At 56.8% G+C, this 230,097-nt stretch carries 203 protein-coding genes and 14 pseudogenes (1 of these 217 only partly in view); 104 read left to right on the top strand and 113 right to left on the bottom strand.

Features of this window, described 5'->3' with window-relative positions:
- Positions 1-130, bottom strand: partial view of a tartrate dehydrogenase gene (locus AC1DWG_RS06490; RefSeq protein ID WP_223616315.1) — the start only. Its footprint begins 926 nt before the window's first position; the window shows 130 of its 1,056 coding nt (coding positions 1-130); it begins with the start codon at positions 128-130; the stop codon falls past the left edge of the window.
- Positions 131-266: 136 nt separating this feature from the next.
- Here AC1DWG_RS06490 and AC1DWG_RS06485 point away from each other — a divergent pair, with 136 nt between their 5' ends.
- Entirely contained in the window at positions 267-1,190 is a 924-nt protein-coding gene (locus AC1DWG_RS06485) for a LysR substrate-binding domain-containing protein (protein ID WP_477764986.1), read from the top strand.
- An 83-nt stretch (positions 1,191-1,273) separates the two neighbouring features.
- Here AC1DWG_RS06485 and AC1DWG_RS06480 read toward each other — a convergent pair whose 3' ends face one another.
- From AC1DWG_RS06480 to AC1DWG_RS06465, 4 genes are all read right to left on the bottom strand, one after another.
- Entirely contained in the window at positions 1,274-2,035 is a 762-nt protein-coding gene (locus AC1DWG_RS06480; RefSeq protein ID WP_477787511.1) for an NADPH-dependent F420 reductase, read from the bottom strand.
- Positions 2,036-2,143: 108 nt separating this feature from the next.
- Positions 2,144-2,860, bottom strand: a complete 717-nt coding sequence (locus AC1DWG_RS06475) for a nitroreductase (protein ID WP_477760518.1) — start codon at positions 2,858-2,860, stop codon at positions 2,144-2,146.
- Between the two features lie 30 nt (positions 2,861-2,890).
- Positions 2,891-3,322, bottom strand: a complete 432-nt coding sequence (locus tag AC1DWG_RS06470; protein ID WP_477756653.1) for a MarR family winged helix-turn-helix transcriptional regulator — start codon at positions 3,320-3,322, stop codon at positions 2,891-2,893.
- Positions 3,323-3,789: 467 nt separating this feature from the next.
- Positions 3,790-4,548, bottom strand: coding sequence for an SDR family oxidoreductase (locus AC1DWG_RS06465; RefSeq protein WP_477764989.1), 759 nt, complete (start codon positions 4,546-4,548; stop codon positions 3,790-3,792).
- A 100-nt stretch (positions 4,549-4,648) separates the two neighbouring features.
- On the opposite strand from AC1DWG_RS06465, the gene AC1DWG_RS06460 reads away from it, so the two are divergent.
- From AC1DWG_RS06460 to AC1DWG_RS06450, 3 genes are all read left to right on the top strand, one after another.
- Positions 4,649-5,242, top strand: coding sequence for a TetR/AcrR family transcriptional regulator (locus AC1DWG_RS06460; protein ID WP_477764990.1), 594 nt, complete (start codon positions 4,649-4,651; stop codon positions 5,240-5,242).
- Positions 5,243-5,561: 319 nt separating this feature from the next.
- Positions 5,562-6,092 carry a cysteine hydrolase family protein gene (locus AC1DWG_RS06455; RefSeq protein ID WP_477760519.1) on the top strand — a complete coding sequence of 177 codons (531 nt, stop codon included), beginning with the start codon at positions 5,562-5,564 and terminating at the stop codon, positions 6,090-6,092.
- Between the two features lie 319 nt (positions 6,093-6,411).
- Positions 6,412-6,648 (top strand): DUF1059 domain-containing protein, encoded by a 237-nt coding sequence (locus AC1DWG_RS06450; RefSeq protein WP_477757065.1) that lies wholly within the window; start codon positions 6,412-6,414, stop codon positions 6,646-6,648.
- A gap of 416 nt (positions 6,649-7,064) precedes the next feature.
- On the opposite strand, the gene AC1DWG_RS06445 is transcribed toward AC1DWG_RS06450, so the two are convergent.
- The 5 genes from AC1DWG_RS06445 to AC1DWG_RS06425 all read right to left on the bottom strand — a co-directional run bounded on the left by AC1DWG_RS06445 (position 7,065) and on the right by AC1DWG_RS06425 (position 11,848).
- The gene (locus tag AC1DWG_RS06445; protein WP_477787510.1) at positions 7,065-7,781 is read right to left on the bottom strand and encodes a class I SAM-dependent methyltransferase; all 717 of its coding nucleotides are present in this window, start codon (positions 7,779-7,781) and stop codon (positions 7,065-7,067) included.
- A gap of 32 nt (positions 7,782-7,813) precedes the next feature.
- On the bottom strand, positions 7,814-8,245 hold the full coding sequence (locus AC1DWG_RS06440; RefSeq protein WP_477764991.1) for a hypothetical protein: 432 nt from the start codon (positions 8,243-8,245) through the stop codon (positions 7,814-7,816).
- Positions 8,246-8,271: 26 nt separating this feature from the next.
- Complete coding sequence (locus AC1DWG_RS06435; protein ID WP_477760523.1) at positions 8,272-9,144, bottom strand: isocitrate lyase/PEP mutase family protein; 873 nt, start codon at positions 9,142-9,144, stop codon at positions 8,272-8,274.
- A gap of 124 nt (positions 9,145-9,268) precedes the next feature.
- Positions 9,269-10,576: a C4-dicarboxylate transporter DctA gene (gene dctA, locus AC1DWG_RS06430; RefSeq protein WP_477764992.1), complete on the bottom strand. Its 1,308-nt coding sequence runs from the start codon at positions 10,574-10,576 to the stop codon at positions 9,269-9,271.
- A gap of 102 nt (positions 10,577-10,678) precedes the next feature.
- A complete protein-coding gene (locus AC1DWG_RS06425) occupies positions 10,679-11,848 on the bottom strand; it encodes a mandelate racemase/muconate lactonizing enzyme family protein (protein WP_477755766.1) in 1,170 nt (389 codons plus the stop codon).
- Between the two features lie 99 nt (positions 11,849-11,947).
- Between AC1DWG_RS06425 and AC1DWG_RS06420 the strand changes: the two genes are divergently transcribed.
- Positions 11,948-12,823 carry a LysR family transcriptional regulator gene (locus AC1DWG_RS06420; protein WP_477764993.1) on the top strand — a complete coding sequence of 292 codons (876 nt, stop codon included), beginning with the start codon at positions 11,948-11,950 and terminating at the stop codon, positions 12,821-12,823.
- A gap of 147 nt (positions 12,824-12,970) precedes the next feature.
- On the opposite strand, the gene AC1DWG_RS06415 is transcribed toward AC1DWG_RS06420, so the two are convergent.
- Both AC1DWG_RS06415 and AC1DWG_RS06410 read right to left on the bottom strand, forming a co-directional pair.
- Positions 12,971-14,383 carry an aldehyde dehydrogenase family protein gene (locus AC1DWG_RS06415; protein WP_477787509.1) on the bottom strand — a complete coding sequence of 471 codons (1,413 nt, stop codon included), beginning with the start codon at positions 14,381-14,383 and terminating at the stop codon, positions 12,971-12,973.
- Positions 14,384-14,387: 4 nt separating this feature from the next.
- Complete coding sequence (locus tag AC1DWG_RS06410) at positions 14,388-15,437, bottom strand: homoserine dehydrogenase (protein WP_477787508.1); 1,050 nt, start codon at positions 15,435-15,437, stop codon at positions 14,388-14,390.
- 582 nt (positions 15,438-16,019) lie between these two features.
- Here AC1DWG_RS06410 and AC1DWG_RS06405 point away from each other — a divergent pair.
- Complete coding sequence (locus tag AC1DWG_RS06405) at positions 16,020-16,331, top strand: DUF6124 family protein (protein ID WP_477764996.1); 312 nt, start codon at positions 16,020-16,022, stop codon at positions 16,329-16,331.
- Positions 16,332-16,556: 225 nt separating this feature from the next.
- On the opposite strand, the gene AC1DWG_RS06400 is transcribed toward AC1DWG_RS06405, so the two are convergent.
- From AC1DWG_RS06400 to AC1DWG_RS06380, 5 genes are all read right to left on the bottom strand, one after another.
- A complete protein-coding gene (locus tag AC1DWG_RS06400) occupies positions 16,557-16,994 on the bottom strand; it encodes an Lrp/AsnC family transcriptional regulator (protein ID WP_008003746.1) in 438 nt (145 codons plus the stop codon).
- Positions 16,995-17,016: 22 nt separating this feature from the next.
- The gene (thrC, locus tag AC1DWG_RS06395) at positions 17,017-18,396 is read right to left on the bottom strand and encodes a threonine synthase (RefSeq protein WP_477787507.1); all 1,380 of its coding nucleotides are present in this window, start codon (positions 18,394-18,396) and stop codon (positions 17,017-17,019) included.
- Between the two features lie 16 nt (positions 18,397-18,412).
- On the bottom strand, positions 18,413-19,303 hold the full coding sequence (locus tag AC1DWG_RS06390) for a LysR substrate-binding domain-containing protein (RefSeq protein WP_150655576.1): 891 nt from the start codon (positions 19,301-19,303) through the stop codon (positions 18,413-18,415).
- Positions 19,304-19,363: 60 nt separating this feature from the next.
- A complete protein-coding gene (locus tag AC1DWG_RS06385; protein WP_477755514.1) occupies positions 19,364-20,794 on the bottom strand; it encodes an amino acid permease in 1,431 nt (476 codons plus the stop codon).
- Between the two features lie 150 nt (positions 20,795-20,944).
- Positions 20,945-22,222 carry a cystathionine gamma-synthase family protein gene (locus AC1DWG_RS06380; RefSeq protein ID WP_477764998.1) on the bottom strand — a complete coding sequence of 426 codons (1,278 nt, stop codon included), beginning with the start codon at positions 22,220-22,222 and terminating at the stop codon, positions 20,945-20,947.
- A gap of 497 nt (positions 22,223-22,719) precedes the next feature.
- On the opposite strand from AC1DWG_RS06380, the gene gabP reads away from it, so the two are divergent.
- The 5 genes from gabP (at position 22,720) to AC1DWG_RS06355 (ending at position 28,336) form a co-directional block, all read left to right on the top strand.
- Positions 22,720-24,120, top strand: a complete 1,401-nt coding sequence (gabP, locus tag AC1DWG_RS06375) for a GABA permease (RefSeq protein WP_223550671.1) — start codon at positions 22,720-22,722, stop codon at positions 24,118-24,120.
- Positions 24,121-24,231: 111 nt separating this feature from the next.
- Positions 24,232-25,347, top strand: coding sequence for a choline metabolism transcriptional regulator GbdR (gene gbdR, locus AC1DWG_RS06370; RefSeq protein ID WP_477765000.1), 1,116 nt, complete (start codon positions 24,232-24,234; stop codon positions 25,345-25,347).
- A 72-nt stretch (positions 25,348-25,419) separates the two neighbouring features.
- Positions 25,420-26,541: a Re/Si-specific NAD(P)(+) transhydrogenase subunit alpha gene (locus AC1DWG_RS06365; RefSeq protein WP_477787506.1), complete on the top strand. Its 1,122-nt coding sequence runs from the start codon at positions 25,420-25,422 to the stop codon at positions 26,539-26,541.
- An 11-nt stretch (positions 26,542-26,552) separates the two neighbouring features.
- The gene (locus AC1DWG_RS06360; protein WP_046042645.1) at positions 26,553-26,903 is read left to right on the top strand and encodes an NAD(P) transhydrogenase subunit alpha part 2; all 351 of its coding nucleotides are present in this window, start codon (positions 26,553-26,555) and stop codon (positions 26,901-26,903) included.
- Entirely contained in the window at positions 26,900-28,336 is a 1,437-nt protein-coding gene (locus AC1DWG_RS06355) for an NAD(P)(+) transhydrogenase (Re/Si-specific) subunit beta (RefSeq protein ID WP_477787505.1), read from the top strand. Before AC1DWG_RS06360 ends, AC1DWG_RS06355 begins: the two co-directional genes overlap by 4 nt.
- Before the next feature lie 71 nt (positions 28,337-28,407).
- Here AC1DWG_RS06355 and AC1DWG_RS06350 read toward each other — a convergent pair whose 3' ends face one another.
- Together AC1DWG_RS06350 and AC1DWG_RS06345 are read right to left on the bottom strand one after the other, a co-directional pair.
- A complete protein-coding gene (locus tag AC1DWG_RS06350) occupies positions 28,408-28,842 on the bottom strand; it encodes a CBS domain-containing protein (protein WP_477787504.1) in 435 nt (144 codons plus the stop codon).
- A gap of 142 nt (positions 28,843-28,984) precedes the next feature.
- Entirely contained in the window at positions 28,985-29,992 is a 1,008-nt protein-coding gene (locus tag AC1DWG_RS06345; RefSeq protein ID WP_477787503.1) for an AraC family transcriptional regulator, read from the bottom strand.
- A 241-nt stretch (positions 29,993-30,233) separates the two neighbouring features.
- Between AC1DWG_RS06345 and antA the strand changes: the two genes are divergently transcribed.
- From antA to antC, 3 genes are read left to right on the top strand one after another with little or no spacing between them, the layout of a single operon-like run.
- Positions 30,234-31,619 carry an anthranilate 1,2-dioxygenase large subunit gene (gene antA / locus AC1DWG_RS06340; RefSeq protein WP_477787502.1) on the top strand — a complete coding sequence of 462 codons (1,386 nt, stop codon included), beginning with the start codon at positions 30,234-30,236 and terminating at the stop codon, positions 31,617-31,619.
- A gap of 1 nt (position 31,620) precedes the next feature.
- Complete coding sequence (gene antB, locus AC1DWG_RS06335) at positions 31,621-32,109, top strand: anthranilate 1,2-dioxygenase small subunit (RefSeq protein WP_477787501.1); 489 nt, start codon at positions 31,621-31,623, stop codon at positions 32,107-32,109.
- An 18-nt stretch (positions 32,110-32,127) separates the two neighbouring features.
- Positions 32,128-33,159 (top strand): anthranilate 1,2-dioxygenase electron transfer component AntC, encoded by a 1,032-nt coding sequence (antC, locus tag AC1DWG_RS06330; protein WP_477787500.1) that lies wholly within the window; start codon positions 32,128-32,130, stop codon positions 33,157-33,159.
- A gap of 90 nt (positions 33,160-33,249) precedes the next feature.
- Here antC and AC1DWG_RS06325 read toward each other — a convergent pair whose 3' ends face one another.
- Both AC1DWG_RS06325 and AC1DWG_RS06320 read right to left on the bottom strand, forming a co-directional pair.
- Complete coding sequence (locus AC1DWG_RS06325; protein ID WP_477787499.1) at positions 33,250-34,797, bottom strand: methyl-accepting chemotaxis protein; 1,548 nt, start codon at positions 34,795-34,797, stop codon at positions 33,250-33,252.
- 96 nt (positions 34,798-34,893) lie between these two features.
- Entirely contained in the window at positions 34,894-35,841 is a 948-nt protein-coding gene (locus tag AC1DWG_RS06320) for a SphA family protein (protein ID WP_477787498.1), read from the bottom strand.
- A 405-nt stretch (positions 35,842-36,246) separates the two neighbouring features.
- On the opposite strand from AC1DWG_RS06320, the pseudogene AC1DWG_RS06315 reads away from it, so the two are divergent.
- A pseudogene (locus AC1DWG_RS06315) lies at positions 36,247-36,836 on the top strand (SDR family NAD(P)-dependent oxidoreductase).
- 55 nt (positions 36,837-36,891) lie between these two features.
- Here the strand turns inward: AC1DWG_RS06315 and AC1DWG_RS06310 are convergent.
- The 5 genes from AC1DWG_RS06310 to AC1DWG_RS06290 all read right to left on the bottom strand — a co-directional run bounded on the left by AC1DWG_RS06310 (position 36,892) and on the right by AC1DWG_RS06290 (position 41,622).
- On the bottom strand, positions 36,892-37,434 hold the full coding sequence (locus tag AC1DWG_RS06310; protein ID WP_477787497.1) for a flavin reductase family protein: 543 nt from the start codon (positions 37,432-37,434) through the stop codon (positions 36,892-36,894).
- Between the two features lie 25 nt (positions 37,435-37,459).
- Positions 37,460-38,698 (bottom strand): styrene monooxygenase/indole monooxygenase family protein, encoded by a 1,239-nt coding sequence (locus AC1DWG_RS06305; RefSeq protein ID WP_477787496.1) that lies wholly within the window; start codon positions 38,696-38,698, stop codon positions 37,460-37,462.
- Between the two features lie 79 nt (positions 38,699-38,777).
- On the bottom strand, positions 38,778-39,563 hold the full coding sequence (locus AC1DWG_RS06300) for an SDR family oxidoreductase (RefSeq protein WP_477787495.1): 786 nt from the start codon (positions 39,561-39,563) through the stop codon (positions 38,778-38,780).
- A gap of 10 nt (positions 39,564-39,573) precedes the next feature.
- Positions 39,574-40,818 (bottom strand): dienelactone hydrolase family protein, encoded by a 1,245-nt coding sequence (locus AC1DWG_RS06295; protein ID WP_477787494.1) that lies wholly within the window; start codon positions 40,816-40,818, stop codon positions 39,574-39,576.
- 312 nt (positions 40,819-41,130) lie between these two features.
- Positions 41,131-41,622, bottom strand: coding sequence for a lecithin retinol acyltransferase family protein (locus tag AC1DWG_RS06290; RefSeq protein ID WP_477787493.1), 492 nt, complete (start codon positions 41,620-41,622; stop codon positions 41,131-41,133).
- A gap of 534 nt (positions 41,623-42,156) precedes the next feature.
- Here AC1DWG_RS06290 and AC1DWG_RS06285 point away from each other — a divergent pair.
- Entirely contained in the window at positions 42,157-43,182 is a 1,026-nt protein-coding gene (locus AC1DWG_RS06285; RefSeq protein WP_477787492.1) for an AraC family transcriptional regulator, read from the top strand.
- A gap of 109 nt (positions 43,183-43,291) precedes the next feature.
- Here the strand turns inward: AC1DWG_RS06285 and gbdR (AC1DWG_RS06280) are convergent, their stop codons facing one another.
- On the bottom strand, positions 43,292-44,395 hold the full coding sequence (gbdR, locus tag AC1DWG_RS06280) for a choline metabolism transcriptional regulator GbdR (RefSeq protein WP_477787491.1): 1,104 nt from the start codon (positions 44,393-44,395) through the stop codon (positions 43,292-43,294).
- Between the two features lie 363 nt (positions 44,396-44,758).
- Here gbdR (AC1DWG_RS06280) and AC1DWG_RS06275 point away from each other — a divergent pair.
- The 8 genes and pseudogenes from AC1DWG_RS06275 to AC1DWG_RS06240 form a co-directional block, all read left to right on the top strand.
- Positions 44,759-45,151, top strand: a pseudogene (locus AC1DWG_RS06275) (outer membrane protein transport protein); the annotation flags it as partial.
- A gap of 64 nt (positions 45,152-45,215) precedes the next feature.
- Complete coding sequence (locus tag AC1DWG_RS06270; protein ID WP_477787490.1) at positions 45,216-46,697, top strand: DUF1254 domain-containing protein; 1,482 nt, start codon at positions 45,216-45,218, stop codon at positions 46,695-46,697.
- 115 nt (positions 46,698-46,812) lie between these two features.
- Positions 46,813-47,001, top strand: a pseudogene (locus AC1DWG_RS06265) (transporter); the annotation flags it as partial.
- 486 nt (positions 47,002-47,487) lie between these two features.
- Complete coding sequence (locus AC1DWG_RS06260) at positions 47,488-48,876, top strand: DUF1254 domain-containing protein (RefSeq protein ID WP_477764416.1); 1,389 nt, start codon at positions 47,488-47,490, stop codon at positions 48,874-48,876.
- A 657-nt stretch (positions 48,877-49,533) separates the two neighbouring features.
- Complete coding sequence (locus tag AC1DWG_RS06255; protein ID WP_477756848.1) at positions 49,534-50,316, top strand: transporter substrate-binding domain-containing protein; 783 nt, start codon at positions 49,534-49,536, stop codon at positions 50,314-50,316.
- 55 nt (positions 50,317-50,371) lie between these two features.
- Positions 50,372-51,100 carry an ABC transporter permease gene (locus tag AC1DWG_RS06250; protein ID WP_477787489.1) on the top strand — a complete coding sequence of 243 codons (729 nt, stop codon included), beginning with the start codon at positions 50,372-50,374 and terminating at the stop codon, positions 51,098-51,100.
- Positions 51,097-51,807 carry an ABC transporter permease gene (locus AC1DWG_RS06245; RefSeq protein WP_477764288.1) on the top strand — a complete coding sequence of 237 codons (711 nt, stop codon included), beginning with the start codon at positions 51,097-51,099 and terminating at the stop codon, positions 51,805-51,807. The genes AC1DWG_RS06250 and AC1DWG_RS06245 overlap by 4 nt, the downstream gene beginning before the upstream one ends.
- A 16-nt stretch (positions 51,808-51,823) precedes the next feature.
- Positions 51,824-52,588, top strand: a complete 765-nt coding sequence (locus tag AC1DWG_RS06240; RefSeq protein ID WP_046031503.1) for an ABC transporter ATP-binding protein — start codon at positions 51,824-51,826, stop codon at positions 52,586-52,588.
- 376 nt (positions 52,589-52,964) lie between these two features.
- Here AC1DWG_RS06240 and AC1DWG_RS06235 read toward each other — a convergent pair.
- Positions 52,965-53,111 (bottom strand): annotated as a pseudogene (locus tag AC1DWG_RS06235) (KUP/HAK/KT family potassium transporter); the annotation flags it as partial.
- A gap of 42 nt (positions 53,112-53,153) precedes the next feature.
- The gene (locus AC1DWG_RS06230) at positions 53,154-54,071 is read right to left on the bottom strand and encodes an AraC family transcriptional regulator (protein ID WP_477787488.1); all 918 of its coding nucleotides are present in this window, start codon (positions 54,069-54,071) and stop codon (positions 53,154-53,156) included.
- Between the two features lie 165 nt (positions 54,072-54,236).
- Between AC1DWG_RS06230 and AC1DWG_RS06225 the strand changes: the two genes are divergently transcribed.
- The 3 genes from AC1DWG_RS06225 to AC1DWG_RS06215 all read left to right on the top strand — a co-directional run bounded on the left by AC1DWG_RS06225 (position 54,237) and on the right by AC1DWG_RS06215 (position 57,649).
- Entirely contained in the window at positions 54,237-55,286 is a 1,050-nt protein-coding gene (locus AC1DWG_RS06225) for an NAD(P)-dependent alcohol dehydrogenase (RefSeq protein WP_477787487.1), read from the top strand.
- A gap of 54 nt (positions 55,287-55,340) precedes the next feature.
- On the top strand, positions 55,341-56,363 hold the full coding sequence (locus tag AC1DWG_RS06220; protein ID WP_477764291.1) for an alpha/beta hydrolase: 1,023 nt from the start codon (positions 55,341-55,343) through the stop codon (positions 56,361-56,363).
- Positions 56,364-56,449: 86 nt separating this feature from the next.
- Positions 56,450-57,649 carry an MFS transporter gene (locus AC1DWG_RS06215; protein WP_477764292.1) on the top strand — a complete coding sequence of 400 codons (1,200 nt, stop codon included), beginning with the start codon at positions 56,450-56,452 and terminating at the stop codon, positions 57,647-57,649.
- 73 nt (positions 57,650-57,722) lie between these two features.
- Here the strand turns inward: AC1DWG_RS06215 and AC1DWG_RS06210 are convergent, their stop codons facing one another.
- Positions 57,723-58,466 (bottom strand): SDR family NAD(P)-dependent oxidoreductase, encoded by a 744-nt coding sequence (locus AC1DWG_RS06210; protein ID WP_477764293.1) that lies wholly within the window; start codon positions 58,464-58,466, stop codon positions 57,723-57,725.
- A 12-nt stretch (positions 58,467-58,478) separates the two neighbouring features.
- Positions 58,479-58,886, bottom strand: a complete 408-nt coding sequence (locus tag AC1DWG_RS06205; protein WP_477787486.1) for a DoxX family protein — start codon at positions 58,884-58,886, stop codon at positions 58,479-58,481.
- A 56-nt stretch (positions 58,887-58,942) separates the two neighbouring features.
- Between AC1DWG_RS06205 and AC1DWG_RS06200 the strand changes: the two genes are divergently transcribed.
- Complete coding sequence (locus AC1DWG_RS06200) at positions 58,943-59,362, top strand: winged helix-turn-helix transcriptional regulator (RefSeq protein WP_477764295.1); 420 nt, start codon at positions 58,943-58,945, stop codon at positions 59,360-59,362.
- Positions 59,363-59,936: 574 nt separating this feature from the next.
- Here the strand turns inward: AC1DWG_RS06200 and AC1DWG_RS06195 are convergent.
- Positions 59,937-60,866: a LysR substrate-binding domain-containing protein gene (locus tag AC1DWG_RS06195; protein WP_477787485.1), complete on the bottom strand. Its 930-nt coding sequence runs from the start codon at positions 60,864-60,866 to the stop codon at positions 59,937-59,939.
- Between the two features lie 228 nt (positions 60,867-61,094).
- Between AC1DWG_RS06195 and AC1DWG_RS06190 the strand changes: the two genes are divergently transcribed.
- A complete protein-coding gene (locus tag AC1DWG_RS06190) occupies positions 61,095-62,381 on the top strand; it encodes a dicarboxylate/amino acid:cation symporter (protein WP_477764297.1) in 1,287 nt (428 codons plus the stop codon).
- Between the two features lie 10 nt (positions 62,382-62,391).
- Positions 62,392-63,882 (top strand): cysteate racemase, encoded by a 1,491-nt coding sequence (gene cuyB / locus AC1DWG_RS06185; RefSeq protein WP_477764298.1) that lies wholly within the window; start codon positions 62,392-62,394, stop codon positions 63,880-63,882.
- A gap of 222 nt (positions 63,883-64,104) precedes the next feature.
- Here cuyB and AC1DWG_RS06180 read toward each other — a convergent pair whose 3' ends face one another.
- Both AC1DWG_RS06180 and AC1DWG_RS06175 read right to left on the bottom strand, forming a co-directional pair.
- Positions 64,105-66,231 carry a TonB-dependent siderophore receptor gene (locus AC1DWG_RS06180; protein WP_477764299.1) on the bottom strand — a complete coding sequence of 709 codons (2,127 nt, stop codon included), beginning with the start codon at positions 66,229-66,231 and terminating at the stop codon, positions 64,105-64,107.
- A gap of 365 nt (positions 66,232-66,596) precedes the next feature.
- Positions 66,597-67,097, bottom strand: coding sequence for an Lrp/AsnC family transcriptional regulator (locus AC1DWG_RS06175; protein WP_103393416.1), 501 nt, complete (start codon positions 67,095-67,097; stop codon positions 66,597-66,599).
- Between the two features lie 119 nt (positions 67,098-67,216).
- Here AC1DWG_RS06175 and AC1DWG_RS06170 point away from each other — a divergent pair, with 119 nt between their 5' ends.
- The 3 genes from AC1DWG_RS06170 to AC1DWG_RS06160 all read left to right on the top strand — a co-directional run bounded on the left by AC1DWG_RS06170 (position 67,217) and on the right by AC1DWG_RS06160 (position 70,946).
- Positions 67,217-68,251 (top strand): histone deacetylase family protein, encoded by a 1,035-nt coding sequence (locus AC1DWG_RS06170; RefSeq protein ID WP_477756009.1) that lies wholly within the window; start codon positions 67,217-67,219, stop codon positions 68,249-68,251.
- Between the two features lie 50 nt (positions 68,252-68,301).
- Positions 68,302-69,354, top strand: a complete 1,053-nt coding sequence (locus tag AC1DWG_RS06165; RefSeq protein ID WP_477787484.1) for an ornithine cyclodeaminase — start codon at positions 68,302-68,304, stop codon at positions 69,352-69,354.
- 176 nt (positions 69,355-69,530) lie between these two features.
- Positions 69,531-70,946: an amino acid permease gene (locus AC1DWG_RS06160; protein WP_477764301.1), complete on the top strand. Its 1,416-nt coding sequence runs from the start codon at positions 69,531-69,533 to the stop codon at positions 70,944-70,946.
- A gap of 318 nt (positions 70,947-71,264) precedes the next feature.
- On the opposite strand, the gene AC1DWG_RS06155 is transcribed toward AC1DWG_RS06160, so the two are convergent.
- From AC1DWG_RS06155 to AC1DWG_RS06145, 3 genes are all read right to left on the bottom strand, one after another.
- Positions 71,265-71,348: a hypothetical protein gene (locus AC1DWG_RS06155; RefSeq protein WP_477760813.1), complete on the bottom strand. Its 84-nt coding sequence runs from the start codon at positions 71,346-71,348 to the stop codon at positions 71,265-71,267.
- Positions 71,349-71,627: 279 nt separating this feature from the next.
- Positions 71,628-72,038 carry a DUF4440 domain-containing protein gene (locus AC1DWG_RS06150; RefSeq protein ID WP_477764302.1) on the bottom strand — a complete coding sequence of 137 codons (411 nt, stop codon included), beginning with the start codon at positions 72,036-72,038 and terminating at the stop codon, positions 71,628-71,630.
- The gene (locus tag AC1DWG_RS06145; RefSeq protein WP_477787483.1) at positions 72,019-73,386 is read right to left on the bottom strand and encodes an MFS transporter; all 1,368 of its coding nucleotides are present in this window, start codon (positions 73,384-73,386) and stop codon (positions 72,019-72,021) included. The genes AC1DWG_RS06150 and AC1DWG_RS06145 overlap by 20 nt, the downstream gene beginning before the upstream one ends.
- Before the next feature lie 105 nt (positions 73,387-73,491).
- Between AC1DWG_RS06145 and AC1DWG_RS06140 the strand changes: the two genes are divergently transcribed.
- Positions 73,492-74,379 (top strand): LysR family transcriptional regulator, encoded by an 888-nt coding sequence (locus AC1DWG_RS06140; protein WP_477764417.1) that lies wholly within the window; start codon positions 73,492-73,494, stop codon positions 74,377-74,379.
- A 754-nt stretch (positions 74,380-75,133) separates the two neighbouring features.
- On the opposite strand, the gene AC1DWG_RS06135 is transcribed toward AC1DWG_RS06140, so the two are convergent.
- Positions 75,134-75,700, bottom strand: a complete 567-nt coding sequence (locus AC1DWG_RS06135) for a TetR/AcrR family transcriptional regulator (RefSeq protein WP_477764304.1) — start codon at positions 75,698-75,700, stop codon at positions 75,134-75,136.
- A gap of 113 nt (positions 75,701-75,813) precedes the next feature.
- Here AC1DWG_RS06135 and AC1DWG_RS06130 point away from each other — a divergent pair, with 113 nt between their 5' ends.
- Positions 75,814-76,461, top strand: a complete 648-nt coding sequence (locus AC1DWG_RS06130; RefSeq protein ID WP_477787482.1) for a glutathione S-transferase family protein — start codon at positions 75,814-75,816, stop codon at positions 76,459-76,461.
- Between the two features lie 514 nt (positions 76,462-76,975).
- On the opposite strand, the gene AC1DWG_RS06125 is transcribed toward AC1DWG_RS06130, so the two are convergent.
- Genes AC1DWG_RS06125 through AC1DWG_RS06110 form a run of 4 tightly spaced genes read right to left on the bottom strand, consistent with a single transcriptional unit; the run spans position 76,976 to position 80,235 of the window.
- Positions 76,976-78,232, bottom strand: a complete 1,257-nt coding sequence (locus AC1DWG_RS06125; protein ID WP_477764305.1) for an NADH:flavin oxidoreductase/NADH oxidase family protein — start codon at positions 78,230-78,232, stop codon at positions 76,976-76,978.
- Positions 78,222-78,935 carry a winged helix-turn-helix transcriptional regulator gene (locus tag AC1DWG_RS06120; RefSeq protein ID WP_477764306.1) on the bottom strand — a complete coding sequence of 238 codons (714 nt, stop codon included), beginning with the start codon at positions 78,933-78,935 and terminating at the stop codon, positions 78,222-78,224. The genes AC1DWG_RS06125 and AC1DWG_RS06120 overlap by 11 nt, the downstream gene beginning before the upstream one ends.
- Before the next feature lie 20 nt (positions 78,936-78,955).
- Positions 78,956-79,354: a helicase gene (locus AC1DWG_RS06115; protein ID WP_477756387.1), complete on the bottom strand. Its 399-nt coding sequence runs from the start codon at positions 79,352-79,354 to the stop codon at positions 78,956-78,958.
- 35 nt (positions 79,355-79,389) lie between these two features.
- Positions 79,390-80,235, bottom strand: a complete 846-nt coding sequence (locus AC1DWG_RS06110) for an alpha/beta fold hydrolase (protein WP_477764307.1) — start codon at positions 80,233-80,235, stop codon at positions 79,390-79,392.
- A 184-nt stretch (positions 80,236-80,419) separates the two neighbouring features.
- Here AC1DWG_RS06110 and AC1DWG_RS06105 point away from each other — a divergent pair, with 184 nt between their 5' ends.
- The 3 genes from AC1DWG_RS06105 to AC1DWG_RS06095 all read left to right on the top strand — a co-directional run bounded on the left by AC1DWG_RS06105 (position 80,420) and on the right by AC1DWG_RS06095 (position 84,308).
- On the top strand, positions 80,420-82,063 hold the full coding sequence (locus AC1DWG_RS06105; protein WP_477787481.1) for a GMC oxidoreductase: 1,644 nt from the start codon (positions 80,420-80,422) through the stop codon (positions 82,061-82,063).
- Positions 82,064-82,274: 211 nt separating this feature from the next.
- The gene (locus AC1DWG_RS06100) at positions 82,275-83,645 is read left to right on the top strand and encodes an outer membrane protein transport protein (protein WP_477764309.1); all 1,371 of its coding nucleotides are present in this window, start codon (positions 82,275-82,277) and stop codon (positions 83,643-83,645) included.
- Between the two features lie 123 nt (positions 83,646-83,768).
- On the top strand, positions 83,769-84,308 hold the full coding sequence (locus AC1DWG_RS06095) for a TetR/AcrR family transcriptional regulator (RefSeq protein WP_477764310.1): 540 nt from the start codon (positions 83,769-83,771) through the stop codon (positions 84,306-84,308).
- A 267-nt stretch (positions 84,309-84,575) separates the two neighbouring features.
- Here AC1DWG_RS06095 and AC1DWG_RS06090 read toward each other — a convergent pair whose 3' ends face one another.
- The 5 genes from AC1DWG_RS06090 to AC1DWG_RS06070 all read right to left on the bottom strand — a co-directional run bounded on the left by AC1DWG_RS06090 (position 84,576) and on the right by AC1DWG_RS06070 (position 91,292).
- Positions 84,576-85,883 carry an OprD family porin gene (locus AC1DWG_RS06090; RefSeq protein WP_477764311.1) on the bottom strand — a complete coding sequence of 436 codons (1,308 nt, stop codon included), beginning with the start codon at positions 85,881-85,883 and terminating at the stop codon, positions 84,576-84,578.
- 261 nt (positions 85,884-86,144) lie between these two features.
- Positions 86,145-87,797 (bottom strand): AMP-binding protein, encoded by a 1,653-nt coding sequence (locus AC1DWG_RS06085; protein WP_477764312.1) that lies wholly within the window; start codon positions 87,795-87,797, stop codon positions 86,145-86,147.
- Complete coding sequence (locus AC1DWG_RS06080) at positions 87,794-88,540, bottom strand: nitroreductase (protein WP_477764313.1); 747 nt, start codon at positions 88,538-88,540, stop codon at positions 87,794-87,796. The genes AC1DWG_RS06085 and AC1DWG_RS06080 overlap by 4 nt, the downstream gene beginning before the upstream one ends.
- 45 nt (positions 88,541-88,585) lie before the next feature.
- Positions 88,586-89,929 (bottom strand): MFS transporter, encoded by a 1,344-nt coding sequence (locus AC1DWG_RS06075; RefSeq protein ID WP_477764314.1) that lies wholly within the window; start codon positions 89,927-89,929, stop codon positions 88,586-88,588.
- A 337-nt stretch (positions 89,930-90,266) separates the two neighbouring features.
- Positions 90,267-91,292, bottom strand: a complete 1,026-nt coding sequence (locus AC1DWG_RS06070; RefSeq protein WP_477764315.1) for an AraC family transcriptional regulator — start codon at positions 91,290-91,292, stop codon at positions 90,267-90,269.
- 351 nt (positions 91,293-91,643) lie between these two features.
- Here AC1DWG_RS06070 and AC1DWG_RS06065 point away from each other — a divergent pair, with 351 nt between their 5' ends.
- The 3 genes from AC1DWG_RS06065 to AC1DWG_RS06055 all read left to right on the top strand — a co-directional run bounded on the left by AC1DWG_RS06065 (position 91,644) and on the right by AC1DWG_RS06055 (position 94,422).
- Positions 91,644-92,411 carry a 3-hydroxyacyl-CoA dehydrogenase gene (locus AC1DWG_RS06065; protein WP_477787480.1) on the top strand — a complete coding sequence of 256 codons (768 nt, stop codon included), beginning with the start codon at positions 91,644-91,646 and terminating at the stop codon, positions 92,409-92,411.
- A 59-nt stretch (positions 92,412-92,470) separates the two neighbouring features.
- Complete coding sequence (locus AC1DWG_RS06060) at positions 92,471-93,661, top strand: acetyl-CoA C-acyltransferase (protein ID WP_477787479.1); 1,191 nt, start codon at positions 92,471-92,473, stop codon at positions 93,659-93,661.
- Positions 93,662-93,927: 266 nt separating this feature from the next.
- On the top strand, positions 93,928-94,422 hold the full coding sequence (locus tag AC1DWG_RS06055) for a MaoC/PaaZ C-terminal domain-containing protein (RefSeq protein WP_477760303.1): 495 nt from the start codon (positions 93,928-93,930) through the stop codon (positions 94,420-94,422).
- A 164-nt stretch (positions 94,423-94,586) separates the two neighbouring features.
- On the opposite strand, the pseudogene AC1DWG_RS06050 reads toward AC1DWG_RS06055, so the two are convergent.
- Positions 94,587-94,679: pseudogene (locus tag AC1DWG_RS06050) on the bottom strand (transcriptional regulator); the annotation flags it as partial.
- 63 nt (positions 94,680-94,742) lie between these two features.
- A complete protein-coding gene (locus tag AC1DWG_RS06045) occupies positions 94,743-95,342 on the bottom strand; it encodes a TetR/AcrR family transcriptional regulator (protein WP_477787478.1) in 600 nt (199 codons plus the stop codon).
- Positions 95,343-95,510: 168 nt separating this feature from the next.
- Here AC1DWG_RS06045 and AC1DWG_RS06040 point away from each other — a divergent pair, with 168 nt between their 5' ends.
- From AC1DWG_RS06040 to AC1DWG_RS06025, 4 genes are all read left to right on the top strand, one after another.
- Entirely contained in the window at positions 95,511-96,611 is a 1,101-nt protein-coding gene (locus AC1DWG_RS06040; RefSeq protein ID WP_477755571.1) for an alkene reductase, read from the top strand.
- A 74-nt stretch (positions 96,612-96,685) separates the two neighbouring features.
- Positions 96,686-97,474, top strand: a complete 789-nt coding sequence (locus tag AC1DWG_RS06035; protein WP_477764319.1) for an SDR family NAD(P)-dependent oxidoreductase — start codon at positions 96,686-96,688, stop codon at positions 97,472-97,474.
- Between the two features lie 96 nt (positions 97,475-97,570).
- On the top strand, positions 97,571-98,440 hold the full coding sequence (locus AC1DWG_RS06030) for an alpha/beta fold hydrolase (protein WP_477764320.1): 870 nt from the start codon (positions 97,571-97,573) through the stop codon (positions 98,438-98,440).
- Positions 98,441-98,485: 45 nt separating this feature from the next.
- A complete protein-coding gene (locus AC1DWG_RS06025) occupies positions 98,486-99,529 on the top strand; it encodes an NADP-dependent oxidoreductase (protein ID WP_477764321.1) in 1,044 nt (347 codons plus the stop codon).
- A gap of 337 nt (positions 99,530-99,866) precedes the next feature.
- Here AC1DWG_RS06025 and AC1DWG_RS06020 read toward each other — a convergent pair whose 3' ends face one another.
- The 5 genes from AC1DWG_RS06020 to AC1DWG_RS06000 form a co-directional block, all read right to left on the bottom strand.
- A complete protein-coding gene (locus AC1DWG_RS06020) occupies positions 99,867-100,805 on the bottom strand; it encodes a carbohydrate kinase family protein (protein WP_477764322.1) in 939 nt (312 codons plus the stop codon).
- Between the two features lie 90 nt (positions 100,806-100,895).
- The gene (locus tag AC1DWG_RS06015; protein WP_477764323.1) at positions 100,896-101,555 is read right to left on the bottom strand and encodes a nucleoside triphosphate hydrolase; all 660 of its coding nucleotides are present in this window, start codon (positions 101,553-101,555) and stop codon (positions 100,896-100,898) included.
- Between the two features lie 212 nt (positions 101,556-101,767).
- Positions 101,768-102,694 (bottom strand): ABC transporter substrate-binding protein, encoded by a 927-nt coding sequence (locus AC1DWG_RS06010; RefSeq protein WP_477787477.1) that lies wholly within the window; start codon positions 102,692-102,694, stop codon positions 101,768-101,770.
- Positions 102,695-102,740: 46 nt separating this feature from the next.
- Positions 102,741-103,763, bottom strand: coding sequence for an ABC transporter permease subunit (locus tag AC1DWG_RS06005; protein ID WP_477764324.1), 1,023 nt, complete (start codon positions 103,761-103,763; stop codon positions 102,741-102,743).
- The gene (locus tag AC1DWG_RS06000; protein ID WP_477787476.1) at positions 103,760-105,319 is read right to left on the bottom strand and encodes a sugar ABC transporter ATP-binding protein; all 1,560 of its coding nucleotides are present in this window, start codon (positions 105,317-105,319) and stop codon (positions 103,760-103,762) included. Before AC1DWG_RS06000 ends, AC1DWG_RS06005 begins: the two co-directional genes overlap by 4 nt.
- 461 nt (positions 105,320-105,780) lie before the next feature.
- On the opposite strand from AC1DWG_RS06000, the gene AC1DWG_RS05995 reads away from it, so the two are divergent.
- The 5 genes from AC1DWG_RS05995 (at position 105,781) to AC1DWG_RS05975 (ending at position 111,601) form a co-directional block, all read left to right on the top strand.
- A complete protein-coding gene (locus tag AC1DWG_RS05995) occupies positions 105,781-106,785 on the top strand; it encodes a LacI family DNA-binding transcriptional regulator (protein WP_477764326.1) in 1,005 nt (334 codons plus the stop codon).
- Between the two features lie 395 nt (positions 106,786-107,180).
- Positions 107,181-108,845: a glucose-6-phosphate isomerase gene (gene pgi / locus AC1DWG_RS05990; protein ID WP_477764327.1), complete on the top strand. Its 1,665-nt coding sequence runs from the start codon at positions 107,181-107,183 to the stop codon at positions 108,843-108,845.
- Between the two features lie 437 nt (positions 108,846-109,282).
- Positions 109,283-110,509 carry a carbohydrate porin gene (locus AC1DWG_RS05985; RefSeq protein ID WP_477764328.1) on the top strand — a complete coding sequence of 409 codons (1,227 nt, stop codon included), beginning with the start codon at positions 109,283-109,285 and terminating at the stop codon, positions 110,507-110,509.
- A 187-nt stretch (positions 110,510-110,696) separates the two neighbouring features.
- Positions 110,697-110,906, top strand: a complete 210-nt coding sequence (locus AC1DWG_RS05980) for a hypothetical protein (RefSeq protein ID WP_477787475.1) — start codon at positions 110,697-110,699, stop codon at positions 110,904-110,906.
- 197 nt (positions 110,907-111,103) lie between these two features.
- On the top strand, positions 111,104-111,601 hold the full coding sequence (locus AC1DWG_RS05975) for a helix-turn-helix transcriptional regulator (RefSeq protein ID WP_477764330.1): 498 nt from the start codon (positions 111,104-111,106) through the stop codon (positions 111,599-111,601).
- A 60-nt stretch (positions 111,602-111,661) separates the two neighbouring features.
- Here AC1DWG_RS05975 and AC1DWG_RS05970 read toward each other — a convergent pair whose 3' ends face one another.
- Positions 111,662-116,713, bottom strand: coding sequence for a trifunctional serine/threonine-protein kinase/ATP-binding protein/sensor histidine kinase (locus AC1DWG_RS05970; RefSeq protein WP_477764418.1), 5,052 nt, complete (start codon positions 116,711-116,713; stop codon positions 111,662-111,664).
- A gap of 405 nt (positions 116,714-117,118) precedes the next feature.
- Here AC1DWG_RS05970 and AC1DWG_RS05965 point away from each other — a divergent pair, with 405 nt between their 5' ends.
- Positions 117,119-118,111: a response regulator gene (locus AC1DWG_RS05965; RefSeq protein WP_477787474.1), complete on the top strand. Its 993-nt coding sequence runs from the start codon at positions 117,119-117,121 to the stop codon at positions 118,109-118,111.
- A 44-nt stretch (positions 118,112-118,155) separates the two neighbouring features.
- On the top strand, positions 118,156-118,521 hold the full coding sequence (locus tag AC1DWG_RS05960) for a response regulator transcription factor (protein ID WP_477764419.1): 366 nt from the start codon (positions 118,156-118,158) through the stop codon (positions 118,519-118,521).
- A 4-nt stretch (positions 118,522-118,525) separates the two neighbouring features.
- Here AC1DWG_RS05960 and AC1DWG_RS05955 read toward each other — a convergent pair whose 3' ends face one another.
- Entirely contained in the window at positions 118,526-119,458 is a 933-nt protein-coding gene (locus AC1DWG_RS05955) for a helix-turn-helix transcriptional regulator (protein WP_477764332.1), read from the bottom strand.
- A 584-nt stretch (positions 119,459-120,042) separates the two neighbouring features.
- Here AC1DWG_RS05955 and AC1DWG_RS05950 point away from each other — a divergent pair.
- From AC1DWG_RS05950 to AC1DWG_RS05935, 4 genes are all read left to right on the top strand, one after another.
- Positions 120,043-121,392: an MFS transporter gene (locus AC1DWG_RS05950; protein WP_477764333.1), complete on the top strand. Its 1,350-nt coding sequence runs from the start codon at positions 120,043-120,045 to the stop codon at positions 121,390-121,392.
- 114 nt (positions 121,393-121,506) lie between these two features.
- Positions 121,507-122,199, top strand: a complete 693-nt coding sequence (locus tag AC1DWG_RS05945) for a fumarylacetoacetate hydrolase family protein (RefSeq protein ID WP_477787473.1) — start codon at positions 121,507-121,509, stop codon at positions 122,197-122,199.
- A 42-nt stretch (positions 122,200-122,241) separates the two neighbouring features.
- Positions 122,242-123,000 carry an SDR family oxidoreductase gene (locus AC1DWG_RS05940; RefSeq protein ID WP_477764335.1) on the top strand — a complete coding sequence of 253 codons (759 nt, stop codon included), beginning with the start codon at positions 122,242-122,244 and terminating at the stop codon, positions 122,998-123,000.
- A 33-nt stretch (positions 123,001-123,033) separates the two neighbouring features.
- Complete coding sequence (locus AC1DWG_RS05935) at positions 123,034-123,990, top strand: 2-hydroxyacid dehydrogenase (protein WP_477764336.1); 957 nt, start codon at positions 123,034-123,036, stop codon at positions 123,988-123,990.
- 45 nt (positions 123,991-124,035) lie between these two features.
- Here the strand turns inward: AC1DWG_RS05935 and AC1DWG_RS05930 are convergent.
- Positions 124,036-124,441: pseudogene (locus AC1DWG_RS05930) on the bottom strand (Nramp family divalent metal transporter); the annotation flags it as partial.
- Positions 124,442-124,846: 405 nt separating this feature from the next.
- Positions 124,847-125,785, bottom strand: coding sequence for a LysR family transcriptional regulator (locus AC1DWG_RS05925; RefSeq protein ID WP_353740797.1), 939 nt, complete (start codon positions 125,783-125,785; stop codon positions 124,847-124,849).
- 123 nt (positions 125,786-125,908) lie between these two features.
- Between AC1DWG_RS05925 and AC1DWG_RS05920 the strand changes: the two genes are divergently transcribed.
- Entirely contained in the window at positions 125,909-126,835 is a 927-nt protein-coding gene (locus AC1DWG_RS05920; protein WP_477764337.1) for an alpha/beta hydrolase, read from the top strand.
- A 313-nt stretch (positions 126,836-127,148) separates the two neighbouring features.
- On the opposite strand, the gene AC1DWG_RS05915 is transcribed toward AC1DWG_RS05920, so the two are convergent.
- The 13 genes from AC1DWG_RS05915 to AC1DWG_RS05855 form a co-directional block, all read right to left on the bottom strand.
- Entirely contained in the window at positions 127,149-128,054 is a 906-nt protein-coding gene (locus AC1DWG_RS05915; RefSeq protein ID WP_477764338.1) for a LysR family transcriptional regulator, read from the bottom strand.
- Positions 128,055-128,143: 89 nt separating this feature from the next.
- The gene (locus AC1DWG_RS05910) at positions 128,144-128,680 is read right to left on the bottom strand and encodes a 2,4'-dihydroxyacetophenone dioxygenase family protein (protein ID WP_110749246.1); all 537 of its coding nucleotides are present in this window, start codon (positions 128,678-128,680) and stop codon (positions 128,144-128,146) included.
- Positions 128,681-128,856: 176 nt separating this feature from the next.
- Positions 128,857-129,876, bottom strand: coding sequence for a LacI family DNA-binding transcriptional regulator (locus AC1DWG_RS05905; protein WP_477764339.1), 1,020 nt, complete (start codon positions 129,874-129,876; stop codon positions 128,857-128,859).
- A gap of 174 nt (positions 129,877-130,050) precedes the next feature.
- Entirely contained in the window at positions 130,051-131,013 is a 963-nt protein-coding gene (locus AC1DWG_RS05900; protein ID WP_477764340.1) for a cyclase family protein, read from the bottom strand.
- Positions 131,014-131,073: 60 nt separating this feature from the next.
- Positions 131,074-132,189 (bottom strand): glycerol dehydrogenase, encoded by a 1,116-nt coding sequence (locus AC1DWG_RS05895; RefSeq protein ID WP_477764341.1) that lies wholly within the window; start codon positions 132,187-132,189, stop codon positions 131,074-131,076.
- A 96-nt stretch (positions 132,190-132,285) separates the two neighbouring features.
- Positions 132,286-133,056, bottom strand: a complete 771-nt coding sequence (locus AC1DWG_RS05890) for an SDR family oxidoreductase (protein WP_477764342.1) — start codon at positions 133,054-133,056, stop codon at positions 132,286-132,288.
- A 55-nt stretch (positions 133,057-133,111) separates the two neighbouring features.
- Positions 133,112-133,816, bottom strand: a complete 705-nt coding sequence (locus AC1DWG_RS05885; protein ID WP_477764343.1) for an ABC transporter ATP-binding protein — start codon at positions 133,814-133,816, stop codon at positions 133,112-133,114.
- Complete coding sequence (locus tag AC1DWG_RS05880; protein WP_477764344.1) at positions 133,809-135,590, bottom strand: branched-chain amino acid ABC transporter ATP-binding protein/permease; 1,782 nt, start codon at positions 135,588-135,590, stop codon at positions 133,809-133,811. The genes AC1DWG_RS05885 and AC1DWG_RS05880 overlap by 8 nt, the downstream gene beginning before the upstream one ends.
- An 11-nt stretch (positions 135,591-135,601) precedes the next feature.
- Positions 135,602-136,477 (bottom strand): branched-chain amino acid ABC transporter permease, encoded by an 876-nt coding sequence (locus AC1DWG_RS05875; protein WP_477764345.1) that lies wholly within the window; start codon positions 136,475-136,477, stop codon positions 135,602-135,604.
- A 71-nt stretch (positions 136,478-136,548) separates the two neighbouring features.
- Positions 136,549-137,760 carry an ABC transporter substrate-binding protein gene (locus AC1DWG_RS05870; RefSeq protein ID WP_477787472.1) on the bottom strand — a complete coding sequence of 404 codons (1,212 nt, stop codon included), beginning with the start codon at positions 137,758-137,760 and terminating at the stop codon, positions 136,549-136,551.
- Positions 137,761-138,117: 357 nt separating this feature from the next.
- Positions 138,118-138,954, bottom strand: a complete 837-nt coding sequence (locus AC1DWG_RS05865; RefSeq protein WP_477764347.1) for an alpha/beta fold hydrolase — start codon at positions 138,952-138,954, stop codon at positions 138,118-138,120.
- A gap of 135 nt (positions 138,955-139,089) precedes the next feature.
- Positions 139,090-140,310, bottom strand: a complete 1,221-nt coding sequence (locus AC1DWG_RS05860) for an alpha/beta fold hydrolase (protein WP_477764348.1) — start codon at positions 140,308-140,310, stop codon at positions 139,090-139,092.
- An 82-nt stretch (positions 140,311-140,392) separates the two neighbouring features.
- The gene (locus AC1DWG_RS05855; RefSeq protein ID WP_477764349.1) at positions 140,393-141,697 is read right to left on the bottom strand and encodes an MFS transporter; all 1,305 of its coding nucleotides are present in this window, start codon (positions 141,695-141,697) and stop codon (positions 140,393-140,395) included.
- Positions 141,698-142,356: 659 nt separating this feature from the next.
- Here AC1DWG_RS05855 and AC1DWG_RS05850 point away from each other — a divergent pair.
- Positions 142,357-142,746, top strand: a complete 390-nt coding sequence (locus tag AC1DWG_RS05850; RefSeq protein ID WP_477764350.1) for a DoxX family protein — start codon at positions 142,357-142,359, stop codon at positions 142,744-142,746.
- 44 nt (positions 142,747-142,790) lie between these two features.
- Positions 142,791-143,660 (top strand): pirin family protein, encoded by an 870-nt coding sequence (locus tag AC1DWG_RS05845; protein ID WP_477764351.1) that lies wholly within the window; start codon positions 142,791-142,793, stop codon positions 143,658-143,660.
- A gap of 134 nt (positions 143,661-143,794) precedes the next feature.
- On the opposite strand, the gene msrA is transcribed toward AC1DWG_RS05845, so the two are convergent.
- Genes msrA through AC1DWG_RS05825 form a run of 4 tightly spaced genes read right to left on the bottom strand, consistent with a single transcriptional unit; the run spans position 143,795 to position 148,128 of the window.
- On the bottom strand, positions 143,795-144,262 hold the full coding sequence (gene msrA, locus AC1DWG_RS05840; RefSeq protein ID WP_477764352.1) for a peptide-methionine (S)-S-oxide reductase MsrA: 468 nt from the start codon (positions 144,260-144,262) through the stop codon (positions 143,795-143,797).
- Positions 144,259-145,179, bottom strand: coding sequence for a homocysteine S-methyltransferase family protein (locus tag AC1DWG_RS05835; RefSeq protein WP_477764353.1), 921 nt, complete (start codon positions 145,177-145,179; stop codon positions 144,259-144,261). The genes msrA and AC1DWG_RS05835 overlap by 4 nt, the downstream gene beginning before the upstream one ends.
- Positions 145,176-146,225 carry an ABC transporter substrate-binding protein gene (locus AC1DWG_RS05830; protein WP_477764354.1) on the bottom strand — a complete coding sequence of 350 codons (1,050 nt, stop codon included), beginning with the start codon at positions 146,223-146,225 and terminating at the stop codon, positions 145,176-145,178. The genes AC1DWG_RS05835 and AC1DWG_RS05830 overlap by 4 nt, the downstream gene beginning before the upstream one ends.
- Positions 146,226-146,238: 13 nt before the next feature.
- Positions 146,239-148,128 (bottom strand): ATP-binding cassette domain-containing protein, encoded by a 1,890-nt coding sequence (locus tag AC1DWG_RS05825; RefSeq protein WP_477787471.1) that lies wholly within the window; start codon positions 148,126-148,128, stop codon positions 146,239-146,241.
- Positions 148,129-148,581: 453 nt separating this feature from the next.
- Here AC1DWG_RS05825 and AC1DWG_RS05820 point away from each other — a divergent pair, with 453 nt between their 5' ends.
- Positions 148,582-148,743, top strand: a complete 162-nt coding sequence (locus tag AC1DWG_RS05820; RefSeq protein ID WP_414873507.1) for a hypothetical protein — start codon at positions 148,582-148,584, stop codon at positions 148,741-148,743.
- Between the two features lie 53 nt (positions 148,744-148,796).
- On the top strand, positions 148,797-149,387 hold the full coding sequence (locus tag AC1DWG_RS05815) for a helix-turn-helix domain-containing protein (protein WP_477764420.1): 591 nt from the start codon (positions 148,797-148,799) through the stop codon (positions 149,385-149,387).
- Between the two features lie 66 nt (positions 149,388-149,453).
- Here the strand turns inward: AC1DWG_RS05815 and AC1DWG_RS05810 are convergent, their stop codons facing one another.
- From AC1DWG_RS05810 to AC1DWG_RS05780, 7 genes are all read right to left on the bottom strand, one after another.
- Complete coding sequence (locus AC1DWG_RS05810; RefSeq protein ID WP_477764356.1) at positions 149,454-149,954, bottom strand: hypothetical protein; 501 nt, start codon at positions 149,952-149,954, stop codon at positions 149,454-149,456.
- A gap of 348 nt (positions 149,955-150,302) precedes the next feature.
- Complete coding sequence (locus AC1DWG_RS05805) at positions 150,303-150,704, bottom strand: ExbD/TolR family protein (protein ID WP_477764357.1); 402 nt, start codon at positions 150,702-150,704, stop codon at positions 150,303-150,305.
- Position 150,705: 1 nt separating this feature from the next.
- On the bottom strand, positions 150,706-151,428 hold the full coding sequence (locus AC1DWG_RS05800; protein ID WP_477764358.1) for a MotA/TolQ/ExbB proton channel family protein: 723 nt from the start codon (positions 151,426-151,428) through the stop codon (positions 150,706-150,708).
- A gap of 86 nt (positions 151,429-151,514) precedes the next feature.
- Complete coding sequence (locus AC1DWG_RS05795) at positions 151,515-152,327, bottom strand: energy transducer TonB (protein ID WP_477764359.1); 813 nt, start codon at positions 152,325-152,327, stop codon at positions 151,515-151,517.
- Between the two features lie 48 nt (positions 152,328-152,375).
- Positions 152,376-153,401: an ABC transporter substrate-binding protein gene (locus AC1DWG_RS05790; RefSeq protein ID WP_477764360.1), complete on the bottom strand. Its 1,026-nt coding sequence runs from the start codon at positions 153,399-153,401 to the stop codon at positions 152,376-152,378.
- Positions 153,402-153,438: 37 nt separating this feature from the next.
- On the bottom strand, positions 153,439-154,239 hold the full coding sequence (locus AC1DWG_RS05785) for an ABC transporter ATP-binding protein (RefSeq protein ID WP_477755659.1): 801 nt from the start codon (positions 154,237-154,239) through the stop codon (positions 153,439-153,441).
- A 1-nt stretch (position 154,240) separates the two neighbouring features.
- The gene (locus AC1DWG_RS05780; RefSeq protein ID WP_477755658.1) at positions 154,241-155,125 is read right to left on the bottom strand and encodes an ABC transporter permease; all 885 of its coding nucleotides are present in this window, start codon (positions 155,123-155,125) and stop codon (positions 154,241-154,243) included.
- Positions 155,126-155,497: 372 nt separating this feature from the next.
- On the opposite strand from AC1DWG_RS05780, the gene AC1DWG_RS05775 reads away from it, so the two are divergent.
- Positions 155,498-156,586 (top strand): LLM class flavin-dependent oxidoreductase, encoded by a 1,089-nt coding sequence (locus AC1DWG_RS05775; protein ID WP_477787470.1) that lies wholly within the window; start codon positions 155,498-155,500, stop codon positions 156,584-156,586.
- Between the two features lie 148 nt (positions 156,587-156,734).
- Here the strand turns inward: AC1DWG_RS05775 and AC1DWG_RS05770 are convergent, their stop codons facing one another.
- On the bottom strand, positions 156,735-157,529 hold the full coding sequence (locus AC1DWG_RS05770; RefSeq protein WP_477787469.1) for a class II aldolase/adducin family protein: 795 nt from the start codon (positions 157,527-157,529) through the stop codon (positions 156,735-156,737).
- A gap of 123 nt (positions 157,530-157,652) precedes the next feature.
- Positions 157,653-158,558 carry a LysR family transcriptional regulator gene (locus AC1DWG_RS05765; RefSeq protein ID WP_477756364.1) on the bottom strand — a complete coding sequence of 302 codons (906 nt, stop codon included), beginning with the start codon at positions 158,556-158,558 and terminating at the stop codon, positions 157,653-157,655.
- Positions 158,559-158,789: 231 nt separating this feature from the next.
- Here AC1DWG_RS05765 and AC1DWG_RS05760 point away from each other — a divergent pair, with 231 nt between their 5' ends.
- The 12 genes from AC1DWG_RS05760 to AC1DWG_RS05705 all read left to right on the top strand — a co-directional run bounded on the left by AC1DWG_RS05760 (position 158,790) and on the right by AC1DWG_RS05705 (position 175,159).
- On the top strand, positions 158,790-159,398 hold the full coding sequence (locus AC1DWG_RS05760) for a cysteine dioxygenase family protein (RefSeq protein WP_477764364.1): 609 nt from the start codon (positions 158,790-158,792) through the stop codon (positions 159,396-159,398).
- Positions 159,395-160,978 carry a rhodanese homology domain-containing protein gene (locus tag AC1DWG_RS05755; RefSeq protein ID WP_477787468.1) on the top strand — a complete coding sequence of 528 codons (1,584 nt, stop codon included), beginning with the start codon at positions 159,395-159,397 and terminating at the stop codon, positions 160,976-160,978. Before AC1DWG_RS05760 ends, AC1DWG_RS05755 begins: the two co-directional genes overlap by 4 nt.
- Positions 160,979-161,252: 274 nt before the next feature.
- Positions 161,253-162,221, top strand: coding sequence for an ABC transporter substrate-binding protein (locus AC1DWG_RS05750; RefSeq protein WP_477787467.1), 969 nt, complete (start codon positions 161,253-161,255; stop codon positions 162,219-162,221).
- 27 nt (positions 162,222-162,248) lie between these two features.
- Entirely contained in the window at positions 162,249-163,601 is a 1,353-nt protein-coding gene (locus AC1DWG_RS05745) for an LLM class flavin-dependent oxidoreductase (protein ID WP_477764367.1), read from the top strand.
- Between the two features lie 66 nt (positions 163,602-163,667).
- Positions 163,668-164,678 (top strand): ABC transporter substrate-binding protein, encoded by a 1,011-nt coding sequence (locus tag AC1DWG_RS05740; RefSeq protein ID WP_477754373.1) that lies wholly within the window; start codon positions 163,668-163,670, stop codon positions 164,676-164,678.
- 36 nt (positions 164,679-164,714) lie between these two features.
- A complete protein-coding gene (locus AC1DWG_RS05735; protein WP_477787466.1) occupies positions 164,715-165,914 on the top strand; it encodes an acyl-CoA dehydrogenase family protein in 1,200 nt (399 codons plus the stop codon).
- A complete protein-coding gene (locus AC1DWG_RS05730) occupies positions 165,911-166,870 on the top strand; it encodes a D-isomer specific 2-hydroxyacid dehydrogenase family protein (protein ID WP_477764369.1) in 960 nt (319 codons plus the stop codon). Before AC1DWG_RS05735 ends, AC1DWG_RS05730 begins: the two co-directional genes overlap by 4 nt.
- A 414-nt stretch (positions 166,871-167,284) precedes the next feature.
- The gene (locus tag AC1DWG_RS05725) at positions 167,285-169,417 is read left to right on the top strand and encodes a TonB-dependent receptor (protein WP_477787465.1); all 2,133 of its coding nucleotides are present in this window, start codon (positions 167,285-167,287) and stop codon (positions 169,415-169,417) included.
- Between the two features lie 35 nt (positions 169,418-169,452).
- Positions 169,453-171,027, top strand: a complete 1,575-nt coding sequence (locus AC1DWG_RS05720; protein ID WP_477764371.1) for a flavin monoamine oxidase family protein — start codon at positions 169,453-169,455, stop codon at positions 171,025-171,027.
- Positions 171,028-171,051: 24 nt separating this feature from the next.
- Positions 171,052-171,549, top strand: a complete 498-nt coding sequence (locus AC1DWG_RS05715; protein ID WP_477787464.1) for a RidA family protein — start codon at positions 171,052-171,054, stop codon at positions 171,547-171,549.
- 36 nt (positions 171,550-171,585) lie between these two features.
- A complete protein-coding gene (locus AC1DWG_RS05710; protein ID WP_477787463.1) occupies positions 171,586-174,075 on the top strand; it encodes a TonB-dependent receptor plug domain-containing protein in 2,490 nt (829 codons plus the stop codon).
- Between the two features lie 109 nt (positions 174,076-174,184).
- On the top strand, positions 174,185-175,159 hold the full coding sequence (locus AC1DWG_RS05705; RefSeq protein WP_477754380.1) for an aliphatic sulfonate ABC transporter substrate-binding protein: 975 nt from the start codon (positions 174,185-174,187) through the stop codon (positions 175,157-175,159).
- A 289-nt stretch (positions 175,160-175,448) separates the two neighbouring features.
- Here the strand turns inward: AC1DWG_RS05705 and AC1DWG_RS05700 are convergent, their stop codons facing one another.
- The 4 genes from AC1DWG_RS05700 to AC1DWG_RS05685 all read right to left on the bottom strand — a co-directional run bounded on the left by AC1DWG_RS05700 (position 175,449) and on the right by AC1DWG_RS05685 (position 178,860).
- On the bottom strand, positions 175,449-176,069 hold the full coding sequence (locus AC1DWG_RS05700) for an NADPH-dependent F420 reductase (RefSeq protein WP_477764374.1): 621 nt from the start codon (positions 176,067-176,069) through the stop codon (positions 175,449-175,451).
- Between the two features lie 113 nt (positions 176,070-176,182).
- Complete coding sequence (locus AC1DWG_RS05695) at positions 176,183-177,124, bottom strand: SDR family oxidoreductase (RefSeq protein WP_477764375.1); 942 nt, start codon at positions 177,122-177,124, stop codon at positions 176,183-176,185.
- Positions 177,125-177,209: 85 nt separating this feature from the next.
- On the bottom strand, positions 177,210-178,178 hold the full coding sequence (locus tag AC1DWG_RS05690; protein WP_477764376.1) for an SDR family oxidoreductase: 969 nt from the start codon (positions 178,176-178,178) through the stop codon (positions 177,210-177,212).
- A 46-nt stretch (positions 178,179-178,224) separates the two neighbouring features.
- Positions 178,225-178,860 (bottom strand): NADPH-dependent F420 reductase, encoded by a 636-nt coding sequence (locus tag AC1DWG_RS05685; protein WP_477787462.1) that lies wholly within the window; start codon positions 178,858-178,860, stop codon positions 178,225-178,227.
- 160 nt (positions 178,861-179,020) lie between these two features.
- Between AC1DWG_RS05685 and AC1DWG_RS05680 the strand changes: the two genes are divergently transcribed.
- Complete coding sequence (locus AC1DWG_RS05680) at positions 179,021-179,473, top strand: winged helix-turn-helix transcriptional regulator (protein WP_477754385.1); 453 nt, start codon at positions 179,021-179,023, stop codon at positions 179,471-179,473.
- Between the two features lie 115 nt (positions 179,474-179,588).
- Here AC1DWG_RS05680 and AC1DWG_RS05675 read toward each other — a convergent pair whose 3' ends face one another.
- Positions 179,589-180,188: an NADPH-dependent F420 reductase gene (locus AC1DWG_RS05675; RefSeq protein ID WP_477787461.1), complete on the bottom strand. Its 600-nt coding sequence runs from the start codon at positions 180,186-180,188 to the stop codon at positions 179,589-179,591.
- Positions 180,189-180,261: 73 nt separating this feature from the next.
- Entirely contained in the window at positions 180,262-180,996 is a 735-nt protein-coding gene (locus tag AC1DWG_RS05670) for an SDR family NAD(P)-dependent oxidoreductase (RefSeq protein ID WP_477787460.1), read from the bottom strand.
- A gap of 112 nt (positions 180,997-181,108) precedes the next feature.
- Between AC1DWG_RS05670 and AC1DWG_RS05665 the strand changes: the two genes are divergently transcribed.
- A complete protein-coding gene (locus AC1DWG_RS05665) occupies positions 181,109-181,471 on the top strand; it encodes a winged helix-turn-helix transcriptional regulator (RefSeq protein WP_210639524.1) in 363 nt (120 codons plus the stop codon).
- Here AC1DWG_RS05665 and AC1DWG_RS05660 read toward each other — a convergent pair.
- The 3 genes and pseudogenes from AC1DWG_RS05660 to AC1DWG_RS05650 all read right to left on the bottom strand — a co-directional run.
- The gene (locus AC1DWG_RS05660) at positions 181,468-181,989 is read right to left on the bottom strand and encodes a hypothetical protein (protein ID WP_477764380.1); all 522 of its coding nucleotides are present in this window, start codon (positions 181,987-181,989) and stop codon (positions 181,468-181,470) included. The genes AC1DWG_RS05665 and AC1DWG_RS05660 overlap by 4 nt on opposite strands.
- A 186-nt stretch (positions 181,990-182,175) precedes the next feature.
- Positions 182,176-182,268 (bottom strand): annotated as a pseudogene (locus AC1DWG_RS05655) (heat-shock protein); the annotation flags it as partial.
- 117 nt (positions 182,269-182,385) lie between these two features.
- Positions 182,386-182,640: pseudogene (locus tag AC1DWG_RS05650) on the bottom strand (transposase); the annotation flags it as partial.
- Between the two features lie 126 nt (positions 182,641-182,766).
- Here AC1DWG_RS05650 and AC1DWG_RS05645 point away from each other — a divergent pair.
- Positions 182,767-182,988: pseudogene (locus tag AC1DWG_RS05645) on the top strand (transposase domain-containing protein); the annotation flags it as partial.
- Between the two features lie 98 nt (positions 182,989-183,086).
- Here the strand turns inward: AC1DWG_RS05645 and AC1DWG_RS05640 are convergent.
- Entirely contained in the window at positions 183,087-183,380 is a 294-nt protein-coding gene (locus AC1DWG_RS05640; protein WP_477754389.1) for a muconolactone Delta-isomerase family protein, read from the bottom strand.
- Between the two features lie 107 nt (positions 183,381-183,487).
- Here AC1DWG_RS05640 and AC1DWG_RS05635 point away from each other — a divergent pair, with 107 nt between their 5' ends.
- On the top strand, positions 183,488-184,375 hold the full coding sequence (locus AC1DWG_RS05635; RefSeq protein ID WP_477787459.1) for a LysR family transcriptional regulator: 888 nt from the start codon (positions 183,488-183,490) through the stop codon (positions 184,373-184,375).
- 331 nt (positions 184,376-184,706) lie between these two features.
- Here AC1DWG_RS05635 and AC1DWG_RS05630 read toward each other — a convergent pair.
- Positions 184,707-184,814: pseudogene (locus AC1DWG_RS05630) on the bottom strand (transcriptional regulator); the annotation flags it as partial.
- Positions 184,815-185,008: 194 nt separating this feature from the next.
- Here AC1DWG_RS05630 and AC1DWG_RS05625 point away from each other — a divergent pair.
- A complete protein-coding gene (locus tag AC1DWG_RS05625) occupies positions 185,009-185,218 on the top strand; it encodes a hypothetical protein (RefSeq protein WP_477760226.1) in 210 nt (69 codons plus the stop codon).
- A gap of 310 nt (positions 185,219-185,528) precedes the next feature.
- On the opposite strand, the gene AC1DWG_RS05620 is transcribed toward AC1DWG_RS05625, so the two are convergent.
- On the bottom strand, positions 185,529-186,422 hold the full coding sequence (locus AC1DWG_RS05620) for a LysR family transcriptional regulator (protein ID WP_477764382.1): 894 nt from the start codon (positions 186,420-186,422) through the stop codon (positions 185,529-185,531).
- A gap of 94 nt (positions 186,423-186,516) precedes the next feature.
- Here AC1DWG_RS05620 and AC1DWG_RS05615 point away from each other — a divergent pair, with 94 nt between their 5' ends.
- The 3 genes and pseudogenes from AC1DWG_RS05615 to AC1DWG_RS05605 all read left to right on the top strand — a co-directional run bounded on the left by AC1DWG_RS05615 (position 186,517) and on the right by AC1DWG_RS05605 (position 189,045).
- Positions 186,517-187,683 (top strand): MFS transporter, encoded by a 1,167-nt coding sequence (locus AC1DWG_RS05615; RefSeq protein ID WP_477787458.1) that lies wholly within the window; start codon positions 186,517-186,519, stop codon positions 187,681-187,683.
- A 147-nt stretch (positions 187,684-187,830) separates the two neighbouring features.
- A pseudogene (locus AC1DWG_RS05610) lies at positions 187,831-187,998 on the top strand (transposase domain-containing protein); the annotation flags it as partial.
- A 285-nt stretch (positions 187,999-188,283) separates the two neighbouring features.
- Positions 188,284-189,045, top strand: coding sequence for an SDR family NAD(P)-dependent oxidoreductase (locus AC1DWG_RS05605; protein WP_110625626.1), 762 nt, complete (start codon positions 188,284-188,286; stop codon positions 189,043-189,045).
- Between the two features lie 282 nt (positions 189,046-189,327).
- Here the strand turns inward: AC1DWG_RS05605 and AC1DWG_RS05600 are convergent, their stop codons facing one another.
- Complete coding sequence (locus AC1DWG_RS05600) at positions 189,328-189,717, bottom strand: MerR family transcriptional regulator (RefSeq protein WP_110625627.1); 390 nt, start codon at positions 189,715-189,717, stop codon at positions 189,328-189,330.
- Between the two features lie 74 nt (positions 189,718-189,791).
- Between AC1DWG_RS05600 and AC1DWG_RS05595 the strand changes: the two genes are divergently transcribed.
- The 8 genes and pseudogenes from AC1DWG_RS05595 to AC1DWG_RS05560 all read left to right on the top strand — a co-directional run.
- Positions 189,792-190,862 (top strand): SDR family oxidoreductase, encoded by a 1,071-nt coding sequence (locus AC1DWG_RS05595; protein ID WP_477764384.1) that lies wholly within the window; start codon positions 189,792-189,794, stop codon positions 190,860-190,862.
- Between the two features lie 452 nt (positions 190,863-191,314).
- The gene (locus AC1DWG_RS05590) at positions 191,315-192,214 is read left to right on the top strand and encodes a DMT family transporter (RefSeq protein WP_477787457.1); all 900 of its coding nucleotides are present in this window, start codon (positions 191,315-191,317) and stop codon (positions 192,212-192,214) included.
- A 327-nt stretch (positions 192,215-192,541) separates the two neighbouring features.
- Positions 192,542-192,943, top strand: coding sequence for a GFA family protein (locus AC1DWG_RS05585; protein WP_477787537.1), 402 nt, complete (start codon positions 192,542-192,544; stop codon positions 192,941-192,943).
- Between the two features lie 150 nt (positions 192,944-193,093).
- Complete coding sequence (locus AC1DWG_RS05580) at positions 193,094-194,029, top strand: LysR family transcriptional regulator (RefSeq protein WP_121102046.1); 936 nt, start codon at positions 193,094-193,096, stop codon at positions 194,027-194,029.
- 160 nt (positions 194,030-194,189) lie between these two features.
- Complete coding sequence (gene tcuA, locus AC1DWG_RS05575) at positions 194,190-195,644, top strand: FAD-dependent tricarballylate dehydrogenase TcuA (protein ID WP_477764386.1); 1,455 nt, start codon at positions 194,190-194,192, stop codon at positions 195,642-195,644.
- A complete protein-coding gene (gene tcuB, locus AC1DWG_RS05570) occupies positions 195,631-196,788 on the top strand; it encodes a tricarballylate utilization 4Fe-4S protein TcuB (protein WP_477787456.1) in 1,158 nt (385 codons plus the stop codon). Before tcuA ends, tcuB begins: the two co-directional genes overlap by 14 nt.
- Positions 196,789-196,835: 47 nt before the next feature.
- Positions 196,836-198,137, top strand: coding sequence for a tricarballylate/proton symporter TcuC (gene tcuC / locus AC1DWG_RS05565; protein ID WP_477787455.1), 1,302 nt, complete (start codon positions 196,836-196,838; stop codon positions 198,135-198,137).
- Positions 198,138-198,635: 498 nt separating this feature from the next.
- Positions 198,636-198,844, top strand: a pseudogene (locus AC1DWG_RS05560) (site-specific integrase); the annotation flags it as partial.
- A 135-nt stretch (positions 198,845-198,979) separates the two neighbouring features.
- Here AC1DWG_RS05560 and AC1DWG_RS05555 read toward each other — a convergent pair.
- From AC1DWG_RS05555 to AC1DWG_RS05495, 13 genes and pseudogenes are all read right to left on the bottom strand, one after another.
- Entirely contained in the window at positions 198,980-200,353 is a 1,374-nt protein-coding gene (locus AC1DWG_RS05555) for an aspartate aminotransferase family protein (RefSeq protein ID WP_477787454.1), read from the bottom strand.
- A gap of 262 nt (positions 200,354-200,615) precedes the next feature.
- The gene (locus AC1DWG_RS05550) at positions 200,616-201,797 is read right to left on the bottom strand and encodes a hypothetical protein (RefSeq protein WP_223531582.1); all 1,182 of its coding nucleotides are present in this window, start codon (positions 201,795-201,797) and stop codon (positions 200,616-200,618) included.
- 249 nt (positions 201,798-202,046) lie between these two features.
- Positions 202,047-203,285 (bottom strand): serine hydrolase domain-containing protein, encoded by a 1,239-nt coding sequence (locus tag AC1DWG_RS05545; RefSeq protein ID WP_223531583.1) that lies wholly within the window; start codon positions 203,283-203,285, stop codon positions 202,047-202,049.
- A gap of 6 nt (positions 203,286-203,291) precedes the next feature.
- Positions 203,292-204,248: an ABC transporter ATP-binding protein gene (locus tag AC1DWG_RS05540; protein ID WP_159389621.1), complete on the bottom strand. Its 957-nt coding sequence runs from the start codon at positions 204,246-204,248 to the stop codon at positions 203,292-203,294.
- Between the two features lie 24 nt (positions 204,249-204,272).
- Positions 204,273-205,304, bottom strand: coding sequence for an ABC transporter ATP-binding protein (locus tag AC1DWG_RS05535; RefSeq protein ID WP_477787453.1), 1,032 nt, complete (start codon positions 205,302-205,304; stop codon positions 204,273-204,275).
- Positions 205,304-206,188: an ABC transporter permease gene (locus tag AC1DWG_RS05530; protein ID WP_223531585.1), complete on the bottom strand. Its 885-nt coding sequence runs from the start codon at positions 206,186-206,188 to the stop codon at positions 205,304-205,306. The genes AC1DWG_RS05535 and AC1DWG_RS05530 overlap by 1 nt, the downstream gene beginning before the upstream one ends.
- Positions 206,185-207,201: an ABC transporter permease gene (locus AC1DWG_RS05525; RefSeq protein WP_223531586.1), complete on the bottom strand. Its 1,017-nt coding sequence runs from the start codon at positions 207,199-207,201 to the stop codon at positions 206,185-206,187. The genes AC1DWG_RS05530 and AC1DWG_RS05525 overlap by 4 nt, the downstream gene beginning before the upstream one ends.
- A 178-nt stretch (positions 207,202-207,379) precedes the next feature.
- Positions 207,380-208,924 (bottom strand): ABC transporter substrate-binding protein, encoded by a 1,545-nt coding sequence (locus AC1DWG_RS05520; RefSeq protein WP_477787452.1) that lies wholly within the window; start codon positions 208,922-208,924, stop codon positions 207,380-207,382.
- A gap of 222 nt (positions 208,925-209,146) precedes the next feature.
- The gene (locus AC1DWG_RS05515) at positions 209,147-209,974 is read right to left on the bottom strand and encodes a helix-turn-helix domain-containing protein (RefSeq protein ID WP_223531588.1); all 828 of its coding nucleotides are present in this window, start codon (positions 209,972-209,974) and stop codon (positions 209,147-209,149) included.
- Positions 209,975-210,227: 253 nt separating this feature from the next.
- Positions 210,228-210,418, bottom strand: a pseudogene (locus tag AC1DWG_RS05510) (P1 family peptidase); the annotation flags it as partial.
- Positions 210,399-210,584: pseudogene (locus AC1DWG_RS05505) on the bottom strand (aldehyde dehydrogenase family protein); the annotation flags it as partial. The pseudogenes AC1DWG_RS05510 and AC1DWG_RS05505, both read right to left, overlap by 20 nt.
- A gap of 151 nt (positions 210,585-210,735) precedes the next feature.
- Complete coding sequence (locus AC1DWG_RS05500; RefSeq protein ID WP_477787536.1) at positions 210,736-211,845, bottom strand: MFS transporter; 1,110 nt, start codon at positions 211,843-211,845, stop codon at positions 210,736-210,738.
- 145 nt (positions 211,846-211,990) lie between these two features.
- Positions 211,991-212,932 (bottom strand): LysR family transcriptional regulator, encoded by a 942-nt coding sequence (locus tag AC1DWG_RS05495; RefSeq protein ID WP_477787451.1) that lies wholly within the window; start codon positions 212,930-212,932, stop codon positions 211,991-211,993.
- Positions 212,933-213,429: 497 nt separating this feature from the next.
- On the opposite strand from AC1DWG_RS05495, the gene AC1DWG_RS05490 reads away from it, so the two are divergent.
- Positions 213,430-214,806: an MFS family transporter gene (locus AC1DWG_RS05490; RefSeq protein WP_477787450.1), complete on the top strand. Its 1,377-nt coding sequence runs from the start codon at positions 213,430-213,432 to the stop codon at positions 214,804-214,806.
- A gap of 47 nt (positions 214,807-214,853) precedes the next feature.
- On the opposite strand, the gene AC1DWG_RS05485 is transcribed toward AC1DWG_RS05490, so the two are convergent.
- Both AC1DWG_RS05485 and AC1DWG_RS05480 read right to left on the bottom strand, forming a co-directional pair.
- Positions 214,854-215,669, bottom strand: a complete 816-nt coding sequence (locus AC1DWG_RS05485) for an alpha/beta fold hydrolase (protein WP_477787449.1) — start codon at positions 215,667-215,669, stop codon at positions 214,854-214,856.
- 106 nt (positions 215,670-215,775) lie between these two features.
- On the bottom strand, positions 215,776-216,669 hold the full coding sequence (locus AC1DWG_RS05480) for a LysR family transcriptional regulator (RefSeq protein WP_048381811.1): 894 nt from the start codon (positions 216,667-216,669) through the stop codon (positions 215,776-215,778).
- 105 nt (positions 216,670-216,774) lie between these two features.
- On the opposite strand from AC1DWG_RS05480, the gene AC1DWG_RS05475 reads away from it, so the two are divergent.
- The 8 genes from AC1DWG_RS05475 (at position 216,775) to AC1DWG_RS05440 (ending at position 224,037) form a co-directional block, all read left to right on the top strand.
- The gene (locus tag AC1DWG_RS05475) at positions 216,775-217,440 is read left to right on the top strand and encodes an RraA family protein (RefSeq protein ID WP_477764404.1); all 666 of its coding nucleotides are present in this window, start codon (positions 216,775-216,777) and stop codon (positions 217,438-217,440) included.
- Positions 217,440-218,102 (top strand): RraA family protein, encoded by a 663-nt coding sequence (locus AC1DWG_RS05470; protein WP_151213648.1) that lies wholly within the window; start codon positions 217,440-217,442, stop codon positions 218,100-218,102. The genes AC1DWG_RS05475 and AC1DWG_RS05470 overlap by 1 nt, the downstream gene beginning before the upstream one ends.
- Positions 218,102-218,740, top strand: a complete 639-nt coding sequence (locus AC1DWG_RS05465) for an RraA family protein (protein ID WP_477764405.1) — start codon at positions 218,102-218,104, stop codon at positions 218,738-218,740. Before AC1DWG_RS05470 ends, AC1DWG_RS05465 begins: the two co-directional genes overlap by 1 nt.
- Complete coding sequence (locus AC1DWG_RS05460) at positions 218,737-219,951, top strand: pyridoxal phosphate-dependent aminotransferase (protein ID WP_477787448.1); 1,215 nt, start codon at positions 218,737-218,739, stop codon at positions 219,949-219,951. The genes AC1DWG_RS05465 and AC1DWG_RS05460 overlap by 4 nt, the downstream gene beginning before the upstream one ends.
- A gap of 112 nt (positions 219,952-220,063) precedes the next feature.
- Positions 220,064-220,960 carry a LysR family transcriptional regulator gene (locus tag AC1DWG_RS05455; RefSeq protein WP_477764407.1) on the top strand — a complete coding sequence of 299 codons (897 nt, stop codon included), beginning with the start codon at positions 220,064-220,066 and terminating at the stop codon, positions 220,958-220,960.
- A 120-nt stretch (positions 220,961-221,080) separates the two neighbouring features.
- Positions 221,081-221,746 (top strand): RraA family protein, encoded by a 666-nt coding sequence (locus tag AC1DWG_RS05450; protein ID WP_477787447.1) that lies wholly within the window; start codon positions 221,081-221,083, stop codon positions 221,744-221,746.
- A gap of 200 nt (positions 221,747-221,946) precedes the next feature.
- Positions 221,947-223,293, top strand: a complete 1,347-nt coding sequence (locus AC1DWG_RS05445; RefSeq protein WP_477764409.1) for an MFS transporter — start codon at positions 221,947-221,949, stop codon at positions 223,291-223,293.
- 81 nt (positions 223,294-223,374) lie between these two features.
- Positions 223,375-224,037 carry an RraA family protein gene (locus tag AC1DWG_RS05440; RefSeq protein ID WP_477764410.1) on the top strand — a complete coding sequence of 221 codons (663 nt, stop codon included), beginning with the start codon at positions 223,375-223,377 and terminating at the stop codon, positions 224,035-224,037.
- A gap of 167 nt (positions 224,038-224,204) precedes the next feature.
- On the opposite strand, the gene AC1DWG_RS05435 is transcribed toward AC1DWG_RS05440, so the two are convergent.
- Positions 224,205-225,509, bottom strand: a complete 1,305-nt coding sequence (locus AC1DWG_RS05435; protein WP_477787446.1) for a dicarboxylate/amino acid:cation symporter — start codon at positions 225,507-225,509, stop codon at positions 224,205-224,207.
- Positions 225,510-226,074: 565 nt separating this feature from the next.
- Between AC1DWG_RS05435 and AC1DWG_RS05430 the strand changes: the two genes are divergently transcribed.
- The 5 genes from AC1DWG_RS05430 to AC1DWG_RS05410 form a co-directional block, all read left to right on the top strand.
- A complete protein-coding gene (locus tag AC1DWG_RS05430) occupies positions 226,075-226,614 on the top strand; it encodes a thiamine pyrophosphate-binding protein (RefSeq protein ID WP_008001340.1) in 540 nt (179 codons plus the stop codon).
- Positions 226,602-227,198, top strand: a complete 597-nt coding sequence (locus tag AC1DWG_RS05425; protein ID WP_095191720.1) for a thiamine pyrophosphate-dependent enzyme — start codon at positions 226,602-226,604, stop codon at positions 227,196-227,198. Before AC1DWG_RS05430 ends, AC1DWG_RS05425 begins: the two co-directional genes overlap by 13 nt.
- Before the next feature lie 66 nt (positions 227,199-227,264).
- Positions 227,265-228,428, top strand: a complete 1,164-nt coding sequence (locus AC1DWG_RS05420; RefSeq protein ID WP_008047692.1) for an acyl-CoA dehydrogenase family protein — start codon at positions 227,265-227,267, stop codon at positions 228,426-228,428.
- A gap of 19 nt (positions 228,429-228,447) precedes the next feature.
- Positions 228,448-229,650: a CaiB/BaiF CoA transferase family protein gene (locus AC1DWG_RS05415; RefSeq protein WP_477764413.1), complete on the top strand. Its 1,203-nt coding sequence runs from the start codon at positions 228,448-228,450 to the stop codon at positions 229,648-229,650.
- A 37-nt stretch (positions 229,651-229,687) separates the two neighbouring features.
- Positions 229,688-230,097, top strand: a 410-nt coding sequence (locus AC1DWG_RS05410) for an electron transfer flavoprotein subunit beta/FixA family protein (protein ID WP_477787445.1), incomplete at its 3' end; no start/stop codon positions are given.

Raw genomic sequence — 230,097 nt, 5'->3', positions numbered from 1 at the left:
AGTCGAAATGTTTGAAGTCCAGGTCGAAGCCAGATTTTTTCGACAGGGCTTGCAGCACCTCGACGCCAGCGGCGATCACTTCAACACCGATGCCATCACCTGGTACCGCTGCAATTTTGTATGCGCTCATGGTCAACTCCACTCTCGTAACGTTCTTGTTTTGCCTGTCGAACGGGCTGTTCAATCAGGGTGTGAGCGGAGTATATGTAGTGAACAAATAGGTGTGAGTTACTCAAAATCACTATATAAATAACTTTGAGTTACGAATGAACCCAACCTTGGATTTGTCATTTTTTTACCTTCTGGCCAACAAAGGCAGCCTCGCCGCGACCGCGCGAGAGCTGGGCATCACGCCACCGGCGGTGAGCAAGCGTCTCACCGTGCTGGAGGCTCGATTGGGCATCCGCCTGGTGAATCGCACCACGCGCTCAATGAGTCTGACCTCAGAAGGTGAACTGCTTTTTTCCCATGCCGCCCGGATCCTGACGCAGATCGATGAGGTCGAGCAGTTGATCAACAGCAGTCGGGCTACACCTAAAGGTCTGATCCGGGTCAACGCGTCGCTGGGCTTTGGCCGTCGTTACATCGGCCCGGCCCTCGGCGCGTTCTTCGCGCAGTACCCGGAGGTGGAAATACAGCTGGAAATCAGCGATCACCCGCTGGATCTGGCGACCCACGGTTTCGATCTGGGAATCCGTTTCGGCACCCTGCCCGACGCGGCATTCCACGCGCGCAAGATCGCCTCTAACCGTCGCCTGTTATGCGCCTCACCGCTCTACCTGGAAAAACACGGCGTGCCGCAACGCCTCACGGATTTACAGCTACACAACTGCATCTTTCTGCGGCAAAACGAAACGCCTTACGGGGTGTGGAGTTTTACTCACGGTGGGCGTACACAAAACATCAAAGTCCGTGGTGCATTGGGCTGCAATGACGGTGAGGTGGCCCTGAATTGGGCGTTGGAAGGCCACGGAATTCTGCTGCGAGCAGAATGGGATATCGCCCGCTATGTGCGCAGTGGCCGCTTGCGATTAGTGCTGGAAGACCAGACACCAACCCGCGCCGATGTTTTCGCGGTTTACCCGCAACAGTTACACCTGTCGGCGCGAGTGCGCAGCCTGATCGACTTTCTGGTTGAGCGCTTCAAGCACATCGATCACCTGGATGAAGCGGAATCCATGCATGACTGAATCGCGTTTGACGGCATCCACTTCAGTTATATCTATTGAGGGGTAGCTGGCGCTGAGATTGAGCGATTGATAAAACTGCGTGATCAGGCCGTCATTGCACGATTCGTGGCAACAATTTGCTCATGTGTAAACTGACTGCCGGGAGCCATGAACCTGGCGATCAGTGCGTCGCGGTTTTGTGGCGCCCGTGCCTTGTCTGCCGCGTACAGCGCCAATTTCAGCTCCGGCAATGTCAACTCGGTACAGTAAGCAGGTGTACCTGGTTGCTGACGCCACGAATCTTCAAGGTTGCCAGCGGCAAGCGCGATAAAGCCCGTATCCTCAACAAGATCCTGCGCGATTGCCTCAGCGGTGGTGTCCCCCCCAGCTACAGGTAGGGCTATACGCGTTGAAGACCCGGCTGGTTGGCCTTTATCGGCAAGGGTAGCTGCGAGGACGGCATTCCATGCCTTAACGACCGGGCGGCCAATCTGCTCACTTACCCAAACGCTCTCGGGCTTGCCGTCGTCCACTTCTTTGATCGCCCCGTCTCGTCCCGGATAGTAATTGGATGTGTCAATGACGACGACCTTCTCGGGAATACTACTCAACGTTTGCCGAAGATCCGGGTACTTCGCGAAGGGGATCGAGAGAATAACGGCATCCACATCGGACACAGCATCTTCCTTGGTCACCGCGTGTACACCGATTTCGTTGGCAAGGTTCTGAATGCTCTGAGGGCTCTTCGAGTTTGCCAGTTTGACTTCATGGCCGCACGCAGCGAGCTTACGGGCAAGGGTAGCCCCAATGTTGCCGGCGCCGATAATTCCGATTTTCATTTCAATAACCTCCTCACCTACAAACAATATTCAAGTTACTGCTTGGCTGGGTGTGCGAATGAATCAAGTGTGTCGCGAAGCCCCCGCGATCTGAGGTGTGCACGCATGTCGCCTGACTCAGGAAAATACGACTCTTCAAGAATGAAAGGTAACGCTGTCGGTAACCGGCACACGATCCATATGCATGCGGTTGCCTGGAGCGCTCTCGTTCGGGTAGCCGAATGACATCCCAAACAGCATTTTCATTTCTTCAGAAATGCCTAGCGCCTCTCGGATCGTAGCTGCATAGAAACCAAGCGAGGTTTGCGGAATGCCGCCTAACCCTCGGGCAGCAAGCGACAGCAGGAAAGTCTGGCCATACATGCCAATGTCGCCAGCAGTTCGAACATTGTCACCAAACACCGGCATGAATAAAAAAACGGCCTGGGGGGCGTTGAAAAAGGACAAATTCAAGGCTGCCGCTCGCCGCCGCCCCTCCTTGTCTTCGCGCATAACGTTCATAGCCTCGTAGTAGGCTTTGCCCTGTGCATTCTTGCGATCTCCATAGGGGCCGTAAAAAGCACCCATATCGAACGAAAAGTCTGGGGTGAATTCGCCTGCAGTATTTTTCGCGTGGAGAATTTGCGAAAGCTCTTTCAATTTCTGGCCACGAACAACATGAACATCCCACGGCTGGGTGTTGCAGTTGGAGGGAGCGCACTGGGCATCCTTCAACACCTCTTGAATGATCTGGTCGGGCACAGGGGTGTCTAAAAACCCACGAAAAGACCGCCGTGTACGGGCCGTCTTCTGAAATTGCAGGGTGTCATCCAGCGCTGTATCAGCATCGAACCTAGCCATTGAAGTGGTCATGATTTCCTCTTTGAGCACGTGTAAAAACGTTCAGTCGGTTGCCGGATGGCCGAGCGCATCGAGTGTTTGACGAAGCTCATCGATACCCCGCTCATCGAGCTGGCAAGCTGACTTGATTTTGCTAGTGATTCCCCGAATGTCGGCTTCCAACATGCGGCTATCAGGCGTCAGGTCGATCATCACGCGGCGCTCGTCGGCGGGATCCCGTGTGCGAGTGACGAGCCCGGCAGCCTCAAGCCGTTTCAGCAATGGCGTTATGGTTCCAGCGTCCATCGCCAAGCGGGTTCCAAGAGCACCCACAGAAAGTGGCGAGCCGTTTAAAAGCTCCAGGATGACCAGGTACTGCGGGAAGGTTAGGCCCAACGGTTCCAGATAAGGTTTGTGCAATCGCACCACCCGATTTGCCGCCGCATAAAGTGAAAAAGACAGCTGGGTACCCACCCGTTTCCGATTCGAGCTCATTAGATAGTTCGCTATTGTATAGTGCACTATATATTCCAGCTAGAAATGCCTACTGTCAACCGATGCCGTCTGCCCTCGACGAATGGCCAATCTGGCCAAGTAGACTCTGCCTTACAGCCCCTGTGATTTGAGGCGGGCGCCGGGTCATGCGGCAGCGAGTCGGTCATCACATTTTTAAGTAATTTATCCGGTTGCCACCTATGCGCAAGCAACTGATCAATCCCACTCGCCCGCTGCGTCGCCGCCCGCTTTCCGCTCCGTAGCGATCCATCGAAGAGTCACCTATTCCTTCCAGGCGACGAGGTGCCGCGACAGCGCCGGCCAGCGTTTCAGGCTCTAATAGAGTGCTCTGCTGGTAGCCAAACCCTCAGGCACGAGATTGCGCAGCGCAATCATCCAGGGGCTCGAGGCAGGCAGAAGCAATCTGCCTGCCTGGACGGCATAAGGTGATACCCACACGGTAAACGTCATTCTGCCGGTGGTTTGTATCCTGCAAGCATTTTCAGCACCTCATCATGTGAACCGCTCGCTTCAGCAAACCGTAATGGCTTGGCGCGCTCGACGACGAGTTCGCGTGGGGTTGGAGAGATCTCGAGCAGTTCGAAGATTTCATCCAAAAACGCCTCCAAGGGCATGGCGTGTTCGTCGTTTTCCTGCCCAAGCAACGTGGTACGTACCCCCGGCGGCGCAAGTTCGATAACCTCAACTGACGAGGCTTCCAGCTGAACTCGAAGACTTTGAGTGAACGAATGAACTGCGGCTTTGGTTGCGCTGTAGGTCGGTGTTGCAGGCAGCGGAACGAATGCCAACGCTGAACTGACGTTCATGATCGTGGCGCTGGGCTGTTTGATCAGCTGGGGAGTAAATGCATACACCATGCGAATCGTGCCAAGTAAGTTCGTTGTCACGATATCTTCGGCAGTGCTCAGGTTTTCCGGATCAGTCAGATCCTCCCAATGCATGATGCCTGCGTTGTTTATGAGAACGTTCAGATTCGGGTGGCTGATCGCCAGCGCTTCGCTGTTGCGCTGGATGGATTGTGGATCGCAGACGTCCAGCAACACTGATTCAAGACCCGGATGTTCCGACACGATCTTGTCGAGCAGAGACTTGCGACGTCCCGCGATGATTACTTTGTTGCCCGCCTTGTGAAGCCTGAGTGCCAGACCAAGGCCGATGCCTGAGGTGCCGCCAGTAACCAGAATCGTGTTGCCAGTGCCGTTCATAGTAAACTCCAGAAACGATGTGTAAGCGGACAATTGTCCACTTTCAAAACGTACCGGACAACTGTCCGCTTAGCAATAGAATGAAGGGAAAACTTTGCTCATGCCTGACGAGTTGGTGATGCGTTCTGACGCCAGGAAAAACCGGGAACGGATACTGGAGGTCGCGGTGGTAGAGCTGACTAGCGATCCTGCGGTTCCGCTGAGTACGATTGCGAAGAAGGCTGGGGTAGGACAGGGAACGTTTTATCGCCACTTCCCTACCAGAGAGAACCTGGTATTCGAGGTCTATCAATTCGAAATGCAGCAAGTGGCCTCGTTGGCGGAATATCTGCTCGCGACAAAACCACCTAAGGAGGCCCTTCGAGAATGGATGGACTGCCTCGCTGAATATGCAATGACAAAGGCGGGACTCGCGACAGCGATACGACAAGCAGCGTCTATTTACGAATTCCCGGGGAAGTCGGGATACGCGCCAGTCCAGACAGCAGCCGAGTCGCTTTTGAGGGCTAATGAAAAGGCCGGAACGATTCGTAGCGGGATTACTAACGACGACTTTTTTCTAGCCATTGCCGGAATATGGCAAATAGATTCCCAGAGCGAATGGCGCTCACGTCTCGCCAGATTGATGAACCTGGTGATGGATGGTCTATGCGCTGGCAGCCCCGAAAGCCTGAAGAAGAACGTGCAGCATTAAAATCAGGTACCGCGTTAAACGGCTACAGGAACGCTTGCTTCGTGGCCATGACCGGCAGAGAAGCCAATAGCGGACGTTGCTGCCCCATGAAATCACTTTCATTCTCGGGATGTTCACTTGCACGGCCGGCGCCCCAAAGATATGGTCAACGCCATGACTAAGCCATGCATCAAATCGACCACAACTTTCACGACCGCTCGAGGCGGGTCGTGAGAGGTTGTGCGAGTTGAAACAATGCATAACCCCCAAAGACCCGCCAGCAATGACCGGGTCTTTTTTTTGCCCCGGCGTTTCTGGCTCAAACGTAAGGAAACGCACAATGTACGCACTCTTGATCCTCGACATGCAGGTAGGACTCGTTCACGGCCCGGATAAACCTTGGGGCAGTGAATCTCTGGTCGACACGTTAAATCGCCTGATGAGCAAGGCCCGGGAAATGGGCGCGCCCATATTTCTCGCCCGCCATTTGGGCCCAGCCGGGTCGCCGATAGAACGTGGTAGCCCGCTGACCGAGTTTGTCCAGGAATTGGATTTGAGAGGTGACGAAGTGATATTTGAAAAATATCGACCCAACGCGTTTACCCAGACCGATCTGGCTGCTCAACTACGCCTGCGTAACTGCGATGGCATCGTCGTTACAGGAATGAAAACTCAATACTGTGTAGATAGTACTTGCCGGGCTGCCCGCGATTGTGGATTCGATGCTGTGCTGATCGCCGATGGACATACTTGCTCTGACACCCCTTCACTCGAAGCAAAGGCCATCATTGCCCACCACAATGCGACGTTGGCAGGGCCATTCTGCCGAGTCGTCCAAGCCGAGGACTGGAGTTTCCAAGCCCTCGCCTGATCGACTCTGTCCAGGGTCGATTGCAGCCCTTCACTACAGGCAGCAATCGGCCATGTGAAGTCATTAGTAGTTGCCACGTAACCAGCATAAAAAGGGACAGAGCACGATTTCAGGTAAATGCCGAGCCATCGTGATCTGTTCCCTGTTTCCGCGCGGCCGTTTTCCATGTCTGGCACAACTACCCTGACATCGGTGGGCCTATACTTTAACGATCGGCACACTCGATGTGGCATGCAGTCGTGTTTGATGTATGGGAGACGCGTCGAGCGATCGTTCACGCAGGCCACGGCCTGCCTTCGTCGTAGAGAGGAAAACATTCATGGCGCGTAAATACATCGACTGCCGCGAGTTTCCGAGCGATTCCCACTGCTCAATCGCACTGTCCGCAGACTCTGAAAACGAACTGCTCGAGGCCGCCGCGCAGCATGCGGTCAGTGTTCACAAGCACACCGACTCACCAGAACTGCGTGCTCAACTGAAGACGATGTTTCACGACGGAACCCCGCCTGTTGAAGCACCGCGTCCTGCTTGGCACCCAGGGGTTTCAGAGGAGTGAATGTCATCGATAAGCACCTATCAGGCTCATTTCGATGAGTTGCGCAGGCCTGAGGGTAGTTTTTTATGCCTGGCACAATCTGAATGACAAAGGAGATCCCCAAGGAGCTGCCGATGGCTGCTCCTTGGGGGGCTTTGGAGAGCTTGTTTAATGTGACTGCGTGTTCATTCAAGCTAAGCTCAAGCTGATTCGACAGACTGCTATCGGCCGATACTGTTGAAAAAGTCGGCCCGCCCAAATGGCCTGAATATTGAGTGGTGAAAACGCCTTTTTTACACGCTGCTACGTGAAATCCGAGCCCGGAAGCCTCTGCCCAAAAGTAAAGATTTCAATCTCAGGCGCGTATTTTTCTGCCGTGGAAACCATGGCCGACTTTTTCAACAGAATCGGCCAATAGCTGCCTGTCGCGTCCAGCTTCAAACCATTTTGAACGTCAACCAAGCCCCCCAGAACAAGCTGCTGAAGAAACGTGTGGCGTCCCCGAATCCCGCGTCGTTTAACAGTTTTTGAACCGCCGCCTCAGAATGTGGCGGATCAGCGCCCTGGAGGATTTTCCCCAGTTTGGCCTTCACTTCATCCGGGCTGGCTCCTTGCTGCCGCCACCGCTGGCCCCAAGCAGCCAGCAATAGCGGTTGGCTGGCATAGGCGTACTGATTTCCTGCGACAATCAGCGGCGCACCCGGCTTCAGATGAGCCCGAATGGAATGCAGAAGTTGGCGCTTGGCATCATCACCCTCGAGATGATGCAGGACGCCGATCAAAGTGGCTGCGTCGTAGGACTGGTCTGCTACCAGATCTTCAATATGTCCAAGATGCATGTCCGTTCTTTCAAGCAAGTCGTTCGTCTTTAACTGGTGCTTCGCAGCCGCCAGCATTGGCTCGGATGGATCAACGGCAGTGAAGCGCCAACTGGGCTCCAAGGTTGCCATTGCAATGATTTCCTGCGCCGTCCCACCAGCGCCAACTACCAGTATCTTCGCCGAGCCTGTAGTGCTGAGGCTTGCCGCCAGCATGCATGCAGCAAGATCGTGACAGGCGTCATACCCTGCTAATGCAATACGGCTCTGTCGTTCGTACTCATTGGCCCGTGTGGTATCAAATTTTTCAGCTTGGTTGAGAGGTAATGATTTCAAGGCGGTTCTCCATGTCCTTGAATCAAGTTAGGTCATAAACAGCGATAATAAAAATTCATTATCTTTATGTATTGCATTCCTGAAAGGAATACAACCTCTATGAGACAAAGACCGGGAGTCTTGCGGAGCACCAACACATTCAAGGAGAGTTCAGCCGTGGTTTCGTTCAAGACATCCGGCGTGTTGGTCAACATGATCCCTCGGCCATTGAGAAAGCTGAGGTCATAGTTGTCGTAGCCAACCGATATGCTCGAGATGATCTCAAGGTTTTCAGCCGAAGCCAGCTCAGCTTCACCCAGACGACGATTGCCGCCGATCAGTCCGTGGGCGCTGGAAATGGCAGCTTCGAACTGGGCATCCATGTCACCAAGCTCGGGACTCATGATGATGACGTTGTATTTATCTTTATAAGGTTCAAGCAGGCTGGGTGAGACGCGGCTGAAGGCCAGGATGGTCTTTTTCATGATGCTTTATTTCGCCTGTTTCAAGCTCAATTCGAATCGTGTTCTGACTTCAAGTAGGTCTTCGCCCACTCACGGTAATTATCCGAGAGCGTGTATTTTGAAAGCAGCTCAGGGAGGGAAAGCTCGCGCCCCTCCATACCGCTTTGTTCGCGTAGCGCCTCGTAGGACGCTTTGATTGCGGACAAATAGGGGGCATGCCCATTGACCACAACTCGCACATTGGCTGCGCTCAGCTTCTGAACATCGCTCAGTGCAGGGTTTCCATAATTAATCAGCATGATTGGCACGCAAAGATGCGAGGTGAGCGCCTCCAAGTGTTGGAAATCCTTTACTCCGACAAGGCAAATCGCATCGGCCCCAGCCTTTTGATAGGCCGTAGTGCGTGCGATGGAATCTTCCAAAGTGGAAACGGCTACATTCGTACGGGCGATGATGCTGAGGGCATCATCTGACCGGGCAAATCGCGCAGCGTAAATCTTGCTTGCGGCCTCTTCCATTTCGATAAGCACGTGCGCTTGCTCGTCGTATTTGGCCGGCAGGTGAGTATCTTCTAGCGTAAGAGCGGCAACACCGGCCTTCTGCAACTCGGTGACCGTTCGCATTACATTGAGCGCGTTGCCGAACCCATGATCAGCGTCTCCAATGATTGGGATTTGGCTGGCCCGTCCGACCCTGGAAACTTGCTCCGCATATTCATCAAGAGTGAGCAACGAGATATCCGGGGCACCGAGCACTTGAAGCGAGGCGACGGATCCACCCTGGATGGCGACCTCAAAGCCAAGGTCAGAGGCCATTCGAACCGAGATCGGATCGAACACTGATGCGGCAAATTTACAGACTGTTCCATGAAGTAAATCACCGAACGCCTTGCGTAGTTCGTGATGGGATCGCTCAATCATTTTTTCGGCTCCATCGCAATTCAACTGAGAACTTCGCTTGAATGGTTCTATGTGAACGAGGCATCGAATAGCTACCGGTCATTGCGCCCTATCCGAAGAGGAATGACCGGGTAAGCGATGTTGATTACTTTTGCGTTGCTAACGCTCTACGCTCCGCCTTTGCGTTTTTCATCGCGGCAATTTCACGCTCACAGGCTTCTACATCGAACGAGTTGTCCCACTTGGCAATGGCGATGGTGCCGATACCGTTGCCAATCAGGTTGGTAACAGCTCGCGCTTCATTGAGGAACCGGTCGATGCCCAAAAGCAGTACAAGGCCTACCAACGGAATGGAGTGGATGGTTGTAAGCGTTGCCGCGAGTGTTATGAACCCGGCACCCGCCACGCCAGCCGAGCCTTTCGAGGTCAGCAGGAAAACACCCAACAGAATCATCTGATCCATAAACGTCAGCGGCGTATTGGTTGCCTGTGCGATAAAAATCGCCGCCATGGTGAGGTAAATGCAGGTGCCATCCGCATTGAAGGTGTATCCAGTTGGCAGCACCATGCCCACCACCGACTTCTTGCAGCCCAGCTTTTCAAGTTTCACCATCATTCGCGGAAGCACAGCCTCAGTCGAGCAGGTTCCGAGCGTGATGAGGATCTCGTCCTTGAAGTACCGGAGAAACTGTAACAAAGGCATTCCTGACCATCGAGCAACCGTTCCAAGCACCACCACAATGAAGATCAGGGTGGTGACGTAGAGCGCAATCAGCAACTGGCCGAGCGACAGTAGCGTACCGATCCCGTACTTGCCGATAGTGAAAGCCATACCGGCACCGGCACCAATTGGAGCCAGCCGCATGACCATTGCCACGATTTTGAACAGCCCTTGCAGGAACAGGTCGATCGTATTGATCAGCGGTTTGCTGGTTTCACCCATTTGAACCAGGGCAACACCCATCAAGACCGAAAGCAGGATGACCTGGAGCATGACGCCATTCGAGAACGCACCGATAAAAGTTTGCGGGATGATGTTCATGAAAAAATCGACGGTGCCACCCTGCTCACTGGCAGCTTGGCTGTACTTGGCGATAGCACTGCCATCCAGTGCGTCAACATTGATGTTCATCCCTACGCCTGGCTTTACGACGTTAACCACAATAAGGCCGATGACCAGGGCGATGGTTGAAAGAATCTCGAAGTAGAGCAGCGATTTAACGCCAATTCTCCCTACCTCTTTGATGCTGCCCATCTTGGCGATACCGACAACCACGGTGCCAAAAATAATAGGGGCCAACAGCATTTTGATGAGTCTGATAAAGCCGTCTGCAAAAGGTTGAAGCCTGGCTCCGAATTGCGGTTCAAAGTGACCAATTGCTGCACCGATTACAATACCGATCAGCACCTGCACATACAGTTGGCTGTACCAGCGGGTCTTGGAGATTTCCACGGAAGCACCTCATTTTATTTTTGTGATGGGCATGTGGCGTGACGTCAGTGGGTGACGCCTGATAACTGCGGCCTCTTGAAAAAGGCCGCAGTTCAAGGGCTATTAGCCTTCGCCCAACTCACGCATCACTGCGTACAAGGCTGACTTGGCTTCGAAGCCGACACCTGGAATATCCGGCAGACCGACATAGCCGTTCTCCACCCGAATCCCGTCAGCGAACCCGCCGAAAGGCTGGAACACATCCGGGTACGATTCGTTACCGCCCAGGTGTAGACCCGCTGCGATGTTCAGGGACATCTGGTGACCACCATGCGGAACTACGCGGCGGGAAGACCAACCCATTTCTTCCATCACCTTCAGGGTGCGCATGTACTCCACGAGTCCGTAAGACAGGGCGCAGTCGAACTGGAGGTAATCGCGATCAGGGCGCATACCACCGTGGCGTAGCAGGTTACGAGCATCCTGATGGGAGAACAGGTTTTCACCAGTCGCCATGGGCAGTTCATAGTGGTTTGCAAGCTCGGCCTGCAGTTCATAGTCCAGCGGATCGCCAACTTCTTCGTACCAGAAGAGGTTGTACTTTTTGATGGCTTCCGCGTACGCAATACCTGTTTTCAAATCGAAACGGCCATTGGCATCGACCGCCAGGCGACGCCCGTCCCCTACTACTTCAAGCACCGCTTCGATGCGACGAATATCTTCGTCCAGTGGCACCGCACCAATCTTCATCTTGACGACGTCGTAGCCACGATCCAGATAGCTCTGCATCTCAGCCTTGAGCTTGGTCTGATCTTTGCCCGGGTAGTAGTAGCCGCCCGCCGCGTAGACCCAGACCTTGTCATCTGCCACGCCGTCACGATAACGGTCGGCCAGCAGGCGATACAGAGGCTTGCCTTCAATCTTGGCAACGGCATCCCATACAGCCATATCAATGGTGCCGACAGCGACTGAGCGTTCGCCGTGGCCACCTGGCTTTTCGTTGGTCATCAGGGCTTTCCAGATGGCAAACGGATCCAGGTTGTTGTTCTCGTGGTCGATGAGAGTATCTGGATCAGCTTCCGTGATACGCGCCAGGAAGCGATCACGCATCAGAGCGCCTTGTCCATAGCGACCATTGGAGTTGAAACCGTAACCGATGACAGGTTTACCATCGCGAATCACATCCGTGACAACAGCGACAACCGAGCAGGTCATTTTCGAAAAATCGATGTAGGCATTGGCGATTGGAGAAGCGATGGAGACAGTTTTTTCACGGATGTCTACGATACGCATGACGGGTTCCTCTTGTTGTTGGTGACCCCACGTTATGCTTTGCGATGACACCCGCCCAATGCTATTAATGCCGCGCCCTATGCACAGGAGGCATTGCCCTTGGAACTCGTCTGGCTTGAAGATTTTTCAGCGCTTGCGGAATACGGCAGCTTTGTTCGTGCCGCTGAAGCGCGCCACGTCACTCAGCCGGCCTTCAGCCGCAGAGTCCGTTCACTGGAGAATTGGATGGGCGTGGAGTTGTTTGTGCGAACGCCTCAGGGCGCAACGCTGACCGAGGCTGGAAGGCAGATTTTGCCCAGTGCTCAGGAGGCTGCACGACGCTTGTACAGGATGCGCACAGAGGCACAGGAGGTGGCTGGGATGGCCGCCAAAACGCTGCAATTCGCAGCCACTCACTCCCTGTCATTCACCTTCTTTCCGAGATGGCTGAGAAGTACGGAAAATGGCGCCCCGATAGATGCTGTACGACTGCACTCAGATAGCATGGCTGTCTGTGAGCAGATGCTGATTCACGGCCAGGTTCAGTTCCTGCTTTGCCATCGCCATCCCGACGTCCCCCCCTTGCTAGCCCCTGATCAGTTCATTGGGAAGAAAGTTGGAGAGGATGTACTCGTGCCATTGGCGAGTGCCTCTGCCAATTTTGGTACCTCACCAGAAACACTGCCCTACTTGGCATACACCCACGAATCGGGTCTAGGCCGCATCGTCGCTCACCGACTCCACGGCAAGGAAGACTACCTTAACCTCAAGCCTCTTTTTAGTAGCCACCTTGCAGCAGTGCTGATGTCCATGGCCTTGGAAAGCAAGGGTGTCGCGTGGTTACCCAAAAGCCTGACAGAACAGGAAATGGCTGACGGTCGGCTTGTCAGGGCGCTCGACGAAAGCTGGGATATTCCCTTGGAGATTCATCTCACGCGTCCCACAGCCCCAATCAGCCCATCTGCCGAAGAATTCTGGGCCAAGCTGGGCGGCTAGATCCATTTGGCCGCCTCCAGTTTTCATTTACCAATGGCGTTCCGGGGCCGAAGAAACTCCAATACGTCACGATTCGTGAAGTGTTTGATCACTGAATCGCCATTGTTTGAAGCCAGTAACCTGATTTCGCTCGTGGCCGCGAATCGACTAACCCAACGTGTTAAGGCACACCACCTTGGGTTGGGTCATTTCCTCGTAGGCAAAACGTACGCCTTCCCGGCCCAGGCTACCGTACTTGGAACCGCCAAACGGCATCGCATCGAAGCGGTAGTCGGAAGAGTCGTTGATCATCACTCCCCCGGCTTCGATTCTCCGTGCGGCGCTCATCGCGGTTGCCAGATCATTGGTGAAGATCCCGGCATGCAGGCTGTATTCGGGCTCATTGGCCAACGCGATGGCTTCATCGAAACTCTCGAAGCACTGCAGTACCACCACCGGAGCGAAGACTTCATTGCGCCAGAGTCGACTGGCGTGATCGACGTTTTCCAACACGGTGGCGGCGTAGCACGATCCTTCACGCCGATGGCCGCAGAGCAACGTGGCGCCCTCTTGCAAGGCCTCGTTCACCACTTGTTCGGCATTCTGCGCGGCTTGCGCAGTAATCATGGGGCCGATATCGGTAACGGCCAGCAATGGATCGCCGACCACAAGCGCACGGGCCTGGCTGACGAATTGCTCTCGGAACGCGTCATAAATCGACGCCTGAATCAGCAAGCGCTGAGTGCCTACGCAGTTCTGCCCCGCTGCCCAAAAGGCTCCGGACACGCAACTCTCGACAGCGGCCTCAAGGTTGCAGTCGCCCATGACGATTACCGGCGCATTGCCGCCCAGGTCCATGGCGAGTTTCTTCAACCCGGCCGTGCGGGCAATCTGCTCTGCGGTGACGAAACCGCCGGTGAAGGAAATCATCCGCACCTCACGGGCGGCGACCAACGCCTTGCCCAGCTCCGCGCCACCGGTGGCGACTGTGACCACTGATTCAGGCAAGCCTGCTGCGACCAGATAAGACACCAGTTTAATGGCCGACAATGGCGCGAGCTCGGAGGGTTTGAGAATCACCGCGTTACCGCCCGCAATGGCCGGACCGAGTTTATGCGCCACCAGGTTCAACGGATCGTTGTACGGCGTGATCGCAACGATCAGACCCAGAGGTTCACGGGAAAACCAGCCCTGACGAGATTCGGAACCTTCATAAGCGTCGAAAGGCACCACCTCCCCGGCATTGCGCCTGGCCTCCTCGGCCGACAGCTTGAGGGTGTTGACGCAACGCTTGACCTCCTTTTCCGCCTGTTTGAGGGTCTTCCCGGCCTCGTCGACGATCAGCCTGGCAAACACACCGGCATCACGTTCGATGTCGATTGCGGCTTGCTCAAGAATGCGAGCCCGACGATGACGCGCTAACGCCGCGCACGCTCGTGCACCACTGCGCCCGGTCTCCAACAACTGCGGAACTTGCGACGCACAGACATTCGTTACGCTACCGATGACGGAACCGTCATAGGCGTTAAAGACTTCAATGGGCGACTCCACGATATCCAGAACCAGGCGCGATAATTTCACAGTCTTACTCCTGGTTGCGTGCAATGGATTGATGGATGCTGACGATGTCCGAGAGCAGCGCAAACGCTGTTTCCGTACGCCCGGCTCCCGGCCCCGAAACCGTTACCGCACCGAGCAGTTGCGAGGTAAACGACACCGCGTTGGTTGCGCCGCCAACACTGGCCAGCGGATGATCGTTGTGCAACAGCCGCGGTTCGACACTGGCACTGATCGAGCCGTCGGCATGGCGCATCGCCGACCCGATCAGCTTCCAGCGAGCGCCGTCCTGCCGGGCTTTTTCGATGTCGCCAAGGCTCAGGGACGAAATGCCGCTGCACGTGACGTCGCTGACCGTCAGCTTCGCGTCCAGCAGTTCATTCGCCAGGATCACCACCTTGAGGCGTACGTCATGACCCTCGACATCCGCTGTCGGATCGGCTTCGGCGTAACCCAGCTCCTGAGCCTTGCTGACGGCCTCGGCAAACCCCAGGCCGCCTTCCATGCTGGTCAGCACGAAGTTGGACGTGCCGTTCAGAATTCCTTCAAAACCGACTATGGAGCTGCCGGCCAGCGCCTGCCTGGCCAGGCGAATAACCGGCGTGCCGCTCATGACCGAGCCTTCGTATTCAAAGGCGACATGCTTGCGTCGAGCCAGCGCCTTGAGCTCCGCGCCGTGCAAGGCGATGGGGCCCTTGTTGGTGGTGACGACATGCTGGCCGCCCTCCAGCGCCCAACGGCAGAACGACGTCGCCGGTTCACCGTCCACCGGGTTGGTGAAGGTGGCTTCAACAATAATGTCCGCGCCGGAGTCCTTGATCACCGCTTCATTGAGGGCTGTGACGTCGCCACCCGACAGTTGCGCCAATGCACCTTTGACTGCCGGCAATTGGGCGAGCGCATTGGCATCCAACCCTTCGCGGCCAATCACCGAACCGAGAAACAAGTCGGTCACACCGACGATTTTCAGGGTGAAACCCAGTTCTGTTTTCCACTGTTCGTTACGTTCGGCAATCAGCTGAGCCAATGCCCGGTTAACACCACCAAAGCCAACCAGCGCCAATTTGTATTCAGTCATTTTGTTATGCCCTTGATCCGGGTGATGGGTTGTTGGGCACTAGGTTAGGGCTGGGCCCAGGGCAGTGAAATAGGCCAATTTGCTCTATTTTATGGGCGTTTTGACCAGTGCCGGGACAAAGCTTCAGAATCGGGTAGGAGGCGGATTTACATCCGCCTACTCGATCCGCACCAATCTTGACCACTACATCCCACAGATTTTGTGGACAGCTTCAGCCACCGACTTGGCCTTTGAACAGTGCCTGTTTAACGCCTGTCAGTGTTACTCGATGAAAGCTACAACGCCTTGCGTCGTTGCCTACAGGTACGCCAGAATCCGCCGGCTTGTGCGCCTTGGAAGCCATCGGTAACTTGGCCCGCGTCACTGATTCCCAGTGATCGGGTTTAGCAGCCCGTGGTATTTGAAGATCGTACGAGTGTCCGTCAGGCAGGTATTCCATACCTGCATTTGATGGTGGCTGTGCGTAGGGCGCCCTTGGGCGCGCCGGCTTTCTTCTTTTCCCCGGTCTGCTAACCTGCGTACAGCCGCCACCCCTCGTTTAGCAGCGACGGCGTGGCTGCACTACAACAGGAAAAGAAAATCATGTTCAAGGTCACACCCAATCCCCCGAACAATGAACCGGCAATATCTTCCGAACGCATCCCCTCTGCCGCCGACTTACAGGCCACTCCCCGCAAACTCTGCAGCATGTTCATCGTCAATCCGCAACTCGATACCGAAACCCTGTTGGCTCACGCCTGCGAGTCGCTGGCCTCGGCCAATGTCATGACGATGGATCTGGCGGACCGGACGCAGGGATCGAGTCGAAATACGCTGTTGGGCATCGCGCAAGTCATCACGCTGGGCGAACTGGCGGTGAACCACGCGCTGGACCGGGTCGATCCGCCTGAGTAGAAGATCAAAAGATCGTCCGAACGCGGCCCGAGCCTGCGGCAGCTCCTACATGGGTCCTCTACAACCGTCATTTTGCGCGTGTACGCAAAACCCGTAGGAGCTGCCGCAGGCTGCGATCCTTTGACTTTTAATGCCTGCGCAACCACTCGATAAACAGCGCAAATGCTCGCGATGCACGCAAAAAAAAGCCAACACACGTTGGCTTTTAGCGGTACGAAAAATGGGCTATACGACAGACGACAGCACAAAGGAGGTCACGGTATTTTCCACCCCGGGCAACGCGGCAATTTCAGTCCAGACCTTGTGCACCCGCTGCGGACTCGCAGCGCCCACCCGCAGCATCAGGTCGAATTCACCGCTCATGACATCGCACTGGATGACTTCCGGAATGGCCCGCAGCGCTTGCAGCACTTCCGCACCCCGCATCCGGTCGTAGCGGTAAACGAAAATCACCGCGTTGATGTTCGAAGTGGCTTGTCGCCCCTCCCCCGTGCGTACCGTATATCCCTGTATTACCCCGTCGCGTTCAAGTCTTTCTATACGTTGGCGCACCGCATTGCGTGACAGATTGACCTTGGCTGCCAGCTCGGCGTGTGCAGCCCTGGCATTGAGCTGTAGCTCCGCGATGATGTGTTCATCGAGGGGGTCCAGAATTCGCTTCACTTGGCCTCCTGTTGCCGCGCCTTCACAGCGCGCTGAGCAGCTCATGGATGGTGTCGAGATCGTCCGGTTGAATCCGGTAAACCTGCGCCTGTCCTTGCGTCGCGACCTCAGGTTGCGATCCCGCCACACTGATGCCCAACTGGCCAAGCAGTGCCGCCGACTTGACCGGTGAGATTTCCCCCAGGGTCACCATGGGCGCCACCAGGCTTCGCCGATACAACCGGGCGGCCAGCACACCAGTGGCTGTATGCGGGTCGATGACGTATCCCGTGTCACGATACAGCGAGGTGATTTCCGTCAGCGTCTGCTCATCACTGACCGCATAGGAGTCGATGATCATCCGCGCCTGCAACCAGAACTCGTTGGCGATGACCATCTCGCCGCTGGACTCGAACCCCTCCATCAGGGCACACATCGCCTGGTCGTCACGCCCGTAGAGCTCCCAGAGAAACCGTTCCAGATTGGAAAAGATCGACAGGTCCATGGCAGGCGAAAGCGTCTTGTTGGCTCGTGACCTGCTGTAGTGGTTCTTCTGAAACAACTGATGCAACGCGTCATTCTGGTTGGTCGCAACAATCATCTGGGTGATCGGCAGGCCCATTTTTTGCGCGATGTAGCCTGCGTACACCTCGGCAAAACTCGCCGCCGGCACACTGAAACCGATCGGACGTTGACCACCCCCCAGTTGCAACACGGCGTGGAAATAAAACACCAGTTGCGCCAACACACTGACCCAGTTACTCGAGTTGAAACTGATCGCCTCGTGCTGCGCATACGGCCATTGTCGGAACAGCCGGGTGACGATGGTCTGGCAATCGTCGAAGCTGCCATTCACCGCAAACTGATGAACCCTTGGGTGCGCCGCTGCTCGCAGATGCTGGAGTTGGTCCAGGGGTACTCCCTTCTCTGGGTAAAACACCACCACGGGGGTGTCCTCACAGTGCTTGAACGCCTCGATGGCCGCCAGCCCGGTATCGCCGTTGGTGGCACCGATCACCACCCCGCGGCGCCCGCGCTTGTGCAGAAAATACGGCACCAGCCGCGCCTGCAACTGCGCGGCAAAATCCTTCGAGGAGCGAGTCGGCCCGTGGAACAGTTCCAGCACCCACTCGTTACGATCGACCTGATGCAAAGGCGCCAGGGAACGATGGCTGAATTGACTGCCAGCCTCTTTGAGCAGGCGCTTGAGGTCTGTCTCGGGGATCGCCTCGCCCACAAACGGACTGATCACCCTGTAGGCCAGTTCGTCATAGGGCAAGGTCGACCAGTTGGCGATATCCTGCGATTCAAACAGCGGCAGTTCGAGCGGTACGAACAGCCCACCGTCCTCGGCAATGCCAGACAATACGACCTGTTCGAAGTCGACCTGCACGGCCGAATTTCGGGTACTCACATAACGCATGGTTGGCTCCGGCCATTCATTTGAAACGATGTGCCTGCTCGACCAGCCAGGTGGAAAACATCACCGCGTCGGGGTGCTGCTCGGCCCCGGAACCGCGCACAAGGTAAAAAGACTCGCTGGCTTCGATACGCTGGGTAAAGGGTTCGACCAATCGTCCATCCTGAAGCATCTCCTCCACCATCGAGGACCGCGCCAGGGCGATCCCCTGCCCTAACTCGGCCATGCGCAAAGTGGAGATCAATGTGTCGAACTGCATGCCGGTCGAGAAATCGACAGTGTCCGCACCGACCATGTTCAACCAGTAACCCCAACCCTCTTCGTAGCCCAGAACATGCAACAGCGAATGGTGCGACACGTCCGCAGGTACCGTCAGCGGCGACCTTGCCATCAGGTCCGGCGAGCAGACCGGGAACAACGTGTCCCAGGTCAGGCGCTGCGACACCAGGCCGGGCCATTGACCGTGGCCCCAGCGAATCTCCATGTCATCCTCCCCGTCCAGTTCCTTGACCCAGATATTGCTGATGTAGCGGATATCGACATGCGGATGCGCCTGGCTGAACCCTGCCAGCTTGGGCGCCAGCCAATGCACGAAGAACGCCAGGCTGCCACGCACCTTGATCGGCCGACGTTTGTGCTGACCAAAAATTTCGTTGGTCCCCACTGCCAGTCGCGTGATCGCATCCTGCACCACCGGCAGATACGCCTGGCCTTCCTCGGTCAGTCCCAAGCCACGGGGCAAGCGCTTGAACAAAGCCACTCCAAGATGGCTTTCCAGTTGGCGGATTTGCTGACTGACTGCCCCCTGGGTCAAAAACAGTTCTTCGGCAGCATGGGTGAAGTTCAAACAGCGGGCAGACACCTCGAATGCCCGCAGCCAGTTCAATGGGGGTAGCGTCTTTTGCTTCATGGCTTGAACCTCTTGGACGCCCCCTCCACCGAGCACGCTTGCCCATCCCGTCGACGCTGACTAGAACGCGTCGGACGGTTGTGCCAAGGGGGCAACCGACAAGCGTCGCTCGCGGCTTTTGCGGGTAATGTAATACACGAAATAGCACCAGGCGATGAAAGGCAAACCGAAGTACAACGCCACTCGCTGCTCCGGATCGAACGCAATCCCGACACACGCCAGACTGCAGCAGACCAGCGCTCCCAGCGGCACCCATGGATAACCCCGGACACGGAACTTCAAGTCGCGGATGTCACCGCCGTTGGCCACATAGTGACGGCGAAAAGCAATCTGGCTCGCAGCGATGCTCATCCAGACCACCACGACCGCCAATCCGGAGATCGACACCAGCGCCAGATAGATGGTGTCGGCGGCAAACACGCTACTGAGCAACGAGGCAGCCCCACCCGCCATGCTGACGATAATGGCGTTGAGCGGCGTACCCATGCGAGTCAGGGCCGAGAACCGCTTGGGCAGGTGACCCTGGTCACTCAGCGTCCAGAGCATCCGTGACGCGGCATACAAACCGGAGTTGGCGGCCGACAGCAAGGCACTGATGATCACGAAGTTCATGATGTCTGCCGAATATGGAATCCCGATGTAGGTAAATACAGTGACGAATGGACTCTCTACCAGGCCGGCCTGCTCTCGAGGCAATAGCGTCGCCAGGACGAAAATGGTCCCCACGAAAAAGATCGCCAGGCGCAGCACCGTCGTACGAATGGCACGCGGCACGTTGCGCTGCGGGTCCTTGGTTTCCCCAGCGGCAATACCGATCAACTCAGTGCCGGAGAACGCAAAAGACACCGCCAGTAACGTCATTGCTATCGGCATGACTCCGGTAGGAAAAAGTCCTTCGCGAGTGAAGTTGCTCAGCCCGATACTGTGGCCCTGATCGATGTGCAGCAGACCGAGAATCGCGCCACCGCCAATCATCAGAAACACGATGACGGTCACCACTTTAACCAGAGACAACCAGAACTCGGTCTCAGCGAACAGGCGCACCGAAATCACATTGGTCAGAAACACCAAGCCCGCAAATAGCGCACTCCAGATCCATACCGGTGTATCCGGGAACCAACGCGCCATCAAGATACCGGCGGCGGTGAATTCAGAACCGATGGCCACCGTCCAGGTCAGCCAATACAGCCAAGCCACGGTATAGCCGGTACCAGGCCCGAGAAAACGGGTGGCGTACGTACTGAATGAACCGGTTTCCGGCATCTGTACCGCCAGTTCGCCCAGGCACATCATCACCATGTACACCATGAGTGCGCCGATGATGTAAGCGATCACCGCGCCCAAGGGACCGGCCTGGTTAACCGTGTACCCGGACGTGAGAAACAGTCCGGTACCGATGACGCCGCCCAATGCCAACATGACAATATGCCGTGTTTGCATTTCCTGTTTAAAACCGGAACGCGAATGAAGTTGTTCTTCTTTTATGGACATGGTTGTTCTCATGAAAGTTATTAGGGCTCGAATTAACGTCTGCGATGACTGACTGGGCAGAGAAAAAACAGATCGCCACTAAGTTTTATTATTATTCCACTTCATGAACGCCCCACTCACATCCTTGCAGTGAGGTTTAACGCTAACGCTTCAGTTTGCAACTTCGGCGCAACTTTCATTGATTGAAAGCTGCGTGTTTGCTTGTGCGGGTCCGTTGCCCGCCTCCCTGACAAATGCGAACGCCTGTTTCAGGTCGTCGAGCAGATCGTCGGTGTCTTCAATGCCGACAGAGATCCGCACCAGCCCTTCGGAAATACCCAGGGCCAGGCGTTCCTCCAGCGTGTTCTCGACATGGCTGGTGGTGCGGGCCGGACCGTAGATGGTTTCCACCGCACCGAGATTGCCCGCGCAGTGGGCGAATTGCAGTCGCGGCAAGAGCACCTTGACCGTGTCCATGCCGCCCACCACGACAAAACTGACGATTGCACCGAAACCGGACATTTGCGCGCACGCCACCGCATGATTCGGATGGCCGGGCAAGCCGGGATAATTGACCGACTCCACCAACGGTTCGACGCAAAGATACTCTGCCAGAGCACGGGCACTGCGTTGCTGCTGACGCATGCGCAGCACCAACGTTTTCATGCCGCGAATGATCATGTAGGCGGAGAACGGGTCGAGCGCCGCACCGTTGATTTCCCGGTAATGACGCACCTTGGCCATCAGTGATTCACTACCGCACACCAGGCCGCCAAGCACGTCGCCGTGGCCGCTGAGAAACTTGGTGGCACTGTGAATGACCACGTCCACACCCAGCGCCAGCGGGTTCTGATTCAATGGCGTGGCGAAGGTGTTATCCGCCACCACAATGGCACCGACGCGCTTGGCCGCAGCCACCAGACGCTCGATATCGAGTATTTTCAGCGTCGGGTTGGTCGGTGTTTCCAGATACACCAACTGGCAACCTTTGGCGATTTCGCATTCGATTTCTTCGTGATCGAACGTCTCGCACAATGTCACGTTCACACCGGTGCGCGGCAGGAACTCTTCGAAAATCTTGTTGGTGCCGCCATAGCTGTCCTTGGTCGACACCACCCGATCGCCATGGGCCAGGAAGGTGTAAAGCACACTGCTGATCGCCGCCATCCCGCTGCTGAACGCCACGGCAGATTCGGCCTGCTCCAACTCGCGAATCTTTGCCTCGAGGGTCTCGACTGTCGGGTTGCTCATGCGGCTGTAAATAAAGCCGGGCGCCTTGCCCAACGCAACGTCGTACCAGACATCGATGTCGTCATAACCATAGGCGGCACTGACCACGATGGGCGTTTGAGTGGCGTTGTAGGGATGCCTGACCTGCTCCCCGCCCCACACTGCACGGGTTCCCGCACCCGCATTAACAAACCCTGCGCTGCCTGGTTTTTTATTCATAAAGACTACTCGCACTGAGGGTGGCGAATGTTGAGTCACTCACCGGATCTGGCGGCCAATATAGTGAAAAGCAGCGCCGCCGAGAAACGATGTTATCGGTGCCAAAGGGCTGCTTTTTTTAATGGCTGTGATTGCGCAGATTCAGGTCAGTTGCGGCAGCGAAACGATCTCTTTCAGGAGCGACATCGGCATTCAATACTCCGATAACGTGAGTTTTCCTTGATCGCGCGCGGCTGCCAAAACCTCGGCATCAACGGCGAGTGCAAAGTTTTCCCGTGTCGATATCAGGCACGGAGGTGGCGCGATCAGGTATCTGGATTGTCGGACAAGCCGGGTAAGGTGGCGCAACTTTTCACTGCGGTGGCCACATCGCGGTGACAGAGCATATAGAACAGTAGCGTTGAGGACTGTCGCTTTCAGGAGGGGCAACAGCAAGCCCCTGATCGCCTACCCCTCACTCAGAACGCTTGAATGTCGATCGCCAAAGAGTAAAACCAATGATTAGCCCGAGCTCCAAGGATTCGAATGGCCAATTGGCGCAGGGCTTCAAGCCTCGTCACGTCACAATGCTGTCAATCGCCGGTATCATCGGCGCCGGTTTATTCGTTGGCTCAGGACATGCCATTGCCGCTGCCGGGCCGGCCGTCCTCCTGGCCTATCTATTCTCAGGCCTGCTCGTCGTTCTGGTCATGCGCATGCTCGGTGAAATGGCGGTGGCCAACCCGGACACCGGTTCGTTCTCCACCTATGCCGACCAGGCAATAGGTCGTTGGGCAGGCTTCACCATCGGTTGGCTCTACTGGTGGTTCTGGGTGCTGGTGATCCCTATTGAAGCACTGGCCGCCGGCCATGTGTTGAACCAATGGTTTCCCCAGATCGATGCCTGGCTGTTCGCCCTGGTGTCGATCATTGCGTTGGTGATCACCAATCTGTTCAGTGTCTCCAAGTACGGCGAATTCGAATTCTGGTTCGCCATGGCCAAGGTGGTGGCGATCATCGGTTTCATCGGCGTGGGTTTTGCCGTGCTGATGGGCTGGGTGCCCGATCGGGAAGTCAGCGGATTGAGCGGACTGATGGCCGAGCATGGCGGATTTGCCCCCAACGGCCTGTCGGCGGTAGTCGGCGCTTTCATCACCATCATGTTCAGCTTCATTGGTACTGAAGCGGTCACCATCGCCGCCGCCGAATCCGACAACCCGTCGCAGAACATTGCCAAAGCCACGCGTTCGGTGATCTGGCGCATCGGCGTGTTCTACCTGTTGTCGATTTTCGTGGTTATCTCCGTGGTGCCCTGGAACGATCCGCTGCTGGCCTCGGTAGGCTCTTACCAGCGCGCACTGGAAATCATGAACATTCCCCACGCCAAGTTCATGGTGGACGTGGTGGTGCTGATCGCCGTGGCCAGTTGCATGAACTCCTCGATCTACATTGCCTCGCGAATGCTGTACTCGCTGGGCCGTCGTGGCGATGCGCCGAAAGCGCTGAAGGCGACCTCCTCCGAGGGCGTGCCGCGGGCAGCAGTCATCGCCAGCACCGTGCTGGGCGCAGCGATCACCGTGTGGAGCTACTTCATGCCCGCCGGGCTGTTTGACTTCCTGCTGGCCAGCTCCGGTGCGATTGCCTTGCTGGTGTACCTGGCCATTGCGGTGTCGCAGCTGCGTATGCGCCGGATGCTACGTCGGCAGAATGTCGAACTGGCCTTTCGTATGTGGCTGTTCCCGTGGCTCACATGGCTGGTGATCGCGTTCATTTGCGCAGCGTTGGCGGTCATGATGATAACCCCAGAGCACCGTAGCGAAGTGAGCTCGACCATTGGCCTGGCGCTGGCGATTTCCTTTATCGGTCTTGTGACATCGCGTCAGCCTGCGCGGGATGCAAGGGCGACGTCGGTGGGATAAAACCAAGGAGGTATTTGCGCCGAACCTGATACTCCCTACGCCGAGGCTGGGGGGTATTACAAGCCCCTGTGTCTGCGGCCGTAATCGCTCTTTGTGAGGACATGACCTCCGATGTCATCGAACTCCACCGTTTCCGACGGTACCGCTACAAAATCAGTTGGTTTTCTGCTGCTGGATAAATTCACACTGATTTCCCTGGCGTCAGCCGTAGAGCCACTGCGCATGGCCAATCAGTTGTCGGGGCGAGAGCTATATCGCTGGCATACGTTCAGCCCCGGTGGAGAGCCTGTCTGGGCCAGTGACGGCGTGCCGATCACGCCGGACGGTTCGTGGAGCAATCCATTAGTGGCGGACACTGTAATCGTGTGCGGTGGTGTTGGAATCCAGAGCGTGATTACCCGCGAGCACGTTACCTGGCTGCAAGCCCTTGCGCGTCAATCCAGACGGCTGGGAGGCGTGTGCACGGGCAGTTGGGCACTGGCCAAAGCCGGGCTGCTCGATGGTTATGAGTGCAGTGTGCACTGGGAGTTTCTGGCCGCCATGCAGGAAGCATTTCCGCGAGTCAGCATCAGTGCGAGTCTGTTCACCCTCGACCGAAACCGCTTCACAAGCTCCGGCGGAACGGCCCCTATGGACATGATGTTGCACCTGATCGGTCGCGATCATGGTCGTGAATTATCTGCTGCCATTTCGGAAATGTTTGTCTACGAGCGCATACGCAACGAACAGGACCATCAGCGTGTTCCGCTTAGGCATGTGCTGGGAACTCATCAGCCCAAGCTGCAGGAGATCGTTGCGTTGATGGAGGCCAACCTCGAGGAACCGCTCGACCTGGATAAGCTTGCAGAATACGTTGATCTGTCACGTCGACAGCTGGAGCGGCTATTTCAGAAATACCTTCACTGTACGCCGTCACGCTACTACTTGAGGTTACGTCTTGTTCGAGCGCGACAACTGCTTAAGCAAACATCATTGTCGATCATAGAGTTGGCGTATGTATGCGGTTTCGTGTCCACACCCCACTTTTCCAAATGCTATCGCGAGTACTTTGGTGTTCCACCCAGCGACGAGCGTTCCGGCTCTGAAATGAGTCGCATAGCGGCAACGCTTGCGACTACGCAGCAGTCATCGACCAGACCACTGACAGCACTCGACCAGGCACGAAACGAATCGACTTTTGCCAGTGTTCGAATGATTGATCGTTCCGATTTGGCGCAATCGTGCTGATCGGCCGTCCCTGCCGCCCCATTCATCCGTAGTGCATGGGTTTACTCAATAAGATCACGCAGGAGATTTGACGTGCACATTGGTGTTCCTCTCGAAACCCAGACCGGTGAAACACGGGTTGCTGCAACCCCGGAAACCATCAAGAAGCTGATCAGCCAGGGTCATAAGGTCACTGTACAAAGCGGCGCCGGCGTCAATGCCAGCGTAGTCGACAGTGCCTATGAAGCGGCAGGCGCAACCATTGGCAGCGCCAATGACGCGTTTGGTGCAGAGCTGATTTTGAAGGTGGTCGCGCCCAGCGACAGCGAGCTGGCGCTGATTAAAAGCGGCACCGTCGTGGTGGGGATGCTCAACCCGTTCAGCAACGAAACCATCGCCAAGMTGGCTGAGTGCGGTATTACCGCCTTCGCCCTGGAGGCCGCGCCGCGTACCTCCCGCGCACAGAGCCTGGATGTGCTGTCCTCGCAAGCCAACATCGCCGGCTATAAGGCGGTGTTGCTGGCCGCTCATCATTATCCRCGGTTCATGCCAATGCTGATGACCGCTGCGGGCACTGTGAAAGCAGCGCGCGTGCTGATTCTCGGCGCTGGTGTAGCGGGTTTGCAGGCCATCGCTACCGCGAAACGCCTGGGTGCGGTGATCGAAGCGTCTGACGTGCGTCCTGCGGTGAAAGAGCAGATCGAATCCCTCGGCGCCAAGTTCGTCGACGTRCCTTACGAGACCGATGAAGAGCGTGAATGCGCCGTCGGTGTCGGCGGTTACGCCCGCCCGATGCCGGCCAGCTGGATGCAGCGCCAGGCCGCGGCYGTRCACGAACGCGCCAAGCAGGCTGACATCGTCATCACCACCGCGCTGATTCCCGGCCGCAAGGCACCGACACTGCTAAGCGCGGAAACTGTGGCCCAGATGAAACCGGGCTCGGTGGTCATCGACCTCGCGGCCGCCCAGGGCGGTAACTGCCCGCTGACCGTGGCCGATCAGGTGGTCGTCGAAAATGGCGTGACCATCGTTGGCCCAACCAACCTGGCCAGCGCCGTGGCGGCCGATGCTTCGGCGCTGTACGCCCGCAACCTGCTGGACTTCATGAAACTGTTGTTCGATAAAGAAGGACAACTGGTGATCAACCTTGAAGACGATATCGTCGCCGCGTGCCTGATGTGCCGCGACGGCCAGATCGTGCGCAAGAACGGCTGAGGATAAAAACAATGGAAGACATGCTGATCTCTCACGGTATCTACAACCTGATCATCTTCGTGCTGGCGATYTATGTCGGCTACCACGTGGTCTGGAACGTCACACCGGCACTGCACACGCCACTGATGGCGGTGACCAAYGCCATCTCGGCCATCGTGATCGTCGGCGCCATGCTCGCCGCCGCCCTCACCGTGACCCCGCTGGGCAAGACCATGGGCACCCTGGCCGTGGCCCTGGCCGCGGTCAACGTGTTTGGTGGCTTCCTGGTGACCCGGCGCATGCTGGAAATGTTCAAGAAAAAAGCGGCCAAAGCTCCGGCTGCCAAGGCCGCCGCAGTCAAGGCCGAGGTGCAGCAAGCATGAGCATGAACCTGGTTACTTCCCTGTATTTGATCGCCTCGGTCTGCTTCATCCAGGCGCTCAAGGGCCTCTCGCACCCCACCACGTCGCGSCGYGGCAACCTGTTCGGCATGCTCGGCATGGGCCTGGCGATCCTCACCACGGTCGGCCTGATCTACAAGCTCGGCGCCGAGCTCGCSCAYGACGGTATCGTCTACGTGATCGTCGGCCTGCTGATCGGCGGCACGGCCGGTTCGATCATGGCCAAACGCGTCGAAATGACCAAGATGCCCGAACTGGTCGCCTTCATGCACAGCATGATCGGCCTGGCGGCGGTGTTCATCGCCGTGGCCGCCGTGGTCGAGCCGCAGTCGCTGGGTATCGTTGCGCAACTGGGTGACGCGATCCCGGCCGGTAACCGCCTGGAACTGTTCCTCGGTGCCGCCATCGGTGCAATCACCTTCTCCGGTTCGGTCATTGCCTTCGGCAAGCTSGCGGGCAAGTACAAGTTCCGCCTGTTCCAGGGTGCACCGGTACAGTTCAGTGGCCAGCACAAGCTGAACCTGCTGCTGGGCCTGACCACACTGGCCCTGGGCGTGACCTTCATGCTCACCGGCGACTACACYGCYTTCGCCGTGATGCTGGCGCTGGCCTTCGTGCTCGGCGTGCTGATCATCATCCCGATCGGGGGCGCCGACATGCCCGTGGTCGTGTCGATGCTCAACAGCTACTCCGGCTGGGCAGCGGCGGGCATCGGCTTCTCGCTGAACAACTCGATGCTGATCATCGCCGGTTCGCTGGTAGGCTCGAGCGGTGCGATCCTCTCGTACATCATGTGCAAGGCGATGAACCGCTCCTTCTTTAACGTGCTGCTCGGCGGTTTCGGCAATACGACGGATGCGGCCGGCCCGGCGGGTTCGAAAGAAGCCCGTCCGGTGAAATCCGGTTCGGCTGACGACGCGACCTTCCTGCTGACCAACGCCGACACCGTGATCATCGTGCCGGGCTACGGCCTGGCGGTMGCGCGGGCACAGCATGCGCTGAAGGAACTGACCGARAAGCTGACCCATCGCGGCGTGACCGTGAAGTAYGCGATCCACCCGGTTGCCGGTCGTATGCCCGGCCACATGAACGTGTTGCTGGCCGAGGCCGAAGTGCCTTACGACCAGGTGTTCGAGATGGACGACATCAACTCCGAGTTCGGCCAGGCCGACGTGGTGCTGGTGCTCGGTGCCAACGACGTGGTCAACCCGGCGGCGAAGAACGATCCGAAATCGCCGATTGCCGGCATGCCGATCCTCGAAGCGTTCAAGGCCAAGACCATCATCGTCAACAAACGCTCGATGGCCAGCGGCTATGCCGGCCTGGACAACGAACTGTTCTACCTGGATAAAACCATGATGGTGTTCGGCGACGCGAAAAAGGTCATCGAAGACATGGTCAAGGCCGTCGACTAACCTTCTGCGGCAAACAAAAACGCCCCGACTCGTCGGGGCGTTTTTGTTTGCGCAAATCGTCGGACTGGTAATTAGTGACCGCGAATATACTGTTCGAGTTGCAGAATCAGATCCGTTTGTTCTGTAATTGCAGCCTTGACCAGATCACCAATCGACAGCAAGCCAATTAGTTTTTCGTTTTCTACAACCGGCAGATGACGAAGATGACGTTCGGTCATGAGCCCCATGCAAGTCTCAATGCTCTGACAAGGGTCCACCGTTATCACGGGCGAACTCATAATCGACCTGATGGGTGTGCCCACCGAGGAACGTCCCTGCAGTACCATCTTGCGTGCGTAGTCTCGCTCACTGATAACACCGATAACAACGCCGTTCTCAACGACAGGAAGTGCTCCAACATTTCGTTCAGCCATCGTCCTGACAGCCTCAATGACCATTTGCTCAGGTGCAACGGTGTAAACGTTCCGCTCGGATTTTAAACAGACTAATTGCGCAACCGTTTTCATAATGGGCCTCTCTTGTTTTTATCACACGCAAGCACCCAACACTGGGCGCTCAGTCAGTTAACAACCCAACAGACAATAAAACCCGTTTGAATCTAAAGAAGAACTCCATCACTGAATCCAGCGCCAGGATCCGTCTTTGCGATCAATGCTTTCGACTCCGCTCAACGGTCTTCGATGGCACTTCCAAAAATAACTTTTTGTAGTCGGACGAGAAACGGCCCAAGTGGTTAAATCCCCACTGCATCGCCACCGCAGTAATGTTTCCACTGCATCCGCCCTCCAGTAACGCCTGTCTTACAGCTTCAAGCCGAAAACGCTTTAAATACACAGTCGGTGTGATGCCGAAATATTTCTTGAAGTCATCATAAAGCTTGAAGCGAGAGACACCCACCGCCCGTCCAACCTCGTCCAGATTGACTTCATCGCTGGCGTGATCATGTATGAGTTTCTTGGCTTTTAATAAGTATTCAGGACATCGAGTTTGCGAAAGGCTAGCCAATTCGCTCGAGTAATTGTTTGGCTGCGACAAGATCAAACCCTTTATCAACGCCTTTTCAATATCACGGGTAATGGATACATGACCAAAAAAATCACGTGCCTGATCCATCTCCACAAGCAGGAATTTTACCAGCCGCCACCATGCGCCCGGGGCTCCGTCACTTGTACTTATTTGGGTTTCGAAGACAATCGGCTGTTGCGTTGGCCGCTGTAACAGTTCCTCCAACACCTGGCGCATTGCTGTACACGTAATGGCGACCTGAATTTTTCGACAATTACCTGCCATAGAGAGTTCTTGCTGATCATAAGGCGATACGATTATTCCGTTTTCGCTATCGGACATCAGCAATCCATTTGGCCTTCTCAGTTCCTGCTTACCACTGATTGGTAGACTGATGCTGTAACTATTGAGTACCGACGCATCAATATCGATAGTGACATCGGTACCGTATTCGATATATCCAATCACTGTAGACATCGACTTCAATACATTTCCGGCATGTTGAAAATGGAGTCGCTGCGGGGACGATGCCTTGAGCTCGTGAGGGCCGCAGATATTCACCATCCAGGCTTGCGCACCTCGTACATCATGATGCACCGCATGAATGTCTTGAAATTCAGCATTGTTCCCGGCATGAGTTTGCAGATTCATCGCAGCACCACAAGAGTTACAGATCAGGCTACAACCGTACTTTCAACGCCCCGGAATCACTATCCGCATAATGCAAAAATCATCATGAAAACGCACAAAAGAAATCCGCCATGCATGTCTCATAAAGAGCGGGCCGTGCCACCTCAGAAGCGGATAGATATCGCCTCGAATCCGGATAGATGCACCACACAAAAAGGCTTTCAATCGGGGGGAGCCTAAAAACTACAAAAGGGTGTACCTGATGAACAACTCGAGAAGCATTGCGCAGTGGCAAGAATACATCCAGGGCTGCCTGGATTTCCGTCCGGCTGAAGGCATTTACCGCATCGCCCGTGACATGTTCACAGAGCCGGAACTGTTCGACCTGGAGATGGAACTGATCTTCGAGAAGAACTGGATCTACGCCTGCCACGAGAGTGAAATCGCCAACCCCAATGATTTCCTGACGATGCGTGCGGGTCGTCAGCCCATGATCATCACCCGCGATGGCAACAATCAGCTTCACGCGCTGATCAACGCTTGTCAGCATCGGGGCGCGACGCTGACTCGCGTCAGCAAAGGCAACCAGTCCACCTTCACGTGCCCGTTCCACGCCTGGTGTTACAAAAGTGACGGCCGCCTGGTCAAGGTCAAGGCCCCGGGGGAATACCCGGAAGGCTTCGACAAGGCAACCCGCGGCCTGAAGAAAGCACGGATCGAGAGCTACAAAGGCTTCGTCTTCATTAGCCTGGACGTCAACGGCAGCGACTCGCTGCAAGACTACCTCGGCGATGCAAAGGTGTTCTTCGACATGATGGTCGCCCAGTCTCCTACCGGCGAGTTGGAAATACTGCCCGGCAAGTCGACCTATAGCTACGACGGCAACTGGAAACTGCAGCACGAAAACGGTCTGGACGGTTATCACGTCAGCACCGTGCACTACAACTACGTCTCCACGGTGCAGCATCGCCAGCAAGTCAATGCCGCCAATGGCGGTGGCTCCAGCACACTGGACTACAGCAAACTGGGCGCCGGCGATGCAGAAACCGACGATGGCTGGTTCTCGTTCAAGAATGGCCACAGCCTCTTGTTCAGCGATATGCCCAACCCGACTGTGCGCGCCGGTTATGCCAGCGTCATGCCGCGACTGGTGGAGGAATACGGCCAGCAGCAGGCTGAGTGGATGATGCACCGACTGCGCAACCTCAACATCTACCCAAGCCTGTTCTTCATGGATCAGATCAGCTCGCAGCTGCGTATCGTGCGTCCGGTAGCCTGGAACAAGACAGAAATCACCAGCCAGTGCATCGGCGTCAAAGGTGAGTCCGACGCGGACCGGGAAAACCGCATTCGCCAGTTCGAAGACTTCTTCAACGTTTCAGGCATGGGAACTCCCGACGATCTGGTGGAGTTTCGTGAAGCCCAGCGCGGCTTCCAGGCACGCCTTGAGCGCTGGAACGAAGTGTCCCGCGGCAGTGAAAAATGGGTCGAAGGCCCCACTCCCAACAGCGAGGTCCTGGGCATCAACCCGGTACTGACCGGCACCGAGTTCACCCATGAGGGGCTCTACATCAATCAGCATGGATCCTGGCAGCGTTTCCTTCTGCAAGGTCTGGAACAAAAAGCCCTGAAGTTGAAGGAGGTGTGAAATGAGCGCACTACAACATTCCATCGAGCAGTTCCTCTACCGCAAAGCCGAACTGTGCGATCAGCAGGATTGGGACGCCTACATCGCCCTCTTCGATGAGCAGAGTGAATTCCACCTGCCGCAATGGGAGTCGGAGCATGTGTACACCACCGACCCCAAGCGCAGCATGTCGCTGATTTACTACTCGAACCGCTCTGGCCTTGAAGACCGGGTGTTTCGTCTGCGCACGGGTAAATCGGCGGCGTCAAACCCGATGCCGCGTACCTTGCATCAGATCAGCAACGTGCGGATCAGGGAGATCGATAACGGTTTGCTCGAGGTGAAGGCAGCCTGGGTCACACTTTACACCCGACAGGGGTTGTCCGAGCAGTTCTACGGTCATGTGACCTACCACCTTAAAGCGGTCGCAGACAGCTGGAAGATCACTCGCAAGCACATCGTGTTGCTCAACGACACCATCAACTCAGTGCTTGATTTCTATCACCTGTGACCCGTGGAGCACGCTGTCATGAACCATAAAGTCGCTTTCAGCTTCGCCGACGGCAAGACCTCGTTCTTCGAGGTCAAGCCAAACGAGTTGTTGCTCGACGCTGCGCTGCGCAATGGCGTGAACATCCCGCTGGACTGTCGCGAAGGTGTCTGCGGCACCTGTCAGGGGCGCTGCGAATCAGGTCAATACACTCAAGATTATGTCGATGACGAGGCTTTGTCCGAACACGATCTGGCGCAACGCAAGATGCTCTCTTGCCAAACCCGAGTGCAATCGGATGCGTCGTTCTATTTCGATTTCGATTCGAGCTTGTGCAACGCTGGGGCAACTCAATTGTTGCAAGCGGTGATTACCCGTGTGGAGCAGGTTTCAGCCACGACCGCGATCCTTCATCTCGACGCTTGCTCCAGCCAACAGCAGTTGGATTTTCTTCCGGGACAATACGCGCGACTGCACGTACCTGGAACCAGTGAGTGGCGCTCCTACTCTTTTGCCAACCGACCCAATCCCACTAACCAGCTTCAGTTTCTCATCCGCCTCCTGCCGGATGGCGTGATGAGCAACTTCATTCGTGAGCATTGCCAACCCGGTCAAACCATCGAGTTCGAAGCCCCTTTGGGTAGCTTTTATCTACGCCAGGTGACCAAGCCTCTGGTTCTGGTCGCAGGAGGAACCGGCCTGTCGGCTTTCCTCGGGATGCTGGATAACATTGCAGAAAAAGGTGGCTGTGGGCACCCGATCCAGCTGTTCTATGGTGTCACTCAGGACAATGACCTGTGCGAAACCCAACGACTGGCGGACTATCGCGAACGTATCGTGGATTTCGACTACCACCTCATCGTGTCGAGGCCGTCAGAGCAGTGGAAAGGGAAAACCGGATGGATTCCTGATCACTTTGACCGAAATGCGTTTGAGGCTGATCCATTCGATATTTACCTGTGCGGCCCTCCGCCAATGGTGGAAGCGGTCAAGACCTGGTTCATCGAACAGCGAATCGAAAAATTCCAGATGTTTTACGAGAAGTTCATCGAGAGCAATTCAAAACATTAAGAACCATGGGGGAGTATCTGGAATCGACCAGATACTCCCCCCGCTTTTTATCAACTGCCTGGCCCCGTTCAACTCCCCTTCGCTAAAGATTCAACGATCGAAACGCTCCGCCAGGTTTTTCAGAGCCTCGGCCTGAGACTTCAAGTCCTCACCAATTCTTTGACCGTCCAAAGCCTTATCGACGCTCTGTTTCGATAGCTCAGCCACTTGCAGAACCTGCTGTGACAAGCTCTCTACCACTTGCGATTGCTGCTCCATGGCAGAGGCGATCTGCATACTCATGCCCGATATTTGAGTCAACGAGGAATTCACTCCAGCCAGATTGCCTTGCACCGACATCACTTCACGAGTGCTGTGTCGCGCGAATTCTCGACCCTCGTCGGTCAGTTGGACGGTACGTTCGGTAGCATCACGCAGTTGCAGCAAGAGCGGTTGAATTTGCCGGGTTGCTTCTTGAGTACGTGTTGCCAGTTGCCGTACCTCGTCAGCAACAACACTGAACCCCCTACCCGCTTCGCCGGCGCGAGCGGCTTCAATGGCAGCATTCAAAGCCAGCAAATTAGTTTGTCCAGCAATCGAACTGATGATGTTGGTGATTGTGCCAATGGCCTCCGTGGAACTGGCCAACTGTTGGACTGCCACTGCAATATTCCCGACGGATGTACTGAGTTGCTGCATTGCGTCAAGGCTCTTGCCGGACAATTGCTCGCCATGGCTGGCGAGCCTGACAGCTTCTTGGGTGGCCAGATTCGTTGCCTGAACATTACTGGCGACCTCCTGGATAGTGGCTGCCAGTTCGCTGAGGGCGGTAACTGACAAGTCGGTTTCATCACGCTGACGTTCGAGACGCTGAGTCTCGGCCTGGATCAATTGGGCAAGCTCGACTACCTGCTGCTCAACGATGCCTCCAGTCGTTCCGATTCGCGACAACGCGCTTTGCAGGCGGCTTTCTTCTGCAACCAAGGCCATTTCCATTAACGCGGCAGCACCTGGCGCATCACTGTAAATATCGACAGTTAACGAATCGGCAAACGCTTTGGGATGGGCAACAAAAATCTGCGTGAGGGCACGGTTCTGTCGCCAATCCTGGAGGCCCGCCATAACGGCCAATCCAGCTACAACTCCAGCACTCTGGGCCCAAAAAGAATCCAGCTGCCAAAGACCTGCCGACAACAATAATCCCAGCGGCAAGCTCGGTAATGCAGACCCCACCAGTCGATTAAGGCGAGAACCCCACTGAAGAATTGCTCCACCAGTACTCAACCGTGAATAGAGCTTTTCAGCGCGCTCTGTCTGCACTTGCGATGGAGAGCAATAGACTGCTCCGTAGGCCTCAATCCCACCAGCGCCGAACACCGGTTTTATGTAAACGTTCAACCAATAGGTTGAGCCATCCTTACGCCGATTCTTCAACAGCCCCATCCAGGGCTTTCGTTGTTGCAGCGCACTCCAGAGACTACTGAAAATGTGTGCGGGCATATCAGGATGTTTAAGAAGACTGCTTGATTGATGCAACAACTCCTGACTTGTATACCCGCTAAGTTTGATAAAAGCTTCGCTACCGTGGGTAATGCGCCCCTGTAGGTCGGTACGGCATATCAGGACAGCATTGTCAGAGGAAGTACGAGGTGCGGACATGATTGAAAGGTCCCAAAAGGAAAAAAAAAGCCTGCCCATAAGGGCAGGCCGAGAGCAACAGTAGTAGGGTGCTATGGCACGATGACTGCGGCGGTCTTAAAAGTGATGAACATAGCGCACTTGCACACGACTCCCCTCTGGACGGTTCTCGACGTCCTGTTCGAAGTACGCGTTCAAAAACACATGATCGTCCTTGGAGAAGCTATACATTGCTCCCGGACCAATGGCCCATACCTTTTCACGACGGCCGGAAACCTCATGACCATCGACTTTGGTATCGGTGATTTGCTTTAGCCAATAGCCGTTAATACCCAGGCGCAGCTGCGGCGTCACCGCATACTCGGTCGCAAAGTTTGCATGCAGGGCTTGGCCAGCTTGAATATCATCAGCGCCACCAAACCCCGGTCCCGGATCATCATTCTTGCCGTTGTAAAGATAGTGAGCACGAACCGACGCTGTCCATTTTGGCGTAAACCAATAAGTAGCTGCCCAATAGGGGTCAAACGACCAGGCGTTGGCTCCGGGGTTGATGTCATGCTTATTGTCGTATTTGCCGGTCGGCACATTGACCTGCAACTCAATGCGGTGCACGAAACGAGGTCCATCAGGCCCCATGATCGGATCAAACTGGATCATCGGGCCTAACAGAAGATCACCCACACCACTTTGAGCCTTTAGCGCCGCATTATTCAGTCCGTCATCAACATCCATGCTGGTTACAAAAGGCAGCACAGCGTTCATGCCCAGAGTTGCATTACCCAAGCGAAGATCGGAAAAATAGCTGACTTGAGTCACTGCGACCTGAAAATCCAGTTCTTGTTTGGGCAAACCCAGTGCCTTGCCATTTTGATCTCGAAAACGATTAGCGCTGTAGTTCTGGAAGTATTCCTGAAAGTACCAACCCGGTCCGGCTGGCGGGGCGCCGTCGAGGAAACTGGTCAAACCCAGATTGACCACCGGCAAGTCATACGCCTGCGCAGGATTAACTCCCAAGAGGCCGGGGCCCAGCACGCACACCGATAGCAGTTTTATTTTTGTTTTCATAACGCTCTCCACTTGCAGCAAGGCTAAAGGCAGAGTAGTTGAACGTAGCAATATGTGCGTAAAGGCTATCCATTTACACATAACGTTGCCTCTCGGCACACCAACTACGCTTCAACAAATCTAAATACCCATAGGATGTTCAGCAGGCATTTGTGTTTTTAAAGCCACCATTTTTTTCATTGTGCGGCTGATCAGATCATGATCACCGCCCTTCTTTCTGACTATCCGCCAACTGCAGGGGTCATCCGATATGCGCAAATAAAACCAATCGGTCATGTGTTTCAGGCGACGGATTTCTCTCCTGCATTTAAAATACCCAGCTGCTTGTAAGGCAGGCTTCGGTTTCACTTGGATAAGCGGCTATAGAGTTCTTCAGCGACTATCAGAGAGCGTTAACAACTTCATATGAATAGCAAAAGAAAAATTGCACTTGTAACGGGTGCTGGACAGAACACCGGACGGGGTATCGCCCTTCGCTTGGCCAAGGAAGGGGCCGATATAGTGTTGGTCGATAAAGACGCAGCGCCGCTCAACGATACAGCCGATGAGATCACCGCAACAGGTCGTCGTGTGTCAGTTTTCTTGACCGATATCACCAGACGGGAACAACTTCGTGACGCCGTCGATCATGCTGAAAAATATTTGGCAACTTCGACATCATGGTAAACAACCCCGGCTTTGAGAGAGAAGACGCAGACGCTGATATAGGCTATGAAGAAGCCCAACGACTGATCAATCACAGTATTCAAAGCACATTGTGGGGAATTCAGGTCGCGGCGGATAAATTTCGTCAGCGACGCCAAAAAGGCACGATCATCAATATATCGTCCAGTGCCGGCCATGAGAATTCGTCTTTGGTGGATATCCACACCGCGTCCAAAATGGCTGTGCGTGTGTTGACTCAAGCCGCATCCAAAGAGCTGGCCACGGACGGAATAATGGTTACTCTGCAATGCTTTGGAACCATTATTCCTGCAGCAAGATACGTGTCATAACAATAGGCATGCTTCGCCGCTCGAGAAAGACCGGCGAAGCTCGACAACTTCCGACTTATCGGCTCAAGCCAGGATGTTGCGCAGCCACTCGATACTGCCCACCGTGAAACACCAGCGGGTCACCTCCACCTTGGCGATAGTGTTCGATTTGTCCAAGGAAGATCAGATGGTCACCCCCTTCATACTGGGTGACATTACGGCAGACCAGCGTGGCGATCACGCCATCGAGAAGCGGCACTCCAGACTCTCCAGCCTTGAAAGCCACCCCGGAAAACTTGTCTGGCGCAGGTCGCGCAAAACGTCCGGAAATATCATGCTGATCAGCGCCCAGAACGTTGATCGCAAAATGATCGCACGACAGGTAGTCCGCCAGACTCGGAGCGTTGCGAGCAATACTCCAAAGCACCAGCGGCGGATCGAGTGAGACCGACGAAAAAGAATTAGCGGTCATACCAACATTGCGCCCGTCGGTTGTACGTGTAGTGATAACGGTCACGCCCGTGGCAAATTGCCCGAGCAAATTTCGCAGTTCGCGTGGATCGCTGTCCTGCGCATTGACCAGATCAGGCTGGATAGATTCTACGGTAAGTGCATTCATGATGAACTCCTGGGTCAATGGCGGCTCAAGCGGCCTGATGAGTCTTTTTCTGAATAAAGGCCTGGCAAGACTGGGCGTCGAACCACCAAGGTGCAAAGGTGCGTGGATCATCGAAGCCATTGGCGATGGCCGATGCCAGAGGTTGCGACTGGCTCGCGGCGCCGAGCAGTTCGAACAGGTGCTGAGGCGGAGGCGTCAGCATGGTGTTGGTCCACTTGACCACATGCCGGGCATAGCTCCAGTACTGCTCGAAGGTTTCGTGCATCCAGTCGGGGCTGAAGCTTTGCGCACCACGAGCAACAATCGCATCCAGGTAAACCTTGCTGCACTTGGCGGCATTGTTCGAACCCTGGCCAGTAATAGGGTCGTTGACCACCAGTGCGTCGGCCATGCCAAAGACCTTGCGGCCAGACGGCAGCGTCAACACCGGTTTGCGTACCATCGGCGTGAATCTGCCGGACAAGAAACCCTTGTCATCGGTCATTTCCACGGAGCGGCAGCGTTCGGCTTCCCAAGGTACATAGCGATTGATCAGCTCCAGGCTTTTCTCGAGATGTTGCTCGGCCGAGGTAATCCCCTGCCAGCAATCCATCGGCCCGCCCGGAATGCCTTCGAAGACCATGATTTCGCACGGCCCGGTGGTCGTCAGGCAAGGAAACACAAAGTACTCACCTACACCGGGAATCAGGTTGAAGCTGACCCGGGAAAACGGCGACATCGGTGTCATGCCCTTCACATAGGTCAACGACAGCGCCCTTTGCGGCTGTTGAAACTGAGTACGCTCGGCGTCTTTTTCGAACAGATTGACGATTTCACCCTTGCCCGCAGCCAGCAGTACCAAGTCATGGGTGGTCGACAAAAGCTCCAACTCGGCCACGCCGACATCCTGGATAATGACCTCGCCGCCACGCTTCACGACCTCGTCCATCCACGCTGGCATTTTCAAGCGCTGATCGACGGATTGGGCATAGCGATCCAGCCGGGCACTCCAGCTGAACAGCGGCTCATTCGGGTTCTCTGGGTCAGGCACTGCCAGTCCAATACCTTCAACAGCCGGGCATTGGTCTTCCCAGAAGTTCAGCCCCAGATCACGCTCGCTTTGCAAGGCAGCGTTGAACATGCATTGACTGGACATCACTTTACCGTTGCGGATGTCCTCGCCATTACGATTAGTGGTCAAGGTGACGTGGTAACCCTTGGCGAGCAGGCCTAGAGCGAGTTGCAGGCCGGCTTGACCGGCTCCGACGATGGCGATTCGACGCATTGTTATTCTCCTGGTTATCGACGGTTACAGGTGCAGCATTCGGCAGTCGCCGAACAGGGTTTCTTGTTAGTGTTCTGTGTTACTCGGCAAGCCGTGGAATCGCCGGCAGGTTCTGTTCCGGTCCCATGACCGAGTAACCTCCATCGACGGCATAATCCGCACCCGTCACAAAGCTGGCGGCGGGTGAACATAAAAACGCCACCACATTGGCCACCTCGGAGGGTTCTCCCAGGCGCCCTAACAGGTGGTAGGAAGCGGCGACTGCATCGGCCTTTTCGCGGTTACCGCCGCTGACTTCGGCGATCACTCGCGACCAGGTCCAGCCAGGCGATACCGAATTGACGCGGATGCCGTCAGCAGCCAGATCCATAGCCATGCAGCGAGTCAGCTGCACCATCGCGGCCTTCGAGACTGGATAGAGCCAACGCCCGGTCTGGGCACACTTGGCCGAGATGGAAGTGAAATTGACAATCGCACCGCGTCGGGCTTTAAGGTCCTGATGCACTGCTTGAGTCAATGCCACGGCCGATACCAGATTCACATCAAGCGCTTGTAGCCAATCCTGGCGGCTGGACGCAAAACCCTGGTCGCTGTAAGTGCAGGCCAGATTGATCAGCAGGTCGACCCCACCAAAACGTGCTCGCACTTCTTCGACTGCATGCGCGATGCGCTCGTCATCCGTTACATCGAGATGAAAAAATGCGGCTCGCTCACCGAGTTCGGCGGCAGCCTTGAGACCCGCTTCACGATCGATGTCGAACAGCGCAACGCTAGCCCCTGCGTCCATCAACGTCCGAGCGACGGCGGAGCCAATCAGGGTCGCGCCACCGCTTATTACTGCAACCTTGTTCTGTAGATGAGACATGGTTATCCCCTTAAACCGACTTGTCGGCGCTGGAGGCCCAACTCGGCATCAGCGTATTGGAGGGCAGTGACTCATCAAGCAACTTTTGCGCAGTCACCACACCCGCCACGGGTAGCCCTGTCGGGTCAAGCAGGCCGATCTGAACCAGCACACTGGCTTGATCCCAGTAGATGTGTTCGTGATAGAGCTTCGGCCCGCGGAACTTGACTACGCCAAGCATCGGGATCTCGACATGGCGCCCGGTCGGTGCCACCCCTGGAAGCATCCAGTCGATCTCGGAGTCATGGGTAAAGCTCATGATGAATTCATCAACGATCTGCGATGCACCGACCGTGCGAGACAGGGGTGTCAGCGCCATGTCCTTGGGATTGCCATGGACGAAGTGATGCTGGTAGAAGCGACTCAACTCTTTCGCACCCACGCCGCCGGTCATGGTCGGGATGTGATTGACGTAAGGTTCAGCGACCATGGTGGCCATGGTTGCAGGTACGTCCCGGGTATCGAACTCGTGGCGCACGTGCTCATCCCAGAGATCTGAAAGGTTGTAGTCAGGGCCCAGAACCCGACGCAATGCAGCAACCGTCCGTTCGTGAGCCAACAGTGCAGACGGTTTGTGATAGTGATGGCCGTTAGGGCGAGCGAAGGCGTGATCAACCCCCGGATAAACGTAGAGTTCAACACCAGGCTTGTCGTGCAGAGCCTCCTGGATCGCGGACCGAGCCTGGGCAGGACAGAACTGATCCTGTTCAGCCATATGGAGCACCAGGCGCCCCTGCAGGCCTTCAGCTTCCGACAAGGCGTTTTCAATACCCACGCCGTAGTAACCGACAGCACAGGCCACTTCGGGCAACCGACAGGCCGCCAGATAAGCCAGCTTTCCGCCCAGGCAGTAGCCCACAACACCCAGGTCTCCCGGCTTACATTGGGGCATGCTTTGCAGGGCATTCAGACTGGCGCGGATATCATCAATACCCAGTGCCTCGTCAAAACCTTGGTAGAGCTCATAAGCACGACCAAAGTCTGCCTCGGTGTAACCTAATTCGACACCGGGCTCCTGGCGCCAGTACAGGTCCGGAACCAACACGGTGTAACCTTCCTCGGCCAACAGGTCAGCGACTTCACGCATAGCCTGGTTGACGCCGAAGATTTCCTGACAGAGCACCACGCCCGGTCCGCGACCATCGACAGAGGTCGCCAGATAAGCCTGGAAGTGACCGCCGGACAGAACCGGCACGCTGACATACTGGCCTTTCATATCGAATCTCCAAGGGTTCAGGAATGTTGGAGAAGATATTGGGCACCTTCAGTGGTGCCGACTATCCGCTGAATGCGGCGCCTGTCCGTGACATGCAGGAAGTTAACAAGAGGGACAGAACCCGATGGGCAAAATGAAATAAAGCTGTGTGAATGACCTGAAGATGATCAGAGCGACACCGGCTACAAAGAGCCGCCCTTCTCCCTCGACAGGCTCGACGAAAAAAGAAGCGCAGGATGGACGATTCAAACATGAGTCGAATGAACACGCGGCTTAGTGTGATCATTGATCTGAAGGGTAAAAAGCGAAGTATCAAACGATGGCGGCGCGCTGAAACAGTCCTGGCAGAGCTAGCAGAAGCAACCGCAGCGCTGCGAAGGGATGAGTCGCAAAATTGCGCACCTGGTCACTGCGACTCTCGCCATATAGGCACCAATTGCAGAAGTGTTCGCAGTTGTTGGTCAGCAGTCGGTATTGATTTTCTCCCATGCGAGACAGGGCTCGCCGGACCACTTCTTCTCGTTGAAATCGGACCTGTTGGGCGGTACGGATCCAGACCGAGTTTCCTGAGGAAAACCGTTGCAACTCGATTACTTCGACAGGACCCGCGTGCAAGCCTGAACACAGTCCGGAGTAGTGAACGACTTGAGACGCTCCCAGGTAAATCCCGTGATGGTAATAACCATTTCGGGAGGTGATGAGATGGCTCCCCACGGGAACCTCTGCGCCAGCCATCCAATCCCAGTCATACCATTGGTTGGCTGGAAGTTCCTTTGCCTGCGAAGATGAAAAGGACATGTTCATCGCACTTCGCCTTATCAGAATTGTGGCGGGCTCCGCCCGCAATGATCTGGACGGCGCTCCCGCTCGGTTAATTCAGAAGCGTTGGTACGATATTGAACATCTGCCTCCAGAGGGACTATCCGCTGGGTGCTAAACCTGTCCACGGCATGCAGAAAGGTTTCTGGTTCGGTCTGTCAGGCATTTCAGCTCTGCACCGATAATCGGCGAGACAATAGACTGCGCAAATGACTCGCAAACGCTGATTGACCATTCCTCAAGAAACACGGAACAACCAACGAAAATAACGATGGACGCCTAAGGTTCTCGGGAGGACCCTAGGAACGAATGAATCATGCTCAGCGACAGCCTGCACAAAGCGAACACCGCATGGCATGCCCATTGCTTCAGCAGGTAGATAGCCCCGATGAGGGCACAAAAAGAAACGGACATGTCCACAGGCTATCCGGTTAATGCAGTGACTATCCTTATCCTGCAAAACCTCGGTAACACAACTGTGCGCAATGCCTTGAAACCGTGCATGCAAGTGAGGCGACCATGAGCCTGAGTGCCATCCTGCAGAGCAGCGGCAGTCTCTTTGACAGAGCTTCGCTGTTCACCCCGGAAAACCAGCTGTTTCTTCTCAATGACCTGGAAGCCATTCGCAAAGGCGTCAGCAGCGTCTTCACAAGTCATGATCTGCGTTGCGTAGAAGAATCCGACTGCATCAGTGCACGAATGCACCATGTCAATCGTGGGCACCTGTCCTTGAACAGGCTGGAGTATGGAGCAAGGGTCAATATCGACCCGGGTCGCCTGGGAAGTTTCTTTTTGATCCAGATCCCCATCAGCGGCCAGGCGCACATTATGTGCGGCGACCATGATTTTATCTCCACTCCCCACAAAGCCTCGTTGATTTCACCCACTCTGCCGTTATCGATGTGCTGGGACGCCAACGCCCCCCAACTGGCACTTCGAATCGAACGCAGCGAAGTTGAATACCATTGTGCCCAGCACCTCGGTCACGTGATGGACAGACCACTGGAGTTTCATCCCGAACTCGACCTGACCACCCCGGGTGGAAATTACTTCCTCCAACTGATCACCATGCTGGCTGATGCTATTACATTGGACGAACACCCACTCCACCACGCCCTTGTGCTCAAGCAGTTCGAGTCCGTCCTGATCAATGCATTGGTCTATGGCCAACCCAACAATCTGCGAGAACAACTGGAGTGCGCCAGTAAACCAAAAACGCTGCCCTATTTCGTCAAAAGGACCGAGGAATATATGCGGGCTCATGCAAATGAACCGCTGAGCATAGAGCAGTTGGCCGAGCACGCCGGGGTCAGCGTTCGCACACTGTTTGCCGGCTTCCGCGATTTTTGCGATACCACGCCCATGGCCTATCTGCGCAACCTGCGATTGGAGCAGGTGCATATCGAATTGAGCAATCAAAGTCATGATGCGTCGGTAACCGATATCGCCTTCAAATGGGGCTTTGCCCACTTGGGTCGGTTTGCCCAGGAATATAAAAAACGTTTTGGCGAAGCACCGTCAACGACGCTTAGGTTTCGAAGCTGATATTCGATAACTCAAACCAGAGTGACGGCACCGCAGGGCAAAGCGACTCTGCGGCGCTCAATCACTCCATCAACCGACCACGGCTGCGATCTTTTAATAACGCCTCGGGCTATATCCGAACGCTGGCAAAAGTCGATTCGTTGCGGGCTTGACTGAGTGCCGACAACGGTCCGGACAACGGCGACAGCACCAGGGCCTGTGGCAGCGGCGTCATCGCCATTTGTTGTGTGGTGTTGGAACTTACACGCTCGTCGCGTGGCGGAATGCCGTAGTACTCGCGGTAGCACTTGGAGAAGTGCGGCGTGGACACGAAACCACAGACCGACGCCACTTCGATGATCGACATCGGCGTTTGCTTGAGCAATTGCCGCGCGCGGATCAGGCGCAGCTTGAGGTAGTAACGCGATGGCGAGCAGTGCAGGTACTTCTGGAATAGCCGCTCCAGCTGACGTCGCGAAACGGCGACGTACACCGCCAGTTCGTCGAGGTCGATCGGCTCTTCGAGGTTGGCATCCATCAGCGCCACGATTTCCTGCAACTTCGGCTGGTTGGTGCCGAGCATGTGCTTGAGTGGCACGCGTTGGTGATCCTGCTCGTTGCGAATGCGCTCGTAGACGAACATTTCCGAGATGGCGGCCGACAACTCACGCCCGTGATCGCGGCTGATCAGGTGCAGCATCATATCCAGTGGCGCGGTGCCGCCGGAGCTGGTGAAGCGGTTCCGGTCGAGGGTGAACAGCCGGGTGCTCATGCTCACCCGAGGAAAGGCTTCCTGCATCGCCGCCAGGCATTCCCAGTGCACACTACAATCGAATCCATCCAGCAAGCCGGCACCGGCCAGCGCCCAGCTACCGGTGCACACCGCACCCAAGCGTTTGGACTGACGTGCCTGACTCTGCAGCCATGAGACGTGTGCGCGGGTCACCGTGCGTTGAATGCCGATCCCGCCACAGACAATCACAATGTCGAGCGGCGGCGCTTTGTGCATGGCGGCGTCAGGCGTGATCTGCAGACCGTCACTGGCCCAGACTTGACCGCCATCGACTGTGAGCGTGGTCCAGCGATACAGCTCGCGGCCGGATAACTGATTCGCCATGCGCAGGGGTTCCACGGCGGACGCCAGGGAAATCAGCGTGAAATTGTCCAGCAGCAGAAAGCCGATGGATTGAGGCGCACGGTTCTGGGGTTGGGCCCCGGAGTTGAACGTCGTCATCGCGGTATCTCCTCACACAAAGCGGGTAAACGGCCTCAGGCGCAGGCTCTTTTTATTGCTCGTCCGGCGAGCTATTTGTATTTACCTGCAAAACTCACACCTGACTTCAATGAATCCTTCCATGCGTTCAAAAAACGACATGCCGATGTCTCTATCTCGATGATCGCAAGGGGTAAGGTTAAAAGCGAAGGAGATGTGGTCAACCGCTCTACTCATTGGCGGTGAGCAATAAGGTAGCGTTTTTGGGAGGGAATGGCCGAAAACGACAACTTGCTTGCTACCGACATGCACAGGTCGGTTTTCGAAAAGAACAGTGGGCGATGACGTTAGTGATTGCAGCAACCTGAAGTATGCGCCGCGACGGTGCATGGCGGCCTATACCCGGTCTTTACCAGTGGCCGCAGTGTTGCCGGTGGCCTGATGTTGTACGAAATCGCCACCGACAACGTTGGACTGGCCAATGCCGGTGCAGCGGCCCGGGCACAAGGCCCTTCGACCATCGCCAGCAACCCCGCAGGCTTGAGCTACCTCAGCGGAACACAGATCTGCGCTGGCGCTCAGGTTCTTTTTGGTGACTTATCGTTCGATAAAGACAGTGAAACCAATACACCGGGCACCGACAGTGGTAACGCGCTCAATCCCATACCGGGTGGCAGTTTCTTCATCAGCCATCAACTGGATACGCAATGGTCTATTCTGGCCACAGTCAATTGGCAGGATTGGTCGAAATTCGGCGACATCGGCATTGACGTAGACACTTCCAGAACCGGTTCACATGGACGCTAACAACGCCAGCTTGCACAAAACCAACGAGGTGGAAATGAACAGGAAGTCTAACAGGGGCTGGACAATGGCTGCGGCGGTCGTCGTCGTGGGTTCAACGCTTTTCGCGGGGTGTGCGAGCAAGAACGATCCGATCGCGCAGGCAGACAAGGCGGATGTGGCCAAGGGCGTACCTGCGCCAAGTCTCGAGCAGACCAAGGCGATCGCTGAGGAAGGCTTTATCTACGGCTTGCCGCTGGTCATGAACTACGCCGTGATGAACGAGTTCGCGGTGGACTCCAGGTCCAGCCAGTTCAAGGCCCCCTTCAACCAACTGCACAACGATCATAAGGTCGCGACGCCAGCTGACACGGCCATCATTACACCCAACAGCGACACGCCGTACTCCTTTCTCTGGGCCGACCTGCGCGCAGAGCCTCTCGTAATCACCGTGCCGGCAGTTTCCAAAAAGCGCTACTACTCGGTGCAACTGATCGACGGCAACACCTATAACTACGGTTACATCGGCAGCCGGGCAACGGCCAGCGCACCCGGGAGCTATCTGATTGCAGGCCCCGACTGGAAGGGTGCGACTCCCCCTGGCATCGACAAGGTGTTCAGCTCCACGACCCCTTTCGCACTGACGTTGATCCGCACCCAGTTGTTCAATCCAGCCGACATGCCGAATGTCGAGAAGCTGCAGGCGGGTTACAAGCTCCAGCCACTGTCCGCCTTCCTCCATCAACCCGCGCCGCCCGCTGCGTCGAAGATTGATTTCCTGCCGGCTACCACGGAAGGTATCAAGGCCAACTTCTTCGAGTACCTGTCGGCGGCGCTGCAGTATGTGCCAGCATCAGCGGAGGACAAGGAGATCCGTGCCAGGCTGGCCAGCATCGGGGTAGGCCCCGGCCGGAACTTCGAAATCAAAGACCTCTCGCTCGAGCACAAGGCCGTGGTCCTGCTCGGGATGAAGGCCGGCGACGAGAAGGTCGACAAGTTCCTCTCGAGCGGAATGAAGAATATCAACGGCTGGAGCGTCGGCGCGTTCTTCGGCGACCAGGCGTTCTACAAAGGCGACTGGCTGATGCGGGCTGGCGCCGCGAAGGCTGGTCTGTACGGTAATGACGCCGCCGAGGCGATGTACCCCATTACGCGTACCGATGGCACCGGCCAGACGTTGAATACCGGCAAGCACAACTACACGCTCACCTTCCCCGCCGGCAAACTGCCACCCGTCAATGCCTTCTGGTCGGTGACCATGTACGACGGCAAGAGCCAGCTGCTGATCAAGAATCCGCTCAACCGCTACCTGATCAATTCGCCGATGCTGTCGGCCATGAAGAAAAACGCGGACGGTTCGCTGACCCTGTACATCCAGAAGGATTCGCCGGGCAAGACCAAGGAAGCCAACTGGTTGCCGGCGCCTGACGACACGGCCTATCTGGTGATGCGCCTGTATTGGCCGAAGGCCACGCAGCCTTCGATTCTTCCCGCTGGCGCCGGTAGCTGGCAGCCGCCGGCAGTGGTGGCATCGAAGTAACGCGACGCTTGCGACTGCTTGCAGTTGGCAAGCAGTCGTTCGATTGCTCAGGCAGAGATCCAGCGGGCCCTATTGCCGAAAGGGCTGAGGCCACAGGGTCTGACCTTGAATAGCAGAATCCACTTACGACTGGGAAGCCAGGGAGTGGAATGTGCCGATCAACCTGTTCGTGACGCAATTGTTCAAAGTCGGCAAGCAGCCCATGAGCCTTCAGGTGGGGCCGCGATACTGGGCGGACAGTCCTGAAGATGGTGCACACGGTTGGGGCTTTCGGGTGGCGTACACACTACTCTTTCCTAAGTGAAACTATCCGTAAGATTCACTTTTAGCGCTCGAATGGTTGAGCGCCTGCGACTCGGTGAAATTCGAGAAGTTGCCCCCCTTGATGAGGATAGATATGAATCAAGATCATCAGGATTCCCGCCTTGGAGGGCACATCAGTGTCTAGCCATGCTGGCTGGCACGAAAATTCGCTACCCAGCCAGAAGTCAGAGGACACGTTGCTGTCATGTCAGCAGCGTTGTTTGATTTGCTGCTTATACTGACCGAGCAGTCTGTGCTTGCCATCCGTCGTGTTTCTCCTCGATCAGTGTCGCGCTCGCGTCGACAAACATCAAGAAAAACATAGCCTTACAGCAAGACAAGGAGCGTTATGAGATATCAAGTCGTGAGTAAAGGCGACATTGAATATCGCCTGATTAGCAGTTAGCTGGCCGACTCAATCATCTAATGCGAAAAATGGAGTTTCAGGTTCATGATAACCACACTACCGAGAACATTTGGCTGTGCGATGGTATTGCTCGCGTCCTTTGGATTTACGCACGCCCAAGCAGCGGACATCACTCCCGCCGAAACGAAAGCCATCGCCGAGGAAGGCTACATCTACGGTCTGCCCATCGTGATGAACTACGCGACCATGTACGACTATGCCGTGGACAAGAGCTCCGGCCAGTACAAGGCGCCGTTCAACCACATTCACAGCATGCACAATGTCTTTAGCTACAAGGACACGGCCATCGTCTCGCCGAACAGCGACACACCGTATTCCTTGATGTTTATGGATCTGCGTAGCGAGCCGATCGTGCTGTCGGTGCCGACGGTGGAGAAACCGCGGTACTACTCGGTGCAGCTAATTGATAACAGCACCAACAACTTCGGTTACATCGGCAGCCGCACCACCGGCAGCGAAGCCGGCGATTACCTGGTGGTCGGCCCAGACTGGAAGGGTGTGACCCCGCCAGGAATCAAGAAGGTGTTTCGTTCCAGTACACAACTCCTCTTCGTGATCTTTCGCACCCAGCTCTTCAATCCGGCGGACATGCCAAACGTCGAAAAGATCCAGTCCGGTTATGCGGCCCAGCCGTTATCGGCTTATCTCAAGCAGCCCGCGCCGCCTGCCGCGCCGGCGATCAACTTTCCGAAGTTCGACAAGGACCTCGTGAAGACCGACTTCTTCAAGTATCTGGGCTTTGCGTTGCAGTTTGCCCCGGCCACACCGGATGAAGTGGCGATCCGCGCGAGGCTGGCCCGTATGGGCATTGGCGCCGGCAAGGACTTCAACTTCCAGGAACTCTCCGCCGAGCAAAAGGCCGCAGTGGTTGAGGGCATGCAGGCTGGGCATACGAAGGTCCAGAATGCAGTCAATCATCTCGGCACGCAGGTCAATGGCTGGAACATCGTGAGTTCCGGCGGTGATGCCGCGTTCTACAATGGTGATTGGCTAAAGCGTGCCGCCATCGCACAAGCGGGCATCTATGCCAACGACGCCGAAGAGGCGACGTATCCGATGGCCAAGGTCCTGTCCGATGGTAAGCCGCTTGACGGCAGCAAGCACAACTACACCATCACCTTTCCCGCTGGACAGCTCCCGCCGGTCAACGCCTTCTGGTCGGTGACCATGTACGACGGCAAGTCGCAACTGCTGATCAAGAATCCGATCAATCGCTACCTCATCAACTCGCCGATGCTACCCGACATGAAGAAGAATGCAGACGGCTCGTTGACGCTCTACGTCCAGAAGGACTCACCCGGCGCGGACAAGGAAGGCAACTGGCTGCCCGCACCGAATGATCTGATCTACATGGTGATGCGCCTGTATTGGCCGAAGACGGAAACCCCTTCCGTACTGCCTCCTGGCAAAGGCACGTGGAGTCCGCCCGAGATCGTTAAAATCAATTGAGCACCTGACGACCGGTGCAGCGGACGACGCTGGCGCGTCGCCGCTGAACCGGGGCGTTACGTCCACTGTGATTACCCAAAGGCCGGCGGTGGCCGCAAACCGTATACCTTGTTGTTTTGGCGTTATTTGCACGGCACTCCGCATGCCGCGATTCAACGCAATTGGGTGGATACCCCTCCTCAAGAGGGGGACGGTGTGAGCACAGCCTGTTCACGATGCTCTTAACGCACCGTGTAAATTCTTCCACCGTCCAACAGAGAACAACAATGTTCCCCGGGTCGAACTCGTCGTACACATGACCACTCAATGCCTACGATGACACTCCGTCGTTCTGACCGTCGATGCTGCTGGAGCATCAAGGATCGAGCCAGGAAAGCCGGCGTCCTCAATCTCACACTTTGTTACCGCATACCCCAATCGTGTGTAAAAACCTGCTTTGGTAACAGCCTCGCAGGCTGCCTCCCCCCTGCGCTAACCTGCCTGAAAAGCCCATCCCAGAGCGCTGTACGCGCTTTCTCAGACGCCCAATCCGCGAATTGGCCGGGTGATTGCATATGCTTGTCTGTACAAGTATCTGCGTGTGCATAAGACATGTTGCCAAGCAGTACCCGTGCTCTTGCGTCACAAGCGCTTTCGATGGTCCCAGGGAATAAAATAATGAAAAAAGCATTTCTCACCCTTTCTGCATTGGCTTTGTGTGTGGCTGCCGGTTCTGCGTTGGCCAAGGAGTACAAGGAGTTGCGCTTTGGCGTCGACCCCTCTTATGCGCCGTTCGAATCCAAGGCCGCCGATGGCAGCCTGGTGGGCTTCGATATCGATCTGGGTAACGCGATCTGCGCAGAGCTGAAGGTCAAGTGCAAGTGGGTCGAAAGCGACTTCGACGGCATGATTCCCGGCCTCAAGGCCAACAAGTTCGACGGCGTGATCTCTTCCATGACCGCCACGCCAGCACGTGAGAAAGTTATCGATTTCTCAAACGAGCTGTTCTCTGGCCCGACCGCACTGGTATTCAAGAAAGGCGCGGCCATCGGCACCGATCCGGCCTCCCTCAAGGGCAAGAAAGTCGGCTACGAGCAAGGCACCATCCAGGAAGCCTACGCCAAGGCCGTGCTGGACAAGGCCGGGGTAGAGACCCAGGCCTACGCCAACCAGGATCAGGTGTACGCTGACCTGATCTCCGGACGCCTCGATGCCTCAATCCAGGACATGCTGCAAGCCGAACTGGGCTTCCTGAAGTCGCCACCAGGCGCTGACTTCCAGGTCAGCGAGCCGGTCGAAAGCCCGCTACTGCCAGCCAAAACCGCCGTGGGCCTGACCAAAGGCAACGCCGAGCTCCAGGCCTTGCTGAACAAAGGTATCCAGGCACTGCACGACAATGGCACCTATGCGGCCGTCCAGCAGAAGCACTTTGGCGATCTGAATCTCTACAGCGGCAAATAATGACCCTGCGCCCATTTCCGGATGGGCACTTTTTTGATTGACGTAGGGCTGCCCAATGCTAGAAAACCTCTTGATGATTCTGGGGCTGTCAGGCTTCAGCCTTAAGGGCTTCGGCCCGCTGTTGCTGCAAGGCTCCTGGATGACTGTCAAATTATCCTTTCTGTGCTTGCTGGTGAGCGTTGGCCTGGGCCTGATCGGCGCCAGCGCCAAGCTTTCGAAATCGGCACTGCTGCGCGTCCCTGCGCAGGCCTACACCACACTGATCCGCGGGGTGCCGGACCTGGTGCTGATGCTGCTGATATTCTACAGCCTGCAAACCTGGCTGACCTCGTTGACCGATTTCATGGAATGGGAATACATCGAAATCAATCCCTTTAGCGCCGGGGTCATTACCCTGGGCTTCATCTACGGGGCTTATTTCACCGAAACCTTCCGTGGCGCCATCCTCGCCGTACCGCGAGGGCAGATGGAAGCGGCTACCGCCTACGGCCTGACCCGCGCTCAGCGCTTTCGCCTGGTGGTGTTCCCGCAAATGATGCGTTTTGCCCTGCCGGGCATCGGTAATAACTGGATGGTGATCCTCAAGGCCACCGCGCTGGTGTCGATCATTGGCCTGGCCGATCTGGTCAAGGTGGCCCAGGACGCGGGCAAGAGCTCCTATCAGCTGTTCTTCTTCCTGATTCTGGCCGCCTTGATCTATCTGGTGATCACCATCGTTTCGAACTACGCCTTGCGCCGGATGGAAATCTTCTACGCCGCAGGCACCCGGGAGGCCGTGCGATGATCGAGCTACTGCAGGAATACTGGAAACCTTTCCTGTTCCAGGACGGCAATCACATCACCGGGCTGGCCATGACCCTCTGGCTGCTCAGTGCCTCGATCTTCTTCGGCTTCGTGATGTCGATCCCGCTGTCGATTGCCCGGGTCTCGACCAATGTCTGGGTGCGCTGGCCGGTGCAGTTCTACACCTACCTGTTCCGCGGTACGCCGCTGTATATCCAATTGCTGATTTGTTACACCGGCATTTACAGCCTGGCCGCGGTGCGTGCTCAGCCCGTGCTGGATGCGTTCTTTCGCGATGCGATGAACTGCACCATCCTGGCGTTCGCCCTGAACACCTGCGCCTACACCACGGAGATTTTCGCCGGGGCAATCCGCAGCATGGCCCACGGTGAAGTCGAAGCGGCCAAGGCTTACGGACTGACAGGCTGGAGGCTGTATGCCTACGTGATCATGCCGTCGGCCTTGCGTCGCTCGTTGCCGTACTACAGCAACGAAGTGATCCTGATGCTGCACTCGACCACCGTGGCCTTCACCGCGACCATCCCGGACATTCTGAAAGTTGCGCGGGACGCCAACTCGGCGACCTTCCTGACCTTCCAGTCGTTCGGCATCGCCGCGTTGATCTACCTGGCGGTCACTTTCTCTCTGGTCGGCCTGTTCCGCCTGGCTGAACGCCGTTGGTTGTCTTTCCTCGGCCCGGCTCACTAATTCAGGATGCTTGTTCATGTACAAACTGACCGTTGAAAACCTGCACAAAAGTTATGGCAACCATGAAGTCCTCAAGGGCGTTTCGCTAAACGCCAAGACCGGCGATGTGATCAGCCTGATTGGCGCCAGTGGTTCGGGCAAGAGCACCTTTCTGCGTTGCATCAACTTCCTGGAAACGCCCAATGACGGCGCCATGAGCCTGGACAACCAGCCGATTCAAATGGTCCATGACCGCCACGGCATGCGCGTGGCCGACGCCAATGAACTGCAACGCATCCGCACCCGCCTGGCGATGGTGTTCCAGCACTTCAACCTGTGGAGCCACATGACCGTGCTCGAGAACATCACCATGGCCCCACGCCGGGTGCTGGGCGTCAGCAAGAAGGACGCAGAGGATCGCGCCCGGCGCTACCTGGACAAGGTCGGTTTGCCGGCACGGGTGGCCGATCAATACCCGGCGTTTCTCTCGGGTGGTCAGCAGCAACGGGTCGCCATTGCCCGTGCCCTGAGCATGGAACCGGAGATCATGCTGTTCGACGAGCCGACTTCGGCCCTGGACCCGGAACTGGTGGGAGAAGTGCTCAAGGTGATCCAGGGGCTGGCCGAAGAAGGCCGCACCATGATCATGGTGACCCACGAAATGAGCTTTGCGCGCAAAGTGTCGAACCAGGTGCTGTTCCTGCACCAGGGGCGGGTCGAAGAGCAGGGTGCGCCCGAGGACGTATTGGGTAACCCTAAAAGTGAGCGTCTGCAGCAGTTCCTCAGCGGCAACCTGAAGTAACTAGGGGGCGCTCTCAATTAGTTTCCCTACCGCGCCGGGTCTGCTGTTGTGCAGGGCAAGGCGCGAGAAGCGCAGTTTGGTCATTCCAAATCAGCTTCGAGCAACACAGCCCTGCACAACAGCAGGCCCGGCCCTTCGGGTTGTGCCTTAAAGCTGGCCATGCTGCGTTGCAGGCCTTGGAAAGGGAACAACCATTCCCAGCGGCCTACGCCTTGCCTGGCCAGCTTTAAGGCGACAACGCGGTAGGGAAACTAATGGAGAACGCCCCCTAGAGCGCCTTCGAGCAACCGCAGGGTCGCTCGAAGGCGCTGGCTCAACCCTCAAAACGCCCACGCTCAACGTCGAGAACACCCAGTGCAACAAACAGGCGGAAATCGACTCCCCAGTTAACCGTGCCGATGTAAATCTGCCCTTGCTCCTGACTCGATGTGTGCTGGATAAACATGCGCGGGATATAACCCAACTGAATGGCTTGGCGAGTCAGGGAGAAAGCACCGGAAATCACCGCTTGAGAAGCGATGATCCCGCCTTCACCCTGGTGGTTGGCGCGGAGAATGAACAGTTGCTACCCCTGCCCTCGCAACACCGCAATATCCCTCTTGGGGGGGACGCCAAACAGACGGCTGTATTCGCGGCTGAACTGGGATGGGCTTTCATAGCCGACCTTGAAAGCGGCGCTGGATACGTCCTGGTGTTCATTGAGCATCAACCGTCTTGCTTCATTCAGTCGCAGCCATTTTTGGTACTGCAAGGGGCTCATTGCGGTGAGTTGGCGGAAGTGGTGGTGAAAGGTCGGAGTGCTCATCTGCACACGGGCTGCAAGCTCATCAATGCGAAGCGCCAAGGTGTAATTCAACTTCAACCAATCGATGGCTTTCGCGATCCGATAACCCTGGCCATCGACAGACGTTATTTGTCGAAGCCGGCTCGCCTGATCACTCTGCAGGAGACGGTAGTGAATCTCGCGCTGAATCAAGGGGGCAAGAACAGGGATGGACTCCGGCTCATCGAGCAGGGCCAATAAACGCTCGAATGAGGCCAGCATCGCTGGGGTCACTGAGCCAATTCCTACCCCCTTTGCAACTGATCGATCACGGGTTGGCGGCAGGTCACTTTGCGCTATCAGCTCAGCCAGCATGCGCAGATCGAGTTTCAAGGTCAGCCCCAGGCATGGTTGTTCCGGGCTTGCCGTCAGCACTTCTGAATTGGCAGGCAAATCCAATGAGGTGATCAGAAACCGCGATGTGTCGTAGGGGTAGCCCTCGCCACCTACCCAGAGCTGTTTGTCACCTCGGGCGACAAGGATGATGCTTGGCTCGACCATGCAAACGATGGGCGGTGCTGGATGTTCGCGCCTGAAAAAGCCGAGGCCTGCAATGGGCGTTGCGTAATCACCTGGTTTGGAGATCTGCGCGCCGATGATCTGCGCAAGCGCTTCTTGTGGCGATAACTGTTGAGGAGCGGTGTCGGGTTTGTTCGTCATATTCGTCTTGTACCTCTTCCCTGAACTCTAACTCGCCAACTCACGACCGTCCTGCAAAAAAAAAGAGACTCATAGAATCAGGCAAGTAATCCAGCGCAATGCACTACAGAGGGTCTGGCCAGAGTGGGAGAATGTTCATCCGACAAACCCATCGAGGATGCTCCCATGCTTGTCAAAGCCTACGGTGCTCACGCGGGCGACAAACCCCTTGAGCCAATGCAGATCAGCCGCCGAACGCCTGCAGCCCATGATGTTCAGATCGATATCGCCTTCTGTGGCATCTGCCATTCAGATTTGCACCAAGTGCGCGCCGAGTGGGCAGGCACGCAATTTCCCTGCGTACCGGGTCACGAAATTGTCGGCCGTGTATCGGCGGTGGGCGCGCATGTCGCGGATTTCAAAGTCGGCGATCTGGTCGGTGTCGGCTGCGTCGTCGACAGCTGTAAACACTGTGATGACTGTGAGACAGGCCTGGAAAACTACTGCGACGCAATGGTCGGCACCTACAACTTTCCGACACCGGACGCACCCGGCTGGACGCTGGGCGGCTACTCGCAAAACATCGTGGTGCATGAGCGCTACGTGTTGCGCATCCGCCATCCCGAGGCACAACTGGCTGCCGTCGCTCCGCTGCTGTGCGCGGGCATCACTACCTACTCCCCTCTGCGCCACTGGAACGCCGGCCCAGGCAAGAAAATAGGCGTGGTCGGCATCGGTGGCCTGGGCCACATGGGCATCAAGCTGGCTCATGCGATGGGCGCCCACGTCGTGGCGTTCACCACCTCTGAATCCAAGCGCGAGGCGGCAAAGGCGTTAGGCGCCGATGAGGTCGTCGTATCGCGCAACGCTGAAGAAATGGCTGCACATACCAAGAGTTTCGACTTCATTCTCAACACCGTCGCAGCCCCCCACGGTCTCGATGCGTTTCTGGTGCTGCTCAAGCGTGATGGGGCACTGACTCTGGTCGGTGCGCCCGCCTCACCACATCCATCGCCGAACGTATTCAACCTGATCATGAAACGCCGAACGATTGCCGGCTCGATGATTGGTGGTATCCCCGAAACACAGGAGATGCTCGATTTCTGCGCCGAGCACGGCATCGTCTCCGATATCGAACTGGTGCGGGCCGATCAGATCAATGAGTCCTATGAGCGGATGCTCAAGGGCGACGTCAAGTACCGCTTTGTGATCGACAACTCCACATTGGTTGATTGAGCGCCTCAGATTCAAGAACGCAAATGGACACCATCCAAAAGTAAGGAATATCGAATGAACAGACTCTTTCTTGCCCTGGGGCTGTTTATCGCCTCTTTCTCATCAATGGGAGCTGACATGTCTAACGGTGCTGACAACTTCTACAAAAGCGAGAAGGTCATCGCAGAAAAGGTCACCTTTAAAAACCAATACAAGATGAACGTTGTAGGGAACCTCTACATTCCTAAAGGAGTGGATCCCAAGATCAAGAACCCCGCGATCATCGTAGGGCACCCAATGGGCGCGGTGAAAGAACAGAGCTCCAACCTGTATGCCCAGAAGCTCGCCGAGCAAGGTTTCGTGACATTGGCGATTGATCTTTCGTTCTGGGGTGAAAGCGAGGGGCAGCCCCGTCAAGCCGTGTCGCCGGACATATACGCCGAGGACTTCAGCGCGGCGGTGGATTTCCTGGGCACACGGCCTTTCGTTAACCGTGAGCGCATCGGCATCATCGGCATTTGCGGCAGCGGCGCCTTCGTCATCAGCGCGGCCAAGATCGACCCTCGACTGAAGGCAATCGCAACAGTCAGCATGTACAACCACGGCGACCTCTATCGCAAAGGTTTGGGTCATTCGACGACCCCAGAGCAGAAACGCACGGCACTCGCCGAAGCTGCAGAACAACGCTATGTGGAATTCACTGGCGGCGCTACCCAGTACACCGCCGGTGCCCCGTTGAAGCTCACAGGCAATGCGATAGGCGATGAGTTTTTTGATTTCTATCGCACTCCTCGCGGTGAAGTCACCCCTGCCGGCGCATCGCCGCAGACGTCCACCATGCCGACACTGACCACCAATGCGAAGTTCTACAATTTCTACCCGTTCGAAGACATCGAGACTATTTCGCCACGTCCACTTCTCTTTATCACGGGCGTCGAGGCTCATTCTCGTGAATACAGTGAAGATGCCTACAAGCGTGCAGCGGAACCTAAAGAACTGGTCATCGTTCCGGGCGCCAACCACGTCGATCTCTACGACCGGGTCAACCTCATTCCATTCGCCAAGTTGACCACGTTCTTCAAAAGCAACCTTAAGTAGCCCGTTCGGTGCCCTGGCCGGGCATCGCTTCTCTCGTAGCCTCGTCCTCGGGGCTACGACGCTTCGCGCAATACAGGATTCAAACAATGACTGATCACACCACCCCAGTGCCCCATAAATCATGGGGTGCCGTATTCGCCATGTCGCTCGCCGCCTTCGTGCTGGTAGCATCGGAATTCATGCCCGTCAGCCTTCTGACACCGATTGCCGCCGATCTGCATATCACCGAAGGACAAGCCGGTCAGGGTATTTCCGTTTCGGGGCTGTTTGCCTTATTCACCAGCCTTCTTATCCCGCTGGTGGCGGCGCGGGTCGACCGCAAACCGCTGCTTCTTTCACTGACGCTGTTGATGATCCTTTCTGGAACAGTGGTCGCGTTCGCCCCGAACTACTGGGTGTTCATGATCGGCCGCGCGCTGATCGGTATTGCGATAGGTGGCTTCTGGTCATTGTCGGCGGCAACCGCCATGCGCCTGGTGCCTGACGACCAAGTCACACGTGCCATGGCAATCGTCAACGGCGGCAACGCTTTGGCGACTGTGATTGCAGCACCATTGGGCAGTTTTCTCGGCGCCTTGATTGGCTGGCGCGGTGCATTCTTGTGCGTCATCCCAGTCGCGATAGTCGCTTGTGTATGGCTGTCTGTAAGCCTTCCACCGATGAAATCGCAAAGCGGTTCAGGCACTGGAAACGTCTTCAGATTGATGAAAAGCGTACCGGTCGCGCTAGGCATGGTCGCGGTCAGTGTGTTTTTCATGGGCCAGTTCATGCTGTTTACCTATTTGCGCCCATTCCTTGAAACGGTCACGCACGTCAGTGTCTCCATGCTGTCTTTTATGTTGCTCGTTCTGGGCCTGGCGGGACTTGCCGGAACCTTCCTGATTGAAGCGTTCTTGAAAAATGGCCTGCATCGAACCCTCATCGTCATCCCGATCTTCATGGCGATGATTGCACTGGCGCTTGTTTCATTCGGTAGCTCGGCGACCACCACGACCGTCTTGCTTGGCGCATGGGGACTGGTTGCGACTGCAGCGCCCGTGGGATGGTGGACATGGCTGGCGAGAACGTTGCCAGACGCTGCTGAAGCGGGAGGCGGTTTAATGGTGGCGATCATCCAACTCGCTATTGCGTCTGGCGCAACCGTTGGCGGGCTGGTCTTCGACTCGAGCGGCTATCAAGCGACCTTCGAATTGAGCGCCACTTTGCTAGGTGTGGCGGCCGTTCTTGCCTTCCTGGCTGCACGCGCAGCATCGCGGGAGCCTGTTGCATCGGTCAGCATTGCTTGAAATAACCGCAAGACACGCCAAGGCATGTCTTGTGGTTTCGGTTGAGCATGCGCTCGGAAACTGGACGTGACCGTCAGCGTGCGCTGTCGATGATTTGGCCACCGTCAGGGGTAAGACTGTAACCCGTCAGGAACTGCGCATCCTTGCTGGCAAGGAACAGCACGACCGGCGCAATGTCCTCTTCGGGTGATCCATAACGGCCAAGTGCGTTGGTGGGTGCGGGCGCATTGGCAGCAGCCCCCCAAGTGTCCGCAACCGGCATGACATTGTTCACCGTGATCTTGTCTGCGCCCCACTCCCTTGCCGCCGAGCGAGTCAAGGCACGCACCGCCTCCTTTGCCATGTTGTAAGGGGCATAACCCTGCAAGCCGATGACACCGGCCAACGATGCAAAGTTGATGACTCTACCCTCCCCGCTGGCTTTAAGGTGTGGGTAGCAGGCTTGCATCGTCCGCAGATAGGCAATCGGCCCCATTTCCAGATTGCGTTGCAATTGCTCGGCTGACAGATCGAGAACCGATGAGAAGACGGCGCAGGGGTCGAAGGCATTGTTCACCAGGATGTCGATCCGGCCATATTCAGCAACGACCTGTTCAACGGCGCCTTTGATTTGATCTGGATCGGCGATATCACAGACTACGCCGAGGGCGATGCCGCCCGCTGCCTGGATCTCAGCGACGACACCCGCGACATTTTCAGCCGTCCGTGAAACAACGGCTACTTTCGCGCCCTCTCCTGCAAACAGCTGGGCAGTAGCGCGGCCTATACCACGACCGGCGCCAGTGACGATGGCTACTTTTCCATTGAGTCGGGACATGTTGATCTCCAGTTATGTGGGGGTTATTAAATGTGCCGTTGTTACTTGCCCGTGGGGTGACTGCAATTCACGAGCAGCGTTTTGGGTGAGGAAGGAAGCGATCAGCAACACGAGGCAAATAACCGCCGGCAAGGCTCCACCAGGCTTGCGGACATTGATATGCGCAAACGCTGAGAGCAGCAGGTGATAAAGCATGCCGGCGTAGGCCAGGTCGCTAAGCGACACATTGATCCGCAACACAATGGCGACCACCGCCAGGATCTTCACTGCAATGAGCATCGGCATCAGATTGGCGGGGTAGCCGAGGTCAGCGAGTGCTTGACGAACCCATTCCCTTTTAACCTGGTACAGAGTCGCCGAGGCCAGATACAACAACGACAGCAGTGTCGTACTGATCCAATAAATGTAGATTTCAATCATGGGGTTTTCCTAAGCAAGCGTTAATGCGTCGACTTAGGTCAAAGATGTCGCCTAATATGAAAAGCGACAAGCAGGATGAAAAAGTGGTGCTTAGTATGGAAAACCAGACTATTGATGACGATCAGATCAATATGCACGAGGAAATGCGCCGTGCATTTGCGCTGCTCTCAGGCAAGTGGAAGCTGGAAATCATGTGGTTGTTGAACCAGCGAATCTATCGCTTCGGAGAACTTCGCAAGGCGATCAGCGGCATCACCCAGCACATGCTGACGGCACAACTTCGTGAACTCGAAAACGATGGCCTGGTGTCGCGAACAGTCTTCGCGCAAGTGCCCCCGCGCGTCGAATATGAGATGACGGCAAAGGCCCGTGCACTCGGGCCAACGATGGAAGCACTCGCGTTATGGTGGAGCGAGTATGGGAAAAGCGTTCCGGTGAAACCAAGCTCGCGCGGTCGTAAACCCAGAAGCAGTTAGACATTGAATGTTGTTACCCGATTAACCGCTCCCGAGCAGGTCTCCACTAATCGCCGCCAATAGCTGCGTTACCAGCCCCGGTCGACCTGACCCCGATGCGCACAAATCTACTGTATTTGGCGGCCGGCCCAATATCTACATACGGCGCCATCCCCCGCAAAAAATAGGTTCTTCACGCAATCCCGGGGAACACCGATACCTGTAGGAGCTGGCTTGCCAGCGATGGCAACTGACGGCCGACCATTTTCTTCCTGGTGTACATATTCATTGCTGCGGTAACGGCCACTTAGGGTTCCGCCCTTACGGCGGGTCACTTGGAAGAGCGGAACGCCGCCCGGCCCCAAGTAACCAAAGGCTCTTGCCCCTGACGTTCGGTCTCACGAGGGGGCGTGCACCGCAACAGCACCGCGAGGCGAGGCGAGCTAACGCTCGACCTCGTTGTTTGGTGGTGCACGCGTTCCCCGGGATTCCGTGAAGAACCAAAAAATAGCGGGTGATGACGTTTCAGAATGACCCGATGCGCAGACGTCATTACCCATACTTGAGGGATGTTTTTCGCGCCTGCGAGCTTCGATCAACTGGCTGTTTTGCCATGGAGATCGCGGGAAGCGCCTTCGAGGGTTTTCCATAAGCTGCGCATTGTAGGGTTCTCATTGGTGATGGAGCAGTAGGAGCGTATCTCCAGTCGCGTGCTCCATTCATCACCACCCGCTTTCACCAACTGACCTCGTTGAAGCTCGTCAATGACAGCGCTTTGTGGCAACCATGCCACCCCATAACCCTCGACTGCCATTCGCATCAGCAGCATTGTCATATCCGCCTCGTAGCAGCGCTCCAGCATGCATGCAGTCGGGCCATTCTTTATGACGATGTCGGCAACACGACCTAGAAAAGTCGTAGCTGTATAAGCGAGGTGAGGAACTGTTTTGCTGGAGGTGCCCGGTAAGGGATACAGCGGATTCCCATCGCTGTCAGGTGCGCACACAGGAATAAACGCGTCATGACCCAAGGTCAAACTCCCGAACTTTTCCGAATCGAGAAGTATGGGTGCCAGGGGATGGTGGTAGACGATCATCAGATCACAACTCCCCTCCTCCAGAGATATGACCGCGTCGTGGATGTTGGCGGCAACGACCCGCGCATTGAATTGCTCATTGTGCTGCTGAAACTGCTTCAGCCATTTCGGCAGGAATGTCATCGACAGACTGTGGCCGGCAGTGACCTGGATCGATCGCCCTGGCATCCGCTCTACCTCGCGAAGGCTTGAGCGCAGCCTCATTAGCCCCGCCAATGCCTCGCGGCTTTCTTCACAAAATGTGCGGCCAGCAGAGGTCAGTTGGACAGGATAGGTGCCACGATCCACCAACTCCGCACCTACCCATTCTTCAAGTGACTTTATACGCCTCGACAAAGCCGACTGGGTCACACAGCGAACCTGCGCAGCCCGAGAAAAATTCTTCCACTCCGCGACCGCCAGAAGATCATCCAGCCATTTGATTTGCATACCGACACCTCATGTCCCGATTGAGCAGTTTACTGCGCACCAGTCAGGGCGAAGCAGCAGTTTCGAAAACTATTCCAAAAGCGCATGAGGCTATCGGGATTACTCATCACGCCCTTCCAGGCCCGACCCTAGAATCGAAAACGTTGGAGCGAGGCCACAGAGCTTCGACCGAATGACACTTGTCTCCTGCCAAGTAAAAAAGCAAAAAAACCACTTGAGGAAAGCTCCGTGAAGAAAAATAAACTTCCGCGTCGGATCGCAATTGGCATCGCCTTGGGCGTGCTTGTCGGTTGGGCCTGCCACCACCTCGCAGGGAGCGAACAAAGCGCCAAAGAGATCGCGTCTTACTTCTCGATGGTCACCGACATATTTTTACGCATGATCAAGATGATCATCGCGCCTCTGGTGTTCGCCACCTTGGTCGGCGGCATTGCCAGCATGGGAAACTCCCGCTCCGTTGGGCGCATAGGCCTGCGAGCCATGGCCTGGTTCGTCACCGCTTCGGTGATCTCGCTGGCAATCGGCATGGGCCTGGTCAACCTGTTCCAACCCGGCGCAGGACTGAACATGGAGGTCGTCCAGCATGCGGCGAGCCCGGTGGTGAACACCGGGGATTTCAGCCTCAAGGTTTTCATCAGTCACGTGTTTCCCCGCAGCATTGCTGAAGCCATGGCCAACAACGAAATCCTGCAAATCGTGGTGTTCTCGTTGTTCTTCGGGTTTGCCCTCGCTGGTGTGAAGCGAGCGGGTTACACAACGATTGTCGATGGCATCGAAGAGCTGGCCAAGGTGATGTTCAAGGTCACGGACTTCGTCATGGCCTTCGCGCCAATCGGCGTTTTCGCAGCCATCGCCTCGGCGATCACCACTCAAGGTCTTGGCTTGATAGTCGATTACGGAAAACTGATTGCCGAGTTCTACCTGGGCATTGTGATTCTGTGGTGCGTGTTGTTCGCTGCCGGCTACCTGTTCCTGGGGCGCTCAGTGTTTAGCTTGGGCAAGCTGATCCGCGAACCTGTTCTGTTGGCATTTTCCACTGCCAGTAGCGAGTCCGCATATCCGAAAACCATGGAGGCACTGGAGAAATTTGGTGCGCCGAAACGCGTATCCAGCTTCGTTCTACCGTTGGGGTACTCATTCAACCTTGATGGTTCAATGATGTATCAAGCGTTCGCCATCATGTTCATTGCTCAGGCCTACAACGTCGACCTGAGCTTCACACAGCAACTGCTCATATTGCTGACGCTGATGATCACCAGCAAGGGCATGGCGGGTGTAGCTCGAGCATCGGTGGTTGTGGTGGCGGCGACATTACCCATGTTCAACCTCCCCGAAGCCGGCATCTTGTTGATCCTTGGCATTGACCAATTCCTTGATATGGCCAGGACTGCCACCAACGTGGTTGGCAATAGCATCGCGACGGCCGTGGTTGCCAAATCAGAACCACATGAAGAGGCTGAAGACGCGCCCGGCACTGAGTCTCCGCTCCCAATTCATACTGTAGCCACCGCGTGAGAACCTAAACATGAAACGTAAATCGAAGCCGTCCAGCGGGTCATCGTTTGCTCGCAAACTAGGTATCGTCGGCGGGCTTGGCTCACTGGCCGGCGGCGATCTTTTCTACAAACTGGTGAAATCCAGAGCTGTTCTGGAGGATCAAGGTCGCTATCACTTCCTCTTTGAGCAACACCCCTTCAAAGACGTCCTGATGCCCCTGGATCGGGGTGCCAGCATGACCTCCAGAAAGTTCTACGTATTTCAGGTTTGCCAGACGTTCGAGGCCAGCGAAGTCAATGCAGTTTTACTGCCTTGTTTTGCCAGTCACACCTTTCGTGAGGAAATCCAGGAGGAAATTGGCATACCCGTTCTGGATATGATGGAGGCGTTACGCAAGCACGTGGATCATGTCGCTGAATGCGGCAGTACGTTGGGAATCATCGCGTCTGACTATGTTCGGCACTCAGGGCTGTTTGAGCGCTATTTCGGCAATGACTTCAAGCTCGTTTATCCAAATGATAACGAGCAGTCCGGGTTGATGGATGCGATGTATGGCGTTAATGGCATCAAGGATGGTTACCTTGACGGTGTACCTCTGGAGTGTGTCTATCAGGCCTGCCTTTCGCTTCAGGATCAGGGGGCCGCAATCATCCTGCCTGGCATGACTGAGCTCTCGTTGGTCTGCGGTGATCTTCAACGGCGTGGCTTGACTGTCCTGGATATCAACGAGATTTATGCCACTTTCGCCACCTTGGAGAAAGGCCAGTCGACCCGTCCGCCATTCAAGCTTGGGATAGTGGGTGGTGTTGGGCCAGCGGCAACGGTTGATTTCATGGGGAAGGTTGTTGCGCACACACCGGCAGGTCGCGATCAGGAACACATCAAAATGGTGGTCGAACAAAACCCCCAGATCCCCGATCGCACAGCCAACCTGCTGTATGACGAAACCGACCCGACGATGGCGATGTACGCAACGTGCAAGCGACTGGAAAGCGCCAGCGCCAATGCCATAGCGATTCCGTGCAATACAGCTCATGCATTTGTTGAGCGCATCCAGGCGCACCTGCGTGTACCAATAGTGAATATGTTGACTGAGACGGTTGAGGCTATCGTTCAGCGATACGGTGCTGGCAAAACCGTAGGGCTGCTAGCGACGTCCGGCACAATTAAAAGTCAGGTCTATCACGTGGCTGCCCGGCGAGCAGGACTTCAAATCATCACCCCTGGCATTGAATACCAAGCGTTGGTGATGGAGTCGATTTATGGAGACCACGGAATCAAAGCGGGTTTCACAGACGGCATCTGTAAAGACCAGCTCTTGATCGCCGCAGAGCACTTGTGTGAACTGGGCGCTGATGTGCTAATCCTGGGTTGTACGGAGCTACCTCTGGTGCTTGAGCATAGCGAATCCTACATGATCAAAAATCATGAGGTTGCATTGGTCGACCCGACAACCATTTTGGCATTGAAGTGCATTGAGCTTGCCCGTGAAAATACGGTCAAGCCTTCCAGTCACTAATCAAGCAACAGGTATAGTTTGATTGGAGCGGAGCTTCGTCAGAAAGGTGTCCGTAGGCGCACCCTGACTCCCACCAAACTAGATGCCCTACGCTGCTATAAAAAAGAAAGGCCCTTATCGGGCCTTTTTTGTACTCAAACCAAAATCACTTGGTCAGCCAGAACTCAACGGTCGCGGAACTGTGCAGAGCTTTCACAGCATGCAACTGCCCATTCAACCGAATTACAACGAATATGAAATACCGACCTGCACCGTTCTCGGCGCCCCTGGATAAGCGTAAACGTTGCCGAACGCCCCCTCCTCATAATCTTCGTCCGTCAGGTTTTTCACATCCAGATTCAGTCGGATTTTTTCGTTGACCTTGTAGTAGCTCAGTAGATCGACAACGGTGTAGTTGCCCATCGAAAACGCCGTGTTGGCGGTCTGCCCTGCGCGCTCATCGACGTACTTGAGACCGGTGCCAAGCCCTAGTCCCTTGAGGGCACCATCCTGGAACTCGTAGACGTTAAGCAGGCTGAAGCTGTTCTGCGGAATATTCATCAGTCGGGTGCCGGACTGGATGACATTGTCCTTGATCACTTCGGCATCGACATAGGCGTAGCCGCCAATCACCCGCCATTGCGGCGTCAGGTTGCCGGCGATGTTCAGGTCGAAACCACGGCTGCGCACCTCGCCTGCCGCCACAGTGAACGTCGAGTCCACCGGATCGGTGGTGAGTACGTTGCGCTTTTCGATCTGGTAGATCGCCGCGTCGACACTCAATTGACTGTCCAGCGCTTCCCACTTGATACCCAGTTCATACGACTTGCCCTTTTCCGGTTCGAAACCACCGCCCTGGCGACTGGCACCGGTGTTGGGCTTGAACGAGCGAGCCGTATCGGCATAGATCGCCACGGTGTCGGTGAGGTCATAGGTCACCCCAACGCGCGGGGTCACCGCATTGTCGCTGGCCTCCCAGCTTCTGCCGCCCGGCACAAAGGTTTGGTAATCATGCTCGAAGCGCTCGAAACGGGCCCCGGCCAATACTCTCAAACGCTCGGTCAAGGCCACCTGATCCTGGACGAATGCCGCGTAGGTCTTGAGGTTTTCCTTGTCGTTGGTCGGGGTTCGGGTCAAGGCTGGATGAGGTTGGCCATACACCGGGTTGAAGATATCGATCGGGTAGGCACTCACGGCCCCGCTGGAGCGCTGGATGATCGACTTGTAGTCGTAATCCTCGTACTCGACGCCGGTCAGCAGGGTGTGATCGAAACCGCCTGCGGTGAAATGTCCTGTGAGGTTGAGTTGGGTGTCCTTGTCCGTCCACTCCAGCTTGCGGTAGTTGAAGTTACGGCCCAGGGTGCGCCCGTCTGCGGCCACACCGTTGGCTTCGACCGCATTCCCCTCGAGGGTGCCGTCGAGCCATTGAAAACCGCCGCCCAATGTCCAGTTATCACTGATCAGGTGCTCGAAACGCAGCTGCGCCATGTTGTTGTCGTTGTGCAGTTTGCCAACGTCTTTTTCACCGAAGAAGGTGTCGCGAGAGGCTATGCCGATTTGATTGGGAAAGTGCGTCACGCCGCGATCCAGCGGGTGATTGTTGCGCATGAAATCCCCCTCGAAGATCACCTTGGTGTCGTCGTCGACCTGCCAGGCAAGTACCGGAGTGACGCCGTATCGTTCGGTTTCGACATGATCTCGGAAGGTATCGCCGCCCTCTCCCACCACATTCAAGCGATAGGCCAAACGGCCTTCTTCATCCAGCGGGCCGGAGGCATCCAGAGTTCCGCGTTGCATTCCCTGGTCGTCGAGTTGGCTACCCAGCGTCACAGTGGGCTCGGCCAGAGGTTGTTTGGAGATGATGTTGAACGTGCCACCTGGATCGCCTCGGCCATAGAGCATGGTCGCAGGCCCTCGCAGAACTTCGAGCCTTTCGATGGTGTTCGCATCCGGCATGTTCGGATAGCCACGGTTGATCGGGAACCCGTTGCGATAAAACTCCCCGGTGGTAAATCCACGCACGGTAAATGTGGTCAGGCCCTGGCCGCCAAAGTTGTTGGCCCGCCCCACACCACCGGCGTAATCGAGCGCGTCCTGCAATCGGGTGGCACTGATGTCTTCCACGACATCCTTGGTCACTACACTGATGGATTGAGGCGTCTCGTGGATCGACGTGTCGGTACGCGTTGCACTGGATGAACGCGTCGCCCGGTACCCGTCGACGGGCCCCAGGGCGGTTTCAAAGTCAGCCGTGCCAACGATGTCGGTTGCTTGCAACTCCAGACTGGCTTTATCGGTTGTGGCGCCCTCTGCCCAGGAGGAAGCGGAAAACGCATGAATCACACAGATAGAAACCAGAGTACGACGCATCTAGGAAACCTTGAGAAAATAGCCAAATGGGACGGCATACGTGCCAACAAATCGAGGCGTATGGTATACCGCATTATCAGCTTTTGATACGTATTCGCATTTGTATTTTCTGAACGCTACCTACGGTTGCACAAATCGCTAATCAAGCAATTCCAGAACACATCGCTTGAAGACCCTATGACGTAAAAAAGGGCCCTCGAAGAGCCCTTTGGTACTCATTTCAGAATTACTTGGTCAGCCAGGACTCAACGGTCGCAGAGCTGTGCTCAGCTTTCCACTTCGTCAGCACCTTGCTATTCCGGGCTTCATTACAACGGAGCTACGTCAAAGGCAGGGTTTCACAAGGTGATCTAACCCCTGCCCATTCACTCCTTGCTCGATTTGGGTATCGCGATACGGCTACTGGTCTTGACCTCGCGTAAAGCCAGACTGGACTGGATGGACGCAATGCCCACCTGACGCCTGAGCACCTGCTCGATAAAGTCACTGTAGCTATCRAGATCCTCTGCCAACACTTGCAGCACGTAATCGGCATCCCCGGTGATCTTGTGACAGGACAACACTTCAGGCAATTGCGCAATCACCGCCTCGAAAGCGTCGGGAGCGTGATCGGCGTGGGTGGAAAAACGGATGTGCACGAACGCCATGATATCCAACCCCAGCATTCGTCGATCAAGGTTCGCCTGATACCCCTTGATCACGCCCGCCTCCTCCATTCTCTTACGCCGCCTCCAGCAAGGTGTCAGGCTTAACGACAAGCGCTCACTGAGCTCAGCGTTGGAAATACTCGCATCTTCTTGCAGCAATGCAAGGATTGCCAAGTCGGTATCGTCGAGACTGATGCGTTTGGATGATTTTTTCTGCATTACGCCATTCCAGAGTAAAAACGCCCGAATAATCTAGTAAACCACGAAAACAAAGCAAAGAAAGCGCATCCCGGCCGGAACAGAATATTTGCACTGGTTCACATTAACGGATGCGCAGAATGTTTACAGTTTTCAGTGATTCCCACCGCTTGCACCACGGCACCGAATTGAAAGACGGCGTGCTCAAGCCGTCGTTCGAACAGCCCAGTCGGGCCGATACCGTCCATAACCGTGTCAAGCAGGTAGGCCTTGGCCAGATCGTCGAGCCGCGAGCATTTGACCGGTCGTGTTACGTCAATGCGCACAGCGAGCGCTACGTCAGCTTTCTGGAAAGCGCCTGGTCAGAATGGAGCGCGACCGGACGTACGCACGATGCCCTACCGCTGGTATGGCCAGTGCGCGACCTGTCCAACGAGCAAGTCCCGACTTTCATCGACGGCAAGCTGGGTTTCTATGCCATGGACGCCGGCTCCCCGATTACCGCCACCACTTGGCAAGCGGTGAAAACCAGTGCAGACATCGCCCTCACCGGCCTGGCGCTGATCGATGAAGGCCACGACAGTGCCTTTGCCCTGTGCCGCCCACCCGGCCATCACGCAGCGCGCGAATACATGGGCGGCTACTGCTATCTGAACAATGCCGCCATTGCTGCACAGCAGGCCATTACCCAAGGTGCCAAACGTGTCGCCGTACTGGACGTCGACTTTCATCACGGAAACGGCACCCAGAACATTTTCTACGAGCGTAGTGACGTCATGTTTGTCTCGCTGCACGGCGAACCGGCGGTGTCCTACCCGTACTACTCAGGCTTCAGCCACGAAGTCGGCGCAGGGCAAGGCGAAGGATACAACCTGAACTATCCGCTGCCGAAGAACACCACCTGGGAAAGCTATCGCAACGCCCTGCTACACGCCTGCAAGAAACTCCAGCAATTTGCCCCTGAAGTGTTGGTTATTTCACTGGGCGTCGACACGTTCAAGGACGACCCCATCAGTCACTTCCTGCTGGAAAGTGAAGACTTCATCGGCATCGGCGAGCTGATCGCGAGCGTCGGCTGCCCCACCCTATTCGTCATGGAAGGTGGCTACATGGTCGATGAAATCGGGATCAATGCGGTCAACGTACTGCATGGCTATGAGAGTAAACGCGCCTGAGTCATCCCCTGAATCGCAACGCTTCAACTATTGAATCGGAGAATAAAAACATGACTCTTTTTATAGACGTCGATCATGCCGCACGCCTGTTCGCCACAGTGGGAATCCGCCGGGCAATCCGCGAGATGGCCACTTACATCGAAACTGACTATTCACGCTGGGCGCAGTTTGATAAGTCGCCCCGCACCGCCAATCATTCGGCCGACGGTGTAATCGAGTTGATGCCGACCGACGATGGCCAGCAGTACTCGTTCAAGTACGTGAACGGTCACCCGGACAACGGTCAAAGCAACTTGCTGACGGTCATGGCCTTCGGTGTCCTGGCCGATGTCCACAGTGGCTATCCAACCTTGCTCAGCGAACTGACGCTGACCACAGCCGTGCGCACTGCCGCGACTTCCGCATTGGTTGCGCAGTCCCTGGCGCGCCCGGGTGCAAGCACCATGGCAATCATCGGCAATGGCGCCCAAAGCGAGTTTCAGGCCCTCGCCTTCCACGAAATGCTGTCCATCAAGGAAATTCGCATTTTCGATATCGATCGCGACGCTTCACTCAAGTTGAAGCACAACCTGGCCGCATTCCCGGATATTGAGGTGATTCTGGCCAACTCGGTACAGGAAGCGGTCAAGGGCGCGCACATCGTCACCACAGTCACCGCAGACAAGGCCTATGCAACGATTCTGACGCCCGAGATGATCGAGCCCGGCATGCATATCAACGCCGTGGGCGGTGACTGCCCAGGGAAAACCGAACTGCACGCCGACATCCTGCGCAATGCCCGGGTCATCGTTGAGTTTGAACCTCAAACCCGGATTGAAGGCGATATTCAACAATTGGAGGTCGACTTTCCCGTCGTGGAGTTCTTCCGGATTGTCCAGGGCGATGTCCCGGGCCGTGAGAACGACACCCAGGTCACCGTTTTCGATTCGGTGGGTTTTGCCCTGGAAGACTTTTCGTCACTGCGCTACGTGCACGATCTGGCGCGGGAGCATGCCATCGGTGAGCGCATCCATCTGGTGCCGACGCCTGCCAACATAAAAAACCTCTACCAACTGCTTGATCAGCAGCCAGCAGTTCCTTCGCGCCTGCGCACAGTCAGCTGATCGCCATAGGTGAGGCCTCCTGAGCAAAGTGCCAAGGGGCTACTCACCGGGTGAGCGGACAAGAAACCCTGCCACCCGCAAACCACCACCGTCAGTAGCCGTTGCATCTCTAACAAGAACGCTCGACACCCACTTTTCTGCCAAAACTCAAAAACATAAAATCAAGAGGTTTTGTAATGAAATCGACTCCGTCCGGGCTGGTTGAACAGCCCGCGCTGCAGCGCACGCTCAGCAATCGTCACATTCAGTTAATGGCCATGGGAGGTGCCATCGGTACCGGTCTGTTCATGGGCTCCGGGAAGATCATCGCCCTCTCCGGTACGTCGATCATCCTCATCTATATGATCATCGGTCTGTTCGTCTACTTCGTCATGCGTGCCATGGGCGAACTGTTGCTCTCCAACTTGAACTTCAAAACCTTCGCGGATTTTGCCGGTGCCTATCTTGGCCCACGCGCGGCATTTTTCCTTGGCTGGTCATACTGGCTAAGCTGGAGCGTTGCAGTGATAGGTGATGCCGTCGTGGTGGGTGGATTTTTTCAGTATTGGTTCCCCGATGTACCCGCCTGGATACCGGCGATCGGCATGCTGATGACACTGTTCGCCTTGAATGTGCTGACTGTCAGGCTTTTTGGTGAGGTGGAGTTCTGGTTCGCGATCATCAAGATCATTGCCGTCGTCACCCTGATTGGCGTCAGCATGGTGATGATTGCCAGCTCCTTTGTCTCACCCAGTGGCGTTACTGCATCCCTGAACCACTTGCTGGATAAACAGGCCGCCTTCCCCAACGGCTTGTTCGGTTTCTTTGCCGGGTTCCAGATGGCGATTTTCTCCTTTGCGGGCACCGAGCTGATCGGCACCGCAGCCGCCGAAACGCGCTCCCCCGAGAAGACCCTGCCTAAAGCCATCAACTCGATTCCGCTGAGAATCATCCTGTTTTATGTGCTGGCACTGGCCTGCATTATTGCAGTGACTTCCTGGCAACAGGTTTCGCCCAACAAGAGCCCGTTCGTCGAGCTGTTTCTGGTCGCAGGGTTTCCCGCAGCAGCCGGTATCGTCAACTTTGTGGTGCTGACATCCGCCGCCTCATCGGCCAACAGTGGCGTATTTTCATCCAGTCGCATGCTGTTTGGACTGGCCAATCAGGACAACGCTCCGGGGATTTTCCGGCGTCTGTCGAGCAATAGCGTGCCTTTGCTGAGCCTGGCGTTCACCACATTGTTGATGCTGGTGGGGGTACTGTTGCTGTTCATCGTTCCAGAAGTGATGACAGCGTTCACCATCGTTTCTACCGTGTCGGCAATCCTGGTGATTTTCACTTGGTCGACCATCCTCGCGTCCTACATTGCCTATCGCAAAAAGCGACCCGAGCTGCATGCGAAATCGGCCTACAAGATGCCTGGCGGCGTGCCGATGGCCTGGTTTTCCCTGGGGTTTCTGGGTTTCGTTCTCTGCCTGTTGGCATTGAGACCCGACACCCGAATTGCCTTGATGGTCATGCCGGGTTGGTTCATATGGTTGGCAATTGCTTACCAGTTAACCTGTTCCAGAAAACCAAAACCCGCTGACGGGTCGGCAAATCAATACAGCTGATGTTCACCTGGTGCCTTTCGGTGCCGATGAGTGAAGAGCGCGTCAGCGACGTGGCATTTCCGGGATGACTACAGGCTAAAGAGCCCCAACTGATGGCCGTCATATTTCATTGACGGCCAACTCTACGGATGAACGATTCGGTTTGCTGACAAATGGTGAGACGCCGTAGGCAAAGCTGCACCAACTCGTCCCTATGATTCTCATCGCCAACTTCCCAACATCCTCCAGAAAGTGTCGGGCCGTTTTTCCGTCCCTGGGCAGCCATTACATACCAAACAAAAAAGGCTCTTTCAGGGCTCTTTTGTACTCAAGCCAGAATCACTTTATCTGCCAGGATTCAACAGTCGCGGATCCGTACTCAGCTTTCCACTCTTTCAGCGTTTTGTGATTGGGTAATTGCATGGACTTGACCACCTGATTGCATCCGTGTTGACCAACTGTTTGCATTCGACTTGACCAGCACACGCTGTAGTGACGACCGGCAGAGAACCGCCCATTGCAGACATTCAGAGATGTCTGCAAAAGCGGTAAATCCCCTGAGTGGGTAGGCAATGCAGCCTTCATTTGAAATGTACGCCCGCCGCCGGCACCGCACACCCCGTTGTTAGCGGGCTGACGGTGATTTCTTTGATAGAGGCCGAGAGCATTCGGCAATCAGTGATTGTGTAGTTCATACGAGAATCAGCTTTCCTGGCTTAGCGGCGTTTCATGCAGGTAGATCCATTGGGCGTTGTGGTGATGCATGCCAATGATCGCCACCGAAACCCGTGAGCTTTCGCGCTGGCCGAGGCGATGGGTTTCCTTGTAGCGAATCGCCACGCTGTTGCCTTCCTGCCAGACCGTCTGCAGATCGCTGATGACGATCTCCAGGCCTGGCTTGGCGCCGACTGCACCTTTAAACATCTGTTCGACCGTCGCCCGGCTGACAATGGCGGCCGAGGTGGTGACCATGGTGAAGTGCTCGGCAAAGGCCGATATCAGAGGTTCAAGCGTGGCCTGCCCCTTACCGTTTGCGTCGGTGAACAGGGTGTGGATCAGCTCGTGCACGTGATGAATGCTGTGGTGCGCCTGTTCAACTATTTTGTTGCGCATGACAGTCCTTTTGAGTGTTCAACTGACTCAGTTGAAAGAGTGGGAACAGGCCCACCAGCGCGGCGATGGCAAAGGTCACGTGGTAGGCCTGGGTGGTATCGAAATGCTTCAAGAGCAGGTTGAAAACCATCAGGAAGAGGGCCGCGCCGATGCTGAATGACATCTGTCGGTTGATGTTCCAGATGACACTGGCCTTGTGGGTGTCATTGCCCTCGAAGTCCATCAGCGACGTGGTTTGTGCTGTGTTGGCACCGATGCCGCCGCCGATCCCCATCAAGCTGTAGGCGATGACGATCACCAGAAAGTCTGAGGGATCGTTCACCAGTAACAGGGTGGCGATGCCGGCGCTGTGCAATAGCATCCCGAGGGCAAACAGCCGCTTGGCGCCCATCCGGTTATAGACCCGGCCACAGATAAGCATCGCGATGAATGCGCCGATGGCGTAGAGGATCATGAACATCCCTGTCAGTCGGGCGCTGAAGTACAGGGTGTTTTGCAGGAAGAAGATGCTCATCAAGTTGACCCCCGTGAACACACCGGGAATCGCGTAATAGATATAGACGGAGGTGCTGAGTTTTTTGCTTTTGAGCAGGCTCAGTTCAATGATCGGATTTTTGCAGGTGCGGTAGTGCAGCCCGTACAGCACGACGAACGTAACGCCGGCCATGACGAAAAGGCCGGCCACCCATGCCGGAGCGTCGCCGCCATACAACGACATGCCCATCAGCAGGCTGCCGAGTGCCGCGCTGACCAGCAGCAAGCCCTTGATGTCGGGTCTGGGCAAAGTCGTCGGTCGCGCTTCGTTGATCCAGAACCATGACAGCAATGCCGCGATCAGTGAGAACGGGATGTTGCTGTAGAACACCCAGCGCCAGGAGCTGCTGTCGACGATGATGCCGCCGATGGTCGGTGAAATGGCGGGCGCAATCAGGGCAACGGCCATGACCAACGTGGATATTTTCGCCCGCTGCTCGCCCTTGAACAGGTTGAACGTCAGTGCCTGTCCGACAGGAATCAACAGGCCGCCGCCAATCCCCTGGACGAAGCGCCAGATCACCAGCTCGTTGAAACTGTTGGCCAGCCCACACATCCACACGGAGGCTGTAAACACGATCATCGAGGTGGTGAGGATTTCCCGACTGCCAAAACGACCGGCCAACCAGGTGCTGACCGGAATGATCAGTGTCAGCCCCAGAATATAAGCGTTAGCCACCCACGCAACGTCTGAAGTACTAACGTGCAGCGCTGCCGATATACTCGGTAATGCGACCGCTGACATAAAGATGTTAATGCAGTCTATAAAAAAGCCGATCAGAAATATCAGTGCAACTTTGTAGCGATAGGTCATGTTGTTTCCCCTTTTCCGCAAAGCATAAGGGCGGTGGACTTGAACTGTCGATACGACTATCCTTGAAACAATGTTTGACGGGATTTAACAGTGAACCATATTTCTATGCACACTCATCTTAATCGGGTCCAGACATTCCTGGCCGTGGTCGATTTTGGTTCTTACACCAAGGCTGCCAATTACCTGAGCATCAGCAAAGCCATGGCCAGCCTGCATGTCAAGGCGCTGGAGGACGTGCTGTCAGCGACGTTGTTGATTAGAAACACCCGAAATATATCCCTCACCGAAACCGGTCAGGACTTTTATGAAGAATTCAAAGGTATTGTCGCGGACATCGATAACGCCTTCGATAATGTATTAAAAGGACACAATCGGGTGTCCGGCAAGTTGCGCTTCAGTTCCACCAGTGAATACGGCAAGGCCTATATTCTTCCGTTGATACCGCAATTTATAGAGCGCTACCCGGAAATAAAACTCTGTTATAACTTCAACTCGTCACTCAATGATCTGGTGGCGGAAAAGTTAGACCTGGTAATCCGTTTAGGCCATTTGGCGGACTCGGCTTTCAAGAGCCGTAAACTGGCGGATTATGAAATTGTCCTGGTGGCTACCGAGACGTTTCTTGCACGTCACCCGGTGCAGAATCCTCAGGACCTGAATTCGGTGCCGTGGATCGCCAACAGCAACCTGCAGGCACCGACCCAGTGGACGTTGCGCCATCCGCACTTGGGGACTGTCGAGATCAACGGGATCAATCAGTTTGAATCCAATTCTTCCACGGCCATCCGCTCCATGACGTTGTCGTCGCTAGGCGTCTCGGTGCTGCCCGCCTGGGTGGTCAAGGACGATATCGCCAGCGAGCGGCTGATCCGGTTGTTGCCCGACTATTCGCTGCCCTCGCAGTCCGTCAATGTGGTGTTTCCCAACAGCCCGCATTTGCCCCACAAATCGAGGGCATTCATCGATTTCCTGTTGCTACATCTGGCGCAGTAAGCACCAAATAAAAGGTTCTTCACGCAATCCCGGGGAGCACATATAACGAAATATCTGTAGGGGCTGCCGAAGGTTCGGGCCGCGTTCGGACGATCTTTTTGATCTTAATCTTCAGCAATCTCCAGATCGCAAAAGCAAGATCAAAAGATCGCAGCCTTCGGCAGCTCCTACAGGGGAACGCGTGCACCACCAAACAACGAGGTCGAGCATTAGCTCGCCTCGCGGTGCTGTTGCGGTGCACGCCCCCTCGTGAGGCCGAGCGCAGGTTCTGCGCAGTGGGCAACCCGGCATGGATGCCGGGTTAGCCGCGCACGGCCATGGATGGCCGATCGCGGCGGGCCCACGGAGCAGGACCGGAGCGAGGGCATGCCGAGCCTAGGCGAGGCACCGAACGTCAGGGGCAAGAGCCCTTGGTTACTTGGGGCCGGGCGGCGTTCCGCTCTTCCAAGTGACCCGCCGTAAGGGCGGAACCCTAAGTGGCCGTTACCGCAGCAATGAATATGTACACCAGGAAGAAAATGCTCGGCCGTCAGTTGCCATCGCTGGCAAGTCGGATCGCCGCACCGCAGCTTCTACAGGTATCGGTGTTCCCCGGAATTCCGTGAAGAACCAAATAAAAGCCCCTGAATCGAGAGATTCAGGGGCTTTCGTTTGACCGGATACTCGTCTTGACTGATCAAGCCCAATGCCTGCTATTGGCTGTGGACTCAACCGGTCGATCCAAAGCGGTCGTTTCGTTGTTTGTTATGGCATGTCATAGCTCAACGAGCTGCAAACATCCCTGTTGACAGGCTGTAAGAATCTCTTGCGCCAATTGATCATCGGCCACAGCTCGAGCTAGTGCCAAGCCACCAATCATCCCTACGGCAATTTGCAAAGCATGCTGGCGTGTATCCGCCTCTGTCGTCGATTTCAGTCCGGACTCCAGACGTGTGATGAAAGCTGCGAGCACTTGGGTGTAGCTTTCCTGGATGGCTCCGTCCTGCTGAGCAGCATCATTGACCATGAAGGCTAACGGACAGTGCATACGGCTTGCATCCCGATGGTCCATGCGGAGATAGTCTTTCACTACCTGCTGCAAACCATCTTTACCAGCCTCTTCCAGTATCGCGCCCCCCGCGTTCGCGGCATTTCTAATAGCTTCGGTGTAAAGCTCCGTTTTGGATGCGAAGTGACTATAGAAGGCCCCTCGGGTCAATCCCGCACTCTCCATAATTGAGTCGATACTGACTTTTTCGAAACCTTCCAGTGCGAAGAGTCGCGCTGCGCTATCCAGAATCATCTGTCGAGTGGTTGCGCGCTGTGTAGCAGGCCAGGGCATGCGTCTTCTCCTCAGTAAAGCGTGAGATGGAGTATGACAAAACGGGACTTTATGTTCTTGAACATAAAGTCATACCGACCAGAATTGCCGACTCTTCCCTCAAGGAGCTACTCATGAAATTGCACATACTGGGACCTGGATTTAGCACCTTCGTACGTAGTGTCAGACTTTACTGCGAAGAGAAAGCGCTAGATTACACACACGGGATGCAGGTGGATGGTAAAACGATCACGCTCCACAGCCCTGAACACAAGGCACTGCATCCTTTTGGCAAGGTCCCGGTTTTGCTGCATGGAGAGCGGAGCGTAATTGAAACAACCACCATTTGCCGCTACCTGGATGAAGCCTTTGCGCATACTTCTCCAAGACCCGCTGACTTGGCCCAGAAGGTAAAGGTCGATCAGTGGTCCGCTGCCCTGGCGATGTATGCCGATGATCGACTGATACGTCGTTATCTTTTACTGCTGGTTTCACCTGCGCAGCCGTCACGCCCTATTGATAGAGAAGCTGTGACTACCGCCGAGCCAATGGCGATCCAGACACTTGGGCTGCTGGCGAAGCATTTGGACGGGCAGCAATTTTTCTGCGGGGCGGACTACAGCATGGCGGACGCCATCCTGACGCCTATGCTCGATTATTTGGAACGCGTGCCCGAAAGTGCGCAATGGCTGAAAAAAACATCAAATCTTCGTGATTATCTTTTTCGCATGCGATTGCGCCAGTCAGGGCGCAACGTGTTGACCGAGCCGAACTTTAGTTAATACAGAAAATGATGGACTTATCGTTCGCCCAAGGGCCGCTCCTGGCCGAAATCGGACCTCGGTGAACGTCCGCTATTGGCTTCTCTGCCGGTCATGGCCACGAAGCAAGCGGGTCAAATCCGATGCAATTGCTGGTCAGAACGAATGCAAATGACTGGTCAGGTCGAATGCAAACGGGTGGTCAAGTGGAGTGCAATTTCGCAGTGATTGCCATCTATGGATTCACAGTACGTTTCACAAACTGAAATGCAATCCTCACTTCCTCAGAACATCGTCCTGCTTCGCTGATTTTTTCTGCGGACACAACACATGGCACCGTTGCTCCAAAAGGGCCTGCCTACCAGGTTCAGTTTTCAAATCGTAGTCAGTGACTGGTGAATACGCTAAAGCCGCGCGCGACCATTGCTGGTGCGATTGCTTCTACGACCCGAGTAAGAGGTCAACGCCAGTACAGCAATAAAGCGGCCGACTGGTGCTGAGGGCAGCGTCTCGGGACTCGCAGCTTATGCCGGTTTCAGGAGCGGGCCCGCAAGCGGCGAGTGCGCAATGCCCCCCACCCGCTGCCGAACGCAGCTTTAAGGAACGCCCAGAATCCACTTTCGTTGGGGCGAGGTTCGCCACCTTTGGCAATGCGTTTGAGTTGTCCGGTGTACCAGAGGATTTCCATAATCCCCATGCGATCCACGGCCTTGATGCCGGTATTGATTGGTCGCACCTGTTGATTGCTGTCGCTCCCCTTCAGCAATGCCGCTGGGGCATCCGGATCAATGGCCAACAATCGTGCCAGACCGACCACATCCAGCGATCCGGAGCGCAGTGCCTCGTTCATCCCTGCCGCAGTGCGAAAACCGCCTGTGACCATCAAGGGCACTTGCACGTTAGCTCGAACCTTCGCGGCGAACTCCAAGAAGTAGGCTTCGCGCGCTACGGTAGAGCCTTTTTTCGGCTCATGCATCGCACCACTCATGGCTGGAGCCTCGTAGGTGCCGCCGGATATCTCGATTAGATCAATACCCGCGTCGATCAGCGCGCGGATAGTTTCCATCGACTCCTCTTCAGTGAAGCCACCGCGCTGAAAATCAGCCGAGTTGAGTTTAATCCCCACCGGGAAGTCCGCTCCGACCTGGCGTCGAATTTCGGCGTAGACGGCCAGCACAAAACGGCGACGCTTCTGCGGTGTGCCACCCCATTCGTCTTCGCGCCGATTGTGATGGGGTGAGAGGAACTGATTGATCAGGTAGCCGTGTGCTCCGTGGATTTCCACGCCGCTGAATCCAGCTTTTTTGCAGATGGCGGCACTGCGCCCGAAGCGCTCGATGATGTCTTGGATCTCGGCAACAGTGGCTTCACGCGGGGTTTCGAAAAAGGCAGCCATATCCTCTCGGAACGGAACAGCCGATGGAGCAAGGTTGCTGGCGTTCAGCCCCTTTGTCGATTGTTTGCCAGGGTGGTTGAGTTGCACCCAGATCGCTGCCCCCTGGTCGGTAGCAACCTTCGCCCACTGTCGCAGTACCGGCAGATCTTTCTCGTCCTCAATGACGACATTGCCCGGTTCGCCAAGGGCGCGACGGTCAATCATCACATTCCCCGTAATGATTAGTCCCAGACCGGAAGCTGCCCAGCGACGGTAGAGTTCGACCAGCCCTAGGGTGGGACGGTTATCGTAAGTGCCGAGCGTCTCGCTCATCGATGCCTTGGCCAGTCGATTGCGCAGCACGCTTCCGTTGGGCAGTTGCAGGGATTGGTTCAGCAGGTTTGTTTCAGCTTTCATCTGGTGTTCCCACAAGGCTGGAATGAGGAAGAGCAGCAAGCAATGTGTCCGGTAAGTTTTCCGGATTGAATTCGAGCGCTTGAAACAGTTGCTCGAAGGTTTCGAGCTGTGTGTGCGGTAGATGAGCCCGACCTTCGCGCAATGCATCTGCCGGCGAAATTTGTCGTAGGGCCAGCGCCATGAAGGTGTTCAGATCGCAGTGGATGACCACATCGGCCGCTGGGGCATTACCTGAGCGCGCGAGTATCTCGCTGTCATCCACGCGTATGTGGAAGACTTCCTCGCCGACGTGAAACTCGTATGTGGCGCGTAATCCAGTGCTCGCATCGGAGCAGCCAATGCCCGTGAGGCTGAGGGCTATGAGTTCAGCGCGTGCAGTTGCGGGGTCGATGCGTTCGTCCACTGGCAAGCTCAGCCCCCAGAGTCCTAGCGCGAGCAGTGGTTTACGCAACTGCTCCCCCAATTCCGTTAGTTCGTAGGCGGCTATTGGCGCTGTAGCAGGCTTGGCGATTCCGTTGTCTACCAGCACCTTCAGGCGTGCGGACAACCGGTTGGTCCCCATTGCCGGCAATACCGCCAACAGCTCTTTGAACCGCTTTGGGCCCAATAGCAGTTCGCGGAGCACCAATAGCGTCCAGCGCTCGCCTAGCACATCGAGGCTTCTGGCAATCGGACACAGCTGCCCATAGGTCTTGTTTAGCATTTTGTCAGGCGCCATCGTCGTTAAAACGCAGTGCGGTCATAGGGAGCGACCAATTTGGGTGGCTGCAGGTAAGCAGTCAGTCCCTGGAAAAACATTACCTTGAGGAAATCACCGCTGATAACCAACTCCTCGTTACCCAGCCCCCTAAGGAACGCTGCCTGGCTGTCCTTGGCCGAGAGAATTGCAAAACCCTTATCGGCGTCTTTAAATTTCAAAGTGAAGCGCGGATTGTCGGCCAGGCCGGCAACGGAGCGGATGGCGCCGTTTCGGATGACGAAATAGCGGCCGACACCTGCATCGGTACGGATCTGGAACACAAGATCCTCGCCTGCGATGTAGCGGGCGCAATCGGGGTTTTTCCTGACTTGCCGTTTCAGCAGTTGAGTGAACATCCACAATAGAAATTTGAACTTGATCATGGTGACAACCTTGAGTCGGTGGATCGGGTTTGACGTTATTCGCTGAGAAACCTGGCGGCGTGATAGAGAAAGCGCTCCGGGTACTGGAACTGCGCGCCGTGCCCGGCATCCGGATAAATAAACAACTGCGCGTTCGGCAGATTGCGCGCCATGTAGAACGAGTTGATGGTCGGAATCATTACGTCGTGCACGCCATTAAGGATAAACGTCGATTGCTTGATTTGACGTAAGTAGGCAAACGGATCGTCTTCGGACACCCTCGGCAGATACAGCATGTTTGCCTCGATCTGCGCCGATGCAACTTCCTGCGAAGTAGGCGGATCCTGATCCTCGCGCTGATGCCGGCGCTCCCAGAATTCGCTTGCAGCTCGCTTTGCCACCTCGGAACGGCCAAAAAACAGGTACTCAAAGTCTTCGTAGGTCGGAACTGGACGCGGCGCGGTCGTCAGTACCTCAGGTTCCATGTCCGGGTTGCCTCCACGCGGGCCTGTACCCAATAGCATCAGCTTACGAACAAGTGCGGGATGTCGCCATGTCAGATCCAACGCCTGGAAGCCGCCAAGTGAGAAGCCCAATACATCGATTTTCTCCAGGCCCAAGGCACGTACGAAGGCGGCGGCATCATCAGCCATGTCTTCAATGCGACGACGTGGCTGGCCGGAGGACGAGGCCACGCCACGACCATTGAAGAGGATCACTTCCCTGCCCTGGCCCAAGCCGTCGGTCATCAGCGGATCCCAGTGATCCATGCCACCGCGAAAGTGCTGAAGCATCAGCAGCGGCGGCTGTTCGGTGGCCGTATTTCCCCACCTGCGGTAGGCGAAGCGGTCGCCATCGATCTCGCTGAAGCGGGTTTGGGCAGTCTGATGCGTATCGGTCATGTCTTTCCTCACGAGCGGTTTCGGATTCTGAGGCTGGAGCAATTCTAGCCTGTGATCGCCGGCATTTACTATACAAAAAATATAGCATTAATGAAATACGAATCGTATAGTGAATTCGTGACTGGGCCTTGCTCTGCTTTTGCAGGCCATGACCTCTCCAAAAAAATAAAAATGGGAGCGTAACGTGGAACTGGTTTTCGACTTTGACTTCATCGTCATAGGCTCGGGCTTCGGCGGCAGCGTTTCGGCGCACCGGCTGACGGAGAAGGGCTACCGTGTTGGCGTGATGGAAATGGGGCGCCGTTGGCGTGCCGAGGACTTTCCGAAAAGCAACTGGGATCTGCGTAGATGGATGTGGATGCCTGCGCTGAAAATGTTCGGTTTCTACAGCATGCGGATGTTTCGACACGTGGTCGTCGCAAGCGGCAATGCGGTCGGCGGAGGCTCCATCACTTACGCCAACGCACTGCTGAGGCCTTCGGATAAGGTTTGGGACGAGGGCTCGTGGGCAGGTCTGGCAGATTGGAAGAGCATCATGCCGAGGCACTATGCAGAGGCCGAGAGAATGCTGGGAGTCACTGAGGGCAAAATCCTGGGAGAAGCGGATCTGCGTCTTAAAAGGATGGCGGAGCTAAATGGCGTCGCCCACACCTTTCACGCACCCAATGTTGGTACCTTCTTCGCTCCAGAGGGCGAGGCCGCAGGCAAAACCTATCCCGATCCGTACTTCGGCGGTGAAGGCCCTGAGCGAGGCAGTTGCGTGGGCTGCGGCGGCTGCATGATGGGCTGCCGGCACAATGCCAAGAACACACTCGACAAGAACTACCTGTTTTTGGCTGAGAAGCACGGAGCTCAAGTCTTTGCGCAAACTCAAGTCGTAGACGTCCGACCGTTGAATGGCAAGGTGGACGGCAGCGACGGCTACCAGATCCACACGCAATGTTCGACTTCCTGGTTCCGCAAGAATAAGCGGGTCTTCCGCGCCCGAGGCGTGGTGTTCGCGGCATCCTCGTTAGGGACGATGGAGTTGCTGTTCCGGCTCAGGGAGAAAGGCTCTCTGCCTGGTATCAGTCAGGATCTGGGTAAACGGATACGCACCAATGCCGAATCACTTATCGGCGTCCGCTTCCCTTCCACAGATAAAAGCATGTCGCCAGGCTTGGCGGGCGGGGCCAGTATCTACTTGGACGAGCATACTCATATAGGTGTCGTACGCTATCCGGAAGGGTCAGATGCCATAGGGCTGATGATGACGCTGATGAGCGGTGGTCGCCCTGGCTGGAGGCGAATTGGTACTTGGATACTGACATTACTCAGGCACCCGATGCAGGCCCTACGGGTACACAACCCCAGAGGCTTCGCACGGGAAAACATGTTGTTGCTTGTGATGCAAACGGTCGATGCTCATATCAATATGCGTCTTAAACGTCGCTGGTACTGGCCGTTTGGAAGCCGACTGGTGACAGAAGGCGGCCCAATTCCTACGTTCATCCCGCAAGCGAATGCCTTCGTCGAAAAGGGTGCCAAGGCACTAGGTGGTATAGCGACCACCTTCCTCAGCGAAATCCTGTTCAACATTCCAACAACCGCGCATTGCATGGGCGGTTGCGCCATGGCGGAATCCGACGACCATGGTGTCATGGACGCGCAAAATAGAGTGTTTGGATATCGCAACCTGCTGATCTGCGACGGATCAATGCTCAGTGCCAACCTTGGCGTGAACCCAAGTCTGACGATCACTGCACTCGCGGAACACGCGATGTCGCACATACCAGCGAAAGGGAAATCTCAAGTCGAAACTCGGATTGCGATGACCCAGTTGGAGTAACGGGTTGCTTTCAACTATCCATGTCCAAAAGTCATACAGGACGACGCGAATTATGCCTTCTACAGAACCCTTCTAAAGAAGCCGCAAGAGAACTTTTAAATCGATAAAAAACCACATCAATACAGAACCAGATTGGTCATATTAAAGAACTGCCATCCTTAGCTGGAAACGGCACCTTCGCCTAAGCATAAAAACAAAAACGGGTCATCCAATGAATACAAAAAAAACAGTTGAACCCTCAACTGACGTGACACCTCACCCCTGCCCTAGCGTCCAATCCAAACTTAAAACAAACTCACACCTTACCCCGCACAGTTCAATACTCTTCGGGGCGACTCTATTACTAACACTAGGGACTCCATCTGCTTCATGGGCAAATGGACTTGCGCTCAACGAACAAAGCGCTAGTGCTGCGGGGACTGCTTATGCTGGCCGCTCCTCGTCAGCAATAGACGCAAGCACCGTGTATGGTAATCCAGCGGGTTTAAGTAAAATCAAAAAAACAGAGGTAAGCGGCGGACTGGCATTAATTGACGCAAACGTTAACATAAGCGATGCAAGAAGTACTGCCCCAGGTACCACTGACGGCAACTCAGTACCTCTTACAGCTATTCCTTTCGGATACTTCTCCTCGCCAATCGACGATCATTTTACCGCTGGCATTGGTCTGTATGCGTCATACGGCCTCGTTAATGATTATGAGAGTTCCTTCCAAGGTCGCTACCATGGCTCCTACAGCAAGGTTCAGGTTAAAACATTGCACCCTGCTGTCTCGTACCGCTTAAACGATCAAGTAGCTATTGGCATTGGCACCACATTCAATCGTATTGAGAACAACATCCAGTCCTATTTAGCCACAGGGGCTTTGAATGATGGAAAGGACACACAACTTACTGTAAAAAGCAATGGCACTGCCATTGGCTATAACGTTGGCCTGATGGTTGACATGAACGAATCAACCACATGGGGATTAACTTACCACTCAAAACTCGACTTCCATGCTGATGGCCACACTAAAATAAGCGACAGTCCCGGCGCACTTGGCCTCGATGGAAAATATAACAACAAGATGGATGTGACATTACCAGAGTCAGTGGATACATCGTTCACCCATCGCTTTGATGAGCGCTGGACTGGTTACGCAGGTGCTATCTGGACTCGGTGGAGTCGAATCCAGAGGATTGAAGCAATCAATAGTGGATTACCTTCCCTAGGCCAACAGTTAGGATTCGGAACCGTTGGAGACGACTTTAAACTTCATAATACTGTGTCGACAGCTATTGGCGTCTCGTACCAACTCTCTTCACAGTGGCTACTTCGCAGTGGCTTGGCTTCTGATCCTTCGCCGGCCCGCAACTCCGACCGAAGCGTGCGACTTCCAGTAGGAAACCGAAAAGCCTTGGCTTTTGGTGCCGCTTACTCACCCAACTCTGATGTGACTATCGATATAGCCTATACCTATCTATGGGAGTCAACCACATCGGTTAATCAAACCGATACAAACGGTTTACAACCCGGATTTAGCGCTAAATACAACAATAGCGCACACATTATAGCAGCACAGCTAACACATCGATTTTGACGTCCCTTTGGCGTGGCAGCTTGAATGATGCCATCGTTATTCTTGCTGACTAAGAGTGTTTTGATTTTAGTCACCCTTGTCCCAACTCCGCTAATTAATAAGATAGTCAAATGAGGTCTGAAAATGAGAACCAGCAAAGCACAGGCGCGGACAAATCGGGTACGCGTTGTTGAATCAGCTTCAGTGCTGTTCCGCGAGCGCGGCTATGACGGTATCGGGGTTAAGGAATTGATGGCGGGGATCGGACTCACTCATGGAGGGTTTTACAACCAATTCAGCTCAAAGTCGTCACTGATGATCGAAGCTACGTCGTTCGCTCTTTCCCAAATGACTGCTGAAGCCAATGCGAGTGACTTCATCAATTACTACGTTTCCCGTGCTCACCGTGATTCAGTCGGCCAAGGGTGCGCGATCGCTGCGCTCGGTGGCGATGCTGCTCGTCAACATAGAGATATCAAGTCCGTATTTGAGACTGGCATAGAGAAGCTAATATCAGGCTTGAGTTCCGGGCTATCCGCTGACGAGCAAAAGGAAGCCCGTGCCAAGGCAGTTTCATTGTTGGCACAAGCGGTCGGAGCCATTGTACTGTCGCGGGCCTGCCCAGATGATGCGCTGCTAGCCGACGAAATCCTGGACAGCTGTAAGCTGTCGCTCGCCATTTAGTTAGCGCCCAGAAGCATGTATTTCGCCCGCAAGAGCCCTGATTGTTGGCACCGATGCCGAATTGACCCAGTTGCCGAGATGTCACTGACCCAGTCTGTTCCTCTCGAACCATTGCCTATGCGGGATTTGTGCAGATTTAGAGGTGGGTAAGTCTTGCTTCAGCTCGTGGGTCAATTCGGCGCCGGCGTCAACAGGACGTGTCAGCGCAGAGGCAAATCGACCAGCTCAGAACTCTCGAAATGAGCGCGATACGTTTATGCTGCGCCCTTAGAGAAGTGGAATGCTGTAGCTTACAAACACCCGGTTCTGATCTTGATCACGGGCGGCTTCGCTATTGGATTTACCGTTACGCCAGCCGAAGCCAACACCTTTGAGCGCGCCCGACTGAAGGACGTAGTCCAGAAAGATATCCCTTTCCCATTCTTTCTGATTGTCGCCGGATCTCGTCTTGATATTGTCCCCGGAGACGTACACGACCGAGGCTTTCAGGCCAGGGACACCCAGGGCGGCAAAGTCATAGGCGTACTGACCGAATGATGTACGCTCCCCTGCGCGGGTGAAGCTCTGGATCAGACGATCTGTATACAGGTACAAGCTGCTGCCTCCGGCGCCTTTATCTACCAAGCTACCTTGGTTGAGCTGGGTGAAGCTGCTACCGTCCGAAACGCTTTGGTAGCCCGCAGTTATCGCATGGCCGCCAAGGGTGTATATCAATGCAGCGCTCCAGAGACGGTTGTCGATCACGCCATCACCGTTTTTGGTGTAGCCACTGATTCTGTAACCCGATGTGCCGGAGCTGTTTTCACCTGACGAGTCAGTTTTGAAGTAGCGCAGGTCGGTTTTCAGGGATTGGTTGTCCGAGAACGCAAGCGTGTGAATCAGTCCGAAAAACTGCTGGTTATAGTAGTTCTCGAGATGGGCATAGTAGTACTGAGCCGTCAGATCCTTGGTGACTTTCCAGTCCCCCCCGACGAAGTCGAACTGGTTGCTTTCACGCGTACCGCCCATAGCGGCCAGCCCCGTCTGATCCGTTGAACCGCGACCCGTTGCATGTTCAATTCGCCCACCCGTCAGGGTCAGATCCTTGAACTCGCTCGAGGTGATCTGGCCGCCCTCGAAGGTTTGTGGAAGCACCCGTCCATCGTTGGCGACCAGAATCGGAAGTTTCGGAGTCAAGGTGCCGTAGCGCAGTTCGGTCTTCGACATTTTGACTTTTCCGGTCAGCCCCAGCCGGCTCCACTCGTCGACGGCGCGGTTGTCACTGTCCGAGGGAATCATAGAGCTGCCGACGTGTCGTCCCTTGCCAGTGTCCAGGGTAATGCCCAGCAACCCCAGGGTATCAACACCAAAACCAACGCTACCATCGGTATATCCCGACTTGAAGTCCAACATGAAACCCTGCGCCCACTCTTCGGTTTTCGAAGGGGCAGCGGTGCCATCACGGTTGTCGTTATTGAAGTAGAAGTTCCTCATTCCCAAGGTAGCTTTGCTATCACTTAGGAATTCAGCAAACGCCTGGCCACTCAGGGCAATGCTGCCAAACACCAAAGTTGCAGAAATTTTCTTTACGTTCACTTATAACGCTCCGATTTTTTTATATTTGTAAGTAACAGAAGCAACAAGGAAATCTTCCAAGCCAACGCAACACACACGAACCCAACGCAGAGTTCGCTCACGCGAATGCATCAACTGAATATGCGCAATGGGAATGCCCTCCATCGCATCTACTGGTGTAATCCAGCTTTCTGACTCCAGATGGATTGGCGGGTATTTTTTTATCCAGGCAAACTTCCCCACCAAACATTTCAGCTATCCTAGGGGTGAGCTGAACACGCCTTAGTAATTTGAAGCTAAACGGACAATTGCATCGCGACTGCCTGCTTGCTCTCGAAGTAAAAACTTCTGGATTTTCCCAGTCGCAGTTTTTGGCAACTCCGTAAAGATCACTCTGCGAGGGCATTTGAATCGAGCAAGACGGGCCTGGCAGAACACAATTATTTCTGCCTCGGTGGGAGGTTCAATACCACTTTTTAGTTCGACAAACGCGCAAGGAACTTCCCCCCATTTGTCATCAGGCTGAGCGACGACTGCGGCATGTAAAACAGCAGGATGACAATGGATGGTTTCTTCGATCTCTACGGACGAGATATTCTCCCCTCCTGAAATAATGACATCCTTGCAACGGTCGGTAATTTGTACATAACCGTTGGGGTGCACAACTGCTACATCACCAGTATGAAACCAGCCGCCTTCAAAGGCTTTTCGGGTTGCGCCTTCATTCTTCAGATAACCCATCATCACGGTGTTGCCCTTGAGCAGCAGCTCACCAGTTGTTTGGCCGTCTTTTGGTACTGGCTGCATAGTTTCGGAGTCAGCGACCATCAAGCCTTCGAAGGCTGCCGCACGAGCCCCTTGGCGTACACGGAAAGCGCCTTGCTCACTCGGTGTTAAATCGTCCCAGCCGTCTTGCCATACGCAGCTAATCGGGGTGCCGGAAACTTCAGTAATCCCATAAACGTGGTCAACGTCGAAGCCTCGTGAGACTACGGCGTTGAGTACGGTGGCCGGAGGTGGGGAACCAGCAGTCAGCACTCGAACCGGAGTTTTAAGCGGAGGACGGTCTGCGGCGTTCGCAATCATGGCCATAACAATAGGCGCCGCACAGAAGTGGTCGACACCATAGTTATCTATCGACTCAAACACCGTCTCTGCGGAAACTTTTCTCAGGCACACGTGCGTGCCGGCCGCCGCAGTGATAGCCCACGCAAAACACCATCCGTTAGCGTGGAACATAGGTAGTGTCCACAGGTAACGAGGAGCCCGAGAAAGCGGCCAGTTAGTCATCTGCAGCATACTCATGAGGTATGTGCCGCGATGACTGGCGACGACACCCTTTGGATCGCCGGTTGTACCTGAGGTGTAGTTGAGCGCTATCGGCTGCCACTCGTCACTGGGCCATACGCCCTCGAAATCAGGATTACCGCTGCCGATGAACGTTTCGTAATCGATGTCTCCAATGCTTTTGCAAATGGGCGCCAGGTGATCATTGATGTCGATGACCATAGGGCGGTGCTCAAGGAGTCCAAGAGCGGCATCAGCCAGTGCAGCAAACTCTCGATCCACCAAGAGGAGCTTGCATTCCCCATGACGAAGTATGAATGCCACTCCTTCAGCATCCAGGCGGTAGTTAACTGTATTCAGTACCGCGCCGCAGAGGGGTATCCCAAAATGCGCCTCGAGCATGGCAGGGGTATTGGGGGACAGAATTGAAACGGTGTCTCCCGAACCCATGCCTTTTTCGGAAAGTGCTGAGGCTAGGCGATAGCACCGTTCGCGAGTTTCACTCCAGGTTCTGCGTAGTTCACCATGAACTACAGCTATCCGATCCGGGTGCACAAGTGCTGCGCGATCTAGAAAACCAAGTGGAGTCAGGGGCAAATAGTTTGCCTTGCAGTGATCAAGCCCATTCTCATAAGCACCAGGTTTCATGGTGTTGTCTCCTTATTATTGTGATGAAAAGTGGAAAACGCGCTCACCGGCTCCCGATCAGTAACCAAGGTGTTCTCAATACTGGTCTCGTCGGCGTATCCAAGACTCATTCCGCAAACCAGCATCTGGTCAGCGGAGATAGCAAGGACCTCCGAAATAACGTGGTGATATTTCAAAAAGGCTGCTTGTGGGCAGGTGTGCAACTTCCTTCCTCGCGCCGCAACCATCACGGCCTGCAGAAACATTCCGTAGTCAAGGAGACTCCCCTCCTTTAACACTCGATCAATGGTAAAGATCAAGCCGACTGGTGCATCAAAAAAATGGTAATTGCGACCGTGTTGCGCATGCATCCGCTGCTTGTCACCCTTTGCAATTCCCAGCAATCCATAGAGTTCCCAACCTACTTTCCTTCTCCGATCCACGTATGGCGAAGTCCATTCGCGTGGGTAATATTCGTATGCGTCTTCAAGGTTGTTGCTGAGTGACGGATTGTCGTCAATTTCCGCGATGGCGCATGAAAGCTGAGTCTTTGCTTCTCCAGTGACAACATGGACGCGCCAAGGCTGCATGTTCACTCCCGTTGCGCAGAATCGAGCGATATCAAGGATCGATTCAATTTCTTCGCGTGGCACAGGAGTGGGCAAAAAAGCCCGAATGCTGCGTCGTGAAGCTATCGCCCAATCAACCGTTTGGCTAAGCAGTTCAGACGATACTGGCGGTTGGGATAAGCGATTCATTTTCATGCGTTAGAGTCCACGGATTCAGTTACAGGCGGAGGCATCACGGTATTAGCTAGACAGGGCTGGGGCCTTTCTGACTTGAGTAGAGTCTGCGCGCGACTGGTTAATCATGGTGACTGCGGCAGCGCCAATAAGACCAGCAAGGCTGATAGCCATGAAGTTTTTCTCAAGCGGAAGGTTTAGTGATACCAGCCAGCCGATGAGGATAGGTGCGACGATAGCGCCAATTCTTCCTACACCAGACGCGAAGCCAACGCCGGTTGAACGAATCGATGACGGGTAGAAATCCCCAGCGTACGCATATGCCAACAGCTGGGTACCAAGAGTCGATGCCCCGACAGTGAACACCACTGGAAATAGCAAAGTTGTTGAGCGCGTATAACCCAAAATTGTTAGAGCAATTGCTCCTACGATATAAAAGCAGACCAGTACGTGTTTGATGTTTAGCTTGTCGCTCAACCATCCTCCGCCAATTGCACCGGCGATGGCCCCCACATTGAAAACAATCACAAAGTTCAACGCGGAGCCAAGACTGAACCCAGCCATCGCCATAAGCTTGGTCAACCAGGAGTTAAGGGCGTACACCATGAAGAGGCCGGTCATGAACGCAGCCCAAATCATTACGGTGCTAAAGCCTCGACCATCCTGGAACAAGTTACGAACTGGCGCTTCCTGGTTTTCCAATACTGTGGCGTTTCCGGTCATCACAGTGTTTTCGTCGATAATGAGCGCAGGGTCTATCTTGCGAGCGATAGCCCGTAGCTCATCCTGACGTCCGGTTTTAAGCAGGTAGCCTATGGACTCAGGCATGGTCTTCAGGATCATAGGAATCAGAAGCACTGGCAGCAGCGCTACGTAAAACACCCACTGCCATCCATGACTCTCAATGAGTTGCTTGCCAGTGAGTGCAACCAAAATACCGCCCACGGAGTACCCCGCGAAAACGAGGGTCACCAGGCGAGTACGGAATTTGAGTGGAGAAAATTCACCCATCTGAGCGGTACAAATTGGCAGTACTCCGCCGATGCCAAGGCCCGCGATGAAGCGAGAAATGCTGAAGCTAATCGGGTCACTGGTGAGACCAGCCCCAGCAGTGAAAATACTGAACAAGGCCACACAGATTGCGATCATCCTGGGACGCCCAATACGGTCAGCTAGCGTTCCAAGAAATATCGCTCCGAGCATCGTTCCGAAGAGCGCAGAACCAGCCATGATGCCGGCGCTGGTTGGATCAATGTTCATGTCCTTCATGATCGCCGGAAGGGCTGCACCGACTACAGCGAGGTCATAGCCATCGATTATCAGAATGAGGACACACCAAAATAGAATGAGCCCATGGAAGCGAGTGAACTTCGATTCAACCGCAAGTGCATAAACGTTTACCGGCTGCATATCGCGTCTCCTTCGATCTTGTTTTTGTTTGTGAAGTGCCAGGCACCCGGTCTTGGAGGCATATCGAGGGGGGACGCACCGGTTGAAGACTCGGTGGTCTGCTTGAGATGCGACGCTTGGGCTACCTGCGTCGCATCGTAGGAGTTGGGGTTGCTGCGGCCTATGCCCTACGACATCGTTCTGCTTGACCGATTTGGACACCCATAGCAGGCCAGAAACGACCAATATGATCTTGGGGAAGAGATTTCCATCGGCATTTTGGCGGGTGAAACGAGTTGCAGATCTCAGTACGTAATCTAGCGGGGGAAGTAGTTCTTTTGTTCCGGAAGAAAGGCTTTTAGCTTTCGCCCGGTTCTTCAGCATTGGAGCGGCGATATGCGCCAGGGCTCACTCCCGTCCACTTCTTGAAGGCACGGTGAAATGCACTGCTTTCTTGGAAGCCTGTGCGAGCAGCTACTTCGGTTACTGTCATATTTGGCTGGCACAGCAGGTTTATCGCCATGTCGCGGCGCAGATTGTCTTTCAAACGCTGATAGCTCACCCCCTCGGCTTGGAGCCTTCGCTGAAGCGTCGAATATGACATGCCGAGCACTTTTGCCACCTTATCCAGCTCTGGCCATTCCTCTGGATTCAGGTCTCTCAATCTCATTCGGATTTGGGCGCTGATGCTGTCCTCGTTACGATATTTTACCAACAGACTAGCAGGCGACTCTTTCAAGAACGTCGATAGGCTCGCCTTGTTTTGCACGACCTTGAGGCTTAGAAAAATACGGTCAAAACGAATCATCGTAACTGGAGCGCCAAACTGAATTTCTTCACAAAAGCGCATCCGATAGTCGCTATCGTCGAGCGGTCGATTCGGTCTAAAGCAGAGTTCCTTTATCGGAATGCGTCTGTTGCCCAGCCAGCAGAGCAATCCATGTACCAAGATCAGCCATGTTCCGTAGCTAAAGAGGCGGCGCTCAATTCCTTTGTCATGGATAACGATGACGGCGGAGTCGTCTTCAAGCCTCAGCTCACCGTGAATATCGTCCAATACGAGGCGTAGAAATTTCAGAATCCGCCGCAACGCTTGCTCTAACGACTCGCAGTCAATCGAAGCCTGGCACATCAATCGGAAGCTACCTCGTCGCATTGGATGGCTATCGATTCCGAAAAACTCATCGTCGAGTAGATCTGAAAGAGCGACCCACAGGCGAGAAAATGCAGCCGCCGAAACCCTGGCCTGGGGAGAAGTGAGGAGTTCCGGATCTATACGCGCTTGCTGCAATGCGATGGATGTGTCCAGTTGGCGTCGCAATGCGCCATCGAGGGCTTCATGCACCAATCCAATCGAAGTAGTTCCCTTGTCCTGGATGAGCATGCTTATTCCTCTGCGCAGTTGAAATCTGACTTTATGCTGATTCTCAAATCTCTTCGGCAGGTCTCTGCTTTGAGCAACCTGACGAGCCTGAATTATTTATCTACGTTCCAGCTTCACAGCATTGCATGTCAACCCGAAGGTTTTGTTAGCAGGGAGCCCATTTGCAACCCCTCCTTCTAGCCCTCGATGCCTGGCCTCGATTATCCAAAGCATTCAACCAAGCTGAGGCGTTTGAGCATTGTCGGGGCCACTGATCACCGACAATATCCGTTTAAGAATCTCCAGCGTGGCTTACACCTGAAGTAAACCGGCGGCCGGCTATGCGGCACTGCCAATTTGTGAGGAAACATCATGCGCATCGAAAACTCAGTCTTCCTGATTACTGGCGCAGGTTCTGGACTCGGGCTGGCTTCGGCGCGTGAGTTGGTGGACCGGGGTGCAAACGTGGTGCTGGTCGATGTGAACGAAGCCGCTGGTGTAGCTCGCGCTGACGAGCTAGGAAAACGTGCGATTTTCGTGCGAGCAGACATCACCAGTGAAAGTGATTGCCGTACAACAATTGCCTCTGCAGTAGGCGTCTTTGGCGCGTTGCATGGGGTGATCAACTGCGCGGGGGTTGCTCCAGCCGAACGGGTTTTAGGCCGTAATGGCGCACATGGGCTTGAGAGTTTTCGCCGAACTATCGAGATCAATTTGATCGGTAGCTTCAATGTGGTTCGCCTTGCTGCTGAGGCTATGGCGGGAGGAGAGCCAAATGAAGAAGGTGAGCGCGGCGTAGTCATAAATACGGCCTCTGTCGCAGCCTTTGACGGTCAGATGGGCCAAGCCGCATACGCCGCGTCCAAAGGTGGAGTTGCTGCCATGACATTGCCATTGGCACGCGACCTGGCTCGTTCAGGCATCCGTGTTATGTGCATTGCACCCGGAATATTTGAGACCCCGATGATGGCGGGTATGCCTCAGGACGTGCAGGCATCATTGGCAGCCAATGTGCCGTTCCCTCCACGGCTGGGACGGCCCTCCGAGTACGCAGCGCTGGCAGCGCACATCATCGAAAACGCCATGCTCAATGGCGAGGTGATTCGTTTGGATGGTGCTTTGAGAATGGCCGCGAAATAGATCGAGCTAAAGGTCTGTAATCGGGCACAAGCCCCCCAACATGAACAGAGGATTCAGTTATGAGCCATACCGACCCTATCGTCATTGTCAGTGCTGCCCGAACTCCGTTAGGAGGCTTTCTTGGGAACTTCAAGGAAGTCACCGCCGCGCAGCTGGGTGCGGTTGCAATTCGTGCCGCCGTGGAACGAGCCAGCCTGCAGCCCAGTAACATTAGCGAGGTCATCATGGGATGCGTGCTACAAGCGGGGCAAGGCCAGGCTCCGGCTCGCCAAGCTGCCCTGTTGGCGAATCTTCCGGAGCAAGTGGTGTGCTCAACAGTCAACAAGATGTGCGGCTCTGGCATGAAAGCGCTGATGTTCGGCCACGACCTTCTCCATGCCGGGAGCGCGGAGGTGGTGGTTGCTGGAGGTATGGAAAGCATGTCAAACGCTCCCTACCTGTTGGAGCGAGCTCGCTCAGGCTATCGAATGGGCCACAGCAAGATCATTGATCATATGTTTCTCGATGGGTTGGAAGATGCCTACGAGAAAGGCCGGCTCATGGGCACATACGCCGAAGACTGTGCTCAGAGTTATGGATTCACTCGAGACCAGCAGGATGAGTTTGCGATCAGCTCGTTGACCCGAGCTCAGAAGGCAATCACCGAAGGGCGTTTCCAGGACGAGATTGTCCCTGTGCTGGCTTCGTCTGGCCGTGAGACGGTTTCGATTGAAAGCGATGAACAGCCGGGTAAGGCCCGGATCGACAAAATTCCTACGTTGAAACCTGCGTTTCGCGAAGGCGGGACGGTGACTGCGGCAAACTCCAGTTCTATTTCGGATGGCTCGGCTGCCCTCGTGCTGATGCGCTTGTCTGAAGCCGAGCGTAGAGGCCTTACACCGTTGGCCCGGATAGCAGGTCATGCATCCTATGCGCACGCTCCCGGCCTCTTTGCCTCCGCTCCGGTCGGTGCGATTAAACGCTTGCTAGAGCGAACCAACTGGTCAATGCAGGATGTTGATCTCTTTGAGATCAATGAGGCCTTTGCCGTGGTGCCCATGGTTGTTATCCGAGACTTGAACGTCGGACATGAGCAATTAAATGTCCACGGTGGGGCATGCGCTTTGGGGCACCCGATTGGCGCGTCAGGCGCGCGTGTTGTTGTTACGTTGGTAAATGCCTTGAGGCAGAACACGCTAAAGCGTGGCATCGCTTCTGTTTGCATTGGTGGCGGCGAGTCGACCGCGATTGCTATCGAACTCCTCTCATAGAGGAGCGTTGACTGGCTGTAACAAGTCTCCCGCTGCGCCTCGGAAATCTTTTTTTGCGCAAAGAATTTGTCTGTGAACTACCGGCCCCTAAAAGTTGATCATGTCGAAGGGGCTGGCTTGATCTCGCTTAACCGCCCAGACGCGCTGAATGCGATCCACGCAACGCCTGGCCAGAAAGAAGGGATGCGAGCATTTGTGGAGAAACGCGCAGCTAAGTTTTGAGCGTCAGTGTCGCGAGTTTAACGCTGCAGAACCCAGGAGATACCGTGGCAGAGAAAGAACTGTATTGGGAAGACCTCACCCCAGGTAGAACTTGGACAGCCAAGCAATCAGTTCCTATCACAACGGAACAAATTATCGCCTTTGCTGCCGAGTACGATCCTCTCGATATTCATATAGATCCTGACCTTGCCCGTTCGAGTCCGCTTGGGGTGCACTGTGCCAGCGGGGTACAAACCTTCGGTATCTCGCAGCGGTTGATGTGTGATGCCCTACTGCTTCAATCAAATGTCGTGGCGGGTGGGAAGATCGATGGTTTCAGGATGGTTGCTCCAGTAGTGCCAGGAGACATTCTCAAGCTCTCAGCTCAAGTCGTTCGATCACTCATCCACGCGGGAAACCATGAACGAGGGTGGGTTGTGTTTAAAGTCGACGTCGCTACGACGGGGGGAAAAACCGTCCTTGTTTATGAGGTGACAGTATTGATACTACGCAGGAGCGGTCAGGGTGGGTCTGTACCTGGAAGCGTTGGCCAGCATTGATACTCGTGTGGCCCTCTTTTGGCCGGAAGCGCATGGTAGCGCCAGCCAGGCGTTACTCAAGAGACCCAGGAGATGCTTGATCTCTGCGCCGAGAAGAACACCCGCCTCTCTCGAATGAGATACAAGGAGGCCCTTATCGGGCCTTTTTTGTACTCAAACCAAACTCACTTGGTCAGCCAAGACTCGACGGTGTCGGAGCCATATGTCGCTTTCCACTCTTTCAAGGTTCGGTGATCCCCGTCCATTGTCTCAACGACAACATCTCTCGCAACACCTTCAATGCCCGGCCAAATGTTCAAGATCTGCCAGAAAGCGTCCATCTATGCGTTCCCCTGCGGCTCACTGACTGGCGACAACGGCAATGACGCAATTATCTCAGCGTGGCAAACCTCGAGTATTTCATCAGCCAGAGAAGAATCATCTGGGCAGGCGCGCGACAACATGACTGCACCGATTGCATGCGCCAGCATGTCGATCATTTTTGCCCGTACCCCATCCTGCGGCGCGTCTTGCCTGGCCTTGTACTTTTCTTCGAGCGCTGCCAGCGTGCTTTCTACCCCGCTGGCAAAGGTGGCCTTCAACTCATCTGATTGACGCGCAGCGTCTCCACAAAGGGCCGCCATGGTGCAACCACTGCCCCTGCCGTCTCGGTGATCCCTCGACACATACAGATCGATGAACTCAGCAACCTCGAGACCTTCGGAACTGGTCAGCGAATGCGAAAGGCTGTTCGCTGCCGCTTCAGCCATCAAATCGGCCTTGGAGCCGAAGTGCTTGTAGAAACCGCCTTGCGTAAATCCGGCTGCTGCCATGAGTTCAGCCACCCCCACGCCATCGTAGCCACGCTCGCGAAACAGCTCTGAAGCCGTCTCAACGATGTGAGCTCTATTGGCGAGTGATTGCGCCTTGGTGATCTTCATTTCCTGCGCCTCTGCATCTCAAAGCAATGCCTCCATCATACTCTGATGTCGATCATAATCAAAAGCATTGACAGTTTTGAGCATGATCGACATCATAAATGCGCCAACGCGAATCTTCCCTGGCACGGCGCATGTCGCCTTTCATTAATCAACGAGTATGGAAACGATATGAACGATAAGACGTTATTTGAGCCGTACACGCTCGGCTCGCTGACACTTTCCAACAGAATCGTGATGGCTCCGCTGACGCGTAACCGTGCGGCAGAAGGCCTCGTCCCGAGCGAGTTCGCTGCAACCTATTACAGCCAGAGAGCCTCTACAGGCCTGTTGATCTCCGAAGCCTCGCAGATCTCGCAGCAGGGACAGGGCTACCAGGACACGCCCGGTATCTACACGCAGGCGCAGATTGATGGCTGGCGTAAGGTCACCGATGCCGTCCACGCAAAAGGCGGACGAATTTTCCTGCAACTGTGGCATGTCGGACGTGTATCGCACGTTGACCTGCAGGAGAACGGTGCCGCTCCGGTAGCACCCTCCGCTCTGCGTCCTGCGACCAAGGTGTTCGTCAATAATAGCTTCGTGGACGTTTCAGAGCCGCGAGCGCTTGATATCAGCGAGCTTCCCGGGATCGTTAATGATTTTCGCCAAGCGGCGGCAAATGCCATCGCTGCGGGATTCGATGGCGTAGAGATCCACGGCGCAAACGGCTATTTGCTGGATCAGTTCGTCAAGGACGGTGCCAATATCCGCACCGATGCCTACGGTGGCTCGATTGAAAACCGCGCTCGCCTACTGCTGGAAGTGACGGCGGCGGTAGTAGCCGAGGTCGGTGCCGGACGCACAGGCATCCGTATATCGCCAGTTTCGCCAGCCAATGGTGTCTCCAGCAGCGAACCGCAGGCCCAGTTTGACTACATTGTCGACCAACTCGATGCCTTGGGCATTGTGTACCTCCATGTGGTCGAAGGCGCGACTGGCGGGCCGCGCGATGTTGCGCCCTTCGACTTTGGTTCTTTGCGCCAACGCTTCAAAAACACTTACATCGCGAACAATGGCTACGACGTGAATCTGGCCACCTCTCAACTCAACGATGACAAGGCTGACTTGATCGCCTTTGGACGTCCCTTCATAGGTAACCCGGACTTGGTGGAGCGCCTTAAAACCGCTGCCTCTTTGTCGACATTCGATCCTGCGACCCTGTATGGCGGCGGTGCAGAAGGCTACATCGACTACCCAACCCTTGCCGAGTCCAGTACCCGGCACGGCTAAGAATCACGTCCGTGCACGTCCTCCGGACACCGCGCACGATTCGCCTATCGATATCCGAAACCGAGGATCAATTCATGAGCATCCCTACCACCGTTCTCATTACCGGCGCCTCCACTGGCATCGGCGCCACCTATGCCGAGCGCTTTGCACAGCGCGGGCACGACCTCGTACTGGTTGCCCGCGACAAAGGGCGGCTGGATGCTCTTGCAGCCCGGCTGCGTGAGAAACACAACATCACCATTGATGTTCTCCAGGCTGACCTGACCCAAATCAGCGATTTGACTACGGTCGAGGCTCGCCTGCGCGACGACGCCAGTATCGGCATCCTGGTGAACAATGCAGGCGCCGCACAATCCGGCAGCTTTATCGAACAATCCACCGACAGCGTTGCTCAGTTGGTTACGCTCAACACTACCGCACTGGTACGGCTTGCCAGCGCCATCGCCCCACGCCTGGCCCTAGCCGGGGACGGAGCGATTATCAACATAGGCTCGGTCGTTGGCCTGGCACCGGAGTTCGGGATGACGGTCTACGGCGCGACCAAGGCGTTTGTACTGTTTCTCTCTCAAGGTATGAGCCTGGAGCTGACGCCCAAAGGCGTCTACGTGCAAGCCGTTCTGCCGGCAGCCACTCGCACCGAAATCTGGGAGCGAGCGGGCGTCGATATCAATACCCTCAGTGACATCATGGAAGTGGGTGATCTGGTCGATGCGGCGCTGGTCGGTTTTGATCGTCGCGAGCCCGTGACCATTCCACCCTTGCAGGACGCCGCACGTTGGGATGCCTTGCAGGGTGCACGTCAGGGCTTGCTGTCGCAGATCAGGCAATCCGATGTCGCCGAGCGTTATCAAGCCAAGGCGTAATCATCGTGCAGCAGGCGCTGGTGCGCAGCACTCGATTTAAAAGCGCCTGCAACACAGTCTCACTTGCAGCTTTTCGACCCGCATCACGGGGCCAACATGAATATTCAAGACACAAAACTTCATCCCGGATCGCGCACGCCGTTCGTCAATGCAGCGAACCAATGGATCAAGGTCGAAGGAACAGCGTTCGCTTACCGTGACATAGGCCCCAAGGGTGAGTTGCCGCTCGTTCTGCTTAACCATTGGGGCGCAGTGCTGGACAACTTCGACCCACGGATCATGGATGGGCTCGCAAGCACCAGACGCATCATCGCCACTGACTATCGGGGAATCGGCGCCTCAGATGGCACCGCCCCTGCGACGGTCAGCGAAATGGCAAACGATGCCATCGCTGTGATTCGTGCACTGGGGTTTAAAAAGGTCGACCTGCTGGGTTTTTCACTCGGAGGATTCGTGGCCCAGGAAATTGCTCTGAGCGCCCCTGACCTGGTGCGCAGACTGATTCTGACCGGTACGGGGCCTGCTGGCGGTAGTGACATCGACAAGGTCTGGTCAGTGTCATGGCCATTGATGCTTAAAGGTTTGCTGACGTTGCGCGATCCGAAGACCTACCTATTCTTCACCTCTACGGTCAATGGCCGGCGAGCCGCCAAGGATTTTCTGAATCGCCTGAAGGAGCGCAGGAAAGATCGAGACAAAAATCCAACGCCAATCGCTTTTTGGCGGCAGTTGAAAGCCATTCACGCATGGGGCAGACAACCCCCACAAAATCTCAGTCGCATACAGATACCGACGCTGATCGCGAACGGAGACAACGACATCATGGTGCCCACGATGAACTCTACCGACTTGGCAAACCGGATCCCGAATTCACAACTGATCATTTACGAAGACGCAGGGCATGGCGGAATTTTCCAACATCATGCCGACTTCGTGGCGAAAGCAACGGCATTCCTGGATGCCTGAGCGTGTTCTGCCATTCCCCTTTGAAACTATGAGAGTTGAATCAACATGAAGGCATTTCTAATCGAGCGTTACGGCAAGAATAATGGCCGTTTCGCCGAGGTGCCCGCACCTGAGGTGGGTGCACATGACGTCCTGGTTCAAGTGCATGCCACAAGCGTCAACGTGCTTGATTCAAAGATCAGTACAGGCGAATTCAAACTGATCTTGCCGTACTCATTCCCGTTGATATTGGGCAATGACCTGGCTGGGGTGGTGGTTGGCGTGGGCTCAGCTGTGCGGCGCTTCAAGCCAGGTGACGAAGTCTACGCGCGCCCTCCTCAAGAGCGCATAGGCACTTTCGCCGAGCTTATTGCGGTGGAAGAAAATGCACTCGCGTTGAAACCCGAAAATATCAGCATGGAAGAAGCTGCCTCCCTCCCCCTGGTCGCTCTGACGGCCTGGCAGGTGTTGGTTGAAACCGCCAGGTTGCAAAAAGGGCAGAAGGTCTTTATTCACGCCGGTTCCGGCGGTGTTGGCACCATCGCCATCCAGCTCGCCAAGCATCTGGGCGCCTTCGTTGCGACAACCACCAGCACAAACAATGTTGAATGGGTTAAAGCGCTGGGAGCGGACGTCGTCATCGACTACAAGAAGCGAAACTTCGAAAGCGTTTTGCAGGACTACGATGTCGTATTGAACAGCTTGGGCGCGGATGAACTGGAAAAGTCGCTCAGCATTTTGAAGCCTGGTGGCCAGCTCATTTCCATCTCGGGGCCGCCGACGCCGCAATTCGCTGAAGAGCAAAAACTGTTCTGGGGATTGGGTTGGGTGATGCGTTTGTTGAGCAGCGGTATCCGCAGAAAAGCTCGCAAGAAGGATGTCAGCTATGCGTTCGTTTTTATGCGCGCGAGCGGTGCTCAACTGGGTGAAATCACTGCTCTCGTCGAGTCCGGCATTATCAAACCGGTGGTCGACCGATCCTTCCCTTTCGAGTCAACAGCGGATGCTTTGAGCTATGTCGAACAAGGACGATCCAAAGGTAAGGTAATCATTAAGCTCACGGGAAGTTCGCTATCGCCAGGAGTATTGCCGACGGCGCAAACGGGCTGAAAACCGAGCAAAAAAGGGCCCTTCTCTGGCCCTTTTGTACTCAATCCAAATTCACTTGGTCAGCCAGGACTCGACGGTCGCGAAGCCGTATTCTGCTTTCCATTTTTCAAGCAGGGGTAGCCTGGAGTCACAGTCCAGTCGTTACGCACATGTCCTCTCAAACGCCTTCAATGCATGCTCGCATTTGAACCCGGTGACTCCACTGGGTAGATCAATCGAGGCTCAATTGTTGGCGTATCTATCTCAAGAGGAGCCAGCGCGACTGGAAGCTTGAAGCGTCGTCGGCCCGACTGACCCACGTAGACTGCAGTGCCGACGAAACAATCCTGACCAGATATCAATCCAACTGATGCCGAAAAGGTAAGTCCGGCCCGTTTTTACCGCAGGTCAGGGCCGCGGCGCTGACGGCAAAGTCGAGCATTGCGTCGATCTGTTCACGGCCCAAGCGTTGCAAGCCCTCCACCGAATCCAGCTGCTGCTCGGTCAGCCAAGCGATCAATGCCGCCTGGAAGGTATCGCCGGCGCCCACGGTATCGACCATCACCACGGCACGGGCCGGCACCGACCAAGTGCCATGGCGGCGGCTGAAAACTGTCGCGCCCTGACCGCCACGGGTGAGGAATACCAGTTGGCAGCGGTGTTCCAGCCAGCCCTCGATCACGCTCTGCGGATCACGCTCGGGGTAGAGTAGGTTCAGGTCTTCGTCACTGACCTTGATCAGATCGGCATGTTCGACCAGAGCGCCGATACGTTCGCGCCACAATTCGATATTCGGCTCTGGGTTGAGTCGCACATTGGGGTCAAGACTGATCAGGCGTTTGCCACTTTCCTGGCAGACCAGAGCCAGCAGGGTATCGGCAATCGGCTGCACCACCAACGAGAACGAGCCGATATGCAGCCCTCGCACCTCAGCGCCCAACTCAGGCAAATGCCCCGGCAACAGCTGACGATCAGCGCAGCCTTCGCCGCGAAAGCTGTAATGCGGCGAGCCATCGGCACCAACGGCGACCATGGCAAGGGTGGTCGGTGCGTCGAAGTCCTGAAGGTAGTCCAGGCGCACGCCCTCCTCCTGCAATACTTGCTGTAAACGCCGGCCCAGGTAGTCGGTGGACAACCCGGCAAACAGCGCCACGTCGATACCCAGGCGCCGCAGCCCGACGGCGACGTTGAACGGTGAACCGCCGGCAATGGCCTTGTAGTTTATTTTTGAAGCTTGAGCTCCGGGGTCGTTTTCACTAAAAAAATCGAACAGCGCTTCGCCACATACCAGATACATAGTCGTTTGCTCTTTAAAAGTTCGCTACAGGTTGTTGATAGCGTCAATAGGCCTGTTGATAGGCAGCCACGCTAGCTGCGACACTCTCGCTCAAGGAGAAGAAGTGGGTTCTTCATCTGTGATCGTGAAGTCAGCTCTACTGCTGGCCGAAATCACAAGTTCGGCATTCGGAAGGTCGTTGCAACGAACTTTTTCATAGGAAGTAGACTCATCGAACCCGAATGATCGCCATCGATCAAGCAGTCGCGTCTCCAGGGTTTTACGGTCAACCTGCAGCATAATGGTGGTGTCAAAACAGTCCCTTAAGGACGACCATGGGGCAAGATTCAATAGAAGGTAGTTTCCTTCTACGATGAGATATTTCACGTCAGAGGAAACCAATCGTCCTGCGGCACGGGATATCTCCAGGTTACGATCGAATACTGGAACGGCAACCGTTGGTTCGTTGTTCGCACGAAGCCGCAGCAGCAGACTCCTGAAGCCACCCACATCGAATGTATCGGGGGAACCCTTACGATCTAAAAGGTTCAAGGATCCAAGAACCGCGTCATCATAGTGAAAGCCATCCCCGGGAATGACCGCTGCACTCCCCGGCATAATACTATTAAGGGCCTCTACCAAGGCCTCAGAGACGGTGGACTTGCCTGCACCAGGCGGCCCCGCTAGCGCAACGACAATTCGATTACCAGACAGAGACGTGACGTAGTCAAGTAGCTCTATGCTTACTATTGTGTTTGCGTTGGAAAACATGCCAGGTTTCTCGTCAGCAAGCGTTGCTCAGCCCCCCATACCGAGATACGTGAAGCTTGAACAATACTCATGGATACATAATGACAACAGGATCAGCAAACCTCTAAGAGGCCAATGACTGTTCGGCTACTGCGAGTACCTCGCAGCAGCCATTACCCGCATTCCAGATGTGGCTAGATACCCCTATGCCACCTGACTAAGCCGCATATGAGTCATTGGTCAGCTTGCCAGCCTTTGTACTCCATAACATTAGTTCGGGTTACAAGTGAGGGTTGAAGCAGTACCGTTGTGTTTTCCAAGGATTTGCCATTCAGCAGGTCGTTACCCATCGTTACGGCCTGTTGTGCCTGGCCCCAAGGGGACTGAGAAGCAGAAGCCTGGATCTGTGTATCGCTTTTGAGTGCTGTCTCTATATCGGGAGCCCCATCTACCGATGCGATAATGATGCCTTTACGCTTGAGTTGTTTTGCTGCCAGGTCTGCACCTATGGCTTGGGGATCATTGATAGCGAACACCGCATCGATTTTTGCAAAGCGAGTCAGGTCGCCTTGCATCACGCTGTAGCCACCTTCTCGCGAGCCTTTGGCATCCTGATTATCAGACAGTACCTTAATGTCAGGTGCCTGTGCGAAAACACTCTTACACCCATTGACACGATCCAGGACTGCTGAAGTCTGCGTACCATTCTGGATAATAACGTTACCCTTGCCACCAATCTGCTCGGCAATGTACTGACAGACTATCTTGCCGGCTTCAACGTTATCTGTCTGTACCGTGGCGTTGGCACCCTGCACCATGACATCAACCCCCACAACCACTATGCCGGCCTTTCTGGCTTTGGCAATCGCAGGTGCAATCGCTACAGGGTCGACGGCATTGACAAGAATCAGGTTTACGCCCGCCGAAATGAAGTTATCGATCTGGGTGAACTGCTTGTTTAGATCGTAGTCGGCCGAAACTGAGGTGAATTTTGCGGCGGGGTTGATCTGCAATGCCTGCGCTTTGGCGCCATTTACCATCGCTACGAAATACGGATTTCCCAGCGAGCCAACGGTTATCCCGACGGATTTCAATTCTTGCGCTTGAGCGGTATTAAATGCCAGGAGTGCACAAGCAGCGGCCAATATTGTTTTTTTCATGAGCACAGTCTCTTATTGTTGGAGTATTAGAGGAGTTTTATAGAGTTCAGGTTCGTGCGCCGGTCTGCCGAAAACGATCGAGTGCTACCGCCCCGATGATGACGACACCCTTGATGATGTATTGCCAGATATCCGAAACGCCCAGCAATATCAGACCGTTGGAAAGTGTCGCGATGATTAGGGCGCCAATCAGCGTGCCGACGATGGTGCCGACGCCGCCGGTGAAACGTGTGCCACCCAGGATGACGGCGGCGATAGCGTCGAGTTCATAGGACTGGCCCATTTGCAGACCGTTGGCCGCCATCAAACGAGCGGAAGTCATGATGGCCCCCACACCTGCCAGCAAACCGGATATGGCGTAAACGAAGAGCAGGACTTTCCAGACCTTGATTCCCGATAACCGCGCGGCCTCAGGATTGCCACCCACTGCGTAAATCTGTACGCCTAAAACCGTCCGACGAAGAATGAGCCACGAAAGAGTCACCACTACCAGCGCGATGACAACCAGCCATGGCACCCCGAACAACGTATCGTTTCCAATGAAGGCAAATGACAAGTCGGGGTTGAACACCGTTTTGTCTTCGCCGATGAGGCGTGCGATCCCACGCATCGCCGTCAATCCGCCCAGTGTGACTATAAACGCAGGCAGCTTGCCAAAAGCGACCAATACGCCATTGACGAGCCCGAACAACAGGCCGATTCCAAGCCCCGCAGGGATGGCCAGAGAGGACAATCCGGGAACTTGCGATACCAACAGTGCCACTACCGCGGAAACAGCCAGGATCGAACCCACTGAAAGGTCGATGCCCCCGGTCAAAATCACGAAAGTCAGGCCGGATGCCAATACCACATTGATAGAGGCTTGTTGGCTGATGATCGAGAAGTTCTGCGCCGAGAAAAAGCTGTCGCTCATCAGGCTGAAGCCCACACACAGGAGCAACAATACGGGGAGCATGCCCGCTACCCTCATCAGTTGGCGCATTTTTTCCTGTGCGCCAGGTCCGGCAATGTTCCGCGCATTGGGTGTGATGAAGTCACTTGCTACTTTGCGTTGCAGTGGGGAAGTCATTGAACTAAGTCTCCGTTGGCTAGAGTCAAGCTGTCGCTGCCAGTGGCAAACGCGATAATGGTTTCGGGTGTGATATCAACACCGCTGCGGYCACCGAGTTCGGCGACAAGTTTCCCTTCACACATGACCAATACACGGTCAGCGATTCCAACAATCTCTGGCAGTTCACTTGAAATCATCACGACACAAACGCCGGAGGCGGCCAATGCATTGATTATTTTATATATCTCTGTTTTGGCTCCAATATCGACACCCGAGGTGGGTTCGTCCAAGAACAGCACTTTGGGCTTCATCTCAAGCAGACGAGCCAGCAAAACCTTTTGTTGGTTGCCTCCAGACAGCGCGCCGACATTGATGTCTGGAGATGCTTTGATATTGAGTGCCTGAATGGCTTGTTCGGTCCGTCCGGTTCCAGCCGTCCGGTCCACAAAACCCGTCAAAGAAGCATCATTTCCCAATACACAAACATTGATATTGTCGTGGACACTCATATCGAGAAAGAGGCCCAAGGCTTTACGGTCTTCTGTCAGATAGGCGATACCTGCATTGCCTGCATCGCGAGGGGAGCGTATGGCTACAACTTCGCCGTCCAGTTCAATGTGTCCACCCGAGTATGCATCGACACCTGCAATTAATCGGGCAAGTTCTGTTCTCCCTGAGCCCACCAGCCCTGCAATCCCGAGAATTTCGCCGGCATACAGATCGAAACTGCAATCTCGAATTTTTAAACCATCAGTAAGGTGGCGGACACGTAGTACCGGTTGCTCGTAAGAACACGTAGCACGCTCATGGGCATAGAAACCGGAAACATCGCGCCCCACCATCATCCGGACCAGGGTTTCAGCCGATAGCGTGCCACGGTCCAGCGAACCCACGTAACGACCGTCTCGGAGCACCGAAACAAAATCGGACAATGCGTATATCTCAGCCATTCGATGGCTGATATAGATGATCGCGACGCCATCATCACGTAACTGGCGAATCAACGTAAATAGACTTTCAGTCTCTTTTGAAGACAGCGGCGTTGTAGGCTCATCCATCACCAGGATTCGCGTATCGGCATGAATTGCACGGGCGATTTCAACAAGTTGTTGGTCGGCGATCGACAATGTACCGACCAGCGCGTGCGGATCAAATGTGACGCCAAGTCGCTTTAGTACAACCTGCGCGCCTTCGGTCATTGCCTTGTGGTTTACAACCCCACATCGACGAATTTCCCTACCCAGGTAGATGTTCTCGACCACGCTCATATTCGCGCACAAGCTGAGTTCTTGATAGATAACTGAAATGCCATGGCGCTTCGCATCGTTCACGCCATAGTTTCGAATATCACATCCATCGATTCGGATCGTGCCACTGTCGGCTATATAGGCCCCCGACAGAATTTTCATCAGAGTGGATTTTCCGGCGCCGTTTTCGCCCATTAGCGCGTGGATTTGTCCAGGAAAAATACTGAGATCGATGTCATGCAGGACGCGTACCCCATTGAATGACTTCGAGATGGCACGCATTTCCAATAGGGCAAGAGGTGGACTTTCAGATCCAGTGCTCAGCATAGCGGTTAACTCCTTATCTACCGATTTGAGAAGCAGTTGAAACCTCTCATCGGTGTTCTTGTTCGAGAAACATAGTCCAAAGGAAAGCGCTTGCGCAAGCGCTTTCCTTTCCGCCCGAAGGAAAGGTGAAAAGGTTAGGAAAGCGCTTGCGCAAGCGATTTCGTCTCGGCTATGCTTTTTTCAACAGCGTCCCTGCGTGCCATTAACGGTTCGCCATGTGATCGCGACAATAATAAAAAAGGAGTGCCCGGCTATGCTGCATAGCGGATTCCACCATCTCGCCTCAGCCACTTCAGGTGCACAGCGCACCTCGCTGGGTCTCTCTCGAAATGACGGGCCCGTCCCGGCATCAATTCCTGGAGCCTCCGACACATTTTCTCGCTGTGAGCTTTACAATGGCTTACCGCTGGGCATGAGTTCAGCGCTATCCATGAAATCACGTGAGAAAGGAGTGGTGCACAGTGGGCGCAAAGATGAGTGATGTAGCGCGAGCCGCGAACGTATCAATGTCTACGGTATCCCACGTACTCAACGGTACTCGCAAAGTACATCCTGACACCGTCCGTAGCGTGAATCAGGCTGTAGAGTCCGTAGGCTATATTCGAAACTCGCTCGCTCGATCTCTGGCTCGCTCCTCTTCAGGTGCTATAGGGGTGGCGATTGCTACGCTGTCGAACTATTACTTCAGTGAAACAGTACGTGCCATCGAAGCGGCATGTGCGAAAAGCGGCTTGATGATGATTCTGGTCAATACGCAAAAAGATCCTGAACAAGAGCTTAAAGCGGTCAAAGCACTGCATGAGAGACGTGTTGACGGCATTGTACTCGCCTCGGAGCATGACCCAGAAAATAGAGTATTTAATTACTTGAAGGCCAACAAGATACCCACGGTTCTCATCGATCGACTTCTGTCGACGTCTTTCGATCAGGTGGGGGTAGAGAATAAGCAATCATCTCAAGAGTTGATTGCACACTTGATTAAACTTGGACACCGGCGTATCGGGATGGTATCCGGACGATTGAGTCAGTCTTCTTCTCACGAGCGAATTGAAGGTTACCGTGCGGCCTTGGTTGACGCAGGAATTCAGTACGAAGATCAATTAGTTTGCTGTGGTGAATCGGCGATTGCGCCGGCAATGGAAGCGACTCGCGGTCTACTGGCGCTAGAGCACCCGCCTACCGCAATAATGACCGCTAACAACTTGATGACCATTGGTGCAATGCAGGCCCTTCGTGAAGCCAGGCTTGAGGTGCCAAAGGACATCGCACTGGTCGGCTTTGACGACTTCGAATGGGCGGATGCTTTTAGCCCCCGACTGACAGTTATAGCGCAACCTCTCGAGGAGCTCGGAGCCCAGGCTGTGAAGCTTTTATTGAAGCGTATCAAGCAACCTGATGGGAGACGTCAGACTATTCGATTGAAACCCTCATTAATCCAGCGAGATTCTGGCGGCGTTCCCAAATGACTGTACTCAGGGATTTATCCTGAGGGTCTAGCGGTTGCAGGCGTGAATTATTTTACTTTTGTCCACGTCTCGCCGCCTAGATAACTTTTAAACTAAATGACCAGCATCTGGTTTCAATTTGTCGTGCACGCATATGTATGTTTGCTTTTTCACTTAAGCGACCGGCTTTCGGTTTTTTTTGAGCTTTCAATAATTTCGCCAAAGAGATAAGCGTCTATTTAGATCGCGATTAAAAATCGCTGACCTCGTGGAACGGAGTCCGATAGCCGATTGTAACAACAAACCGCAGAACCTGTTTCTGTCGGGGCGTCTCTGCATGTGCAGATTTACAAAACTCCCAAATTTGAATCGTTGATTGAGACGGCTGAAGCCGTATTGGCAAAGAGAGGCTGAGCATGAATAACTACAACAAAACGAATGATGTGACTGCATTGCCGGCATGGCGCAATCTGCTCGACCATCGGGAGAGCATGAAAAATTTTAGTATGCGCAATGCCTTTCAAGATGACAGTAAACGCTTTCAAGACTTCTCCTTGGCGGGCTGCGGGCTGTTTCTGGATTACTCCAAAAACCTGATCACTCACGAGACGCGCTCATTGCTGGTAAACCTTGCTCGCGAGGCTGGCGTGGAGCAGGCAGCGCATGCCATGTTCAGTGGAGAAAAAATCAACTGCTCCGAGGGGCGTCCTGTGCTGCATACCGCGCTGCGGCGACCAGTGGGGGAACCTTTGATGGTCGATGGCCGCAACTTGATGCGCGATGTGCATGGTGCTCTGGCGCAGATGACTGACGTTGTGAGTCGTATCCATAGCCATCTTTGGCGTGGTTACAACGATAAGGTCATCACTGATGTCGTAAACATTGGTATTGGTGGCTCATTTCTGGGCCCTGAGCTTGTCTCTGAAGCACTCGCGCCCTTCGCTCGGCATGGGGTGCGGTGCCATTACCTGGCTAACATCGACGGCAATGAATTCCGAGAGGTTACAGCCGATCTGAACGTAGAAACAACGCTGTTCATTATCTCAAGCAAAACCTTCGGTACTCTTGAAACGCTGAAGAACGCGCAAGCTTGTCGAAGCTGGTATCTGGCCAAGGGCGGGACGGAAGAGAAGCTGTATCGCCACTTCATTGCTGTGACAAGTAATCGTCAAGCTGCGCTGGATTTCGGCATCCGTGAAGCAAACATTTTTCCTATGTGGGACTGGGTCGGTGGCCGTTACTCACTATGGTCGGCAATTGGCCTGCCGATTGCTCTGGCCATTGGCATCGCTAACTTTAAGGAACTGCTGTCCGGCGCGTACGCTATGGATCAACATTTCCTGAATGAACCATTGGAACAGAACCTTCCCGTTCTTTTAGCGGTACTTGGCGTTTGGTATCACAACTTTTGGGGTGCGCAAAGCTATGCGTTCTTGCCCTATGACCATAACCTGCGCAACTTCGTGAAACATCTGCAGCAGATGGACATGGAGTCCAATGGCAAAAGTGTTCGTCATGACGGCACGTCAGTTTCCTACACCACTGGCCCAGTAATCTGGGGTGGCGTGGGATGTAACGGACAGCACGCTTACCACCAGTTGTTGCATCAAGGGACGCCTCTAATTCCAGCCGACTTCATTGTGCCTGTGGTCAGCCACAACCCAGTGGCTGATCATCAGGAATGGCTGTACGCCAATTGCTTGTCTCAAAGCCAAGCGCTGATGCGAGGCAAAACCCGCGCTGAAGCTGAGGCAGAGCTAAAAGCCAAAGGCCTTTCGTCCAGTGAGATTGAACGACTGGCGCCGCATAAGGTAATTCCCGGTAACCGGCCAAGCAATACAGTTGCTCTTGAGATCATCAATCCACATAGCCTTGGTGCGTTGATCGCCCTTTATGAACACAAGGTCTTTGTCCAGGGTGTAATTTGGGGAGTCAATTCGTTTGATCAATGGGGCGTGGAGTTGGGCAAGGAGCTAGGCAACAGCGTCTACAACCTTCTGACTCGCTATGACGCGGAACCGGCAGATGATTCCTCGACGCAGGGCCTTATAGATTTCTTCCGGGGACGTCATCGTGGTTAGAGCCTCATAAGATTGGGTGGGACTAATGCCTTCCAGTCTTGGAGAAAACGAATGCCATGTAGTCGTGCCTCCGCGCATGTATTCACTCCTGTTGTACTTCTGAGGCTACAGGGTGATCGATCGGCCCTGCACCGTGATTAAGGAAGTTTGGGCTTCCAGGTTCGCGGCCTGAAAATACATTCCAAAGGGTAAAACTTACGACGATCAACTAACTCATTGGTTAAGTAATAGCTTGCTTACCGTAGTCACTCCGCACTGGCACTGCCTGGGTTCTTCTCATGCTTTGGCTCAGGTAATACGGTGCGCTTTCTATTCGATTTAACCTATTTCCCATTCGGGAACTTGTGCGTGGAGCTAGCTGCGTACTTGGTTACAAAGCGTGCTGACTCGCGTTATCGACCTTGTCCAATAAATATAAAAAACAAAAGGTGTTATGAATGAACGTTAAAACTCTCAGTGCAGTTCTGGGTGTGTCCTTTGCTGTCGGCTTTCTGCCTGTTGACGCGTATTCAACAGACTTCAGTGGTTATTTCAGAACCGGAGTGGGGGATTCTACTCAAGGAGGGAAACAGTCGTGTTTTCAGCTACCGGGCGCGCAGTCCAAATATCGCCTTGGCAACGAATGTGAGCAGTACATGGAGCTGGATTTGCGCCAGGATCTGCTTTCACTGGACGACGGCTCAATGCTTAGCGTTGAAGGCATGGCACAGTTTTACAACGAGTATGGCCATGAACCAAAATTTGACGGAGAGCACGGCTATACGCGGATGAGCCAGCTCTACGCAGAGTGGAGCAAGATGCCGGCATTGAATGGCGGTTCTTTCTGGGCGGGCCGTCGTTACTACAATCGAAACGACATCAATATTTCCGACTACTTCTACTGGAACCAAAGCTCAACGGGCTTTGGGCTCGACCAGGTCGCCTTGGGAGATCTGAAATACAGCTACGTGTTCTCACGCAAGGACAACGTCTTCCAAAAGGATTTTGTTACCCGACATGATGTGACCGTCAGCGGATTCAACACAAATCCCGGTGGCGAGGTTCAGCTGGGTGTCAGTTATCTGGACAAGCCGAGCCGCGAGGATGCTCATCAGGGCTGGTCGGTGGTTGCCCAGCACAAGCAGGTCGCGTTCCTGGGCGGAGTCAACAAGTTCGCTGTTCAATACGGCCGAGGGCCGGGCACCGCATTGGGTTACACCGGTGATACCACGCTGGATGAGAGCAACAAGAGCTGGCGGCTCGTGGAGTTTTTCGATTGGCAATTGACTCATGCTTTCAGTGGTCAAGTTGAACTGGTCTATCAAAAAGACACGCGCCCTGATGGTGATGATCAGAACTGGTTATCCATTGGTGTTCGGCCAATTTATGCGTTCACGGATCAGTTCAAGCTGATCACCGAGGTTGGGCGCGACCAGGTTGAAGCCGCAGACGGTACCCGAAAACTCACTAAGTACACCATCGCGCCGACTTGGTCACCGAAGGGCCCGGGATTCTGGGACAGGCCGGAATTTCGTCTGTATTACACCTACGCTACCTGGAACAAGGCTGCGCAACGCGCCGCCAGCTTGCAATCTCCGGGATCGGCTCTGTCTGATACCGGTGCGTTTGGTACAGACCTGCAAGGCTCCAACGTAGGAGTTCAGATCGAGTATTGGTGGAAATAAACTCCCTTGTTGACGCCGATGCCGAATTGAACCACGTGCCGACGCAAGACCGACCCACCTCAAAATCAGCACAAATCCGGCACAGACAACGGTTTGTGAGGAATCAGACGGGGTCAGTGACATCTCGGCAACTGGGTGTATTCGGCATCGGCACCAACAACGCTGACCTCTCCACGGAGCAATCACGATGTCGAATGCAGACCTGCTCCCTTCCCTACTCTTCAAGATCAATCAAAACCAGCTAGCCCTCGAAGCCGCGATCATGGCGCTTACCCTTTGGGTCGAGCAGCGCAGTTCGGGTGAGGCTGGAGGCAATGTGCGCAGTGCGCAGGCAACGATCAGCACGAACGAAGAGTTGATCAACATGTCGTTAGCGGTGCTCACGACGCCAGAGTGATCCCACCAACGGTGCTGCTCAATGCATCATCTGATTGCTGAAACGGGTAGGCAGTTGCTCTCTCTGGATATCTGGTGTGGGTCAGTTGATACCCATCGTACTGCAACGGACGCTGTATTTCAGAACTCTTAAGGTTTGCTTAAGGACTTTAAATGTCGCCGGCGGACAGACTTTCCTGAACGATCAGGAGAGCCGCCATGAACCCGCAATCGGTGATATCAAACCATCCATGCACCCTGGTACGGCCGCTGGGTGCCCTGTCCGGCTGGCAGGAGCGCCGCGCCAAGGAGCTGATGCTGCGTGACATGGGCAGCTGCGTTCGCATCAGCGAGATTGCCGAACACTGCAACCTGTCCCGTAGCCATTTTTCCCGGGCGTTCAAAAAGGTTACCGGCCACTCGCCGCAAGGCTGGCTGGTGATGATGAAAATCGAAAAAGCCAAAAGCCTGCTGATCACCTCAATGCCGATCACCGATGTCGTCTATGAATGCGGTTTCGCAGACCACTCGCATTTCACCCGCACCTTCAGCCGCCTGGAAGGGATGACACCCAAGGCATGGCGCCGGGCCTTTGATCATGTAGCGAGCCACCCTGGCCAGTCACCAGTGATTGATCGGGACATACCCGACTGGAGAATTCACGATAGCCTGGTCGACGGCGTGGGACAGTCGCGCGCACAGGAGCTGCACGCGTGAACTGATCGAGGTCGACAAAACGAACGCCTCCCCTTTGGCCGCTCATGCGGCCCTTTTTTATCAAGTGCTGGCCGGTGCCAGTGGCAGGTTGAAACAAATCCGGGCGCCCTGCTCGCTATCCTGGACCACCAGCGTCCCGCCGTGCGCGCCGATCACCGACCTGCAGATGGCCAGGCCCATTCCCATGCCGCTGCCTTTGGTGGTGTAGAACGCATCGAAGATCTGCTCGCGCTGGTGCGCGTCAATTCCGGGCCCGTTGTCCTGGAAGCAGACCTGGACATGAGCGTCCTTCACCGCTGAGCCGATGATGATGCGTCCATTGGGCAACCCTGCTCCGGCGATGGCCTCCAGCGCATTGGTGATCAGGTTGAACACCACCTGCTGGATCTGTACCGCGTCGACCGACACCGGGCATTGCGCATCGAGCCGGGTTTCCAGGCGCACGTTGCGGTTCGCCAGGTCGGTGGCAGTCAGGCGCACGACCTCACCGATCAAGTGATCGATTTGCATCGGCAACCGTTGCAACGGCGTCTGTTTGGCGAGTGCGCGCAGCGCCTGGACAATGTCGGCGGCGCGGGCGCTGTCCGAGCGAATGTCTTCCAGCCCCTGAATCGCCTCTTCCAGATCGGGCTGATCACGCTTGAGCCAGCGCAGGCTGGCCGAGGCATTGGACACGATGCCCAGCAGCGGCTGGCTGATTTCATGGGCAATCGAAGCAGAAAGCTCACCCATGACCTTGAGGTGCGAGCTACGCGCCAGCTCCGCGCGGGAACTGCGCAAGTCCGCTTCCATCTGCGCGCGTAGCTGGTTGTCCTCGACCAGCTGTTCATATAGCTTGGCGGTTTGCAGTGACACCGCGGCCTGAGAGGCGAGAATTTCCAGCATGGTCAGGCGCTGGGCGCTGAATAGCTTGGGGACCAGGCAGTTTTCCAGATAGACCAGGCCGATCAACGTGCCTTGTTTGAGCAACGGCAGGCATAACACCGACCGCACCTGGCGCTGTTGCAGATCGGCGCTGTAGGCCTCGGGACAATCGGCCCGGGCATCGTCGAGCACCAGGGTCGTGCGCGTGCGCATCGTGGCGTTGAGCACCGAGGCCGGCGCCATCTGTTCGAGCGGTTGCCCGGCGTCCAGAGCGACCCGTACATTGCCGGCTTCGACCGAAGCCGTCGCCGCCAGTTGCAGTTCGGCGCCGCTGACCATCATCAGCACGCCATTGTCGGCACCGGCCTGAATCATCAAGTGATTCATCAGGGTTTCGACCAGTCGTTCGAGCAGAACCTCCTGCGACAGTGCACGCGCCGCTTCGATCCCCACTTCAAGATCGAGGCGGACCTGGGTCACAGGCCGGATCGGCTCGAACGACGGCTCCGCACTCAGAAACGGGTGCAAGGTTTCCAATTGACGCGCCTTGCCTTCGGCGCCCCACAGGTTGTAGCAGTCGCGCGCGACACGCAGGTGGTGGCTGGCACCCGACACCAGCCCGTTGGGTAGGCAGATATCGGCCAGCTGTTCATGGGCCAGCGCCTGCTCATGGATGAAACCGGCCGCCGCCGCCGCGATCTGCGACTGATCGAAACAGCGGATAGCTACCAGTTCCTGACCGCGCAAACGGGCGATGACTCCCTCGATCAGCAGCAATTTGTTGCGGAAGGTTGTCGGATTGAGTTCGACCCACGGCAGGAACCGCTGGCGTTGCCGCTCGAGTTTTTCCAGTTTTTCCGCCACCTCGCCCGGCGCTTGCATGCTGCCCAGCGCCAGGCTGTAGAACAGGTGGTAATCGGCGAGATTGATATGCGCCGGAATGGACCAGGCCAGCGCGGCGGCTTCTTCGAAACGTCGCAATGCGTAAGGGATATCGCCGAAATAAAACGCTGACATGCCTGAATACAGCCAGGACCAGAACAGCGTCGGCTGCGACACACGGGTACGGTCGATGGGGCCGAAACGGTCATGTTCGATGCCATCCAGTTCGTCCAACGGCCGATGCAGGCGCCCGTCGCGCAGATCGGTGGCGAATGCCTGTTGCGCCAGCAGGATGCGCTCGATATCGATGTAATGAAATTGCTGCACCCACGCCAACCCATGCTCCAGTTCGTTCAACACCCCTTGCAAGGGTTCGCCCATGAACAGCAGGTCGGAACCGATGTGGTTGCAGGCGTAACAGGACATGCCCAGGTCGCCGCCGGCCTGGCCGCACTCGAATGCGGCGAACGCCTTCTGTCGAGCGTACGCCATCGGTCGGGTCCACGGGCTGACCTGATCGAGCGCCACCAACGTGCCTGTGCGCCCTGCTTCGTAGCCGTGCTTGTCGGTGAGTTCAAGCGCCACTTCGGCGAAGGCCTGCCCGTCCACATATTCGCCATAGCGCTCGGCAATCATCACGCCAAACCAGGCAAAACCGTAACCGCTGCTTGGCGTGGTGCCATGCAGCAGTGTGAGTTCGACCATTTTCGCCAAATGCAGAAAACGAATGTCGTCGTCGACGAAGAACGAAGAAATCAACGTACTGAGCAACTCCATGGCCGCTTCGACAGACGGGTCTTCGGCCTTCGGCAAATGCACCAGATCGGCGATGCGGCGTGCGCCGACAAGCTCACGAACCTGGGTAAATGCCAGGGTCAAATCGTTCTGTGAGGGCCTGCGCTGAAGGGGAATATCCAGCAAGGCCAGACCGTTCAGCGCCTCGGTGATCGCCCCCTCGTAATCGGAGTGCAGCGTGCGCAAGGTGGCCCGTAACCGATAGGTCTTCGCGCGGTCGAGCACTGTGGTGGCGTGGGTCAGGCAATCGTCGAGGCGGCGCTGGGCGCCTTCCAGATCGGCCAGGAGCATGTCGCACTCGGCAGCCAGCCATTGGGTGGCAAACGTCTGGCTGTAGAGGCTCGACCAACCTGTCTGGTCGAGCAGACTCTCGGCCGTGCGAAGATAGCCCACGGCCTGCTCGACAGCGGCGGTGTCCCGGGCGCGTTCGGCGGCTTCGACCAACAGCTCGACGAACGCGGCGCGGCGATGCGCCTCCAGTTCATCGGCGTCAATGCGCTGGACCTGACTGGCGACTTCGAACACACGCTCATGGATCTGCTCGCCCCAATGATCAAGCATGGTGCCAGCGATACGCGCATGCTCGGCGGCGCGTCCCGCTGGCGCCGCAAGCTGACAGGCCGCCTCAAGCACACGGTCATGGGGAAACACCAGTTGCTCGCGCTCACGCAGCAGAAAACCTGCATCGACCAGGCTTTGCACATCATGGGTGATCTGTTGCGGCTCACACGGCAACAGCCGATGCAGCAGTGATTCATCACAGCGCCCGCCGACGAAGCCGGCCGTGCGCAGCACTTCGCGTTCCATCGGTGACAGGCGTTCGAGTCGCAGTACCATCAAGTCCGCGACGTTGTCGGCGTAGCGATAACCGTCCACCTCCTGTTGATTCCAGACCCAGCGGCGACCCTGCACATCAAAGCGCACCAGACATTCATCGATCAATGCGCGCAACACCTGGCTGACGAATAGAGGATTGCCGGCCGTCTTGTAATGCACGACTTGCGCGAGCGCCTCAATCTCCTTGGGGTCGGCGTCCAGTTCAGCGGCGATCAGCTCCGCGACCGCGGGCACCGACAATGGCCCCAGCATGACGCTTGTACAGGGCAACGATTGCTCGCGACCCAGCACCTCCAGCACTCCCCCCTCGCGCTCGAGGGCCTGCGACTCGGCCTCGCGATACGCCAGGATCAACACCAGATGCCGGGGCCGCCGGGCGACGAAGGCCTGTAAAAACGACAGCGTCGAATCGTCCGCCCATTGCACGTCATCCACGAACAGCACCAGGGGGCGTCCCGGCTGAGCGAAGACTTCCAGTACATCGAGAAGGGTCCGGTTGGCGCGATCGAGCGCATGTCGGGCCGGCATGTTCGGCAGCTCAGGCGTGACCCCGATGACCAGCTCGGCCTCGGGCGCCAGCTCCACCAGAAGCCTGCCCCGCCCCTTAAGCCGTTCGACCAGTTGCTCGCCCAGCGTCTGCAACTCCAGAGCCGGCTTGCCCAGCAACTGGGTCATCAGCGACTTGAAGATTTCTGCCAAGGGTGCAAATGGAATTTCCTGCTGCAGCAGATTGCTCTTGCCGCTGGCCCAGTAGCCGGGGGCCAGGGGCCGGACACCCTGATGGATCAGCGTCGACTTGCCGGCGCCCGGCGCGCCACCGACCAGCAGAACCCGGGCAATGCCATCGCCGCCCACCTGATGCATCAGCTCGACCAACTGCGTACGTTCGGCCTCTCGACCAAACAGTACATCGCTGCGGGCCAAGGAAGGCAACGCATCGAAAGCGCCCAGGCGGAACGCGTCGATACGCTCATGTTCCAGCCACTGCTGTTGACACCAGGCCAGATCCGCGGCCATTGATTCGGCACTCTGGTAGCGGGCGCCCGGTTCTTTCGCCAGGCCTTTGAGCAGCACTCGGCAGATGCCTTCCGGTAGATCGGTGACATGAATCGCCGGTGATTGCGGCTGGACAGCGGCGTGCACGTGCAGCCATTGGGACGGGTCGCGGGCGGTGAGCGGCAGTCGGCCGGTCAGTGCCTGATAAAGAATTGTGGTCAGCGCATAGATATCACTGCGCGCATCAAAACTGACGGCATCGCGTCGGACCTGCTCGGGGGCCAGATAAGGCCATTGTTCCAGGCCGGGCAGTTCAACCGCGGGCGCCTCCCCGGCATGGCGGTGAAAATTCAGCAGTCTGACCGAGTCGGCAGCATCCACCACCAAGTGGTGGGGTAGCAGACTGGCATGTCGCACACCCATCTTCTGGACGCTCGCCAACGCGTTGGCCGCGGCTACGGCGATGGTCAACAAGCGCGCCAGTGGCAGCCCTGTGTCACTGATCAAATCAGTCAGCGGCACCCCAGACGCGGGATAGATCAACAAAGGCCCCTCGGCCGAGCGGATGAACGCGACAGGGGCAATCGCCAAGGCCGGATCCAGGCGCAGGTGAAAATCGCGCTCCAGCCGCTGGCATATGACAGGCCGCTGAATCGGCGCCCGGGCGGCGAGCCAGCGTGTGCCCGATGCCCGATCCCGGAGCGTGAACCAGGTCAGGTCGTTTTCCCGGCGCAGTATTGTGAAGGTGCAACGCTCCAGCCAGGCTTCATCGTGTACGACATCGAGACTGTGGGAACCGGATGCTGAGAGAGGGTTGCTGGGCATGAACAATCACCGCTGAAGATTCGTTTCGGGCAGAGCCTGGGAGTATACGCAAGGCTCTGGCCCGCGGGCTGCGTTCGAGCAATCCTGTCCGTCATTGGCACCAGAATGGCAGTTGAGGGCCCCCGTCGCCTGTGGTTTTTGCGCACTGAAATCGCCGCGTGTTATCCCTCGGGATAATTGCATTATGCGAGGCCGTCCCCTAGGGTGCGTTCTCAGTTAGTTTTCCCGTGAAAACTAACTGAGAACGCACCCTAGCGTGTAGCCCTGATGAAACGACGTTCCGGCGTCACTCCCCGTCAACGCAGTGCAGAGGAACGTATGATCCGACTCGGCCAAGCCACTATTTCCCTGGAACGGCGTGAAGCCTTTCTTGATGGACGGCCGCTGCGTGTCGGGGGCCGGGCGTTCGAAATCCTCTCGGTGCTGATGCAGGCCGATGGCCGAATCGTCAGCAAAGATGAATTGATCACACAGGTCTGGCCTGACACCGTCGTCGAGGAAAACAATCTGCAGGTGCAGATTTCCTCGCTGCGCAAGTTGCTCGGAGAAAAAGAGCTCATCCAGACGGTCCCGCGCCGAGGTTACCGATTATTGAAAGAACGTGAACCGCCCCTGCCCCTGTTCCACCCTGCGGCCCCGGGCCCCTTGGCGTCCGAGGATCCGCAGCGGATCGATCCTGACAGCGTGCCGGTGTTCATCGTGGACGATGAAGCCTCCGTGCGCACAGCGTTGAGCCGACTGCTGCGGGCCGAAGGCATCGTGCACCGGATATTCGCCTCGGCCGAAGAATTGCTCAGCGCTGACCTCGACATCGGCCCCGCTTGCTTGTTGCTGGACGTCAGCCTGCCCGAGGCGACAGGCCTGGAACTGCAATCCACACTCGGGCGGCGCGGACTTCCGTGGCCGGTTATTTTCATGACCGGTTTCGGCACCATCCCGATGTCGGTGCAGGCCATGAAAGCGGGAGCGGTCGAGTTCCTGACCAAGCCTTTCAACGACGGCCAGTTGCTGGACATCCTGCGCACCACCCGTCAGCGTGCAGCGACGGCGTTCGAGAAATGGCAACGCACTCAGAGTGCCCGTCAAAGGGCCGCCCTGTTGACCCCCCGCGAACACGAAGTGCTGCCGCTGATCGTCGCGGGTCTGTCCAACAAGCACATCGCCAACCGATTGGGCACCAGTGAAGTCACAGCCAAAGTCCACCGCAAACACATCATGGAGAAGATGCAGACGCGCTCGCTGGTCAGTCTGGTCAGCCTGTATGGCTTGATCAGCGCCGAGCCGGCGTTTGGCACGCAGGGTTCTTCATGACGATCGACACTGGCTGCACCGCCCCCGGATCATCCGGCAGCGTCATGATCATCGTCTGCATCGTGGACGACGATGCGTCCGTGCGCAAAAGCCTGGCCAACCTGCTTCGGTCGGCCGGATACCGCGCCCGGGTATTCGCCTCGGGCGAGGAATTCCTGGCCCTCGAAAACTTCAATGACATCGCCTGTCTGTTGCTGGATTTGAAAATGAACGGCCTGTCAGGGATAGACGTCATGCACGCACTGACGCTCAAGGACAGAAAATTCCCGGTGATTTGCATGTCGGCACATTGGGATGAAGCGATATTGGCTGAATCCAACCGCTATGAGCCCATCGAATGCTTGCGTAAACCGTTCAGCGGCGATGCCTTGCTGAGCGCCGTCGAGTTAGCGCTTCAATGCGAGCGTTGAACAGTCACGTGTTGGACGGCGATTGCGGCGTATCAGGATTGAGTTGCTGACGCCTGAATTGCCCTGGAGGCTGGCCGTGGATCTGGCGGAAGCGTCGCGAAAAATAAGCCTCGTCAGCGAAACCGCACAACCTCGCCACCTCCCCCACCGGCCGCGTTCCATTGAGCAGATAATTGCGCGCCGCGTGCATCCGGCGTTCGAGCACCAGTTCGGTGAAGGTCTTGCCGATTTCCTTGCGCAACCAGTGCGTCAGGTACGTCGGTGACAGGTAGGTCGCGGCAGCAACCTTGATCAGGTTGAGGTCGGGGTCAGCGATGTTCTTGCGCAAATACTCGGACATTCGGCTCAGTGCGTCGCGTCGGCTGACTTCGGCGGCATTCTCTTCGGCCAGCCGTTTGAGCGGTTCGGCATACAGGGCACAGACGCTCCCCACCAATTGCAGCAGCAGGCCCTTGAGGATCTCGCGGGTGCCGAAGTGACGGTTTTCATCGAGCACGCGCATCTGCTCGATCAAGCCACAGACTTTGCTGAAATCCTCATCGGCCAGAATGAAATCCAGATGCTCCTGAAAGCGGAACGGCGACAACTCCGGCGCCAGCAGAATCGAGACTTCCTCGAGGTCCATCGGGTCGCACTGCAAGTGCGGCAGCAGGAAGGTCTGGGAAAAATTGATCACCATGAAATTGCTGTCGGCCGGATGCGGAATCACGTGCACGCGATGCGGCAGGATGAAGGCCAGCGTATTGCGCGGAAACGGACGTTCGACGCTGCCGATGTGCTGCACGGTATCGCCACCGAGGTTGACCTGGATCTGGAAATACTCATGGCGATGCGGGCTGGTTTCGGCGAGCCGGCCCTTTTTGTCGCGAATGTAGAAGTCCGTCAATTCGCTGCGTTGCTGCATGACGTAGGTGGGTACTCGGCTCGGAGACGACATTTCCTGAGGATCCTCGACAGGTACATGGATAGGTTGTCGTCGCGCCGCGACGCAGGCGGCGACCGCGATGATTGTGAAGGCAGACACCGTTGGCTTCAACACGTCATAGGATGACAACAACATACAGAGAGTTAATTGTATCCATGTGTGATGTGTCGTCTGTCCAAAAAACTACGCGCACACAAAAATAATTAATCATTTAAAAACATAGTGTTATTAAACAGATGAGGCAGAACGGTGGAAATGAGCTGATTTGTTTTTTTTTGGACACCTGCATGAATCGCCTTTTTAAGGAGAAAAAACGATCTAACGCCTCCGTTGATTTTGAGAGGTTGTACGACCACTGTGACAGCCAATGCAGCCCGACCCGTCCAAAAACAATCAAAAGGTGCGCCCCCATGAATCCGCTTTTTCCCCTCGCGACCCCTCCCCCGAACGCCTCTGACCGAAGGCGTATCTGAGCGCCTGACAGCGGCTGTCCGCGTCTCTCGCTCACGTAGCAATTGCTCTGCCCCGGCACTGGAGGCAACGGCTTCGGCTGCGCGCAAACATCTCGATTCTGCTAACAATAAAAAGGTCTACTCATGTCGAACTCGCAAACCTCCCCGTCCACCGCGCCGTCGGTGAGCGTCGGCGCCCGGGACGCCGCACTGCCTCAGCGCCTGCCAACGCGCCGGCGCTGGTTCATGCTGTCGTTGCTGCTGATTGCGACCATCATCAACTACATCGACCGCGTGAACATCTCGATTGCCGCACCGTTCATGGCCAAGGATCTGGGCCTGGACAAGATCGAAATGGGCCTGATTTTTTCCGCGTTTGCCTGGACCTACGCACTCGCCTTGGTCCCCGCCGGGTTCATCGCCGATCGCTTCGGTTCCCGGTTCACCTACGGGGTGTCGCTGATCAGTTGGTCGACGGTCACCGTGTGCCAGGGCTTTGCCACAGGATTCGCTTCGCTGTTCGGGCTGCGCCTGGCCGTGGGTGCCATGGAAGCTCCGGCATTTCCGGCCAACAGCCGCGCGGTCACGGTGTGGTTCCCGGCCCGCGAACGGGGCATGGCCAGCAGCATCTACGTGTGCGGCCAGTATCTGGGCACCGCGCTGTTTACCGGCGTGCTGTTATGGCTGGCGACGACCTATGACTGGCGCCATGTGTTCTACAGCACCGGGATTCTAGGGATTGTATTCGGTGTGATCTGGCTGTACCTGTACCGCGATCCGCTGAGCTGCAAGAACGTCAGCCAGGAAGAACTGAAGTACATCGAAGCCGGGGGCGGACTGGTCAAGAGCAGTCAGGAACGCACCAGGTTCAACTGGCGGCAGATCGCCGAGCTGTTCAGCTATCGGCAGATCTGGGCGATTTGCATCGGCAAGTTCGCCAGTACCTCGGCGTTGTACTTTTTCCTGACCTGGTTCCCGACGTACCTGATCGAAGAACGCAAGCTGACCATGATCAAGGCCGGGATCTTCGCGGTGCTGCCGTTCGTGGGCGCAACCGTCGGCATTCTGCTGGCCGGCATCGTCTCCGACTTGCTGATCCGCCGCGGCTATTCGATGTCCTTCGCTCGCAAGTTGCCCTTGGTGGTCGGATCGATGCTGGGTATGTCGATTGTGCTGGTGAATTTCACCGACTCGAACGTGATCTGCATTGCCGTGCTGACCATTGCCTTCTTCGCCCAGGGAATCGCTTCGTCGTCGTGGGCAGCCGTATCGGAAGTCGCGCCCAAGGAGCTGATCGGCCTGACCGGCGGGATCACCAGCCTCGCCGCCAACATCGGCGGGATCGTCACCCCGATCGTGATTGGCGCCATCGTCCACGCGACGGGCTCGTTTGCCTACGCCTTCTGGTTCATTGGCGGCGTGGCGCTGATTGGCACCCTGTCCTATTCGTTGTTGCTCGGTCGCTTGTATCGCATCGAGCTCAAGGCACGCTGAGCCCGGAAAACATGTGCGCAGAAAAGCGTTTTTCTCCAACACGAGGCGGCTTTCGTCCAACTTCGCAAAACGAAGCCGCCGTAGGCTGATGCTTCCAACAGGACCACGACAAAAATGACTATGACCGAATACGTTTTCACTCCGGATTTACCCGTGACCTTGCCAGTTGCCGGCAGCCAGCAGCGTTTCCCCGTTGGCCGGGTATTTTGCGTCGGCCGCAACTACCCTTGGCCAGACACCCAGGGCCAGTCCCGCCAGCCGCCCGTGTTCTTCATGAAGCCGGCGAGCAACGTGGTGGATGCGTTGGGTGAAGTGGCGTTCCCGCCGCTGACCGAAGAGTTTGCCCACGAAATCGAATTGGTCGTCGCCATTGGTGAAGGTGGCGCCAATATTCCGCAGAGTCAGGCGCTGGCCTATGTCTGGGGCTACGCCGCCGGGCTTGACCTGACTCGTCGTGATGTCCAGCGCGCGGCCAAGAGCAATGGCTTGCCGTGGGAAGGTGCCAAGGTGTTCGACGGCGCCGCGCCGATGACCGCCATCGTGCCAGTCACTCGCGCCGGACACCCGGACGGCGATTTGTGGCTGAACGTCAACGGCGAAGAGCGCCAGCGCGACAGCCTCGACAGCCAGATCTGGTCGGTCAGTGAAATCATCAGCCGCATCTCGCAGTCGGTGGCGCTGCGGGCCGGTGACCTGATCATGACCGGCAGCCCGGCAGGCGTCGATGTGCTGCAACCCGGCGACATCATCAACGCCGGGATCGACGGCATCGGCCAACTGGAAATGCGCGTCGGTCAGCGACCTTGAACCCGGCACACGCCCTCGTGAATTGAAAAAGGAGATAACAACATGAACAGTCCTTTGAAAGTGGCCCTGGTGACCGGCGCCGGTAGCGGAATCGGCCGCGCCGTGGCGCTGGCCCTGATGGCCGACGGATTCACCCTGGTATTGGCCGGGCGCCGGCCGGAGCCGTTGCAGACATTGGTCGAATTGGCGCTCAGCGAGGGACACGAAGCCTTGGCGGTGCCCACTGATGTGCGCGATCCGGCCAGTGTCGATGCGCTGTTTGCAACCATTGCCGAGGTATACGGACGCCTCGACGTGGTGTTCAACAACGCCGGGGTCAACGCCCCCGCCGTGCCGCTGGATGAGCTGACGTTCGAGCAGTGGCGCAACGTGATCGACACCAACCTCAACGGCGTTTTCCTCTGCGCCCGTGGAGCCTTCGCACTGATGCGCCGGCAACAGCCACAGGGCGGACGCATCATCAACAACGGCTCGATCTCGGCCCATACCCCACGCCCGTTCAGCAGCGCCTACACCGCCAGCAAACACGCGGTGTTGGGACTGACCAAATCCCTGGCCCTGGACGGGCGCGAATTCAACATCGCCTGCAGCCAGATCGACATCGGCAACGCCCTCACCGAGATGTCGGTGCGCATGACCAAAGGCGTGCGCCAGGCCAACGGCACCATCGCCGTGGAGCCGATGGTGGACGTCAAGCATGTGGCCGATGCCGTGCGCTACATCGCCGGTCTGCCGCTGGAGGCGAACGTCTTGAACATGACCGTCATGGCCAGCGCCATGCCGTTTGCCGGTCGCGGTTGAACCGGCCTTTTTATTGCGCTACACGAGGTTTACATGAAGCCAGAAGTCTTGCAGCTCAGCCCGATCCTGATCCCCGAAATCAACGCGCGGCTCGATGAGTTGTTTACCGTCAGACGTTACTTCCAGCAGGCCGACAAGCCGGCTTATTTGCAGGCGCACGGCGCGAACATTCGCGGGGTGATCACCGGCGGCCATACCGGTATCAGCCAGGCGCTGATGGCGCAGCTACCGAAACTGGAAGTGGTGGCGGTCAACGGCGTCGGCACCGATGCGGTGGACCTGGCTTACGCCAGGGATCGCGGGATTCGCGTGACCGCGACCATTGGCGCGCTCACCGAAGATGTCGCCGACCTGGCCATCGGCTTGTTGATTGCCGTGTGCCGCGGGCTGTGCACCAGTGATCGTTACGTACGTTCGGGGCAGTGGCCGCACAGCCCGACGCCGTTGGCTCCGTTGCCGTTGGCGCGTCAGGTGTCGGGCATGCGCATCGGCATCGTCGGCATGGGCCGGGTCGGCCGTGCCGTGGCGACCCGGGCCGCAGCGTTCGGCTGCCCGATCAGTTACACCGATTTGCAGCCAATGAGCGATGTGAACCACACCTTCGTTGCCGATCTGAAGCAACTCGCGGCCAACAGTGACGCGCTGATTCTCGCCGCCGCTGCCGACAAGGCTGAAGCCATCATCAATGCCGAAGTGCTGCAAGCGTTGGGCACAAGTGGGTATCTGATCAACGTGGCGCGTGGCAAGCTGGTCAACGAGGTCGATCTGGTGGCAGCGCTTGCCGCCGGTGAGATCGCGGGTGCGGCGCTGGATGTGTTTGTCGATGAACCGAACGTGCCCGAGCCACTGTTTGGTAAAGAGAACGTAGTGCTGCAGCCCCATCGCGCGAGTGCGACGCTGCAGACCCGCACGCGGATGGGCGAGATGGTGGTGGCGAGCCTGGTGGACAGTTTCGCCGGGAGAATACCGCAGGGTTCTGTGACTGACTGAAGGGTGGCTACCGAGGGGACCTTGCGTCCCCTCGACGGCTCGATATCAGGTGAACAGATCGACGCCCAACTGGAAGGCGACCCACAGCGCGAGGCCTGTCGCAAACAGCAGCGCGACGTTTTCAAACAGGCTGTTGCGATACTTCTTGTCCAGCAGCGATTTCTGGTTGGACATGATCAGCGGGCCCAGGGAAATGACCGGCATGCCAATGATGTTCAGCGCGCTGACACCGATGGTCAGGGTCACGAAATCCGGCATGCCTGGCAACGACCAGACCAACGGCGTCACAAGGCATCGGTAATCAGCATCGGGACGCGGTGGTCTTGCCTGAAATACTGGCAAACAGCGTCGCGAATACGCCGATGAAGAATACGTACCAACCGATCGGGCCGAAGAAAATTTACAGTGCCTTGCCCAGGTCGCCCAAGGTCTTGAGGAGAGCGCCCTTGGGTAACCAGTATGCGAATAACTCAAGGTTATTCGTTCCTTGAATTGCCGTTGCGACCACAATTGCGGCAGCTGTTACAGCGTTCGCTGGGCGTTAAACAGGCCAAGTGAAGACCTGCCACCTTACCTGTACTTGTGACTCACGTCGTTTGAATAGGTCATAGCGATTACAGCAGGCATCCCCGATGCTTTCGCGTACATCTGTCACGAGCTTGTCCTGCTGAACTGCGGCCACTGCTTCCCAATCGTCTAACGGCAGTATTTCGGTCAGCGGCAACAGCCTTGGCGGTTTTCCAGCATCAATAGGATCACTGACTACATCGGGGGCGGACACAGCACTTGGACTGACAAATGAATCAGCATGCCGCATGCTCGGTAGGGACTGCACTCCTTTGGCAAAATCCTCCCATCAAGCAGGACGGACATTGTCAGCCGAACGCTGCTCCCATGGCGGACAAGGTGACCATGCCTCTACAAGCTTATCGATGAAGAGGCGTACCTTGGGAGACAGGTGTCGCTTGCTCGGGTAGATCACACGGATAGGCTCTGCTGCCTCGACATACTCTGCAAGCAGTTGAACGAGCTTGCCGCTGCGTAGCTCATCGTTAACCACGTAGGACGGAAGCGTCGCAATTCCCAAGCCTGCGATAGTTGCTTGATGCAACGCTTCTGCGCTGTCCATCTGCAGCCGCCCAGCATGAGTGACCGAAACAGGCTGACCTTTCACACGGAAATTCCAGGGAAGCAATCTCCCCCCGCTCACGAAATGCAGGCACTCGTGCGCGGACAGATCTTCGGGTGTTTGAGGCTTTGGATGCTCAGCCAGATACTTGGGCGAAACACAGGTGATCATTTGCTGATAAGCCACCGTGCGCGTGAGCAATCGAGAGTCCTCCTTGGGAGGGCCAATGCGCATGGCTAAGTCGAACCCCTCATCGATCAGGTCTACCAGCCTGTCCGAAAACGTGACGTCGATGCTGAGCGAGGGCCAATCTTTCAAACAGCATTCGATGTGATGAAGAACGTGAAGCCTGCCCAAGGCAACTGGCAGGCTCATCCGCAATCTCCCACTAGGTGTCGAACGACGAAACGCGAGCGCGTCCTCAACATCGTCGAGATCCTGTAAGACCCCAACACATCGCTCATATAGAACCTGACCGTCATCCGTCATGCTCAGGCTGCGGGTTGTGCGGTTGAGTAAACGCACCCGCAATCGGGTCTCTAGCCTGACAATCGACTTACCCACTGCCGAACGGGTAAGACCGAGTTGCTTGGCCGCTGCAGTGAAGCTTCCAGAATTTACTGAACTTACGAAAGCGGCGATGTCGTTCAGGTTATGAATTTCCATACGACCTCAGCTTCTCACGATGGTGGGGCGCCTTTGCACCCGTTATAGGGAACCAAATTCCCTAATAATAAGAATAATATCTCAATTAGACACTCCCTTGCCCACCGATCTATTGAGGTCAATATGAATACCGAAGTACAAACAGCCGTTCAAACCTGGGCCAACAGCCTGAGCGATTTGGTACCTGTTCTTAAGGGAATCGATACCAACACGAAAATGAGCGATATCCGCGATTCCTATGCAAAAATGCTTGCGCAGAATCCGGCGCCTGCTGGGGTCAAGTTTGAAGGCGTGGACATGGGCGGTGTCCCTGGCACGCTGGTAACTCCGGATGAGGTCAAGACCGACGCAGTCTTAATGTACATCCACGGTGGGGCGTACATAGTTGGTCGTCCTGACGGCTACCATGGCATTGGCGGCAACTACGCAAAAATGCTTGGAGCCCGGGTGTACATGCCTGACTACCGCCTTGCTCCAGAGCATAAGTTTCCAGCATCCATCGACGACACTTTGCGCGCATATGAGTGGTTGCTTGAACAAAAAATCCCGGCAAACAAGATTGCATTTTCAGGCGAGTCAGCTGGCGGCGCGATGGTTGTAAGCGTCATGGTGGCGGCAAAATCCAAAGGGCTTCCATTGCCTGCGGTCGGTTCCTCCATCTCGCCTTGGGCAAACCTTGAACACACAGGCGCCTCCATGAGCAACCGTGAAGGCCTCGATCCGCTGAACTCCAAGCCTGTTCTGGATATCCTTGCCAGAGCGTTCCTGGGCGACACGCTGGCCAACCACCCTTTGGCTTCTCCTGTTTTTGCGGACGTCACTGGACTCCCACCAATGCTGGTACAGATTGGCGAGAACGAGCTGATGCTAAGTGACGCTATGCGCCTTGCAAACCACTTGGCGGACAACCGTGTCCGAGTCAATCTGGAAGTGTGGCCTGCAATGTTCCACGCCTGGCACTTCTACTCCTGCATGCTGCCAGAAGGTCAGCAGGCGATGGAGAGCTCAGTACGCTTCATTGAGGCTGGTCTGGTCGACGCCTACCGCTGAGTCGAATGTCAGAGCGCGACAGCTTTCCCGGTTGTCGCGCTTCTGCCCCATAGGGCCGCCATCACTGGACAAATGGCTAACAGACGCTGATCGCCGCCGGAGGGTCCTCGCACATCAAACCCACCGAAACACAGGTAAGATCCGAGTTGCCACGTTTTCGTCCCGAGAAGGTACGCGCCTTTGTCGAGCTATTGGAAGTTAGAGGGCAACAACGTCTGTGTAATGCTAAATAACGTTTGGCCGATTAATCACGCGGTACTCCGCACTGCGAACGCTTCCACTAACACCATCACGCTCTACTCTGGTTCGATTTTCAAGTCACCTTCCAAGGATTCTGACGCCATTTGTTCTGGAAGAACTCGATAAATACCCGAATGCGTGGACTCAGGTGTTTTCGATCTGAATACAACAAATAGATAGGTTCAATAACCCCTGACTTGAACTCCTCCAGCAGAGCCACCAGCGTTCCGGCTTTTACATCGAGTCCAATGTGGAAATCGGCAAGTTTTACGACCCCGGCCCCCGACAGGGCCATGTCTCGCAGTAGATCACCTTGAGTAAAAGACGCACTGGCTGTAACGGGGACCGAGACACCCTCACCGTCTTGAAGAAACGACCACTTGTTCCAAGGGCTCACAAAGCTGAAGTTAAAGCATCGGTGGTCCAACAGATCTGCCGGTTTAGCCGGAATACCATGCTCGGACAGGTACTGCGGCGACGCACAGATCAGCCATTCACACTCACCTATTCGCTTGGCTATACGCGAAGAGCTGGGCAGCACTCCGCTGTGGATGGCGATATCGAGCCCCTGCTCGAAATGGTCAACGAATTGCGCGCCCAACTGAATCTCAACATCCAGTGATGGATACAAATCCAGAAACTCAGGAAGCCAAGGCACTATTTGGTGCTTGGCAAAAGAGGTCATGGTGTGAATACGAAGGGTTCCACTGACTCTCGAGGGTAAAGCTTCTGCCAGGGAGTCAGCCTCGTTCATGGCCTCAACGACTGCCTTGGCACTACGCAGGTAAGCGGTGCCCTCCTCGGTCAGCGTCAGAATGCGTGACCCTCTCTGGAAAAGCCGAACTTGCAGTCGGTCCTCCAATCGAGTGATCAATTTACTGACTGCCGATGGCGTGATGTTATGAGCGCGAGCAGCAGCCGAAAAGCTTCCACACTCGGTAGACCAGATAAAGGCGAGTAGCTGTGAGTAATTGTCCATGCCCTATCCTAACGTAAATTGTTCAGACTCATGCTCCCTGAGCGACCATAAGAAAAAACGCGCCGAAGCGCGTTTTTTTATGGTCCGAGTTACCGGATGAACTGCTCAATGTAGTCGTCTGGCAAACCCAGCGTTTTATAGTGAGCGCGGGCGGATTCGAGCTTGGTAAAAACGTCTTCATAGCCCACTGCAACACCCTGAGGATCGACGTAAGTGTAGCCACCTTGAACGTGGAACCAGGTGATCATTTCTTCGACATCTTCAGGCACGAACAGAGTGTGCGTTTCACCTGGTGGCTCATACGCAAAAGAGCCCTCTTCGGCTACCCAATCGTGTTCGAGGTAATACCAGCGCCCCTTCAGAACGATCGCATGCACGCCGCCGGTGTGCCGGTGACGAGAAAGGACGCCGGCCTGACGCACACGCAGAAGGTTGATGTAGTACCCGCCACTGGTGTTGAGCAGAAGAGGCTTGAATGAAACAGATTTGGTGACGGGAACCCACAACTCGTCATCTTCCAGCCATTGGGTCATTACACCCGGGTGAACCATGTCTGGCGTCATGTAGGGAACTTGGGGCAACTGATACGGAATCGCGAGTTCATCAGGTTTGACAGGAGTATTCATTACTGGACCTCTCAGTTTTTATTAACGAATTCACAGCACGATGATTGCGCTCTGATTTCCGCTGACTGAAAGGTTATGGCAGTGATCCCTCGATGAAAATAGCTACAATTTCAAACCACCTGTGACGCACAGTCATAGGCGGCGCGAGTCTTCCGTCGGGCATTTAGCCGGCGGAATCAGGACTTCACAGGGGCGGTGCTTTGCCTTACTACAAGGTCAATTTGAACGCGCTCACGCCTGGCAACCGGGCGGCCTTCGATCATCGCAATTATGTTATTAGCGCTACTGATGCCAATGTCGGTTGAGGGCACACAAACAGTCGTGAGCGCTGGTACTGAGACCGCCGCGAAGTCGATGTCATCAAAACCGGTAATGGACAACTCTGTGGGCACATGGATGCCTTGTAAGCGCGCTTCTGCAATGGCCCCCATGCAGGTTACGTCCGTACTACAGACAATTGCAGTTGGCCTTGGCGTCAGCTCCATCGCCATCCTGAGCCCCGCCCGGCCGCCTTCCAGCGTAAACGGCTGCTGAATGATCTGCGTGGGCGCCAGCTCAATCCCCGCCTCCTTCAATGTCTCTGCAACCCCCTTGAGCCGGTATTTAGCCCGTTCGTTGTAGGCGACTACTCCACTGATCATTGCAATATTTTTGTGACCCAGATCCACAAGATGTCTAGCCACCATGCGTCCCCCTTCTTCGTTGCTGAAACCAACGCAATGGTGAGGGTGAGAACCGTCCAATGACCACATCAGGATGAAGGGGCAATGCGAGGCATCAAGCGCGTCATACACTGCTGGACTATGTTCCGTCCCCACTAGCAACAACCCTTCGATACCCCGCTCAATCATGTTGCGCACATTGATCAGCTCGCGCTCCTGATCATACTCATGGGACGAAATGATCAGGTGGTAACCCAACTCATTCAGACGCTGCTGGAGGGCCTGAACCGCTTCGGCGAATACGGGGTTGTTGAACGTGGGAAAGATCGCACCGATGCTGTGGGTCCGGCGCGAAGCGAGCGCCCTCGCTGCTCCATCCCGGACATAGCCGAGCTTGAGGACCGCCGCCGCAACTTTTTCGAGTGTCGCAGGTTTTACCAAGTGGGGAGTTGAGAGCGCCCGGGATGCACTGCCGATGGATACACCCGCCAATTCGGCAACGTCTTTAAGTTTGGGCTTTTCATTTTTTTTCATTAGAAAGTCAGCATTCCTGGAACGACGCGGTGACCGACGATCGCCGCCAATCAGCGTCCAAGCCTCGGTTTTTCGAGGTAGGAGCGATCATCATGCTAACAATTTTTTAAATCGGAAGGGATGATTCGAGCGCACAAAAAAGAGGGGACCCGAAGACCCCCTAAAGCGTCGATTCTATTTGATAACGATCGGGTTGACCGGCGCCCCGGTGCCACCAACCACCTTCAAAGGCGCTGCGGTATAAAGGAACGTCCATTGATTGTCCTCGGCACAATCCGCCGCCAGAGGATCCAGTTGCGCTATCTCGGTCAACGTGACGCCCAGGTTACGCATCAGGGCATTGTGAAGCGGCAATGCCACACCCGAGACGGGATCAACTGTCACTTCGTTGGCAATGGTGTCGGTGACGAGGTTGGGAATTTCCATCTCGTGAAACCAACTGACCAACTCCGGGCTGTAAGTGAGACCCGGCTCGATGAAATCTTTATAAAACTCTTCTGGGTCTCGGTAGTAAAAAGAGCCGATCCAGCCAGTTCTGATGATCAGGATGTCACGCTTGTGAATCGTCACACCTTGAGCTTGCGCGGCCTTCATCAAGTCCACATGATTAAACGTCTCGCCAGGGTCAAGAACGTCCTTGCCGCGATACCGCGCGATGTCGATCAGAATGCCTCGCCCGACCACGCCTCGCTCGCCGATCGGTGCGACGCTGGCCTTGGCCAATGAACCGATCGTGGTATCGGCGTCATAACCGTTCCAGATTTGATCGTCATACCAAACGTGACCCAAGGCATCGTATTGAGTCGACCCCTGAAGATGGAAAAACATCACGTCATCGGCATACTCATAAGAGCCCGGAAAGTGCGGGCCCTTGCCGCAGTTGTAATGGCCCCTGTCCATGATATTCATCCGCTTGGCCTGCGAGCGCCCAGGCCAGATCGGGTCGCCTTTGGGGTCGGCCATTCGGACCTGCAATGTGAAGGTCTTGCCTTGCTTGACCTCGGCAATGCCCTTGAGTACTTCAACGCCAGTCAAATAGTTGAGAGCGCCTACCTCGTCGTCCGGGCCCCATTTGCCCCAGTTTTTAGGAGAGTCTTTCAGCAGTTCGTGAATATGAGGCACAGTTTTTTCGTTCATTTTTTTGATCTCATTTTTTATATTTTTAAGGCAGCACGGTGGCAGTCGATTAACGCCCAATCACAGGGCGGATGACGTCACGTTTGTCAGCCGCGAGCCGATGTTGTCAGCCGCTGCCAACCCAATAACGAGGCGCTCGTAATTCAAGGGTGGATTCATGTTTTTGGCGTAGGCAGCCGATAAAGTGGCTTCCACCATGGTGTTGATTTGCGCCGTAGTGAACGGGGTGTTCTGACCCAGCTCAGCGAATGTGACGGGCAGCTTCACGTCATGCAGCAGGCGGGCAACCTTATCGATCTCCTCCACGGGACGCCCCTCTACAGCCATCTGCACCAACGTGCCGAAAGCTACCAACTCACCGTGCAGCATCGATGCCATCGCAGGTATGGCCGTCAGCCCTCGTACCAATGCATGGGACAGAGACAGTCCACCACTTTCAAAACCCACACCACTGATCAAGACAGTGCCCTCGATTACCCGCTCAACGTCGTCATTAACCTCTTTACGACAAACAGCCTGGTAAGCCGAAACGCCATACTGCATCAGCGTGTCGAAAACCATATTGGTCAGCATCAACGCGGTATGCAGCGCCGGTGTTCCGAAGGAATTATTGCCGCCCGCGGAGTAGCACTGATGCGCTTCGAATTTTTTACTAATGGCATCGCCAATGCCCGCAGCAAAAAACCGCGCCGGTGCCTGAGCGATGACGTGGGTATCAACAATGACCGCAGAAGGGTTCATCTTCAGGAACTCCACTCCTACCACTTTATGATCGTCATCGTAGAGAACGATCAGTCGACTGGTGGGTGCATCACTCGACGCAATGGTCGGGCAAACGATGATAGGGACGTTGAGATTGACCGCCAGTCCCTTCGCCGTATCAATTGTCTTGCCTCCACCCAGCGCGATGATTGTGTCTGGCGAGTGAATCAAGGCTCGTTCCGACAACCGGGCAATGGCCGCGTGCGTGCATTCTCCTGGAAACTCGATGTGCAGAGGCTCGAAGCCATGCGCTTGCAAGGCGGTGCCAACCTCCGGCCACAGATGCCTGGCGACAAACTCATCGCAGAGTACCAGCGGACGCGATCGCCCCATGTCGGTCAGTATCCTGCCCAGCTGTTTCAAAGCTCCAGGCCCCTGCTCGTACCGTCCCGGGAAACCCATCGTTTTAACCATGGCCGACGCCCTCCAAAAAAATGTTTACCGCTTAAATTCGAGCTGTCAAAAACGCTCTGGATAGAGCCAAAAAAACTCATTACTTACCTTCACTCGTCACCGCATTAACCATCCGCCCGCGACATCAACGACTTGCCCAGTAATAAAGTCGCTTTCATTTGATGTGAGGAAACACGCCGCCTTGGCAACTTCAAGCGGTGTTCCCAGCCGGCGTAACGGCGTCTCATCGACAACGGCCTGATTGGCCAGCGCTGAAACTGTCTTGAGCAAGGGGGTTTCGATCCGCCCTGGCGCCAACGCATTGGCCGTGATTCCGAACGGCCCCAGCTCGCCGGCCAGGTGGCGGGTAAAACCAATGACCGCCGCCTTGGTCGCGCTGTAGTGAGCCGCGACAATCGGCAAAAATGCGCTGCCGGCCACTGATGACATGTTGACGATGCGCCCGAAGCCGCGCCCTACCATGCCGGGTGTCAGCACTCGGACGAGGTTAAAGGAACCATTGAGGTTGATATTGACCACCCGCAGCCACTCCTCGGGCGCCATTGTCCAGATCGGCGCAGGGGCGCCGTCGTGTTTGGGTGATATACCGGCGTTATTGATCAAGGTGTCGATGGGGCCCAACTCATGGATCAAGCGTTCACAGGCGTCAGCACATGCTTGATAATCCGCGACATCTGCCTGCGCCCAGCCGACCGCAAACCCTGCCTCACGCAGTAGCTCGGCCTGTTGCTGCACCTTCGCGGCGTCGGCATCGATCAGGGCGACAACCGCGCCTTCCTGGCAATACAACTCAGCGATCGCAGCACCAATGCCGCCACCGGCCCCAGTGACCAATACGACGCGCCCGGAGTGTCTGGAATTTGTCATAGCGTGTTCTCATCTTTGTTGCGCAGTAATAAGTGCACAGCACAGGTCGACTCGATCAGAGCCCCAGGTAGGCACGTTTGACATGAGGGTTATCGAGAAGCTCTTGGCCCGTGCCGCTCAGCACTACCTCGCCGTTTTCAAGTACGTAGCCTCGATGCGCGATACGCAGGGTATGGACGATGTTTTGCTCGACGATCAGCACGGTCGTGCCCAGCTCCAGGATCTTGTTGATGATCTCGAAAACCTGTGAGACCAGCAGCGGCGACAAGCCCAACGACGGCTCGTCGAACATCAATAGCTTGGGTTCGGCCATCAGGCCTCGAGCGATGGCGACCATCTGTTGCTCACCGCCCGAAAGCGTTCCAGCGTTCTGATCCAGGCGCTCACGAACCCGTGGAAAGAGATCCAGAACATCGTCGAGACGTTTTTTGTAACCCGCACGAGCGCTGCGTTTGTAGGCCCCCATCAACAGGTTGTCGCGCACGCTAATGAACGGAAACAACTGACGCCCTTCCGGTATCAACGTCAGGCCGGCATCGACAATCTGATCCGGACGATTGCCGTCAATGCGCTGCCCTTCGAATTCGATCGTGCCCTGGGAGGGGGTAACGATGCCGCACAGACTGCGCAAAGTCGTGGTTTTACCCGCACCGTTGGCTCCGACGATGGTCACCACTTCACCGGCATTGACCTCGAAAGAAACGCCACGAAGGATTTCAGTACCGCCATATCCGCTATGGATGTTATTGAGCTTAAGCATGGCTGTACTCCTTGCCGAGATAGGCTTCGATCACCTGTGGATCGCTGATGACATCCTTCGGCTCACCTTGCATGAGCAAAGCCCCGGAGCTGATTACGATGATGCGGTCCGACAGACTCATGGTTGCTTGCATCAGGTGTTCGATCATCAAGACGCTGACGCCGGAGTCGCGGACTCTGCGAATGACGGCGATCGCCTTGGCCACATCCGTTGGGTTGAGTCCGGCCATCACTTCGTCCAGCAACAAGATCCGCGGACGAGTCGCCAGGGCACGGGCCATTTCAAGCCGCTTCATACCGCCGACGGTGAGGTTGCGTGCCCGAGTATCCAGCAGGTTGGTGAGCTCGGTCAGTTCAGCGACTTGCTCCGCGACTGCCCTCGCCTCCTTCGCATCAGCCGTGTGCATGAATGCACCGAGCATGATGTTTTCGCAGACACTCAAATCAGCGAACGGTTGAACGATCTGGAAGGTGCGCCCGATACCGGCCTTGGCGAACTCGGCCGGGCTGTTCGGGGTAACCCACTCTCCACTGCGCAGGCGAACTTTGACCTGCCCCTTGGAGGGCACAAGGAAGCCGGAGAGCTGATTGAAGACCGTGGTTTTACCCGCGCCATTCGGGCCGATTACACCGACGATTTCGCCTTCGGCCAAGCTCAGCGACACATCGTTGGTCGCATGCAGCCCGCCAAAGAATTTGTGCAGATTTTCAGCAACCAGAATGGGTTCGCCGCTCATTACCAATTGCGGTTCAGGCGCCGTGGATTCAACTGCCCTGTCAACGGTAGCAAGTGGCCGGCGTCCACCGGGCAGCGCGTCGATCCAGCCGAACACGCGCGCGCCAAATCGCCCCACCACACCCTGCGGAATCGTCAGCACGACCACCACCAGTACAATGCCGTAGACCAGGCCGTGAACTCCGCTGCCCATGTCGCCAAGCCAGCCGCGCGCAAGCTCCGCCAATGGCAACACCAACAACGTCCCGATCAAGGGCCCCGAAACAGTGCCCAGGCCGCCGATCAGCGCGAACATCGCTATCTGAATCGACATCTCCAGCGAGAACATTGAGCCGGGCTCGATGAAGGTCAGATACATCGCGTGGAAACTGCCCACCAGGCTGGTGAGGAATGCCGATAAGACGACCGCAATCAATTTGACTTTGACCGAGTTCACACCCACCGCATGCGCCGCATCTTCACGCTCGCGAACTGCAATCAGGTAATAACCCAAGCGTGAGTTCTTGATCTTCCAGGACACCGCCAAAGTGATGATGAGAAACCCAAAAGCGATCAGCAGATAGGGCCAGCGCGGGCGAAACAACATCCACTCGACGCCCAACTTAAGCGGTACGCCCAAGCCAGCGGCACCACCGGTCACGTCATGTTGATTGATGGCCATCAGCCGCACGACTTCCAGTACCGCTATCGTCGCCAAGGCAAAAAACGGCCCGCGCAATCTGAAGCAAGGCCAACTGATCAACACCGCTACCATGGACGACAGGGCCGCGCCCACAAACATCCCGATCCACGGACTGATGCCGAGATTTATCATCAGCAGCGTGGTGGTATAAGCCCCAACACCATAAAACACCGCATGGCCCAGCGAGAGCTGACCAGCAAAACCTCCGACAATGTTCCAGGCGCTCGCGAGCGCTGCATAACTGCAAATCAGGATGAACAGGTGGTAAACGAAAGGAGAACCAGCCGTGAGCGGAATGACCAATAGCAATGCCAGAACCAACACGCTGACATAGACACGCGGATGCAGAATATTCATGACCATTCTCCTTATTCAGAGCCGCGACCGGCGCCAAACAGGCCTGTCGGACGGAACACCAGGATGCCCAGGAAGATCGAAAAATAAACGACCTCCTTCAGGTCTGGAGCGATGTAGTAACCCGCAAGGCTGTCGACGATTCCGATCAGCATCGAGCCCACGAGGGCCCCTGAAAGACTTCCAAGGCCGCCGAGTACAACGATCACAAATGCGGTCAGGACAAAGAACGTGCCTACCGTAGGGAAAACCGGGTATTGAGGTGCGATAAGGCCAGATGCGACGCCCAGGCAGGCGCAGCCCAAACCGAATGCGAATATGTAGATTTTCTTTATGTTGACGCCCATCAACTGCGCCGCGTTGCGATGCTGCGCAGTGGCCCGAACGGCTCGACCCAGGAAGGTGTTTTGCAAAAACCAGTGAAGGCCCGCGACCAGGGCGAGTGACATTGCGAAGGTGATCAACTGACCACTGCTTACGCGAAATGCGCCCATGGTGACGGTACTGGTGCCAAAGCTAATGTTCTGCACAGTCATGACGTCGGCACCGAAGATCAACAGCGCGCCGTTCATGAGGGCAATCGAGACGCCCACGGTCGCGAAAATCTGGATGTGCCCTTCAGCGCTGAGCAACGGCTGAATGATGAACCGTTGCATGGCAGCGCCCGCGGCAAACAGAATGATCGTGGTGGGAATGATCGCCACATAGGGATGAATGCCAAAATGAGCGTTCATCAAATACACCGCGTACAGACCTATCATCAAAAACTCGCCGTGGGCGAAGTTGACCACCCTGACGATGCCGAAGATAAGGGTCAGGCCTATGCTGATAATGGCTAACGTGCCACCGAGCAATAAGCCGTTCAGAAGCAGCTGGATGAAAATTTCCATGGTTTGCGCCCTCTTTTCGAGCGAGCGAATCCGTGAAGCTCAATGATCAAGCTTCAACAGGATTACAGGCTTCAGGGTTGATCGGAAAAGCGAGCTTTTGCTACAGCCGAAGCTTCGGGGTAGATGGTTTTCAACAGTCCGTTCTGCCACTGCATGATCGCGGTGTTGGCGCGTTGGTTCTGGCCATTCTCACCGAACCTGGCGCCGATGCCTGCGGCCGTTCCACCGACTGGAATATCCACGCTCGCAACCGATGCACGGATCGCGTCGGCCTCCAGCGACGCGCTTTTTTCCATGGCATCAAGGAAGACTTTCGCACCGACATAGTTAATCAGGCTGTGGCCTGAGCGCGGTTCGCTGCCGAAACGGTCTTTGTAGGCTTTAGCGAAGGCGTTGATACCTGGAGCGCCCTTTTCATTGGTTTGAAATTGAGGAAAATCCACGTCCAGAACACTTTCCATGTTTTCAGCGCCGACGACCTTTACGGTGTCCTGCATGGAATATCCACCACCGGCACCAATCACCGCTCTGGGTTTGAAACCGGCCTCTCGGATCTGGCGGAAAAACAATGTCGTGTCGTTTTGGTAACTGGTCTGCAGTACCACGTCCGCTTGCGCACCTTTCAAGCGAAGAATCAGCGACGAAAGGTCCACGGCTTTGGCCGAATAAGGAAGCACCTCGACCACGTTCAGCCCTTGCTCCTGTGCCAGTTGCTTTTGGAAACCGGCGATGGTCGTACCGTACAACGCATCCTCATGGATGATGGCGATCTTGAGTTGCTTGGGGTCGACCTTCAGCGAAGGCCCCACGATTTGCGTAATCGCGGTGATAGTCCCTTCAGCGAAATTCCTGGCGGTTGGGTTGCTACGCATGACGTATTTGAGGTCTCGCTCGGTGATGTTGTCGGAGACCGCACCGAGCTCGAAATACGGCACCCCGGCCATTTCCGTAACCTGCGTGGCAGCAAATGACAGGGCTGAGGAATAGCTGCCGAACACGGCAGTAACATTTTCAACTGACGTCAGCTTACGGGCGGCACCTACAGCCTGGCCTGCGTCAACCGCATCGGCTTTGAGCAGTTTGATCTGCTCACCTTTCAAGCCTCCGGCAGCGTTACGCTCCGCGACCGCTATTTCGAGGCCACGATAGCTCTCATCCCCTAGCAGAGCCAAAGAACCGCTGAGGGGATAAAGGGCACCCATTTTGATGTCCGCGTAAACGGCAATCGGGGTCGTCAGGGAAAGCACAACGCAGGCGGTTTTAACCCGGTTTTTTGTACTCATTGTTGTTATCTCCTGGTTTGGCGCCAGCGCACTTGGGCACCATTTGAACCGCTTCATATCTTTTAAACGACGCTCATGAAAGCCTTCGTGCACGTGGATATGAAAGGTTCTGTTTTAAATTTGTTATTAACCAAGCTCATTTATGAAGCGCTTCATTTTTATTTCAAAAAATTGAGCAGTGTCAAGTGCTCAGTTAGGATTGCCGATCTGAAAACGCTTCAAGTTTTCGTGGCCCACGGGCATGAAAAAACCTGAAGCGCCCGCGACATGCAGGCGCTCCAAAAATAGGACTGATAGAGACAGTATGTGCTCGTGAAAGCATCCGGACTTAAACGCTGTGAACGAAAAATGTTGCCCTCATACGCGTGGGTTTAAATAGAACTCAATGATCGCGGGAAGAACCTGCTCGGGCGCTTCCAAGGTCGGGCTATGCCCAATCTGGCTGAGCCGGATCAATTTCGAATTCGGCAATTCTCGCTTCATTTCATCGGACCACGCTGGAGGTCGCGGCATGTCCTCCTCACCGTTGATGATCAACACCGGAATATTGATCGATGACAACAGAGCGACACAGCTTTCACGATGCATAACCCCTTTCATCGCAGGGCGCAGCGTTTTTGGCAAAGCTTCAATCCGATCGCGCCAGTACGCCAACAGCGCCTGCTTTTCAGGGTTATTGCGCGTGGTCTTGCCGAACATTACTTCCATGGTCATGTCGAGAATTTCGCCCGTGAAACCTTGCTCACCCGCATCGACAACCCATTGCGCGAACCGCGCTCCTTGCTCCGGTGGCTCACCGCAGGCTGATGACCCAGCCACCACCAGGGAACGAAACAGATCCTGTCGTTTGGCGATTAGCCGGAAGGCTACATCGCCGCCCATCGACTGAGCCATGACATTGATTGCCTTGAGTTGCATCACTTCAATCAACGCGGCCATGTCGTCAGCACACTGATCCATGGTGATGATGTCGATATCATCCAGTGCGCTTTTGCCCTGCCCCCGGAAATCTGGCCGTATGACCCGAAACTTTCCGGCTGCAGCCTGCACCAGGCCGTCAAACATAGTCCCGTCGAGAAAGCAGGAGTGAAGACAAAGAACGACTGGAAGATGGGTCTCACCTGTATCTTCGACCCAAAGCGTCGTGCCATTGACCTGAATATTTTTACCTTGCAAATTGGCGTCCGGCAGCATGTTGATTCTCCTCAAAGACAAGCTTACTAATGAGCGAACAAGGCAGTGCGTGCACTACTGCTCATTGATTTTTTATTAGGTGAGGGGGCTACTTATCGTCGCAGCCACCCTGGTTATCTTTGGACGTCGAGCGTGTCAGCCAGCATTTCCAAGCCCTGCTTCATGCAGGAAGCTTCGGACGGTGTCACAGAACTCAAGAGGGTTCTCAGTCATTGGGTAGTGACCCGTGCCTGCAAGCACTGCAATCTTGCTGCCGGGAATTCTTGAAGCCGTTTCTTCGACTTTTTCCTGGTAGACCAACCAATCAGCATCACCGCGGAGCAGCATCACCGGCGCCTTGATTTTGCCCACCTGGGAGCGTTGGTCAAAATTGGCGTAGCCTGTCAGGTCGCCGCGCATGACTTGCGGCGTCGTGCGGGAAATCTGCCAAACAACTTCTTGAGCGCGGTCGGGTGGAGTCCGATAGCCAGTCATCGAGCGCGACCATGCACCAATGATTTGCGTACCATTCATCAGCAGCATGTCGAGAAAGAAATCCGAAACTGTCGGCGTGTAATCCGCACCTTCGGCTGAAATGATCGCGCTGTAGGCGTCGGGTTTACGGGCACCCAGTTCCAACACAAGGTTACCCCCCATGGAACATCCGATGATCGCCGGACGTTCCAGACCCAGGGCCTGCATCAACCGCTCGTTGAACTCGGCGTGGTGTGTCAGGCTATGGAACGGGCCGGAAGCCGGGAGCTCCGACTTTGAATGTCCGGGTGCATCGATTGCAATCACCCGAAACTCATCGGAAAGGCCGTCAAGTACATGGCGATACATGAGCGAGTCCTGGGACGCGGCATGGAAGCAGACGATGGGATGGCCTTGCCCAGCCTCCTCGTAATACACGCGGATGCCATCAACAGTAATGTAGTGCCCTGTGGTTTCCTTGCCCGACGGTTTGGGGCCGGGGGACCAGGAAACGGTGCTTTCTACTTTTGCCTTGCCTACACGCTTCATGGCATCAAATGCCCGGGCCATTACATCTACGTACTGCCAGGCAGCGACAACATTCCCTTCTAGCTCAAGCTTGCCCAATCCTGGCGAGAGGGCCTCGAACCAATCGATCTTGCCTTCCAGAACGCGCTGCCACTCTTCATCCGGACCGGATACCACGATGTCTGCGCCCAACGGGCTACCTTCAGGAAAAACGGCTACCACCTTGCCGCAGAGAACCGCCAGAGTGGAAAAACCGCTGTCGTGCTTAAACTGGATTCGACCATCGAAATAGCGCGCAGCAGCTGTCCAGTCAGCATCGCTGTTGAGCTCTTCGGCAAATTGATTCAACCACTGACTGTCTTTGATGAGTGACATTGTAATTTCTCCTGACATTGGACATCCCACGAGGGATTTTTTATAGATTGCAGGCGTGACGTATTGAGTTTGTTCGACGATCTCAGCTCGCCATGTTGCAAGACGCTTTGGAAACCAACGCTTTGTCGTGCTTGAGGAACCACCCCGTGGTTTCGCGAGTGAAGAAGGCTGTAACCAGCGCAGCAACGATCATCAGCCCGGAAATGAAATACAGGGCGTAGTTGTAGCCGGACACTTGATCGAATCCACCACCAGCGCCAATGAACATGCCGATTACGAAGGGACCGAAGCCGCCTGCGTAAATACCCACGTTAACAATGGAGCCCGCGATGCCGGTGGTGCCAGGCTTGGCTGAGTCAAAGGCAATCGCATACAGCAGCGTGTAAGGCGCGTTCATCGCAAACCCGGCAAACAGTTGGATGCAGATCAGCCAGGTCAGGCTCACTGACGAGAACTTGAAAAGGTACATACCGATTGCCAGCCAGGCGAACACGACGATCAGGCACAACTTGCGACCCAGCCGATCCGAGATCCATCCCCAGGCTATTTGCCCGAGCCCTCCGGTGATGGTGAACAGCACCGAATAGGCTGCCGCCTCGGCGAAGTTGTAATGGGCCACGAACGCCAGGTATTGCGGCAACCAGAAACTGATCCCGAAATAACCGACGATAGCGAGCATCGAGACCAGCGCGATGGTGCTGATATTCGGATTGCGGATTGCGGAGCGAAAAGCACCTTCGGGAGCAACGACAGTCCCTTGCGCTGCGCTCAGTGCCGGAACGGTTTCACCTGCATCACGCACATGATCAACGAAGGACTCGTAGCGCTTTTTGGTGCAGAACCACCAATAGATGGAGAAGATGATGATCATCGGTACTGGGAACAGCAGGAAAGCCAGGCGCCAGTTTTCCGGACCGTAGGCGTTCAGCAACGCACTGATCGCCAAGCCTCCAATCAGCGTACCCCATGGATAGCCCGTGTGATGCAGACCCAATGCAAAACCGCGCCGCTCGCGAGACCACCACTCGGACAAGGAGGTGACTTCGATAGCTTCACCGGCGCCACCGAAGGCGTGGGAAATCACCTGCAAGGCCACGAGCATGCCCAGCGATGCAGTCAGGAAATTCAAGCCAGTCAAAAAGGTGAACAGCGTGTAGGCAATTACGATCGGCAGGTGACGATACTTGCGCATCCAGCCCTGCCCACCTTTATCCGCCCAGATCATGCAAGGCACGGCGATCAAGGACGTTGCGATGGTGATGAACGCCGCGAGCAGCCCCGTCAGTTCTGCACTGGTTTTGAATTCGCTCGTGATCGACGGCAACACCATGAAGAACATCTGACGTGAGTTAGCGTCCATGGCATAGACCAGCCAGAGCAAGGCCATTGCTCCCCATGAGGCAGCTCCAGCGCCTTTGGAAACCTGTGTGAACGACGCAACGGCACCAACTTTTTCTTGAGCGAGTCCCATAGGATTGTCTCCCGCTGAGTATTATTTTTATTGTCCCGACTGATGATCAGTGCAGAGCACGCGCATCCTCGGGTTTGCAGGTGGTTGCCGGACACTAAAAGCGTTGGAAACCACCGTGCCCAAGATTACGGCTCGACAAGATTTGATGGATATAGCTAGAAAAGCACACCTGCTTTGAATTTTCGGCACAGGTAGTGGGCGAACGAGATTTGCTTGATGAGGCCAGCGTGCCAATTGCGTCTGAGCACAGCTTAAGAGCCGCTCCGCGATCACAATTAGCTTTCGCAAAGCGCTTTACCGCACAGCCGAGAGGCATGTTGCGTCGCGTCGGCGAATGCCTCCAGTCACCATTCACGCTTATCTCCGGTCGCCACGTTGCCCCGGTACAGCTGCCGTTGCCCACTTCATTCGCCAACAAGTACGCAGCCGCACAGCTAATCATTCAAATTTGATTACTATCAATGATGGACGAGTGCAATCAGATAACACCGTCTTATTAATTAATAGTGGCCGCCCTATTCTTACGACCGAACGATAGTTCTCCCTTTATCTCCGTCAGAAGGCATCGCTGAGCCATGAAAACTCCTGCTTCACAATCATTGTTTCCCGCCAACCGCCGCATCTTTTGGGGTGTTCGGATATTTCTCGCTCTGGTGTTCGTCAGCGCTGGCATAGCCAAGTTGGCCGGCGTGCCGCAGATGGTCCAGGTTTTCGACGCAATCGGCGCCGGCCAATGGTTTCGCTACCTGACCGGTACGGTGGAAATCCTGGGCGCTGTACTGCTGGTCGTTCCGGCGACCGGTTTCGCAGGCGGCCTGTTGTTGCTCGCAACCATGCTGGGAGCGATTGCAACCCATCTGCTGTTGATTGGGGGGAACCCCATGCCAGCTCTTGTACTTGGCCTGCTTTCAGCCCTCGTTGTCTGGTGGTTGCGCCCGGTGCCGTTTACGCCTGTAACGCACTGACAATCCCTCCCGAACGCCTTGCACATCCAAATCGAGGACGCGCCATGAACGCGCAATCAAGCTTGAGCAGCATTCCCAGCCACGAACACAACTCGGCAACGCGCGCCATCATCCACCGTACACGCGGCAGCAAGCACGGGCCTGTCACACGCCTCATGAGCCCTGGCGACCTGGGCCAGTTGTTGAAGCCGTTTGTGTTTCTTGACCTCTTCAGCATGCAGCCGCAAGCCAAGCGTCATAGCTTCGGCATGCACCCGCACTCTGGCATTGCGACGCTGACCTTTATGATTGCCGGCGAAGTCGCCTATGAAGACACGACCGGCGAGAAAGGCGTTCTACCCGCTGGCGGCGTCGAATGGATGCGCGCTGGTAACGGGGTCTGGCACACCGGTTCCCCGATTGGAGAAGGGGCGATGCTGGGATTCCAGTTGTGGATTGCGCTGCCTCCGTCGGAAGAAAACGCGCCGGCACAAAGCGTCTACCTTGCCCCTTCGCAGATTGCGCAAGAAGGTCCCGCGTTCGTGCTGCTGGGACGTTACGGCACCGTGAAGAGCGCCATCCCTGCACCCGCAGACATGACCTACCTTGCCGTGCGCTTGAAAGACGGTGAGCGCTGGCGCTACACCCCTCCGGCCGGCCATACCGTGGCCTGGCTGGCAGTCAATCAGGGCCGACTTGAAGCAGACAGTGCTGTTAGCGCCGGGGAACTGGCGGTGTTTGAGGAGTCAACCCAAGCCATCGATTTCGTCGCACAGGGTGAGACCTCCTTTGTGCTCGGCTCAGCCGTAAAACACCCCCACGACCTGGTGACCGGCTACTACTCGGTGCATACCAATCAGCAGGCCCTTGATCAAGGCGAAGCGCAGATCAAGCGCATAGGTGAACAGCTTCGCCGCGACGGGCGACTGCTCTGACTTCGCTTGAATTCACGTCCTTTTTAGCCCGACATCTCGCTCTGCCTAGCCTCCGGGGTGCTGGCAGTTCTGACTTTTCAAAGCCCCTTTCGTGATCAGGAGTACGTTATCAGCGCGGATGATACGGCGAGCATTCAGATGGCGCAGCCGCTGGCACCGTGTTTTTCCAGATAGCGTTGCTGGTCTTCATCCGCCAATTGAAATTCACCCAGTGGCAATATGACGGTGGCCACCGGTTTGCTCAACTGCCCCGATGCATCCAGCCGCTGCTTGGCGACCAGCGCTAACCGGGCTTGCTGAGCCGAGCAGAAATACAATGCCGAACGGTATTTAACCCCGACATCCGCGCCCTGGCGGTCTACCGATGTCGGGTCATGCAGCGTCCAGAAATGCTCTATCAGGCGGCTGTAGGTAATCACCTTGGCATCGAAGTCGACTTGCACGACTTCGATCACCTCAGACTTACCTTTGGCTGACCGTGCAAAACCAACCCGAGTATCGAGCACGCCCGGCAATGTCCTGAATGACGCCTCAGCGCCCCAAAAACAGCCGGCACCAAAAGTCGCCTGCTCAACCAGTGTTTCCTGTTGAAGATCGCTCATGTTCCAGCGCCCCCACTGTCCGCCAACAAGTGCAGGTGCAACTGCGCGATGTGCTCTGGGCCGATGCCACAGCATCCTCCAACAATACTGGCGCCAGCCGCTACCCAGGATCTGGACCAACGCAAGTATGACTCGGGATCCAGATCGCTACGAATCTCCAGCAACGTACTATTGGCTTTGGCCTCTGTGCTGACGGGAGGAAATGCGTTGGCGTAAACCCCTAGCTCAATGCTCTGGTCGAGGCTATCAAGAACATCTCGGGCTTCGGCCAGTGCCGCTGCCATTACTTCCGGCTGACTGCAATTGAACAGCACGACTCTCGCACCCAACTCGGCCGCCACGCGTACCGCCTCGCCGACTGGCTCAGTGGAACGCAGTTGCGGTGACTCATTGACCTCATCCAGAAGCGTAAACGATACCCACAGCGGTTTGAGCTCTGCGCCCAGCGCCTCCGCTACCGCCCTGACTTCAGCCGTAGAACTCTGAGTTTCCGCTAACCAGACATCGACATGCGCCCGCAACCCAGCAATAAGCTCTCGATGGATCGTGACAGAACGTTGATGATCGAACAGGTCCGGCCGATAGGATCCGAGAGCCGGCGGTAACGAGCCGGCCACGGTCACCGGCTCGGCACTCTCAGACGCCGCCTGACGAGCGAGCCGCCCAGCCCGTTCAGCCAGCACTCGCCCCTTCGCGGCAAAGCGCTCTTCACCTATATGAAAAGGCACAACCGCGTAGCTGTTGGTGGTGATTATCCGGGCACCGGCATCCACGAACGCCCTATGAGCCCGAAGCACAAACTCGGGTGCCTCGATCAGTGCGAGCGCTGACCATTCAGGCTGACGAAACGGCGCCCCGATACGTTTCAGCTCGCGCCCCATACCGCCATCGAGTAAACGCAAAGAGACTTGACTCATTGGCTTGCACTCACTTTAGGCGCCGACGCGGACAGCCATTGATCAACCTTGGCGGTGTTCGCCTGAACCCACTCTTTGGCCGCGACGTCAGCCGGCAGTTTTTCCTTTTCGATCTTCAGGATCAGCTCATTGAGCTGCGCCGGGTCGATGGCGACATTCTTCAGGAACTCAGCAATTTTCGGGGCGCGTGTCTGCAAGGCTGCGGACGCCAGGACATGAACCTTGGCATCCGGGAAGGCACAGGTAATCTGACTTTTGCTCAGCCAGTCGGGATCGACCGTCGGGCTGATGAATTTCCAGCAGCCATCGACCTTGTAAAGCGGGTCACCTTTTTTGTTGTCCTGGGCGTAGCCGTCAAATGCGGGCTCTTCCAGGCGACGCAGGTCATAGGCCGAGAAGATCCAGTCCGGGGTGTAGGCATAAAACACCACGCCACGTTGCGCCTTGTAGGCCGAGGCCAGCTTGGCATAGGTCACCGAAGCTTCCGTGGACACCGACTCGAATTTATCGGCAAACCCGTAATCCTTGGCCTTGATCTGGCCAATGTAAGTCGACTCCCAGCCCGCCGGCCCCACCAGCAACTCAGCCTTGCCGCCGCCCAGTGGCTCAAACAGCTTGGCCACTTCGGGCTTTTTCAGGTCGTAGATGGATTTAACGCCGTATTTGTCCTGCAAATACCCGGGGATATAGAACCCTTGTTCGCCCGCATAAGGCTTGACGTTTGGCACCAGTGAACGGGGGCCACCCGTGACGTACCTGGCCCAGGCAGCCGACTGGTTGGGCAGCCAGATGTCGGTCAACACATCAACCGAGCCGTCGCCTTTCGCGGCGGCACTGAACAGCACCGCGACATCCCCGGCCAGGTACGATACATCGCCGTCCAGTCGGGTTTTGATCACCTCTGCGAGGATGTTCTGAATGGCGATTGCACCTGTCCAGTTCTGCTCGCCAATGACGATCTTGTCCTTGGCCAACACGGTTGCCGGGAGAATCAGGGAGGCCAGCAGCGCGGCTGCGCCCACAGTGCGCGATAAGTGTGTCTTCATGACAGGTCTCACGTTAGTTGTGCAGGTGATCTTGCTTGCGCAAGCTCGATTGAATGATTCGGTCAGGGATCAGCGCGCACAGGACAATCGCCACGCCGGCGAGCATACCCTCGCCACCCTTGATATTGCGCAGTGCTGTCATCACGTCATAACCCAGTCCGCCGGCGCCGATCAGCGCGGCCACAACCACCATCGACAGGCTCATGACGATCGTCTGGTTAATCCCCAGCAACAGCGAACGGCGAGCGAGCGGCAGCTGCACCTTGATCAGGGTTTGCCAAGGACTGGCGCCGTGCGCGACGGCAGCCTCGACAGCGTCCTTCGGTACTTCCTGAATACCCAACGAGGTCAAACGGATCATCGGCGCCAGCGCGAAAATCACCGTCGCGATCACGGCCGGGGTCTTGCCCACCGAGAAGAACGCCACGGCAGGAATCAGGTAGACAAAGGTTGGCAGCGTCTGCATGACATCCAGCAAAGGTGTGAGCAGCCGTCGTACCAGCGCCCGCTTCGCCAGCAGAATGCCGGTGGGCACACCGATGACCAGAGCAATCAGTACCGACGAACCGACCAGCGCCAGCGTAGCGATGGTTCGCTCCCAGAAGCCGAACAGGCCGATGTACAACAACGCCGCGCTGCTGGTCAGCGCCAACGCGACGCCAGCCGAACGCCAGGCCAGTAACACCAGCGCCAGCGCCGACACCGTCCAGGGCAGCCAGCCCAGCAGGTTTTCAATCCCTTCGATGACGGTGCGAACGGCAACGATCACGCCGATAAACGCCCCCTCGAACGTGACCTGAGACCAACCGATAAATTCGTCAATGCTCTGCGCTGCCAGCAGTAGCGCCTGGCGATTGGCCGGGAACTGCAGCACTGCATTCGTCGTGTCAGGCGTAATGACTCGCCAGACCACCAAGGCCTGACTGACCAGCAGTACCACCAAGGGCAGAACCCAACCCGATGCGTTTCGTCGCACGGGCGCGCGGCTCAGCGAGAGCGCAGTGAAGCGGCTGGCAGCGAACACGGCGACTGCCGCCAGCACCGCAAACAACGATGAACTGGCAATGCCTTGACCCAGGACGGCCAATGCCGCGAGTTCGCTGGCAAACGTAAGCCAGAACAATCCGCCCTTACCCCGCGCCGCCAGGGCCGCCGGCCCCAGCAAAAGAGCTTGCCACCCACGCAAGCCAGGGGAAGCGGACTGCTCACGCAGTTCACTTTCTGGAGCCTTGAAGCTAACGCTGTCCACGCTGTACAGAGGGGATGGTGTGGATGTGCAATCCCGAAAAAAGTCCGCGACTTCGGCGTCAGCGGGATGTTCAAGCAACTGTTCTGGAGTGCCCAACTGCACCAGACGGCCATGGCGCAGCACAGCTATTCGGTCTGCCAGGCGTATGGCTTCGGCCGGATCATGCGTGACTAGCAAGGTGCTGATGCCGCGCTCGCGGGCCAGTGCAAGGAAATGGCTTTGCAGATCTCGGCGGATGGTTGGGTCCAGAGCACTGAAAGGCTCGTCCATCAGCAGAATTTCAGGCTCCGTCACCAAGGCCCGTGCCAGGCCGACACGTTGCTGCATGCCGCCGGAGAGCTCATGCGGATAATGCTCACCCCAACCTTCCAGCCCTACCGCCTGCAACTGCAGGGAGGCTGCCGCGTGACGAATCGACTCACGTTCGCCGCGCAACTCCAATGGAAGCGCGACGTTTTCCAGCACTGTGCGGTGAGGTAACAAACCAAAATGCTGAAACACCATACCGATGCGTCGCGACCTCAAATCACGTAAAGCCTTGTGGCTCAACCCGCTGATCGCTTGACCTTCGATCAAGACTTCACCACTCGTGGGTTCGATCAAGCGGTTGATGTGACGCAACAACGTCGACTTGCCGCTTCCAGACGTCCCCATCAAGCACAAGACCTCGCCCCGACGCACCTTCAAGCTGACATTGCTCACTGCCGGTGGCGCAGAAGAACCTTTTTTTCGCAGATAAGCTTTGGTGACGTTTCGCAGCTCGAGGACCACATCATCCTCATTGGCTTGATCGTCGCAGGGTTGCGGAAGTCGTGGAGCAGACTCGGGCCGGGCAGTCGCAAAAGAGGATTGAATGATAGTCACAGGAGCTCCCGGCACACTTTCTAAGGTTTATAAAGCTAATAGATCTTAAAAAGTACAAACAAATATCTTTTTGGAATTAGCTTAAGCTGCTCCGTTCCGTCCCTTGGGTCAGACCTCGGTCCAATTGCCTGAATTTAAAATAACCAAAAAGAATTAATAAATAAAAAAACAGTATTTATAGTTATATGTCTATCCGGGTACTCTCAGTTCATCCCGTCATTTACCACCACAGTGAAGTGCCCCATGAATCCGACAGCCAACGTCATCGACTTCGCCAGCTACCGCAAACGCAAACAGGCTCAGCAACGGGCGCGGGCCATGTGGGAAATGTACGCACGCAATGCAGGTTTGCAGGCCGCTCAGTGGGTGCAAGCCGCTAAAGCCAGCGAGACGCGTCACGCGTGAATGCGCAAGAACCCTCGCGCTTTCTGGCGAGCGCCGACGAACCCGTGCTGAATTTGAACAACCTGGAACCGTTGGAAGAAGACCCGATCTGCGAACGGGTCGCACAGAACTTGCAACGCCTGCGGGGCAAGCGTCATCTTTCCCTTGACGCCCTGGCCCGGCAGTGTGGTGTGAGCCGGGCGATGCTGGCGCAGATCGAGTCCGGGCGCAGCGTGCCGTCCATCAAGGTGCTGTGCAAAATCGCCAAGGGCTTGAAGGTGTCGGTGGCCGCCTTTCTGGAGCATCGGGCCTTCGAAGGGGTGGCGGTGCTGGCGGCCAGCCAGAGCAAACGCCTGGTCAGTGCCAGCGGCGCCTTTGTCAGCCGCGCGCTGTTTCCGTTCGACGTGGCGCGCCAATCGGAGTTTTACGAACTGCGCCTGAGCCCGTTGGGAGTGGATCAGTCCGAAGGGCATGGCCCGGGCGTGCAGGAAAACCTGGTGGTGGCTCAGGGTGTGCTGGAGATCAGCGTCAACGACGAGCGCTACCTGCTCTCCACCGGCGACTCGATCCTGTTCTATGCGGACCAGCCCCACCGCTACCGCAACCCGGCCGACAGTGAGGCGGTGGCGTATCTAGTGGTGACTTACCCGGAACGCCTGGACTGAAAAGCAGACATTAAAAAGCCCGGCAGGGTTAACCCTGCCGGGCTTTTTAATGTCTGATGCCAAGGATCAGCAGGTGCAGCACATCAGCGGCATGCCATTGCAGCTCATCATCATCGGCATGCTGCAGTCGTTCATCATTTTCATCATCAGGGCGCAGCAGCTTTTCATCATGTCCATGTCCATGCCTGCCATCGGCATGATTTTGCACATCATGCAGTCATCCATCATGGTGCACTCCATCACGCACTTCATCGATGGCATCGGCATGCCCATCATCGGCATTGGCATCATCATGTTCATCATCGGCATGGCCATGCTCGCCGGGGACATGCACATCATGCTCATGTTGCCGCAATGCATCATCATCGGCATGCCGCAGTTCATCATCATCTGCATCATTTCGGCGCTGTTCTTGAACATCGCCATGTCCATGCCAGCGGCCGGCATCATCTTGCACATCATGCCATCGTCCATCATGTCGCAGGTCATGGTCGCCATCATCATCGGCATGCCCATCATCGGCATGTTGGTGTTCATTGGCATTTGCATCTGCATGGCGTTCATCATGGTGTTGTTCCCCGGAGGATTTGAGAGTTGGACGAAGCTGATGGAGGGGATTCTAAGGATTGGCGGATGGCCGGCAAGAGGGTGATCCAGCAGCAAAAACGGACGTCGGAGCCAGATTAATGAAGTACCAGGGGGAGTTACGACTGTTTTAGCAGCCGCTTAATTGCCATTGCAGATTTCTTTAAAGCCATCACGCCGTTTCATCGGCTTTGGATATGCAACTTAAATCTTTTTGCATAACTGAAAGAAATAAACGATCTAACCAGTATCGACTTGTTTTTCTTCTCCGCCGGGAGACGGACCATACGCCCCCCTATCATGTAAAAACTCGAGAGACTTCAACGTTTCTTACTTCGCCGTAATCACCGACAGCCTGGTAATCCCCGCCCGTTCGATCGAAGCCATCGCCCGCGCCACTTCGCCATAATTCACCCCGTTGTCGGCTTGCAATTGCACGCGCACGTCAGAGTTTTTCGCCTTGGCGGCCTGCAGGTTGAACTCGAGCAAATCAGGCTGGATTTCGTCTTTGTTGATGAACACCTTGCCCTTGTCGTCGATGCTCACCACCAGCGGATCTTTCTGCTCCACCGGCGCCACCGCTTCGGTCTTCGGCAGGTTGATCGCAATGGAGTTGGTCAGCAGCGGCGCGGTGACGATGAACACCACCAGCAGCACCAACATGACGTCCACCAGGGGTGTGACGTTGATCTCGCTGAGCACTTCATCGCTGTCTTGTGTGGAGAATGCCATTTCAGGAGGCCTCCTTTACTTTCTGACCGGCGACAGTGGCGCCGGACTTGCTCAATACCGGGTGCAACAGCACACGGAACGAATGCTTCTGCGCCAGGCTGTAGAAGTCATGGGCAAAGTCGTCGAGGTCGGCGGCAGTCAGTTTCAGGCGACGCAGAAAGTAGTTGTAAACCAGCACCGCCGGTACCGCGACAGCGATGCCGACACCCGTGGCGACAAGGGCAGCACCGATCGGCCCGGCCACGGTTTCCAGGCTCGCCGAGCCCGCCGCACTGATGCCTTTGAGCGCCGACATGATTCCCCACACAGTCCCGAACAGTCCGATAAAGGGCGACGTGCTGCCAATGCTGGCGAGGATGGCCAGGCCGCTTTCCAGCGAGCGCCGCTCACGCACGATCTGCTGACGCAAGGCGCGCTCGAGACGGTCCTGGTGGTTGATCGACTGACTGAGATCGGTGTTCTGGTTGTCGCTCACCTGAATCGCTGCATAACCGGCCAGTGCCACACGGGCTGCCGCGCCAGGCTGGTCATGGGATAGTTCGGCGGCCGAATCCAGGCTGGAAGCGGCCCAGAATTGTTTATGGAACTTGCGGTCTTGCGTCTTCAGGCGGGTGAACTGCAAACCCTTGAGCAAGACCAGGCCCCAGGTCGCGACGGAAAAGAGGATCAGCAGCCAGATGACGGCGTGTTCGATGGATTCGAAAGGGGATGCGATCAGGTTCATGGTCAGGCTCTCCAGCAAGGCATTGGATCGGTTGTAGCGATGCGCCTTGTGTCAGGTAGCCCGCGGTGTAATTCAGAAGGGTTGAGTCACTTGATTTTGAAGTCGATCGGCACGCTGACCCAGCCGTCCTGGGCGACATCGCCCTGTTTGGCCGGCACGAAACTCCAGCGCTTTACCGCTGCCAGCGCCGCATCATCGAGTTGATCGCGGCCACTGCTTTTCTGGATCTGGATTTCACCCGGTTTGCCGCTGGCCAATACATGTACCCGCAGCAACACCGTGCCTTCCCAGCCACGACGCATCGCCAGCGACGGATACTCCGGTGCCGGATTGCGCAAGTAAGCGGCGCTGGCCGAGGCCGGCGTCACCGGTTTCGGTGCAGGCGGCGCAGCAGGAGCTGGCGCGGCGACCGGTTGTAGTGGCGCAGGCGGCGCCTGCGGCTGCTCCACAGGTTTTGCCACGGGCTTAGGTACAGGTTTGACCACCGGTTTTGGTTTGGGGACCGGTTTGGGTGGCGGTGGTTTCACGGCCAGTTCATCTTCCACCGGCGGTGGCGGTTCGACCACCGGCTGCGGGATCGGCTCGGGCGGCGGGGGTACCACCACCGGTGGTGCCGGTTGCGAGAACTCGATGGTCATCGGTGGAATCTGCGGCGGCACCACGGGCAGTTGAGGCGCAGGTGCCTGGTTGATCCAGACAATGACCGCACCATGCAACACCAGCGCGAGCACACCCAACAAGACCACTTCGCGACGACTCAACACGCGCTTGGGCGTGCTGTGCAGCCGCGACAACGCCAGGGGTTCGCGAAAAACCCGACCGATGTCGAGAAGTTCACCGCCGGGTAGCGGGTGTCGGAACACCTCTAGGGCACTGGCGGCGCTCTGGACATTGCCCATTGATAGACTCCTGTAATTCATCAAATTGAACACGCGCCGCGACCCGGACTACCGCGCCGTCTCTGACTGCGTCACCGTCAACGGTGCCGCGGAAAACACCGCAGTGTCCGTGAGCTTCTCCACGTCGACGCGATGGGGAAAGATGTTCTTTTCCACGAACAAATCATCGACTTGCTGCAAGGCCTGGACATCCCGCGACTCGACCGGCAACAGCGACTCGTCGCCCCAGCTGCGCAGGCGTTGCGAGACATCCAGCGGTATGTCGTTGACCTTGGCGAAGACCCGGGCGTACTCGTCAGGGTTCTGCCGGGCCCACTCGAACGCCTTGGCGAAACGCTGCAGCACGTCACTGAGCGCCTTGCGCTTGAGCGGGTCGGTGAGGACTTCATCCGAGGCGGTAATGAAGGTCAGCCCGGTGTTGATGCCCTCGCCGCTGATCAGCACTCGAGCACCCTGCTGCTCGGCAAACGCCTGATAGATACCGAACGTGGCCCAGGCTTCGATCTTGCCGGCGTTGAAGGCTGCCAGGGCGTCGGTCGGCAGGACGAACCCGATGTTGACGTCTTTCTCGTCGACCCCGGCATTGGCCAGCGCACGAATCAACAGGTACTGGGAAATGCTGCCTCGGGCCGAAGACACCACAACGTTTCGGCCTTTCAGATCCGCCACGCCATGAATGGCCGAATCGGCGGGTACCAGGATCGCAATCCCTCTTGATTGACTGCGCCGAACGGCGACGATGCGCAACGGTGTCCCGCCGGTGGCGGCCGCAAGCACCGGCGTATCACCGGCCGGGGCCAGATCGACGGCGCCGGCGCGCAGGGCTTCGAACAAGGGCGCCGCGCCCTGGAAGTTCGCCCACTCGACCTTGTAGTCGATGCCATCCAGCGCGTTCGCTGCCTCGACCACGGTGCGCAAGCCTTTGGCTTGATCGCCCAGCACCAGCGTCACACCGGACAAGTCAGACTGAACAGCGGATGCCGTTTTGTTGTCGACCGTTTCACCGCAACCGCTGAGCAGCAGTGCGGCTCCCGAGAGCAACACCGCTGCAGATTTCCATACGCGTAGCGACATGGCGGCCCCTCCCTGATTCAAAAGACTGGAAGCGAAATCAGCCATGGGCGAAACGCCGGACCGAAGTGTTGGGTGCCCGGCGCTCAGCGACGGCAACGGCTTCCACTTCAACCCCCAACAGACCCAGCAACCGCGCGCGGATGGCCTGAAAACCTTCCTGGCCGGAGTCTCGGGCCCGGGGCAGATCGATGGTCAATTGGTCGGCGATCTTGCCATTGGCCAGCACGATGACCCGGTCAGCCAACAGGATGGCTTCATCCACATCGTGGGTCACCAGCAACACCGCCGGCGTGTGTTTACGCCACAACTCGATGATCAGCCGATGCATGCGAATCCGGGTCAACGCATCGAGTGCAGCGAACGGTTCATCCAGCAGCAACAGTTTGGGTTCGCGGACCAAACCACGGGCCAGCGCCACGCGTTGCGCTTCACCGCCGGAGAGCGTGGCCGGATAGGCTTCGAGCCGATGAGCCAGCCCCACTTCGGTCAGGGCCTGTACCGCGCGCGCCTTGGCGTCCGGGATATGCAGGCCGAGAATCACGTTCTTCCAGGCGCGCTTCCAGGGCATCAGACGAGGTTCCTGAAACACCGCCGCCCTCGCCTTCGGCACCAGCAATTGACCACTGTCGATACTGTCGAGCCCGGCCAGGCTGCGCAGCAAAGTGGTCTTGCCCGAACCGCTGGCCCCCAGCAACGCGACAAATTCGCCGGGAGCGATATCCAGATCCAGGCCATCGATGACCCGTTGCTGGCCAAACTGGCGCACCACATTGCGCAGTTGTACCGGTGCTGCCGAATGTATTGCTTTGGACGCGTCCAGAAGATCGATGCTCGACATATCAATTCCTCACAAAAGTTGGGCGCCAGGCCAGGGCGAAACGCTCCAGCGTGCGGATCAGTCCGTCGATCAACAGACCGAGGACGCTGTAAATCAGCAGGCAAATGACGATCACATCGGTGCGCATGAAATCCCGCGCATCACTGGCCAGGAAGCCGATGCCGGCGGTGGTATTGATTTGTTCGACGAACACCAGCGCCAACCAGGAAATCCCCAGGGAGTAGCGCAGGCCGACAAAGAATGAGGGCAAGGAACCCGGCAGAATCACGTGCCAGATCAACTCGCGGCGGCTCAGGCCCAGGGTGTTGGCGGCCTCGATCAGTTTGGGGTCGATATTGCGAATCCCGGCGAACAGGTTCAGGTACACCGGGAACGTCGTACCGGTGACGATCAGCGCAATCTTGGTGAATTCGCCGATGCCGAACCAGAGGATAAACAGCGGTACCAGCGCCAGCGAAGGAATGGTGCGCAGCATTTGCAGCGGTGAATCGAGTATCACCTCGCCGCGCTTGGACAGCCCGCTGATCAGGGCCGCAACCACACCAATACTGACGCCGATACTCAAGCCCACCAGCGCCCGTTGCAGTGACACCAGCAAGTGCTTGCCCAGTTCGCCGGACGCAATCATCGCCCAGAGCGTGCCGCCGATCTGCGAGGGCGCCGCGATGACACGCTGCGGGATCAGCCCCGCTTGCGACGCCAGTTCCCATAACAGCAACAGCGCGATCGGGCTGAGCAAACGCAGCAACACTTCAGGTGTCCGCCAGTTGCGCAGCCAATTGGGGAGCAGCCTCGACGCGCCCTGCAACTCACCTGTGTGGCGAGCAGCCTTGGTGACGGAAAACGAGCTGCTGGCGCTCGATGTATCGAAGGTTTTTTCAGTCATCAGGCTTCCTTCCTCATAAAGAACATGGCCAGAGGTGCCATGCGTGAGCTTCGGTTTTCATGCTATTCGCATAAAAAACCTCAGTGAAATTCTTTTTGGGAATAACCTAATATGATTAAAAATCAGATAGCAGGCCAGCCTGATAAATTGTTTGCATGATAAGTGCAGCCGCTGCGGGCTGCATGGAAGGCGTCGCTTAAAATGCGCATTACTCATACAAGACAATTTAAGTCATTCATTATTTTAATAATTAACTTAGAACCAAACGGCATTTCACAGCCACAGCCGCTACGCCTATTTTTGGCCCTACAGACCGACCCCAATGCCAGGTGGAGGCTTGAATCACACCTATTCAATGAAAAGGAACTCCCCATGACGATTGAATTCATCGGCTACATCGGCGGTCACCAATCTTCGGAAATCCACCCTCGCAGCGGTCCTGTCCTGCAGCCCGACTATGTGGAAGCAGTGGCACGCGCCCATGACGAGGCCGGGTTTGACCGGGCTCTGATAGCCTTCCACTCCAACAGCCCGGACAGCACGCTGATTGCCTCGCACGCCGCCAGCGTGACCAAAAAACTCAAGTTCCTGATTGCCCATCGACCTGGCTTTGCCGCGCCGACCCTGGCCGCACGCCAGTTCACCACCCTCGATGTATTCAATGGCGGCCGCACCGCCGTACACATCATCACCGGCGGCGATGATCGGGAACTGCGTGCCGATGGCAGCTACATCGACAAGGACGAACGCTATGCGCGCACCGACGAATACCTCGACGTGCTGCGTCAGGAATGGACCAGCGAAAAACCCTTCGACCATGAGGGCAAGTATTACCAGGTCGAGGGGGCGCACTCAGCCGTGAAGTCACCGCAACAACCGCACATTCCCTTGTATTTCGGCGGTTCATCGACGGCGGCCATCGAAGTCGCGGGCAAGCATGCGGACGTGTATGCGCTGTGGGGCGAAACCTACGAACAAGTGCGCGACGTGGTGAAGCAAGTGCGCGCCGAGGCCGCCAAACACGGTCGTAGCATTCGCTTCAGTTTGTCGCTGCGCCCGATTCTGGCAGACACCGAGGACCAGGCCTGGGAACGCGCCGAGCGCATCCTGCAACAGGCCACCGCGCTGGCCGAACAGAACGGATTTGTGCGCCGCGAACCACCCAACGAGGGCTCTCGCCGACTGCTCGCCGCTGCCGCCCAAGGCGCACGCCTGGACAAGCGACTGTGGACCGGCATCGCCGGGCTGCTGGGTGCACAAGGCAACTCGACCTCACTGGTCGGCACTCCAGAACAAGTGGCCGAAGCCTTGCTCGACTACTACGACCTGGGCATCACCACGTTCCTCATTCGTGGCTTCGATCCGCTTGAAGACGCCATCGACTACGGCAAGCGCCTGATCCCGCTGACCCGCAAACTGGTGGCTGAACGTGAGCGGCAAGCGGCGGAAAAAGTCGCCTGACCCTAAGCTTGCTCCGGCAAGCCTCATAACCACAAAAGATCGCAGCCTGCGGCAGCTCCTACAGAGACGTGGACACCCGGGAATTCCCGGGTGTACTCAAAACCTGTAGGAGCTGCCGCAGGCTGCGATCTTTTGATCTTGCCTTCAGCTATTCCTTGTAAGACGTATCGCTACGCTCCAACTGACGGATCAGTGCATCCCAGTGCCGCGCCACGCCCGGTCCTTCACCGCTCTTGAACACCTCAGCCTGTTTCTCGACCTTGGCCACCACTTCGGCTGGCGGGAAGATCAACTCAGCGTTGCCAGCAGCCTGCGCCGCGATCTGAATGTTGCAGGCGCGCTCCAGACCATGCAGTTGCTGGAATGCATGCTCGACGCTGATGCCCGCAGTGAGCAAGCCGTGATTGCGCAGGATCAACACACTTTTATCACCGAGATCCGCCACCAGACGCTCGCGCTCGTCCAGATCCAGCGCGACGCCTTCGTAACCGTGATAAGCCACCCGCCCGGAAAAACCGATCGAATGCTGGGAGATCGGCAACAACCCGTCGCGCTGCGCGGACACCGCAATGCCGTCGCGCGTATGGGTATGCAGGACTGCTTGCAGGTCCGGACGCGCCGCATGAATCGCACTGTGAATCACATAACCGGCAGGGTTGATGCCAAGCCCGGTGGGGTCGTCGACGATGGTGCCGTCGATGTCCACCTTGACCAGATTCGAGGCGCTGATTTCGTCGAACAACAACCCGAAGGCATTGATCAGGAAATGTTCGTCCGGCCCCGGCACCCGCGCGGAAAAATGCGTGTAGATGTGGTCGGTCCACTTGAACAGGGCCGCCAGCCGATAGGCCGCAGCCAGTTTTACACGCACTTCCCATTCTTCGGGACTGACCCGTTGGCGAACATTTTTCGAGACGCTGGATAACGGACTGACGCTACTCATGGCAAAACTTCCTGGATGGCCTTAAGGATCTCCAGCCAGCCTATGGGAAGGCAAAAAATAATAAAAAGCACATTTTAATCTAAGCTAATTATTATTTTTTTTTATTATATTCCTGCCCGAGCATCACGCTGCACGCTTGATCTTCTGCAGCGATCCGGCGACCAGTTTGCCAAAGGCATCGACCGGCCCTTGCAGATTGCCAAGGAAATGCGGATAGATCAGCCACAGGTCCATCACCGGCTTGAAGTCCTTGAGCGGCATCACCGCCAACTGTTCGAAATGCGTGCTGCGTTCCAGCAACGGACGCGGCACCAACCCCAGCCCCATGCCGTCGGCGACCAGGCCCAGTTGCAGTTCGGTGCCGAAGGTTTCCAGATTGACACTCAGGGCCAGCCCCTGGTCCGACAAGGTTCGTTGCAGCCCGGCACGGAAACCGCAGCCATCGGGATTGAGAATCCAGCCATTCTGGTAAACGTCGGCGAGCTTGCACGGACGCTTGGGCAATTGGGACTTGGCGCACACCACCACCAGTTCCATCTTGCCAATCGACTCGCCGACAATGTTGTCCGGGAAAATCTTGCCGGCCGGGAACAGTGCCGCCGCTGCGTCCAGTTCACCTCGCTCGATCTTTGCGACCAATTGACTGCCCCAGCCCGTGGCCACCTGAGCGCGCAGCTCGGGGTATTCGATGCGCAAATGCTTGAGCGCATCGAGCAGCACCACATCGCCAATGGTTTGCGGAACGCCCAGGCGTAACAACCCGGTGGGCGGTGCGTCGGTGGCCACCAGCTCGCGCAGCGCATCCATTTCCCGCAGGATCAAACGGCACTGTTCATACACCCGCGTACCGATCAGCGTGGGCTTGAGCGGTTTGGTGTTGCGATCGAACAACTCCACACCCAACGCCTGCTCAAAGTTCTGCACGCGCCGCGTGATGGCCGGCTGAGTCAGTTGCAGCGACTCGGCGGCATGGCTGATGGACTGGCAACGAATCACTTCGACAAAAGCGTCGATATCATCAATTTTCATTTGGCCCGCACATAGAGAACAGTCAATAAGATGTCTGAAAAGCATAGTTCCATTGTCGAAAGAAGGATAGCCCGCCCCCACGCCGGGCGATCGATCAATAGCGTATGGCGCTATGCGAAAGGGTTATAAATTCCTTTCAGCTATAACCTAATCATTAAACAATCGCATATTGATATAAAACATTATGCTTAAATCAAAGGGTCAACTTTCACAACGAACGATGGAATCGCCATGACCCAGGCCCGACACCCGGAGAGACTCAGAGCATTCATAGGCGCCTTGGCGGAATTGATCGACAGTAACCCTCGCGAGGGTGATCTGTTGCATCGTGGCGGCAAGCTACTCGGTCAATTGGTCAGTCATGATGACTGGCTACCGGAAGATTTCGCCCGACCAGACCCCGAGCGCTATCAGCAATACCTGCTGCATGTCGATTCACGGCAGCGGTTCAGTATCGTCAGTTTTGTCTGGGGGCCGGGGCAAAGCACACCGATCCATGACCATCGGGTCTGGGGGTTGATTGGCATGTTGCGCGGCGCGGAGTATTCGCAAGGTTTCCAGCGCAACAGCGACGGCGCCTTGATCACCGACGGTAGCCGTGTGCAATTGCGGCCGGGCCAGGTTGAAGCGGTGTCGCCAAAAATCGGGGACATTCACCAGGTCAGCAACGCCTTTGATGACCAGGTCTCGATCAGCATCCATGTCTACGGTGCCAACATCGGGGCCGTGCGTCGCGCGGTGTACCAGGCCGACGGCAGCGAGAAGCTGTTCATCTCCGGTTACTCCAACGCCTTTCTCCCCAATATCTGGGATCTGTCCAAAGAGAGCCAAGCCCTATGAGCACTGCACTCACCCGCTCCTACGCTGAAATACGCCAGGCCCTGCTGAACCGAGAAGAACTGGCGCTGGTGGATGTGCGCGAAGAAGCGCCCTTCGCCGAATCGCACCCGCTGTTCGCGGCCAACATTCCATTGTCGAAACTTGAGCTTGAGGTGTACTCGCGAATTCCAAGGCGCAATACCCAGGTGACCGTCTACGACAATGGTGAAGGGCTGGCGAGCATCGCCGCTCAGCGTCTGCAAGACTTGGGCTACATCAACGTCAGCCTGCTCGAAGGTGGACTGGACGGTTGGCGCCGCGCCGGTGGCGAGTTGTTCATCGACGTCAATGTGCCGAGCAAAGCCTTCGGCGAACTGGTGGAAAGCCAGCGGCACACGCCCTCCCTGGCGGCGGAAGAAGTCCAGGCACTGCTCGACAGCGAGGCCGACGTGGTGGTGCTCGATGCCCGGCGTTTCGATGAATACCAGACCATGAGCATTCCCACCGGTATCAGCGTACCGGGGGCCGAGCTGGTGCTGCGCGCCCGGGAACTGGCACCGGACCCGGCCACGCGCATCATCGTCAACTGCGCCGGCCGCACCCGCAGCATTATCGGCACTCAATCATTGATCAACTCCGGCATCGCCAACCCGGTTTCGGCCTTGCGCAACGGCACCATCGGCTGGACCCTGGCAGGACAGAAACTGCAGCACGGGCAGTCGCGCCAATTCGCGCCGACCAGCGAAGAGCATCGGCAAATTGCTGCCCGCGATGCCCGTCGCGTCGCCGACAAAGCCCGGGTAGGCCGCGCCACCCTGGCGGACCTGCAACGCTGGCAACAGGAGCCGACCCGCAGCACCTACCTGTTCGACGTGCGCACCCCGGAAGAATTCGAAGCCGGCCACCTGCCCGCCGCCCGCTCGACACCCGGCGGCCAGTTGGTGCAGGAAACCGACCACTTCGCCAGCGTACGTGGTGCGCGCCTGGTGCTGGTCGATGACGATGGCGTGCGGGCCAACATGTCGGCTTCGTGGCTTGCACAACTGGGTTGGCAAGTGCATGTACTCGATGACGTGCAACCTGCGCACTTCAGCAAAAAAGGAGCATGGCAGGCGCCCGTTCCCGCACCACCACAGGCCGAGGAAATCAGCCCCGAGACCCTGGCCGAATGGCTGACCCATGGCGACATTGTCTTACTGGATTTCACTAGCAGCGCCAACTACGTCAAACGCCATATCCCCGGTGCGTGGTGGGCCTTGCGCGGGCAACTGCGCGAAGCGTTGGCCAAGGTGCCGCCAGCAGAACGCTACGTGCTGACCTGCGGCAGCAGTCAGCTGGCTCGCCTGGCGGTGGCTGAGGTCGAGGCATTGACGGGCAAAGCGGTGTTTCTGCTCAAAGGTGGCACGGCCAGCTGGATCGCCGCGCAACTGCCCCTGGAGGAAGGCGAAACCCGCCTGGCCTCACCGCGTATCGACCGCTATCGCCGTCCTTATGAAGGCACCGACAACCCGCGCGAAGCGATGCAGGCCTACCTGGACTGGGAGTTCGGACTGGTCGACCAACTGGCCCGCGACGGCACCCATGGATTTTTCGTGATCTGAAGCGCCCCTCGCTTCCTGTGTCCTGTGCAAGGCACAGGAAGCTCTCCTGCTCCACACCTCCCCTTCTTTATTCAAGGCTCGCCTGCGGGATCACGGCCGCACAAAACATATACTGCGCATATTATATATAAATATAATTACTTTTTTTTATAATTAACATATAACCAAAAAGAATTTCACACTCACTTTTTATAGGAATAGTGTTAACACCAGACCGACCCCTTCTCCAGGCGGAGGTACCCCAATTCAGCAAGATCCACCTGGAGTACGCCACATGAGCCTTACCCTGCCCTTCAAACGATTGTTGATCGCCGGCGCCCTCACCTTCTGTGCGACCAGCCACGCCGCCGACCTTCAGCCATTGCTGGTGGCCAATCAGAAATCCACGGTCAAAGTGCTGCTGGAAGTCTCCGGCGAGCTGAAGAACGTGCCCTACGACATCCAGTTCTCCGAGTTTCCAGCCGCCGCGCCCCTCGGTGAAGCATTGAACGCCGGGGCCGTGGACATCGGTGCCTTGGGCGATGCGCCCTACGTGTTCGCTCTCGGAGCCGGAGCGCCGATCAAGGTTGTCAGCATCGTGCACGCCGAGGGCCGCTACACCACGGCCATCCTTGCGCCCAAGGATTCACCGCTGAACAACGCCAGCGATCTCAAGGGCAAGCGAATCGTCACCACCCGCGGCTCCATCGGCCACTTCCTGGCGATCAAAGCCTTGCGCAATGCCGGCCTGAGCACCCACGACGTGCAGTTCATCTACCTGCTGCCGAGCGAGTCGCGAATCCTGCTGGATAACGGCAGCGCGGACGCCTGGTCGACGTGGGATCCCTACACCACCATTTCCACCACCCAAAGCCAGGCCAAGGTGCTGGTCAGCGGCGAAACCTTGCTGACCAATCATTTGTACTTCGCCGCCACCAGCCAGGCCATCGCCGGCAAACGCCAGCAACTGGACGATTTCGTCGCCCGGGTCGATCGCGCCTACCGCTGGACCAACGCCCATCCCGAGGAATATGCCGCCGCCCAGGCGCGCGTCACCGGCTTGCCGCTGGACGTGCACATCGCCGTGGCCAAGGGCACGCACATGCAACCGGTGCAGATTGACGACCAGGTCATCGGCGGTCTGCAAACCACCGCCGACATCTACCAGGAAGAAGGAATTCTCGGAAAACACATCGACGTTTCCCAAGGTTTCGACAAGAGCTTCAACGCCAGGCGCGCCCCACTCAACCAGGCATCCCGCTAACGATGCGACGGATAAAGGAGTAACACCATGAGCAAACAACGCCAACTGAAACTCGGTGCAATGGTCCATGGCGTCGGTCACGGATGGGGCGAATGGCGCCACCCGCAGGCCCAGCCCAATGCCAGCGTAAACTTTGCTTTCTACAAGCAGCAGACGCATCTGGCCGAGGCGGCCAAGTTCGATTTCGTGTTCATCGCCGACAGCCTGCACATCCACGAGAAGTCCAGCCCGCATTACCTCAACCGCTTCGAGCCGTTGACCATTCTCTCGGCCCTGGCGGCCACCACGCACAACATCGGGCTGGTAGCGACCGTCACCGTCAGCTACACCGAACCGTTCCAGGTCGCCCGCCAATTTGCCTCGCTGGACCACATCAGCGGCGGCCGCGCAGGCTGGAACGTGGTGACGTCCTGGCTCAGCGGCACTGCCGATAACTTCGGCAAGACCGAACACCCGCCTCATGCCGTTCGCTACCGCATCGCCAAAGAGCATGTGAATGTGGTCAAGGGCCTGTGGGACTCCTGGGAAGACGATGCGTTCGCCTACAACAAGCAAAGCGGCGAGTTCTTTACCCCCGGCAAGCTGCATGCCCTTGAGCACAAAGGGGAATTTTTCTCGGTAAAAGGCCCGCTCAACATTTCCCGTTCCCGGCAAGGCCAACCGGTGATTTTCCAGGCTGGCACCTCTGAGGCCGGGCGCAATTTCGCCGCGGAAAACTCCGACGCGATTTTCGTCAGCCAGGAAGGCTTCGATGATGCGCACGCCTACTATCAGGACCTGAAAAAACGCGCTGCCGATTTCGGACGCGACCCACAGAAACTGTCGATCCTGCCGGGCATCCGCCCGATCGTTGGCCGCGATGAAGCCGAAGTGGAAAGCCGCTATCAGCAAGCCGTGGAGCTGGTGACGATCGAGGACGCAATCGTCGCCCTCGGCCGGCCCTTCAATGACCACGATTTCAGTCAGTACCCACTGGATGCGCCGTTCCCCGAGCTGGGCGATCTGGGGTCCAACAGCCAGAAAGGCGGATCGGACCGGATCAAGCAGCTTGCTCGGGACGAAGGCCTGACCTTGCGTGAAGTCGCCCTGCGCTTCTCAAGGCCACGGCGCGACTTCGTCGGTACTCCCGAGCAGGTTGCCGACGCGATTCAGAAATGGTTCGAGGAAGGGGCGGCAGACGGTTTCATCATCAACTCGTTGTTACCGGACGGCCTGCAGTACTTCACCGAACTGGTCGTGCCGGTCCTGCAACAGCGCGGCCTGTTTCGCGACGAGTACAGCGGCAGCACCCTGCGCGACAACTTCGGTCTGCAAGTGCCTGCCAACCGTCACGCGCAAAACGCCCTCAAGACCCGGGAAGAAAGTGAGGCACTGGCATGAGCGAATCCCTCAACCTGTTGCCGGGGCAAGCCTGCGTCCAACTCGCCATCTGACAAGAGCCTGACCATGACGAAAAAGATCACACAGGGACAGTTCAATCGTCGCGGCTTTCTCACGGCCAGCTCGATCGCCCTCGGTGCGTTGGGGTTGTCCTCACTGGGACTGGCCTCTCGAGCGTTCGCCCAAACGACCAGCCTCTCGGACTTGACCCTGGGCGTCGCCACCTATCGCGGCCAGGATTCGTACTTCACCGATGACGCCGGCACCTCCACGCGCCCGTATAAAGTCGATTACGCGGAATTTGCCGGTGGCAACCTGATCGTCGAAGCACTGGCGTCGGGCAGCCTGGACATTGGTTCAATGAGTGAGATCCCGCCGATCTTCTCGATCCAGAGTCACCGTCAACCGAGACTGATCGCGGTGCTGCAAGGCGACGTGAACAACCAGGTGTTCCTGATTCCCAAGGACTCGACCATCGAATCGGTCGGGCAGTTGCGCGGCAAGCGGGTTGGCTACGTGCGCTCCACCACCTCGCACTACTTCCTGATCAAGGCATTGAAGGAACAGGGCCTGACCATGAAGGACATCACCGCGGTGGCGCTCACGCCTCAGGACGGTTTTTCCGCTTTTCAGAGCGGACAGCTCGATGCCTGGGTGATCTACGGCGTGTTCATCCAATTGGCGAAGTTCCGCAGTGGCGCCCGCGTACTGAAAACCGCGCTGGGGTATTTGTCCGGCAACTACCTGATCGCCGCACGCCCTGCCGCGCTGGAAGACCCACTGCGCAAGCAGGCCATTCAGGACTACCTGCAGCGACAAGCGCGCACCCTGGAGTGGATCAACAACAACCCCGAACCCTGGGCCACCAAATCGGCGCAGCTGTTGGGTGTCGATAAAACCGTGTTCCTCGACATGTACAACAACCGCAGCCAGGCCTCGAGAATCATCGAAGTGAACGATCAGGCCATCGCCTCGCAGCAGGAAGTGGCAGACCTGTTTTTCGACGCGGGTGTGTTGAGTGAACGGCTCGATGTCAGCCCACTTTGGGACCGTCAGTTCAAGCTGCTTGCGCTATGAGCCGGCTCTCACCCTTTTTGATCGAGTGAAATCACCATGAGTCTTTCTTCCCAACACCCGCCCGTGCTGCGCTCGGTCGAAGTCGCCAATTTCGAGGCCTTGCTTGAAGGCATCAGCGAACAGCTGAGCGCCACTGCCCATGTTTATGACGAGAGCGGCGCCTTCCCCCATGACAACTTCAAGCTGTTGCATGAGCACGACCTGGTTGCGTTGACCGTGCCCAAAGCCCTGGGCGGTGGCGGCGCGAACCTGGCACAGGCGCGCAAAGCCATCAGTGCAATCGCCAAAGGCGAGCCTTCGACGGCGTTGATCCTGGTGATGCAGTACCTCCAGCACTCGCGCCTGCAAGACAATCGAAACTGGCCCGAAGCGTTGCGTCTGCAAGTGGCGCATGACGCCATCCAGAAGGGTGCGCTGATCAACGCCTTGCGGGTCGAGCCCGATCTCGGCACCCCCGCGCGCGGCGGTCTGCCGGCGACCGTCGCAAGACGCACTTCCGCTGGCTGGCGGATCAGCGGGCGAAAAACCTACTCCACCGGCAGCCATGGCCTGACCTGGTTCAGCGTCTGGGCGCGCAGCAGTGATGAGGACCCGCTGGTCGGTGCCTGGCTGGTGCACAAGGACACGCCGGGCATCAGCATCATCGAGGACTGGGATCATCTGGGCATGCGCGCCACTTGCAGCCATGAGGTGGTATTCGACAACGTGCTGGTGCCGCTGGATCACGCGGTCAGCGTCAGCCGCTGGAGCGCGCCGCAACCCGAACTCGATGGCGATGGTTTTCTGTGGATGTCGGTGCTGCTGTCATCGGTCTACGACGGCGTCGCCCAGGCTGCCCGCGACTGGCTGGTGCAATGGCTGGAAACCCGAGCGCCGTCCAACCTCGGCGCAGCGTTGTCGACCCTGCCGCGCTTTCAGGAAACCGTCGGCCACATCGACACTTTGCTGTTCGCCAACCGCAGTTTGCTCGATGCCGCCGCCGAGGGCCACACGCCGGCCAGCAACGCGGCACAGCTGAAATACCTGGTGACCGGCAATGCGATTCGTGCCGTCGAGCTGGCCATCGAGGCGTCCGGCAATCCGGGCCTGTCACGTAATAATCCGCTGCAACGGCATTACCGCGACGTGCTGTGCAGCCGCGTCCACACCCCGCAAAACGACGCCATCCTGCAAGGCGTCGGCAAAGCCGTATTTGCCCGGCGCCAGCCCCCATCCCAGTCCAAGGAACGCCCATGAGCCAGCTTGTCATCGCCAGCCAACTGGACGAAGACTTCAACGAAGTGATCCGCCAGCGTCTCAGTCAAACCCATCCCGAGGCTCGCGTCATCGGCGTGCCGGCCGGGGTGCCCAGCGACCTGCCGGCGGAAGTCAGCATTCTGCTGGCACGGCCAATCAACGTGCGTGGCTATCAGGCCCCGGACACACCGCCACCGGGCTGGCCCTATGGGCTGCAATGGATTCAAGTGGTGTCGTCGGGCATCGACTTCTACCCGCAATGGCTGTTCAACGGCCCGCCGGTGAGCACTTCGCGGGGCAGCGCTGCCGAAAACATCGCCGAGTTCGCCCTGGCCGCAATCTTCGCCGCAGCCAAGCACCTGCCGGACATTTGGGTGCATGACTCGCAATGGAATTTCACGGCACTGACCCCGCTCAAGGGCACCACGCTGGGGATTCTCGGCTTTGGCGCCATTGGCCGCAGCCTGGCGACCAAGGCCCACGCCCTGGGCATCAAGGTACTGGCGCTGCGTCAGAGTCAGACGCCGTTCGAGGTTGAAGGCGTCGAAGCGGCGCGGGACATTCATGAGCTGTTTGCGCGTTCCGATCATCTGGTGCTGGCCGCACCGTTGACCGACGCCACCCGGCATATCGTTGACAGTGCCGTGCTCGCCAGCGCCAAGCCGGGCCTGCACCTGATCAACATCGCCCGTGGTGGCCTGCTCGACCATCAAGCGTTGCTCGAAGCGCTCGACACCGGACGCATCGGCCTGGCGTCGCTGGACGTCACCGAACCCGAACCGTTGCCGGACGGTCACCCGCTATACGCCCATCCGCGGGTGCGCTTGTCACCCCATACCTCAGCGATTTCCAGCAACAGTCGCCATGAAATCGCCGACAGTTTCCTGGCCAATCTCGAACGTTTTCTCAATGGTTTGGCGTTGGAGAATCAGGCGAACGTGCAACGCGGGTATTGAGTTTCTACCGAACTGACGTCATCGCGGGCAAGCCACGCTCCCACAGGTTTTGCATTATCAGTGGGAGCGTGGCTTGCCCGCGATTTCGTTTTTACGGCCAACACACAACATCAGACTTACGCATTTTTATTAACTATTTAATGCCTATTTTTTATAATTAACTTATAACTAATCGGACTTTTACAGCCGCTACTTATATAAATATTGTTACAACCATCACCGACCCCTGACCAGGTGGAGGCCCACGGAACTAAAGCTTTTCCGGCCGACACCACTCCACGGTCAACCGCTGCACCCAAACCAGAAACCGGCTCAAGCCACCGCCGCCATGGTCTTCAAACCACGGCCCCGGCAACGCTTTGCCCATAAAAAACCGACAACGCCGACACAGCATCTACACACCCGGGGCTCACCATGCACAACACTTTCCGTTCAAACCGTCTGACGCTGGCCGTGTCGCTGGCGATATTCGGCTTGTCGGCTCACGCCGAAGAAAACACCAAGGATGGTGCCCTCCCTGTCGTTACCGTCACCGCCGAACACCACACAGAAGACCTGCAAAAGACCCCGCTGGCGATTTCCGCATTCGACGAAAAGGCCCTCGAAGACAAGCAGATCAAAAGCATTCGCGACCTCTCCGGGCAGGTACCGAACCTGACCCTCAGCCGCCAGTCGATCTCCTACAGCGCGCAGACCTACGGGATACGTGGCATCGGTGAAACCGATCCGATCCAGGAGTCGGCCGTCGCGGTCTACGCCGATGACCTGTACATCCCACGGGCCATTTCCTCGATGCTCGACTTCAACGACGTCGAACGCGTCGAAGTGCTGCGCGGCCCGCAAGGCACGCTGTATGGGCGTAACAGCAGCGCCGGTGCGATCCGCGTGATCACCCGCGATCCGACCCAGGAAACCCGTGGTTTCTTCGAACTCGGCGCCGGTGACTACAACGCGCAGAACGGCCGCCTGCTGATCAGCGGTCCGCTGGTGGACAACGCATTGTTCGGCAGCTTCTCGGCAATTCGCCTGACCCGTGACGGCACCGTCTCCAACCCGACACGCCACACCGATGTGAACAACATCGACATCCAGTCCTATCGCGGCAAGCTGCGCTACAACCCCGACGATTCGCCCTGGGATGTACAACTGACCCTGGCCGGTACGTTTGACCGTGGCGATACCACCAGCTACACGCCATTCGATGCCAACGGTCACTTCGATAAATTCAAGAGCTACAGCAGCCTCAATCCGAAAAACCGACTCGACCAGGGCAGCTCGGTGCTGCGCGCGATCTACACGATTGACGACCATCTGAACGTCAAATCGGTGACTGCCTACTCCGCATTCAACCAACCGGTGGACTATGACAACTCGGGGCAGGCAGCCCTGATTCAGAACAACCTGATCAACTACAACCAGGACTACGCCACCCAGGAATTGCAGCTCAACGGCGACTACGACGATTTCAACTTCAGCACCGGCCTGTACCTGTACCACGAAAGTTTCGACGCCGAGCGCGACAACCTGACCTTTTCCATCGCGCGCAACCGGGTGATCGGCCAGGGCCAGTACAGCACAACCAATACCGAGAGCTACGCCCTTTATGGCCAGGGCAGTTACAACATCACGCCACAGCTGGCGCTGATCGCCGGACTGCGGTTTACCCGCGAGCACAAGAATTTCGATTACACCAACTACGCCATCACCACCAGCCGACAGATCACAGGGACCAACTTCAGCGCCGACTCAAGCAAATCGTGGCAGTCCACCAGCCCGAAACTCGGCTTCGAGTACGCCTGGACCCCGCACCTGAACCAGTACGCCTACGTGGCCAAGGGGTTCAAGGCCGGTGGCTTTGACAACCGCGCGCCAACCAAGGCCGCCGCCGAACAGGCGTTTTCACCGGAAGACGTGACCACCTGGGAAACCGGCTTCAAGGGTGACTTCTTCGACCGTCGCCTGCGTGCCAACCTCGCGCTGTTCTATAACGACTACAAAGACCTGCAGACCAACGCCTATGACCCGGCGCTGGGTGTCAGCCTGCGGACCAACGTCGGCAAGGCGCACACCTACGGCGTCGAGCTGGAAACCCTGACCGCACTGACCAACGACCTGCAACTGACCGCCAACGTCGGCTACCTGGAAAGCCAGTACGACGACTTCCAAAACGCCGGTGGCGCGGGTGTCGACGCCAATGGCAAGCAGCTGGTGTTTTCACCGCGCTGGAACGCCAGCGTCGGCCTCAACTACACCATCCCGTCTGGATTGCCTGGCACCTGGCTGGCCGGCACCGATGCGCAATTCCAGACCAAGTCCTTCGCCAACGCGCTGAACGACGACGTCCAGGAAATTCCCCAGCAGACCTTCTGGAACGCCAACACCCGCTACATCTCCGGCGACGGCCACTGGACTACCACGCTGTCGGTGAAAAACCTGCTCGATCGCGCGTACCCGCAATCGGTCGGCTTCGTGCCGTCCAGTGGCGCCCGCTACTACGCGATCAACGACCCGCGAACCCTCTTGTTGTCCGTGCGCTACGACCTTTAACCCCCATACAGGCAAGCATGCCAAGGAGCACTTTTATGGCTTTCACCCGCAGGGAACTGATTTCCCGCATTGCCGCCGTTGGTGGCTATTCCGCTGCTGTCAGCGCCCTCGGTGCGCTGGGGCTGACGCCTCAGGCCGTGGCATCGACTTTCAATCCGCTGCAACTGGGCAGCAGTGGCAAAGGCAAGCATGTGGTGGTGGTCGGTGCCGGCATTTCCGGCCTGGTCAGTGCCTATGAACTGCGCAAGGCTGGTTTTACCGTCACCATACTTGAAGCCCGCGAACGGGTGGGCGGGCGCAACTGGACCTTGCGTCGCGGTACCAAAGTCGATTTCGACGATGGCATCAGCCAGACAGTCGACTTCGATGACGGGCAGTTCTTCAACGCAGGCCCTGCGCGCATCCCCAGCCATCACCAGACCATCCTCGGCTACTGCCGTGAGTTGGGCGTAGAGCTGCAAGTGCTGGTCAACAGCAGCCGCAACGCACTGGCCTTGCCGGACCCGAAACAACCGGCATTCCAGTTGCGCCAGGCGGTCAACGACACGCGTGGGCAACTGTCCGAGTTGCTGGCGCGAACCGTCAGCCGCAAGGCTCTGGACCAGGACTTGAGCGCCGACGACCGCAAGGCGCTGCTGAGTTTCCTCAAGGTCTATGGCGACCTGAATGCCGACCTTCAATACAAAGGTTCGGTGCGCTCGGGGTACACACGGGTGCCCGGTGCGGGTGATCAAACCGGTATCACCCGCGCACCACTGGAACTGCAAACCCTGCTCAATCCCAAGCTCTGGGGCGCGTTGGTATTCGATGAGATACCGGAGTTTTCCTCGACCATGTTCCAGCCGGTCGGTGGCATGGACCGCATTCCCTATGCGTTCTACGAAAAACTCAAGGATGCGGTGCGCTTCAATGCCGAAGTCAGTGACATCCAGACTTCCGAGCAAGGCAGCCGCATCGCCTACCGCGACCGCAAGACCGGTACCACCCAGACCCTGACCGCTGATTACGCCATCGTCACCGTGCCGCTGCCGCTACTGGCGAAGTTGCCGAGCAACTTCAGCCAACCGTTCAAGCAAGCAATTGAGACCGCACAAAGCGATCAGGCGAACAAGGTCGCCTGGCAGTCGCCGCGGTTCTGGGAAACTGACTTCAACATCTACGGTGGCCTTTCCTACCTGGACCATGAAGTCAAAGGCTTGTGGTACCCCAGCGATCGCCTCAATAGCGCACAAGGAATTCTGGTCGCCGCCTACAACACCAGCGAATCGGCCCAGGCCTTTAGCAAGAAATCCCTCGCCGAACAATTCGCCTCCTCCCGGCAAGCCGTGGAACTACTGCACCCCGGACACAGCACCAAGCTGCAAAAACCGGTGGCCATCAACTGGGCCAAGGTGCCGTTCAGCAAAGGCCCGTGGATCGTCAACGACGAGGTCGGTGAAAGCGCCTACCAGATTCTTAATGAACCTCAGGGCCGCACCTATCTGGCCAGCGATGCCCTGGCCCATGGCGGCGTCGGCATCTGGCAGAACAGCGCCGCCGACTCGGCGCGGCGCATCGTTTCGCTGATCGGCCGACATGCCGAACGCAATCAACCGGGCGTTGCCGCCTGACTCACTCAATAAAAGGATTGAACGATGAAAGCCATCACTTTGCTGACAGGACTGCTCATGACCGCGACCACCCTTGGCAGCCACGCCGACGAGATCAAACGTATCGCCCTGCCCAACTCGAACTTTCCGATTTCGCTGGCGGTGTCCGTGCCGGCACAAACCGACCTGCTGTTCGTCAGTGGCCTGCTGGCCGACCTGCACGACCCGAAAGCGCCCAAGGATTCCTTTTCCGCCTATGGCGACACCGCGACCCAGACCACTTCGATTCTCAACAAACTCAAGGGCGTATTGGAAGCCCAGGGGCTTGGGCTCGGCGATGTGGTGCAACTGCGGGTGTTCCTGGTGGGGGACCCGGCCAAGGGCGGCAAGCTGGATTTTGCCGGACTGCAAGAAGGCTATACGCCGTTCTTCGGCAGCACCGCGCAACCGAACAAACCAGCACGTACCGCCATTCAAGTGGTGGCCCTGCCGCTGCCCGGCGGCCTGGTCGAAATCGAAGCCGTCGCCGCTCGCAAGAAGTGACACGGAATTCACCCGCCATTCAGGAGTTTCACCTTCATGCTCAACTGCCCGGTGCGTCGAACGGCGCCTTCCTTTCGTCCCTTGTTAGTCCCGCTGTCGTTTGCCTGCGGCCTCGCCTCGTTCAGCATCGAGGCCGCCGAAACCAGCTCGCCGACCCTCAACACCGTGGTTGTCACGGGCAACCGCGGCACCGAGCAACGCACCGTCACCACCAGCCCGACACCGATCGACGTGGTGACCGGCGATCAACTGCGCTCGGTCGGCAAACCGAGCCTGCTGGAGGCGCTGAGTAAATTCATTCCGTCGTTCAACCTGCCCGACCGGGCGGGTTGGGATGCCAGCGGCGTGGTGCGCTCGGCCACCCTGCGCGGCCTGACCGCGTCCCACGTGCTGGTACTGGTCAACGGCAAGCGCCGGCATACCAGTGCGACGCTGAACATCAATGGCATCAACAGCGGTGCGGCACCCAGCGATCTCGATCTGATTCCGGTGGCCGCCATCGATCATATCGAGGTGCTGCGTGATGGCGCGGCCGCCCAATACGGTTCCGATGCCATCTCCGGGGTGATCAACATCATCCTCAAGCAGACCACCGGCGGCAGCTCGGACACGATCCTGGGCCAGAACTACGACGGCAAACGCGGTACCGGGCAAGAAGCGCTCAACTATGGCTTCGAAGTCGGGGACGCCGGCGTACTCAATGTCTCGCTCGATACCCGCTACCAGGAGCGTGACAACAAGGCCGGCAGCAACGGTTACAGCTCACATTACTATCCATTGGCGGACGGTTCGCCCGACCCCCGCGAGGCCACGGCCAGCCATCACACTTACAAAGGCTACGGCTTGCCGCGCAGCCAGTTGGCGGATGCTGCCTACAACCTCGACCTGCCCCTGAACGATGCCGTCACGCTGTACTCGTTCTCGACACTGGCTACGCGGGAAAACAACGACGGCCAGAATTTCCGTCTGCCCAGCGGCCGCAACACCATCACCACCGGTCCCAACGGCTTCCCCGACGGCTACAGCCCTTACTGGTTGATCAACGAGACCGACTTCCAGTCAGCCTTCGGCGCCAGGGGTGACGATATCGGCGGTTGGGCCTGGGACCTGAGCAGCACTTACGGACGCAACTACGCCAAGCAGCGCACCTATGACAACCAGAACCCGTCACTGGGGGAAAACACCCCGAACAAATTCACCTCCGGCATCTTCATCGCCGATCAGTGGACCAGTAACCTGGACCTGAAAAACAGCTACGACATCGGCCTGGTCAAGCCACTGGATGTCGCCTTCGGGTTCGAGCATCGACGCGATGGCTACGAGACCCGGGCGGGCTCCGAAGCCTCTTACATTGACGGCGGCTACGTGTTCCCGGCCGGCCATCCGCGCGCCGGCCAACGTCCCGATCCCGGCGCGCAGGTCACCAACGGCATCACCCCGGACGATGAGCAAAAGGTCAGTCGCAACAACGTCGCCAGCTACATCGACCTGGGCTTCTACCCTGTCGAGCAGTGGTACCTGGGCGTCGCGGCGCGCTATGAGCATTACAACGAAGGCGTGGGCAGTACGCGCAGCGGCAAGCTCAGTACCCGCTACGAGTTCAACCCGGTGTTTTCGGTGCGCGGCACCATCAGCAATGGCTTTCGCGCGCCGTCGCTGGCCAACGAGGTCTTCACCGCCCGCTCGACCGGGTTCGACACCATCAATGGCGTCTACCAGTCCTACAACTACGTGATTCTGCCGGTGGACTCGGCGGGTGCCCAGGCGCTGGGCGCAGAACCATTGAAACCCGAGCGCTCCACCAACTTCAGCCTCGGCTTCGCCCTGACCCCGAGCGAAAACCTGAGCCTGACGGTGGACGGCTACGTGATCAACCTGCGCGATCGCCTGGTACTCAGTGAACGCTTCCAGGGCCCTGGCGTCGCCGCCCTGCTCGACAGCATCGGCGTGCCGGCCACCGCCGGGGCGCAATTCTTCACCAACGGCGCCAGCACTCGCACGTCAGGGGTCGATGTGGTGGGTAATTACCGGCAGAACCTGAACAGCTTCGGCTCGGTGAGATGGACCGCGGCGCTGAACTACAACCACACGCAAATCCTCAGCGTCAACGATACCCCGTCGCAACTCACGGCCCTGAACAGCAGCTATCAACTGCTCGGTCGCCAGGCCCGTGCGCTGATTACCAAGACCTCCCCCAGCAGCAAGGCGATTTTCTCCGCCGACTGGGCGATCCACGACTTCGACGTCAACCTGCGCCTGACCCGTTTCGGCACCTACACCGAGGTCAACAGCTCCGCCGATCCGAGCCTGGACCGCGAATACTCCGCCAAGTGGATCACCGACCTCGATGTCGCGTACGCACTGACCAAACAGCTGACCGTCGCCCTCGGCGCGCAGAACCTGTTCGACACATACCCCGATCATATCGGTGTACCCAACTCTTCGTTCGGCGACAACTGGGGCAGCTTTTCACCGTTCGGCTTCACGGGTGGGTACTACTACACCCGCTTGCAGTACGCGTTCTGACGGAAAAAAACCCCACTAAGCTAATTCTTAAAAAGTATTTATAAAGTATTTTTTATAACCATATTATTCAGGTCAGTCGAACCTTTCTTTTCCTGATATCGAGCGTGCCATGTCGAAATCCACCCCATACACTGAAGCAAAATTCCGTCGTCCCGTGCTGGCCGGTCTGGTCGTTGCGCTGGCCTTGACGTTCTCCCTGCCGTCCCAGGCGCGGGAAACGCTGCGGATCGGCTACCAGAAGTCATCGACCCTCATCACCCTGTTGAAGACTCAAGGCACCCTGGATAAAACCCTCGCGCAACAGAACATCGACGTGAGCTGGCATGAGTTTCCAAGCGGCCTGCCTCTGCTGGAGGCGCTGAATGTCGGCAATGTCGACATCAGCGCCGACGTGGCGGACACCGTGCCGATCTTCGCCCAGGCCGCGCAGGCCAGACTGACCTACTTTGCCCAGGAAGCGCCCTCGCCTTCGGCCCAGGCAATCGTCGTGCACAAGGACTCGTCCCTGCATCAATTGGCGGATTTGAAAGGCAAGAAAGTGGCCGTCACCAAAGCCGCCGGCAGCCATTATTTGTTGATCGCCGCCCTGACAAAAGCCGGCCTGAAATTCTCGGACATTCAACCGGCCTATCTGTCGCCCGCTGATGGCCGCGCCGCCTTCGAGAACAACAAGGTCGACGCCTGGGTCACCTGGGAACCCTTCCTCACCAGCGCCCAACGCCAACTGCCAACCCGCACGTTGGCTGACGGCGCAGGCCTGGCCAGCTACAAGCGCTATTACCTGACCAGCACCCGCTACGCCGAGGAGCACCCACAAGTGCTCAAGGTGGTTTACGACCAACTGGAGAAAACCGGTAGCTGGGTAAAAACCAATCCCCGTGAGGCGGCTCAGGTGTTGAGTCCGTTGTGGGGCAACCTTGGCCTGGATACGGTCGAGACCGCCAATAGCCATCGCAGCTATCAGGTGCAGCCGGTCAAAAGCGACGAGTTGGGTGAGCAACAGAAAATCGCCGATGCATTTTTTGCCGCCGGCCTGTTGCCCAAGGCGGTGGATGCGCAGGATGTCGGGATCTGGCAGCCGTGAGGCGTGGATGATTCGGAAGCCTTCTGAAGCAAATCCACCAATCCCTGGTGCCCGCGGTGCGTGCCGGCCAGCGGCCAGTCCTCGCCCGGAATGATCCACTCGATATCTTCGGCAGACAACGCCAGCAGACCTGGCTTATCGCCGCGGCCCATGGCTGCAAAAAAATTCTTCACAGTCTGGACATTCTCTTGTGTGCTCATCGAAATCTCTCCATTTCCTTTACCCAGGATCGTGTCCGATCTAATCGGACACGTTGTGGGCCTGCTGGTGAGGACGTGGTGTCGGTGATTCAGCCGATATCGACATTCATGGCGATGTCCCAGGTGCCGGCGCCGTTTTTAGCCAGGCCGATCATCATCAGACCGAGCCACTCGAGCGTCTGGGCCATCTGCAGGCCGCCGACATCCAACGGACGCAGCCCGAGACTCTCGAGGAAGGTCGAGACGCGCGCCTTGGCGTCCGCATCGTCCGCCGCGATGAACGCGTCGAGGCGTTCATCCTTGGCAAGTACTTGGCCGAAGAGGGTATTGAACGCCTTGACGACATGCGCGCTGGCCGGGGCGCCCTTGGCGATCTCCTGCGCGCCGGAACTGCCGTGGGGGGTAACGAGGCCCGAGAGGTCGGGAGCGACCGGGTTGGTGATATCGATGATCACCTTACCGTCGAGCGCTTTCCCAAAGTCGGCCAGTACCGCCACCGCACTGGTGTACGGCACGGCGAGAATGACGATGTCGCCCGCCGGAGTGACGCCGTAAGTCCCTGTGATCGCTCCGGATGCGAGCTTGTCGGCAAGCGCCTGCGCCTTGGCGGGATCGCGGCTGACCACCTCGACGGTGTGTCCGGCCTTGGCGATACGGCCGGCGATCGCCGTGGCCATGCCTCCCGAACCGATGATGCTGATAGTGCTCATGTGCAGTCTCCGTTCTGAAATCAGGTATTTTCCATCTTTTCTGGACGGGTTACGCCGTCGCGGCTTGGCCACCCGCCGGGCGCAGTGCGACCCGGCGGTGTGCCGTCATCTCATCAGTCGGCCGGGAAGTAATGACCGCTATCAAGATCGGCGAAGAGTCCGGGCTGGGTCGGTTCCCAGCCAAGAACCCGGCGCGTGATGGCGTTCGATGTCGGGGTGTCCAGCGTGACCAGATTCGCAAGGAACCCGAAGTAGCCAGGCAGCATCAGCACGTCCGCGGGAATAGACACGGCCGGCAGATTCAACCGGCTGGCAATGGCTTCGGCGATCTGGCGGTACGGGACAGCCACGTCGGCGATTGCATGCCAGCTTCTGCCCGCGGCGCCTTTCTCCAGCGCCAGGCGAAACACGGTGGCGAGGTCACGGGCATGCACGGCCCCCCAGCGGTTGGCACCGTCTCCGGGGTAGCCGACGACACCCTTTTCCTTGGCCAGCCCGATCAATAGCGGAAGGAAGCCGGCGTTATCGGTGGAGCTGTGCATGATCTCAGGGATCCGCACGATCGAAGACCGTATGCCCTTTTCGGCGAGACCGATCACCGTGGTTTCCACGATGTTCCGAACCCGCAGGGTATTCTTGTACGGATCGCCGCCGGGAAGGGGCGGATCCTCCTCGGTGGCCGGCCGGCCCAAGCCCTCCCACCCGGGCGAGCCGACGCTTCCAGATGCGACCAACGGCTTTGCGCTTCCGGCCAGTGCTTCGCCATAGGCGAGCATGATCTCAAGTTCCGCGGCCGCAACGGCGTTGATCCCGCCGGTTGGAATCAGGTCCTGCCGATGCGCGAGGTGAATGACGCCGTCCGCGGCTGCGGCCGCCTCCTTGAGCCCGTCGAGATCCTCGAGATTGCCGCGACGTACCTTGGCGCCGAGCGCAGCAGCCTGCGCCGCGGCCGTGTCGGACCGAGCCAGGGCAGTGACCTTATGGCCGGCGGCGATAAGATCGGAGATGATGTACGGACCGGAATGGCCGGTGCCGCCAGTAACAAAAACGTGCATATGCGTGCTCCTCGTGGGTGATAGGGTGCGGGAAAAGGTGCTAAGGGGACTGTGCCGGACGCATTTGCGATCCAGCGCCCCGTCGTCAGCTCAAGTCAGTCGGCGCAAAGTAATGGCCGTTGTCCAGGTCCTCGATCAGACCGGGCTGAACGGGATCCCAGCCAAGCGCCTGGCGGGTGATGGCGTTCGACGCGGGGAGGTCTAGCGTGGCCACTGCCGCCAGGAACCCAAAGTAGCCCGGCAGCATCAGTTCGTCCGCGGGGATGCTCACGGCGGGTATTCCCAGGCGAGCGGCTATAGCCTCGGCGATCTCGCGGAACGGGATTCCCTCGTCGCCGATCGCGTGCCAGGTTTTGCCTGCGGCCCCCTTCTCGAGCGCCAGGCGGAACAGAGAGGCAAGATCGCGGACGTGCACGGCGGGCCACCGGTTCTTGCCGTCTCCCGGATAGCCGGCGAAACCCTTTGTTTTCGCGAGCATGATCAGCTGCAGGCGACCGCTCGCACTGTGTAAGAGTGTGGGAATCCGCACGACCGACGATCTAACACCTCGCTCGGCGAGACCCACGACGGCGGTTTCCACGATATTGCGTGCCAACAGAGTGCCTGAATCGATCGGGCCGCCAGGTAGAGCGGGATCATCCTCGGTCGCCGGTCGGCCCAGACTGACCGGTGCGCCGATAGGCGCCGCTCTGCCCACGTTCATGGGCGTGCCGATACTGCCTGCAACGACCAGTGGCTTATCCGTGCCCGCCAGCGCCTCGCCGAACGCGAGGACGGTCGCGAGTTCCGATTCGACTAAGGCGGCGATCCCGCCGGACGGAAGCAGTTCGGCCCTGTATCCGAGGTGGATGACGCCGTCGGACTCGACCGCCGCCGCCTTGAGCCCTTCGAGGTCGGCAAGATCTCCACGACGCACCTTGGCGCCGAGCGCGGACGCCGCTGACGCGGACGCGTCTGACCTTGCCAGAGCGACGACCTCGTGGCCGGCTGCGATGAGGTCGGGGATGACGTACGAACCGACGTGGCCGGTGCCGCCAGTGACGAAAACGAGCATGTTATTGGCCCTTCTGAGCAGTGTGATACGAGACGTGCGCGTGCGCTCAGCCAGGAAGGCTGACGCCGATCGCGAAATGGGTGTTTTTGACCGAGTGGGTCATGAGGCCCAGCGACAGCAGGCAGACGTGCTCCAGCGTTCGAGCCATAAGCAGCGGCCCAGTGTCCATCGGGCGCAGTCCGAGGCTTTTGATGAACGCCGAGACGCGTACCTTCGCCTGCGCGCCGTCCCCGGCGATGAACACGTCCAGCGGGTGCCCCTCGACAGGACCGGCGGCCAGAACGTGGGAGAAGTGGGTGTTGAACGCCTTGACGACTTCGGCGTCGGTAGGGGCGGCGTTGGCGATCTCCTGTGCACCGAAACTGTCCTGAGGGGTCACAAAGCTTGTGAAGTCGGGGGCGACGGGGTTGGTGATGTCGACAAGAAGCTTGCCGGCCAGTGCTTCCCCGTATTGCTTCACCACGTCGAGAACGGCGACGTAGGGAACCGCCAGGATGACAATATCCCCAGCCGGCGCGGCGCCGAACGTTCCTGTCGTGGCGCCGGCTCCGATCTGCTCGGCCAGCGCCCGCGCCTTGGCGGCGTCACGACTCATCAACTCGACGGTGTATCCGGCCTTGGCGGCAAGGCCGCCGATCGCTGCGGCCATGTCACCTGAGCCGATAATGCTGATAGTGCTCATGCGCGGTTTCCTTGCAGGTATGGGGTAGATCATTCCAAGGCTGCTGGTGCGATCCGGCGAACTCATTCAACGTGCGATCCATGCTGGGCGCTTCACTTGCAAAAAGCAAGCGATCTACTGAGTTTTACTTGCGACATGCAAGCGATGCTAAGATCCAGCCATGAAGACAACTCTTAAAGAAGACTTTCGGTCCCATTGCGCGGTGAACTACGGCGTGGAGATTTTCGGCGACCGCTGGTCGCTCTTGATCATTCGCGACATCGTTTTTGTGGGAAAGAAGACGTATGGCGATTTCCTGAAATCGGAAGAGGGAATCGCGACCAATGTGCTTGCTTCGCGACTTGCCTTTCTTGAGAAGCAAGGCGTTCTCTCGAAGGCGCCAAGCCCCGACGACAGGCGCAAGGACTTTTACACGTTGACCGAGAAGGGTCTGGACCTCATTCCCATTGTGATCAACATTGTGCTCTGGAGCGCGAAGCATGATTCGAAGTCGTACGTGCGGCGCCGTGAGGAGTTTGTGGCTCGATTAAGTCAAAACCCGATGCAGGTGAGCGATGAAGTGAAGGCGCTGGTCCGCAATGGCGGGTGCATCTTTCCTGAGAGCGGGGGATGAACAAGGCGGCAAACGCGCGCTGTCACGGCGTACACGGCGTCGCCCTCACTTCAATCAGACTGTGGCTGCCCTTTTCCACGAGGGAGATCGCATCAAAATTGACGATCACGATCTATCAGTCAAACTTGACCAAGTCCTTAAAGATCAGCTGGCCCCAGCTATTTCCACGCGCCTGCACAAGCAGTCCACCTTCCGAAAGCCCGCCAAGTTTGATCGGCGAGAAACCGAGATTTTCCGCAAGCGTACCCACCTCCGCTGCGGCGCCATCATCGTCGCTCGCCAGGAACACGACTCTCCTGCCACCCTGTACAGCCGGATCCTGGTCAAGGACGGCAGCGACCAAATGGTTGAAGCCCTTGACCAGTCTTGCACCCGTGAAAGCCTGCGCGACGACCTTGGAGGAAGGCTGTCCTCCCAGTTCCTCAGGGGGCACGCCGTAGGCATTGGTCACATCGATGAGGGTCTTGCCCTTCCAGGTTGGCAGCGCCTTCGCGACTTCCCGGTGCGACTCAAAACGGACAGCCAAAAAGATGATGTCCGCCGTGAGCGCTTCCACCAGTTTTTTGGGGATGATCGAGGGTCCGATCGCGGCCGCATCGGCGGCAAAACTTTCCGGGTCGCGCGTGGTTGCAACGGATACTTCGATGCCTTTGCGGGCAAACGCCTTGGCAAGCGCCTGGCCGAGTTTGCCGAAGCCGATAATTGCGTAGCTCATAAAAATCTCCTTTGGTTTGCCACGCCCTGCGGGCTCCAAATATGAAATGGAGTGACCGCTCGGGCGTAGCGAATCAGATTTGCGCCAGACCGCCGTCGACGGCGACCTCACTGGCGGTCATGAAGCTGCTGTCCTGCGATGCGAGAAACGCGGCCGCCGCTCCGATCTCCGCTGGATCGGCCATGCGCTGGAGCGGATTCATCGAGGCGAAGACCTTCATGCCTTCCTCGCCTAGCGCTGCCTTCGCGAGTTCGGTCGCCGTCGGTCCGGGTGACAGCACGTTGACCCGGATGCCGGTGCCCTTCAGGTCCTCCGCCCAGGTCCGCGCGAGGTTGCGCACTGCCGCCTTGCTTGCGCTGTAGACGCTGAATGCCGGGGCGCCCGTGGTGCCGGCGCTCGATCCGGTCAGGATGATCGAACCGCCCTGCCCCATCAGCGGCAGCGCCTTCTGGACTGTGAAGATCGTCCCCTTCACGTTGGTGTCGAAGGTTTCGTCAATGTGCTCTGCGGTGATCTTGCCGAGCGCAAGCGGGCTTCCCGCCCCGGCATTGGCGAAGACGATGTCGAGGGTTCCGCGCTCGACCTTCACCGCCGCGTAGAGTCGGTCGAGGTCGGCCTGATCGGAGACCGAGCCCTTCACCGCACGCGCATTGGGCCCGAGCTCGGCCACGGCGGCGTCGAGCGCTTCCTGGCGGCGGCCGAAGATGAAGACGAAGGCGCCTTCCTCGATGAAGCGCTTCGCTGCGGCGAGGCCGATACCGGTAGCGCCGCCGGTGATCACGGCGGTCTTTCCATTCAGTCTGGTCATGACGTGCATCCTTCGTTGGAGTTGTACCCAAGCAGGAAATTGCTTGCTTGAGACGAGGATGCAGCGCTGATAACCTAAGGACAAGTATGCACCTTTTGGTAAGTATCAAAAAATGACGACGACATCTGAAATCTGCGACACCGGTTGCGGGCTCAACGCCACGCTACGCATCATCTCGGGCAAGTGGAAACCGCTGGTCCTGTTTTTCCTGCGCGGCGGCCCGAAACGCTATGGCGAGCTCAAGCGTTTGATCCCTGGAGTCAGCGACAAGGTGCTGATCCAGCAGTTGAAGGATCTGGAAGCCGATCAGGTGCTTGCACGGACCGACTACAAGGAAGTGCCCCCGCGCGTGGACTACACGCTGACCCCGCTCGGCCGTAGTCTGGCTGATGCGATCATCCCGCTGTGCACCTGGGGAACCGAGAACGCGGCGCAAATGGCAAGCATCTTCGCCAAGCGCGACGCTTTGGCCTAGCGGGATGCAGACGAACCGCTGAGTGGGACGATTTTGCGCAGGCGCGCGCCGTCTTTTCGCAGAGCGAACACCTGAGCCGCCACGCCAACAACGAGCGCAAGGGCTATAAAACCGAGCGCACCTTTGAGCAATGGCGAATTCGGGTCAGTGACGATGGGGTGGCCATCGGGGACTCGACGCAACGTCTCCGAGACGGTCGGGACCATCAGCAAGAACGCCGTCAAGCTCAGAAAGATGGTTTCAAGGTACACCCTTGCCCGACCCAGCCAGACAACAAAGCCGACTCCGTAACCGGCGAGCAACAGCACGATCGTGACCGCCCCGATCACAGGGCTGATCGGTTGATGGGCCACCAGAAACACAGTAAAGCCGCCGATCAACATCGAGACGAAATAGCCAAGGCCGGCCCGCGACCGTGGCACGATGCGCCCGTGCCTGATGAACATGTAGGCAGCCAAGGGAATGGCTGGCAAGCTTGCGAGGGTGTGTACCCAGCCAAGGGCAGAGATCCCGAACATTCGACTATTCCTTTTTTGATTGGATGATGTACATAACGCAGCGAACGCTGTTGCGTTGCCGATCAACCGCGTGAAAGCGCTATGATTCTGGGGTTCAGACTATTGAAGGCATGGCCGGACTGATATGACGGATCTACTCGAAGAGTTGACCATTCGTCCAGAGATGCAGTTAGAGGGGCTGGCCACATTGGTGAGCTTTGCACCTTGCACTTCAATGTGCTCCACCGAGCGAAACGACAGCCGAAATGCCCGCTGTGCGATAACTTGATGAAGATAAGTTGTTGGCGCCGGATTTGTGCCGATTTACATGTGGATCAGTCTTGCGCCGACAAATGGGTTAATTCGTCATCGGTTAACTCTTCCAAGATTTAGCGCTGCGGAGCGGGTGAGAAAAAATACATCGTTATCCATCTTGAGCTGGCGGTTTTCCTGCTCCAGCTGCCGGATACGCTGCTGTTCGGCGGTTAGCGGTTTTCCAATCCCGGGCTGCCCCAATTGCTCAGCCTCGTACTGCTGCACCCAGCGCCGGACGGCTGTCTCACCAATATTCAGATCGCGGCAGACCTGCGGAACAGTCAGCCCCTGGTCCTTGATCATCTTCACGACTTGCAGCTTGAAGCTGTCGTCGAATGTCCTGCGTTTGTCGGTCATGAAAAACTCCTCGATAGATGCATTTTCCACTTATCGAGGTGTCCGGGGAAATTAGACCACTACACTGGGAAACTCGCATGCACGGTTCTTAGGGGGTTGGACGCGGGTGACCGCGTCTGACTACCCGACAACCAGATTCGGCCGTGGGCACTCGGACGCAAAAACTGGCTCTTTGCAGGTTCCCTGCGCAGCGGAAAACGGGCGGCGGCGATCATGAGTTTGATCCAGTCGGCGCGGCTCAACGGGCATGATCCGTACGCCTATTTGAAGGACGTGCTCACGCGCCTACCGACGCAACGGGCAAGTGATATTGCGCAGCTGCTGCCGCATAGGTGGCAACCGGTTTAGTGACGCAAGACGGGAGGCCCGGACGCATACCCTAGTTTGACGAATTGCATCGAGTGCCTCCTTGGGCTCTGTACGAAATATTATCGGACGAAGAGCGGTTACTGGATTCTTGGGCCAAATCCACCATAAGGTTTCAACGGTACAACAGAAGTAACTTCCAGCATCCCGGAATTTACCAGTGGCAGCGTTGCCAGCTTTTCCCGAACGGCAGCCTCGTTTTCGGCTTCAACCAGTAGGCAGGCGCCACCCATGTCACCCCGGTGCCAGATGTTGCGGATAAATCCCTCCAGATAGAGAGCCCTGGCACGCTGTGCTTCGGCTTCGAGATGAGGCGCAAAATCCGCGTCAGAAAAACGCTCCGAGACTCGACGCGAAAGCGTGATGAACTGCATATGTATATCCCCTTCAAGGCGTTCGTCGTTTAAACAGTTCACGGATAATTGCAAAAAATACTATTCTGGTCCAAGACGCGTTCTGCATGACTTGAGACCCGATTCACATGACCTTAGATCTTCGATTGCTTGTTGCGTTTATCGCTGTCGCTGAAACTGAAAATGTCGGTCAAGCCGCCAGCCGTCTACATATCTCGCAGTCGCCTTTGAGTCGGCAAATCATTCAGCTTGAAGCGCAGCTTGGTCTGAGGTTGTTCGAACGCGCACGTCAGCGCATGCGCCTGACTGACGAAGGACGTCTTTTCCATCAGGAGGCGCGCAGCCTGGTCGCCCATGCATCTGAAGTCGAAGCAGTGGCGCGTAGTATCGCTCTTGGTGAGACAGGCCATATTGCCGTGGGTTATGTCGAAGCGGCCATGCACTCCAATGTATTACCGCGTGCCCTTGCGGGTCTGCAATCAGGCCATCAGGCTGCTACCTTCGAACTCCGCCCCATGGGCTCCTCAGAACAATCCGAGGCCCTGCTCGGTAGAGCGCTCGATTTCGGGCTGGTTTATTCAGTTCCTGAGAGCGCAGACATAGAGTCCATGGAGGTTTCAAGCGAAGCGCTACTGCTTGTTCTGGGAAAAAGACATGCTATGGCCACGCAAGCGAGCATTGCTCCTCAAGACTTGAACGGGGAGCGTTGGGTTGCCTTGGCCCGGTCAAAAAATCCTGCGGCCCGCCAGCGTTTTCTTGAGAACTGTTCCGCTTGCGGTTTCTTGCCTGACATCAAGGTAGAGGCGGATGACCTGCTGGCAGCCTTGCGGCTGGTGGCCTCAGGTTTGGGCATTACCTTTGTCCAGGCGAGTCTTCGGGATTTTCTTGCAGATAGCGTCATATTTCGCGAGCTGTCCTGGTTTCCTTCACGGGTCAGGGTCTATGCCATCTGGCGCAAGGACGACCCCAAGCCGCTTGTCGCGACGCTCCGGCAAGCGCTCTTGGCGGCTGCATAAATGGGCGACCGTTTAACTAGGCAAGGTGTGTTCCGCGGACGCTTACGGTGCTGATGACGCCGGAATGAGCTCATCCTGAAAGACAGCTTTGGGCCTGGTATAACCAGATTCAAGAAAGGCCAAGCGTGCAGGAATGGCGAGCGATGGTAGAGCATGGTGCGCCACGCAGTTGACTTCATACATTTGCCCTAGAGTAGCTAGCTCGTCTTACAATACTTTCACATCCGTTGGCGTACGGTAGATCTAGCTCCTTTTGTGATTCTCAGCCCGCCCTCCCCATCGCGGGCTTTTTTTCGGCCCGCGAGGGCCCTAGTTTGTACTCAATCCAAAATCACTTGGTCAGCCAGGACTCAACAGTCGCGGAGCCGTGTTCTGCTTTCCACTCTTTCAGCGTTTTGTGATTGCCGCCTTTGGTTTCTACCACTTCGCCGGTGTTAGGTTTTTATAGACCCTCACTTGCAGCAGATTACGAGTGCCGACGCTATAGGGTTAGGGCCGAGTGAAACGCTCCATGCACCCCAGTGAATGCTGAGCATTCAAGGTAGCTGATAAAGCCGAGTGCGCACCGTGACTCTATCTCCCACCCTCAGTTAGCCCTCCTGCTACGCTGACTTCTTTCACGGAGGAATCACGATGTCGAACGCAGACCTACTCCCTTCCCTACTCTTCAAGATCAATCAAAAACAGTTGGCTCTCGAAGCCGCCATCATGGAGCTGACGATGTGGGTCGAGCAGCGCGGCTCGGGTGAGATTGGAGGCAATGTGCGCGGCGCGCTGGCAACGATCAGCAAGAACGAGGAATTCATCAACATGACGTTAGCAGTGCTGATGACGCCGGAATGACTTCTTCCTTATAGACACAAATCGGGTAAACGTTCATTTCCCTGGAAATACGTTCTCGGCAGAAGGCCCACGGTGTCTGTGGCGGCTTCTAATCTCAACAGTTGCTGCTGCCATGACTCGCCATCTATACGACCGTCAGAGATAGGCCAATCTCGGTCATCTCTGACGTGCAGACGAGGCATCAATACCTTGGCGCCGATTGTTCCAGTCAGACAGACCACTCACTGATAGCGCGCCCAACGATAGGTCGATCAATACTTGCTTGATGCCAACAGAATCGCGAGCACAAGGATCAGGTGACGCCCACTGCTTACATCCGATGATGTTCCAGCAAGAAGTCCACAAACAACCGCACCCGCGCCGGCATTGCCGAGCCACCTACGAACACCGCATGAATCGGTTCCTGGTCGCCGGGATTCCAGGCTTCGAGCAGCGGTATCAGTTGGCCGCGCTGCAGATCCTCGCTCACGCTGAATTCGCCAATGCGCGCAATGCCGGCACCTACTCTCGCGAGTTGTGCCAGTGCTTCACCACTGCTGCATTCGATGTTGCCGTTGACCTTCAGGGAGAACTCTCTTCCGTCGCGGATGAACGGCCAGTTCGGTTCGGCACGCCGGAAGTTGAAGCGTAGGCAGTTGTGCCTTAGCAAGTCTTCCGGTTCCTGGGGAGTGCCGTGCCGCTGCAGATACTCGGGAGATGCCACCACTACCTGGCCGGTGTCGCCGATCCTGCGCGCGGTCAGCGGGCTGTCTGGCAGATGACCAAAGCGCACCGCCACGTCCGCCTGGCCACCGAGAATGTCGACCACTTCGTCGCCGAGCGTGAGGTCGACGACGATGTTCGGGTAACGAGCGCTGAATGCTGCCACCAAAGGAACGATGGCCAGCCGTCCATGGCCAAGGGCGGCGCTAACCCGCAATCGGCCCTTCGGTACGCCCTGATCGGCAATGGCTTCTTCAACCTCGTCCATGTCGGCCAAGATACGCCGGGCACCCCGCAGGAAAGCTTCGCCCTCGGCGGTGAAGGTGATCGCTCGTGTGGTGCGCAACAGCAGGCGGGTGCCAAGACGTTGTTCGGCCCGTGCGATGATGCGACTGACCGCCGAGGGTGTCAGCCCCAATGCACGCGCGGCGGCCGACAGGCTGCCTTCCTGCGCCACGGTGGCGAACACGCTCATTTCACCTGACCTGCCATTGAAGTCCACTTGTGCCCCTTACGCAAAGGTGATTGCCGAAAATGCTATCTACCGCCTCAAAAGGTTGGATCGTAGCATTGGCGGCATAGATAAGGAGCCTTCCATGCGTATCAATCCACCACTTGTCGCACTCGCCATCGGTGCCTTTGGCATCGGCGTTACTGAGTTTTCCCCCATGGGCATGTTGCCGGGAATCGCTGCGGATCTGGGCGTTTCCATTCCCGCCGCAGGTCTGTTGGTCAGTGCTTACGCCTTGGGCGTACTGCTCGGCGCGCCGCTGATGACCCTGACCACCGGCAAGATTCCCCGGCGATATCTGTTGATCGGACTCATGGCGATTTTCACCCTGGGTAACCTGATGTCAGCCCTGGCTACCGATTACTACAGCCTCATGTTCGCCAGGGTGGTGACCTCGCTCAACCACGGTGCGTTCTTTGGCGTCGGCTCCATCGTCGCCGCTAGCGTGGTCGCGCCGGAGAAACGTGCCGGGGCGGTTGCGGCAATGTTCATGGGCCTGACCCTGGCGACCATCGGCGGTGTGCCGTTGGCCGCCTGGTTTGGCGAACTGTTCGGCTGGCGTACCGCATTCGGGGGTATTACCGGTCTTGGCGTAGTAGCTATGGCCGCGTTGTGGTTCGCCCTGCCCAATCTGCCGGCGCCGCAGGGCGTGGGTGTACTTGCCGAGATACGGGTACTGGGCCGAGGCCCGGTGCTGGGAGCATTGGCCCTGACCGTAGTCGGCTCGGGTGCAATGTTTACCGTCTTCACCTACATCGCGCCGATCCTCAGCAGCGAAACCCACGCTTCCACTGCCTACATCACCGCCATGCTGGTGCTGTTCGGTGTAGGGTTGACGCTGGGCAACATGTGGGGCGGCAAGGCCGCCGACCGATCGATCGATCGCACCCTGGTCGTTTCGTTAAGCGTGCTGATTCTCGTCTTGCTGGCGTTCACCGTACTGATGCGTTGGCCGCTACCGGCCGCCGTCGCCATCCTGATATGGGGTATCGCCAGCTTCGCCCTGGTGCCGCCGCTACAGATGCGCGTGATGGAAGCTGCCAAGGACGCGCCCAATCTGGCCTCGGCGGTGAACATCGGTGCCTTCAATTTTGGTAACGCGATTGGTGCGGCGCTGGGCGGAGCGGTGATCAATACTGGGTTGGGTTATCCCGCGATCTCCTTGGCCGGAGCGGCGATGGCGGGTCTGGGGCTGCTGATGGTGTTGGCTTTTGCCCGGCGCTCCAGAACGAGTGCGGCTGCGGTGGCGTGAGATGAGGAGGGGGCTGTTAGTCACCACCGATGAGTGACGGCTAGTGGTCGAAAGCTTTAGCCACAAAAGGCAGCAAACGGCCTGTGGATTCAACCGGTCGATGCAACACAACTAAATTCTGTGTAAGCAGAAGGAGTGTTGCAGATGAACCAGTCGGCACGGCTTAACATCCATGAACCGTATGCGTATTTAAAGGGCGTGTTCACGCGCCTGCCGACGCAGCGGGCGAGTGAAGTCGATCAGTTGTTGCCGCATAAGTGGCAACCGGTTTCATCACGCAAGGCGTGGTGTCGGACGCATAAACCTAGCCGATAGCTGTGACAAAGGCGGTGTTTTTCACTTAAAAGTACGTGGACACCTTCGCCATTATCGCCAGGATTTCCATGCGTCAGAGAACTTCTTGCCCCAAACCTTTTAAAGCCCAAGTCGTCCAAGAATACGTACAGCCGGACGTCTCAATGAAAAGCGTAGCTTTGCGCCGCAGAATAAGCGCCAACCTGATTTGAAAATGGATACCTGCCTATCGTGACCGCCTGACGCCGACGTTGCCCGCTTGGTGCTACGGTGATGGCTTTTTAGCAACCAATTCGAGATATCCATATGAAACCCAATCCGACAATCGATAACGTATTACGCGTCGCGTTGGTTACAGGATCCACTTCCGGTATCGGCGCAGCCATTGCACGTGTACTAAGCCGTGCAGGCTATGCGGTGGTGCTCCATTCGCGAAATTCTGCGGATGCGGGACGCGCTATGGTTGCCGAAATGAAGCAGGCTATTTACGTGCAAGCTGATCTTGCTTTCGAAGCTGACAGGGTCAGGCTTATTAACGAGGCGATCGCCGCGTGGGGGCAGCTCGACGTATTGGTCAATAACGCCGGTATTAGCAGAGTCATTCCGCACTGCGACCTTGCCTCGGCCAACTCGACGGTGTGGCACGAACTTAACGAGGTTAATGTCGTGGCGCCGTTCCACCTAGTCGCATTGGCCGAGTCGGCATTACGCGATGCCGCCCGTGACCGTCGAGCAGGTTGCGTCGTAAACATCAGTTCGCATGCCGGTATCCGTCCTAAGGGTGCATCGATTCCCTATGCGGTAAGCAAAGCTGCGCTTAATCACATGACCCGCTTGCTCGCGGTATCGCTGGGGCCAGAAATTCGCGTAAACGCTGTGGCGCCTGGCTTGGTCGACACGCCTCTGACCGCAGAGTGGACAGGTGCTCAAGAGTTGTGGCGAACTCGTGCACCTATGCGCAGGGCCGCTAGCCCAGACGACATCGCAAAAGCTGTTGTAATGCTGGTCGAGTCGGACTACTTAACCGGCGAAATACTCCTCTCAGACGGCGGGTTGAATCTGACCTAGGTTTAGCGTGCTCCGGTGTAGCAGGTGAGAAGACGAGTCACTCTGTTTCGCCGACTCGCCCAAAGGACGGATACCATAGCTTTTCAGGGCGGGCTAGAGGACACCGCCGGACGGATACAGATTACCGAGTTGCTGCCGCATAGATGGGCGCCCGTTTAACCACGCAAGGTCTGTTGGGCGGACGTTTGCTGTCCAGGGCCTGGCCAGAAGGCTTTAGAAAATGCATAAGGGGGCTTGAAACTTGAAGCAGGCTGCAGCTTCCGCTCTCTAGATGCTGACCGTTCAGTTGGAAGAGTTGTTCAACTGCTGAAGCTCAAGTTGTTTGGCAGCACTGGCTTCGAGGTTTGCACGCTCTTCATCCAGATACCGATAAATACTTTGGAGGTTGGCGATTTTCTGTTTGACTTCTGCCATCTTCTTTTCAATTAGCTTGGCGCCGTCAGCACAATCGATCAGCTTGTTCCGCTGCGCATCCAGAATCTCGCCTATTTCCCCCAGGGAAAACCCCATGCTTTGCGCGCGCTGGATAAAGTCCAGATCCTGCAGAGTTTGCGCTGTGTAATCGCGATAGTTGTTAGTTCGCCGCTGCGGTGAGATCAGGCCGATTTGCTCGTAGTAACGTAGCGTATGGCGGCTGGCACCGCTGCGGGCCTCGAGTTCGCCGATTTTCATGAAAACACCGCTTGACCATAGAGTTGGGTTGATAGTTTACGCTTGGTTCCTCACCTTAAACAAGGAACAGGGAAATGAGCGTGGAGTGCTTTGTCACGGGGGGTACCGGTTTCATCGGTCAACATTTGGTGGCGTACCTGAGTGCAAAAGGTCACACCATTCGGGTGTTGATGCGTCGCCCGGAGCGACTAGCTGAACTGCGGGAGCAAATCGACAATTTGGGCGGGTGCGCAACCCGGGTATTTGCCGTAGCTGGCGATCTGGAACGGGACAACCTGGGGCTGAGTCTTGCTGATCGAGAAGTGCTAAGGCACGCCAGCGTCGTATTCCACCTGGGCGCCCACTTCGCCTGGGGACTTTCAGTGGAGCAATCTCGTGCGGTGAACGTAGAAGGGGCAAAGCGCGTGGCGCTGTTGGCGGCTGAGCAAAAAAGCCGGTTAGTGATGATCGGCGGCTACATGCTGAAAAATCATGAACATCTGCAACGCATCGGGATTGATCCTCGTAATCCGGAGCTGACGAATTGGCCTGCCGTCTACCGGCATGTCGGTGGTTACGAGGCGAGCAAGCTGGAGGCGCATTTTGCGACCCTGGAGGTCATGTCCGCCAAGGGTGGGGAGATTACCGTTGTCCACCCCGCGACGGTCTGTGGCCACAGCCGCACGGGGCATATCGTTGACGGTCAGCCGCTAGTGGAGCTGATACGCAACCTTGTGCAGGGAAAGCTGACTGCAGTGCCTGGTACCGCCAAGCACTGGCTGCCACTGGTCACCGTGGATTACCTGGTTGAACTGGTGGCGGTTTGTGCTTTTGATCCTGCCATGGTGGGTCAGGAACTGCTGGCGCTTGATGACCAAACTCCCAATTTGCGAGAACTCTTGGTACAGGTGGCACAACCTTTGGGCTTAAAGTCTCCCAAGCATTACATTTCACTCCGATTGCTGAAGTTGCTACTGAGTATTCCTCCCGTCGCGCGGATTTTGAATACAAAACCCGAAGCCTTGGACTTTATCCAGACCACTCGTTTTGATACAGCGGCGGTCGAGCAATTTGCCAACAGGTATGGAATAGCCAAACCGGATATACGTCAGTCTTTGCAGCACACTGCAACGTTCGTCAACTCATATTGCATAACCAAGGGCTAAGCCCTCTGACTTCTCCCTTGGGGGCGACAAAGTCGTTAGCCCCGATTAAATGGACTTTCCTAAGGTAAGTAATGCGGACTCATCAACTTAGAAGTGCAACCATCGTGCTTGAAATCGGCCCTTGTCGAGTCATGTTGATCCTATGCTGGGAGAGCAGGGTGCATAATCGCCTCTAGCTTGGGGGTATGTTTAACTAACACTCAATCGCCTCAATCATCCGCTTGAGCACTACTTCACAGCGATGCTTGGGAGTGAACGCCACCTGATCCACCAACTTTTTTCCGCCATTTCGTACGGGAACTTCAAGAAGGTCGACAGCATCCTACTGGGCGATCCAGCTTATCCCACAATAAATACTGGGGTTGGTGGGATCTTCGTATCCTCAAACTTTGCGCCGTCGATGTAGGGCGGCATTCTATCGAACGACAATTCAGCGACAGGGATCGTCATCAATGCAATCTACTTTCAGCAAAGGCGTCATGTTTGCACTCTCCGCTGCGGCACTGAACGCAACGATCGGTGTACTCAGCAAAGTACTCATGAGTAATGGCTTCACCGCCAGCAGTGTCGCCGTCATCAAGACCGTACTGGGTTGCATGCTTCTCTCGATCTTACTGCTTTTCCTCAAGCGCCCGGCGTCGACGACCAAATGGACTCAGGCGGCTATCTGCGCGTTCCTTGGCATCTTTTTGCTGTTCCACTTCGAAACGTCCGCCTATCGACATTACGCTGCAGCAGGTGTGGTGGTGGTGCTGATGGCCAGTGCCTCAATTTCCTCGATCATTCTGGGGCGCATTTTTCTCAAGGATGCCATCACCGCGAACGCGACCGTGGGCGCCGCACTGGCTATCGCCGGGATCGCGGTGATCTTCGGCGCCGACCTGCAGCAGGGCTTTACCCTGCAAGGTGCTGCGCTAGCCTCCATGGCCGGCTGCGGCTATGGGGCGTTTTCGGTTGCCATGAAGCGGATGGGCGTGTCGGGGGGACTGCACTTCACCCGGCAATTGCTGTTCTTTGGCAGCCTGTACCTGCTGATGCCGGCCGCGGCCGTTGATTTCGTGATCGGCGAGCTGTCGCCGCTGGCGATCGCCGCACTGTTAGCGCTGGCCGCGCTGCCGACAATCCTTGGCTTCTTCTGCACCACCAAGGCCATCGAGTATCTCAAGCCATCCCAAGTGCAGGCGCTGGAACTGACCGAGCCGCTGTTCGCCGCCCTGCTGGCGTTTGTGGCGCTCAATGAAGTACCGCGCGAAAGCCTGTACGCGGGAGCGGCACTGATCATCGTCGGCCTGTGTTTCTCCAATGAACTAATCCGCTTGGGCAGCAAAGCATCCGTACCTTCGACCGAGTGAGCTATTTTCGGATCCTGATTACTTTAGCAACCAGTGGTTTTTAAGTGTTTTGAGCTACTGACCGCTTCTGGCCGATTCTGTTGAAAAAGTCGGTTCGCCCAAACAGCCTGGTCATTGACTGGTTAAAACGCCTTTTTTGCACACTGCTACGTGAAATCCGAGTCCGGAAGCCTCTGCCAAAAGTAAAGATTTCAATCTCGGACGCGTACTTTTCCGATGCGCAAACCATGGCCGACTTTTTCAACAGAATCGGCCAGGAGCAGTCATTCGACACTCCTCGTGCCAACGTTTAAATTGACCCGTTTAGTTACCTGGCCACCTCAAAAAATGACCGGCACTTTCCAAGGCAGCTGCCTCTGCGGCGCCGTCAGTTACGAAATAAAATCACGCCCCAAAGCGGTTTCACATTGCCATTGCAACCAATGCCGTAAAAGTCATGGGGCAGCGTTTGCCAGCTATGGCAGCGTGCTGCGAACTGACCTGCATATCATCCAGGGCGCGGAGTGCATCACGACTTACCGCTCTTGCGAATCAGTGCTTCGTCAGTTCTGCGGCCAGTGCGGGTCGTCGCTGTTCTGGTCGCAAAGCCGGGGTGGATACGCAGACTGGAAATCTATAGCGCTGGGTTCGCTAGACACGACCTTTACTACCGACAAGCAGCAACATGTAGAGGTGACGTCCAAGGCGCCCTGGTATGAAGTACAGGATCAGTGGCCACAGTCTCGATGACAGCTTCGGGTCAACTGCTACCAGTCCTCGACAAAGCGCACGCGCTCAACGGTCAACCCAAACCTGCGACAATGCTGCCTCTTCGGGCTTCGTAACTTGCGTGGCAAACGTTCAGGTATTTGAATAACAAATTCGCGGGGAGCAGCCACATTGGAATTGAGACAACTGCGCTATTTCGTAAAAATCATCGAGCTTGGCAGCCTGGGGCGTGCGGCACTTGAACTGGACGTTGGTGTGTCAGCCCTCAGTCAGCAAATCTCCAAGCTGGAAAGCGAACTGTGCACCCGCCTCCTGAATCGAACCTCTACCGGCGTGACGCCCACTAGCGCCGGATTTGCGTTTTTACACCATGCCCAATTGACGCTACGCCAGGCGGAAAACGCAATCATGGCCGCCCATCGCGGGCGAATGAGCGGTTATGTCAGCGTCGGCTTACCACCGACTACCGCGACGGTGCTCGCGTTGCCGTTGATCAACGCAATGCGTGCGCGTTATCCGGACATACAACTGCATTTGGTGGAAATGCTTTCCGGCCACTTGGCGGCGCAGCTCAACGCACGGCAAATTGACCTGGCCATCCTGTTCCAGCTCGAAGGGGGTAAACGCTGGAGCGTGACTCCGCTGCTGGATGAAAAGCTGTTTGTCATTGCCTCGCCCAGCCTGCCACAAGCGCCTTCTGGTGACAGCGTGCAGTTAGCCGACCTTGGCGGCCTGCCGCTGGTGATGCCCAGCGCGCAACATGGATTGCGCTCGGCATTGATGAGCGCGTTCGAGCGGGTCGGGCTAACACCCAATGTCATTATGGAAGTCGACGGTCTCGCTGTTTTGATGAACGCCGTTCGGGCCGGTCATGCGGCGACGATACAACCGGGGGCGGCCGCTGCATTGAAAGACGGGTCCGGACTTTCACTGATCAGGATTGCCGATCCCCATGTGGGCCGACGTAATCTTCTGGCGACGCTGGCTGACGACGAACTCTCTCCGGCGGCGCTGGCAACGCGGTTGGTCATCGTCGACGTGGCGCGACAGTTGGTCGTCGACAAACAGTGGCCTGGAGCTACGTGGATAGAAGGGGTAGACGCGTAATCCTCCTTCAACCCCGGACATCTCCTGACGACAAAGCCTTTAGAAAAACTAAACACCCCGCGTCAAAAGCAGCCTTTCGGCCACTCCTTCCCCACCCTATCGTTCTCCCCACTCGCAAGGAGCACTTCGTTCCCGCTTCCTTGCAAATCGAGGAGCGATAATGATCGATGTCTTAATCATAGGGGGTGGCAACGCTGCCTTGTGCGCCGCTCTGATGGCGCGAGAAGCGGGCGCCAGCGTGATGCTGCTGGAAGCCTCTCCGAAAATCTGGCGCGGTGGCAACTCCCAACACACCCGTAATCTGCGGTGCATGCACGACGAACCGCAGGACGTGCTGATCGATGCCTATCCGGAAGAAGAATACTGGCAAGACCTGTTGAAGGTCACCGGTGGCCTCACGGATGAAAAGCTTGCTCGCATCGCCATTCGGGCATCGTCATCTTGCCGCGACTGGATGCGTTCACACGGCGTGCATTTTCAGCCACCGCTGTCCGGCGCGCTGCACGTGGCGCGTACCAATGCGTTTTTCATGGGAGGCGGTAAAGCGCTGGTCAATGCGTATTTCCGCAGCGCCGAACGCCTGGGTGTAAAAGTTCGCTACAACACGCAAGTGACCGACATCGAGTTGGATGAGGGGAAATTCGTCGCCGCCCACGTGGGCGAACATGAGGTCGATGGTCTGCGTTTCGCCGCAGAACGCATCGAAGCCCGGGCCTGCGTGTTGGCGGCCGGCGGCTTCGAATCCAACCGTGAATGGCTGCGCGAAGCCTGGGGCCAGAATGAGCGTGGTGAATGGCCATCGGACAATTTCCTGATCCGGGGCACCCGATTCAACACCGGCATTTTGCTACGGCGCATGCTCGACCTTGGCGCAGATGTGATCGGCGATCCGACGCAAGCACACATGGTCGCGATTGATGCCCGCGCGCCGCTCTACGACGGCGGCATCTGCACCCGAATCGACTGCGTATCTCTGGGTGTGGTGGTCAATCGTGATGGCGAACGCTTCTACGACGAAGGTGAGGATTTCTGGCCAAAACGTTATGCGATCTGGGGGCGTCTGGTGGCCGGACAACCCGGTCAGCAGGCGTATTCGATCATCGATCAACAAGCCATCGGCCGCTTCATGCCGCCGGTCTTTCCCGGCACCACCGCCAATACTCTGCAAGACCTTGCCCGCCAGTTGAAGCTGCCTCAAGAAAAATTCGTCAAGACTGTCGAGGACTACAACCGCGCCTGCCGCGTTGGCACGTTCGATCACACGGCGTTGGACGACTGCCACACCCAAGGACTGATGCCCGCCAAAACTCATTGGGCGCGGCCTTTGGTGAAACCACCTTTCTACGCCTACCCGCTTAAACCGGGTGTCACGTTCACCTACCTCGGCCTCGCCACCGACGAAACCGCTGCCGTGCATTTCAACGGCAACGCGAGCCCCAACCTGTTCGTCGCGGGAGAAATGATGGCCGGCAATGTTCTGGGCAAGGGCTACACCGCCGGCATCGGCATGGCCATCGGTACCGCGTTTGGCCGCATCGCCGGTGTGCAGGCGGCCGCTTCGGTGGGCTTTGGCGTTTCATCTGCAAACACGGAGTCTCGACATGCAACTGTTTGATCCCCAAGCGTCGGGCGGGTTGATCCCGGTGTTGAATCTTGACGAAAGTGAAGTCCAGCGGCAGATGACCATCTGCAATGCCTGCCGTTATTGCGAAGGCTTTTGCGCGGTATTTCCGGCGATGACCCGGCGCCTGGAATTCACTCAGGCCGACATCCATTACCTGGCGAACTTGTGCCATAACTGCGGCGCGTGCCTGCACGCCTGTCAGTACGCCGCCCCACACGAATTCGACGTCAACATACCCAAAGCCATGGCCAAAGTGCGCCTGGATACTTACGCCGAATACGCCTGGCCGCAAGCCATGGGCAAGTTGTATCAGCGCAACGGCCTGACCCTGGCGCTGGCTTCCGGTGGGGGACTGGCGTTGTTTTTATGCCTGACCCTGATGCTCATGGGCAACCTGTTCACGGCCATTCCCGCGGGCGACTTCTACAAGATTTTCCCGCATAACACCCTGGCGCTGATGTTTGGCTCAGTGTTCGGCTTTGCGGTACTTGCCTTGACCCTGGGTGTACGGCGCTTCTGGCGCAACGTTTCACCGGTCGCAGCGCCACTGCCGTTGAAAACGTCCGCTGCATTGGAGGCTACGGCCAACGTCGCGAAGCTCAAATATCTGGACGGCGGCCATGGCGAGGGCTGCAACAATGCCGATGATCAATTCACCTTGTGGCGACGCCGATTCCATCACCTCACCTTCTACGGCTTCATGCTGTGCTTCGCCGCCACCGGTGTCGCCACGCTCTTTCACTATCTGCTGAAGTGGTCGGCGCCTTATCCGATCTTCAGCTTGCCGGTGATGTTGGGTATTGCCGGTGGCATCGGCCTGCTGATCGGCCCCGCGGGTCTTCTTTGGCTGAACCTGCGTCGCAACCCTGCGCACGGCGATGAGAACCAAAAACCCATGGATCGCGGCTTCATCGCGCTGCTGTTTCTGGTCAGCGCAAGCGGCCTGGCGCTACTGGCTTTGCGTGAAACCAGCGCCTTGGGCTTGATGTTGGCTATCCATCTCGGCCTGGTCATGGCGTTTTTCTTGACCATGCCCTACAGCAAATTTGCCCATGGAATATTCCGCAGCGCAGCGCTGCTCAAACACGCCATCGAGAAGCGTCAACCCAACCCGATCAACGCCGGCAGCGACTGACAATTAAAACACTCATTCCAAAAACAATAGTGAGCATAACGGTAGCCATGATGAAAACGACAACGGCAACAACCCGAGCAAAGGGGTCCAAATCAGGCGCCATTTTGCGGGTCACCAGCGGTAACTTTCTCGAGCAGTTCGACTTCTTTCTGTTCGGGTTCTACGCGACCTACATCTCCCAGACCTTCTTTCCAGCCACCAGCGAGTTCGCGTCGCTGATGATGACCTTCGCAGTATTCGGCTCCGGATTCCTGATGCGTCCGTTAGGCGCCATTGTGCTGGGGGCGTACATCGACAAGGTGGGCCGTCGCAAGGGGCTGATCGTGACGCTGTCGATCATGGCCGCCGGTACCGTATTGATCGCCCTGGTGCCGGGCTATGCCGCCATCGGCGTGGCGGCACCGATTCTCGTGTTGTTGGGCAGGCTGCTCCAGGGCTTCTCCGCCGGCGCGGAAATGGGCGGTGTTTCCGTGTATCTGGCGGAAATTTCCACCCCCGGTCACACCGGTTTCTACACCAGTTGGCAATCGGCCAGCCAACAGGTGGCGATCGTCGTCGCGGCTGCGTTGGGCTACACGATCAATGCCACGATGCAAGCCGCTGAAATCGCCAATTGGGGCTGGCGTATTCCGTTCTTCATTGGCTGCGTGATCATCCCGTTCATTTTCATTATTCGCCGCTCATTGGAAGAAACCACTGCCTTCACTGCTCGCAGCCATCGTCCAACAACTCGCGAAGTTTTTCGCTCGATGCGTGACAACTGGCGCACCGTACTGGCGGGCGGCTTGCTGGCGTCCATGACCACCACCACGTTCTATCTGATTACGGTCTACACACCGACGTTTGGGAGGACAGTTCTGAACCTGAGCACCACCGACAGCCTGGTGGTCACACTGCTGGTCGGCATCAGCAACTTTATCTGGCTGCCTATCGGCGGCGCCCTCTCCGACCGCATTGGCCGTCGGCCACTCTTGCTGGCGATATCGTTGCTGTGCATCTTCACCGCCTATCCCGCCATGCACTGGCTGGCAGAGGCGGCGAGTTTCGAACGACTGCTCGCTGTTCTCCTGTACTTCTCATTCTTCTTTGGCATTTACAACGGCGCCATGGTCGCGGCATTGACCGAAGTCATGCCACAAAACGTGCGGGTAGTCGGGTTTTCTCTGGCCTTCAGTTTGGCCACCGCGGTGTTTGGCGGTTTTACCCCGGCAATCTCGACACTGCTTGTCCAGGCCACGGGCGACAAGGCATCACCTGCCTACTGGCTGATGTTCGCGGCGCTGTGTGGGTTCACGGCGACGACGATTCTGTATCGTCGGCAAAAAGCTTTGGCAGTCAGAACTGTTTAGTTCCTCGATCGCCGATCGCTTACCAGCGTCGATCCACGGCGGGAGCCGAATTAATTTCGGCCGGTAACGTAAGGCAGAAACCGGCCAATAGCACCGTTAACATGCGACAGGGATTATCCCAAAAACAGTCGTCAATTCACTCATAAAGCAGGGACCATAGCCCTCCCCCAGGACACATTCCGGCCTTGATATCTGCTGAAGATTCCACCCAGAGCCAGTCGTTTTGTAGGGGTAAAAACCAATAAAAATAAAAAGGGGTCGCGAGATAAAATCTCGCAACCCCTTGAATTATATGGTCGGGACGGAGTGATTCGAACACTCGCCCCCTAGCACCCCATCTCCTTTTTCATACTTCTTGAAAGATCCCAAAATTTCACTCTGGATTTTTTTAAGCGAGTATTTACTTGAGTTCCAGCGGTGTTCTGCTCTACGAGAGTCTAGTAACGTCCATTAAGAGCCGACGTTTTTGTGGGGGGAAAAGTAGGGGAAACCCATTTCATGGCCAAAATCACCATCACAGAACTCGAGTCGCTGACCGCCAATGATGCCGGCCGAATCCTCAGGGAGGATGGCAATCTCGCCGGTCGAATCTCAGTCCGTTATGACGGTGCGTCGGTCAGCTTTTTCTATCGCTATCGGTGGGGCGATCAGAACAAAGTTACTCCTGCGGGTCCCGGCCGCGCAAATCCCTAACGGACATGAAAAGGTGCTTTGTCCTGATGAGACTCCATCCTGACTAGGGATGCCGTCTGGAGCCTCATTTGGCCAAAGGACAAAGCGAATACGAAGCGGCAGGTCGGAGGACTCCGCATTCCGGCTCTGTCTGGAGTGATTGGCGTTAACTACTGTGCAGTGTGTTTGAGGTACCAGTGCTGTGTCGCATCCAAAGAAGCCGCAAAAACTCCAAGGATTTCATTGATATCCTTCTCCGTTGAGATCAACGGAGGACAGAATGCCAATGCATCTCCCATGACTCGGTTGATCATTCCACGCTCCTGGGTCTGAGAGGACAGATACCGCCCGAGTCTGCCAACAGCCTCAAAAGGCTCTTTTGTGTGCCGGTCGGCTACCAACTCAACGGCAGCAATCAACCCCACACCACGAACCTCGCCAACCATTGGATGATCAGCAAACTGCTGAAGCCCTTTGCGAAGGATAATCCCCATTTCAGCAGCATGCTGAACCAGGCCCTCCTCTTCGATAATTTTAAGATTCTCCAGGGCGACTGCAGTAGCTACCGGGTGCCCGCTACCAGTGAAGCCATGCCCTAACGTGCCGATCGAATGGCTCTGGTCGGCAATGTCTTGGTAAACAGCGTCGTTAATCAATATGGCTGCAATGGGCTGATAGGAGGACGACAGCTGTTTGGATACCACCATGACGTCTGGTTTGATATCAAAGGTCTCGCAACCGAACATACTGCCGGTTCGACCGAAACCGCAGATGACCTCGTCCGCGACAATCAAGACGTCATGCTTGCGGCACACCTTCTGGATCTTTTCCCAGTAGGTCTTCGGCGGAATGATCACACCCCCCGCTCCCATCAGCGGTTCGCCATAAAACGCTGCGACCGTCTCAGGGCCTTCCTTGATGATCAGATCATCCAGTTCTCGGGCGAGGCGATCGGCGAATTGTTCTTCTGTTTCACCTGCTCGACCATATCGGTAAAAGTGCGGGCAACTGACATGCAGGAAGCCCGGCAGGGGAACGTCAAAGCCGCGCTGATTTGCTGGCAGCCCAGTGAGGCTCGCACTTACGGTAGTGGTACCGTGATATGCGTTCTGCCGACTGATGAACTTTTTCTTGGCGGGCTTCCCCAGTGCATTGTTCCGGTACCACAAAAGCTTAACTACCGTGTCGTTTGCCTCAGAGCCGGAGTTGGTGAAAAACACTTTGCTCATCGGCACCGGAGCCATCTCCACCAATTTTTCGGCGAGCTCGATGCTGGGACGGTGTGCCTTACTGGAAAACACATGATAGAACGGCAGTGTACGTAGCTGCTTTTCGGCAGCCTCGATCAGCCGCTGGTTGCTGAAACCAAGTGCTACACTCCATAGCCCTGACATCGCCTCGATGTATCGCTTATTTTGATTGTCATAAACATGAACTCCTTCTCCACGCTCGATAATGAGGGGGCCATCCGCTTCAAGAAGTCGAGCATCCGTATAAGGATGGAGGTGATTTTTAACATCTTGTTGTGCAAGCAAATCCGTCATGATTTTGCCTCGAAGTGAGAGAGGATTCGTTAAACCAAGGGCCGTGTAGAAACCCAAATTAAATACCCAGGCAACCGCACCAGGCTCCACAGCTACAACAACTACCTGTCGCCAAAAGCCATGGAGCAAAAAGCGGCATAAACACCGTAATCGGTGTCCGGACTTACTTGACCAATTCAGGCTCGCCTACAGGTTATGCGCTAAACCTGTGGGCGAGCCCGCTCGCGAAGAGGACTTTAAGGCTGTTGCCAAAAAATCCGGATCAGAAGTAATAACCGATGTTCATGTACAACTGGTTTTCCCACTGGTTACTACCACCAGCCCCCAGACTCTGGGTAAGGCTGCCGCCACCGATGACCGGATCATTCTTGCCGTACAACCATTCCGTGGCGATCCATAGCTTGCTGAGGGAGAACGAGGTGCCGAAAATCATCCGTTGCGAGGTCTTGAAATCGTCCGCGGACTTATCGAAGGCGCTGTAGTTGGCGTACAGCTTCACACCGCTGATCTGATCGAACAGGTACTTGCCGCTGACGTCGTAGCTCAAATCCGCCACATACAAGTTGCCGCGACTGGCGACGTTGAAGGTGCCGTCGTAACCGCCGAAAGTCACCAGTTCATCGGTGCCAGGGTTGCGCGGGGACATCTGCTGTCGCGCGGCTTGCAGTTGCACGCCCCACGGACCGTTTTTGCCGATGTAGTGCACCGCCATGGCATTGCGCCGGCCATCGTTGTTGGTGTCGCGGTTCTCCAGGGACGAGGTCAGGCCGGAGATCCCGACTTCAGACTTCCACGGCCCCAGGTCCAGCGCCTTGGCCACCCGCAGGACCACTGTGTTGCGTTCCTGGTTGTTACTGCCGTCGGTGACATAGCTGTCCGCTTCGGAGACCACGGTGGAGTAGGTTTCACCGTTGCTGGTGCCTTTGCCCTGCCAGGCCGGGCGCAGGTAATAACCGGCCTGAACATTCCAGTCGCCGCTTTGCTGGATGTACTTGGCACCGACTTCTTCGATGTCTTCCAGTCCTATGACGCTGCCCAGGGTTTGATAGAACGTGCTGCCGAAGTACGGCTGCAAACCGAACGGCAGCTGGTTCAGGCCGACCTGGACCTGCTGGTCGGGGTTGAACTTGTAGCCGATCCACGCCAACTCGGCGAACTGGACGTCACCGACATTATTTGTGTACTTGTAAGGGTAGGCTCGACCGTAGAAACGGTACTTGGCTTCGCCAATCCAGGTGTCGGAGTTGTACTTGGCGCTGAGGATCGCGGTGTCGAAGTTGAACGTCTGGATGTCGCGATCCGGGTCATAGTCCCAACGCGCCCGGACGGCACCACCGAGATCAAGGTTATCGGTAACCTGGATCGCCATCGCAGGGCTGGAAAGGGCGCCCAATAGCGCCAGTGGGGTCAATGAGCGCAAGGCCCGGGTTGTATTCAAGTTCATGGTCGCTCCGTCTCTTCTCTAGGTCTTATTTTTGGCAACAGCTATCCCGGCCACGGCAAAAGCGCGGTCTGGATAAAAGGGGTAAGACCCGCCAGGACGAAGGCTGTTAACAGCGTCCAGGTGCGGGCCGGGAGGGTCAGCCGCCGGCGGCCTGCAGGGTCTGGGTGTAGCTATGCAGAGCCTGTATATGGCACCTCTTCATTAAGGCTGGGAGGTGTCTGACAAGCCGCGGTCATTCATACTCCCGCGTCAGCTGCGTTGCAGTTCTTCAACTACTGCCGCACAGGCACGGAAGGTATTCAACGTCCACTCTGGATTGATAAAGTCCGGCCAACTGGAAAGTTTTACGATTGCCACTTCAGAGGCCGGATCCCAATAGATACTCTGCCCAAATACTCCGCGCGCCGAGTAGGTACCTAGTTCACTGTCCAATACCCAGCACTGATTACTGTATGCCGCGCCAGGAAAGCTCTTGACGTAAAAGCCATAGAGAACCTCAAAAGCCGGTGTGGAGCCACGGCCGCATTCACGCACAAACTCCTCTGGAACAATCTGCTGGCCGTTGAAACGTCCCCCCTGCAGATACATTTGGGCAAAGCGCCCCAGATCACGCAGCGTGGCGCTCATCCCGCCATCGGCCAATGCAGTTCCAACGCTATCGAGGGTGATATTCGCGTCTTGCTCTGCCCCCAGTCTTGACCAGATTTCCCGGCTCAGTAAAACGGGCAGCCGCTCGCCGCAAGCCCGCTCACAAACCCAGGCCAACATGTCGGTATCCACTGAGCGGTACTCAAAGTAGTGGCCATGCTCACGGTCCTTACTCAGCGACTTCAACAAACCATAAATGCTGTCAGGTGACTCTCGCTCTCCCCGTTCACGCCAACCCGAGGCGATATCCAACTGAATGAATTCAGCATCAGGATCGGTGTAGTCCTCCCTGAATCTCACTCCCGTGCGCATATCCAGAAGATCCTGTACCCGAGCGTCGCCATAACCGCTTGCCGAAAGCTCGGGCACATAGTCGCTGACACGCGCTTGGGGATCGATTCTGCCCTGGCCGATCAATCTGCCGACCAGGCTACCGACGACGGTCTTGGATACCGATTGCAACAGATGCAACGTGTGCGGCTGCATACCGTTGAAATACTGCTCCGAAACCACCTTGCCTTGATGAAGCACCAAAAAACCATCGGTGTAGCTATCGGTCAAGAAGGTCGCCAGATCGGTTTGTCCGCCGTCGACCCGCTGGAAACGTACGTCGTCCAGTGAGCGTTCGTTGCGCTCGAGTTCGGTGACCGGCCCGGGACTGCGATGAATAGCGGCCACCGGAAATAACTGGCTGATGTGCTGGAACGACCAGCGGTTATAGGGCGGACTGTCCCAATTATGCAGGCCGACTTGCTTTTCCCGGGGCGGCGGATAGCCCTGCATCAAACTTAGGTCCTGATAACCAATGCCGGGAGCGGTCATGTCTTTTTTATTGTACATAGGGGTTCAGCTCTCATCGTTCAGAGGGTGGTGGCAAGAAAAGCGGTGGCCGTGATCCTGGGTCTCGGCTGGCACCTCTCGGCGACAACGCTCACTGGCCCGCGGGCAACGGGGCGCGAAGTGGCACCCGGCAGGCCGGTTCAAGGGGCTGGGGATCTCGCCACTCAGGATTTGCAACTGGTCACGGCGCTCCGGGTCGATGGAGGGCACTGAATTGAGCAGCGCACGAGTGTAGGGATGACGCGGTCGGCCGAACACCTGTTCCACAGGCCCGGCCTCGACGATGCGCCCCAAGTACATCACCAGCACCTGCTGCGCCAGATACTCGACCGTCGCAAGGTCGTGGCTGATGAACAGGTAGCTCAGGCCATTGTCGGTCTGCAGCGTCTTGAGCAGTTGCAGCACCTGGGCCTGGACCGACACGTCGAGCGCCGCCGTAGGCTCATCGAGGATCAGCAGTTTTGACTCCAGCGCCAGGGCCCGGGCGATAGCGATACGCTGCAACTGGCCACCGGAGAATTCATGGGGATAGCGTTCCATGTGCTCCTCGCCCATCCCCACATTTCCCAGCAGCGTGAGAATGCGCGCGTGCAAGGCGCTACCGCGCAAACCAAAGGCAACCTTCAGCGGCTCGGCAACAATCGCCTTGATCGTCATTTTTGGGTTCAGCGAGGCATACGGGTTCTGGAACACCATACTCAAGCTCCTGCCCCGCGCCCTGGCATCAGTGGGCAGCGGCCGACCTTCGACCAGAATTTGCCCACTATCGGCTGGCAGCAGACCGAGCAAGGTCGCGGCCACCGTACTTTTGCCACAACCGGATTCCCCCACCAGCGCGACCGTCTCACCGACCTGCACCTCCAGGCTGATGTGGTCAATGGCGGTCACCAGGCCATCGCGGCTGGCGTAGGTCTTGTGCAACTGATTGACGCTCAACAGTGCGGGCTGTTTGTTGTTATTCATAGCCGTTTACCTTTCAAAGAAGCCTCACACCTTGACCAATATGTTGTGGCAAGCTGCCCAGTGCTCCTTGCCGATGACAACCCTCGGCGCAGCCTGATTGCAGCGTCCGGTGGCGCGTTCACAACGTGGGTTGAAGGCACAGCCAGCCGGGGGAGCCTCCATGTTCGGCACCTGCCCCGGGATGAAGCCCAGGGGCTGGGGTCCCTGCCCCAACTTGGGCACGGTGCCCATCAACTTCAGGGTGTAGGGGTGTGCAGGTCGCTTGAACACCTCGCCCACCGGACCGCTCTCCACCACTTCGCCGGCATACATCACCGCCACCCGGTCACAGAGCGAAGCCACTACCCCAAGGTTGTGGGTGATAAACAGAATCGCCAGGTCCTGCTCCCGTGCCAGTTTGCGCAGCAGGGCGATGATCTGCGCCTGCACTGTGACGTCCAGCGCCGTGGTCGGCTCATCGGCGATCAGCAGTTTTGGCCGACAGGCCAGCGCCATCGCAATCACCACGCGCTGCAACTGACCGCCAGACATCTGGTGCGGGTACTTGGCTAGCGCTAGAGAGGGGTCGGGCATGCTCACCGCTTCCAGCGAGCTCAGCGCCTCGGCGCGGATTTCTGCCTTACTCAGTTGCCGATGGCAGCCGATGACATCGATCATCTGCCGCCCGACGGTGAAGAACGGGTTGAGCGCCTTCATCGGATTCTGGAAGATCATCGCCGCGCCACCGCCACGCAAAACCGCCAGCTGCGACGCCGACGCGCCGTTGACCTGCTGTCCGGCGACCCTGACACTGCCTCCCAGCCGAGCGGCCTCAGGCATCAATCCAAGGCAGGACATGGCCGTCATTGACTTGCCCGAGCCCGATTCCCCCACCAACCCGAGGATCTCGCCGCGCCTTATCTTAAGGTCGATGCCGCGTACGGCCTGTACGGTCTTGAACAAACCTGGGAAGGACACCGTCAGCCCTTCCACTTCCAGCACCAGGTCTTGAGCTGCGTCGTTATTCGCAGCGGCGAGACGCTCAATAGTCGAATACTGCAAGGATTCGTCGATCATCAGCGCATCCCCTTCTTTGGATCAAGCACATCGCGCAGCCCGTCACCTACCAGGTTGACGGCCAGCACCAGGACAAAAATCGCCACTCCGGGAAACAGCACCGTCCAGGGATTCTCGAGTAACTGCGAGCGCGACGCTGCGGCCATCAGCCCCCATTCGATCATGGGCGGCTTGGCCCCCAGCCCGATAAAGCTCAGCGAGGCAGCGGCGAGAATGGTGTAACCAAAGTCCATGGACCCCTGCACGATCACAGGCGTGGTGGCATTGGGCAGTACATGGCGAAGCAAGATACGGCAGTGACTGACGCCCATGGAACGGGCGGCATGGATATAGGTTTCTGACCGAACCCGTACTACCGCACCGCGCATGATCCTCGCGTACCAGGGAAACCAGGAGACAGCGAGCGCTAACATGGCATTGGCCAATCCCGATCCCAGCGCAGCGGTGATAGCGATCGGCAACAACAGCGGTGGAAAGGCCAGGAACACATCTGTGAAACGCATCAGCAGCGTATCCACTCGACCACCGAAGTAACCGGAAACAAGCCCGATCGGAATCCCGATCAGCATCGCAATCAGAGTCACGCTCACTCCGATGATCAGCGAAGTGCGTGCGCCATAAAGCACCCGTGAAAGAATGTCGCGACCAAACTCGTCGGTGCCCATCCAGTGTGCCCAGTTGGGTGCCAGCAATTTCTGGGAAAAGACAATCTTGTTCGGTTCATAAGGTGCAAGCCAGGGGGCGAAGACTGCCGCCAGGATGATCAGCAGCAATAACAGCGCGCCGAATACAAACAACTTGTTATCGCAGGCAAACGCCAGGGCCTTGATACGCCACGATGGGGCTCGCGAGGGCATGGACAGGGATACGTCTTGGATACTCATTGGACTCGCAACCTCGGATCAACAAGGTGATACAAGAGATCAACGATCAGGTTGATCGACAGATACGTCGTGGCCAGCACCAGGGTGGCTCCCATCACGGCGGGGAAATCATTCTGGGCAATCGAAAACACCACGAAGCCGCCCAGGCCGGGCCAATCGAAAACGAACTCAACAACTACTGCACCACCGAGCAGGTAACCGAAGGTCAGGCCCACCACTGTCAGGAGCGGAATCATTGTCGCCTTCAGGGCATAGGCGTAATGGATGCGCCACTTGGGTACACCGTAAGAAACGGCCGTACGGATGTACTCCTCGGATAGCACCTCCACCATCATGTTGCGGGTAATCCGGGTGACAGTGGCCAAGGTCACGATGACCAGGGTGAGCACGGGTAGCGTCAGGTGTTTGATGGCGCTCCACAGTGCTTGGAAATTACCGGCCAGCAGCGTGTCGATCAGGTAAAAGCCTGTCACACGCTCAAAGGGGCTATCGAGTAGAATGGAAGCATCGATACGTCCTTGCAGGGGCAGCCAGTTGAGCTTGCCGTAGAACAGCAACTGCAAGCCCATGGCCAGGATGAAAACTGGAAACGCCGTCCCGGCGATGGACCCCGCTCGAGCCGTATTGTCGACCACTGAGTTCTGCCGCGCCGCTGAGATGACACCGATCGGCACCCCCAGCACCACCACCCAGAACATCGCCAGGAATGTCAGTTCAAAAGTCGCGCCAACCCGCCTGACCACTTCCTCCACCACCGGCCGCCCGGTGCGCAGGCTAGTGCCAAAATCACCTCGCAGAAGATCGCCGATGTAATTGAAGTATTGGATCGGCAGAGGCTTATCCAACCCCAGTTTTTCCCGTGCGACGGCAATCTGCTCCACCGTGGGGTGGTTTCCCAGCATCATTTCTACCGGGGAACCCGGAAGAGCTCGGCTCAGAACGAAGGTGATGGTCAACACTCCCAAAAGAATGAAGAACATCACTATCAATCGCTGAGCTATATACTTCGCCATTTGGAATACCCCTTGTGGCTAAAAAACTTGACCCTGACTTCTTACGCCCTACATAAAAACCCCAAAAGCGGATTAACCCTTGAGGGAATGACCAGGCAAATTAACTAACTGCCTGGTTATCGATTTACATGGCAAATCAGGTATTACACGTACCACTTCATCAAGGACGACTCAGCATTCAGCGATTCAAGTTGTAATAGAGAATCGCCTCATAAGCAGGATTCAGGCTCTTTTCCATACCCTTAATGTCTTTGCGGGAGACACGTATCTGCTGCACGTCGGCGTACCAGATCGCAGGAGCGTCCTTGGCCAGTAGCTGCTGGGCCTGCACGTACTTTTCAGTGGATTGGGCCCGATCACTGCCTTCTAACGCCGCCGCCTCTTCGATCAACTGATCAAAGTTTGGGTTGCTGTAGTGAGACAGATTGAATAGCGTGGTTTTCTCTGTATGGAACTCACTGAAAAGCCAATCGCTGGGTGTCGGATACGTCGGCCACCAAGCCATAGATTGCAGGTTGGGAGCGGTATCCAGCTTCTTTGCCTTATCCCAGATCACACCCCACTCGCCGGGGAGTAACTCCACCTCAACGCCAACCTGAGACGCCGTCGCCTGGAATAGTTCAGCAGCGTTTGCATAGATGCCACTGATGTACTGCATCGAGACCTTCCAGTCCTGCTTAGGTACACCGGAGGCTTCCAACAATTGTCGGGCTTTATCCAGATCGTAAGAGGCCATAGGCACGCTGGCATGCCCCCAGATGCTGGTGGGCAAAGGCCCCTTGGGAACGCTGCCGTAGCCATGCAAAATATCTTTGGTGACACTTTCATAGTCCCAGAGGTACTGCAGCGCCTGACGAAATGCCAGGTTGTTCGTAGGGTACTTCTGGGTATTGATCAAAAATTGAAAGTTCTTCCACGAAGACGCGGTGCTCACCTTGATGGAGGGGTTCTCTCCCAACACCTTGAGCTGATCAAGAGGGATATCCCAAGCGACACCGGCCTCGCCATTTTTGATCATCTGGGTACGAGTGGCGGCTTCGGATACGACCTTCACGATAACCCGATCAAATTGCCCTTCTTTCCAACCTCCCCAGTAGCCATCGAATCGCTCAAGCACCACTTGCTGGCCCTGTTCGACCTGCCCAAGTTTGTAGGGACCGGTACCGATGGCGTTGGGAGCCATCATCCAGTCATGACCTTTCTCCACCGCCGCCGGGGCAATGATGTATGCGGCATACTGACCTGCCGCGATCAAATTGGCCGGAGTGGGACTCTTAAACTTGAGCACTACCGTATCGTCAGCGAGGGCCTCGACGGTATCCAGACCGTTCCATACAAACGCAGCGCCCTGTTTCAGCTCCTTGACGTAATCAATGGACTTTTTGACCGCTGCGGCATTAAAGGCCGAACCGTCATGAAATTTAACGCCGTGCCGCAGCTTGAAGGTCCAGGTCTTGCCGTTGTCGCTGCTTTCCCAGGACGTGGCGAGCCCGGGGGAAAACTCCTCAGCACTGCCTGGCGCGTTATATACAACTAGTGTCTCGTAGATATTGCCCAGTACCCGCACTTCCTCCGAAAAAGCCGAAGCTGGATCCCAATCCTTGAAAGAGGCTCGATCAGCGACAACCAAGGTATTGTTTGCCGCATACACCAAACCACTGGTCAATGGCGCAGTAATGGACAGCGCCATCAACCCCGCCATCAATGTTCTTTTGAATTTCATCGGTGTTCCTCTTATTTTTATGGCGGGCGCAGCGGATCACTTGTAGAAACAGGCACTCATTCAACTGGAATGAATGATGTGATTGGCCGTTAACGAAACTGACTTCTGAGTGGTGTATGGCATTATCGATCTGCCGCACAGCCAGCTCAATTTCGCGAGCACGAAGAAAAAAACGCCAGGTGACGCCCCAAAGCGTCACCTAGCGTCAATTTTAAAAAAAGACTAAAACAGCGGAGGGACGAGGTTGAACTCACCTTCTGATGGATGTACCAGCAGCCGCGACCTCACCTCGTCGGGAATCTCAGGGGCATCAATCGGAAAACAGCTGCAACTGGTGAGAGCGTTACGCAGGTCGATCGACTCGCCTAGGTGCTCAAATACAATATGGGCACCAAAAGGACGGCGGAAATTGTCACCCGAAACGCCGAGTACCAAGCCGTTGAGAAAACGGAAACGACTGCGGTAGGAGGGATAAAGCGCTGACCAGATATAGCCCCGGGACGAGAGGTACTCGCGCTCGACGATGTAAATCAGATCCGATGAGGCAAAGCAGAACCCACGATATTTATTGATGCCGAAACTGTTCAGCTGGTCATCGCCCAGCCTCATCCGCTCGTAGGTTTTACTCAGGATCTTTTCGCCGGAGCGGGTCAAGCGGGTAATCGACTTGATCACCTCCCCCGGCGCGGCAGGCGACATCAAATAGACAAAGTAGTAACCCTGGTACTTCGACAACGCCTGCGCGGAGCTCGGGAAAAAACCGGCTGGTACCGCACTGTCCGGCTCTCGCGCCGTGCGTTGCCTGTTGAGCAGAGCGCGGAAGGATTCATGCTCGGAGAATATTTCCTCCTCATCCACCCCAAAAAAAGTGCAGATCTTGCGCAGGGTAAAGGACGAGGGAGTCGCTTGCGCCCCCAAGTATTTGTTGAACTGCTGGCGGTTGATATCAAGGGAGCGGCACACCTTCGCCACCGACTTATAATATCCGCAGAGAAGGCGCAAGTTTTGACTGAAGTCTTGCATCGACTGGGATGAACTGGAACTGACCATAAAGAGTATTCCTAACGCCACAATTGACAACACGCTGAACTAATCGTCGCTTGGGGTCACGGTTTCAAAAGCTGAGTGCAAGACTGTGCCTGAAAGTGGCGCAGAAGCTCGGCATTGCCAACCCGTGATCGACGCGAGCATTGAGCCCGACCATAGCGTCTCAACAAATACACAAACTTATCCAGCGATTCCTGACGCCTCGGTAGAATTACCATCGGCTGCATATTTGTAATTCGCACCTATTACTACCCAAGATGTCACCGCTGTGGTCTTCATTAGCACCACCGGTGCGGGCGAGGCCGGGGTTGGCACGTTGCGCCAGACACCTGCATTGGTGCGGCAGCAGCCGCGCATCATTGGCTACGCATGCGACGCGATCGAGCCCATGCCAGGATGCGGCAGCGAAGCCTAGAGGAGCGGTGAGTCAGCCTGTACCACGTAACGTGGTTTCGACAAAGGCTTCGAAGCCTTCGGTGCCGCCTTCGCGGCCTAGCCCCGAGGCTTTCATGCCACCGAACGGGATCGGGTGGCCGGTGAACTTGACGCCGTTGACCGCGACCATGGCGTGGTCGAGGCGGCGAATCCGGGGGTAGATCAGGTCCAGGCGGTTTCATGGACGAGTTCGGCACCCGCCCTGTAACCGGCCGGTGGAACGATGATGCCGCCGGTGCCCATCAGCGGCTCGCCGATAAACGCGGCCACAGTGTCGGGGCCTTCGGCCGTGCATGGCTGACTCTGTCACCGGGTCAGCGCTGTTCCTTTCATATCAGTCGAATGAGCAGCAAGACCAAGAGCACGTTCAATACGGCTAGCGCACTCAGGCCCGCAAGCACACCGCCAGCGCCCCAGGTCTGCAATAAGTAACCGCCTGCTAGGGGGGTCAAGGCTTGTCCTATGAGCGAAGGCCGAGCCATGCGCCCCATCAGCAAAACATAATGGGCGGGCGACATGAGGGCCAATGGCAGCAGTCCTCGAACGATCGCCCGCAAACCATTACCCGCGCCATAGATCACCAGCCCCAGCGCAGTCATTGCCGGTGCGATGGTCACAAACAGCAGACCGATTGCCACGAATACCACGGAGATCAACGTCGTCCAGATCGGGTGTCGCTTACGCGAAAAAACTTGTAGAACACGTGATCCTACCTGGCTCGGCCCCAGCAACGCGCTCAGTCCGATGGCGGCTGCAAGCGAGTAACCCTGCCCCTGCAACAATGAAATCAGCTGGACCGACATCGCCGTCATGATCACTGCGCCTAACGCAAAAATCAGCGTGAGCAACAGGTAGATCCGCAGGTCGATTGAGAGGTTTTCATCACCCGTTGCATGGCTTTTGGCGAGTGGCCCCACGCCACGCGCCAGCACCCAGAGATAAAGCGGTGCCACGGCAATGACCAATAACACCCCATACGCCACGCACGTCGTGCGCCAGCCAACGTGCTCGATGACCAGCGCCACCGCGGGCCATGACAGCGTTGTGGCGAACCCTGAAATAAGCGTGACCCCGGTAATCACAGTGCCCGCCCGCTCCCCGTATAGAGAACCTAAAGCTGCGAACAGGGCTTCATACAGCCCCAGCGCCATGCCGACGCCAATCACTGCCCAAGACAAAAGAAACATCGGCAACGAGGTCGAGCTGGCCATCAGAAATAATCCGATGGCGACACCCAGGCCGCTACTGGCCAGGATGGGGCGACCGCCGTAGCGGGCGATCAGCCGACTGGTCAATGGCGCCAGCATCGCGGAAACCAGAATGCTCAGAGACAGCGCGCCATATACCCATTGGCTGGCCCAGCCGGTCTCTTTCATGATCGGATCGGCCATGACGGCCATCAGGAAGAACGAACCTCCCCAGACCAGAACTTGCAGCATCCCCAAAATAAAAATGCCGAATACGCCAGGCAGTCGCGTTTGTTGATTCAAGACAATGTCATCAGTGGTGAGAAAGGCGGATAGAGTGAGTAGCTGAGCAATTACGTTTAAACGAACGATTCATCTAGCCAACGAATCCGTTGGCTCAAAGCATGTGCCCAGCCCAAATCTTACGATTGACCAGGTCGGCAGCAATTTCGATGAAGGCATCCCCGACGAACTTGGCAGCCGGACTGACCCGTCTGTCAGCAGGAAAAACCTGGACGAGTTTGCGCATGGGAATGGGGTCGACCAAGGGTGCGGCACTGAGCACGCCAGATTCGATTTGCGCGTAAATCGATGCCAAAGGCAAAGCCGTCAAACCGAAGCCATTGCGGACCAGGTCGATCATCGCACCGAAGGAGTCGGCTTCAACGCTGGTCTTGAGCTTGATCCCGACTTCACGCGCACAATCATCCAGAATCACGCGAAGGCTGTGTCGAGCGCTTGGCAATACCAATTGCTGCTCAGCCAAAGACTCGAACGACACCGGCGTATCAAGCCGTAGGTTGGCGCTGGCGGGGCCGACCAGCAGCAAATTCTCCATCATCACCGGCACGATACGCAGCGTATGCAGGGGTTGGGGATCGTAAGAAATCGCCAGTTCCAATTCGCCACGCTGAACCCAATCCAGCAGATAGCCGCTGAAGGCCGAGGAAAACCTGACGGCGAGATTCGGGTGCGCCTCTTTGATCTTGCGTACCAACGGAACGGTGACAATTTCCGCCACCGTCGGCGTCGTACCGATGACGACCGTTCCCCGAAAAGAGGTCTTTCCGCCCACAACAGAACTTCGAATGGACTCCATTTCTTCCATGATTCGGGTGGCATGTGCCAGCACTTCACGGCCGGCATCGGTAATCTCCATTCCTCGCCCATGTCGATCAAACAGGTAGGTACCGAGCTCTTTTTCCAACAATCGTATTTGCCGGCTAAGTGCCGGTTGCGCGATGTGAAGTCGGTCGGAGGCCTTGCTGAGACTGCCTAGCTCGGCCACATGAATCAGGGTCTTGAGTTGAACGACATCCATTACCAGGCCAGTCAGCATCGGGCTCGGCGCGATATGCGTCGAAAGTGCTGTGAGTGTAATCGCATTTTCGAACCTTGGAGCGCCCCGCAAACCACGTGTCGCGAGGCCTGGCAACTTCCGGGCCGGCTGTATCCCCCGGCCCGCTGGGGCTGCACGCCAAGCTATAGAATTTAGGTATATCAGTTAGGCCAGCCTGACGGCTTATTACCCTCCTGACTCTGCGGTAGCGTGCAATCAACGTCGGCGCCAAAGAGCGTTCGACTCACTACAAGAATAAGATTCGAGGGCTCGCGCCATGATGTTCATTGCTTCGTCTTACCTGATCTGTCCGACTCCCCCGGTCCACATACCGCTCGCCACACTCGTGCATCCTCCCTCCCCCTGTTCTTCAAGAAACCCGACCGTGAGCGGGTTCGCGCCTCTTCGTTAAACCCAACAACCCATCGAGTCAGTCACGTCGGACACGCATCAGTGTGTTCCTCGTATCGCCTCGCCTTGAAGAAAGGGTGAACAGCATGTCCGCATCAATCACAGACGCCGAAAACCACGCGACCGAAGCTGCGCCGATGAAAGCGCCGAACCGCGTCAAAGCCATCATGGGTGCCTGCTCGGGCAATCTGGTGGAGTGGTACGATTTTTTCATTTACGCCTACACCGCCATCTATTTTGCCGCTTCGTTTTTCCCCAAGGGCGACACCACCAGCCAGCTACTGGCGACTGCGGGCGTCTTCGCCGTCGGTTTTTTCATGCGCCCGCTCGGTGGCTGGATATTCGGCTGGATCGCTGACACTCGCGGCCGCAAGGTTTCGATGATTATCTCAGTGTTCATGATGTGCGCCGGCTCGCTGCTGATCGCCGTCATGCCCACCTACGCAACCATAGGGGTCGCGGCACCGATTCTGCTCGTGGTTGCCAGGCTGATTCAGGGCCTGTCCGTCGGTGCGGAATACGGCACCGGCGCCACCTACATCAGCGAAATCGCGACACCGGGCCGTCGCTGTTTCTATGGCTCGTTTCAGTACTTCACCATCATTGCCGGTCAGCTGCTGGCCTTGATGACCGTAGTCATTCTCCAACAAACCCTGACCGGAGAAGAGTTGCGCGAGTGGGGTTGGAGGATTCCGTTCTTCATCGGCGCGCTGAGCTCGATCGTGGTGGTGTATCTGCGCCGCGCCATGCATGAAACCGCCAACAAGAAAGACATGAACCGCAAAGATGCCGGCTCTCTGCGCGGCATGTTCAAACACAAACGCGCGGTTGCCCTGGTGGTGGCGTTCACCATCGGCGGTTCGCTGTATTTTTATACCTTCACCACCTATATGCAGAAGTTCCTGGTGATCTCCGCCGGTTTCAGCCCGGAAACGGTCAGCTTCATCATGACGGCGGCCCTGGTCGGCTTCATGCTCTGCCAGCCGCTGTTTGGCCTGCTCGCCGACCGTATCGGGATCAAGACGCACATGCTGATGTTTTCCGGGTTGGCCATGGTGCTGGTGATTCCCCTGCTCTACTCACTACAGTCGGTCAGTAACCCGTTTACGGCATTCCTGCTGGTGTTTGGCGGCTTGGCCATTGCGTCGCTCTACACCCCGGTTGCCGGGATCGTCAAAGCCGAATTGTTCCCGCCGGCAGTGCGTGCGCTGGGCGTGGGCTTTCCGTATGCCGTCGGCAATGCGGCATTCGGCGGCACGGCAGAGTACGTGGCCTTGTCGCTCCGATCACAGGGTATCGAGGAGTATTTTTTCTTCTATGTCGCAGCAGTAGTGACCATCACCTTCATCGCCGCGATGTTGATGCCAAATTTGTCTCGCTACGGGTACATCAGCGGCTCCGGTGAGATCGAGGAGCGTACGGGGCTCAAGGGTTGTTCAAAACCGAGCGCTGCCAGAGTCTGACCATTACAGCGGCACGATTAGGAAGGGCCCGTTGGGCCCTTTTGGCATCATTGCGCAGTACTTTTCTGAAAATCGGCAATTTGCTGCCACATTGCAATCGGGTTGGAGTACATCGGGAAGTGCCCGCACTCAGGAATTTGCGCCAACCGCACACCTTCGGCCTGAATATGCGGCAGATAGGACAGTGACGCGTTCTGATCGCCGTACATGAACATGCGCGGGCATTTCAATCCGAGAAACTTGCCCATTAGGTCGGCGTTATCGGAGAGATTGACCATCGACTGGAATATCCCTCGTACCGCACCGGCACGCACCTTGTGCTTCAAGCTCGCCGCATAGAGCGCACTGGTATAGGCTGGTGCACGTCGGGTGCGTTCGATGAAGGCGGCAAAAAATGTTTCGCCATCGGCGGCCGGATAGTCGACCACCTGACGACTGAGGAAGCAGTCTTCCGGGGCGATATTGCCCTCGATATCGACGAAGCTGAGCACCCTGTTCGGGTATTGATGAGCGAGCATCAATGCGGTCAGTCCACCCATGGAGTGGCCGACCAAATGAAAGCGCTCAATGCCAAAATGCTCGAGCACCTGCAGTGCCGTCCTCATCAGAAATTCAATGGTGATTTTGGAAAGGTCACTGCACTGGCTTTCCCCGCAACCCGGCGCATCGTAGGCGACGAAAGGATGTCCGGCGAATGCGGCTTGCTGCACGATGTCGGCATAGTCTTCCTTGGTCGAGCCAAAACCATGCAGGAACACGATGGGCGCCAGGGTTCCAGCGCGGTGAATGGCGGCGATGTTCAGTTCGACACCCTCCACCGTTAGAGGGAGCTTCGTTTGAATGAAGGGTTCTTGCGAGAACACGTGGATGACTCCTTGAACGAATAGATTGCCGCATGGCGCACAATTTCAAGGGTATCGCGCCAACTGTAAATGACTGATTGGGGAACGCTTTGATACGTCAAACCTATCAGGACTGGGTTCGAAACCGGGCAACCAACTCTTCCACCAGCGGATTGGCCCTGTCCGTATTCCAGGCCACGGCGGTCGTCACGACATTCAGTGGTTTGCTCAGCGGTCGTAACACCACATTATCGGGCGCGAGTTTTTTCAGTGAGGCAGGGACCAGGGCAATGCCTTGTCCATAGCTGACAAACGCAATTTGCGAAGCCACAGAGCGCACTTCATGCAGCACCCGAGGGGAAAATCCGCTGGCCCGGCAGGTCGCGATCAGGTTGTCGAAGTAGACCGGGCTGACCTTGCGGGAAAACATCACCAACGACTCGTTGGACAAACTGGACAGGCTGATCCGCTTGCGCGAAGCCAGTGGATGATCAATGGGCAAGGCTACGACCAGCCGATCCTCGGTCAGCGGCAACGATTTGATCGAGGCCCCGAGGTCGCCGTCCAGGCGGGCGAAAGCCAGATCGATGTCGCCGGCTTCCAGCGCAGGAACCGCTTCGACACTGTCGATCTCCCGCACAGAGACAGTGAGATGCGGGTAATCGCTCTTCAGTTGCTCGATCAAGCCTGGCAATACATCAAACATGGCCGTGGAAATCGCGCCGATGGTCAACATCCCTGACTGCCCAGCCACCGCCTCTTCCACCGCCAGTTCCAGGCGCTCCAGTTGTTCGGCGAATTTGCGCACTGCCGGCAGGATCGCTGCGCCGACGGGGGTCAGTTTCGCCCCGCGTCGCGAACGGTCGAACAGCTTGACCTTGAGAGCCTGCTCCAGCACCTGGATCTGTTCGCTCAGGGGGGGCTGGGACATTCCCAGGCGCTTGGCGGCGCGGCCGAAATTCTGTTCTTCGGCCACGGCCAGGAATAACCAGAGGTGACGAATCAGGCGGAAATTGATCATGATCATTCCATAGGTTTAACGTATCTAATGCTTCTGTGATTAGTAATATACCTATCAAACTGCCTCGTTGACACTGGGCGCCTCCGTCACCACAGGGGCTCTCCCATGACTAACAAGAGTTTGCTGGATCGCTTGGCAGCGTTGGACACCAACACGGTGTCCGATGCGCTCGATTTCCTCGGCTTGCCGGGTGCCACCGTGGGGCTGCGCCCGCTGTGGAACTGCCCGAAAATCGTCGGCCGCGCCAGTACGGTCATGCTCGCCCCAAAATTCGACAGCGCACCCACGGTGCACCTGATTACCCCGGTGGTTGAACAGATTGCCAGCAACGATCGCGTACTGGTGATCGCCGGCGGAATCGAAGGTATTTCCTGCTGGGGCGACATCCTTGCCAACGCCGCAGCCGGCAAGCACGTTCGCGGCACGGTGATCGACGGTTTCAGTCGCGACATCGACGGCAGCGAAGCGATTGGCTACCCGGTTTACGGCCGCGGTGTGACCATGATCAGCGCGCGCAATCGGGTGGTGCAGATTGATGCGGGCGTAACAATCACCGTGGCCGGTGTCGACGTCAGTGAAGATGACTATCTGATCGCCGATACCTGCGGGACGGTGTTTATTCCCCAGGCTGAAATCGAGAAGGTACTCGACCTCGGCGAGCGGATCGCCCGCCGGCAGGACGGCATGGTGGAAGCCGTTCGCAACGGTCGCTCGGTGGCCGAGGTGATGCATGACACCCAGTTCGAAGCGATCCGCGTGGAGCACGCCTGATGAATCTTGAAGACAAAACGCTGGTCGCCTTGTTTGAAGGCCTGGACACCCCAGGCGTGTCCGATGCAATGGACAAACTCGGGCTGCCCGGCCAATGCCTCGGCGTGGCGCCACTGGACAATTACAGCAAGGTCGTCGTCGGACCTGCCTTCACTGTGCAGTACGTCTCGGCCAGCGTTCCTCCAGGCACTGTGGGTGATTTCATCGAAGACGTGGCACCGGGCGACGTGGTGGTCATCGACAACGGCGGCCGCACCGACTGCACCGTATGGGGTGACATCATGACCCAGTACGCCGGTACTCGGCAGATCGCTGCCACGGTCATCGACGGCGTGTGTCGTGATGTCAACAAAGCGCTGGGCGACGGTTACCCGATCTTCAGCAAGGGCCGCTTCATGCGCACCGGTAAAGACCGAGTGCAGGTTCAGTCGGTCAACCAGCCGGTGTCCATCGGTTCGGCCCGGGTCTGTGCCCGCGACATCGTGGTCGCTGACGCCAATGGCGTGGTGATCGTCCCACGAGCCCGCGCCCGTGAAGTCGCGGCTGTTGCCCGCCAGATCGAATCCGTCGAGGCCAATATCCGCGCCCTGATCACTCAAGGCAAAACCCTTAAAGAAGCCCGCGACGCACTGGGTTACCACAGCCTGCAGAGGAAAGTCTGATGACCACGCTCCCCCTCCCCCTGGATTTTCACGCACGGGCAAAAGTGCTGGGCAGCTCGACACTGTATGAGGCATCCCATCTGCCCTGCGCCGTCGACAGTGCGATCCGCCCGATCTGGGATGGCGCCTTCATCGCCGCCCCCGCCTATCCGCTGGAATGTTCGCCGGGTGACAACCTAGCCTTGCACCTGGCGATGGAACGTGTGCCCCGTGGCAGCGTGCTGGTCGTGGGCACCGGGAGTTTCATCGCCGGTTACTGGGGCGAGGTGCTCACTGTGGCGGCCGAAGCGGCTGGCGTCGTCGGCCTGATCATTGATGGCGGCGTACGTGATATCGCCGCCCTGAAGAAACGCCAGTTCCCGGTTTTTGCCCGCGGCATTTCGGTGAAAGGCACGGTCAAGGCCAGTGCGCCCTCCGTGGGCCAAGCGTTCAATTTCAATGGTGCACAGGTGGCACCGGGCGATCTTGTGGTGGCCGACGATGACGGAGTGATCATCATTCCCAAGGCGGATGCGGCACGCACACTGACCGAAGGTGAAGCAAGGGCGAGTAAGGAGGCGCAGATGATGAAAGCGCTCTCTGACGGCCGCACGACACTGGAACTGATGAACCTCACAGAGTGGAGAACCCGGGCATGAGCGCTGATATCCAACGGCTGAACCAACGCCTGGCCAGCGCGCGGCCATCAGCGACCTATCGCATCATGGATCGGGTGGCAGAACGTCGGGCGCAAGGTGCGCAGATCATTTCGCTATGCGCCGGCGAGCCTGATTTCGATACGCCCAAACACGTACGGGAGGCCGCAATTCACGCCATCGAGCATGGCCACACCCGCTACACCCAGGTCGCCGGTGTACGTTCACTGCGAGAAGCGGTGGCCGCCAAGTTCCGCCGTGAGAACGGCCTGGACGTTACCTGGCAAGACACCCTTGTCTGCAACGGTGGCAAGCAGGTGATCTACAACGCCTTGGCCGCGACCCTCAATGAGGGTGACGAAGTCATCGTGCCGGCGCCGTACTGGGTCAGTTACCCGGAGATGGTGCAACTGTGCGCAGGTGAAACCAGAATAGTCACCTGCGATGCCGATACCGGTTTCAAGCTGACGCCCGTGGCGCTGGCCGCGGCGATTACGCCTCAGACCCGCTGGCTGATCCTCAACTCGCCGTCCAACCCGACGGGGGCGGTGTACAGCCGGGATGAGCTTCACGCCTTGGCGCAGGTGTTGTTGGCACATCCTCATGTGTTTATTCTGGCCGATGACATCTACGAACACCTGATCTTTGACGATCAAACGTTCCACACCCTGGCCCAGGTTGAACCACGACTGGCGCCACGAACCCTGACCATGAACGGTGTCTCGAAAGCCTATGCCATGACGGGCTGGCGCATCGGTTTTGCCACGGGGCCAAGCTGGCTGCTGGAGGCCATGGAAAAACTGCAAGGGCAGCAGACTTCCGGCGCAAGCTCGATCTCGCAACAGGCGGCACTTGCCGCACTGGAGGGCCCCAAGGATTTCATCCACGAAAGCCGCGCCGCGTTCCAGGGGCGTCGCGATTTGATGGTGGAGCTTTTGAACGCCACACCAGGTCTTGAATGCGTCAGCCCAGCGGGGGCGTTTTACGCGTTCGCTTCCTGTGCGGGGCTGATCGGTCGTACCTCGGCGGGCGGTCGAGTGCTGCACACTGACGAAGATGTCGCCCATGCACTGCTCGACGAAGCGAATGTGGCGGTGGTGCATGGCAGCGCTTTTGGCCTCGGCCCCTACATTCGCATTGCCTACGCCTTGGATGACGCTTCATTGCGCAAGGCCTGCGAGTCCATCCGCTCGTTCTGTACCAGCCTGCGTTAATCCGCCGCTGAAAAACCAACCCGGCCATGGCCGGGTTTTGCTGTTTATCAGCTGCGTTAACTCGATGCTTCTGGTAAACAATCGATCACTTTTTTTCAATCGAGCCTGAACCATGATCACGTTCAAGCAACTGGAAGCCATCTACTGGATTGTGGAACTGGGTAGCTTCGAATCCGCAGCCATGAAACTGAACATGTCCCAGTCAGCCATCTCCAAGCGTATTCAGGAGCTGGAAGATGCCTTCGACATGCCGATCTTTGATCGTTCCAAACGCAGTGCGCGCCTGACGGAAAAAGGCACGGAGCTATTTGAGCAGGCCACGGAGATTCTGCACCAGCGCGATTACCTGCTTGAACGCATAAGCTCCAAGGAAGTGCTGGTCAGGCGCTTTCGCATCGGCGTCACCGAGCTGACCGCCATGACTTGGCTACCGGCGCTGGTCGAGGGTATTCGCAGTGCTTATCCCAAAGTGGCACTGGAACCCTCGGTCGAGCTCAGCACCGAACTGGTGGCCAAACTGGAGAACGATCAGCTCGACCTGATCATCGTTCCCGACATCTTTGCCGACGCGCGTTTCGTCAGCACGCCGCTGAGTTCAGTGGAGAACGCCTGGATGTGTGCACCTTCGCTGCATCAGGGTAACGAGATCATGAACATGCAGGCTATTTCCTCGTACACCGTCCTGACTCAGGGCGGCGGCTCCGGCACCGGGTTGATCTATGAGCGCTGGTTTGCCCAGAATGACGTCCGGGTCCACCGTACGATCAAAAGCAACTACCTGATCGCCCAGTTGGGCCTGACCCTGTCCGGTGTCGGCATCAGCTACCTGCCTCGCCAGTGTCTCTCGCCATTGGTGGACCAGGGCCGGCTGCTGGTCATCGAAACCGAGCCTGCGCTGCCTCCCATCCACTACATCGCCGTGCACCGCTCCGATCGTCTTCAGGGCCTCAGTGTCGAAGTTGCACGTCTGGCGGCAGATTGCTGTGATTTCAGCCGCATGGTGATTTAGCTCTTGAAACAAGAAAAAAAGCGATGCTTTTACATAGATAAATATCGCTAATAGTGCCGAGCGACCTTTCTTACTATGAACGCATAGCCCACAAGGGTTCAGTCGTTCATGGAGGTCGCTATGTCATTGCCCGGTTCACGTATCTACCCTTCTCCACCCCAGGCGCCACGCTCGCTGCTGGACGCTTTTCAGAGCGTCGTCACGCCGCATATCAGCGACAACCTCGGGCGTCACATCGGTGCCCGGGGGCTGACGCGCTATAACCACACCGGCAAACTGGTGGGCACCGCCCTGACGGTGAAGACTCGCCCCGGTGACAACCTCTACATCTACAAGGCCCTGACGCTGATCGAACCGGGGCATGTGTTGGTGATCGACGCCCAGGGTGACGCGGCCAACGCGGTCATCGGTGAGCTGATCAAGCTCTATGCCCAGCAACGCGGCTGTGTCGGCTTCGTCGTCGACGGCGCCGTCCGCGATGTCGCCAGTTTTGAAGCCACACCGTGCTATGCCCGCAGCGTGGTGCATTGCGGCCCCTACAAAAGCGGCCCAGGGGAAATCAACGTCCCGGTGTCAATCGGCGGGATGATCATCAATCCGGGCGACATCATTGTCGGTGACGAGGATGGGCTGGTTGCCTTTTCGCCCGACCATGCCGAGCAGGTGTTGGTCAAGGCGCGCGAGCATGACGCGCACGAACAGCAGGTCAAAGCCGAAATCGCCACTGGCGCCATCGATCAGTCATGGCTGGACAAGGTGCTGGAAAAGGCTGGCCTGGCGAACTGAAAAACACTGCGTAATCGCCTTGCTGCAGGGACCTCTCAACACCATCCAACCGGGCCTCCAGCCCGGTTTTTTTATGCCTGCGTCTCAAACCTTTTCATCAATAAAAGTGATCTGTTGAGAGGAGTATTTGTCGCTTTTTTTGCAGATTCACAATCATTACTTTGGCCGGACAACACCAACAGAAAAATAAGGTCCGCCCCATGTCTATGCCTGAAGTCATAAAACCCGCCGTGCGCAGCAATTACCGCTGGGTGGTCGCGGCCCTGATTTTTCTGATTTACACCATCGCAGCCGCCGACCGGGCCAACCTGGGCGTCGCGCTACCGTTTATTCGTAAAGAGTTTGAAATGAGCAATGCCGAGGCCGGCGGCTTAATGAGCCTGTTTCTACTGGCCTATGCCTTGGTACAGATTCCTTCCGGCTTTGCCTTCGGCCGTTTCGGCGTCAGCCGGATCCTGCCCGGCGCCATGGTGCTGACATCAATGCTGACGGGGCTAGTGGGTACAGCCAGTTCATTGCTGGCCCTCAAACTGTATCGCCTTGGCCTTGGCGTCGCTGAAGGTCCACTGCCGATCAGCATGACCACGACCATCAACAACTGGTTTCCTGCGCGGGAAAAAGGCACCGCGTCAGGGATCTTTCTGTCCGCCGTCAAGTTCGGGCCGGTGATTGTGCCGCCACTGTGTGCCGTGATCATTTCGGTATGGGGCTGGCGAGAGATCTTCTACTTCTTTGCCGTGCCCGGCATCGCACTGGCAGTCGTCTGGTATTTCATGGTCACCGACCACCCCTCCCGAAGCCGGTTCGTCAACGCAGCCGAGCTCAGCTACATCATCGAAGAAACCGGCAGCACTGAAGCGACTCAACAAACCCGTCCCCAGCAGACTCCTGCTTGGGTGAGCAAACTCGACCGAGTCATACGTGCCCGCCATGAAACGCCCCTGGAAACCAACCGGCAGGTGTTCAAGTCCTGGAACATTTGGGGCTGCGCCACCAGTTATTGCTTCCAACTGGGCGTATCGAGCGTACTGCTGGCCTGGATTCCAACCTACCTGATGACCGTAAAACAGTTCTCGATCATGAACATGGGGCTGGTGTCGGCTGCGCCATGGGTGGGCGCCGTACTCGGCAACCTGCTGGGTGGTTTCTGCTCGGATCGGCTGATGGGTGGGCGGCGCAAACCCGGCATGCTGCTATCTGCGCTGGGTACGTCGCTGATGATGTACCTGCTGATCAACTCGCCTGCCGAACCGATTCCCTACGGCTTGCTGCTGTTGTTGACTGGTGCCGTTCTCAGCCTGGGTTTCTCTTCCTACATGGTTTACCCGATGGGGCTGACCACAAAAAAAACGTTCCCCATCTCCAACGCCGTCGTGAACATGGTCGGTCAACTGGGCGCGGCGGCGACGCCGTTCATTACCGGGCTGCTGCTGGATAACTATGGCTGGAACTATGTGTTTGCCTGGCTGGCGATCGGATCGTTCATGAGTTTCATCCTCTTGCTAACCATTTCCGAGCCACGGGCGAGATTGAGCACCCCTGGTTGAAGCGCATTCCGAATAAAACCGGGCCGCTCGTTTGAGCGGCTTCTGTCTGAACGATTCTGTCATCACTGCGAGGTGTTACACATGTCCCCCCAAGACAAAGAATTGGTTGCCCTGTTTGAAGGCCTGGATACGCCTGGCGTGTCCGATGCCCTGGATAAACTGGGTCTGCCTGGCCAGTGCCTGGGCGTCATGCCCCTGGACAATTATCGGCAAGTGGTGGTCGGGCCGGCCTACACCGTGAGCTACGTCACCGCCAGTTGCCCGCCGGGAACGGTCGGAGATTTCATCGATGATGTGGCAGAAGGCGACGTGGTGGTTATCGACAATGACGGGCGCACCGACTGCACCGTCTGGGGCGACATCATGACCCAATATGCCGGGAGCAAACGGATCGCGGCGACCGTTATCGACGGTGTCTGCCGGGACGTCAGCAAGGCACTCGGTGAAGGCTACCCACTGTTCAGCAAAGGCCGCTTCATGCGCACCGGGAAGGATCGGGTCGAAGTGGAATCCGTCAATCAGCCGGTGTCTATCGGCCAGGCCCGCGTGTGCGCCAGAGACATCGTGGTCGCCGATGCCAACGGCGTGGTGATCGTGCCCCGGGATCGAGCCCATGAGGTGGCGGCCTGTGCCCGCTCAATCGAAGAGGTGGAATCGCGTATTCGTGCCTTGATCGCTGAAGGCAAATCCCTCAAGGAAGCCAGGACAGCGCTGGGTTACCACACCCTGCAACGCAAGTCCTGACCCTCGCCTGACAACCCCTTCCCTTTTTGCCCTCACTGCCTGCCCACGACAGCGCAATGTGAGGGCTTTTTTTGCTTGTGCGTCCAGAGTCTTGGCGAACGACAAAGGGCGAGCAGCCACGTCTGTGAATGCTCCCCCTTTGATCTTGAAGACACACCGATAACAGGTCACACCGTCAGCGGTTTTTCTCCGCTGTCATTCTGGATAGGCTGCCCAGCAGCATGACGGTCTGCTTCGTCCTCACTCACCAACTCCCCCTCCCATTTGGCCACGACCGCCGTGGCGATGGAGTTGCCCACCGCGTTGGTCGCCGAGCGGCCCATGTCGAGGAAGGTGTCGATCCCCAGAATCAGCAGCAAACCGGCTTCGGGAATATCGAACTGGGTCAGCGTCGCGGCAATCACTACCAGCGAGGCGCGTGGCACGCCGGCCATGCCTTTGGAGGTCAGCATCAACGTCAACAACATAGTGATCTGCGTGCCGATCGACATCTCGATGCCATAGGCCTGAGCGATGAACAGCACGGCAAACGTGCAGTACATCATCGAGCCGTCGAGGTTGAAGGAATACCCCATGGGCATGACGAAACTGGAGATCCTGCGCCTGACCCCGAAACGATCCAGCGCATGAAGAATCTTCGGGTAAGCCGACTCGGAACTGGCCGTGGCGAAAGACAGGAGGAAAGCCTCCCTGATCAGCACCACCAGTTTGAATACGCGCCGCCCCAGGAACATCCAACCGGCAAAGACCAGCATCGCCCAGAGCACGATCAACCCGAAATAGAAGTCGCGCATGAAGACCGCGAATTTCACCAGAATGTAGAGCCCGTTGACCGCCACGGTCGCGGCCATGGCCGCCATCACCGCCAGCGGCGCGAGCTTCATCACATAACCCGTGACTTTCAGCATCGCCTGGGACAGCTCCTCGATGACATTGATCAGCCCCTGGGCCTTCTTGCCCAGAGAAGCCAACGCCACACCGAAAAACAGCGAGAACACCACGATCTGCAGAATTTCGTTCGTGGCCATGGCCTCGGCGAAAGACCTGGGCACCAAATGCGTGGCGAAATCCTTGAGGGTGAACACCGACGTTTGCAGGTTGGTCGCACTGGTCACCTCTGGCAATGGCAAGCCCAGGTTGTGCCCGGGTTGCAGCAGGTTGGCCATGACCAACCCCACCGACAGCGAAATCAAAGACGCGGTGACGAACCAGCCCAACGCCTTGCAAAAGACCCGACCCACGGCGCTTGCGTCGCCCATGTGAGCGATGCCCACCACCAGCGTCGAAAACACCAAGGGGCCGATGAGCATTTTGATCAGGCGTAGAAAAATGTCGGAGATGATCGAGATGTAACCGGCGACTCGGGTCGCCGCCGCTTTGTCCGGGAAGTTGAGGAAAATCATGTAGCCGATAAGGATCCCCAGCAGCATGGCGATCAGTATGCCTGCCGCAGCCGGTAGCCTGTTTTTCATAACGCACCTGTTTTCGAATTTTCTGGAAAGTAGCGTGGGCAAACGTCCGCTTGATCACGCAATGGCGATGAAAAGCTGGAGTGCAACCGGAGTGCTACGGAATGAAAAAGGCAAGTGCAAAGTGCCTGTATCGGCAGGCCGAGGATGGATGCGGGTGGAACAGATCATGGACAGAGGACAGGACGGGGCAAGCCAACTGCAGGAGGCTGTCATACATAGGTGCAACCCTCGGATCTTATAGTTGTGGTTGCGTCGGTTACGCGCTGTACCGACGTAGCCGGAAACTACGCTAGTGCTGCTCCCCCAATAAGAGCCGATCGCGCTCTACCAGATATGCCCAAATGCGATGGCGGCGCGCTCAAAGTCCGCGTTTTCTCCAACGGCAATTTCTCGGTTTTCCCTTTCCCATAATTCGTGGTTATCGCCGCTCACTGCTGCGCCACGCATTCACCGCCCAGCTATACAAAACGGGCATATCTCAAAGACAAAAACGGTAGTCGTCGTTCTCCTTCAGCGCTCCCAGAATGGGTGAAAACACAAAAGCAGCACTGCTTGGGAGATGGGCATGTCAACAGAAGCTGAACAAACCGTGGGACAGGATTGGCAGGAGGACGTATTCCGCGTGCTCAAGGCCCACGACGTCAAACACGTGGTCTTCGTACCGGACGCAGGTCACTCGGCGGCCATCCGCATGTCGTATGCCGACCCGGACATCAAGGCCGTTGTCCTCACCACCGAAGAAGAAGGTATCGGCTACCTCGCCGGCGCCTGGCTCGGCGGTGAACGGGGTGCCCTCTTGATGCAATCGAGCGGTGTCGGTAACTGCATCAATACCCTGGCACTTCAGGTGTGTGCCGGTTTCCCGCTGTTGATGGTGGTCACCATGCGCGGCGATTGGGCCGAATTCAACGCGTGGCAGAACCCGATGGGTCAGGCCACCGAAGCCTCTTTGAACCTGATGAAGGTCATGACCTGGCGCGCGGACGTCCCTACAGATGTCGCCCCGCTGCTGCACGGTGCCGCGACTATGGCGTTCAACGGTGATTCCGCCACTGCCCTGCTGCTCGGCCAGCGCCTGATTGGAGAAAAGAAATGGGTCAAGTAAGCGCAAACCACACCCTGTGCCGCCGCGAAGTGGTCAAGGCCTTGCTGGCCGACCGCAAAGATGTGCTGGTCGTGACAGGTCTGGGCTCGGCGTCCTATGACGTCATGGCCGCCGGTGACAATGATCTGAATTACTACCTCTGGGCCGCCATGGGCAGCGCCATCACGGTCGGCCTCGGCCTGGCCAACGCTCAGCCGGACAAGTCTGTGGTGGTGATCACCGGTGACGGTGAGTTGCTCATGGGCTTCGGTGCTCTGGCCACCGTCTCGCTGCAAAAACCCGCCAACCTGACCATCGCCGTACTCGATAACGGGCACTTTGGCGAGACCGGCATGCAAGTCAGCCACGCCGGTTTCGGTATTTCCCTGGACCAGGTGGCGAAGACCTGCGGTTTCAGCTGGACCGACGAAATTCGCGACATGGAAGGCGTACACAATCTGCGCGAACGCTTCGCTACCCGCGATGGCGTCAAGCTCGCAACGATCAAGATCAAGGCGGAAAACCCGCCACGTGTACTGCCACCGCGTGATGGTCACTACATCAAGAATCGCTTTCGTGCCGCGCTGGGTTTCAACCCGATCTGATTGCGCCCTACCCGGACCCGGTCACGCAGGGCCGATGCCATGCGTGACGCGTTGAGGAGAATAATAATGACTGACCGCAACTCTGAAGAACTCAATGCCATCCGCGAGGGCGTGCGCGCCCTGTGTGCTGAATTCGATGCCGCTTACTGGCGCAAAATCGACGAAGAAAAAGGCTTTCCGGAAACCTTCGTCAAAGCCCTGACCGACGCCGGCTGGCTGGCCGCGATGATTCCTGTCGAATATGGCGGCTCCGGCCTCGGGCTGGCCGAAGCCTCGGTCATCCTCGAAGAAGTGAACCGCTGTGGCGGCAACTCCGGCACCGTTCACGGGCAGATGTACAACATGTTCACCCTGCTGCGTCATGGCAGCGAGGCACAGAAAAGCTACTACCTGCCGAAACTGGCCAACGGTGAACTGCGCCTGCAATCGATGGGTGTGACCGAGCCCACCACCGGCACCGACACCACCAAGATCAAGACCACCGCGATCAAACGCGGCGACAAGTACGTGATCAACGGACAAAAAGTGTGGATCTCGCGAATCCAGCATTCCGACCTGATGATCCTGCTGGCACGCACCACGCCGCTGGCCGAGGTGAAAAAGAAGTCCGAAGGCATGTCGATCTTCCTTGTCGACCTGCGTGAGGCCATCGGCAATGGCATGACAGTGCAACCCATCGCCAACATGGTCAACCACGAGACCAACGAGTTGTTCTTCGACAACCTGGAGATCCCCGCAGACAGTCTGATCGGCGAGGAAGGCAAAGGCTTCAGGTACATCCTCGACGGCCTGAATGCCGAACGCACCCTGATCGCTGCCGAATGCATTGGCGACGGTCGCTGGTTTATCGAAAAGGCCAGTGCTTATGCCCGCGATCGCGTGGTGTTCGGGCGCCCTATCGGGCAGAACCAGGGCGTGCAGTTCCCCATCGCCGAAGCCCACATCGAAATCGAAGCGGCTGACCTGATGCGCTGGCGTGCCTGCGAGGAATACGACAGCGGCATCAATGCCGGGGCCAGCGCCAACATGGCCAAGTACCTGGCGGCGAAAGCGTCCTGGGAAGCGGCCAACGCCTGCTTGCAAACCCACGGCGGTTTTGGTTTCGCCTGCGAATACGACGTCGAGCGCAAGTTCCGTGAAACCCGGCTGTACCAGGTAGCGCCCATCTCCACCAACCTGATCCTGTCGTACGTTGCCGAACACCTGCTCGAGCTGCCGCGCTCTTTCTGATAACAAGAGAGATAACATCATGAGCCAGCCCAAAGGCCTCCGTCCGCTCGATGGCATGACCGTCGTCAGCCTTGAGCACGCTATTGCAGCGCCCTTCTGCACCCGACAACTGGCCGACCTCGGCGCCCGGGTGATCAAGGTCGAACGTCCAGGCACAGGCGATTTCGCCCGGGGCTACGACCAACGCGTCAACGGTCTGGCCTCGCACTTTGTCTGGACCAATCGTTCGAAAGAAAGCCTGACCCTCGACCTGAAGCAAGATTCGGCCACTGAGGTGCTGGACAGTTTGCTGGCCACCGCCGATGTGCTCGTGCAGAACCTGGCGCCTGGTGCGGCCGCGCGAATGGGGCTGTCATTTGAGGTGTTACATCAGCGATTTCCGCGCCTGATCGTCTGCGATATTTCAGGCTATGGCGCCGGTGGCCCCTATGAGAAGAAGAAAGCCTACGACCTGCTGATCCAGAGTGAAGGCGGCTTCCTGTCGGTCACCGGCGGCCAGGGCGAGGAAGAAATGGCCAAGGCCGGTTGTTCAATTGCCGATATCGCGGCCGGCATGTACGCCTTCACCGGCATCCTGTCCGCGCTGTTGTTGCGTGAACGCACCGGTGAAGGCAGCCACCTCGATGTTTCGATGCTCGAAAGCCTGGTCGAGTGGATGAACTACCCGATGTACTACGCCTACGACGGAGCACCACCGCCCCCTCGCGCCGGTGCTGCGCACGCCACCATTTATCCCTACGGCCCCTTCCCTGTCGGTGACGGCACCACCGTGATGCTGGGTTTGCAGAACGAGCGTGAATGGCAGCTGTTTTGCGAGAAGGTACTGCTTGCACCCGAGCTGGCCAAAGACCCGCGTTTCTCCGCCAACTTCAAACGTGTCGAGAACCGAAACGCGCTACGGGAACTGATCATTGAATCGTTCTCCACGCTCAACTTCGATGCGGTGATTGATCGCCTGGACCATGCGCACATCGCCAACGCTCGGGTGAACGATATGCAAGGTGTCTGGGACCATCCGCAACTTCAGGCCCGTGACCGTTGGCGAGAAGTCGAAACCTCTGCCGGCCCCATTCCAAGCCTGATCCCGCCCGGTAGCAACAGTGCGTTCGAGCCTCGTATGGATGCCGTGCCGGGCCTAGGCCAACACACCGAACAGCTACTCAAGGAATTGGGGCTGGGGACGGAGCGCATTGAAGAAATGCGTGCCGCCGGGGCCATCTGATTGCAACGAACAACTATTTTCGAGTGAACACTGCCCCATGAAGATCCTGGTAGCTGTGAAACGCGTCGTCGATTACAACGCGAAAGTTCGCGTCAAGGCGGACAGTTCCGGCGTCGACCTCGCCAACGTGAAGATGTCGATGAACCCGTTCTGCGAAATCGCCGTGGAAGAAGCCGTACGCCTGAAAGAGAAGGGTGTTGCGACTGAAATCGTCGTCGTCTCCGTAGGCCCGTCCACCGCTCAAGAGCAACTGCGCACCGCGCTGGCTCTGGGTGCCGACCGCGCCATCCTCGTCGAGTCCGCCGAAGACCTGACTTCCCTGGCTGTTGCCAAACTGTTGAAAGCTGTTGTCGACAAGGAACAGCCTCAGCTGGTGATCCTTGGCAAACAGGCCATCGACAGCGACAACAACCAGACTGGCCAGATGCTCGCTGCATTGAGCGGCTA

The sequence above is a fragment of the Pseudomonas sp. P4_B3 genome, from assembly GCF_056402295.1.
The sequence above is the reverse complement of the archived record's forward strand: the minus strand, read 5'-3'. Positions and strand labels throughout refer to the sequence as shown.

What these genes read in the sequence shown, in the direction of transcription:
- AC1DWG_RS06485 (WP_477764986.1), top strand. Translation starts at nt 267, where the DNA reads ATGAACCCAACCTTGGATTTGTCATTTTTTTACCTTCTGGCCAACAAA.
- AC1DWG_RS06475 (WP_477760518.1), bottom strand. Translation starts at nt 2,860, where the DNA reads ATGACCACTTCAATGGCTAGGTTCGATGCTGATACAGCGCTGGATGAC.
- AC1DWG_RS06470 (WP_477756653.1), bottom strand. Translation starts at nt 3,322, where the DNA reads ATGAGCTCGAATCGGAAACGGGTGGGTACCCAGCTGTCTTTTTCACTT.
- AC1DWG_RS06465 (WP_477764989.1), bottom strand. Translation starts at nt 4,548, where the DNA reads ATGAACGGCACTGGCAACACGATTCTGGTTACTGGCGGCACCTCAGGC.
- AC1DWG_RS06460 (WP_477764990.1), top strand. Translation starts at nt 4,649, where the DNA reads ATGCCTGACGAGTTGGTGATGCGTTCTGACGCCAGGAAAAACCGGGAA.
- AC1DWG_RS06455 (WP_477760519.1), top strand. Translation starts at nt 5,562, where the DNA reads ATGTACGCACTCTTGATCCTCGACATGCAGGTAGGACTCGTTCACGGC.
- AC1DWG_RS06450 (WP_477757065.1), top strand. Translation starts at nt 6,412, where the DNA reads ATGGCGCGTAAATACATCGACTGCCGCGAGTTTCCGAGCGATTCCCAC.
- AC1DWG_RS06440 (WP_477764991.1), bottom strand. Translation starts at nt 8,245, where the DNA reads ATGAAAAAGACCATCCTGGCCTTCAGCCGCGTCTCACCCAGCCTGCTT.
- AC1DWG_RS06435 (WP_477760523.1), bottom strand. Translation starts at nt 9,144, where the DNA reads ATGATTGAGCGATCCCATCACGAACTACGCAAGGCGTTCGGTGATTTA.
- AC1DWG_RS06425 (WP_477755766.1), bottom strand. Translation starts at nt 11,848, where the DNA reads ATGCGTATCGTAGACATCCGTGAAAAAACTGTCTCCATCGCTTCTCCA.
- AC1DWG_RS06410 (WP_477787508.1), bottom strand. Translation starts at nt 15,437, where the DNA reads ATGACTGAATACAAATTGGCGCTGGTTGGCTTTGGTGGTGTTAACCGG.
- AC1DWG_RS06405 (WP_477764996.1), top strand. Translation starts at nt 16,020, where the DNA reads ATGTTCAAGGTCACACCCAATCCCCCGAACAATGAACCGGCAATATCT.
- thrC (WP_477787507.1), bottom strand. Translation starts at nt 18,396, where the DNA reads ATGCGTTATGTGAGTACCCGAAATTCGGCCGTGCAGGTCGACTTCGAA.
- AC1DWG_RS06390 (WP_150655576.1), bottom strand. Translation starts at nt 19,303, where the DNA reads ATGAAGCAAAAGACGCTACCCCCATTGAACTGGCTGCGGGCATTCGAG.
- AC1DWG_RS06385 (WP_477755514.1), bottom strand. Translation starts at nt 20,794, where the DNA reads ATGTCCATAAAAGAAGAACAACTTCATTCGCGTTCCGGTTTTAAACAG.
- AC1DWG_RS06380 (WP_477764998.1), bottom strand. Translation starts at nt 22,222, where the DNA reads ATGAATAAAAAACCAGGCAGCGCAGGGTTTGTTAATGCGGGTGCGGGA.
- gabP (WP_223550671.1), top strand. Translation starts at nt 22,720, where the DNA reads ATGATTAGCCCGAGCTCCAAGGATTCGAATGGCCAATTGGCGCAGGGC.
- gbdR (WP_477765000.1), top strand. Translation starts at nt 24,232, where the DNA reads ATGTCATCGAACTCCACCGTTTCCGACGGTACCGCTACAAAATCAGTT.
- AC1DWG_RS06350 (WP_477787504.1), bottom strand. Translation starts at nt 28,842, where the DNA reads ATGAAAACGGTTGCGCAATTAGTCTGTTTAAAATCCGAGCGGAACGTT.
- AC1DWG_RS06345 (WP_477787503.1), bottom strand. Translation starts at nt 29,992, where the DNA reads ATGAATCTGCAAACTCATGCCGGGAACAATGCTGAATTTCAAGACATT.
- antA (WP_477787502.1), top strand. Translation starts at nt 30,234, where the DNA reads ATGAACAACTCGAGAAGCATTGCGCAGTGGCAAGAATACATCCAGGGC.
- antB (WP_477787501.1), top strand. Translation starts at nt 31,621, where the DNA reads ATGAGCGCACTACAACATTCCATCGAGCAGTTCCTCTACCGCAAAGCC.
- antC (WP_477787500.1), top strand. Translation starts at nt 32,128, where the DNA reads ATGAACCATAAAGTCGCTTTCAGCTTCGCCGACGGCAAGACCTCGTTC.
- AC1DWG_RS06325 (WP_477787499.1), bottom strand. Translation starts at nt 34,797, where the DNA reads ATGTCCGCACCTCGTACTTCCTCTGACAATGCTGTCCTGATATGCCGT.
- AC1DWG_RS06320 (WP_477787498.1), bottom strand. Translation starts at nt 35,841, where the DNA reads ATGAAAACAAAAATAAAACTGCTATCGGTGTGCGTGCTGGGCCCCGGC.
- AC1DWG_RS06310 (WP_477787497.1), bottom strand. Translation starts at nt 37,434, where the DNA reads ATGAATGCACTTACCGTAGAATCTATCCAGCCTGATCTGGTCAATGCG.
- AC1DWG_RS06305 (WP_477787496.1), bottom strand. Translation starts at nt 38,698, where the DNA reads ATGCGTCGAATCGCCATCGTCGGAGCCGGTCAAGCCGGCCTGCAACTC.
- AC1DWG_RS06300 (WP_477787495.1), bottom strand. Translation starts at nt 39,563, where the DNA reads ATGTCTCATCTACAGAACAAGGTTGCAGTAATAAGCGGTGGCGCGACC.
- AC1DWG_RS06295 (WP_477787494.1), bottom strand. Translation starts at nt 40,818, where the DNA reads ATGAAAGGCCAGTATGTCAGCGTGCCGGTTCTGTCCGGCGGTCACTTC.
- AC1DWG_RS06290 (WP_477787493.1), bottom strand. Translation starts at nt 41,622, where the DNA reads ATGAACATGTCCTTTTCATCTTCGCAGGCAAAGGAACTTCCAGCCAAC.
- AC1DWG_RS06285 (WP_477787492.1), top strand. Translation starts at nt 42,157, where the DNA reads ATGAGCCTGAGTGCCATCCTGCAGAGCAGCGGCAGTCTCTTTGACAGA.
- gbdR (WP_477787491.1), bottom strand. Translation starts at nt 44,395, where the DNA reads ATGACGACGTTCAACTCCGGGGCCCAACCCCAGAACCGTGCGCCTCAA.
- AC1DWG_RS06270 (WP_477787490.1), top strand. Translation starts at nt 45,216, where the DNA reads ATGAACAGGAAGTCTAACAGGGGCTGGACAATGGCTGCGGCGGTCGTC.
- AC1DWG_RS06260 (WP_477764416.1), top strand. Translation starts at nt 47,488, where the DNA reads ATGGTATTGCTCGCGTCCTTTGGATTTACGCACGCCCAAGCAGCGGAC.
- AC1DWG_RS06255 (WP_477756848.1), top strand. Translation starts at nt 49,534, where the DNA reads ATGAAAAAAGCATTTCTCACCCTTTCTGCATTGGCTTTGTGTGTGGCT.
- AC1DWG_RS06250 (WP_477787489.1), top strand. Translation starts at nt 50,372, where the DNA reads ATGCTAGAAAACCTCTTGATGATTCTGGGGCTGTCAGGCTTCAGCCTT.
- AC1DWG_RS06245 (WP_477764288.1), top strand. Translation starts at nt 51,097, where the DNA reads ATGATCGAGCTACTGCAGGAATACTGGAAACCTTTCCTGTTCCAGGAC.
- AC1DWG_RS06240 (WP_046031503.1), top strand. Translation starts at nt 51,824, where the DNA reads ATGTACAAACTGACCGTTGAAAACCTGCACAAAAGTTATGGCAACCAT.
- AC1DWG_RS06230 (WP_477787488.1), bottom strand. Translation starts at nt 54,071, where the DNA reads ATGACGAACAAACCCGACACCGCTCCTCAACAGTTATCGCCACAAGAA.
- AC1DWG_RS06225 (WP_477787487.1), top strand. Translation starts at nt 54,237, where the DNA reads ATGCTTGTCAAAGCCTACGGTGCTCACGCGGGCGACAAACCCCTTGAG.
- AC1DWG_RS06220 (WP_477764291.1), top strand. Translation starts at nt 55,341, where the DNA reads ATGAACAGACTCTTTCTTGCCCTGGGGCTGTTTATCGCCTCTTTCTCA.
- AC1DWG_RS06215 (WP_477764292.1), top strand. Translation starts at nt 56,450, where the DNA reads ATGACTGATCACACCACCCCAGTGCCCCATAAATCATGGGGTGCCGTA.
- AC1DWG_RS06210 (WP_477764293.1), bottom strand. Translation starts at nt 58,466, where the DNA reads ATGTCCCGACTCAATGGAAAAGTAGCCATCGTCACTGGCGCCGGTCGT.
- AC1DWG_RS06205 (WP_477787486.1), bottom strand. Translation starts at nt 58,886, where the DNA reads ATGATTGAAATCTACATTTATTGGATCAGTACGACACTGCTGTCGTTG.
- AC1DWG_RS06200 (WP_477764295.1), top strand. Translation starts at nt 58,943, where the DNA reads ATGAAAAGCGACAAGCAGGATGAAAAAGTGGTGCTTAGTATGGAAAAC.
- AC1DWG_RS06195 (WP_477787485.1), bottom strand. Translation starts at nt 60,866, where the DNA reads ATGCAAATCAAATGGCTGGATGATCTTCTGGCGGTCGCGGAGTGGAAG.
- cuyB (WP_477764298.1), top strand. Translation starts at nt 62,392, where the DNA reads ATGAAACGTAAATCGAAGCCGTCCAGCGGGTCATCGTTTGCTCGCAAA.
- AC1DWG_RS06180 (WP_477764299.1), bottom strand. Translation starts at nt 66,231, where the DNA reads ATGCGTCGTACTCTGGTTTCTATCTGTGTGATTCATGCGTTTTCCGCT.
- AC1DWG_RS06170 (WP_477756009.1), top strand. Translation starts at nt 67,217, where the DNA reads ATGTTTACAGTTTTCAGTGATTCCCACCGCTTGCACCACGGCACCGAA.
- AC1DWG_RS06165 (WP_477787484.1), top strand. Translation starts at nt 68,302, where the DNA reads ATGACTCTTTTTATAGACGTCGATCATGCCGCACGCCTGTTCGCCACA.
- AC1DWG_RS06160 (WP_477764301.1), top strand. Translation starts at nt 69,531, where the DNA reads ATGAAATCGACTCCGTCCGGGCTGGTTGAACAGCCCGCGCTGCAGCGC.
- AC1DWG_RS06155 (WP_477760813.1), bottom strand. Translation starts at nt 71,348, where the DNA reads ATGCAATTACCCAATCACAAAACGCTGAAAGAGTGGAAAGCTGAGTAC.
- AC1DWG_RS06150 (WP_477764302.1), bottom strand. Translation starts at nt 72,038, where the DNA reads ATGCGCAACAAAATAGTTGAACAGGCGCACCACAGCATTCATCACGTG.
- AC1DWG_RS06145 (WP_477787483.1), bottom strand. Translation starts at nt 73,386, where the DNA reads ATGACCTATCGCTACAAAGTTGCACTGATATTTCTGATCGGCTTTTTT.
- AC1DWG_RS06140 (WP_477764417.1), top strand. Translation starts at nt 73,492, where the DNA reads ATGCACACTCATCTTAATCGGGTCCAGACATTCCTGGCCGTGGTCGAT.
- AC1DWG_RS06135 (WP_477764304.1), bottom strand. Translation starts at nt 75,700, where the DNA reads ATGCCCTGGCCTGCTACACAGCGCGCAACCACTCGACAGATGATTCTG.
- AC1DWG_RS06130 (WP_477787482.1), top strand. Translation starts at nt 75,814, where the DNA reads ATGAAATTGCACATACTGGGACCTGGATTTAGCACCTTCGTACGTAGT.
- AC1DWG_RS06125 (WP_477764305.1), bottom strand. Translation starts at nt 78,232, where the DNA reads ATGAAAGCTGAAACAAACCTGCTGAACCAATCCCTGCAACTGCCCAAC.
- AC1DWG_RS06120 (WP_477764306.1), bottom strand. Translation starts at nt 78,935, where the DNA reads ATGCTAAACAAGACCTATGGGCAGCTGTGTCCGATTGCCAGAAGCCTC.
- AC1DWG_RS06115 (WP_477756387.1), bottom strand. Translation starts at nt 79,354, where the DNA reads ATGATCAAGTTCAAATTTCTATTGTGGATGTTCACTCAACTGCTGAAA.
- AC1DWG_RS06110 (WP_477764307.1), bottom strand. Translation starts at nt 80,235, where the DNA reads ATGACCGATACGCATCAGACTGCCCAAACCCGCTTCAGCGAGATCGAT.
- AC1DWG_RS06100 (WP_477764309.1), top strand. Translation starts at nt 82,275, where the DNA reads ATGAATACAAAAAAAACAGTTGAACCCTCAACTGACGTGACACCTCAC.
- AC1DWG_RS06095 (WP_477764310.1), top strand. Translation starts at nt 83,769, where the DNA reads ATGAGAACCAGCAAAGCACAGGCGCGGACAAATCGGGTACGCGTTGTT.
- AC1DWG_RS06085 (WP_477764312.1), bottom strand. Translation starts at nt 87,797, where the DNA reads ATGAAACCTGGTGCTTATGAGAATGGGCTTGATCACTGCAAGGCAAAC.
- AC1DWG_RS06080 (WP_477764313.1), bottom strand. Translation starts at nt 88,540, where the DNA reads ATGAAAATGAATCGCTTATCCCAACCGCCAGTATCGTCTGAACTGCTT.
- AC1DWG_RS06075 (WP_477764314.1), bottom strand. Translation starts at nt 89,929, where the DNA reads ATGCAGCCGGTAAACGTTTATGCACTTGCGGTTGAATCGAAGTTCACT.
- AC1DWG_RS06070 (WP_477764315.1), bottom strand. Translation starts at nt 91,292, where the DNA reads ATGCTCATCCAGGACAAGGGAACTACTTCGATTGGATTGGTGCATGAA.
- AC1DWG_RS06065 (WP_477787480.1), top strand. Translation starts at nt 91,644, where the DNA reads ATGCGCATCGAAAACTCAGTCTTCCTGATTACTGGCGCAGGTTCTGGA.
- AC1DWG_RS06060 (WP_477787479.1), top strand. Translation starts at nt 92,471, where the DNA reads ATGAGCCATACCGACCCTATCGTCATTGTCAGTGCTGCCCGAACTCCG.
- AC1DWG_RS06045 (WP_477787478.1), bottom strand. Translation starts at nt 95,342, where the DNA reads ATGAAGATCACCAAGGCGCAATCACTCGCCAATAGAGCTCACATCGTT.
- AC1DWG_RS06040 (WP_477755571.1), top strand. Translation starts at nt 95,511, where the DNA reads ATGAACGATAAGACGTTATTTGAGCCGTACACGCTCGGCTCGCTGACA.
- AC1DWG_RS06035 (WP_477764319.1), top strand. Translation starts at nt 96,686, where the DNA reads ATGAGCATCCCTACCACCGTTCTCATTACCGGCGCCTCCACTGGCATC.
- AC1DWG_RS06030 (WP_477764320.1), top strand. Translation starts at nt 97,571, where the DNA reads ATGAATATTCAAGACACAAAACTTCATCCCGGATCGCGCACGCCGTTC.
- AC1DWG_RS06025 (WP_477764321.1), top strand. Translation starts at nt 98,486, where the DNA reads ATGAAGGCATTTCTAATCGAGCGTTACGGCAAGAATAATGGCCGTTTC.
- AC1DWG_RS06020 (WP_477764322.1), bottom strand. Translation starts at nt 100,805, where the DNA reads ATGTATCTGGTATGTGGCGAAGCGCTGTTCGATTTTTTTAGTGAAAAC.
- AC1DWG_RS06015 (WP_477764323.1), bottom strand. Translation starts at nt 101,555, where the DNA reads ATGTTTTCCAACGCAAACACAATAGTAAGCATAGAGCTACTTGACTAC.
- AC1DWG_RS06010 (WP_477787477.1), bottom strand. Translation starts at nt 102,694, where the DNA reads ATGAAAAAAACAATATTGGCCGCTGCTTGTGCACTCCTGGCATTTAAT.
- AC1DWG_RS06005 (WP_477764324.1), bottom strand. Translation starts at nt 103,763, where the DNA reads ATGACTTCCCCACTGCAACGCAAAGTAGCAAGTGACTTCATCACACCC.
- pgi (WP_477764327.1), top strand. Translation starts at nt 107,181, where the DNA reads ATGAATAACTACAACAAAACGAATGATGTGACTGCATTGCCGGCATGG.
- AC1DWG_RS05985 (WP_477764328.1), top strand. Translation starts at nt 109,283, where the DNA reads ATGAACGTTAAAACTCTCAGTGCAGTTCTGGGTGTGTCCTTTGCTGTC.
- AC1DWG_RS05980 (WP_477787475.1), top strand. Translation starts at nt 110,697, where the DNA reads ATGTCGAATGCAGACCTGCTCCCTTCCCTACTCTTCAAGATCAATCAA.
- AC1DWG_RS05975 (WP_477764330.1), top strand. Translation starts at nt 111,104, where the DNA reads ATGAACCCGCAATCGGTGATATCAAACCATCCATGCACCCTGGTACGG.
- AC1DWG_RS05965 (WP_477787474.1), top strand. Translation starts at nt 117,119, where the DNA reads ATGATCCGACTCGGCCAAGCCACTATTTCCCTGGAACGGCGTGAAGCC.
- AC1DWG_RS05960 (WP_477764419.1), top strand. Translation starts at nt 118,156, where the DNA reads ATGATCATCGTCTGCATCGTGGACGACGATGCGTCCGTGCGCAAAAGC.
- AC1DWG_RS05955 (WP_477764332.1), bottom strand. Translation starts at nt 119,458, where the DNA reads ATGTCGTCTCCGAGCCGAGTACCCACCTACGTCATGCAGCAACGCAGC.
- AC1DWG_RS05950 (WP_477764333.1), top strand. Translation starts at nt 120,043, where the DNA reads ATGTCGAACTCGCAAACCTCCCCGTCCACCGCGCCGTCGGTGAGCGTC.
- AC1DWG_RS05945 (WP_477787473.1), top strand. Translation starts at nt 121,507, where the DNA reads ATGACTATGACCGAATACGTTTTCACTCCGGATTTACCCGTGACCTTG.
- AC1DWG_RS05940 (WP_477764335.1), top strand. Translation starts at nt 122,242, where the DNA reads ATGAACAGTCCTTTGAAAGTGGCCCTGGTGACCGGCGCCGGTAGCGGA.
- AC1DWG_RS05935 (WP_477764336.1), top strand. Translation starts at nt 123,034, where the DNA reads ATGAAGCCAGAAGTCTTGCAGCTCAGCCCGATCCTGATCCCCGAAATC.
- AC1DWG_RS05925 (WP_353740797.1), bottom strand. Translation starts at nt 125,785, where the DNA reads ATGGAAATTCATAACCTGAACGACATCGCCGCTTTCGTAAGTTCAGTA.
- AC1DWG_RS05920 (WP_477764337.1), top strand. Translation starts at nt 125,909, where the DNA reads ATGAATACCGAAGTACAAACAGCCGTTCAAACCTGGGCCAACAGCCTG.
- AC1DWG_RS05915 (WP_477764338.1), bottom strand. Translation starts at nt 128,054, where the DNA reads ATGGACAATTACTCACAGCTACTCGCCTTTATCTGGTCTACCGAGTGT.
- AC1DWG_RS05910 (WP_110749246.1), bottom strand. Translation starts at nt 128,680, where the DNA reads ATGAATACTCCTGTCAAACCTGATGAACTCGCGATTCCGTATCAGTTG.
- AC1DWG_RS05905 (WP_477764339.1), bottom strand. Translation starts at nt 129,876, where the DNA reads ATGAAAAAAAATGAAAAGCCCAAACTTAAAGACGTTGCCGAATTGGCG.
- AC1DWG_RS05900 (WP_477764340.1), bottom strand. Translation starts at nt 131,013, where the DNA reads ATGAACGAAAAAACTGTGCCTCATATTCACGAACTGCTGAAAGACTCT.
- AC1DWG_RS05895 (WP_477764341.1), bottom strand. Translation starts at nt 132,189, where the DNA reads ATGGTTAAAACGATGGGTTTCCCGGGACGGTACGAGCAGGGGCCTGGA.
- AC1DWG_RS05890 (WP_477764342.1), bottom strand. Translation starts at nt 133,056, where the DNA reads ATGACAAATTCCAGACACTCCGGGCGCGTCGTATTGGTCACTGGGGCC.
- AC1DWG_RS05885 (WP_477764343.1), bottom strand. Translation starts at nt 133,816, where the DNA reads ATGCTTAAGCTCAATAACATCCATAGCGGATATGGCGGTACTGAAATC.
- AC1DWG_RS05880 (WP_477764344.1), bottom strand. Translation starts at nt 135,590, where the DNA reads ATGAATATTCTGCATCCGCGTGTCTATGTCAGCGTGTTGGTTCTGGCA.
- AC1DWG_RS05875 (WP_477764345.1), bottom strand. Translation starts at nt 136,477, where the DNA reads ATGGAAATTTTCATCCAGCTGCTTCTGAACGGCTTATTGCTCGGTGGC.
- AC1DWG_RS05870 (WP_477787472.1), bottom strand. Translation starts at nt 137,760, where the DNA reads ATGAGTACAAAAAACCGGGTTAAAACCGCCTGCGTTGTGCTTTCCCTG.
- AC1DWG_RS05865 (WP_477764347.1), bottom strand. Translation starts at nt 138,954, where the DNA reads ATGCTGCCGGACGCCAATTTGCAAGGTAAAAATATTCAGGTCAATGGC.
- AC1DWG_RS05860 (WP_477764348.1), bottom strand. Translation starts at nt 140,310, where the DNA reads ATGTCACTCATCAAAGACAGTCAGTGGTTGAATCAATTTGCCGAAGAG.
- AC1DWG_RS05855 (WP_477764349.1), bottom strand. Translation starts at nt 141,697, where the DNA reads ATGGCCTTGCTCTGGCTGGTCTATGCCATGGACGCTAACTCACGTCAG.
- AC1DWG_RS05850 (WP_477764350.1), top strand. Translation starts at nt 142,357, where the DNA reads ATGAAAACTCCTGCTTCACAATCATTGTTTCCCGCCAACCGCCGCATC.
- AC1DWG_RS05845 (WP_477764351.1), top strand. Translation starts at nt 142,791, where the DNA reads ATGAACGCGCAATCAAGCTTGAGCAGCATTCCCAGCCACGAACACAAC.
- msrA (WP_477764352.1), bottom strand. Translation starts at nt 144,262, where the DNA reads ATGAGCGATCTTCAACAGGAAACACTGGTTGAGCAGGCGACTTTTGGT.
- AC1DWG_RS05835 (WP_477764353.1), bottom strand. Translation starts at nt 145,179, where the DNA reads ATGAGTCAAGTCTCTTTGCGTTTACTCGATGGCGGTATGGGGCGCGAG.
- AC1DWG_RS05830 (WP_477764354.1), bottom strand. Translation starts at nt 146,225, where the DNA reads ATGAAGACACACTTATCGCGCACTGTGGGCGCAGCCGCGCTGCTGGCC.
- AC1DWG_RS05825 (WP_477787471.1), bottom strand. Translation starts at nt 148,128, where the DNA reads ATGGGGACGTCTGGAAGCGGCAAGTCGACGTTGTTGCGTCACATCAAC.
- AC1DWG_RS05820 (WP_414873507.1), top strand. Translation starts at nt 148,582, where the DNA reads ATGAATCCGACAGCCAACGTCATCGACTTCGCCAGCTACCGCAAACGC.
- AC1DWG_RS05810 (WP_477764356.1), bottom strand. Translation starts at nt 149,954, where the DNA reads ATGATGAACGCCATGCAGATGCAAATGCCAATGAACACCAACATGCCG.
- AC1DWG_RS05805 (WP_477764357.1), bottom strand. Translation starts at nt 150,704, where the DNA reads ATGGCATTCTCCACACAAGACAGCGATGAAGTGCTCAGCGAGATCAAC.
- AC1DWG_RS05800 (WP_477764358.1), bottom strand. Translation starts at nt 151,428, where the DNA reads ATGAACCTGATCGCATCCCCTTTCGAATCCATCGAACACGCCGTCATC.
- AC1DWG_RS05795 (WP_477764359.1), bottom strand. Translation starts at nt 152,327, where the DNA reads ATGGGCAATGTCCAGAGCGCCGCCAGTGCCCTAGAGGTGTTCCGACAC.
- AC1DWG_RS05790 (WP_477764360.1), bottom strand. Translation starts at nt 153,401, where the DNA reads ATGTCGCTACGCGTATGGAAATCTGCAGCGGTGTTGCTCTCGGGAGCC.
- AC1DWG_RS05785 (WP_477755659.1), bottom strand. Translation starts at nt 154,239, where the DNA reads ATGTCGAGCATCGATCTTCTGGACGCGTCCAAAGCAATACATTCGGCA.
- AC1DWG_RS05780 (WP_477755658.1), bottom strand. Translation starts at nt 155,125, where the DNA reads ATGACTGAAAAAACCTTCGATACATCGAGCGCCAGCAGCTCGTTTTCC.
- AC1DWG_RS05775 (WP_477787470.1), top strand. Translation starts at nt 155,498, where the DNA reads ATGACGATTGAATTCATCGGCTACATCGGCGGTCACCAATCTTCGGAA.
- AC1DWG_RS05770 (WP_477787469.1), bottom strand. Translation starts at nt 157,529, where the DNA reads ATGAGTAGCGTCAGTCCGTTATCCAGCGTCTCGAAAAATGTTCGCCAA.
- AC1DWG_RS05765 (WP_477756364.1), bottom strand. Translation starts at nt 158,558, where the DNA reads ATGAAAATTGATGATATCGACGCTTTTGTCGAAGTGATTCGTTGCCAG.
- AC1DWG_RS05760 (WP_477764364.1), top strand. Translation starts at nt 158,790, where the DNA reads ATGACCCAGGCCCGACACCCGGAGAGACTCAGAGCATTCATAGGCGCC.
- AC1DWG_RS05755 (WP_477787468.1), top strand. Translation starts at nt 159,395, where the DNA reads ATGAGCACTGCACTCACCCGCTCCTACGCTGAAATACGCCAGGCCCTG.
- AC1DWG_RS05750 (WP_477787467.1), top strand. Translation starts at nt 161,253, where the DNA reads ATGAGCCTTACCCTGCCCTTCAAACGATTGTTGATCGCCGGCGCCCTC.
- AC1DWG_RS05745 (WP_477764367.1), top strand. Translation starts at nt 162,249, where the DNA reads ATGAGCAAACAACGCCAACTGAAACTCGGTGCAATGGTCCATGGCGTC.
- AC1DWG_RS05740 (WP_477754373.1), top strand. Translation starts at nt 163,668, where the DNA reads ATGACGAAAAAGATCACACAGGGACAGTTCAATCGTCGCGGCTTTCTC.
- AC1DWG_RS05735 (WP_477787466.1), top strand. Translation starts at nt 164,715, where the DNA reads ATGAGTCTTTCTTCCCAACACCCGCCCGTGCTGCGCTCGGTCGAAGTC.
- AC1DWG_RS05730 (WP_477764369.1), top strand. Translation starts at nt 165,911, where the DNA reads ATGAGCCAGCTTGTCATCGCCAGCCAACTGGACGAAGACTTCAACGAA.
- AC1DWG_RS05725 (WP_477787465.1), top strand. Translation starts at nt 167,285, where the DNA reads ATGCACAACACTTTCCGTTCAAACCGTCTGACGCTGGCCGTGTCGCTG.
- AC1DWG_RS05720 (WP_477764371.1), top strand. Translation starts at nt 169,453, where the DNA reads ATGGCTTTCACCCGCAGGGAACTGATTTCCCGCATTGCCGCCGTTGGT.
- AC1DWG_RS05715 (WP_477787464.1), top strand. Translation starts at nt 171,052, where the DNA reads ATGAAAGCCATCACTTTGCTGACAGGACTGCTCATGACCGCGACCACC.
- AC1DWG_RS05710 (WP_477787463.1), top strand. Translation starts at nt 171,586, where the DNA reads ATGCTCAACTGCCCGGTGCGTCGAACGGCGCCTTCCTTTCGTCCCTTG.
- AC1DWG_RS05705 (WP_477754380.1), top strand. Translation starts at nt 174,185, where the DNA reads ATGTCGAAATCCACCCCATACACTGAAGCAAAATTCCGTCGTCCCGTG.
- AC1DWG_RS05700 (WP_477764374.1), bottom strand. Translation starts at nt 176,069, where the DNA reads ATGAGCACTATCAGCATCATCGGTTCGGGAGGCATGGCCACGGCGATC.
- AC1DWG_RS05695 (WP_477764375.1), bottom strand. Translation starts at nt 177,124, where the DNA reads ATGCACGTTTTTGTTACTGGCGGCACCGGCCATTCCGGTCCGTACATC.
- AC1DWG_RS05690 (WP_477764376.1), bottom strand. Translation starts at nt 178,178, where the DNA reads ATGCTCGTTTTCGTCACTGGCGGCACCGGCCACGTCGGTTCGTACGTC.
- AC1DWG_RS05685 (WP_477787462.1), bottom strand. Translation starts at nt 178,860, where the DNA reads ATGAGCACTATCAGCATTATCGGCTCAGGTGACATGGCCGCAGCGATC.
- AC1DWG_RS05680 (WP_477754385.1), top strand. Translation starts at nt 179,021, where the DNA reads ATGAAGACAACTCTTAAAGAAGACTTTCGGTCCCATTGCGCGGTGAAC.
- AC1DWG_RS05675 (WP_477787461.1), bottom strand. Translation starts at nt 180,188, where the DNA reads ATGAGCTACGCAATTATCGGCTTCGGCAAACTCGGCCAGGCGCTTGCC.
- AC1DWG_RS05670 (WP_477787460.1), bottom strand. Translation starts at nt 180,996, where the DNA reads ATGACCAGACTGAATGGAAAGACCGCCGTGATCACCGGCGGCGCTACC.
- AC1DWG_RS05665 (WP_210639524.1), top strand. Translation starts at nt 181,109, where the DNA reads ATGACGACGACATCTGAAATCTGCGACACCGGTTGCGGGCTCAACGCC.
- AC1DWG_RS05660 (WP_477764380.1), bottom strand. Translation starts at nt 181,989, where the DNA reads ATGTTCGGGATCTCTGCCCTTGGCTGGGTACACACCCTCGCAAGCTTG.
- AC1DWG_RS05640 (WP_477754389.1), bottom strand. Translation starts at nt 183,380, where the DNA reads ATGCAGTTCATCACGCTTTCGCGTCGAGTCTCGGAGCGTTTTTCTGAC.
- AC1DWG_RS05635 (WP_477787459.1), top strand. Translation starts at nt 183,488, where the DNA reads ATGACCTTAGATCTTCGATTGCTTGTTGCGTTTATCGCTGTCGCTGAA.
- AC1DWG_RS05625 (WP_477760226.1), top strand. Translation starts at nt 185,009, where the DNA reads ATGTCGAACGCAGACCTACTCCCTTCCCTACTCTTCAAGATCAATCAA.
- AC1DWG_RS05615 (WP_477787458.1), top strand. Translation starts at nt 186,517, where the DNA reads ATGCGTATCAATCCACCACTTGTCGCACTCGCCATCGGTGCCTTTGGC.
- AC1DWG_RS05605 (WP_110625626.1), top strand. Translation starts at nt 188,284, where the DNA reads ATGAAACCCAATCCGACAATCGATAACGTATTACGCGTCGCGTTGGTT.
- AC1DWG_RS05600 (WP_110625627.1), bottom strand. Translation starts at nt 189,717, where the DNA reads ATGAAAATCGGCGAACTCGAGGCCCGCAGCGGTGCCAGCCGCCATACG.
- AC1DWG_RS05595 (WP_477764384.1), top strand. Translation starts at nt 189,792, where the DNA reads ATGAGCGTGGAGTGCTTTGTCACGGGGGGTACCGGTTTCATCGGTCAA.
- AC1DWG_RS05590 (WP_477787457.1), top strand. Translation starts at nt 191,315, where the DNA reads ATGCAATCTACTTTCAGCAAAGGCGTCATGTTTGCACTCTCCGCTGCG.
- AC1DWG_RS05585 (WP_477787537.1), top strand. Translation starts at nt 192,542, where the DNA reads ATGACCGGCACTTTCCAAGGCAGCTGCCTCTGCGGCGCCGTCAGTTAC.
- tcuA (WP_477764386.1), top strand. Translation starts at nt 194,190, where the DNA reads ATGATCGATGTCTTAATCATAGGGGGTGGCAACGCTGCCTTGTGCGCC.
- tcuB (WP_477787456.1), top strand. Translation starts at nt 195,631, where the DNA reads ATGCAACTGTTTGATCCCCAAGCGTCGGGCGGGTTGATCCCGGTGTTG.
- tcuC (WP_477787455.1), top strand. Translation starts at nt 196,836, where the DNA reads ATGATGAAAACGACAACGGCAACAACCCGAGCAAAGGGGTCCAAATCA.
- AC1DWG_RS05555 (WP_477787454.1), bottom strand. Translation starts at nt 200,353, where the DNA reads ATGACGGATTTGCTTGCACAACAAGATGTTAAAAATCACCTCCATCCT.
- AC1DWG_RS05550 (WP_223531582.1), bottom strand. Translation starts at nt 201,797, where the DNA reads ATGAACTTGAATACAACCCGGGCCTTGCGCTCATTGACCCCACTGGCG.
- AC1DWG_RS05545 (WP_223531583.1), bottom strand. Translation starts at nt 203,285, where the DNA reads ATGTACAATAAAAAAGACATGACCGCTCCCGGCATTGGTTATCAGGAC.
- AC1DWG_RS05540 (WP_159389621.1), bottom strand. Translation starts at nt 204,248, where the DNA reads ATGAATAACAACAAACAGCCCGCACTGTTGAGCGTCAATCAGTTGCAC.
- AC1DWG_RS05535 (WP_477787453.1), bottom strand. Translation starts at nt 205,304, where the DNA reads ATGATCGACGAATCCTTGCAGTATTCGACTATTGAGCGTCTCGCCGCT.
- AC1DWG_RS05530 (WP_223531585.1), bottom strand. Translation starts at nt 206,188, where the DNA reads ATGAGTATCCAAGACGTATCCCTGTCCATGCCCTCGCGAGCCCCATCG.
- AC1DWG_RS05525 (WP_223531586.1), bottom strand. Translation starts at nt 207,201, where the DNA reads ATGGCGAAGTATATAGCTCAGCGATTGATAGTGATGTTCTTCATTCTT.
- AC1DWG_RS05520 (WP_477787452.1), bottom strand. Translation starts at nt 208,924, where the DNA reads ATGAAATTCAAAAGAACATTGATGGCGGGGTTGATGGCGCTGTCCATT.
- AC1DWG_RS05515 (WP_223531588.1), bottom strand. Translation starts at nt 209,974, where the DNA reads ATGGTCAGTTCCAGTTCATCCCAGTCGATGCAAGACTTCAGTCAAAAC.
- AC1DWG_RS05500 (WP_477787536.1), bottom strand. Translation starts at nt 211,845, where the DNA reads ATGCTGCAAGTTCTGGTCTGGGGAGGTTCGTTCTTCCTGATGGCCGTC.
- AC1DWG_RS05495 (WP_477787451.1), bottom strand. Translation starts at nt 212,932, where the DNA reads ATGCTGACTGGCCTGGTAATGGATGTCGTTCAACTCAAGACCCTGATT.
- AC1DWG_RS05490 (WP_477787450.1), top strand. Translation starts at nt 213,430, where the DNA reads ATGTCCGCATCAATCACAGACGCCGAAAACCACGCGACCGAAGCTGCG.
- AC1DWG_RS05480 (WP_048381811.1), bottom strand. Translation starts at nt 216,669, where the DNA reads ATGATCAATTTCCGCCTGATTCGTCACCTCTGGTTATTCCTGGCCGTG.
- AC1DWG_RS05475 (WP_477764404.1), top strand. Translation starts at nt 216,775, where the DNA reads ATGACTAACAAGAGTTTGCTGGATCGCTTGGCAGCGTTGGACACCAAC.
- AC1DWG_RS05470 (WP_151213648.1), top strand. Translation starts at nt 217,440, where the DNA reads ATGAATCTTGAAGACAAAACGCTGGTCGCCTTGTTTGAAGGCCTGGAC.
- AC1DWG_RS05465 (WP_477764405.1), top strand. Translation starts at nt 218,102, where the DNA reads ATGACCACGCTCCCCCTCCCCCTGGATTTTCACGCACGGGCAAAAGTG.
- AC1DWG_RS05460 (WP_477787448.1), top strand. Translation starts at nt 218,737, where the DNA reads ATGAGCGCTGATATCCAACGGCTGAACCAACGCCTGGCCAGCGCGCGG.
- AC1DWG_RS05455 (WP_477764407.1), top strand. Translation starts at nt 220,064, where the DNA reads ATGATCACGTTCAAGCAACTGGAAGCCATCTACTGGATTGTGGAACTG.
- AC1DWG_RS05450 (WP_477787447.1), top strand. Translation starts at nt 221,081, where the DNA reads ATGTCATTGCCCGGTTCACGTATCTACCCTTCTCCACCCCAGGCGCCA.
- AC1DWG_RS05445 (WP_477764409.1), top strand. Translation starts at nt 221,947, where the DNA reads ATGTCTATGCCTGAAGTCATAAAACCCGCCGTGCGCAGCAATTACCGC.
- AC1DWG_RS05440 (WP_477764410.1), top strand. Translation starts at nt 223,375, where the DNA reads ATGTCCCCCCAAGACAAAGAATTGGTTGCCCTGTTTGAAGGCCTGGAT.
- AC1DWG_RS05435 (WP_477787446.1), bottom strand. Translation starts at nt 225,509, where the DNA reads ATGAAAAACAGGCTACCGGCTGCGGCAGGCATACTGATCGCCATGCTG.
- AC1DWG_RS05430 (WP_008001340.1), top strand. Translation starts at nt 226,075, where the DNA reads ATGTCAACAGAAGCTGAACAAACCGTGGGACAGGATTGGCAGGAGGAC.
- AC1DWG_RS05425 (WP_095191720.1), top strand. Translation starts at nt 226,602, where the DNA reads ATGGGTCAAGTAAGCGCAAACCACACCCTGTGCCGCCGCGAAGTGGTC.
- AC1DWG_RS05420 (WP_008047692.1), top strand. Translation starts at nt 227,265, where the DNA reads ATGACTGACCGCAACTCTGAAGAACTCAATGCCATCCGCGAGGGCGTG.
- AC1DWG_RS05415 (WP_477764413.1), top strand. Translation starts at nt 228,448, where the DNA reads ATGAGCCAGCCCAAAGGCCTCCGTCCGCTCGATGGCATGACCGTCGTC.